This is a genomic window from Rhodoferax sp., assembly GCF_034519335.1.
Taxonomy (GTDB): domain Bacteria; phylum Pseudomonadota; class Gammaproteobacteria; order Burkholderiales; family Burkholderiaceae_C; genus Allorhodoferax.
Window position 1 is genome coordinate 1 of the sequence record NZ_JAXHOL010000034.1, and the last position, 199,078, is coordinate 199,078.

189 protein-coding genes, 1 tRNA gene, 13 pseudogenes and 1 riboswitch are annotated in these 199,078 nt (G+C 61.9%); of the genes and pseudogenes, 92 read left to right on the forward strand and 111 right to left on the reverse strand.

Annotated features, from left to right (window positions below; genetic code table 11):
• From U5O12_RS14360 to U5O12_RS14375, 4 genes are all read right to left on the reverse strand, one after another.
• Nucleotides 1–593: Nramp family divalent metal transporter (locus U5O12_RS14360; protein ID WP_322579301.1), on the reverse strand; the 593-nt coding region annotated here is incomplete at its 3' end.
• Nucleotides 594–690: 97 nt separating this feature from the next.
• Nucleotides 691–837 (reverse strand): hypothetical protein, encoded by a 147-nt coding sequence (locus tag U5O12_RS14365; RefSeq protein ID WP_322579302.1) that lies wholly within the window; start codon nucleotides 835–837, stop codon nucleotides 691–693.
• 523 nt (nucleotides 838–1,360) lie between these two features.
• Nucleotides 1,361–1,936, reverse strand: a complete 576-nt coding sequence (locus U5O12_RS14370) for a hypothetical protein (RefSeq protein WP_322579303.1) — start codon at nucleotides 1,934–1,936, stop codon at nucleotides 1,361–1,363.
• A 119-nt stretch (nucleotides 1,937–2,055) separates the two neighbouring features.
• A complete protein-coding gene (locus U5O12_RS14375) occupies nucleotides 2,056–2,262 on the reverse strand; it encodes a hypothetical protein (RefSeq protein WP_322579304.1) in 207 nt (68 codons plus the stop codon).
• Nucleotides 2,263–2,458: 196 nt separating this feature from the next.
• On the opposite strand from U5O12_RS14375, the gene U5O12_RS14380 reads away from it, so the two are divergent.
• Both U5O12_RS14380 and U5O12_RS14385 read left to right on the forward strand, forming a co-directional pair.
• A complete protein-coding gene (locus tag U5O12_RS14380; RefSeq protein WP_322579305.1) occupies nucleotides 2,459–2,896 on the forward strand; it encodes a hypothetical protein in 438 nt (145 codons plus the stop codon).
• A gap of 581 nt (nucleotides 2,897–3,477) precedes the next feature.
• On the forward strand, nucleotides 3,478–4,368 hold the full coding sequence (locus U5O12_RS14385; RefSeq protein ID WP_322579306.1) for a hypothetical protein: 891 nt from the start codon (nucleotides 3,478–3,480) through the stop codon (nucleotides 4,366–4,368).
• 62 nt (nucleotides 4,369–4,430) lie between these two features.
• Here U5O12_RS14385 and U5O12_RS14390 read toward each other — a convergent pair whose 3' ends face one another.
• Entirely contained in the window at nucleotides 4,431–5,516 is a 1,086-nt protein-coding gene (locus U5O12_RS14390; RefSeq protein WP_322579307.1) for a hypothetical protein, read from the reverse strand.
• Between the two features lie 207 nt (nucleotides 5,517–5,723).
• On the opposite strand from U5O12_RS14390, the gene U5O12_RS14395 reads away from it, so the two are divergent.
• The 8 genes from U5O12_RS14395 (at nucleotide 5,724) to U5O12_RS14425 (ending at nucleotide 10,833) form a co-directional block, all read left to right on the forward strand.
• Nucleotides 5,724–6,416, forward strand: coding sequence for a TonB-dependent receptor (locus U5O12_RS14395; RefSeq protein ID WP_322579308.1), 693 nt, complete (start codon nucleotides 5,724–5,726; stop codon nucleotides 6,414–6,416).
• Nucleotides 6,417–6,430: 14 nt separating this feature from the next.
• A complete protein-coding gene (locus U5O12_RS14400) occupies nucleotides 6,431–7,039 on the forward strand; it encodes a hypothetical protein (RefSeq protein ID WP_322579309.1) in 609 nt (202 codons plus the stop codon).
• Nucleotides 7,036–7,491 (forward strand): TonB-dependent receptor domain-containing protein, encoded by a 456-nt coding sequence (locus U5O12_RS14405; protein ID WP_322579471.1) that lies wholly within the window; start codon nucleotides 7,036–7,038, stop codon nucleotides 7,489–7,491. Before U5O12_RS14400 ends, U5O12_RS14405 begins: the two co-directional genes overlap by 4 nt.
• Before the next feature lie 342 nt (nucleotides 7,492–7,833).
• Nucleotides 7,834–8,028, forward strand: coding sequence for a hypothetical protein (locus U5O12_RS14410; protein WP_322579310.1), 195 nt, complete (start codon nucleotides 7,834–7,836; stop codon nucleotides 8,026–8,028).
• Between the two features lie 114 nt (nucleotides 8,029–8,142).
• Nucleotides 8,143–8,715: a TRAM domain-containing protein gene (locus U5O12_RS21190; protein WP_416221494.1), complete on the forward strand. Its 573-nt coding sequence runs from the start codon at nucleotides 8,143–8,145 to the stop codon at nucleotides 8,713–8,715.
• 12 nt (nucleotides 8,716–8,727) lie between these two features.
• Nucleotides 8,728–8,988: a hypothetical protein gene (locus U5O12_RS14415; RefSeq protein WP_322579311.1), complete on the forward strand. Its 261-nt coding sequence runs from the start codon at nucleotides 8,728–8,730 to the stop codon at nucleotides 8,986–8,988.
• Nucleotides 8,945–9,628: a hypothetical protein gene (locus tag U5O12_RS14420; protein ID WP_322579312.1), complete on the forward strand. Its 684-nt coding sequence runs from the start codon at nucleotides 8,945–8,947 to the stop codon at nucleotides 9,626–9,628. Before U5O12_RS14415 ends, U5O12_RS14420 begins: the two co-directional genes overlap by 44 nt.
• A gap of 179 nt (nucleotides 9,629–9,807) precedes the next feature.
• A complete protein-coding gene (locus U5O12_RS14425) occupies nucleotides 9,808–10,833 on the forward strand; it encodes an MBL fold metallo-hydrolase (protein WP_322579313.1) in 1,026 nt (341 codons plus the stop codon).
• A 54-nt stretch (nucleotides 10,834–10,887) separates the two neighbouring features.
• On the opposite strand, the gene U5O12_RS14430 is transcribed toward U5O12_RS14425, so the two are convergent.
• The gene (locus tag U5O12_RS14430; RefSeq protein ID WP_322579314.1) at nucleotides 10,888–11,034 is read right to left on the reverse strand and encodes a hypothetical protein; all 147 of its coding nucleotides are present in this window, start codon (nucleotides 11,032–11,034) and stop codon (nucleotides 10,888–10,890) included.
• Between the two features lie 55 nt (nucleotides 11,035–11,089).
• On the opposite strand from U5O12_RS14430, the gene U5O12_RS14435 reads away from it, so the two are divergent.
• The gene (locus U5O12_RS14435) at nucleotides 11,090–11,911 is read left to right on the forward strand and encodes a ThuA domain-containing protein (protein ID WP_322579315.1); all 822 of its coding nucleotides are present in this window, start codon (nucleotides 11,090–11,092) and stop codon (nucleotides 11,909–11,911) included.
• Nucleotides 11,912–11,963: 52 nt separating this feature from the next.
• On the opposite strand, the gene U5O12_RS14440 is transcribed toward U5O12_RS14435, so the two are convergent.
• The 11 genes from U5O12_RS14440 to U5O12_RS21210 all read right to left on the reverse strand — a co-directional run bounded on the left by U5O12_RS14440 (nucleotide 11,964) and on the right by U5O12_RS21210 (nucleotide 18,572).
• Nucleotides 11,964–12,539, reverse strand: a complete 576-nt coding sequence (locus U5O12_RS14440; RefSeq protein WP_322579316.1) for a sugar phosphate isomerase/epimerase family protein — start codon at nucleotides 12,537–12,539, stop codon at nucleotides 11,964–11,966.
• Between the two features lie 4 nt (nucleotides 12,540–12,543).
• Entirely contained in the window at nucleotides 12,544–12,768 is a 225-nt protein-coding gene (locus U5O12_RS14445) for a hypothetical protein (RefSeq protein ID WP_322579317.1), read from the reverse strand.
• Nucleotides 12,769–13,271: 503 nt separating this feature from the next.
• Nucleotides 13,272–13,583, reverse strand: a complete 312-nt coding sequence (locus U5O12_RS14450; protein ID WP_322579318.1) for a hypothetical protein — start codon at nucleotides 13,581–13,583, stop codon at nucleotides 13,272–13,274.
• Nucleotides 13,584–13,706: 123 nt separating this feature from the next.
• The gene (locus U5O12_RS21195) at nucleotides 13,707–13,985 is read right to left on the reverse strand and encodes a hypothetical protein (RefSeq protein ID WP_416221495.1); all 279 of its coding nucleotides are present in this window, start codon (nucleotides 13,983–13,985) and stop codon (nucleotides 13,707–13,709) included.
• Nucleotides 13,964–14,161, reverse strand: a complete 198-nt coding sequence (locus tag U5O12_RS21200) for an alpha/beta fold hydrolase (RefSeq protein ID WP_416221496.1) — start codon at nucleotides 14,159–14,161, stop codon at nucleotides 13,964–13,966. The genes U5O12_RS21195 and U5O12_RS21200 overlap by 22 nt, the downstream gene beginning before the upstream one ends.
• 208 nt (nucleotides 14,162–14,369) lie before the next feature.
• Nucleotides 14,370–14,792 carry a hypothetical protein gene (locus U5O12_RS14460; protein ID WP_322579320.1) on the reverse strand — a complete coding sequence of 141 codons (423 nt, stop codon included), beginning with the start codon at nucleotides 14,790–14,792 and terminating at the stop codon, nucleotides 14,370–14,372.
• Nucleotides 14,793–14,903: 111 nt separating this feature from the next.
• Nucleotides 14,904–15,203: a hypothetical protein gene (locus tag U5O12_RS14465; RefSeq protein WP_322579321.1), complete on the reverse strand. Its 300-nt coding sequence runs from the start codon at nucleotides 15,201–15,203 to the stop codon at nucleotides 14,904–14,906.
• 1,253 nt (nucleotides 15,204–16,456) lie between these two features.
• Nucleotides 16,457–17,179, reverse strand: coding sequence for a tetratricopeptide repeat protein (locus tag U5O12_RS21205; RefSeq protein WP_416221503.1), 723 nt, complete (start codon nucleotides 17,177–17,179; stop codon nucleotides 16,457–16,459).
• The gene (locus U5O12_RS14470; protein WP_322579322.1) at nucleotides 17,180–17,431 is read right to left on the reverse strand and encodes a hypothetical protein; all 252 of its coding nucleotides are present in this window, start codon (nucleotides 17,429–17,431) and stop codon (nucleotides 17,180–17,182) included.
• Nucleotides 17,428–18,240: a hypothetical protein gene (locus U5O12_RS14475; RefSeq protein ID WP_322579323.1), complete on the reverse strand. Its 813-nt coding sequence runs from the start codon at nucleotides 18,238–18,240 to the stop codon at nucleotides 17,428–17,430. The genes U5O12_RS14470 and U5O12_RS14475 overlap by 4 nt, the downstream gene beginning before the upstream one ends.
• Nucleotides 18,241–18,425: 185 nt before the next feature.
• Nucleotides 18,426–18,572, reverse strand: a complete 147-nt coding sequence (locus U5O12_RS21210; protein WP_416221497.1) for a TIR domain-containing protein — start codon at nucleotides 18,570–18,572, stop codon at nucleotides 18,426–18,428.
• Between the two features lie 535 nt (nucleotides 18,573–19,107).
• Between U5O12_RS21210 and U5O12_RS14485 the strand changes: the two genes are divergently transcribed.
• The 3 genes and pseudogenes from U5O12_RS14485 to U5O12_RS14495 form a co-directional block, all read left to right on the forward strand.
• A complete protein-coding gene (locus tag U5O12_RS14485; RefSeq protein ID WP_322579324.1) occupies nucleotides 19,108–19,938 on the forward strand; it encodes an NAD-binding protein in 831 nt (276 codons plus the stop codon).
• Nucleotides 19,939–20,100: 162 nt separating this feature from the next.
• The gene (locus tag U5O12_RS14490; protein WP_322579325.1) at nucleotides 20,101–20,229 is read left to right on the forward strand and encodes a hypothetical protein; all 129 of its coding nucleotides are present in this window, start codon (nucleotides 20,101–20,103) and stop codon (nucleotides 20,227–20,229) included.
• Between the two features lie 491 nt (nucleotides 20,230–20,720).
• A pseudogene (locus tag U5O12_RS14495) lies at nucleotides 20,721–20,891 on the forward strand (hypothetical protein); the annotation flags it as partial.
• Between the two features lie 14 nt (nucleotides 20,892–20,905).
• Here U5O12_RS14495 and U5O12_RS14500 read toward each other — a convergent pair.
• Together U5O12_RS14500 and U5O12_RS14505 are read right to left on the reverse strand one after the other, a co-directional pair.
• Nucleotides 20,906–21,049 carry a hypothetical protein gene (locus U5O12_RS14500; RefSeq protein ID WP_322579326.1) on the reverse strand — a complete coding sequence of 48 codons (144 nt, stop codon included), beginning with the start codon at nucleotides 21,047–21,049 and terminating at the stop codon, nucleotides 20,906–20,908.
• 541 nt (nucleotides 21,050–21,590) lie between these two features.
• Complete coding sequence (locus tag U5O12_RS14505) at nucleotides 21,591–21,950, reverse strand: hypothetical protein (protein ID WP_322579327.1); 360 nt, start codon at nucleotides 21,948–21,950, stop codon at nucleotides 21,591–21,593.
• A 157-nt stretch (nucleotides 21,951–22,107) separates the two neighbouring features.
• Here U5O12_RS14505 and U5O12_RS14510 point away from each other — a divergent pair.
• Nucleotides 22,108–22,287: pseudogene (locus tag U5O12_RS14510) on the forward strand (alcohol dehydrogenase); the annotation flags it as partial.
• Between the two features lie 6 nt (nucleotides 22,288–22,293).
• Here U5O12_RS14510 and U5O12_RS14515 read toward each other — a convergent pair.
• The 7 genes from U5O12_RS14515 to U5O12_RS14545 form a co-directional block, all read right to left on the reverse strand.
• On the reverse strand, nucleotides 22,294–23,676 hold the full coding sequence (locus U5O12_RS14515; protein ID WP_322579328.1) for a hypothetical protein: 1,383 nt from the start codon (nucleotides 23,674–23,676) through the stop codon (nucleotides 22,294–22,296).
• A gap of 151 nt (nucleotides 23,677–23,827) precedes the next feature.
• Nucleotides 23,828–24,274, reverse strand: a complete 447-nt coding sequence (locus U5O12_RS14520; RefSeq protein ID WP_322579329.1) for a nuclear transport factor 2 family protein — start codon at nucleotides 24,272–24,274, stop codon at nucleotides 23,828–23,830.
• Entirely contained in the window at nucleotides 24,271–24,996 is a 726-nt protein-coding gene (locus tag U5O12_RS14525) for an alpha/beta fold hydrolase (protein ID WP_322579330.1), read from the reverse strand. Before U5O12_RS14525 ends, U5O12_RS14520 begins: the two co-directional genes overlap by 4 nt.
• Nucleotides 24,997–24,998: 2 nt before the next feature.
• Nucleotides 24,999–26,171 carry an ABC transporter substrate-binding protein gene (locus U5O12_RS14530; protein WP_322579331.1) on the reverse strand — a complete coding sequence of 391 codons (1,173 nt, stop codon included), beginning with the start codon at nucleotides 26,169–26,171 and terminating at the stop codon, nucleotides 24,999–25,001.
• Between the two features lie 91 nt (nucleotides 26,172–26,262).
• Nucleotides 26,263–27,486 (reverse strand): LysR family transcriptional regulator, encoded by a 1,224-nt coding sequence (locus tag U5O12_RS14535; RefSeq protein WP_322579332.1) that lies wholly within the window; start codon nucleotides 27,484–27,486, stop codon nucleotides 26,263–26,265.
• A gap of 5 nt (nucleotides 27,487–27,491) precedes the next feature.
• On the reverse strand, nucleotides 27,492–28,304 hold the full coding sequence (locus tag U5O12_RS14540; RefSeq protein ID WP_322579333.1) for a phytanoyl-CoA dioxygenase family protein: 813 nt from the start codon (nucleotides 28,302–28,304) through the stop codon (nucleotides 27,492–27,494).
• Between the two features lie 17 nt (nucleotides 28,305–28,321).
• On the reverse strand, nucleotides 28,322–28,597 hold the full coding sequence (locus U5O12_RS14545; protein WP_322579334.1) for a hypothetical protein: 276 nt from the start codon (nucleotides 28,595–28,597) through the stop codon (nucleotides 28,322–28,324).
• A 99-nt stretch (nucleotides 28,598–28,696) separates the two neighbouring features.
• Here U5O12_RS14545 and U5O12_RS14550 point away from each other — a divergent pair, with 99 nt between their 5' ends.
• Both U5O12_RS14550 and U5O12_RS14555 read left to right on the forward strand, forming a co-directional pair.
• Nucleotides 28,697–29,188, forward strand: coding sequence for an Rrf2 family transcriptional regulator (locus U5O12_RS14550; RefSeq protein ID WP_322579335.1), 492 nt, complete (start codon nucleotides 28,697–28,699; stop codon nucleotides 29,186–29,188).
• A complete protein-coding gene (locus U5O12_RS14555; RefSeq protein WP_322579473.1) occupies nucleotides 29,175–30,071 on the forward strand; it encodes an NAD(P)/FAD-dependent oxidoreductase in 897 nt (298 codons plus the stop codon). The genes U5O12_RS14550 and U5O12_RS14555 overlap by 14 nt, the downstream gene beginning before the upstream one ends.
• A gap of 722 nt (nucleotides 30,072–30,793) precedes the next feature.
• Here U5O12_RS14555 and U5O12_RS14560 read toward each other — a convergent pair.
• The 5 genes from U5O12_RS14560 to U5O12_RS14575 all read right to left on the reverse strand — a co-directional run bounded on the left by U5O12_RS14560 (nucleotide 30,794) and on the right by U5O12_RS14575 (nucleotide 33,911).
• The gene (locus tag U5O12_RS14560) at nucleotides 30,794–31,300 is read right to left on the reverse strand and encodes an ADP-ribosylglycohydrolase family protein (RefSeq protein ID WP_322579336.1); all 507 of its coding nucleotides are present in this window, start codon (nucleotides 31,298–31,300) and stop codon (nucleotides 30,794–30,796) included.
• Nucleotides 31,301–31,571: 271 nt separating this feature from the next.
• Entirely contained in the window at nucleotides 31,572–31,970 is a 399-nt protein-coding gene (locus tag U5O12_RS21215; protein ID WP_416221504.1) for an ADP-ribosylglycohydrolase family protein, read from the reverse strand.
• Nucleotides 31,971–32,675: 705 nt separating this feature from the next.
• A complete protein-coding gene (locus tag U5O12_RS14570) occupies nucleotides 32,676–32,849 on the reverse strand; it encodes a hypothetical protein (protein WP_322579338.1) in 174 nt (57 codons plus the stop codon).
• 40 nt (nucleotides 32,850–32,889) lie between these two features.
• A complete protein-coding gene (locus tag U5O12_RS21220) occupies nucleotides 32,890–33,192 on the reverse strand; it encodes a 3'-5' exonuclease (protein ID WP_416221498.1) in 303 nt (100 codons plus the stop codon).
• On the reverse strand, nucleotides 33,090–33,911 hold the full coding sequence (locus U5O12_RS14575) for a hypothetical protein (RefSeq protein ID WP_322579339.1): 822 nt from the start codon (nucleotides 33,909–33,911) through the stop codon (nucleotides 33,090–33,092). The genes U5O12_RS21220 and U5O12_RS14575 overlap by 103 nt, the downstream gene beginning before the upstream one ends.
• Nucleotides 33,912–33,927: 16 nt before the next feature.
• Between U5O12_RS14575 and U5O12_RS14580 the strand changes: the two genes are divergently transcribed.
• From U5O12_RS14580 to U5O12_RS14605, 6 genes and pseudogenes are all read left to right on the forward strand, one after another.
• A complete protein-coding gene (locus U5O12_RS14580; RefSeq protein WP_322579340.1) occupies nucleotides 33,928–35,154 on the forward strand; it encodes an ISL3 family transposase in 1,227 nt (408 codons plus the stop codon).
• Between the two features lie 757 nt (nucleotides 35,155–35,911).
• A pseudogene (locus tag U5O12_RS14585) lies at nucleotides 35,912–36,260 on the forward strand (NIPSNAP family protein).
• Nucleotides 36,261–36,340: 80 nt separating this feature from the next.
• Nucleotides 36,341–36,463, forward strand: a pseudogene (locus U5O12_RS14590) (helix-turn-helix domain-containing protein); the annotation flags it as partial.
• The gene (locus U5O12_RS14595; RefSeq protein WP_322579483.1) at nucleotides 36,463–36,975 is read left to right on the forward strand and encodes a hypothetical protein; all 513 of its coding nucleotides are present in this window, start codon (nucleotides 36,463–36,465) and stop codon (nucleotides 36,973–36,975) included. The pseudogene U5O12_RS14590 and the gene U5O12_RS14595, both read left to right, overlap by 1 nt.
• Before the next feature lie 75 nt (nucleotides 36,976–37,050).
• Nucleotides 37,051–37,302, forward strand: coding sequence for a hypothetical protein (locus U5O12_RS14600; RefSeq protein ID WP_322579341.1), 252 nt, complete (start codon nucleotides 37,051–37,053; stop codon nucleotides 37,300–37,302).
• The gene (locus U5O12_RS14605) at nucleotides 37,292–38,107 is read left to right on the forward strand and encodes a zeta toxin family protein (RefSeq protein WP_322579342.1); all 816 of its coding nucleotides are present in this window, start codon (nucleotides 37,292–37,294) and stop codon (nucleotides 38,105–38,107) included. The genes U5O12_RS14600 and U5O12_RS14605 overlap by 11 nt, the downstream gene beginning before the upstream one ends.
• A gap of 93 nt (nucleotides 38,108–38,200) precedes the next feature.
• Here the strand turns inward: U5O12_RS14605 and U5O12_RS14610 are convergent, their stop codons facing one another.
• From U5O12_RS14610 to U5O12_RS14640, 7 genes are all read right to left on the reverse strand, one after another.
• Nucleotides 38,201–39,421, reverse strand: a complete 1,221-nt coding sequence (locus tag U5O12_RS14610; RefSeq protein ID WP_322579343.1) for an MFS transporter — start codon at nucleotides 39,419–39,421, stop codon at nucleotides 38,201–38,203.
• Nucleotides 39,418–39,891, reverse strand: a complete 474-nt coding sequence (locus U5O12_RS14615; protein ID WP_322579344.1) for a plastocyanin/azurin family copper-binding protein — start codon at nucleotides 39,889–39,891, stop codon at nucleotides 39,418–39,420. The genes U5O12_RS14610 and U5O12_RS14615 overlap by 4 nt, the downstream gene beginning before the upstream one ends.
• A 27-nt stretch (nucleotides 39,892–39,918) precedes the next feature.
• Nucleotides 39,919–40,707, reverse strand: a complete 789-nt coding sequence (locus U5O12_RS14620; protein ID WP_322579345.1) for an ABC transporter ATP-binding protein — start codon at nucleotides 40,705–40,707, stop codon at nucleotides 39,919–39,921.
• On the reverse strand, nucleotides 40,700–41,767 hold the full coding sequence (locus U5O12_RS14625; protein ID WP_322579346.1) for an iron ABC transporter permease: 1,068 nt from the start codon (nucleotides 41,765–41,767) through the stop codon (nucleotides 40,700–40,702). Before U5O12_RS14625 ends, U5O12_RS14620 begins: the two co-directional genes overlap by 8 nt.
• A complete protein-coding gene (locus U5O12_RS14630) occupies nucleotides 41,764–42,867 on the reverse strand; it encodes an ABC transporter substrate-binding protein (protein ID WP_322579347.1) in 1,104 nt (367 codons plus the stop codon). Before U5O12_RS14630 ends, U5O12_RS14625 begins: the two co-directional genes overlap by 4 nt.
• The gene (locus tag U5O12_RS14635; protein WP_322579348.1) at nucleotides 42,868–43,971 is read right to left on the reverse strand and encodes an ABC transporter substrate-binding protein; all 1,104 of its coding nucleotides are present in this window, start codon (nucleotides 43,969–43,971) and stop codon (nucleotides 42,868–42,870) included.
• 107 nt (nucleotides 43,972–44,078) lie between these two features.
• Complete coding sequence (locus tag U5O12_RS14640) at nucleotides 44,079–44,831, reverse strand: SDR family oxidoreductase (RefSeq protein WP_322579349.1); 753 nt, start codon at nucleotides 44,829–44,831, stop codon at nucleotides 44,079–44,081.
• 601 nt (nucleotides 44,832–45,432) lie between these two features.
• On the opposite strand from U5O12_RS14640, the pseudogene U5O12_RS21225 reads away from it, so the two are divergent.
• A pseudogene (locus U5O12_RS21225) lies at nucleotides 45,433–45,534 on the forward strand (PEP-CTERM sorting domain-containing protein); the annotation flags it as partial.
• Between the two features lie 71 nt (nucleotides 45,535–45,605).
• Here the strand turns inward: U5O12_RS21225 and U5O12_RS14650 are convergent.
• The 4 genes from U5O12_RS14650 to hutU are packed head-to-tail and all read right to left on the reverse strand — an operon-like array spanning nucleotide 45,606 to nucleotide 50,891.
• The gene (locus U5O12_RS14650) at nucleotides 45,606–46,109 is read right to left on the reverse strand and encodes a DinB family protein (RefSeq protein WP_322579351.1); all 504 of its coding nucleotides are present in this window, start codon (nucleotides 46,107–46,109) and stop codon (nucleotides 45,606–45,608) included.
• Between the two features lie 48 nt (nucleotides 46,110–46,157).
• A complete protein-coding gene (locus U5O12_RS14655; RefSeq protein ID WP_322579352.1) occupies nucleotides 46,158–47,573 on the reverse strand; it encodes a DHA2 family efflux MFS transporter permease subunit in 1,416 nt (471 codons plus the stop codon).
• 53 nt (nucleotides 47,574–47,626) lie between these two features.
• Nucleotides 47,627–49,174 (reverse strand): histidine ammonia-lyase, encoded by a 1,548-nt coding sequence (gene hutH, locus U5O12_RS14660; protein ID WP_322579353.1) that lies wholly within the window; start codon nucleotides 49,172–49,174, stop codon nucleotides 47,627–47,629.
• 22 nt (nucleotides 49,175–49,196) lie between these two features.
• Entirely contained in the window at nucleotides 49,197–50,891 is a 1,695-nt protein-coding gene (gene hutU / locus U5O12_RS14665; RefSeq protein WP_322579354.1) for a urocanate hydratase, read from the reverse strand.
• A 79-nt stretch (nucleotides 50,892–50,970) separates the two neighbouring features.
• Between hutU and hutC the strand changes: the two genes are divergently transcribed.
• Genes hutC through U5O12_RS14690 form a run of 5 tightly spaced genes read left to right on the forward strand, consistent with a single transcriptional unit; the run spans nucleotide 50,971 to nucleotide 55,661 of the window.
• On the forward strand, nucleotides 50,971–51,672 hold the full coding sequence (gene hutC / locus U5O12_RS14670; RefSeq protein ID WP_322579355.1) for a histidine utilization repressor: 702 nt from the start codon (nucleotides 50,971–50,973) through the stop codon (nucleotides 51,670–51,672).
• Nucleotides 51,669–52,268: a HutD family protein gene (locus tag U5O12_RS14675; RefSeq protein ID WP_322579356.1), complete on the forward strand. Its 600-nt coding sequence runs from the start codon at nucleotides 51,669–51,671 to the stop codon at nucleotides 52,266–52,268. Before hutC ends, U5O12_RS14675 begins: the two co-directional genes overlap by 4 nt.
• Nucleotides 52,265–53,482, forward strand: coding sequence for an imidazolonepropionase (gene hutI, locus U5O12_RS14680; protein ID WP_322579357.1), 1,218 nt, complete (start codon nucleotides 52,265–52,267; stop codon nucleotides 53,480–53,482). The genes U5O12_RS14675 and hutI overlap by 4 nt, the downstream gene beginning before the upstream one ends.
• Nucleotides 53,479–54,276 (forward strand): N-formylglutamate deformylase, encoded by a 798-nt coding sequence (hutG, locus tag U5O12_RS14685; protein WP_322579358.1) that lies wholly within the window; start codon nucleotides 53,479–53,481, stop codon nucleotides 54,274–54,276. The genes hutI and hutG overlap by 4 nt, the downstream gene beginning before the upstream one ends.
• Entirely contained in the window at nucleotides 54,273–55,661 is a 1,389-nt protein-coding gene (locus U5O12_RS14690; RefSeq protein ID WP_322579359.1) for a formimidoylglutamate deiminase, read from the forward strand. The genes hutG and U5O12_RS14690 overlap by 4 nt, the downstream gene beginning before the upstream one ends.
• Nucleotides 55,662–55,712: 51 nt before the next feature.
• Here the strand turns inward: U5O12_RS14690 and U5O12_RS14695 are convergent, their stop codons facing one another.
• A complete protein-coding gene (locus tag U5O12_RS14695; protein ID WP_322579360.1) occupies nucleotides 55,713–56,678 on the reverse strand; it encodes a LysR family transcriptional regulator in 966 nt (321 codons plus the stop codon).
• A 48-nt stretch (nucleotides 56,679–56,726) separates the two neighbouring features.
• Between U5O12_RS14695 and U5O12_RS14700 the strand changes: the two genes are divergently transcribed.
• On the forward strand, nucleotides 56,727–57,731 hold the full coding sequence (locus U5O12_RS14700) for a serine aminopeptidase domain-containing protein (RefSeq protein ID WP_322579361.1): 1,005 nt from the start codon (nucleotides 56,727–56,729) through the stop codon (nucleotides 57,729–57,731).
• A 231-nt stretch (nucleotides 57,732–57,962) separates the two neighbouring features.
• Nucleotides 57,963–58,895, forward strand: a complete 933-nt coding sequence (locus tag U5O12_RS14705) for a LysR family transcriptional regulator (RefSeq protein ID WP_322579362.1) — start codon at nucleotides 57,963–57,965, stop codon at nucleotides 58,893–58,895.
• Nucleotides 58,896–58,962: 67 nt separating this feature from the next.
• Here U5O12_RS14705 and U5O12_RS14710 read toward each other — a convergent pair whose 3' ends face one another.
• On the reverse strand, nucleotides 58,963–60,138 hold the full coding sequence (locus U5O12_RS14710) for an FAD-dependent monooxygenase (RefSeq protein WP_322579363.1): 1,176 nt from the start codon (nucleotides 60,136–60,138) through the stop codon (nucleotides 58,963–58,965).
• An 86-nt stretch (nucleotides 60,139–60,224) separates the two neighbouring features.
• On the opposite strand from U5O12_RS14710, the gene U5O12_RS14715 reads away from it, so the two are divergent.
• The 4 genes from U5O12_RS14715 (at nucleotide 60,225) to U5O12_RS21230 (ending at nucleotide 65,053) form a co-directional block, all read left to right on the forward strand.
• Nucleotides 60,225–61,694 (forward strand): sensor domain-containing diguanylate cyclase, encoded by a 1,470-nt coding sequence (locus tag U5O12_RS14715; RefSeq protein WP_322579364.1) that lies wholly within the window; start codon nucleotides 60,225–60,227, stop codon nucleotides 61,692–61,694.
• Nucleotides 61,695–61,759: 65 nt separating this feature from the next.
• Nucleotides 61,760–62,422, forward strand: coding sequence for a cation transporter (locus tag U5O12_RS14720; RefSeq protein ID WP_322579365.1), 663 nt, complete (start codon nucleotides 61,760–61,762; stop codon nucleotides 62,420–62,422).
• Between the two features lie 204 nt (nucleotides 62,423–62,626).
• Nucleotides 62,627–64,072, forward strand: a complete 1,446-nt coding sequence (locus U5O12_RS14725; RefSeq protein WP_322576666.1) for an IS1182 family transposase — start codon at nucleotides 62,627–62,629, stop codon at nucleotides 64,070–64,072.
• 693 nt (nucleotides 64,073–64,765) lie between these two features.
• The gene (locus U5O12_RS21230) at nucleotides 64,766–65,053 is read left to right on the forward strand and encodes a DUF2695 domain-containing protein (protein ID WP_416221499.1); all 288 of its coding nucleotides are present in this window, start codon (nucleotides 64,766–64,768) and stop codon (nucleotides 65,051–65,053) included.
• A 258-nt stretch (nucleotides 65,054–65,311) separates the two neighbouring features.
• Here U5O12_RS21230 and U5O12_RS14730 read toward each other — a convergent pair whose 3' ends face one another.
• Complete coding sequence (locus U5O12_RS14730) at nucleotides 65,312–66,757, reverse strand: IS1182 family transposase (RefSeq protein ID WP_322576666.1); 1,446 nt, start codon at nucleotides 66,755–66,757, stop codon at nucleotides 65,312–65,314.
• A 120-nt stretch (nucleotides 66,758–66,877) separates the two neighbouring features.
• Nucleotides 66,878–67,522, reverse strand: a complete 645-nt coding sequence (locus U5O12_RS14735; protein WP_322579366.1) for an NAD(P)-dependent oxidoreductase — start codon at nucleotides 67,520–67,522, stop codon at nucleotides 66,878–66,880.
• A 123-nt stretch (nucleotides 67,523–67,645) separates the two neighbouring features.
• On the opposite strand from U5O12_RS14735, the gene U5O12_RS14740 reads away from it, so the two are divergent.
• Nucleotides 67,646–68,539 (forward strand): LysR family transcriptional regulator, encoded by an 894-nt coding sequence (locus tag U5O12_RS14740; RefSeq protein WP_322579367.1) that lies wholly within the window; start codon nucleotides 67,646–67,648, stop codon nucleotides 68,537–68,539.
• 18 nt (nucleotides 68,540–68,557) lie between these two features.
• Here U5O12_RS14740 and acnA read toward each other — a convergent pair whose 3' ends face one another.
• The gene (acnA, locus tag U5O12_RS14745) at nucleotides 68,558–71,359 is read right to left on the reverse strand and encodes an aconitate hydratase AcnA (protein ID WP_322579368.1); all 2,802 of its coding nucleotides are present in this window, start codon (nucleotides 71,357–71,359) and stop codon (nucleotides 68,558–68,560) included.
• Nucleotides 71,360–71,914: 555 nt separating this feature from the next.
• Nucleotides 71,915–73,243 (reverse strand): NAD(P)/FAD-dependent oxidoreductase, encoded by a 1,329-nt coding sequence (locus U5O12_RS14750; RefSeq protein ID WP_322579369.1) that lies wholly within the window; start codon nucleotides 73,241–73,243, stop codon nucleotides 71,915–71,917.
• Nucleotides 73,244–73,347: 104 nt separating this feature from the next.
• On the opposite strand from U5O12_RS14750, the gene U5O12_RS14755 reads away from it, so the two are divergent.
• The 5 genes from U5O12_RS14755 (at nucleotide 73,348) to U5O12_RS14775 (ending at nucleotide 78,940) form a co-directional block, all read left to right on the forward strand.
• Entirely contained in the window at nucleotides 73,348–73,617 is a 270-nt protein-coding gene (locus U5O12_RS14755; protein WP_322579370.1) for a hypothetical protein, read from the forward strand.
• Nucleotides 73,617–75,560 (forward strand): molybdopterin-dependent oxidoreductase, encoded by a 1,944-nt coding sequence (locus U5O12_RS14760; protein ID WP_322579474.1) that lies wholly within the window; start codon nucleotides 73,617–73,619, stop codon nucleotides 75,558–75,560. Before U5O12_RS14755 ends, U5O12_RS14760 begins: the two co-directional genes overlap by 1 nt.
• A gap of 164 nt (nucleotides 75,561–75,724) precedes the next feature.
• Entirely contained in the window at nucleotides 75,725–76,894 is a 1,170-nt protein-coding gene (locus U5O12_RS14765) for an IS4 family transposase (RefSeq protein ID WP_322576703.1), read from the forward strand.
• 136 nt (nucleotides 76,895–77,030) lie between these two features.
• Nucleotides 77,031–78,227: a sensor domain-containing diguanylate cyclase gene (locus U5O12_RS14770; protein WP_322579371.1), complete on the forward strand. Its 1,197-nt coding sequence runs from the start codon at nucleotides 77,031–77,033 to the stop codon at nucleotides 78,225–78,227.
• Nucleotides 78,228–78,235: 8 nt separating this feature from the next.
• On the forward strand, nucleotides 78,236–78,940 hold the full coding sequence (locus tag U5O12_RS14775) for a hypothetical protein (protein ID WP_322579372.1): 705 nt from the start codon (nucleotides 78,236–78,238) through the stop codon (nucleotides 78,938–78,940).
• Nucleotides 78,941–79,150: 210 nt separating this feature from the next.
• Here the strand turns inward: U5O12_RS14775 and U5O12_RS14780 are convergent, their stop codons facing one another.
• Nucleotides 79,151–79,777, reverse strand: a complete 627-nt coding sequence (locus U5O12_RS14780) for a TetR family transcriptional regulator (protein WP_322579373.1) — start codon at nucleotides 79,775–79,777, stop codon at nucleotides 79,151–79,153.
• A 188-nt stretch (nucleotides 79,778–79,965) separates the two neighbouring features.
• Between U5O12_RS14780 and U5O12_RS14785 the strand changes: the two genes are divergently transcribed.
• Genes U5O12_RS14785 through U5O12_RS14795 form a run of 3 tightly spaced genes read left to right on the forward strand, consistent with a single transcriptional unit; the run spans nucleotide 79,966 to nucleotide 85,804 of the window.
• Complete coding sequence (locus tag U5O12_RS14785; RefSeq protein ID WP_322579374.1) at nucleotides 79,966–81,207, forward strand: efflux RND transporter periplasmic adaptor subunit; 1,242 nt, start codon at nucleotides 79,966–79,968, stop codon at nucleotides 81,205–81,207.
• Between the two features lie 21 nt (nucleotides 81,208–81,228).
• Entirely contained in the window at nucleotides 81,229–84,384 is a 3,156-nt protein-coding gene (locus U5O12_RS14790) for an efflux RND transporter permease subunit (protein WP_322579375.1), read from the forward strand.
• Nucleotides 84,377–85,804: an efflux transporter outer membrane subunit gene (locus U5O12_RS14795; RefSeq protein ID WP_322579376.1), complete on the forward strand. Its 1,428-nt coding sequence runs from the start codon at nucleotides 84,377–84,379 to the stop codon at nucleotides 85,802–85,804. Before U5O12_RS14790 ends, U5O12_RS14795 begins: the two co-directional genes overlap by 8 nt.
• 200 nt (nucleotides 85,805–86,004) lie before the next feature.
• Here U5O12_RS14795 and parC read toward each other — a convergent pair.
• The 3 genes and pseudogenes from parC to U5O12_RS14810 all read right to left on the reverse strand — a co-directional run bounded on the left by parC (nucleotide 86,005) and on the right by U5O12_RS14810 (nucleotide 91,245).
• Nucleotides 86,005–88,393, reverse strand: a pseudogene (parC, locus tag U5O12_RS14800) (DNA topoisomerase IV subunit A).
• A 6-nt stretch (nucleotides 88,394–88,399) separates the two neighbouring features.
• Entirely contained in the window at nucleotides 88,400–89,269 is an 870-nt protein-coding gene (locus tag U5O12_RS14805; protein WP_322579377.1) for a lytic transglycosylase domain-containing protein, read from the reverse strand.
• A 5-nt stretch (nucleotides 89,270–89,274) separates the two neighbouring features.
• Nucleotides 89,275–91,245: a DNA topoisomerase IV subunit B gene (locus tag U5O12_RS14810; RefSeq protein WP_322579378.1), complete on the reverse strand. Its 1,971-nt coding sequence runs from the start codon at nucleotides 91,243–91,245 to the stop codon at nucleotides 89,275–89,277.
• Between the two features lie 127 nt (nucleotides 91,246–91,372).
• Between U5O12_RS14810 and U5O12_RS14815 the strand changes: the two are divergent.
• From U5O12_RS14815 to U5O12_RS14845, 7 genes and pseudogenes are all read left to right on the forward strand, one after another.
• Nucleotides 91,373–92,588 (forward strand): annotated as a pseudogene (locus U5O12_RS14815) (MFS transporter).
• 1 nt (nucleotide 92,589) lies between these two features.
• Nucleotides 92,590–92,715 carry a hypothetical protein gene (locus U5O12_RS14820; RefSeq protein ID WP_322579379.1) on the forward strand — a complete coding sequence of 42 codons (126 nt, stop codon included), beginning with the start codon at nucleotides 92,590–92,592 and terminating at the stop codon, nucleotides 92,713–92,715.
• A 22-nt stretch (nucleotides 92,716–92,737) separates the two neighbouring features.
• Complete coding sequence (locus tag U5O12_RS14825) at nucleotides 92,738–93,550, forward strand: SDR family oxidoreductase (RefSeq protein WP_322579475.1); 813 nt, start codon at nucleotides 92,738–92,740, stop codon at nucleotides 93,548–93,550.
• Complete coding sequence (locus U5O12_RS14830; protein ID WP_322579380.1) at nucleotides 93,547–94,125, forward strand: class I SAM-dependent methyltransferase; 579 nt, start codon at nucleotides 93,547–93,549, stop codon at nucleotides 94,123–94,125. Before U5O12_RS14825 ends, U5O12_RS14830 begins: the two co-directional genes overlap by 4 nt.
• Before the next feature lie 34 nt (nucleotides 94,126–94,159).
• Complete coding sequence (gene dapA / locus U5O12_RS14835; protein ID WP_322579381.1) at nucleotides 94,160–95,056, forward strand: 4-hydroxy-tetrahydrodipicolinate synthase; 897 nt, start codon at nucleotides 94,160–94,162, stop codon at nucleotides 95,054–95,056.
• A gap of 24 nt (nucleotides 95,057–95,080) precedes the next feature.
• Nucleotides 95,081–96,181, forward strand: coding sequence for an outer membrane protein assembly factor BamC (bamC, locus tag U5O12_RS14840; RefSeq protein WP_322579382.1), 1,101 nt, complete (start codon nucleotides 95,081–95,083; stop codon nucleotides 96,179–96,181).
• 30 nt (nucleotides 96,182–96,211) lie between these two features.
• Nucleotides 96,212–96,514 carry a hypothetical protein gene (locus U5O12_RS14845; RefSeq protein WP_322579383.1) on the forward strand — a complete coding sequence of 101 codons (303 nt, stop codon included), beginning with the start codon at nucleotides 96,212–96,214 and terminating at the stop codon, nucleotides 96,512–96,514.
• 105 nt (nucleotides 96,515–96,619) lie between these two features.
• On the opposite strand, the gene U5O12_RS14850 is transcribed toward U5O12_RS14845, so the two are convergent.
• Together U5O12_RS14850 and U5O12_RS14855 are read right to left on the reverse strand one after the other, a co-directional pair.
• Nucleotides 96,620–97,123 carry a hypothetical protein gene (locus tag U5O12_RS14850; protein ID WP_322579384.1) on the reverse strand — a complete coding sequence of 168 codons (504 nt, stop codon included), beginning with the start codon at nucleotides 97,121–97,123 and terminating at the stop codon, nucleotides 96,620–96,622.
• Nucleotides 97,116–98,246, reverse strand: a complete 1,131-nt coding sequence (locus U5O12_RS14855; RefSeq protein ID WP_322579385.1) for a cupin domain-containing protein — start codon at nucleotides 98,244–98,246, stop codon at nucleotides 97,116–97,118. Before U5O12_RS14855 ends, U5O12_RS14850 begins: the two co-directional genes overlap by 8 nt.
• 14 nt (nucleotides 98,247–98,260) lie before the next feature.
• On the opposite strand from U5O12_RS14855, the gene U5O12_RS14860 reads away from it, so the two are divergent.
• Complete coding sequence (locus U5O12_RS14860; RefSeq protein ID WP_322579386.1) at nucleotides 98,261–98,794, forward strand: FKBP-type peptidyl-prolyl cis-trans isomerase; 534 nt, start codon at nucleotides 98,261–98,263, stop codon at nucleotides 98,792–98,794.
• A gap of 122 nt (nucleotides 98,795–98,916) precedes the next feature.
• Here U5O12_RS14860 and dut read toward each other — a convergent pair whose 3' ends face one another.
• Together dut and coaBC are read right to left on the reverse strand one after the other, a co-directional pair.
• On the reverse strand, nucleotides 98,917–99,363 hold the full coding sequence (gene dut, locus U5O12_RS14865) for a dUTP diphosphatase (RefSeq protein WP_322579387.1): 447 nt from the start codon (nucleotides 99,361–99,363) through the stop codon (nucleotides 98,917–98,919).
• A gap of 9 nt (nucleotides 99,364–99,372) precedes the next feature.
• Nucleotides 99,373–100,590, reverse strand: coding sequence for a bifunctional phosphopantothenoylcysteine decarboxylase/phosphopantothenate--cysteine ligase CoaBC (gene coaBC, locus U5O12_RS14870; RefSeq protein WP_322579388.1), 1,218 nt, complete (start codon nucleotides 100,588–100,590; stop codon nucleotides 99,373–99,375).
• A gap of 89 nt (nucleotides 100,591–100,679) precedes the next feature.
• On the opposite strand from coaBC, the gene U5O12_RS14875 reads away from it, so the two are divergent.
• From U5O12_RS14875 to U5O12_RS14895, 5 genes are read left to right on the forward strand one after another with little or no spacing between them, the layout of a single operon-like run.
• Nucleotides 100,680–102,347, forward strand: coding sequence for a CTP synthase (locus tag U5O12_RS14875; protein ID WP_322579389.1), 1,668 nt, complete (start codon nucleotides 100,680–100,682; stop codon nucleotides 102,345–102,347).
• The gene (gene kdsA / locus U5O12_RS14880) at nucleotides 102,347–103,201 is read left to right on the forward strand and encodes a 3-deoxy-8-phosphooctulonate synthase (protein ID WP_322579390.1); all 855 of its coding nucleotides are present in this window, start codon (nucleotides 102,347–102,349) and stop codon (nucleotides 103,199–103,201) included. Before U5O12_RS14875 ends, kdsA begins: the two co-directional genes overlap by 1 nt.
• A 60-nt stretch (nucleotides 103,202–103,261) precedes the next feature.
• Nucleotides 103,262–104,548, forward strand: a complete 1,287-nt coding sequence (gene eno, locus U5O12_RS14885) for a phosphopyruvate hydratase (protein WP_322579391.1) — start codon at nucleotides 103,262–103,264, stop codon at nucleotides 104,546–104,548.
• Between the two features lie 17 nt (nucleotides 104,549–104,565).
• Nucleotides 104,566–104,841: a septum formation initiator family protein gene (locus U5O12_RS14890; RefSeq protein ID WP_322579392.1), complete on the forward strand. Its 276-nt coding sequence runs from the start codon at nucleotides 104,566–104,568 to the stop codon at nucleotides 104,839–104,841.
• Between the two features lie 11 nt (nucleotides 104,842–104,852).
• A complete protein-coding gene (locus U5O12_RS14895; RefSeq protein WP_322579393.1) occupies nucleotides 104,853–105,497 on the forward strand; it encodes an ATP-binding protein in 645 nt (214 codons plus the stop codon).
• Here U5O12_RS14895 and U5O12_RS14900 read toward each other — a convergent pair.
• Complete coding sequence (locus tag U5O12_RS14900) at nucleotides 105,483–106,472, reverse strand: Hsp33 family molecular chaperone HslO (RefSeq protein WP_322579394.1); 990 nt, start codon at nucleotides 106,470–106,472, stop codon at nucleotides 105,483–105,485. The two genes, U5O12_RS14895 and U5O12_RS14900, sit on opposite strands and share 15 nt — an antisense overlap.
• A 39-nt stretch (nucleotides 106,473–106,511) precedes the next feature.
• Nucleotides 106,512–107,036, reverse strand: coding sequence for a gamma carbonic anhydrase family protein (locus U5O12_RS14905; RefSeq protein WP_322579395.1), 525 nt, complete (start codon nucleotides 107,034–107,036; stop codon nucleotides 106,512–106,514).
• Nucleotides 107,037–107,074: 38 nt separating this feature from the next.
• On the opposite strand from U5O12_RS14905, the gene U5O12_RS14910 reads away from it, so the two are divergent.
• Entirely contained in the window at nucleotides 107,075–107,884 is an 810-nt protein-coding gene (locus tag U5O12_RS14910; RefSeq protein ID WP_322579396.1) for a ferritin-like domain-containing protein, read from the forward strand.
• A gap of 24 nt (nucleotides 107,885–107,908) precedes the next feature.
• Entirely contained in the window at nucleotides 107,909–109,159 is a 1,251-nt protein-coding gene (locus tag U5O12_RS14915; protein ID WP_322579397.1) for an EAL and HDOD domain-containing protein, read from the forward strand.
• A 6-nt stretch (nucleotides 109,160–109,165) separates the two neighbouring features.
• Here the strand turns inward: U5O12_RS14915 and xerD are convergent, their stop codons facing one another.
• Together xerD and U5O12_RS14925 are read right to left on the reverse strand one after the other, a co-directional pair.
• Complete coding sequence (gene xerD / locus U5O12_RS14920) at nucleotides 109,166–110,071, reverse strand: site-specific tyrosine recombinase XerD (protein WP_322579398.1); 906 nt, start codon at nucleotides 110,069–110,071, stop codon at nucleotides 109,166–109,168.
• Entirely contained in the window at nucleotides 110,068–111,030 is a 963-nt protein-coding gene (locus U5O12_RS14925) for a tripartite tricarboxylate transporter substrate binding protein BugE (RefSeq protein ID WP_322579399.1), read from the reverse strand. The genes xerD and U5O12_RS14925 overlap by 4 nt, the downstream gene beginning before the upstream one ends.
• A gap of 111 nt (nucleotides 111,031–111,141) precedes the next feature.
• Here U5O12_RS14925 and U5O12_RS14930 point away from each other — a divergent pair, with 111 nt between their 5' ends.
• Nucleotides 111,142–112,053, forward strand: a complete 912-nt coding sequence (locus tag U5O12_RS14930) for an AEC family transporter (protein WP_322579400.1) — start codon at nucleotides 111,142–111,144, stop codon at nucleotides 112,051–112,053.
• 6 nt (nucleotides 112,054–112,059) lie between these two features.
• Here U5O12_RS14930 and U5O12_RS14935 read toward each other — a convergent pair whose 3' ends face one another.
• Complete coding sequence (locus U5O12_RS14935) at nucleotides 112,060–113,163, reverse strand: M14 family zinc carboxypeptidase (RefSeq protein WP_322579401.1); 1,104 nt, start codon at nucleotides 113,161–113,163, stop codon at nucleotides 112,060–112,062.
• A gap of 147 nt (nucleotides 113,164–113,310) precedes the next feature.
• On the opposite strand from U5O12_RS14935, the gene U5O12_RS14940 reads away from it, so the two are divergent.
• Nucleotides 113,311–113,439, forward strand: coding sequence for a hypothetical protein (locus tag U5O12_RS14940; protein ID WP_322579402.1), 129 nt, complete (start codon nucleotides 113,311–113,313; stop codon nucleotides 113,437–113,439).
• 15 nt (nucleotides 113,440–113,454) lie between these two features.
• Entirely contained in the window at nucleotides 113,455–114,468 is a 1,014-nt protein-coding gene (locus tag U5O12_RS14945) for an MBL fold metallo-hydrolase (protein ID WP_322579403.1), read from the forward strand.
• Here the strand turns inward: U5O12_RS14945 and U5O12_RS14950 are convergent.
• Together U5O12_RS14950 and queG are read right to left on the reverse strand one after the other, a co-directional pair.
• A complete protein-coding gene (locus U5O12_RS14950) occupies nucleotides 114,461–115,261 on the reverse strand; it encodes a cysteine hydrolase (protein ID WP_322579404.1) in 801 nt (266 codons plus the stop codon). The genes U5O12_RS14945 and U5O12_RS14950 overlap by 8 nt on opposite strands.
• Nucleotides 115,258–116,340 carry a tRNA epoxyqueuosine(34) reductase QueG gene (gene queG, locus U5O12_RS14955; protein WP_416221505.1) on the reverse strand — a complete coding sequence of 361 codons (1,083 nt, stop codon included), beginning with the start codon at nucleotides 116,338–116,340 and terminating at the stop codon, nucleotides 115,258–115,260. The genes U5O12_RS14950 and queG overlap by 4 nt, the downstream gene beginning before the upstream one ends.
• A 39-nt stretch (nucleotides 116,341–116,379) precedes the next feature.
• Here queG and tsaE point away from each other — a divergent pair, with 39 nt between their 5' ends.
• Nucleotides 116,380–116,886, forward strand: a complete 507-nt coding sequence (gene tsaE, locus U5O12_RS14960; protein ID WP_416221500.1) for a tRNA (adenosine(37)-N6)-threonylcarbamoyltransferase complex ATPase subunit type 1 TsaE — start codon at nucleotides 116,380–116,382, stop codon at nucleotides 116,884–116,886.
• Nucleotides 116,883–118,274, forward strand: coding sequence for an N-acetylmuramoyl-L-alanine amidase (locus U5O12_RS14965; protein ID WP_322579405.1), 1,392 nt, complete (start codon nucleotides 116,883–116,885; stop codon nucleotides 118,272–118,274). Before tsaE ends, U5O12_RS14965 begins: the two co-directional genes overlap by 4 nt.
• A 100-nt stretch (nucleotides 118,275–118,374) precedes the next feature.
• Here U5O12_RS14965 and U5O12_RS14970 read toward each other — a convergent pair whose 3' ends face one another.
• A complete protein-coding gene (locus U5O12_RS14970) occupies nucleotides 118,375–119,022 on the reverse strand; it encodes a VTT domain-containing protein (RefSeq protein ID WP_322579406.1) in 648 nt (215 codons plus the stop codon).
• A 386-nt stretch (nucleotides 119,023–119,408) separates the two neighbouring features.
• On the opposite strand from U5O12_RS14970, the gene U5O12_RS14975 reads away from it, so the two are divergent.
• From U5O12_RS14975 to U5O12_RS14990, 4 genes are all read left to right on the forward strand, one after another.
• Nucleotides 119,409–121,733 carry an EAL and GGDEF domain-containing protein gene (locus tag U5O12_RS14975; RefSeq protein ID WP_322579407.1) on the forward strand — a complete coding sequence of 775 codons (2,325 nt, stop codon included), beginning with the start codon at nucleotides 119,409–119,411 and terminating at the stop codon, nucleotides 121,731–121,733.
• 20 nt (nucleotides 121,734–121,753) lie between these two features.
• Nucleotides 121,754–123,751, forward strand: a complete 1,998-nt coding sequence (gene mutL, locus U5O12_RS14980; RefSeq protein ID WP_322579408.1) for a DNA mismatch repair endonuclease MutL — start codon at nucleotides 121,754–121,756, stop codon at nucleotides 123,749–123,751.
• Nucleotides 123,752–123,787: 36 nt separating this feature from the next.
• Entirely contained in the window at nucleotides 123,788–124,273 is a 486-nt protein-coding gene (locus U5O12_RS14985; RefSeq protein ID WP_322579409.1) for a hypothetical protein, read from the forward strand.
• A gap of 148 nt (nucleotides 124,274–124,421) precedes the next feature.
• Complete coding sequence (locus tag U5O12_RS14990) at nucleotides 124,422–127,706, forward strand: EAL domain-containing protein (RefSeq protein ID WP_322579410.1); 3,285 nt, start codon at nucleotides 124,422–124,424, stop codon at nucleotides 127,704–127,706.
• 75 nt (nucleotides 127,707–127,781) lie between these two features.
• Here the strand turns inward: U5O12_RS14990 and yegQ are convergent, their stop codons facing one another.
• The gene (gene yegQ, locus U5O12_RS14995; RefSeq protein ID WP_322579411.1) at nucleotides 127,782–129,203 is read right to left on the reverse strand and encodes a tRNA 5-hydroxyuridine modification protein YegQ; all 1,422 of its coding nucleotides are present in this window, start codon (nucleotides 129,201–129,203) and stop codon (nucleotides 127,782–127,784) included.
• Between the two features lie 81 nt (nucleotides 129,204–129,284).
• On the opposite strand from yegQ, the gene U5O12_RS15000 reads away from it, so the two are divergent.
• The 4 genes from U5O12_RS15000 to U5O12_RS15015 all read left to right on the forward strand — a co-directional run bounded on the left by U5O12_RS15000 (nucleotide 129,285) and on the right by U5O12_RS15015 (nucleotide 133,286).
• Entirely contained in the window at nucleotides 129,285–130,178 is an 894-nt protein-coding gene (locus U5O12_RS15000) for a DMT family transporter (RefSeq protein ID WP_322579412.1), read from the forward strand.
• 113 nt (nucleotides 130,179–130,291) lie between these two features.
• Nucleotides 130,292–131,671 carry an MATE family efflux transporter gene (locus tag U5O12_RS15005; RefSeq protein ID WP_322579413.1) on the forward strand — a complete coding sequence of 460 codons (1,380 nt, stop codon included), beginning with the start codon at nucleotides 130,292–130,294 and terminating at the stop codon, nucleotides 131,669–131,671.
• On the forward strand, nucleotides 131,668–132,639 hold the full coding sequence (miaA, locus tag U5O12_RS15010) for a tRNA (adenosine(37)-N6)-dimethylallyltransferase MiaA (RefSeq protein ID WP_322579414.1): 972 nt from the start codon (nucleotides 131,668–131,670) through the stop codon (nucleotides 132,637–132,639). The genes U5O12_RS15005 and miaA overlap by 4 nt, the downstream gene beginning before the upstream one ends.
• Entirely contained in the window at nucleotides 132,636–133,286 is a 651-nt protein-coding gene (locus U5O12_RS15015; RefSeq protein ID WP_322579415.1) for an ABC transporter ATP-binding protein, read from the forward strand. The genes miaA and U5O12_RS15015 overlap by 4 nt, the downstream gene beginning before the upstream one ends.
• Before the next feature lie 67 nt (nucleotides 133,287–133,353).
• Here U5O12_RS15015 and U5O12_RS15020 read toward each other — a convergent pair whose 3' ends face one another.
• A complete protein-coding gene (locus U5O12_RS15020) occupies nucleotides 133,354–134,091 on the reverse strand; it encodes a PEP-CTERM sorting domain-containing protein (protein ID WP_322579416.1) in 738 nt (245 codons plus the stop codon).
• A 195-nt stretch (nucleotides 134,092–134,286) separates the two neighbouring features.
• Between U5O12_RS15020 and U5O12_RS15025 the strand changes: the two genes are divergently transcribed.
• Nucleotides 134,287–135,111: a hypothetical protein gene (locus U5O12_RS15025; protein WP_322579417.1), complete on the forward strand. Its 825-nt coding sequence runs from the start codon at nucleotides 134,287–134,289 to the stop codon at nucleotides 135,109–135,111.
• 21 nt (nucleotides 135,112–135,132) lie between these two features.
• Here U5O12_RS15025 and U5O12_RS15030 read toward each other — a convergent pair whose 3' ends face one another.
• The 8 genes and pseudogenes from U5O12_RS15030 to U5O12_RS15065 form a co-directional block, all read right to left on the reverse strand.
• Complete coding sequence (locus U5O12_RS15030) at nucleotides 135,133–135,801, reverse strand: ABC transporter ATP-binding protein (protein ID WP_322579418.1); 669 nt, start codon at nucleotides 135,799–135,801, stop codon at nucleotides 135,133–135,135.
• Nucleotides 135,794–137,380, reverse strand: a complete 1,587-nt coding sequence (locus U5O12_RS15035; RefSeq protein WP_322579419.1) for an iron ABC transporter permease — start codon at nucleotides 137,378–137,380, stop codon at nucleotides 135,794–135,796. Before U5O12_RS15035 ends, U5O12_RS15030 begins: the two co-directional genes overlap by 8 nt.
• A gap of 24 nt (nucleotides 137,381–137,404) precedes the next feature.
• On the reverse strand, nucleotides 137,405–138,196 hold the full coding sequence (locus U5O12_RS15040) for a thiamine ABC transporter substrate-binding protein (protein WP_322579478.1): 792 nt from the start codon (nucleotides 138,194–138,196) through the stop codon (nucleotides 137,405–137,407).
• A 302-nt stretch (nucleotides 138,197–138,498) separates the two neighbouring features.
• Nucleotides 138,499–138,592: riboswitch (TPP riboswitch) on the reverse strand.
• Between the two features lie 41 nt (nucleotides 138,593–138,633).
• A complete protein-coding gene (locus U5O12_RS15045) occupies nucleotides 138,634–139,092 on the reverse strand; it encodes a DUF2269 domain-containing protein (RefSeq protein WP_322579479.1) in 459 nt (152 codons plus the stop codon).
• A gap of 52 nt (nucleotides 139,093–139,144) precedes the next feature.
• Nucleotides 139,145–139,498 (reverse strand): annotated as a pseudogene (locus tag U5O12_RS15050) (DoxX-like family protein); the annotation flags it as partial.
• Entirely contained in the window at nucleotides 139,479–140,603 is a 1,125-nt protein-coding gene (locus tag U5O12_RS15055; protein WP_322579420.1) for a saccharopine dehydrogenase family protein, read from the reverse strand. The pseudogene U5O12_RS15050 and the gene U5O12_RS15055, both read right to left, overlap by 20 nt.
• Nucleotides 140,604–140,609: 6 nt before the next feature.
• Entirely contained in the window at nucleotides 140,610–142,082 is a 1,473-nt protein-coding gene (locus U5O12_RS15060; protein ID WP_322579421.1) for a DUF1501 domain-containing protein, read from the reverse strand.
• 10 nt (nucleotides 142,083–142,092) lie between these two features.
• Entirely contained in the window at nucleotides 142,093–143,901 is a 1,809-nt protein-coding gene (locus U5O12_RS15065; protein WP_322579422.1) for a DUF1800 domain-containing protein, read from the reverse strand.
• A 90-nt stretch (nucleotides 143,902–143,991) separates the two neighbouring features.
• Here U5O12_RS15065 and U5O12_RS15070 point away from each other — a divergent pair, with 90 nt between their 5' ends.
• Nucleotides 143,992–146,577: an ABC transporter permease gene (locus U5O12_RS15070; RefSeq protein WP_322579423.1), complete on the forward strand. Its 2,586-nt coding sequence runs from the start codon at nucleotides 143,992–143,994 to the stop codon at nucleotides 146,575–146,577.
• 20 nt (nucleotides 146,578–146,597) lie between these two features.
• Here the strand turns inward: U5O12_RS15070 and U5O12_RS15075 are convergent, their stop codons facing one another.
• The gene (locus tag U5O12_RS15075) at nucleotides 146,598–147,164 is read right to left on the reverse strand and encodes a DUF2917 domain-containing protein (RefSeq protein ID WP_322579424.1); all 567 of its coding nucleotides are present in this window, start codon (nucleotides 147,162–147,164) and stop codon (nucleotides 146,598–146,600) included.
• A gap of 116 nt (nucleotides 147,165–147,280) precedes the next feature.
• On the opposite strand from U5O12_RS15075, the gene U5O12_RS15080 reads away from it, so the two are divergent.
• From U5O12_RS15080 to U5O12_RS15115, 8 genes are all read left to right on the forward strand, one after another.
• Nucleotides 147,281–148,282 carry a LysR substrate-binding domain-containing protein gene (locus tag U5O12_RS15080; RefSeq protein WP_322579425.1) on the forward strand — a complete coding sequence of 334 codons (1,002 nt, stop codon included), beginning with the start codon at nucleotides 147,281–147,283 and terminating at the stop codon, nucleotides 148,280–148,282.
• A gap of 40 nt (nucleotides 148,283–148,322) precedes the next feature.
• Complete coding sequence (locus tag U5O12_RS15085) at nucleotides 148,323–148,898, forward strand: SH3 domain-containing protein (protein WP_322579426.1); 576 nt, start codon at nucleotides 148,323–148,325, stop codon at nucleotides 148,896–148,898.
• The gene (locus tag U5O12_RS15090) at nucleotides 148,895–149,809 is read left to right on the forward strand and encodes a M48 family metalloprotease (protein WP_322579427.1); all 915 of its coding nucleotides are present in this window, start codon (nucleotides 148,895–148,897) and stop codon (nucleotides 149,807–149,809) included. Before U5O12_RS15085 ends, U5O12_RS15090 begins: the two co-directional genes overlap by 4 nt.
• Before the next feature lie 17 nt (nucleotides 149,810–149,826).
• Entirely contained in the window at nucleotides 149,827–150,915 is a 1,089-nt protein-coding gene (locus U5O12_RS15095) for a carotenoid 1,2-hydratase (RefSeq protein ID WP_322579428.1), read from the forward strand.
• A gap of 148 nt (nucleotides 150,916–151,063) precedes the next feature.
• Nucleotides 151,064–152,842, forward strand: a complete 1,779-nt coding sequence (locus tag U5O12_RS15100; protein WP_322579429.1) for an ABC transporter transmembrane domain-containing protein — start codon at nucleotides 151,064–151,066, stop codon at nucleotides 152,840–152,842.
• An 85-nt stretch (nucleotides 152,843–152,927) separates the two neighbouring features.
• Complete coding sequence (locus U5O12_RS15105; protein ID WP_322579430.1) at nucleotides 152,928–153,131, forward strand: hypothetical protein; 204 nt, start codon at nucleotides 152,928–152,930, stop codon at nucleotides 153,129–153,131.
• A gap of 21 nt (nucleotides 153,132–153,152) precedes the next feature.
• Nucleotides 153,153–153,560, forward strand: a complete 408-nt coding sequence (locus tag U5O12_RS15110; protein ID WP_322579431.1) for a hypothetical protein — start codon at nucleotides 153,153–153,155, stop codon at nucleotides 153,558–153,560.
• A gap of 102 nt (nucleotides 153,561–153,662) precedes the next feature.
• Nucleotides 153,663–154,988, forward strand: coding sequence for a Glu/Leu/Phe/Val dehydrogenase (locus U5O12_RS15115; RefSeq protein WP_322579432.1), 1,326 nt, complete (start codon nucleotides 153,663–153,665; stop codon nucleotides 154,986–154,988).
• 11 nt (nucleotides 154,989–154,999) lie between these two features.
• Here the strand turns inward: U5O12_RS15115 and U5O12_RS15120 are convergent, their stop codons facing one another.
• The 24 genes from U5O12_RS15120 to U5O12_RS15235 all read right to left on the reverse strand — a co-directional run bounded on the left by U5O12_RS15120 (nucleotide 155,000) and on the right by U5O12_RS15235 (nucleotide 177,276).
• Nucleotides 155,000–155,482, reverse strand: coding sequence for a DUF1178 family protein (locus U5O12_RS15120; protein WP_322579433.1), 483 nt, complete (start codon nucleotides 155,480–155,482; stop codon nucleotides 155,000–155,002).
• A 16-nt stretch (nucleotides 155,483–155,498) separates the two neighbouring features.
• Nucleotides 155,499–156,095: an NUDIX hydrolase gene (locus tag U5O12_RS15125; protein ID WP_322579480.1), complete on the reverse strand. Its 597-nt coding sequence runs from the start codon at nucleotides 156,093–156,095 to the stop codon at nucleotides 155,499–155,501.
• An 11-nt stretch (nucleotides 156,096–156,106) separates the two neighbouring features.
• Nucleotides 156,107–156,409, reverse strand: a complete 303-nt coding sequence (locus U5O12_RS15130; protein ID WP_322579434.1) for a DUF2818 family protein — start codon at nucleotides 156,407–156,409, stop codon at nucleotides 156,107–156,109.
• A 39-nt stretch (nucleotides 156,410–156,448) separates the two neighbouring features.
• Nucleotides 156,449–157,936, reverse strand: a complete 1,488-nt coding sequence (nuoN, locus tag U5O12_RS15135; protein WP_322579435.1) for an NADH-quinone oxidoreductase subunit NuoN — start codon at nucleotides 157,934–157,936, stop codon at nucleotides 156,449–156,451.
• Between the two features lie 24 nt (nucleotides 157,937–157,960).
• Complete coding sequence (locus tag U5O12_RS15140) at nucleotides 157,961–159,436, reverse strand: NADH-quinone oxidoreductase subunit M (RefSeq protein ID WP_322579436.1); 1,476 nt, start codon at nucleotides 159,434–159,436, stop codon at nucleotides 157,961–157,963.
• A 12-nt stretch (nucleotides 159,437–159,448) separates the two neighbouring features.
• Nucleotides 159,449–161,464 carry an NADH-quinone oxidoreductase subunit L gene (gene nuoL, locus U5O12_RS15145; protein ID WP_322579437.1) on the reverse strand — a complete coding sequence of 672 codons (2,016 nt, stop codon included), beginning with the start codon at nucleotides 161,462–161,464 and terminating at the stop codon, nucleotides 159,449–159,451.
• Nucleotides 161,465–161,469: 5 nt separating this feature from the next.
• Nucleotides 161,470–161,778 (reverse strand): NADH-quinone oxidoreductase subunit NuoK, encoded by a 309-nt coding sequence (nuoK, locus tag U5O12_RS15150; RefSeq protein ID WP_094478035.1) that lies wholly within the window; start codon nucleotides 161,776–161,778, stop codon nucleotides 161,470–161,472.
• Nucleotides 161,775–162,416 carry an NADH-quinone oxidoreductase subunit J gene (locus U5O12_RS15155; protein WP_322579438.1) on the reverse strand — a complete coding sequence of 214 codons (642 nt, stop codon included), beginning with the start codon at nucleotides 162,414–162,416 and terminating at the stop codon, nucleotides 161,775–161,777. The genes nuoK and U5O12_RS15155 overlap by 4 nt, the downstream gene beginning before the upstream one ends.
• A gap of 25 nt (nucleotides 162,417–162,441) precedes the next feature.
• The gene (gene nuoI, locus U5O12_RS15160) at nucleotides 162,442–162,939 is read right to left on the reverse strand and encodes an NADH-quinone oxidoreductase subunit NuoI (protein WP_322579481.1); all 498 of its coding nucleotides are present in this window, start codon (nucleotides 162,937–162,939) and stop codon (nucleotides 162,442–162,444) included.
• A 35-nt stretch (nucleotides 162,940–162,974) separates the two neighbouring features.
• On the reverse strand, nucleotides 162,975–164,051 hold the full coding sequence (gene nuoH / locus U5O12_RS15165) for an NADH-quinone oxidoreductase subunit NuoH (protein WP_322579439.1): 1,077 nt from the start codon (nucleotides 164,049–164,051) through the stop codon (nucleotides 162,975–162,977).
• The gene (gene nuoG / locus U5O12_RS15170) at nucleotides 164,048–166,186 is read right to left on the reverse strand and encodes an NADH-quinone oxidoreductase subunit NuoG (protein WP_322579440.1); all 2,139 of its coding nucleotides are present in this window, start codon (nucleotides 166,184–166,186) and stop codon (nucleotides 164,048–164,050) included. Before nuoG ends, nuoH begins: the two co-directional genes overlap by 4 nt.
• 12 nt (nucleotides 166,187–166,198) lie before the next feature.
• Nucleotides 166,199–167,551, reverse strand: coding sequence for an NADH-quinone oxidoreductase subunit NuoF (gene nuoF, locus U5O12_RS15175; protein ID WP_416221501.1), 1,353 nt, complete (start codon nucleotides 167,549–167,551; stop codon nucleotides 166,199–166,201).
• Nucleotides 167,551–168,045 (reverse strand): NAD(P)H-dependent oxidoreductase subunit E, encoded by a 495-nt coding sequence (nuoE, locus tag U5O12_RS15180; RefSeq protein WP_322579442.1) that lies wholly within the window; start codon nucleotides 168,043–168,045, stop codon nucleotides 167,551–167,553. The genes nuoF and nuoE overlap by 1 nt, the downstream gene beginning before the upstream one ends.
• Entirely contained in the window at nucleotides 168,042–169,295 is a 1,254-nt protein-coding gene (locus tag U5O12_RS15185) for an NADH-quinone oxidoreductase subunit D (RefSeq protein ID WP_322579443.1), read from the reverse strand. The genes nuoE and U5O12_RS15185 overlap by 4 nt, the downstream gene beginning before the upstream one ends.
• A gap of 12 nt (nucleotides 169,296–169,307) precedes the next feature.
• Complete coding sequence (locus U5O12_RS15190; RefSeq protein ID WP_322579444.1) at nucleotides 169,308–169,916, reverse strand: NADH-quinone oxidoreductase subunit C; 609 nt, start codon at nucleotides 169,914–169,916, stop codon at nucleotides 169,308–169,310.
• 8 nt (nucleotides 169,917–169,924) lie between these two features.
• Entirely contained in the window at nucleotides 169,925–170,404 is a 480-nt protein-coding gene (locus U5O12_RS15195) for an NADH-quinone oxidoreductase subunit B family protein (RefSeq protein WP_322579445.1), read from the reverse strand.
• A 4-nt stretch (nucleotides 170,405–170,408) separates the two neighbouring features.
• A complete protein-coding gene (locus tag U5O12_RS15200; RefSeq protein ID WP_094478016.1) occupies nucleotides 170,409–170,768 on the reverse strand; it encodes an NADH-quinone oxidoreductase subunit A in 360 nt (119 codons plus the stop codon).
• 63 nt (nucleotides 170,769–170,831) lie between these two features.
• Nucleotides 170,832–170,916: transfer RNA gene (locus U5O12_RS15205), tRNA-Leu, on the reverse strand.
• A 116-nt stretch (nucleotides 170,917–171,032) separates the two neighbouring features.
• Entirely contained in the window at nucleotides 171,033–171,395 is a 363-nt protein-coding gene (secG, locus tag U5O12_RS15210; RefSeq protein ID WP_322579446.1) for a preprotein translocase subunit SecG, read from the reverse strand.
• 33 nt (nucleotides 171,396–171,428) lie between these two features.
• Nucleotides 171,429–172,172 carry a triose-phosphate isomerase gene (gene tpiA / locus U5O12_RS15215; RefSeq protein ID WP_322579447.1) on the reverse strand — a complete coding sequence of 248 codons (744 nt, stop codon included), beginning with the start codon at nucleotides 172,170–172,172 and terminating at the stop codon, nucleotides 171,429–171,431.
• Nucleotides 172,169–173,164, reverse strand: coding sequence for an NAD(P)H-quinone oxidoreductase (locus tag U5O12_RS15220; RefSeq protein ID WP_322579448.1), 996 nt, complete (start codon nucleotides 173,162–173,164; stop codon nucleotides 172,169–172,171). The genes tpiA and U5O12_RS15220 overlap by 4 nt, the downstream gene beginning before the upstream one ends.
• A gap of 66 nt (nucleotides 173,165–173,230) precedes the next feature.
• Complete coding sequence (pnp, locus tag U5O12_RS15225; protein ID WP_322579449.1) at nucleotides 173,231–175,348, reverse strand: polyribonucleotide nucleotidyltransferase; 2,118 nt, start codon at nucleotides 175,346–175,348, stop codon at nucleotides 173,231–173,233.
• Nucleotides 175,349–175,565: 217 nt separating this feature from the next.
• Nucleotides 175,566–175,832, reverse strand: a complete 267-nt coding sequence (gene rpsO / locus U5O12_RS15230) for a 30S ribosomal protein S15 (protein ID WP_094478006.1) — start codon at nucleotides 175,830–175,832, stop codon at nucleotides 175,566–175,568.
• Between the two features lie 130 nt (nucleotides 175,833–175,962).
• Complete coding sequence (locus tag U5O12_RS15235) at nucleotides 175,963–177,276, reverse strand: branched-chain amino acid ABC transporter substrate-binding protein (protein WP_322579450.1); 1,314 nt, start codon at nucleotides 177,274–177,276, stop codon at nucleotides 175,963–175,965.
• 94 nt (nucleotides 177,277–177,370) lie between these two features.
• Between U5O12_RS15235 and U5O12_RS15240 the strand changes: the two genes are divergently transcribed.
• Nucleotides 177,371–177,760, forward strand: coding sequence for an Hsp20/alpha crystallin family protein (locus tag U5O12_RS15240; RefSeq protein WP_322579451.1), 390 nt, complete (start codon nucleotides 177,371–177,373; stop codon nucleotides 177,758–177,760).
• Between the two features lie 70 nt (nucleotides 177,761–177,830).
• On the opposite strand, the gene tsaD is transcribed toward U5O12_RS15240, so the two are convergent.
• The gene (tsaD, locus tag U5O12_RS15245; protein WP_322579452.1) at nucleotides 177,831–178,886 is read right to left on the reverse strand and encodes a tRNA (adenosine(37)-N6)-threonylcarbamoyltransferase complex transferase subunit TsaD; all 1,056 of its coding nucleotides are present in this window, start codon (nucleotides 178,884–178,886) and stop codon (nucleotides 177,831–177,833) included.
• Nucleotides 178,887–179,015: 129 nt separating this feature from the next.
• On the opposite strand from tsaD, the pseudogene U5O12_RS15250 reads away from it, so the two are divergent.
• A pseudogene (locus U5O12_RS15250) lies at nucleotides 179,016–179,668 on the forward strand (ANTAR domain-containing response regulator).
• A gap of 569 nt (nucleotides 179,669–180,237) precedes the next feature.
• Nucleotides 180,238–180,543: a MerR family DNA-binding protein gene (locus tag U5O12_RS15255; RefSeq protein WP_416221502.1), complete on the forward strand. Its 306-nt coding sequence runs from the start codon at nucleotides 180,238–180,240 to the stop codon at nucleotides 180,541–180,543.
• On the opposite strand, the gene U5O12_RS15260 is transcribed toward U5O12_RS15255, so the two are convergent.
• Together U5O12_RS15260 and U5O12_RS15265 are read right to left on the reverse strand one after the other, a co-directional pair.
• Nucleotides 180,540–181,457 (reverse strand): methyl-accepting chemotaxis protein, encoded by a 918-nt coding sequence (locus tag U5O12_RS15260; protein ID WP_322579453.1) that lies wholly within the window; start codon nucleotides 181,455–181,457, stop codon nucleotides 180,540–180,542. The two genes, U5O12_RS15255 and U5O12_RS15260, sit on opposite strands and share 4 nt — an antisense overlap.
• Entirely contained in the window at nucleotides 181,366–181,998 is a 633-nt protein-coding gene (locus tag U5O12_RS15265; RefSeq protein ID WP_322579454.1) for a PAS domain-containing protein, read from the reverse strand. The genes U5O12_RS15260 and U5O12_RS15265 overlap by 92 nt, the downstream gene beginning before the upstream one ends.
• Nucleotides 181,999–182,765: 767 nt before the next feature.
• On the opposite strand from U5O12_RS15265, the pseudogene U5O12_RS15270 reads away from it, so the two are divergent.
• The 4 genes and pseudogenes from U5O12_RS15270 to U5O12_RS15285 form a co-directional block, all read left to right on the forward strand.
• A pseudogene (locus tag U5O12_RS15270) lies at nucleotides 182,766–184,007 on the forward strand (CmpA/NrtA family ABC transporter substrate-binding protein); the annotation flags it as partial.
• A 186-nt stretch (nucleotides 184,008–184,193) separates the two neighbouring features.
• Nucleotides 184,194–184,490: a hypothetical protein gene (locus tag U5O12_RS15275; protein ID WP_322579455.1), complete on the forward strand. Its 297-nt coding sequence runs from the start codon at nucleotides 184,194–184,196 to the stop codon at nucleotides 184,488–184,490.
• Between the two features lie 5 nt (nucleotides 184,491–184,495).
• Nucleotides 184,496–185,032: an ABC transporter permease subunit gene (locus tag U5O12_RS15280; protein WP_322579456.1), complete on the forward strand. Its 537-nt coding sequence runs from the start codon at nucleotides 184,496–184,498 to the stop codon at nucleotides 185,030–185,032.
• Nucleotides 184,980–185,811: pseudogene (locus U5O12_RS15285) on the forward strand (ABC transporter ATP-binding protein); the annotation flags it as partial. The gene U5O12_RS15280 and the pseudogene U5O12_RS15285, both read left to right, overlap by 53 nt.
• Nucleotides 185,812–185,867: 56 nt before the next feature.
• Here the strand turns inward: U5O12_RS15285 and U5O12_RS21235 are convergent.
• The 3 genes and pseudogenes from U5O12_RS21235 to U5O12_RS15320 all read right to left on the reverse strand — a co-directional run bounded on the left by U5O12_RS21235 (nucleotide 185,868) and on the right by U5O12_RS15320 (nucleotide 190,050).
• Nucleotides 185,868–188,993 (reverse strand): annotated as a pseudogene (locus tag U5O12_RS21235) (efflux RND transporter permease subunit).
• Nucleotides 188,994–189,349: 356 nt separating this feature from the next.
• The gene (locus tag U5O12_RS15315) at nucleotides 189,350–189,490 is read right to left on the reverse strand and encodes a hypothetical protein (RefSeq protein ID WP_322579461.1); all 141 of its coding nucleotides are present in this window, start codon (nucleotides 189,488–189,490) and stop codon (nucleotides 189,350–189,352) included.
• Between the two features lie 281 nt (nucleotides 189,491–189,771).
• On the reverse strand, nucleotides 189,772–190,050 hold the full coding sequence (locus tag U5O12_RS15320; protein ID WP_322579462.1) for a biotin/lipoyl-binding protein: 279 nt from the start codon (nucleotides 190,048–190,050) through the stop codon (nucleotides 189,772–189,774).
• A 447-nt stretch (nucleotides 190,051–190,497) separates the two neighbouring features.
• Here U5O12_RS15320 and U5O12_RS15325 point away from each other — a divergent pair, with 447 nt between their 5' ends.
• The gene (locus tag U5O12_RS15325) at nucleotides 190,498–191,712 is read left to right on the forward strand and encodes an MFS transporter (protein ID WP_322579463.1); all 1,215 of its coding nucleotides are present in this window, start codon (nucleotides 190,498–190,500) and stop codon (nucleotides 191,710–191,712) included.
• Between the two features lie 21 nt (nucleotides 191,713–191,733).
• On the opposite strand, the gene U5O12_RS15330 is transcribed toward U5O12_RS15325, so the two are convergent.
• The 6 genes and pseudogenes from U5O12_RS15330 to U5O12_RS15355 form a co-directional block, all read right to left on the reverse strand.
• Nucleotides 191,734–192,243 carry a hypothetical protein gene (locus tag U5O12_RS15330; protein ID WP_322579464.1) on the reverse strand — a complete coding sequence of 170 codons (510 nt, stop codon included), beginning with the start codon at nucleotides 192,241–192,243 and terminating at the stop codon, nucleotides 191,734–191,736.
• A 79-nt stretch (nucleotides 192,244–192,322) separates the two neighbouring features.
• Nucleotides 192,323–192,496 (reverse strand): hypothetical protein, encoded by a 174-nt coding sequence (locus U5O12_RS15335; protein WP_322579465.1) that lies wholly within the window; start codon nucleotides 192,494–192,496, stop codon nucleotides 192,323–192,325.
• A gap of 183 nt (nucleotides 192,497–192,679) precedes the next feature.
• Nucleotides 192,680–194,460: pseudogene (locus tag U5O12_RS15340) on the reverse strand (protein kinase domain-containing protein).
• 90 nt (nucleotides 194,461–194,550) lie between these two features.
• Complete coding sequence (locus U5O12_RS15345; protein WP_322579466.1) at nucleotides 194,551–194,721, reverse strand: hypothetical protein; 171 nt, start codon at nucleotides 194,719–194,721, stop codon at nucleotides 194,551–194,553.
• A gap of 206 nt (nucleotides 194,722–194,927) precedes the next feature.
• The gene (locus U5O12_RS15350) at nucleotides 194,928–195,425 is read right to left on the reverse strand and encodes an ANTAR domain-containing protein (protein ID WP_322579467.1); all 498 of its coding nucleotides are present in this window, start codon (nucleotides 195,423–195,425) and stop codon (nucleotides 194,928–194,930) included.
• Complete coding sequence (locus U5O12_RS15355) at nucleotides 195,401–195,853, reverse strand: hypothetical protein (RefSeq protein WP_322579468.1); 453 nt, start codon at nucleotides 195,851–195,853, stop codon at nucleotides 195,401–195,403. Before U5O12_RS15355 ends, U5O12_RS15350 begins: the two co-directional genes overlap by 25 nt.
• Before the next feature lie 330 nt (nucleotides 195,854–196,183).
• Between U5O12_RS15355 and nirB the strand changes: the two genes are divergently transcribed.
• Nucleotides 196,184–198,643 (forward strand): nitrite reductase large subunit NirB, encoded by a 2,460-nt coding sequence (gene nirB, locus U5O12_RS15360; protein ID WP_322579469.1) that lies wholly within the window; start codon nucleotides 196,184–196,186, stop codon nucleotides 198,641–198,643.
• 10 nt (nucleotides 198,644–198,653) lie between these two features.
• A partial coding sequence (locus U5O12_RS15365) for a type IV pili methyl-accepting chemotaxis transducer N-terminal domain-containing protein (protein ID WP_322579470.1) occupies nucleotides 198,654–199,078 on the forward strand: 425 nt, incomplete at its 3' end.

Below are 199,078 nucleotides of genomic sequence, written 5' to 3' on the forward strand. Positions count from 1 at the left end.
GTACATGCATTGCTGCCGATCAGGGCCATGACCGTAAGCAGCGAGCCCTGAGGTAAAGATGGCACCAGCAAACCACCCAACATGGCACTGAACGAAGGCCGCACCATGATCAGTGTAAGCAGGAACACCAGGCCCATAAGCGCCACCAGGGCGATCAGCAGCTTTTCAATCAGGGCATAGACACCGGATGCCAGCAGCGCTCCCGCCAGCAGTCCCACCAGCAGTGCCCACCATTTCAGACCGATCTCGCTGATGCCCCGCAGGCCCAGCGCCGCCCCCGTTATATTTCCGGTCTGGTAGGCCGCGTTACCAAGCCCGACCGCTGCAACCACGAGCACAACGGCAGCGGTGCCCAACCAGCTCGAGCTGTAACTACTGCGCAGGGCTTCGGCCAGACCCTGCCGGCTTACCAGCGCGAGGCGCGCCGCCATCTCCTGCAGGACTATGGTGGCAAGCACCGAAAACGCCAGCGCCCAGATCAGGGCAAAGCCGAAGTGAGCACCGGCAATACTTGCCGTGGTAACCGTCCCCGGCCCGATAAATGCCGCGGTGACCAGGATTCCAGGGCCGAATTTGCGGCCGGGACCTTTCACCCCGTTCACTTGTTATCCCGCAACTGCGGGTTGGGCGCGGCGGGGACAGGCTGGCTGGTCGTGGCGCCAGATAGCACGATTCCTACGCTGGGCAACTTCATTGTTGCGCTGCATCACCCGCCTTGCGCACGAACCCGGCCAGCGCCGCCTCCCCCGCATCAGGGTCCGGTGGCAACAGGCCCTGCTCGATGATGAAGTCGTGAAACTCCCGCTGACTGAATCGATCGCCGAGCGCGATTCTCAATCTCCGCGCGCAGGCGCATCATGGCCATGAAGCCATAATAGTAGGACGTCGCCCGCCCGGGCATGCGAAACGCGTAGCGGTCGGCCTCGGCCGGCCCGCGGTGCTGGCGGTGCCCCGGACCCGTGCGTGGGCGCGCCGGGTGCCGGGGCGGACCGCCGCGCGCGGCGGGGAGAGAAAAAGCTGGGCGGGGAGGTAGATAAGGCTGCTGTGGCTGGCGTCGCGCCCGCTCGCGTCGCGTGTGTGCAAAGGGCGCGCGCAGGGAGTCGTTTTCACGGTGGCACTGCACTCTGCCGGGCGCGCCGGGGGTCGCGCAGGTCGCGGGCTGAGTCGTCCTACCGCGTCGCCTTCGAGGGCGGGGTTGGTCTGGACCAGCACGAACTCGCCGAACTGACCGGTATTGTTGATCAACTGCGGCGGACTCATAAAGGGGGCGGGAATCGCGGCGGACTCGGCCTCGGTGGCCAGGCGAATAGAGGCGTCACGCTGCGGCAGGGTGATAATGTCCTCGCGGCGAATGATGTCCTCAACCTCGGCAAGGCGCTGTTGGTATACGGTGAGCACCTGGTCCGGCGGTATCTGCGCCTCGTCGAAGCCGACGGATCATACCCAGCAGGCTCTTGTCATCCCAACGGCGCTGCTCGGCTATAGTGCGCGCCAGAGCATCCATCTGGCTGCCAATGAGCTGGTAGCTGTAGAGAGCGTCGGCGATAAGCTGCTCGGGCGTGGCCCGTACGCCATAGTTTCTCAGTTGCTCGCTGTACACCTCGCCCGGTAGCAGGTTATCCGGCCGGGCGCGAGGCAACATATCCGCGCGCAGCCACGCCCGGTACTCGTCCAGCTGGGTTTCCAGCAGGGCCAGGTCATCCTGCCAGCCTGCCAGTCCCGCCTGCTGGAACAGGTCTCGAATGCCGGCGATATAGCGCGGCGCGTCCGCAAGATCGGCATCCAGCTCAGGGCGATAAGGCCCCAGCAGGCCCTTGACACCAAAGCGCTCGGTGGATCGCGCCCTGGCGAGCTCAGTGATCGGGGTATAGCCCCTCAAAGCTGCCGTTGTACTTGCGCAGGCGCTCGAGGGCGCTGGCGTAGCGCGCCTTGTCATTCCTGGGATCCAGCAGCGCATTGAAGCTTTGAAACAGCAGACGGTCGAGTGGATAGTAGGGCAGCAGGTACGCACTGTTGATACGGGCCGGGTCTCGATCCCGTCTTGCAGGGACTGGATCAGGATCCTTGAGGTCCTCGCCTACCCTCGGATCTCGGTTTTGCCGCCAGGCGCTTGTTCAATTCGACCAACAGCAGCCGGTCACTGGCGCTCTGGCGCTCGTTATGATCCGGATTGAGGTCGATGACATCCGCGTCAAACTGGGTGAGGCCCGCCCGCGCGACCGACTCGGGCCGGAATTTTGCCTGGCTTTGCAGCACCATCATCGCATTGACGTTGGAACTGTTCTATCCAGTCGGCGGAAGCGGAGCCGGCAAAAAACGCAGCCAGCAGCAATAGTGCAGCCCTGCTGAAAAACCGCATTGTGACCTCCTTAACTGGCAGAACGATGAATATTACGCCAGAATTGCGGGGAAAACTCCCCGCCGCGTGCGAATTAATTCTAAGGATCAGGTCCGGCAGATGACCCAGGCAGCAACGAGTTCAGCGATCTCCCTCGCCAGGCAAGCGCTGGTGCACGGCGGTATTGCCCTGTTGCTGGCCGCGCTGTTGATCGGCGCCGACGTCAAGCGGGGGCGTGACGGCGTGACGGCTTACCTGGTTGCCGCCTGGGCGTTCCTGACCGGTCTCGCGCTCAGCCACATCGTGCACGAGTGGTGCCACTTCCTGGGCGCCAGGGCCGCGCGCTCCGCGCTCACCCTGAAGCCGCGCATCCACCCGCTGTTTTTCGATTACGACTTTGCACAGAACACGCCGGCACAATTCCTGTGCCTGAGCATCGGCGGGCTGCTGGGCAACCTTATGCTGCTGTGCGTCGCGCTGCTCTGCGCCGGGCCGCAGTCTCTCGGTGATGACAGCTTTCCTTGCGGCCGTAGCGGGCCAGTTCGTCTTTGTAGCTGATGCTGGAATTGCCCGTTTCAATCGCCAAGCCATGGCCGGCAGGATCCGCTGCCCTGCAGCAGCACTCGGCCAGGGCGGGCCCTTGCTTCGCGCGCCGGTGCCGGGGCCAAGGACCGCCGCCCTGGTACTGCTCCAGTGAGCGGCGACAGCCAGTTGAATGCACTCACGTGGTGCGCGCCAGCACCAATTTAGCCCGCCAACCCCGCCCTGTGGGGCAAATACCGCCATAATTCGCCTTTCAGGATCTGGCCCGGTAATTGCATTGCCCAGATCTGAAGCAACCTTCCTGATACATGGGAGCAACCGTAGCGGGCATCGAATCGGTCAATTTTTACTTGAGGCTGGATGTTATGACAGTTGAGGTGCAGTAGTTCGATTTCTTGAGGCACCCTCAAAGGACGACGTCCCCTGCGCGAAGGTCTCGCGGGCATCATGGGGGTCGGGGACGGGAATGTCAGCAACGCCCAGGAGCTGGACCAGGCGGAAACCCGTAGGCATTGCATTGGGTCACAGGAGCGTCCTGGTTGCCTACAGCCTTGCCGAGCAGAATGGCTATGCCTTCACCGTGAAGCTGAGCTGGAATGCAGTTATTGGTGTCTATCAGCGCTTACAAGGCCGGGGAGCTGTCGCAAACAGCGTTCTCCATGGCGCTGGGACTGGACAGCGGATCCGTAGCGGAAACGAGTCAGCTGGAGAATATTGGCCACTCGGTCGGGCTGGTTTATCGCGGTATCCAACATACTGTCGACAAGGATACGGGCAGCTCTCACCAAGTCCTGGATTTCATGAAAAAGACCGCTGAGGACCCCGCCTTTCGCGAGCAGCTCAAGGAGATCCTCAGCACCGGGGATGGCGATATCAGCGACTTCAGCCAACTCGACGCCGATGAGCTCGAGGCGCTGAGAGGCGGAAGAGGGGCGCTGGTGGCCGAGTTTGCCGCCAGGCACGGTTTCCTGTTCACCATGTCAGACCTGCTTGCCGTTACCGACGCCTTCCAGCGCGTGCAGTCGAAACAGATAAGTGGCGAGGATTTTGCCAGGTTCCTCGAGCTGGACGCCAAATCGAAGGAGTTCTTCCCGTTCATAGAGAAGGTTGTGTCCATGACCTACAAAGGGGTGAGTTATTCCGCCCCGGTGGCCGCCAAGTCGAAAGACAACACCCTCCCGGTTATCCGCTTCATGGAGCGCTCCGGCAGTGACCCCGCACTGCGCCAGAAACTGGTGGCGATCCTCGGGGGGGACGGGGATATCAGCAACCCCTCAAAGCTTGATGCGGAAGAGGCCCGGGGCTGGGCGGCGCCAGCAGCACTCAGGTGGTTAAACTGGGCGCCGAGTACGGGTATCGTTTTACCGCGTCTGACCTGGCTGTCGTCGTCAGCGCCTTCCAGATGGTTGGCACCGGCAAACTTCCCCTGGAGAGCTGCGCCCGAATCCTGGGCCTGGGCAAGTCTGACAGCGCCATTGCCAGTGTGAAAAAGACGGCCGGCCTGGTGTACCGGGGCGTAAGGACCTAGCGCAACGGTGAGCGCAGCGGGCTACGACAGCGTCAGGCCCGCATCTGCGCCGCCCCGGTAATGGGCGGGATATCCAGCGGCGACAGAATCTCGCGCTGCCGCGCACACGGCGGGGATGGCGTTGACGATGCGGTTGGCAGCGCTGCCATTGCCGCCGCCGGCCGGCCCCGGTTCAATTGCATCGTGGCCGTGCACGCTGATAACCAGGTCAGGGCTGCCCTTGATCAGCACCTGGTGACAGCCCTGCCCCTGGGGCGGGTACGGCCAGTCCGGCGCGCAGCGGTCATCGATGCGCGCGATGTGCTCCACCACCAGCCGGGTGACGCCGTTGCGGATACCGCGCACCTCAAACCGAAAAGCACCCTGGGTGCCCTGGTCAAAGACGCCCATCCCCGGCACATCGACAGCTTGCTCCAGCGCCCGGCGCTCGACGTAGGTCTCGACGCTGTCCAGGGGATACTCAAGGGCCGCGGCCATGATTCTCACCATGGGTTCCCACACCATTTTCAGGGAGAAATCCTCCAGCATGCGCGGTAGCTGTGCCATGCCCTGGCCGAAGCCGATAACCTCCCGTACCACCTGCGGCTGGTCATACAGGGCGTAATTGAACACTTCCTGGACACGAATCTCGTGGATGTCGGCCACGACTCCACTGGCGAGGATCGGCAGGATGTCCATGGCCCAACCCGGATCGATGCCGGACACAAACACCGAACTGTTGCCCTTGCGACAGGCCTCGCGCACCGGCGCAACCGCCGCTTCCAGACCACATTCCGGGTACAACAGCGGGTAAAACGCTGTAGACACGACATTCACGCCGGCTTCGAGGCAGCCCAGCAACTCCATGAAGGCCTCCGCCCCGCGGGTATCTGCAGTGGCTGCGTACACCACCGCATCGGGCTGCAGCCGCTGCAGCAAGCCGCGCCAATCTGCCGTAGCCTGGACGCCTGCACGTGCAACGCCTGCGATTTCGCCCGCGTCGCGTCCCAGCTTGGCGGGATCAGAAACAATAACCCCGACCAGCTCAAGGTCTCTGTGCGCCAGCACCGCGCGAATCGCGGGGCGGCCGACGTTGCCTGTGCCCCAGACTACTACCCGCTTTTTCATTGCCTGTTCCCCCGCAAAAAACTGTCCTGAAAATCCATCCGTATGCCGTAAGCGGTTCAGCAAATTCGACCAGTTGTGACAGCCTGCAACAGTGCATGCTCCGACAGGGGAAGCTTGTACTTGCCAGTCAGCCGTTCTTGTCGCACTCTGCTGTCAACGCCGGCCACCAGAGAGCCGCGCCGGTATAATAATGTATGAGGTGATGCAATGCCCGCAGTTAACCACAACCGTAAACTTCTCCTGTCCGCACTCCTTGCCGCCCTGGGGCTCACCGGTGAAGCACCCGTTGCGCTGGCCCAGCAGGGCGCACTGGAAGAGGTAGTAGTGACCGCGCGCAGACGCGAGGAAAGCCTGCAGGAAACACCTGTTGCAGTAACTGCGCTTAGCGCTGACACGCTGCGTGACGCGGGCGTGCGCAACCTGGCGCAGCTGAACCAGATCGTGCCCAATATCGAAGTGTCCTCCGCCAACGGCACCGCGCCACTGGCCAACATATACATTCGCGGTGTCGGGCAGCGCAACACTGGCCCGAACATCGATTCCGGCGTTGGCATTTATATCGACGAGGTCTACGTGGGCCGCCCGGATGGGGCGCTGCTCGATATCTACGACATCCAGTCAGTGCAGGTGCTGCGAGGCCCGCAGGGTACCCTGTTTGGCAAGAACACCACCGGCGGCGCACTGGTCTTTACCACCAATCGCCCCGGCGAAGAGTTTGAGGCAGCCCTCGGCGGTCGCGTCGGGAATTACGACCGCCACGATGGCAATGCCATGGTCAACCTGCCGCTGACCGACAACCTGTTTACTCGACTCGCAGGTTCGACCGTCAACAGCGACGGCTACATCAAGAACCTCTACGACGGCGATAAGGTACATGAACGAGGATCGCCAGAACGCTAACTGGCAGACCCGCTATGTGCCCACTGACAGCAGTCACCCTGGACCTCAACCTCAACTGGGCCAGGACCGAGCAGACAATGCGGCCGCAGAAGTGCGTACTGGTGCCCGGCTACAAAGGCTGGCAGGCGGAGCTGTTCAACACCCTTGCCGTCGTTCCCTCCACCGGCCGCACTGTGGATGACTTCTGCCAGGACGCTGCCGAGGCAGGCGACGCCAACACGGTGATCTCTGACCTGGGAGGAGATTACTCAGCCACGAACAAGGGCTCGGCCCTGATTGCCAACTGGGAGCTCAATGAAAACCTCAGCCTGAAGAGCATCTCCGCCTGGCGCTATACCAAGGCCGAGCAGGATGACGAGCTGGACCACACCGCGCTTCCCTTCCTGCACCGCACCCAGAGTGTCCACCCCCAGGGCGAGCCGCGCGAGACCGACCAGTACAGCCAGGAGTTCAAGGTCACCGGCACCGCGGTGAATGATCGCCTCAACTACGTCGCGGGTGTGTTCTGGTTCAGTGAAGAAACCAAGGGCGAGACCACGGTATCTTTCCTGGGCCCCTACGACCCGGCCCTGGCGGGCTGGCTGTACCTGAATGCTCCCTCGACCCAGTCTGGATTCCGATAACGACGCCCTGGCGAGCTTATGCGCAACTGGAATGGTTGTGGACCGAGCAGTGGCGCACCACACTGGGCCTGCGCGCCACCGACGAAACGCGCAAGCTCACCCGCAAGCGTTACCAGCTGATCCCGGACACCCTCGATGCCAACGGCGGCACTGTCGTGCCGCTGTTCGGCAATTCCGGGCTGTACAACCGCGACCCTGGTTTTGTCTATAACCCCCGGTTCGAATATGCCTTCGCGGACCAGTCAAATGGCAGTAATTCCGACAATGCGCTGACGCCCATGGCCAGCGTGCAGTACCTGATCAGCAACATCGAAGGAATCGACGCCGGCACCGTGTACCTGACCTACAGCGAAGGGTTCCTGTCGGGCGGCGTGTCCGAAGCACCCTCGGGCGAGCTGGAGAATTTCGAGCCCGAGGAAGTTAAAAACTGGGAGCTGGGCGTTCAAGCTTGACCTCCTGGACAGCAGCCTGCGTGTCAACGGCGCGCTGTACTACTCCGACTACAAGGACCGCCAGCTTACCTCCGGTGGTTATCAATCCCGAGACCAACGCGCCGGCCCCGGATACGATAAACGCCGCCAAGTCGACCATCCAGGGTTTTGAACTGGAGACCATCTGGTTCCCGGTGGAAAGACTGCAGCTGATGTTCAACCTGACGCTGAATGACGGCTCGATTGATGAATTTATGGACACCCAGGTTACCCGGCGGACCCCCTCAGTGCCGCCAGCTGCGGGCTGCAGCAGGGCTGACCTGACCTTCATCCAGGTCGACTCCTGCCCCAACGACCGCTCCGATGAAAACCTGCCCCGCCTGCCGGAACAGACCTTACTACGCGGCCGCCGAATACCGCTTCGATACCGACTTCGGCACGGTGCTGCCCCGCATCCAGTTCAGTTACAAGTCCGATGTGGATTTCTGCTTCGATTCCGCCAGCTGCCGCTCCGGCCTGTGGCTGGAGGAGAGCAAAAGGACCTCAGCGCACGCGTGACCGGATCTCCACCGACGAGAAGTGGGTGGGCGCGGTTTACGGTAACAATCTCACCGATGAGGATCTACATCATCGGCGCCAGCCCGCTGGTGGACTCCCAGGGCGTCGGCGGCTATGCCGCCGGCAGCGCCCACCACCTACGGGGTCGAGTTGAAGTACACGTTCTGGAAACCGCCCCCGCGCCAGCGCTTCCAGAAGCCCGCTCGCCGTCCGCCCCGGGCTCGCCTGTGGGGCAAGGATGAACTGCGGATAGAGCGTATGAGCCAGGAGGGGCGGGGCATCGCCAGCCGGCAGGGCAAGGTCGTGTTCGTGAGCGGCGCCCTGCAGGGCGAAACCGTGCTGGCGCAGTGCACGGCAGTAAAGCGCGATTATGACGAGGCATTGATGGTCGGCCTGGTCGCCGCTACCGATGCGGCCCGGGGCGCATCGAGCCGGATTGCCCGCTCTACCGGGATTGCGGCGGCTGCACCCTGCAGCACTGGTCGCTGCCGGCGCAGCAGGCGCACAAACAGGCGAGCCTGCTGGCGCTGCTCCAGCCGGTCGCGCCGGGTCTCGCGCTGGATCCGCCCATATGCAGTTCGCCCTGGGCTTACCGCCACCGGCTGCGCCTGTTGGTGCAACGTACTCCCGACCGCTCCTTCGTGCTGGGCATGCGCCGGCGCGGCTCGCACGAGGCGGTGGCGGTGAGCCGTTGGCCTGGTGGCGGCCACACCCGCGAACGCCCTGCTGCAGAACCTGCCGGCGCTGCTGGCGGCAGCCTCCGACTTGCAGGGCCTGCGCGAGGTCGAAATCGACAGCGACAGCACCGGGCAGCTCGGACTGTGCTGTTACTTTGCCGCCAACCCCGGTTCCAGGGGCATTGCCCTGCTGCGCGCGGCGCTGCTGACAGCCCCCGTGGTGGCGTTGCGGGTGCGGCTTGCCGCGCCCGGGCAAACCGCGGCGCGAGCAGGAGTGGGATGATGCGGGCGATGACAGGGCTGACTGGCAGGAACTGCATGCGGAGGGCGAGCTGTGCCTCAGCCTGAACTGCCCCGGGGAGAACAATGACAGGCCGGCGCGGGTGGAAGAGATGGCGTACCTGCCGGGAGACTTCACCCAGACCAACTGGGAGGTCAACAACGCGCTTGTGACCCGCGCGCTTGAATGGTTGCAGCCGCGCAGTGACGAGCGGGCACTCGACCTGTTCTCGGGCATCGGCAACTTTGCCCTGCCGCTGGCGCGACGCACCGCCGCGGTGGATGCGCTGGAAGGCGATGCCGGTATGACGCGCCGACTGGAAGCAAACGCCGCGCGCAACGGGATAGGGAATATCCAGGCGAAAACCGTCAACCTGATGGCGGATGGCCCTGCGCTGCCCCGGGCGGATATCGCCATCATTGACCCGCCCAGGGCCGGGGCGAAAGCGCTCTGTGAGGTGCTGCCCCACACCGGGGTGAGCCGCCTGGTCTACGTATCCTGTCATCCCGCTACCCTGGCGCGGGATGCGCGGCTGTTGCAGGCGGCGGGCTTCGCCCTGGTACGGGCGGCGGCGGTGGACATGTTTCCCCACACCGGCCACAGCGAGGCGATAGCCCTGTTCGAGCGGGTATCGAAACGCTGAGCCGGCGCCTCACTGCGGTCTGCGGGGCTGCCGGGATGCGCACCCCTCTTTGGGTGGGGACCCTGCCGACTCTTCGCGGCCAGACTTGCCCCGGATAGACTAAGCTGTCACCATCAGCGCCATCAACATCGACGCTATCGACCGACTCCGGGGGAAGACCCGCATGCTGTTTCACCAGATTGCCAACCGAGCGCGGCTGCCAGTCCTATTTCGTCGCCTGTGAACAGGCCTGCACCGCGGTCATTATCGACCCCGAGGAAACCCTGATAGACCGCTACCTGGGGCTGGCGGCTCAGGAGGGTGTGCGTATTCACTACGTGCTGGACACCCACACCCACGCCGACCATTTCTCCGGTGCCATAGAGATGGCGCGGGAGCTGGGCGTGCCGGTGATCATGCACCGCGACAGCCCCGCGCCCTACGTCGACCTGCGGGTGGACGACGGCGAGAAGATCAACCTCGGTAAACTGTCGCTGAATATCCTGCACACGCCCGGGCACACCGCGGACTCGATCTGCGTGCATGTCGAGGACCGGGTGTTCACCGGCGACACCCTGCTGATCGGCGGCTGCGGCCGCTCCGACCTGCCCAGCGGCGACCCGGAGCAACTTTACGACAGCCTGTTCAACAGGTTGCTGCTGCTCGACCCCGCCACCCGGGTCTACCCGGCGCACATTTACAGCAACCGCGAGTATTCCACCCTGGCCGAGGAGATCGCGAAAAACCCGCGCCTGCAGCTGCACGAGCGGGCGGACTTTGTCGCCCAGATGCGCACCCTGCGACTGAAGGAGCCCGATCATCTGACGGAGGCCCTGCGCACCAACCTCAGCGGCGGCAAGACCGTCGAGCAGCTGATCGCCGCCGCCGCGCGCAATGTCTCATTCATGTCACTGGAGGAAGTGCGGCGCCGTATCGAGACCGCCGACCCGGGGATACTGCTGCTGGATGTGCGCGAGCGCGATGCCTACGAGCGCGGCCACATACCCGGGGCGACCCATATTCCGCGGGGGCAGCTGGAGTTGCGGGTGAACCAGGCCCTGCCGGACCCAACCAAACGCATCGTGGTGTACTGCGAGCTCGGCCGGGTATCCACCCTTGCCACCGCCACCCTGCGGGAGATGGGATTCACCCGGGCGGTTGCCCTGGACAAGGGCATGCAACAGTGGATCGAGAACGGCTACCCGGTGGCGACGGGACCGGCTTGATACCATGCCGCACGGCGCGTCATACTCATCGCCCTGGAACCAGAATAAAAAAATCTACAATACGTCGACATCATCAATGCCTATCCCGGCCGCATCGTCACCACGCACTACAAGGCGGCCGTGCCGGGTGACGACGATGCGCAACAAGCCATCGTCGGCGGCAGGCATCATGGACTGGAAAGCGCTGCTGCAAGCGATCATGGCCACCGAGCGGAGCCAGCGCGGCCTTTGAAACCAATGTCTGTGAGTCCAGCTTGTGAGCATTATTAACTACAGCGCGCCAGGGCGACTGCTGGCCGTCGCCCGGGGCCACCCCTATGAGCGTGAGGTGTTCGCCGGGCTGTTTCAGGGCCTTGACGACTTCGATGTCTGCCACGTCGAGCAACCGGCCGCGCAGTTTTGTTTCACACCGCGGGCGGCGCGTGAATTTGACGCCATCGTCTGCTACGACATGCCCGGCGTGGATTTCACCGCGCCCGACGCGCCGCGCCCGGTCACGCCAGACCCTGCGTTTGTGCGTGATTTCCTCGCCATGCTGGAACAGGGCGTGGGTATTGTTTTCCTGCACCATGCACTGGCCGCGTGGCCGGCATGGCCTGAGTATGCCGAGATCATCGGTGGTCGCTTCCACTATCGCCCGGCGCTGCTGCGCGACCGGCAGTGGCCGGACTCCGGTTATCGCCACGGGGTGCACCACCGCGTAACAACACTGGCCGCGCACCCGGTAACGGAGGGCATTCCCGAGCATTTCGACATGACAGACGAACTGTACCTCTGTCCTGTGTTTGAGGGCGATGTCGTGCCGCTGCTGCGCAGCGATTACGACTTTCGCAAAAATAACTTTTACTCTGCGGCCAGGGCAGTTGCCGGCGAACTGCATTCGCGCACCGACTGGAACCATCCGCCGGGTTCCAGCCTCGTAGGTTGGGCGAAACACCGGGGCGCCAGCCCGATTGTCTATCTGCAGGGCGGTGATGATGCAACGGCCCTCGGGAATGCGCACTTTCGCCGGTTGGTGCACAACGCGGTGCGCTGGGTTGCCAGCGGCGAGGCGCGCGACTGGGCCGCCAGCAGATAACCACCACAACTGCGATGATCAATAAGTAGGCGACCAGCAACTGAGTCGCGTGCTACGCCCCACACTGCAGGAATCGCTGCGTCTTCTGCAATACCGCCCTGGCGCGACCGACGGCATCGCCAGCAAAGCGCTGCATCAGTTCCCGTGAACGGACTTCCACGCTGAGCGGCAAGTGCGGGTCGAGTTGCTCAAGGATGTCGCGCAGCGGCAGTTCGCCGTCACCCGGCAGCCGGCGCAGGTACAGCGCATCGTCCAGCAGTCCTTCCGGGCTGTCATCGGCCAACGCGGCGGTGGCATCGCACAATTGCAGGTAGGGGATCAGGTTATGCTCGATACCGCGCAAATCCTCTGCCGCACTGCCGGTGCGCATCAGGTGCAGTGTGTCCACCAGTATGCCACCCGCAGGGTGGCCCACGTCACGCACCACCGCCAGCGCCTGTTGCAGGCTCCGGATTTCAGTGATGGCAAGGAACTCCAGCACCACTCGCAGGGCGCCGTGTTCGGCGCGGCGGCAGAGGTGTTCGAAGCGTCGCTTGGTCTGGGCGCTGTCGGGCTCGGACGACACGCACAGGACGTTGCGAGCGCCCAGCTCCAGCGCGATCTCGATCATGCGATCGTGCGCACTCATTTTTTCATCGGGTTTGAACCACACTCACCTCGAGGTCGAGTGCGCAAAGGCCGGTCTCCGCCAACGCCTGCGCTACGCGTTCGCCGCGCCCGCGATCCCAGGACGGCAGGTCGCACCAGATGCCGGCCGCCGTGAAACCGGCCTGCGCCGCGGCGTAGACAGTTTCTTCTGGCGAAAACTCCGGCAATACGCCCGCGGCGAGAGAAATCAAACGGGTATCTGTGATCAATGGCTTACCTGCTGGCGCACGCGCTGATGTCTTCTCGATGATACGGCACGACAACCGGGGGCAGCCACGTCGCGGATCTTGTGTCCGTCGTGTACTCGTCCGTAAGTGGGGCAGTAGATCTCCTTCGGGGCATACCGCAGCAGAACCTTCATCCCCATGACTGTGAGATCTTCCCAGGCGCGAAACCCGTTTGCCTGGCGGACAATCCGGCCGCGCCGCCCCCATTCCGGGCAATGCTCCTCCATCTTGTCGACGCCAATCAAGTGAAGGAATGAAGCCCGTCTCTACATGTGACATCAAGTCACTGCTTCAACCTAACCCAAACAAGTAAGGGGCTGCTGGCGGGCCCGCAATTCCTCGGCGCCAGGGTCTGCCTGTTCCTCGGCGCCCTGATCGTGCTGGGCCACAACCTGTTCGACTACCCATTCTGTCGCTGGGTGGCGGATTTGAAGAGCCGCCGCACGGGACCGGTGGCTGAACTACCTGTAATTTCCCCGGGTGGGTCAGGCGGCGCTGATGCGCGCCAGGTAGTCCAGCAGGATGGCGTTGAGTTCATCCGCCGCCTCCAGCGGCAGCATGTGGCCCGACTTCGGGATCATCTGCACATCGACCAGGTTGGGGAAGATCGCCCGCATCAGGCCGATGGGGTCCTCGCCGTGAAAACCCTCCAGGTCCACATCCCGCTCGCTGCCGATAAACCAGGCCGGTACCTGGCTCTGCACTCCCTCGAAGGGTTTGCGCTGCGCCCACTTGATATCCATGGAGCGGTACCAGTTGAGCCCGCCGGTAAAGCCTGACTGGCTGTACTCCGACACGAAGAACTCCAGCTCCAGTTCAGCTCAGCCAGGGCCAGGGCAGCGGCGGCGGCTCGGCCATCGCATCGATGTAGGCGGTGCCGGGGGGATGCTTGAACACCTCGAAGTAATTCGCCGCCCCGCTCAGGATCCACATGACCTTGCGCAGGAACTCCGCGGGCGGCGGCCGGCGAGTTCGATGTCGGCCCGGGGCGGTTCACGAAAATACTCGATATGCAGGAAGTGCCGCTCGCCCATCTCCCGGTACCCGGTGAGGGGCGGCTTGTCCGGGTTGTGGGGCGCGGCCGGATTCTCCAGGCAGATAATGGCCTGCACCCGCTGCGGGCGGCGCAGGGCCAGGTCCTGGATGGCGAAGGCGCCGAAGTCGATGCCGACAAAAATCAGCCGTTGTCCACGCCGCAATAATCCAGCAGGCCGACCAGGTCGGCGGTGATTTCGTCGACGCCATACGCCTCGGGCTCTTCCGGCGCCTCGCTCTGGCCCATGCCCCGCATGGAGGGCGCGATAACGCGGTAACCCGCCGCGGCGATAACCGGTATCTGCCGGTGCCAGCTGAACCAGAGCATGCGGGAAGCCATGGCAGAACACCACCGTGCCCTTTGCTTCGGGCGCGGCCGCAGCCTGCTCCACCCAGTGCATCTGGATGTTGTTGATCATGGCGTAGTGGTGGCGCCAGCCGGGAGCAGGGTGGGTCATGGGATACCTGCCGGGACTTTTAAAGCAGGAACCCGCCACTGGGGCGGGTTCCTTGGATGTTCGTCCATTTTGAGCAGGACGGGGATCGCGCTATAAGCCCTTGAAGTCGTCACGAAGGCGCGGGGTCACAACGCCCAGCATACGGCCGAACATATAAAGTGCATGCCGGGCTTGCACGATCAGGTCGCCACGGAAGTTGCGCGGCACGACGTTTTCGGCGCGTGGCCGGGCGACTATCACTGTGTTGCTATTCAGGTCAAAGTAACAACGCTGCAACTCTGCATCCAGTAGACTGGATTCCATGTAGACCAACAGCGCCTGCAACTGCAACTTCGCGAGACTGTACCAGCGGCTATCATAGGAAAACAAAACTACGTTGATCCCGAACGCCATGCCGTTATACCGCCTCGGATCGACACACTGTGACGTCTGGGAGATTGTTGCCTTGAGCTGCTCCAGCGTACTGCGCAGGACGGGGCGATAATCGGTCGCCTGCACATGGTACAGCGTCACCGGTGGAATAGAATGTGGTTTGCGCTACTTCGCCGCGGGAACTACCGCACCCCGTAAGTGATATCTTGCATCTGCTTGACCACGAGGCCATTGCGGTCCTGCACCGGAATCTCATTCCCCGAATGCTTTTGGCAACCAGGCGATCACCGGCAATTGACTGCGGCGACGATCACGGTCGGCGGCAGGCAATTTCAGGATGTCCTGACCGTAGGCACACTGGTACTCACTTCCGGCATCCAGAGTCAACTCATGCTCCAGCACAGAGCGCACGGTAGTGAAATCGATGTTCTCTATGTCGACGAAAAAGAATTTCGACTTGCCACCAACCGGGTCCGTGTTGCCGCAAAAGGTAAAGCGGGTAATGAACGGGCCGGTTCCCAGCTCAAGACCAAGTTCGGGAAGCGTGCTCATGCCCAAGGTGCCAGTGGGGCCACCCTCCCACCGCACTGCGCCCGGGGATCAATAAACTGCAGCACTTTTGACTTCGATGCTGCCAATGGCATTCGGGGGTGATTTTGAGCCGGAATGTCCTGAGCACGGGGCGTCACTGCGACTCGGCAAACCGTCGACATTGTTCTCCTCTGTATTGTCGGCGCACTCCTCGCCACTGACCGAGAGCGCCGCATCGACAAGCGACCGCCCTCGAGGTAGCTAGTCCCCGCCGCGAAACCGCTGGGGGACAGTCCCGCATAGGCTGCGGCGTCAGGAACCACCGAATGACACCGCCTCATCCCCGGTACCCGCTGCAATACTGGTGATGGCAACTGAGCTGTCGTCCGGGATATAACGCAGGTGGCATACCGGGGTCGGGCAAGCCCAGGGTCGGCAGCGCCGGATCCAGCAAGCGGAAACGCTGCAACACCACGTAACGCATCCCGCTGGTTTCAACGACTGGACTCGGATTGGGCCGGCGAAGGTACCGGTGCCAACAGCACACCTGACCCGTCAAACGCTCGCCAGCGCCCCCATTTTCGCGATACCTCCGCCCTGCAGGGCCGCCGTCTCGAACGTGAGGACTGTGTACTCTTGCCCAAGGTCTAGTGCCAGTGCTTCGCTCAGGCCGCTTACCGGATTATGATTGATCTCAATATTACCCCGGCAAAGTGCCGCCATGATCCCCCCACGCCAACCCCCGGGGAGGCTGGGCTAATATGCAACTTTCAAGTGGGTCACCATTGCCGCCGTAGCTGAAGCCCGCCAACGCGAGGCCGCGTAAACCAGCGCGGCGGCTTCGCCTGCCTGATCAGACCAGCGACGCCAAACGTATCGCTGCTCGTCAATGTCGACCCCGTAATATCCCGCCTCAACATGTGTTGCTCCCTTCTCATCAGGGTAACTTCATTAATTTGGTGCACGCCAATCGCAGCACTTAGTCCAACGACCAGTTTAACCCGACTGGCCGGCCATTCCGTCAGGTACCCATAAACTTACAGCACGCTTTTCCCGGGCGCGTAACCCGCGCGCAAAGGCTTCTGATCACCTTTTCGAGCAGCAACGGGCGCCTGGACGAGGAATTCGGCCATTGTTCTGCCTGCAAAACATGCAAGATATGCGCCGGTTTATCAAACAACGCGAGCGAGTATAGCCAAAGCGAATAGTTCGCGAGTGAATAATATATGTCGCAGGTAGGATCTGGTTTGCCGGTGGTCATGGTGTGCCGTCGTTCACCTGCTGCACCTCCCCCAGTGCTGCCGCCTCTGCGCCTCGGTTTGTAGCCTGACAGCAGAGCCGCCAGCCGCGCCGGGCCGCCGCACATACCGGCGCACTCTTGTCCCTGGCCAATTGCCCATAGCTTGTTTGCAACAGAGTTTCCGCCTCGTCCAGCCTGCCCAGCCCGCATCAGGATCAGCTCCCGAACATCGCCTCCATTTGCGCCACCAGCCAGTGATCGGCACCGTAGGAGCCTGCAGCCAGCGAGGCGACCCGGTTCTGCAATGTCCGCAGCGCCTGCGGGGCCTCGCCGTCCAATGTAAGCAGGCCGGGTAAGCTCGATTCCGACCACGCGCCACTTCCGGATGGGAAAGCTCGGCGCAGGAGGTGCCGTGGGTTTGGAGGGCATTGCGCAACAAGTCCTTCGGCTTCCTCTCTGGCCCCTGATTCCGCCAGGGCCCCGGCCAAGCATCGGCCATCGTTGCCGCCACCTCGGGGTGAGAGGGGCCCAGCACTTTCACCTTGATCGCCAGCGCCTGGCGGCCCACGGCGATCGCGTCCAGATCGCCGGCATCGTATGACAGGAACGCCAGGTTGATCAGCGCCTGGGCGATGTCCGGATGTTCTTCGCCGAACAGGTCGCGCTGCGCATCGGGTTGTGGGACCTGGTACGTCTTTCCTGGCCTTACCGGGGCTGGCCTCGTGGCACCCGATAAAGCAGGCGGGGCCGAGATTATTCAGCCCGTTCGCGAGGCTGGGGTGCTTCTCGCCGTAGAGGTGGCCGGGTCCATGGCCGGGGATTCGAGGTAGCGGCGTACTTCGCTGCCGTCGAAGGGGCCCGACTCCATCAACAGCGAAGCCTTGTTGTTGATATTTTCCGCCAGATCGGGGTGGGGCGGTTCGCCGACACAGCTCTCGCCGCATTGCCAGGATTCGTAGATAACTCCCGGTCTTCCTGTCGAACCTCGTTCTCGGTCAAACTGGTTCAAACCCAGCTCCTCGATCGTTCCTTCGCCCATACAAGCCGGTGCTTCTCCTGTTCATGCTGGCGTTGATCGACAAGTACGAAAAGCGAACAGGGGCTCGGGTCCCTCGAAACGCCCCACGCGACATCAGGTGCGGCCTTGCCCCCAGCGCGCGCCCCGGCCATATCTCCGATGCTGGCCGGGGTAGCGCCCGATTCACGGCCAATCTGTTCGACCGCGTCACCACTGTAGAGCGACTCGGCCGCCTCCAGCTCAGCACTGACCGTGCCCACATGGGCCAGGTGCAGCGTGGTCTGCACGATCTCCTGTTGCGGAACGTGAAGGGGCAGGGAGCGAGTCGATTTCGCGAGCGCCTTCTCCAGCATGGTACGCGCATCTTTATACAGCCCCAGGCTGGAGAACACGCTGCCGATGGCATCCATCAGCCGCGCCTGTATTTCCGGCTGCGCCGCAAGTTCCGTGTCGATACGCTGGGCGCCCGCGGTCAGGATCTCCCGGGCGGTAATGGTTTCGCCGCGGGCCTGACCGGGGTCGGATACCTCGAACAGGCTGACCAGGAACGATGTCGTCTGGCGCGCCGTCTCGGCCTCGGCTTCGGCGCGGACACGCTGGCGTTCCGCCTCGTTGCGGGCAATCACCGCGGTGGTTGCGAGCGCGATGGCCACCACCATGCCGACCACCGCGGAACCGGAGATGATGGCCAGGCGCTGGTTGCGGCGCTGCAATTCGCGCTGCCGCAGATCGTCAAAGCCGAGCCCCAAAATCCCCGCCAGCAGCTTTACCCGGGCGGTTGGCCTGGGCGTCCGTGCCATGATGCCTGGCGTCCGCGGCAATAGGCTCGGCGGGCTCATCCGAAAGCTCGCCATCGGCGCCAAGCTTGAAGCGCAATGCCGGGGGAAAACACTCGAAATGCTCTATGCCTTGTTTTTCTGCCTGTGGAGTAGGGTTCGCCATCGACGATGAGGCTGAAAATCCTGATCGGATCGGCCCAGGCGCTTTAAGGCCTGATCTCCTCGTTGACCCAGTGGGACTTCGCCGAGGCCATCGAGCAGATGACGATCTGCACGGCGGAGGACTCCAGCGCCTGGGTCAGCTTGTTGCCGAGGTCGGTGGCGCTGGCAAGCTCCTCGCGGTCGCGAAACACCGGCGCCAGGCGACTCCGGCACCTTGCCCATTTCCGTCTGCCGCCCCACCAGGCGCTTGGGAAACGCGATAATTCTCCAGGAGCGGTGCAGCCAGCACGACCATTTATCGTGGGAGTGACTGTAGCTTAAGAAGGCCTTGTACTCGTAATCCTGCCAGTCGATCACTGATTTTTCCCAATCGGCGAGGCGGCGGTTTCGTCAGGTCTTCAGCCTGATTTCGCCAATACCAACGCGATGCCTCCGAACCCTGCGCTGCCATGCTAACCCTTTCGACCTTCTCGATGCTACCAATGATAGAACGCCCCGGCAAAGACGCGCTTTCTCTGGTGATGCATTCCCGCTAAAGTGACACCAATCCTGGCCGGGACAAGCCCACCGCAATGACCCCATCGCACAACGCCTCAGGCAACACGCGCCACGGCAACCAACCCGACACCAGCAGGTGAACTCGGCCGGCCGCCAATGAGCGGACCCTGGTGGGCCTGCCGGCGGTGCTGACCAGTTCTGCTCGGCTGTATCGGTTACAGCCAGATAATGGTCTTCGCCGATGCGGGCGGCCCCCATACCTGGTGGGATGTTGCCTACGCCAGCCTGCAGCTGTTTATTTTCGAGGCGCCGGATCAGACGGCCGGTTGGCCGGTATACCTGCAGGTCGCCCGGGCCATGGCGCCCATCATCGTTCTCTACACTGCCGCCAAGGCCGTCTGGGGTGTGGTCGAGGAGCAGGTCGCCCTGTACGGGCTGCTGTTTCGAAAGCGGCGCTTCGTGGTGGTTTGCGGTATCGGTGAAACGGGCTTTCGCATCGCCCGAGATTACTGCCTCAACTCCGACAAACGGGTGGTGGCGATCGATAATGACCCGCTCAACGCCCTGGCCGCCGAACTGAAGAACTACGGCGCCATCGGGTGGTGCGGCAACGCCATGGACCCACTGGTGCTGCTCAAGGCCCAGGTCATCTACGCCAAGGAACTGTTCCTGTGCACCAGCGACGACAAGGCGAATATCGCCATTGCCAAGAATGCCGAGCGCCTCACCCGCCGCCTCAAAGACACCGAGGTCAAAAGGCTGGAGGCAATCGCCCGGCAGCGGGAAACCCGCCATCGGCGGCGAACCTCCCGATGCGGCACTCGCGCTGTTTCCTGTGCGTGGACTCGCCGGATATCTGATGAGGTCTTCAGCGTTCACAGCTTACTTCGAGATCAACAGCTCCCGCTTTGCCATACGGCTGTTCAACCGGCGCGAGACCATCGCCCGCAATATATTCAGGCTGTGCGCACCCGACCTGTACTATCGCCCGGCCACACGCGGCAACGAGCCCATGCACATCCTGTTTATCGGCTTCGGAGGCGCTGGTGCGGGAAATGATCCCCGGCAGACCAGCGCTACCCGCCCACTACACCGACTTCCGCCTGCCCCATGTCACGGTGCTAGAGCGAGTCAAAAATGCAGGCGAAGGTGGAGCGGTTCCGCCACCGCCACCCCCACCCGGATAAAACCATCGATATCAATTTCGTTTACGCCGACCCGATGACGATTACTCCTGAGACCTGGTACGAGATGCAGACCGCCACCCACTTTGACGTGTGTTACGTGGCCCTGGTGCATGACGTCGAGGGCATCCTCTCGGCGCGCCGGCTGAATCGCTTGCCCGCCTAGCGGCCTGCCGCCGCTGAATTTCGTGGTCTGCCTGAACCAGCAGAACTTTCTCGCCGAAATCATCGACGATGATTTCCAGCCAATCGACATGAATAAGATCAACCTGCCCGAACATGAGCCCATCGAGTACTTCGAGTGCCTCGACCAAACCATTTCCATCGACGTCGTCGTCAACGAGGCCCTCGACGCCATGGCCCGCACCCCGCACAACGCCTACCTCAATACCCAGCTGGCCAATGGCGCGAACCCCCGGGGCAATGCCTCGCTCATCCCCTGGTCGGAACTGCCGGTGCACAAGAAGAAAGCGAACCAGCACGCCGCCGCCCATATGGATGTCAAGTTGCGTATCGCCAATTGCGTGGCGCTGCCGTTTGACGCCCGGGAACCGGAAGCGGTGTTCCCCCCGGACGACTTCATGATGGAACTGCTCGCCCAGCTGGAGCACCGCCGCTGGATGGCGGACAAGCACCTGGCGGGCTACAGCTACGGGGGAGACGCGGGACGAGGATCGCATGCTGCACCCCGACCTGATCCCCTGGGAGCAACTGACCGAGGCGGACAAGGAAAAGGACCGGGCCAATATCCGCCAGATTCCGCGCCTGCTGAAATTGCAGGAGCAGAAGGTCTGTCACATGTACCTCGGCCTGCACGATATCCGCTAGAGGTTCAGGTTCCGCTAGAGTATCGAGCCCTTTTTCGCCAGAAAAATGGTGTGATGGCTGCCCTTGCCCGGGCGCGCCCGCACCGCGCGCACCGTCACGTGGAAGCCGGTCTTTTTCAGGCGGATGACGAACTGCGGGTCGAAGCCCGCGGACCACACAGCCAGTGTGCCTTCGGGGCCGAGCGCACGGTGCAGGGCCCTGAGTCCCGCTGCAGAATAGAGCCTCTGGTTCGTCTACCTGGGTCAGGCCTTCAGGGCCGTTATCGACATCCAGCAGAATCGCGTCGAAGGCATTGTCACTGCCAGCTACCAAATCGGCGACATCCCCGATGTGAACCCGGGTGCGGCGATCATCCAGCGGCCTGCCCGCGCAATCCCCCAGCGGCCCCCGGTTCCAGTCGACCACCGCCGGTATCAACTCGGCCACAGTCACCGCAGCCGAGGCCGGCACAGCTTTCAGGCTTGCCGCGAGAGTGAAGCCCATGCCCAAACCGCCGACCAGGACCCGGGCGCCGGCAACGGACGCCAGCCGCGCACAGCCCAGTTCAGCCAGCGCTTCTTCCGAGCCGTGGACACGGCTGTTCATCAGCTCGCCGCGGATACCGGACAGGCGAATGGAGAATTCCTTGTCTGCGCTGCGCCAGGGTTAGCGTTCCCCCCGCCATTGGGAATGTCGACAGCGGCCGGGTCTGCCATTTATTCATCCAGCTGATTCCGCGGGCGCAACTGGATTCGCGCCCGACCGGGGCAGGGCGAGCGCCAGGGCGGCGGCCAGCAGCAGGGTGACGACCAGGCACTGCAGCACCAGTTCGTAATTGCCCAGGGTGTCATAGGCAAGGCCCGCCAGGGGCGCGCCCACCAGGCCGAAAGGCAGGAATAGCGGCGCCTGGGCGCCGGTCACCTGGCCGATATGCGCCGCGTCAAAATAGCGGCTGTTGAGGTAGGGGTGCATCGGCATGATGCCGCCCGCGGCGAATCCGAACATGAAGACCGCCGGCAACACTGCCGCGGTACTTGCGGCGAGCAGCAGCAGGCAGATGGCCCCGGCCCCGATCAGCATCAGGCCCGCCGCGATCCAGCGGCGTAAGCGCGGCCGGCATCCCCTACCCACGCGAGAATGGCCTTGCCGGTAAAGCCGCCGATCCCACCCGCGGAAACGAACAGTCCCGCCTCGGCGACCGAGTACCCCGATTGCAGGAAATGCGGCGGGTAACAGATTGGGCAGCCACGGGATGCAGGCCCACCGCTACGGCGCCATGCTGGACATGGTGCGCACCGGCAAGCTGGCGCCTGAAAAATTGGTGGGTAAAAAGATCAACCTGCAACAGTCCATAGACGCGCTGATGAACATGGACAAGTTCGAGGTTGCGGGCGTCACCGTCATCACCGAGTTCTGATGCGACTCAGAACGGCAAGTCTTTCTTACCCTCGCCTTTCGCGTTCACTTTCATGGGAATCACATAGATCAGGCTAGGGTCGCGAAACACCAGATCAAATGACTGCGGGGCCCAGTCCCCCTGGGCTTTGAACTGGGTGGTGTAGCGGATCATGAGGGGGTTGCTGTAATCCATCCAGAACTTCGCCGTCATGGCACCTTGGTTGGGATATTGGTACGCCACCTGAATGTTGCCCCGGATCGCCATTAAGCGGGCAATCTGCGCATTCCAATCCGTCGCTACCTCATCACTGATACCCCAAGGCCTGACCGTATCCAGAAACGTATCAGCCGCAAAAATCGGGTACTTCGTTACGCTTGACTGCAAGCACACCCCAACCGAATTCTTCAAAACAAAAGTACGCGAAGAATTGGCCGCTTTGTAGGTGGCAGACACCACATTGGCTGGAGGCAGCTCAAAGGAATCGACGTTCTTTCCGAGTTGGGGAAGACAGCTCAGCAGAACGCTGCGGAAATTGTCGGGTCGCACATCGACCAAGTCGAATTGCTTGGGAATGCGGATGGCATCCGCAGGGACAGCATCTGCGAATGTGGACAGCACACTGTTGTCAATCACAACCGGAGTGCCACTTTCCGCACCTGCGAACCGGCCAGGCACATTAACAGTGCCTTCTTTGTTTTCCACCACAGCCAACAAATTCTGGCCTGTGGTGTGCACCCAGGGTTTCAGATGTCGGGCGTATTCGGGGTCTGCCAGGTTGCCTTCTTGCTTCACAAAGTAAACCGTCTCCAAGGTTTGGGCCCGGTACCGTGATGCCCAGATGTTCACCATGACTACGTTGTCGGGCAAGGCGTTGGCGTCGGCAGCAACAGGCGCCAGTATCGACTTCACCCACGCGTTGCTGTGAGAGCCGGCTTCCGCAACCAGCTTCTTGAAGTTGGAAACACCCGAGCTGTTGGCACACACAAACGAACCCACCGACGAGTATTCAGACGCGGGTCGGTCCGAGAAATTGTCCACCCAATCGTTCTTGTTGGTACTGAGATTGCAAGGCTTGACACCCCCATCCAGAGTGGAACGTCGTTCTGTAAAGGACACCACTATCAAGGGCAACATACTCTCGGACTCGGTGTTTCTCAGCGTCAGCACATACTTGGAAACCGACCCGCTGGGCTCCCTGGTTTTGCTGTTGACTAGGGGAATGTTCTGCACATTGCGGCCCCTCAACATCCACTGCCCGGCAGGCAAAGGGTAGGGCTTGGAGAACATTCCCAGACCAATTGCCCCTTGTACTATTTTCCCTACTTCCAATTGCTCGTAATGGGTTTGCGCCTGTGCAGCTTGCGCCAACAACACAACGATGTACCCCAAACCCCGCGTGATTTTCATGTGTAGCCATCCCTGAATGTCGCCAAGACCGGCGCAGCAGGTTGACTGTACTGCACAGAATTACCGCCGGCTGGGTCACGCAGAAAAAGCAAACGAAAACCACCTAAAGCGCCCGTGGAATAAGCGCAAACAGCTACTAAATCAATAGCAATTACGATGCTCCATTGCGGTACAAAATGAACTGCGCACGGCGGCTTCGGATACGCCAGCCCTCGGGGGTGTGCTCCAGCTCGTCCACAAACTCGCCCACCTGGCTGGTCGCGTCGGCTGGGCGGCCCTGCGGGGTGGAGGGGCTGCTGTGGCGGCCGGTCCATAGCAGCACTTTGCTGCGGGCTTCTGCCGTTCCGGCCTGCAGGTCCACGCTCACCTGCTGGTTGCACACCAGGTGCTGGGTCAGGCGGTCCGGGTCGCGGCCGGCATACGCCTTGGCAATGGCTTCTCGCCCCTGCAGCAGGCTGCCATCCGGCCGCACCAGCGTGCCATCGGGCACAAACAGCGCGGCAAAACCTTGTGCATCCCCACGGTCCACCGCGTCGGCGCCCTGCAGCACCAGCGCGCGGCATGCGGCTTCGGCAGCCACAGTCTCCAGCGTGCTCATGCTGCCGTATTGGCCAACCAGCGCGCCAGGCTGGCGGCCACATCGGCAGGCCGCTCCATGGGTGCCATGTGGCCCGCTTGGGCTATCACGTCCAGCACCGCATGCGGCGCCAGCGTTTGCATGTCGGCATGCTGCGCGGGGGGCGACCAGCTGTCTTGCGCGCCACACTGCAGCAGCGTGGGCACCACCAGCGTGCGCAACACATCGCTGGCATCAGGCCGCGCCAGCAGCGCCTCGATTTGCGCGGCGAACACATCGGCGCTTTTGCGCGCAAACATGGCCACTACGGATTCAATCAGCGCCGCGTCCTGCAGCCGGTCCGGGTGCACCATGCCCTGCACCCAGGTCTGGGCCATGGCGCGCACACCCTGGGTGCGCGCCACCTCCAGCAGGGCGTGGCGTTTGGCGGCCTCTTGCGCGCCGGCCTCCCCCGCTGCGCGCGGCAGGTGGCCCGTGTCCATCAGCGCCACGCCGGTCACGCGCTCTGGCGCCTGGCGCAGCAGCTCCATCGCCACACGCCCGCCCATGGAATGGCCGGCCAATGCAAAGCGCTCCGCGGGTGCGCTCTGCAGCACCCCACGCGCCATGGCGCCCAGGCTATTGGCCATGCCGTAGTCCGCCACCCACGGCCTAGTGCCCGCGGGCAGGTGGGCCAGCAGCGGCTCCCACACCCCACCGTCGCACATCAGGCCAGGCAGCAAAACAAGTGTCTGCGCGCCCATGTTCACTTGCCTGCCTTGGCCGGGTCTTTCACGGCGGTGAAGGTCTGCACCTCGGTGTTCCACAGCTGGCCACCGACCTTCTCTACCTTGCGCACATAGATGTTGTGCACCACGTCGCGCGTAGCCGGGTCGATGGTGACCGGGCCGCGCGGGCTCTCAAAGCTCTGGCCTTTCATGGCAGCCAGCAGTGATTCGCCCGTACCACCCTGTGTGGCCTTGGCTGCCTCGTAGATCACGCGCATGCCGTCATACGCGCCCACCGCCATGAAGTTGGGGCGCAAGCCGTTGTTGGCCTTGCCAAAGGCTTCCACAAACTTCTTGTTGAGTGCGGAGTTGTGCGCGGCCGAGTAATGGTGCGCCGTCACCACGCCCAGCGCCACATCGCCCATGCCATCCAGAATGTCGTCGTCCGTCACGCTGCCTTCGGCAATCACGCGGATACCGGCCTTGTCCATGCCGCGTTCGGCAAACTGCTTCATCAGCGCCGTGCCTACGCCGGCGGGCACAAAGGTAAACAGCGCATCGGGCTTGGCATCACGCACCTTTTGCAAGAAGGGCGCAAAGTCCGGGCTGCGCAGCGGCACGCGCAACGACTCCACCACCACCCCACCCTGAGCCACAAAACGCTGGTTGAACCAGGTCTCGGAATCCACGCCCGGTGCGTAGTCCGTCACCAATGTCACCACCTTGCGGATGTTGTTCTTGACCGCCCAGTCCGCCAGGATGGTCACCACCTGCGGCACGGTGAAGCTGCTGCGCACGATGTAGGGCGAGGCCTCGGTGATGCTGGAAGTAGCCGCCGCCATCACCACCATGGGCGTTTTGGACTGGGTGGCAATGGTGGCGCTGGCCATGGCCAGCGGCGTGAGGCCAAAGCCGGCCAGCACGTTCACCTTGTCGTTCACCACCAGCTCCTGCGCCAGGCGTTTGTTCACATCGGCCACGCCGGTGTCGTCTTTCACAATCAGCTGCACTTTTTTGCCGCTCACGGTGTCGCCGTTTTGGGCGATGTAGAGGCGCGCGGCGCTTTCCAACTGCTTGCCGGTGCTGGCAAATGGCCCCGTCAGCGGCAGCAGCAGGCCGATCTTGAACGTGTTGTCTTGCGCCCAAGCCATGCTGAGGCTGGAGGCCAGTGCAGTGACTGCGGCAGTGCGGATGAAGGTACGTTTTTGCATGGTGTGTCTCCGGTTTTTTGTGTCCGGCGTCAGTGTGCAAGCGCAGCCGCAGCACGTCCAATGCAAAGGCCTGCTGACCTATGCAATTTGCTTATGGCGTCTGGCCCGACCCTAGCGCCCCACCCACCTGCCGCAAGATGCTCTGCCACTGCGCAGCAGCCGGTGTGGGCAGGTAGCTGCTGCGCCACAGGGCGCCAATCTGCCGCTGTGCGTGCTGCACCGGCAAGGGCAGCTCCACCAGCAAGCCTGCCGCTATTTCGCGCGCCACCTGGCGTGGTGACATCAGGGCCAGGCGGTCGCTGTCTTGCAGCATGGCCTGCATCATCAGTGCACTGTTGGCCCGCACCTGTGCAGTTGGCGCAGGCAGGCTAGCGGCCTGCAGCATCTGTGCAAATGCCTTTTCAGCCGGGGTGTTGGGCATGGGCATGACCCACTGCGCCGCGCGCAGCGCCGCCCAGCCCAAGCGGCGGCGCTGGGCCAGCGGGTGGCCCGCACGCGCCACAACCGCCAGGCGGTCTTCAAACAGCAGCTCCTGGCTCAGATCAGGCGCGGGCGGCGCGCTGCGCAGCGCCCCCACAATGCAATCCAGCTCCGCATGGCGCAGCTGTGCCACCAGCGCATCAAAGGTGCCGTCAATCAGCACCAGCTGCACATGCGGCTGCTGCGCCAGCAGCTGCTCCACCGCCGGGGCCAGCAGCATGGTAGTGGAAAACGGCAGCGTGCCCACCACCAGCCGCCCCTGCAAGGCCGCGCCCGGTTCGGGCCATTCGTCCACGGCCTGGCGCAGCTCGGCTTGGGCCAGCTTGCTGGCGAGCAGCAGGCCCTCCCCCGCCTCGTCCAGCCGCAAGCCGCTGCGCGCGCGAATGAATAGCGGCGCCGCCACCATGTGCTCCAGCTGCTGCAGGCTCTGGTGCACTGCGGGCTGGCTCACACCCAGTTGCTGCGCGGCACGCCCTTCGCTGCCCGTATCTACCAGCGCCTGCAGCACTTGCAGATGCCGCGCTGCCACACCCAGTGCCAGCGGGCTGTGGTGCCAAGCGGTAGCCGCACTGCGCGTGCGGTGCCGGTCGGCATCCGCCAGCAGCTGCAGGGCGCGCGCGGCCCGCAGCGCCAGCTGGCGCCCGCGCACCGTGGGCTGCATGCCGCGGCCCACGCGCTCAAACAAGGGGTTTGCCAACGTGGCTTCGAGCTGCTGCACCGCGCGGATGACGGAGGACTGCGCCACATGCAAGAGCGTGGCCGCACGCTGGCTGCTGCCCACCTGTGCCACGGCCGCCAAGGCGCGCAGCAAGCGCAAGTGCGGCAGCAGCTCCATGTGGCCTAGCGCCAGTTCAGCAGGGGGAACAGCGCGTCGTCCATCTCCGCGCCATCGGGCAGGCGGTCTGCCAGGCCGGGGAACGGCGGCGAGGTGCGCCAGCTGCGCACCGCGTGGCGCGCGTCATCGCCCAGGTAGCGGGCCGAGAACACGCGCCGCCGCGTGCCCGGCCCCACGCCGCTGCTGGCGTGCAGCGTGAGCATGTGGAAGGCCACCGCATCGCCCGGCTGCAGCGCCCAGCCCAGCTGTTCAAACTGCTCGGGGTGCGCGTCAATCTGCGGCAGCTCGGCCAGCGCGCCTTCGGGGAACCACTTGGCCTGCAGGTCGCGAAAGGTGCGCGGCATGTACCAGGTGCCCGCGTGCGACCCGGCCACAAACCGCAGCGTGCTCTCCAGTGGCACCGGGTCCACCGGAATCCAGAAGCTCACGTTCTGCCGGCCCGCCACGTTGTAGTAGGGCTGGTCTTGGTGCCAGGGCGTGGGCTGGCGTGTGCCGGGCTCTTTCACCAGCAGGTGGTCGTGGTAAATGCGCACCGTCTCGCTCTGCATCAGCTGCGCGGCCACGCGGGGCAAGGCACTGTGTTGCATCACATCCGCATAGTCCGCGTTGTGCTGCCAGGTGCAAAAGTCTTCGACAAACTTGCCCGGGTCATCGGCCTGGCTGGCCACCTGCGCCAGGGGGCTCAGGTGGGCCAGGTTGTGCTCAATGCCGCGCGCAAGTTGGGCCACCTCTGCGGGCTTAAGCAGACCGCGCACCACCACAGCGCCTTGGCGCGCGTAGTCTTGCACGGTGGCGGGGGGCAAGGTGTAGTCACGCATGGTGATCACTGCGCGCCCTACGCTGCCCCACCTTGCGCCAGCGCCTGCTGCATGCCCGGCGCGTAGTCGGTGTAAATCCACTGCGCAATCACCTCGGGCGTCATGGTGTCGGGGTGGCCGGCCTCTTCGCTCACGCGGGCCACTTCCTCGGCGCCGGTGAGCGTGCCCACAAACATCTGCAGCACCGCCTGCAGGCCGCCCTGCGCCAGTGCGGCATCGCCCAGGGTTTTGAGTGCGTCCCAGGCTTGGGCTTCGGACGCTGCGCTGTTAGAGAGATAAGGCGTGGTGGACATAGGTGGATTTGGAGACACAACAATGCAACAAGTCTAAACCGGAGCCAGGGCAAAACCCCTTGGTGCCACGGGTTTTCATCATGCAACTACATTAGTTACATGAAACAAAACAGCCAACTGTCTGACGTCTTGCATGTGCTGCTGCACATGGCCGAAGGCGAAGGCCCCGCCACCTCTGAGGCGCTGGCCGCCGCCATGCAAACCAACCCGGTGGTGCTGCGCCGCCTCATGGGCGGGCTGCGCGATGCCGGGTTTGTGGTGTCGGCCAAGGGCCACGGCGGCGGCTGGGTGCTGGCCTGCGACATGGACCGCATCACCCTGGGCGATGTGTACCAGGCGCTGGGCGCGCCGCCGCTGGTGTCGCTGGGGTTTAGAGAAGACCGCCCCACCTGCCTGGTGGCCCTGGCCGTGAACGAGGCCCTGGCCGGCGCCGCGCAAGAGGCCGAGGCGCTGCTGCTCAAGCGCTTTGGCGCCGTCACCTTGGCCACGTTGTCCGCCGACTTTCACCGCCGCATGGCCCAGCACCACGCTGCAGGCCACGCCCATCCACACACCCACCAACTGAATGACCACACCCATGATCCACATTGACTTTGCCGTCATCGGCGGCAGCTACGCCGGCATGGCCGCCGCCCTGCAACTCGCCCGCGCGCGGCGCAAGGTGCTGGTGGTAGACGCCGGCCAACGCCGCAACCGCTTTGTGGACGCAGCCGGCGGCACATCGCACGGCTACCTGAGCCAAGACGGCCGCGCCCCGGCCGAGATAGCCGCCGACGCCCGCGAGCAGCTCATGAACTACCCCAGCGTGGAATGGCTGCACGGCAGCGCAGACCGTGCGCGCGTGGCCGCAGATGGGCGGCTGGAATTTGAAGTGGGCAGCCAGACCATCAGCGCGCAGCGCCTCATCATTGCCACCGGCGTGCGCGACGAACTGCCACCCGTGCCCGGCCTGGCCGAGCGCTGGGGGCGCAGTGTCTTCCACTGCCCGTATTGCCATGGCTACGAGGCAGACGCCGGGGCCATCGGCATCATTGCCGCGTCCCCCTTGGCGCTGCACCACGCCATCATGCTGCCGGACTGGGGCCGCCCCACCCTCTTCCTGAATGGCAACTACACACCCAGCGCCGACGACCTGGCCACTATTGCCCGCCGTGGCACGCAGATTGAACCGATGCCCATTGCGCGCATTGTTGGCTTTGCCGACGTGGTGCTGCAAGACGGCCGCACGCTCCGCATGAACGGCCTGTTTACCCAGCCGCGCACGATGATGAGCAGCCCCGTGGCCGAGCAACTGGGCTGCGCGCTGGAAGATGGCCCCATGGGCCTATTCATCAAGGTGGACGAAGGCAAGGCCACCAGCGTGCCGAATGTGTTTGCGTGCGGGGATGCGGCGCGGGCGGCGGGGAATGTGACGCTAGCGGTGGCGGATGGGGCGATGGCGGGGTTTGGGGCGCATCGGGCTTCGATGTATTGACCCACCAAAGCATTTCGCTGGTGTTTCTAAGTCAAATAGGCCCGTAGCCATCGCAGGATATGCGTGAGCAGCTTCTATTTTTATAGCGTCTAGCACCAACCGCCACAACTCCCTGCTCAGGAACGGACACATTGCCGAGTCACTGGCCAAACATCAGACCATCATGGACGCACTGTTGACGCGGCATGCACAGCGCACCCAGGAACGCACGAGGGAGTATTTTGCGAATGGGTTGGAAGCGGCGGAGTAGGACCGCTCGTGCGACTTCACAGGGAGGGCATGAGCCTAGGCGAATTTGACTTTTGACCTGTCGATGTTTCTATTGGCCGGAAGCGGTCCTCAGCGAATAGAACACCGAGTTACTTCCGAACATACGTCGGCGCCGGAGTCCCGAGACGCGTCAGGCCTATTTGGAAGATCTGACGACCTTCGCTTTGGCAATAATTGCTGCAAATGCAATCGAACGTTCGATAGCATCAGGACCGTTCATCAGACTTAACAGCGCACTTCCAACCTCTGCGGGTTCGAAGCCGCCCTTAATGCACCTCTGAGTCAATGCATCCAAATTAGTTGGGTGCGACTTTACAGATGACGCAGAAGCTGCTGAACCTTCCTCAACAAGCGGCATTTGTGCCCCTTGGGGGATCAAGGACGCCTTATTGTCCGAAGCTGAGAGTGATGACTTTGAAGAAGGTCGATCCTCTGACTGCGAGGGTGAATCGCTACGCACATTCAGGAGTTCGGCTCTCTTCTGCGTGGCCCCAATCCGACGTTTGCCCCGCTCTCCGCTTAACCAATACAGTCTGTCCAAAGTCCAATTTGGCCCACTGCCATACGAGATCGAGCCCCTTCTTGGGCTTCTTGTAAATTGGGCCGAAGGGTTGAATTGAGCCGATACCAGCAAGTCTCTCGCCTTTGGATTCACTGATCCAGGCGTCGCTTTGGGCTTTCGGGGCAATCCAACTCAATAGATCGGGGTATTCAAAGCTCAAAACCGGCTCTCTGCGGCCCGCGCGGAACATGCGCGACGCCTCAGTTTGGATATATTCTTCGTCCTGCACCGGAGTCTCAGGCCTAGTTTGAGCAACGACTCCCATCAATGCCCCCGCCATCGTGGCAATCGTGTCTGTGTCACTGCCGAAAACATTGGCAGCCTCAGCCAATCCAATTTCTGGCAGCTCATTACGATATAGCCAAGCAAGAACAGACGCATAGAGGGGGGTTTTCAACCCCCGATCCCCGCTCGTGAGGATCGAACGCGCTTAACTCAGTGAGTATCGATACATAAGCCTTGGCAGGATCTGGCGATTCACTTTCACAAATACGAGCTGCTGCTGTTGAAGCTTGGCCTCCATTCTTCGACGGTCTTCAGCCAAACGTCTCTGAGACTCCGCTTGGATTGTCGCTCCCAAGTCGGGATCCAAACCAGGGACAGTTCGGGGGTCGGCTTCAAGGATCTCCATTCCGATCTGCCCCATTGCTTCGCCTAAGCCGGCCCAATCAGAAGGGTGAATGGCTTCTCCGCTTTGCATAGTCTCGTAGAGCAAGGCGGAGTGGACAATTGCACCAATCAGCGCGTGGGTGACCGTGTGTGCAAACGCTATTCCGTATTACGTCCGAAACAAAAGCGTGCCGAGGGGCGTCGTGGTTCTGCCATACGTGTGGCTGAATTCGCATTGCTGCTCCGTTGCCTCCACCATCCCAGTACTTTACGCTCGCCGAAGAAAAGAAGTTTAGAGACCATGATGAGTCGCGTAATGCGAGGTTTGCGGCAGCGGCTTTAGAGCCACGGCCCGCTCCGAGCGCATAGTTAAGCCAAACAGGGAGTTCAATCTTGGCAAACGACTCGACGTCAAAAAATCCAGCACCATTGATTGCGCGAGAAGTGCTAAGCCGCAGTTGAGGCTGTCATCTGAATAGGTGCCTTCATGGAAGGCAATGTCGGGGCCAAACATGCCGCCTACACGACGAGTAAAAGCGATGGGCTTGGAAACCAATGCGACTGAGTTCCTTTTTTTGAACTCTGAGGCGGAAACCAGTTCAGCTGGGAAACCAATGGCATCGCCGTACGCCGCCCAAAGCGAAGAGCGGATGATGTTTTCTTCTTTGATCTTGGCCATACGTTATGCGAACTTGCTCGAATCGATTTCGATTTGAATTTGGTGTAACAGCTGCTGGGCCAGCATCGAAACTTGAGCGAACACTTCATCATACACATCACCGCTCTCAACATAGATCCGGCGAAGGTGTGAAAGTGAAAGATGCCCTGGATACAAAAAGCTTCTGCCTGACGACAGGTCGTATGAGCGGTGTGCGCACCTGCTTCTCGGTTAGCGGTCCACGATTTTTTGCGCTTAATTGAGGCGGCAAACAGTGCATCCAAGCCTGCAGCGCCCATTGCCCGAATTGTCAACGGATATGCATTGTTAGTGGTACCAAAAAGTGCACACCAGGGTGCGCCAATATCTCAGGATCAAAACTCAAAATGCACCAGTACGCGTGCTCGTGCTTTAAGAGGCCCTTTGAATATCGAAAGAAATAGTCATTTATTCTGGATATTGAAAAAGATTTATATATTCAAGCCACTTCGCATCGCGACTACTATCAATCGAATTGATTTTGAGAATATGTGCCAATTGCTGTTCTGCTTGAAGAAAACGCATTTGCCGAAAGACGATCTGTATGGAGAACACCTACCAGACCGTTGTTGGTCGTAAAGTGAAGCACTTCAGGAATTGCCCGTTGCGTGACGATTTTGGCGACCTCCGAATCGTTCATACGGCAACCTCGTCATAAGCAGTTGGATCAAGACGGGCTACTACTGCAGACTTCCTGCTGGGGTCATCAACAAAGCACGACGCCCATTCTGGCGCGCGCGATTGCCATAGAAATAAGGCGACAAGCATGGTCGAAGCGGTCGTCGCCAAGTGCCCCTTCTCCTCCCGGAAGGAGCACTATTGTCTAAACCAATAATGATGACATGGTCGAAGTCCAACCCCTTAGCTGAGTGGATGGTGCTTAACGCAACATTCTCAGCCCCCGGCCAATCCCTGCTCTTTGTGATTTCGACATATTCCAGGACCCCAAGCGTGGAAGCGCGAGCCGCAAATCCCGAAACCATCCAAGGGGGTGAAGGAAGGTGACCGATTCTTTTGTGAGGTCAACCTGGGTTTTGACGTAGTTGATACACCAAGCCATCTGGTCAGGAGCATTTCCACAGAGAACAACGGGGCGGCGATTGTCCTCTAGACCGGCGAGCTGCGGCTGTGTGCCATCTTCATCTAGTGTTACTGGGCTGATCAAACTCGCCGCCAACTTGGCAATCTCAGGAGTATTGCGATAGTTGACGTGCAGGCGATGGCTCGCCTCTGGGCGAATGACCAATCCCACTTCGATCCAAGTGAAGCCGCCGGTATAGATTCGTTGAGCCGTGTCGATAATGAAGGTTGTCGAGCTTTCATCATCACGCTGTTTAAGCACTCCACGAATCATGTTCGCTGTGAAGTCTTGGGATTCATCAACAATGATGATGTCGTATTTTTCATATGTAGTTCGCGCCATCAACACAGCGAGATCATTCCAATCCAAAGCATTCCGACTGGCTTTATTGGCGAGGTAGGGGCGAACCACCAAATCCAATATGGCTTGCTTAGTTGGCCCGTCAACGCGCGGTGCATTTCCGCGTCCATCTCGTGTCTTCTTCAAGTACTCATCCAAGTCTTCGGGCATAAAGCGACAGATCACGTACCATGCCTCTCCTTCGGGTTCTTCATCGAATCCACTGTGAATTTTCATTGGCGAAACCCCAAGGCAGCACTCCAGCAGAATCCAGTTTTTCAAATTGATTGACCGAGCCATGAAAGACACCGCGCTGTACGAACACCTTCTTGGACTGAAGACGCCCTGGTCGGTGAAGAAGGTTGACCTGTCTTTGGCAGATCAGCGGGTGGTGGTCGAGGTGGTTCTGAAGAAGGGTCAGGTTTGGGCGGATCCCACAGACGCCACCAAGCGAGCCCATGTCAATGGGTGGACCGAGCGGGAATGGCGCCACCTGGACACCTGCCAATTTGAGACACTCATTCGAGCCCGCGTTCCCCAACTCAAATACGCCGATGGCTCGGTCGAAGAGCTGGTCGTTCCCTGGGCTGAACGGTATAGCCGAGTCACCACCTTGATGACGGGCTTTGTTATCAAGCTGCTTCAAGTCTGCCCGACCACCCAAGGGGTATGCAATCTCACACGCCTGTCTTGGAGCACCGTCAACGCCATCATGGTCAGTGCCGTGGAACGCGGCATGCTGCGTCGCACCGAAGAAGACATCAACTATCTGGGAATCGACGAGAAGAGTTCCCAGAAGGGACACAGCTACGTCACCATCCTGACCGACATCGACCGTTCGCGGGTTCTTGACCTGATTCCTGAGAGAAAGCTCGAAGCTGCAAAAACGCTGCTTGAAACGGCACTCACGCCAACGCAACGAGCCTCGGTCAAAGCGGTGGCCATGGATATGTGGCCTGCCTTCATGAGTGCAGCCAAGCAGTGCATGCCCCAGGCCGACATCGTTCATGACAAGTTTCACGTCTCCAAGTACCTCGGCGACGCTGTGGACACGGTGCGCAAACAAGAGCATCGTCGCCTCTCGCAAGCGGGAGACTCCCCGCTGACAGGCAGTAAGTGGGCGTGGCTCAAAAGCTATCCCGATGGACGCAGCGCTGAGGCCGTCTCGTTTCGCGCCTTGAACCAGCTCAACCTCAAGACCAGCAGGGCGTGGACCATCAAGGAGAACTTCACCCAGTTCTGGGGCTACAGCTACAAAGGCGCAGCCAAGCGTTTCTTTGCTGCCTGGTCTACCAATGCGATGCGCAGCCGATTGGAGCCCATCAAGAAGGTGGTCAAAATGCTGCGCCGTCATGAGACGGGTCTGCTCAACTTCAGCCAGCACAGAATCAGCAATGCCTGTGCTGAAGGATTCAACAGCGCTATCCAACTCATCAAGGCCAACGCTCGTGGGTTTCGTAACTTCACCAACTACCGTGCAAGGATTCTGTTTCATTGCGGCAAGTTGGATTTGGGTTGGGCGTGAGGAAAAATTCACAGTGAAATTGACGAAGAGCCCTCCTTCGAGGAACTCAGAGGAAAGGCCAATCTTCGGTGCGTTTAAACGCGCCAGTACTCCTAGCTCTGGCTTAGGTTCAGTGAGGTTTCCCGCCCCGGTCTTTATTAGAGCCCAGCGGCTGAACGTATCGACGGTGACTTGAATTGGGATTGCGACCGCAGGGGATGCCGTGCTGTTTTCGGCCACGATTTGATGAATATAGCCACGAAGCGTTGTGTTGTAAGTCAACAGTAGAGCACGCACCGGCTCCACACTTCCCACTCGTTGGCGACGCCCCTGAGCCCACAAAAGTAGCAGCTTGAGGCGGAGGATTGCTGTTGTGGTTTTTCCGCTCCCGGCAGCACCCCGAATGAGCTCAACGCCCGCACGAACGCGGGTAACAATCTTCAGCTGCTCCTGGGACGGCGTGACCGTCTTGAGATATTTCATCAATTCCCCCTGAAAAATTCTTGCTCTTGGCCTACCGTTGGCGCTCGCTCTTAGTACGGCGTGACGGTGACCTTTTTGTGCAGATTGTGACATTTTGTTTGCCGGCATAGAAACCGCTAACCCCAAAGGGAGCCAATCAGTATTTCTCCGTCAGCAACGGTGGAATCAACCGTGCATCGCGCAGCCTCTCCCGTGCAATTGCAGCATCAGCTTGTCCTTCATTTCGTCACCCACCAAAGCATTCCCAGCATTCATCCTTGAGACTTCTCTGCACCACCACCCCAGAGGAGTCCCCATGCCCATCACCTGCTTCATCCGCTACGAAATCTCCCCCTTCCAAAAAGACCAGTTCACCACCTACGCCAACAACTGGGCGCGCATCATCCCCCGGCCTGGGTGGGCATTTGCTGGGCTACTTTGTGCCGCACGAGGGCAGCAACTACGAGGCCTGGGGGCTCATCTCCTTCCCCAGCCTGGCGGCGTATGAGGCCTATCGCCAGCGCCTGCGGGCCGATGAAGAAGCCCAGGCCAACTTTGCCTTTGCGCAGCGCGAGCGCTTCATCCTGAAAGAGGAGCGCACCTTTCCCCAGGCGGTGCCCGCCAGCTACCTGCAGGCACCCACGGGCTATATTGCTGCGGCATGAACCCCGCCCCCACTCACCCCACGTACGAACCCAAGCTGGCCAGCGTGGCCGCCGTCATTGCCGACGCCACGCGCTCGCGCATGCTGAGCTACCTGCTGGCGGGCGACTACGCCAGCGCGGGGGAGCTGGCGCGGGCCGCGTCCGTATCGCCAGCCACGGCCAGCGGGCACCTGGGCAAGCTGATGGCGGCAGAGCTGCTGGTGTGCGAGCAGCGCGGCCGCCACCGCTACTACAGATTAGCCGACGACGAGGTGGCCCACGCGCTGGAGGCGCTGGCGCTGATGGCCGAGCGCCGCACCCACACCGCCGCCTGGGCCAACCCCACGCGCCAGCGGCTGCGCTTTGCGCGCTGCTGCTACGGGCACCTGGCGGGGCAGCTGGGCGTGGAGCTTTTTCGCAACTGCTGTCCAAGGAATGGCTGGCCCCGGCGGGCGATGGCTACCTGCTCACCGCGCAGGGCACGGCGGGCTTGGGCACACTGGGCTTTGCGGTGGATGGCATGGACAAGGCCCCGCCCTCCGCCCGCGTGGCCTACCGCTGCCTGGACTGGTCCGAACGCCGCGACCACATGGCGGGCAAGCTGCCCAAAGCACTGCTAGCCCACTGCCTGCACCACGGCTGGCTGCGCCGCCATGAAGGCGAGCGCGCGCTGGAGGTAACGCCGCTGGGGCGCAAGCACCTGGCGGGCCTGCTGCCGTCGGTCAACGCGCTGTAAAGCGGGCAACCCTACTGCCGCCGATGCCGGCTGCTGACTGATAAACTCGGCAAACACTGGCTCTTTGGACCTTTTATGTCTTCCCGCAACAGCCTGCCCCTGTCTGAACACGCAATGCAAATTGCCGAGCGCCGCTTCCCTGAGCTCGCGGCCAAATCGGGCCATGTGGCTTACAAGACCACGCTGCAACGCACTGGCGCCGTTGTCGTGAAAACAAGCCAAGGCCAGATGGTGGAGCGCCGTGCGGATGGCACATCCATCGTCATCAAAGATCTGCCCGTAGGCAAGCGCGTGAAGCCCGGCGTCGTTCTCAAGCGTGTCAAGTAAGCCCGCAGGCAGAAAAACGGCAGCCAAGCCGCCCGCAACACCCGCTTCCCAGGCGCAGCCCCGGCTGCGCGTTCTGGCCGGCCCCAACGGATCGGGCAAAAGTACCATTCAGAGTGAACTCAAACCCGAGTGGATCGGTGTCTTCATCAACGCGGATGAAATTGAGCGAGCCCTCAAGGATTCCGGTGGCGAGCTGAGCCTGGCCAAGCTGGGCATCACCGCCAAACCCGCTGCCGTATTGAAACGGCTGGAACAGCACATCAAGAACTCTGCATTTGCCAAGACACTGGGGCTGCACGCGCTGCTTGGGCACATGGCCGTGGCCCCATCTCTGACATTGAAGGTACCTGGCCCTTTCAACTCCTACCTCGCGTCAGTGCTGGCGGATGCCATCCGCCGCGAGTTGCTGGAGGAAGGCAAGACGTTCACCTTCGAGACGGTCATGTCGTCGCGGGACAAGGTCGATTTCATGAAAGAGGCACGAGCGCGCGGCTATCGCGTCTATCTCTACTTTGTGGCCACCGACGACCCTGAGATCAACCTGGACCGTGTACGGCGCCGTGTCATGCAGGGGGGCCATCCGGTTCCGGCAGACAAGGTCAGAAAGCGGTACCGCGAATCGATCGACCTGATGACCGAAGCCTGCGAGGTCGCCCACCGTGCCTACGTGTTTGACAACTCGGGCTCCAGGCACAAACTGTTGGTCGAGGTCAACGAACTGGCTGACGAAGGCACCATCAAACTCCACACGAGTCGCCTCAACCCCTGGTTTGTTCGCACGGCGCTTTGGCAATCATTCTCCTGATGGTGGGCCTGCGGCCCTCAGTCAACGCCTTGCGAATGAAATAGGCCTCTAGCCCAGTTGTAATATGCGCGAGCAGCTACTATTTTGATAGCATTATGGGGTGCGGGGCGTACCCGGGGTTCGTGTCACACGCCAGAGCCCAAGCCCGCCCACCACACCGCAGGCCGCTAGTGCCAACCAGACCCCGCTGGTCGGGGCCGCATGGTCCCCCAGGCCGGCCCCTACTGCGGCCTGCCCCACCAGCGCGGCGCATCCACCGACGCTGGACATGAAGCCATAACAGGTGCCCAGCGGACAGTCCCGCGCATAGCGTGGCAAAACGGTGGCGAACAAGGGAAAACACAGGATCGACCCCAGCGACAACAGGGTTGCGAGCACGAGCATGGCCGCCTGCGGCCAGGCCGCCAGCACCAGTGGCGACAGAAATGCAGAGCCCATCAGCGCCAAGCCGCCACCCATGGCCGCAGCATCGCCCAGGCGCGGCACAAGCCAGCGGCTCACGGGCCATTGCAAGGCAATGCCCACCACCGCGCTGAGCGTGAACACGGCGCTGAGCGCGCTGCTTCCCAAACCGTGCTGCTGGACGAAGGCGGGCACGGCCAGGTACAGCTGGTGAAACATCACCTGGTAGGTGGCACAAAAGCCCACAAAACGCAGCAGGCTCGGCTCCGCCAGCTGGGCGAGCCATGATCTGGGCGATGCGGGCGCGGTGCCGGATGCCAACTGGCTGGAGGGCTTGGGCGCACCTTGGTCCGGGGGCAGCAGCGTCCATTGCAGCGCGGCAAACGCCAAGAACAGCGCACCGGCCACACAGCCGGTCAGGCGGAAGTCCACATGCAGCAGCACCAGCCCTACCAGGGGGCCGAGCAGCATGCCAGCTTCGCTGGCCACGTTGTGCAGGGTGAAGGCATAGCGGCGCTGCGACTGGTCGGGGCACTGGGCGGCCAGGCTGGCTTGGGCACACGGGGTGAACAACGCGCCAGCAAAGCCGGTCAGAAAAGCAGCCAGCAACAGCAGCGGCAATGTCTGGGCCCAGCCCAACAAAACAAAGCCCACACCGCGCAAACAACAGCCCCAGACGATGGCCCTGCGGTAACCCAGACGATCGCCAAGCCAGCCGCCCAGCAAAAACAAGCCTTGCTGGCTGAAGACGCGCAGGCCCATGACCAGCCCGGTGATCCAACCCGCCAGCCCCAAGTCCGCCCCCAGGTGCTGCGCCAGGTAAGGCATGAGCATGTAAAAGCCCAGGTTGAACGCCAGCCCGTTGGCCACCAACACGCGGGCGGCAGGACTGAGCCCGCGCCAGCGGCTCAATTCACAAGTGCCAACAGGCTATCGATGCGCTCAGCATGGCTGTAGATCCGCCCCTTTGTGGACTTCATGACCTGGGTGGCCGAGCTGCGGTTGACCGCCTCACCGACCTGGATGAGTCCAACCATGGCCATCATCAGATGGGGTGGGCAGTTGTAAAAATACAGGCCTGGGCGCGCCAGCGTCACCACAAATGGTAGATCAAGCTCGCTAAGCCAAGGCGTAGCGCCTTCGGGCACAGCCAGGCTGCGCACAAAATGGCCGGTGCTTGTGGGCTCGAACCGCACGGTGTCGCCAACCTGGGCGTGCACAAAAGCTGGCTCGAACACCATAGATCCGCTTGCGCCAGCGTTGAGCATGCGCACCACGTGCTCTGCGCTCCAGGCGGGCGCGGCAAAAAGGCTGCAAAGTGCCAGCAAGCCTCCCAGAAGTGAGTGGTGTAGGCAGGTGAAGCGAAATTTGTGAGCCGTCATATCAATCAATCTTTGTCCCTGAGGCCATCAGGCGCTCACGGGGGTGGGAGATGATGCACGCAAGGTGCGTACGTAGGGTTGGCCGTTCTGATCGTGATGCACATCCACCGGGACGTGGTAGAGCTGATGGATGAGTTCGCGGCTTAGCACCTGGGCCGGTGGGCCAAAGGCCTGCAGGCGCCCGTCGCCCAACACAATCAGCTGGTCGGCAAACTGTGCCGCCAGGTTCAGGTCGTGCAGCACAGCCACGCTGACCCAGCCTTGGGCTGCGGTCTGCGATTGCAGGTGCTCCATGAGCTGCATTTGGTGTTTCAGATCCAGCGCGCTCACGGGTTCGTCCAGCAGCAATAGCTTGGGCTGGCGCAGCAACACCTGTGCAAACAACACCATCTGCCGCTGCCCACCGCTGAGGGTGTGGACCGGACGGTCGGCCAGGTGGGCTATGTCCAGGGCCTGCAAAGCTTTCAGGGCAGCGTCCAGATCCTCGTCCGACAGGCGCATGGACAAGCGCTGCAGGCGCCCCAGCACCACCACCTCCAGAGCACTCAGGTCCAGGTCGAGCTGGGTGTTTTGCGGCATGTAGCCAATACTTTGACGCCAGCTTGGCAGCGTGTGCGGCGTCATGGCGGTGCCATGCAGGCGCACAGCGCCAAGCGTCAAGTGCAGCTCGCCAAACAGCGCGCGCAGCAGGCTGGTCTTGCCGGTGCCATTGGGGCCAATGATCACGTGCAGCTGCCCCGCCTGCAGTTGCAGGCTCAGCCCTTCGACCAGAGTGAGTTGGCCAATGCGCAGGGTCAGGTCATGGAGTTCAAGCACGGTGTTGCTTTCGGTTGCCCAGAATGAGCCAGATCATGAAAGGAACGCCAATCAACGCGGTCACGATTCCGATGGGAAACAGAGCGCCGGGCACGATGGACTTGGAAAGCACCGAGGCCACCGAGAGCATGAGTGCGCCGCACAGCGCCGACTGCGGGATCAGGAAGCGCTGGTCTTCGCCAACCTGCATGCGTGCAACGTGCGGCGCCACCAGCCCAATGAAGCCAATGACCCCCACGAAGCTGATGGCGGTTGCCGTCATCAGCGCCACCAGCACCAGGGTTTTGAGGCGCAGGCGCGTGACGTTGACGCCCAGGCTGCGCGCACGCGCCTCGCCCAGGCGCAAGCAGGTGAGCTGCCAGGCGTCGCGGTGCAGCAGCAGCGCGCACACCAGCGTCACGCCTGCGGTGATCCACAGCATCGGCCAGGTGGTGCGCATGAGGCTGCCAAACAGCCAGAAGATGATCTGCTGATTCAGCTCAGGGGAAGAAACGAACTGCAGCAGCGACAAGAGCGACTGAAACAAAAACAGCAGTGCGATGCCTGCCAGGATGATGGTCTGGCTGTTGACATGGCGCATCAGCGCCAGCCCAAACAACAGGCTGGCCGCCAACATGCAAAAGACAAAGGCACCGATGGGGATCGCCACCAGAGGCGGCAACCCCAAGCCGCCCGTTACCAGCGCCAGCGCGGCACCAAATCCGGCGGCTGCCGCCAAGCCCAGGGTGAAAGGGCTGGCCAAGGGGTTGTCCAGCAAGGTTTGCATTTGCACCCCACCCAGTCCCAAAGCGGCCCCCACCACGAGTGCCATGAGCGCGATCGGCAGACGCATGTCCATCACGATGGCGCGCGTCATGGGGTCGGCGGCCGCAGGCGCCAGCAGCGTGCGGATCACGTCGCCCAAGGCTAGCAGGGACGGGCCGGTGGCGACGTCCAGCATCATGCTAAACAGGCTCAGCCCCACAAACAGGGCCAGCCAACGCCAACGCAGCGTTTCGCGCCGACGTTGGCGCTGCACGATCAAGGCGCCCGTGTCGGCCGTAGCGGTGATTTCCGTCATTTCCAGCTCAACACGAAGGTGCCCTGAGGCTGGATGGGCAAGTAGTGGCGGTAGAAATCGAGGTAGGTGGCGTCCGGATGGATGTCGACAAACAAGGTCGGGTACAGCGCCTTGGCGAGGTATTGCAGCTGCGCCGCATCTAACAAGCTGCGTGTGGCGCCGTGGTAGACCCCGTAGAGGCGACCATCCTGAACGGCAGGCAGAGCGCTCCAACCTTTGCGCTGGGCAAAGCCTTGCAAGCGTCGGCGCGCTTCAGCCGGCGTCACACCAAAACCCATTTGCATGGCTTCAGGGCTGCTGACGCTTTCATAGCCGGCAATGAGCACCACCTGCGGCCGGGTCACTAGCAATTGCTCAGGGTTGATGGGGCCCCAGTCCTTGACAAATGGCGCTGCGACGTTCTCGCCGCCCATCAGATCGGCCATGGCACCCCACATGTTTTTGCCATAGGTGTAGCTGTGTTCGGCCGGGCCTTTGTCGCCGAGCTCGATGTACACGCGCGGGCGGGGCAGCTTGGCCTTGGCGATGCGCTGCTGGATCGTCTCTACAACTTGGCGGTATTCATCGGCAATGCGCTGTGCACGTGCCGTTTCGCCGGTGAGCTGGCCCAGCACCTTGGTGCTGGCCAGGTGGCGCTCTAGCGTCTGGGCGTTGTAATCCACTACCACCACCGGAATGCCTGCGGCCTCCAGGCGGGGAACTTCCGACGCCAAGGCCTTGAACTGCCAGTCGGCCAGGATAACTACGTCGGGTTTGGTGGCCAGCACTTTTTCAATCGAAAAACTCTGGTCCTGCACATTGCCTACGTCAGGCACATCACGCAACGTGGGCCGGGCGGATGCGTACTGCGCCCACACGGCTGGCCGCGACTTGACGAACCAGCCGCGCGACAGCCCCACCAGTCGGTCAAAGGCCTTGTCGCCACCCACGGCGAAGTAGTCCTCGATGTAGAAGCCCAGTACCACCCGCTTGGCCGGCAATTCCAGCGTGATCTTGCGACCCAGCACGTCTTCCATGGTGCTGGGCGCCGCCCAGGCGCTAAGAGCGCCTAGCGCGATCGTGACGCCCAGCGCGAATTTTTTCAAAAAATGGCGTGTCATTTACATCCCCAGCGAAAAAGTGCCCTTGGCCTGCACTGGCAAGTAACGACGGTAGAAAGCCAGGTAGTTGGCCTGGGGGTCGATGTCTTTGAACAGCGTGGGGTACAGGGCTTTGGCCATGAATTGCACCATGGTGTAGTCCAGCACCGAGCGGGATGCGCCCTGGTAGACCGCATACAGACGTTTGTTCTTCACGGCTGGCAACTCGCTCCACCCGGCGCGCTGGGCAAAACCCTGCAGCCGCTGCTGTGCCTGCGCAGGCTCCACGCCCTGCCCCATCAGCATCGAACTGGGGTTCTTGGTCGACTCGGTTCCGGCGATGAACACCACCTCGGGCTGTGCGGCCAGCACTTTCTCCGGATTCATCGGGCCGTACCACTCCACAAAAGGTGCTGCAATGTTCTCGCCGCCAGCCAGCGCGCCCAACGGGCCCCACATGCCCTTGCCGTAGCTGAAGCTGTATTCGGCTGGCCCTTTGTTGCCAAACTCCACATAGAAGCGCGGTTTGGGCTGCTTGGCAGCTGCGATGCGCGACTGCACCTGATCGATGGCAGCCTGGTATTCACCCGCGATCTTCTGTGCACGCGCCTCATCGCCCGCGACTTTTCCCAGCAGCAGCGTGCTGGCGTAATGGTTGGCGGGTAGCTCCATGTTGTAGTCCACCACCAGCACCGGCACGCCAGCATCTTCGAGTCGCTTGATATCAGGGCCCAGGCCCTTGTACTGCCACTCGGCCAGCACCAGCACATCAGGTTTGAGGGCCAACACCTTCTCAACGGAGAAGGTCTGCGCCTCAACCTCTCCCACGTCCGGCAGCTCCTTGAGCGAGGGCCGGTGCGCCGCGAACAGCGACCAGTTGGCGGAACGCCAGCCTTCCCAAGCCTCTCGGGAAAAGCCGACCACCTTATCGAAGGCCTTTTCACCACCGATGGCCATGTAGTCCTCGAAATAGAAGCCCAGCAGCACACGCTTGGCCGGCAGGTCGACGTGCACGGATCGACCGAGCACGTCTTTGATCACTTGAGGGGCCGCCTGCGCGGTTTGAATCAGACCGGCCGTCAGGCCCAAGAGACACAGCAAACGTGCGGTGGTGGCAATTCGCATAAACAGTCCTTCAGAAAGCCAGGTATTCCGGCGAAGGCCTGCATTGTAAATGCGAATGATTCTCAAATATTTTTCAGCTTTCCCTTTGCTGAAATTTTTTCGCCGCCCTAGCCCCGCCCCACAAACGGCATGTTGGTAGCCATGATGGTCATGAACTGCACGTTGGTGGACAGCGGCACCTGGGCCATGTGCAGCACGGCGTCGGCCACCTGCTGCACATCCATCATGGGCTCCACCGCAATCTCGCCATGGGCTTGCAGCACGCCGGTGGACATGCGGGCGGACAGCTCGGTGAGCGCGTTGCCAATGTCGATCTGGCCGCAGGCAATGTTGTACTTGCGGCCGTCCAGCGAGATGGATTTGGTGAGGCCGGTGATGGCGTGTTTGGTGGAGGTGTAGGGCGCAGAGTTGGGGCGCGGGGCGTGCGCGGAGATGGAGCCGTTGTTGATGATGCGGCCACCCTGCGGTGTCTGGCTCTTCATCAAACGGAAAGCGCCCTGCGCACAAAGGAAGGAGCCGGTGAGGTTGGCGTCCACCACGGTTTGCCATTGCGCAAAGCTGATGTCTTCGAAGTTGACTTTGGTAGCCCCCACACCCGCGTTATTGAACAACACGTCCAGCCGGCCAAAGGTGTCTTGGATCATGGCGAAGAGCTGGTCTACCGATGCGGGCTGACTCACGTCCACGCTGAACGGGTGGGCAAGGTCCGTACCACTGGCCTGCGCCACCGCCTGCAGCGGCCCCAAGCGCCGACCGGCCAGAACGACCTGGCAGCCCGCATTGAGAAGCGTCAGGGCGACGGCACGGCCAATACCGGTGCCTGCGCCAGTGACCAAGGCGACGGGGGACGTGGTGTTCATGGGGGTCCTTCAAATCATCAAAGTATCGATTAAAAAAAGCTCGGTATGCCTCTCACATCGGGGGCATGCCGCGTGCGCTGCGTCAGCCCAGGGTAGCTCACAGACTGTCTGTGGCCTCATGGTGCGCCACTACAATTCTGCGCACTGGTCACATTCAAATAGGGAGTAAACAATGAAGAAGATTTTCGCGGCCACTATTTTTACGTGTGTAACAGTGGCTCAGGCGGCCACGTTCAACTACACATTCAACCCGGCACCGGACCTTAATGTTTTTGGATCGTTTGAAGGGACTGCATCTGGCGACTTGGTCACCAACCTTTCGAACATCACACTGAGTGCGAACTTCAGGGGTGATGCACTCAATACGGGAGCCCGTGTGCTCGCCTACAGCTACAACTCACCGTCAGCCAGCTGGGTCAGTGGTGGATCGGTTGCGTCATTCAGCGGATCACAAAACAACTTTGCCTTCCTTGCATCCACACATGACATACCGACCTCTCCCCCCTACGGGTTTGAGATTCTTTTCAGCACAGAGAGTCATAAGGTTTATTTCTTCTCAAGTTATAGCCAATATGCACATAGAGGCTGGCAATTGACGGAAGTGACAGCCGTACCAGAGCCAGAGTCTTATGCACTGATGTTGGCGGGTCTGGGCTTGATGGCGGGAGTTGCTCGCCGCCACAAATTGGCAAAGGCTGCATAAGCCCGCGCTGTGCAACACACACACAAACGGGAGCTTGGCTCCCGTTTTTTTATGCGTACGCCAAGTCTTGCTTACCCTTGGCGCCTGGCGGGCTCGCGCTGGTGCAAAAACTTGGTGAGCAGATCGCGCGGTGGCGTGATGCTGATGCCTTTGAGCATCTGACCCACATTGCCACGGTGGTAGGCACCGTGGGTGAGCACATGGAAGAGCATTTCTTCACGCGTCATGCGGCCGGCGTCGCCGTCGGTGAACTGAAAGCGCAGGCTTTCTGCAAGCGCTGATGCTTCCAGCCCAGCTACATACGACTCAAACCACAGGTCTGTCTCGGCAGCAGCAAAGTGCAGCTCGCCCAGACCGGGTGTCTCTACCGTGTTGCTCTGCGTGTAGCCGTGGGACTCGCCCAACAGGTGGGCCCGAAAGATGCGGTCCACCACATGGATGTGATTGAGCATGCGAATGGCGGTGTGCAGCGGCTCGGCGTGTTGGACCGGGTCCACCGTGGCCATGCAGTCATACAACTCGGCATGGGCCCAGGTCTTTTGGGCAAACAGGGTCTTCAACATGGCAAGGGACATGGGGGCTCCGGGTTGGGTGCGCTAGGGATGGTGCCATGGTAGCGTCCCTCACGAGGGCGCCGCGCTGCCCTTGCTGACGCTCTCGCCGTCCTCGGGTCGCAAGGTCCAAAACGCGACGGACGACACTGCAGTCAACACCCCCAGCGCGATGAAGGCGTGGTGCAGCGACGCGGTGACCGCCACCCGGTCGGACTGTGGCAGGCCTTCCAGGAAATACGCGGTGATGAGCGAGCCAAACGCCAAGCCAAAGCTCATGGACATTTGCTGCAGAGTACTGGCCAAGGTACTGGCCATGGCCGTGTCTGCGGCGTTGATGTCGGCGTAGGCCATGGAATTCATGCTGGAGAACTGCAGCGAGTTGCACAAACCCAGGGCCAGGCCAATGCCCACAATCACGACCATGGGCGTGCCTGCATCCACCCAGGCATAGCTGGCAATGGCGCAGGCCACCAGCAGCGTGTTGACGATGAGCACGCGCCGGTAGCCGAACCGCCGCAACATGGGCGCGGCCAGCGCCTTCATGGCCATGGCAGCAATGGCCGCTGGCATCATCAGCAGACCCGACTGCCACACTGGCAGGCCCAGGCCCAGCTGGTAGAGCAGCGGCAGCAAAAACGGCATGCCGCCCACCCCCAGCCGCGTGACAAAACCGCCCAGCACGCCGACCCGAAAGGTGCGGGTAGAAAACAAGGACAGGCGCAGCAGCGGGTGCGGCACCCGCTTGGCATGCCAGCCATAGGCCACCAGCAGTCCTACGGACACGGTGACGATCATGGCCACCGTGCTGTTGGACAGGCTGATCTCACCGAACACCTCCAGAATCCAGGACAGCAAGCCCGCGCCCGCTGCAAACAGCAGCAAGCCGCGCACATCCAGCGGGGGCGGCGTGTCGTTCTGGTAGTTGGGCATGTGTTTGCTGGCAAACCACATGGCGGCCAGGCCCACGGGCACATTCACAAAAAAGATCTCGCGCCACGAAGCCCAGTGGACGATGAGCCCGCCCACCGTGGGGCCCAACAGTGGGCCCAGCAGCGCAGGGATGATGACGAAATTCATGGCCTGCAGCAGCTCGCCCTTGGAGAACGTGCGCACGATCACCATGCGGCCCACCGGCATCATCATGGCCGCAGCAATGCCCTGCGGCACGCGCGCGGCAATGAGCATGGTGGCGTTAACGGCCAGCCCACACAACACCGACGACACCGTGAACAGGCCCACCGCAAACATGAAGACGCGCCGGCTGCCATACCGTTCGGCCAGCCAGCCACTGATGGGAATGCTGACCGCCAGCGCAAGGATGTAGCTGCTGACGACGGCCTTGAGGCTCAGCGGCGTAACACCCAGGCTTGCCGCCATGGACGGGATACCGGTGTTGACGATGGTGGAGTCCAGCTGCTCCATGAACAGCGCCGTGGCGACCACCCACGGCAGGTAACGTTTGGTCGTGGAATCACTCGTTGCCATGGCGCATGGTAGCGCCGTGGCAAGAACCTTGTGCCTCGTTGCGGTTTCGCTCTTTAGCCCGGGACCCAGAGCTTGGGCAGGCCACCCAGCGGCTTGAGCAGCTTGGCCACGGCGCCGCCTTGCACCAGCTGCGTGGCGTGCGCAATGTCGGGCGCCAGGTAGCGGTCCACGTGGTGGGCAGGCACGTCCTTGCGCAAGAGCGCATGCACCTCTTCCAGCACGGCCGAACTTGTGAGCGGGCGCAGGAATTCGATGCCTTGCGCAGCGGCCAGCAGCTCAATGCCGAGGATGTGCGCCGTGTTGTGGATCATGCTTTGCAGGCGGCGCGCGGCAAAGGTGGCCATGGAGACGTGGTCTTCCTGGTTGGCACTGGTGGGCAGGCTGTCCACGCTGGCGGGGTGGGCCAAAGACTTGTTTTCGGACGCCAGCGCGGCGGCGGTGACGTGCGCAATCATGAAGCCGCTGTTCAGGCCTGCATCCGCCGTGAGGAACGGCGGCAGGCGTGACACGCCGCTGTCAATCAGCATGGCGATACGGCGCTCGGCAATGGCGCCCACTTCGGCAATGGCCAGGGCCATGCCGTCAGCAGCCAGGGCCACGGGCTCTGCGTGGAAATTGCCGCCAGAGATCATGGCTCCGTCATCAGGAAAGACCAATGGGTTGTCAGTAACGGCGTTGGCCTCGATCAGCAACACGCGCGCCGCGTGGCGCAGTTGGTCCAGGCAGGCGCCCACCACCTGCGGCTGGCAGCGCAGGCAGTACGGGTCTTGCACGCGGTCGTCACCCTCTGCGTGCGACTGGCGGATGGCGCTGCCCTTGAGCACTTCGCGGTAGTACTGCGCCACGTCGATCTGGCCGGGCTGGCCGCGCACGGCGTGGATGCGCGGGTCAAACGGGCCGTCGCTGCCACGGGCGGCGTCCAGCGTCAGCGCACCAATCAGCAGCGCGGCTTCCAGCACGGGCTCAAAGGCCAGCAGGCCGTGCAGCGCCAGCGCGGTCGATGTCTGCGTGCCGTTGATGAGGGCTAGGCCTTCTTTGGCCTCAAGCTCCAGCGGGGTGATGCCCGCTTTTTGCAGCGCCTGCAGCGCAGGTACGCGTACGCCATCCACCAGCATGTCGCCCTCGCCCATCAGCGCCAGCGTCATGTGCGAGAGCGGCGCCAGGTCGCCCGACGCGCCCACAGAACCCTGCGAAGGCACGCAGGGCACCAGGCCCGCGTTGTGCACGGCCAAGAGTGTGTCCACCACCACTTCGCGGCAACCGGAATAGCCGCGCGCCAGGCTAGCGGCCTTGGTAGCCATCATCAGCCGCATGATGGGCGCGGCCAGCGGCTCGCCCACACCCACGCTGTGGCTGCGGATCAGGTTGCGCTGCAGGGTAGCCAGTTGGTCTTTGCTGATGCGCTTGTTGGCCAGCTTGCCAAAGCCGGTGTTCACGCCATACACCGGCGCGTCGCCATCGGCCGCAGCCTTGACCAGCGCGTGTGATGCGCGCATGGCCACGCGGGCCGATTCGGGTAGGCTGAGCTGGCACACACCAGCGTGAATGGCTTGCAGATCGTCCAGCGAAAGCTTGCCGGGGTTGAGGATGAGAGAAGTCATGCAGAGTTCCTTCTTGTTGTGATTATTTCGAGATCATGGGCAGATTCATGCCTTGTTCTTTGGCGCATTGCACGGCAATGTCGTAGCCCGCATCAGCATGGCGCATCACGCCGGTGCCGGGGTCGTTCCACAGCACGCGCTCCAGGCGCTGGGCCGCAGCGTCCGTGCCATCGGCCACGATGACCACGCCGCTGTGCTGGCTGTAGCCCATGCCCACGCCGCCGCCGTGGTGCAGGCTGACCCAGCTTGCGCCGCCCGCAGTGTTGAGCAGTGCGTTGAGCAACGGCCAGTCGCTCACGGCGTCGCTGCCGTCTTGCATGCTTTCGGTTTCGCGGTTGGGTGATGCCACGCTGCCGCTGTCCAGGTGGTCGCGGCCGATGACGATGGGGGCCTTGAGCTCGCCGTTCTTCACCATCTCGTTAAAGGCCAAGCCGGCGCGGTGGCGCTCGCCCAGGCCGATCCAGCAGATGCGTGCGGGCAGGCCCTGGAAGGCGATGCGCTCACCGGCCATGTCCAGCCAGCGGTGCAGGTGCTTGTCTTCGGGGAACAGCTCTTTCATCTTCGCGTCGGTCTTGCGGATGTCCTCGGGGTCGCCACTCAGCGCCACCCAGCGGAACGGGCCCTTGCCGCGGCAGAACAGCGGGCGCACATAGGCGGGCACAAAGCCGGGGAAGTCAAACGCGTTTTTCACGCCTTGGTCCAGCGCCACCTGGCGGATGTTGTTGCCATAGTCCACCGTGGGAATGCCCATGGCCTGAAAGTCCAGCATGGCCTGCACGTGCACGGCGCAGCCCTTGGCCGCGGCCAGGCGCAGCGCGGCGTGTTGCGTGTCGTCCGCCTGCGCGGCGCGCCACTGCTCCACCGTCCAGCCGCTGGGCAGATAGCCGTTCACCAGGTCGTGGGCAGAAGTTTGGTCCGTCACGATGTCGGGGCGCAGGCCGCCGGCCTTGGCACGTTTCACCAGCTCGGGCAGCACATCGGCAGCATTGCCCAACAAGGCGATGGACACCGCTTTCTTCTCGGCGGTGTACTTGGCCAGGCGGGCCAGAGCATCGTCCAGATCGGTCGCCTGCTCGTCCACATAGCGGGTCTTGAGGCGGAAGTCGATGCGGCTTTGCTGGCATTCGATGTTGAGGGACGAAGCACCCGCAAAGGTAGCGGCCAGCGGCTGCGCACCGCCCATGCCGCCCAGGCCGGCGGTCAGAATCCAGCGCCCGGCCAGGCTGCCGCCAAAGTGCTGCTTGCCGGCCTCCACAAAGGTCTCATAGGTGCCCTGCACGATGCCCTGGCTGCCGATGTAGATCCAGCTGCCGGCCGTCATCTGGCCGTACATCATCAGGCCCTTTTTATCGAGCTCATGAAAGTGCTCCCAGGTGGCCCACTTGGGTACGAGGTTGGAGTTGGCAATCAGCACGCGCGGGGCATCGGCGTGGGTGCGGAACACGCCCACGGGTTTGCCGCTTTGCACCAGCAGGGTTTCGTTTTCTTCCAGCGTGCGCAGGCTGGACAGGATGGCGTCAAAGCATTCCCAGTTGCGCGCGGCCTTGCCGATGCCGCCGTAGACCACCAGCGCATCCGGGTTCTCGGCCACCTCGGGGTCCAGGTTGTTTTGCAGCATGCGGTAGGCCGCCTCGGTGATCCAGTTCTTGCAATGCAGCTCGGTGCCACGGGGTGCGCGCACGGGGCGGGCTTGGGCGGGGGTGTGGGTAGGTGCCATGGGTTTGAATCTCACAAACAACAAAGAATGCGGCGGAGTCTACTTGTCTAGACATGTCTATGCAACTAGAATTTGCACCATGGCCCAAGCACCCTATACCCGCGTCAAGGATTTCCTCAAACAAGGTCTGGCCGATGGCCGCTGGACGCCCGGCACCCTGATGCCCTCCGAGTCCGAGCTGGTCAGCCAGTTCCAGGTCAGCCGCATGACGGTGGGCCGCGCCATCCGCGAGCTGCAGGCCGAGGGCTTTGTCACCCGCGTGCAAGGTGTGGGCACCTTTGCTGCCCACCTGCAGCGTGTGGCCTCCACGCTCACGATCCAGGATTTGCACGAAGAGATACGGGGCCGCGGCCACCAGCACCAGGCCCGCGTCATCCTCTCGCGCGAAGAGACGACGACCGAGGGCCTGGCCCAGCAGCTGGGCCTGCCGCCGGGTGCGCCGGTGTTCCACACCCTCATCGTTCACCATGAAAACGGTGTGCCCCTGCAGTGCGAAGACCGCTATGTGAACCCCGCCTGCGCGCCTGACTATTTGAGCGTGGACTTCACCCAGACCACGCCCACCCACTACCTGCTGGAAGTGGCGCCGCTGTGGGAGGCGCAGTACTCCATTGAAGCCGGCCGCCCCACGGAGCAGGAAGCGGCCTTGCTGGGCATTGCCGCGTCCGACCCCTGCCTCATCGTCGTGCGCCGCACCATGAACCGCGATGTGCCCATCACCCTGGCGCGCCTGGTGCACCCCGGCACGCGCTACCAGCTGCAAGGGCAGTTCAAGCCATGACACCGCAGATCATCCGCGCCCAAGACTGCGCACCCCAGCCCTGGCGCAACGGCGGCGGCCAAACCCGCGAGCTGTTCACCTGGCCGCCAGCAGATCCGGCCGACCCGTGGCAGCTGCGCATCAGCCGTGCCGACATTGACAGCGACGGCCCCTTCTCCGCCTTCCCCGGCGTGCAGCGCTGGTTTGCCGTGTTAGAGGGCGCGGGCGTGGCGCTGCAGCTCGGCAGCGAACAACGGCTGCAGGCTGGCGATGCCCCGCTCTGCTTTGACGGTGCCGCCGCCCCCGGCTGCCGACTGCTGGATGGCCCCACGCAAGACCTGAACCTGATGGCGCGCGGTGGCAAGGGCCTGATGCAGGCGGTACAACCAGGCCAGCCTTGGACCGCCAGCCTGGCGGCCTGCGGCCTGTACACCGTCCACGCAGGCGAGTGGACCGATGGCACACAGACCCTGCAGCTGGACGCCCACACCCTGCTGTGGCACCCCCAGCCACGCGGTGCACGCTGGCAGTTTGTAGCGGAGCCCGGTGTGCAAGCTCCATGCGCCTACTGGCTGGGTTTCTCGCCCCAAAGCGCCACCGTTGGAGGTTTTCTATGAGCGCCCTCACCCTCTGGCGCAACGCCAAGCTCGCTACGCTGACCGGCAACACCCCCTGGGGTTGGGTGGCCAATGGCGCCCTGCTCACCCAGGGCGCGCACATCGTCTGGGCGGGTGATGCGGCTGCCCTGCCCGCATCGCAGTCCCCACACATTCAGAACGAAGTCGACCTGGGCGGTTCCCTGGTTACCCCCGGCCTGGTGGACTGTCACACGCACCTGGTCTACGGCGGCCAGCGTGCTGCCGAGTTTGAATTGCGACTGCAAGGCGCGAGCTATGAAGAGATTGCGCGTGCGGGTGGCGGCATCCGCTCCACCGTCACTGCAACGCGTGCCGCGAGCGACGCCGAGTTGCTGGCCAGTGCCACACGCCGTGCACAAAGCCTGATGGCCGAGGGCGTGACCACCGTAGAAATCAAATCCGGCTACGGCCTGAGCGAAGCCGATGAGGCGCGCTGTCTGCGTGTGGCTCGCACGCTGGGCAAGACGCTGCCGCTCACTGTGCGCACCACCTACCTGGGCGCCCACGCCGTGCCGCCCGAGTTCGCGGGCCGTGCCGATGACTACACCGACGCCGTATGCGCATGGCTGCCTGCACTGCATGCGCAAGGTCTGGTGGATGCAGTGGATGCCTTCTGCGAAAACATTGGCTTCACACCCGCACAAACGCGCCGTGTGTTTGAGGCCGCGCGTGCGCTGGGTGTGCCCGTGAAGCTGCATGCCGAACAGCTCAGCGACCAAGGCGGTGCGGCGCTGGCAGCCGAGTTTGGCGCCCTGTCCTGCGACCACCTGGAGCATTTGAGCGAAGACGGCATCCGCGCGATGAAGGCCGCCGGTACGGTAGCCGTGCTGCTGCCCGGTGCCTATTACTTTTTGCGCGACACCAAGCTACCCCCCATCGACGCCCTGCGCGCCCACGGCGTGCCCATGGCGATTGCCACCGACCACAACCCCGGCACCTCGCCCGGCTTGTCCTTGTTGCTCATGCTCAACATGGCGTGCACGCTGTTTCGCCTGACGCCCGAAGAGGCGCTGCGCGGCGCCACCGTGCACGGTGCACGGGCCTTGGGTTTGCTCGACCGGGGCACGCTGGCCGCCGGGCAGCGCGCAGACTTCTGCGTGTGGGACCTGGAGCACCCGAACGAACTGGCCTACTGGTTTGGCCACAACCCTTGCCGCCGCACCATCGTGGGCGGGCTGGAGCGCACCGTATGACGAATGCCACCTTCACCCTCACCCCCGGCAGCACCCCGCTGTTGGTGAGCTTTCCGCATGTGGGCACCGAGATTCCGCCCGACCTGCAGAGCCGCCTGGTGCCGCGCGCGCTGGCCACGGAGGACACCGACTGGCACCTGGAGCCGCTCTATGCCTTTGTGCGCGCCATGGGTGCGGGCACCATCGTCCCGCGCCATGCACGTTATGTGGTGGACCTGAACCGCCCGCCCGAGAACGCGCCCATGTACCCCGGCGTCAACAACACCGCGCTGTGCCCCACGCACTTCTTCAGCGGTGAGCCGCTGTACCGCGAGGGCCAGGCGCCCACCGAGGCCGAGGTTGCCGAGCGCGTCAGCACCTACTGGCGCCCCTACCACGATGCCTTGCATGCGGAGCTGCAGCGCCTGCGCAGCGTGCACGGCCATGCAGTGCTGTTTGATGCGCACAGCATCTGCTCGGTGCTACCCTGGTTGTTTGACGGTCAGTTGCCCGACCTGAACCTTGGCACTGTGAACGGCAGCAGCGCCGCAGCCGCCTTGCGCGAGCAGCTATCAAAAGTATTGCAAAGTCAAAGAGACTTCACGCAGGTGGTGGACGGCCGCTTCAAGGGCGGCTACATCACGCGCCACTATGGCCGTCCGGCCGAACACATCCACGCCATCCAGCTGGAGATGTGCTGGCGTTGCTACATGGCCGAGCAACCGCCCTATGCGATAGACCCCGCCCGCGCGGCCACCGTGTTGCCGGTGCTGCGCGCGCTGGTGCAAACCATGTTGGACTGGAGGCCTGCATGAGCGAACCACTGCTGTGGGCACCGCAAGCGTGGATCGACGGACGCTGGCAGGCCAACGTCTGCCTGGCCGTGGATGCGCAAGGCCAATGGGCGGACATCACGCCCAACGTGAACACGCCACCTGCCCAGGCCACCGTGCTGCCCGGCCCGGTGCTGCCGGGCATGGTCAACGCACACAGCCACGCCTTCCAGCGCGCCTTTGCCGGTCTGGCCGAGCGGCGCGAATCGGCGGCGGATGACTTCTGGTCCTGGCGCGATCGCATGTATGGCGTGGCGCTGCGCATCACGCCCGCGCAATTGCGCGCGGTGGCAGCGCAGCTGTATGTGGAGCTGCTGCAAGGCGGCTACACGCAGGTGTGCGAGTTCCACTACCTGCACCACCAGCCCGACGGCCAACCCTATGCCGACGAAGCCGCCATGGCCTGGGCCGTGGCCGATGCGGCGGCCGACGCAGGCTTGGGCCTGACCGTGCTGCCCGTGCTCTACGAGCGCGCCGGCTTTGCCCAGCCCGCACTGCGCCCCGACCAGCGCCGCTTTGCCGGCACGCCAGACTTCATTGCCCGGCTGCAGCGCGGCGTGCAGGCGGCACGCCGCCCCCTGCTGAACGCGGGCGTGTCCATCCACTCGCTGCGCGCGGCAGCCCCCGAATCGATAGACGCGCTCTTGGCGCAGGTGGGTGATGCGGACATGACCATCCACATCCACATTGCCGAGCAAATGCAAGAGGTGCACGACTGCCTGGCCGCCACCGGCCAGCGGCCCATCGCGTGGCTGCACCAGCGTTGGACAATGGACGCGCGCTGGCAACTGGTACACGCCACCCACACCGAGCAGGCCGAGATCGACGCCGTGGCGCGTAGCGGTGCAGGCATGGTCATCTGCCCCAGCACCGAGGGCAACCTGGGCGACGGCTTTGCCGACCTGCCCGCGTGGCTGGCCGCCGGCCTGCCCATGGCCGTGGGCTCGGACAGCCATGTGGGCCGCCAGTGGCCCGAAGAACTGCGCTGGCTGGAATACGGCCAGCGCCTGCGCCTGCAGCAGCGCAATGTGGCCGCCGCGCCCACGCAACAACCCGCCACCGCCGCCCGACTGCTGGACGCAGCACTGCAAGCCGGTGGGCCCGCCGCAGGCATGAAGGCATGGGGGCTGCAGCGCGGCGCCCGCGCCGACCTGCTGGTGCTGGACGCGCACGCCAGCGGCCTGCGGGGCGTGCCCGCCAGCCACACGCTGGACGCGCTGGTGTTTGCCAGCCATGGCGCTGCGTTTCAGGAGGTGTGGGTAGCTGGCCGCCGCGTCATCGCCCAGGGCCGCCATGTGGACCAGACCCGCATCGCGAGTGACTTTGAGGCCACCATGCAAGCCCTCTGGGAATATCAAGCCAAATAGGTCCCTAGCGCCCGTGGATATTGCGCGAGCAGCTTCTGTTTTGATAGCAGTTTAGGCGTGAGTGGCTGGCGCCTGCTCTTGCACAAACTTGGCAAACGCCCGCGCCACGGCGCTGAGTTGGGGGCGCGGCAGGGTCAGCAGTTGCACGGTGTTGCCCTGGCGGATATCCAAGTCCCAGTCGGGCAGCAGCTCCACCAAGCGCCCCGCTGCCAGAGCGTCCTGCACACAGTAGCTGGGTGCCAGCACTACACCCATGCCACCCTCGGCCAGGCGCATCAGCACCGCGAGGTCATCGCTCTGGCCGGCTGCCGGTGCGCGCGCGCAGAGGACCGCATCAGTGCCATCGCGGCGCACCCAGCGCATTTCCGGGTTCATGGACACTGGTCCCAACAGCAACAGCGGGGCCGGCGCCAGTTCTTCAGGGTGCACCATGGGCGCCCACTGGCCGGGTGCGCAAAACGCGCCAACGTGGAATTGCAAATAGGGCCGCGCTACCCAATCGGGCGGTGGCTTGCGCGTGACACGAAAGGCAATGTCCACCCCTTCGCGCTGCAGGTCCACCCGCCGGTCTGACAGGATGAGGTCGTAGTTCACCCCCGGGTGCAAGGCGCGGAACTTCAGCAACAAGGGCGGCAGCACCGTGGTACCAAAGCTGGGCAGCGAGGTAATGCGCAAGCTGCCGGCCAGACCGGCATGCACCGAGGTGAGCGTGCCGCGCGCTTGCGCCACTGCGTCCAGCACGGCCATGGCATGGGGCAACAAGCGGCGGCCCGTCGCTGTCAACGTCAGCGAACGGGTGGTGCGCAGAAACAGCGTTTGCCCGGTGCGTTGCTCCATGTAGGCAATACGCCGGCTGACGGCGGCACGGGTCTGCCCCACCTGCTGCGCTGCCAATGAAAAACTGCCAGCGCGGGCCACACGAGCGAACAGCTCCAGGGCATCCGCATCCAGGGCGGTGGTGAGTGCGGCGCGGGGAATGGCGGGTTTCTTTGTTTCCATAACGTTGACAGAGTGCATGCAGCGTGCAGTCTAGTCAAGCACCGCCAAAGCACGGACGATGGCGCCATGACCTCGACCAACACCCAAGACATGGCGTCACGCTGGCTGCCCGGCACCAACATGACGCCCGCCATGCAGCACCTGACGCAAGCCTTTGAAAGCCCGCCAGGCGCCGACCAGAGCGAGCTGGACCTGTGCCTCACCACGCAAGATGGCAGCCAACTCTGGGCAACGGTGTTTGAACCCCGCACATCCGCCCGCGCCGTGGCGCTGGTGGCGCCGGCCACCGCGGTGCCGCGCCACTACTACCGGGCCTTCGCCCGCTGGCTCAGCACGCGCGGCTATGCCGTCCTCACGCTGGACTACCGCGGCATTGGCGAATCACGCTTGGCCGCGCAGCCAGCCCGCAGCATCAGCATGCGCGACTGGATGCAGCAGGACCTGCAGGCCGCGCTGGCCGCCGTGCAGCACCGCGCCCGTGCGAACTCCGGCGCACCGCTGGCCACGCTGTGGGTCGGCCATTCGCTGGGCGGGCATGCGCTGGCGCAGTGCCAGGGGTTGGAGGACATTGACGCCGCGATTGGTGTGGCCGCCCAGCTCCCCTTCTGGCGCCTGTGGCCGCGCTGGCACCAGCGCATGGGCGCCCTGCTGTTCTTCGGGCTCTGGCTGCCGCTGTGTGTGCGCCTGTTTGGCCGTTTGCCAGGCTGGGCTCTGGGCGGGGGCGAAGAGCTGCCCGCTGCAGCAGCGCTGGACTGGAGCCGCTGGGGCATGACGCCGGGTTACTTCACCAGTGACCCCACGGTTGAGATCACGGCCCACCGCTGGACGGGCACCGCCCACCTCTGGGCCATCAGCGACGACAAGGTGTTTGGCCCGCGCCGTGTGGTGGAGGCACTGCAGCAGGCCTTTGCCAATGCGCCCGGTGTGGCGGAGCTACGCCACGTGACACCGGCCGACCTGGGCGTGCCACGCATTGGCCACTTTGGCCCGTTTCGCCGCACGATCGGTGAACGCCTGTGGCCGCGGCTGCTGGACGACATTGAAACTGCCGTGCCCCAGCTCAAGGGCTGAGCCCCGCAGGCCTGCAACCCACCACCAACACCCCGGGTACGGAGTGTCCCTGCCGCCTGCAAGCGCCGGGTCTGGCTGGCTCTCTGGCGGGTAGCCCGAGAGTGCGAAACAGCAGAGTGGGTGGAGCGATTAAACGGTGCGGCCATCCATCTGTCCAATATGCATTGCATATAAAAGCATCTTGATTCCAGATGGATAGGCTAGGATGTTGGCCTACTCTGCCCGCCCGCCATGGAACTGCGCCAACTCCGTTACTTTCTTGCCATTGCCGACAGCGGCTCGTTTTCCAAGGCGGCGGAGCGCGTGTTCATTGCGCAGTCGGCCCTGAGCCACCAGATGGCGCAGCTGGAGGACGAGCTGGGTGCGCCGCTGTTCCACCGCTCACGCCGCGGTGTGGAGCTGACCGAGGCGGGCAGCCGCTTCCATCCGCATGCGGTGTCCATCCTGCGGCAGGCGGACGAGGCGGTGGCCAGCGCGCGCAGCGACAGTGCGGCGCCCAGCGGCAAGGTGGTGTTTGGCATTCCGCACAGCGTGTCGAACGCGCTGGCGCTGCCGCTGCTGCGCGCCGTGCGCCAGCAGCTGCCCCAGGTGCAGCTGGAGCTGACGGAGGAGCTGACCGGCAACCTCAGCAAGCAGCTGCGCACGGGCCAGATCCAGCTGGCGGTGCTGTTTGACGATGGGCAGCTGTCGGAGTTTGCGAGCACACCGCTGCTCATTGAGCAGCTGTATTTGATCGAGCCCGCGCAAGATGCCAAAAAGCGCAGGGTCAGCATCCCGCTCAAGCAAGCGCTGGCGCTGCCCTTGACCCTGCCGGCCCACCCGCATGGGGTGCGCCCCACCATCGACCACGCCGCCGCGCGCGCCGGGCTGGCGCCCCCGCAGGTGGAGGCAGACATCAGCTCCATCAGCATTCTGCGCACCACCCTGCTGGCCGGGCTGGGGCGCACGCTGCTGCCGCTGATGCCCTTCCAGCACGAAATCGGGAGCGGCCTGCTGCAAGCCACCAAGGTGAGCAGCCCGCCGCTCACGCGCACATTGGCCCTGTGTGCCTCGGGCCATATTCCGGGATCCGGCGCTTCCAAGGCCGTGGAGCGGCTCACCCACGCGCTGGTGCGTGAGCTGTGCAACACAGGCCAGTGGCAAGGCGCCAGCCTGCTGCGCTGAAATCCAAGCCTTTTAGTGCTCTAGCCCCCGTGGATACTGCGCGAGCAGCTATTCAATCAATAGCAAATCAGGCGCGGTAACCGTACAGCCACGGGACATCCAGCAGCCGCGCACCCAGCAGGCGCAGCGAGGTGTCGCGCCCCAGGCGTGCCGGCCCTTGCAGATGGAAGATCTGCCCGTTGCGAATGGCGCGTGCCTGCACACGGGCGTTGCGCTGCCAGCGGGTCTGGGCGTAGTGCGCCAGCGCTGCTGGCACATCGTCGGGCTGGGCCTGCAGCGAGGCCACCAGCTGCTGCGCGTCCTCAATCGCCATGCCCGCGCCCTGCGCCAGATACGGCCGCATGGGGTGGGCCGCGTCGCCCAGCAAGGCAATGCGGCCCTGGGCTTGCTCGGCCGCGCTGGCCATGGGCGGGCGGTCGTACAGGGGCCACAGGCGCCAGTCGTCTATTGCGTGGATCAGGTCCAGCAGCGGCGCCTGGGCGTTGGCCAAGCGGGCGCGCAGTTCGGCCGCGTTGGCACTGTGGTCCCAGGACTGCGGGTCGCCCGGGGTGTGGCCTTGCACGATGGCCACCACATTGAGCCATGCCCCGCCGCGCACCGGGTACTGCACGGCATGGAATTTGGGCCCCAGCCAGGCGGTCACCACCTGGCTGCGCAGCATGGCGGGCAAAGTGTCCTGGCGCACCAGAGCCCGAAACGCCAAGTGGCCGGTGGCACGCGGCTGCGCCTGCGGCAACAGGTGTTGGCGCACCCGACTCCAGAGGCCGTCGGCCCCTACCAGCAAGGGCGTCTGCAACGGCTCAGCCGCTGCCGTGTGCAGGTGCACCACATCCCCCTGTGGCTGCACCTGGGTCAGCGTGGTGGCAAGCTGCAAGTCCACCGGGTGGGTTTGCACCGCTTGCAGCAGCAGCGCATGCAGGTCGGCCCGCGCCACCGTGGCGTAGGGAGCGCCGTACTGGGCCACGGCGCGCTCGCCCAGCGGCAGCACGCCCAGCGTCTGGGCGCTCAAAGCGTTGCGCACCTCCAGTTGGGCCGGAAATGCGGCCACCCGGGCCAGCGCATCGCCCAAGCCCCAGCCCTGCAACACACGCACCACGTTAGGGCCCAGCTGGATGCCCGCCCCCACCTCGCCAAAGGCAGCTGCCTGCTCCAGCAGGCGCACCGGCAAGCCCGCACGGGCAGCCGCCAACGCACCGGCAAACCCGCCAATCCCGCCACCCACAATCACCATCGATTTGTCCATGGGGCCATTGTCCATGCCCTGCACGGGGCCTGGCATTGACCTTGCGCAGCTACACTGCTTGTGCACACTTCTTTTGCCCCCCCACCATGACTGCTGCCACCGACTTTGAACTGCTGTTTGAATCCGCCCCCATCTCTTTGTGGCTGGAGGACTACAGCGCACTGAAAGACCTGTTTGACACCTGGCGCGCCCAGGGGGTGAGCGACCTGGAAGCCCATTTGCGCGCAGACCCGGCCCGCGCGGCCCAGTGCTCGCAGTGCTACAAGGTGCTGCAGGTCAACCAGCAGACCCTGCGCCTGTTTGGCGCGCAGAGCCAGGACGAACTGATCGCCCGCCTGCCGGAGGTGTTTCGGGGTGACATGTTCGAGCCCATGGTGCACGAGTTGGTCCAGCTGTGGAATGGCCAGCTCGAGTTCAGCAACCAATCGGTCAATTACGGGCTGGACGGGCGGCGCATTGACGTGCAGATCCATATGCGCATCTTGCCCGGTCACGAGGAGCGCTGGGACCGCGTGATGGTCTCGCTGCAAGACACGACCACCCACACCCAGGCCCGCCAGCAGCTGGAGCGCAGCGAGCAGCACGCGCGCAACCTGTTTGACCTGTCCCCCGTGTCGCTGTGGGTGGAGGACTTCAGCGGTGTGAAGCAGCTGATGGACGAGGTGCGCCACTCGGGTGTGCAGGATTTTCGGGTGTTCCTGAGCGTGCACCCCGACTTTGTGGGCCGCTGCATGGAGCAGATCCGCGTGCGCGATGTGAACCAGCACACGCTGGACATGTTTGCCGCCACCGACCGTGCCGACCTGCTCAGCAAGCTGGACCTGGTGTTCAAGGGCGAGATGAACGCCTCGTTCGCCGACCAGCTGCTGGACCTGTGGAATGGCAAAACCATGCAAACCCGTGAGGTCATCAACTACTCGCTGAGCGGTGAGCTGATGAACATCCACATGCAGTTTGCAGTGATGCCCGGGCACGAGGCCCACTGGGACATGGTGCTGGTGTCGCTGGTGGACATAACCGCGCGCAAGAAGGCGGAGGCCTACCTGGAGTACCTGGGCAAACACGACGCACTGACGCGCCTGCGCAACCGCGCCTTCTATGTGGAAGAGCTCAACCGCATCTCGCGCAAAGGGCCCTGGCCGCTGGCCATTGTGGCCATGGACCTCAATGGCCTGAAGGTGGTGAACGACACCCAGGGCCACGCTGCGGGCGACGCCCTGCTGCGCCGTGCGGGCGAGGTGCTGGCCAAGGCCGCTGGCGACCAGCAGCCGCTGTGCATGGCGCGCATTGGGGGCGACGAGTTTGTGGCGCTGATGCCCGGCTGCGACGAACGCGCCGCGCAAGGCCTGCGCGAGCGCATCGAATCCATCCTGGACCTGAACAACCAGTTCTACCCCGGCCAAAAACTCAGCCTGGCCATCGGCACCGCCTCCTGCCATAGCGCGGCCGAGGTGGAGCCAGCCATCCACGCAGCCGACCAGGCCATGTTTGAGGCCAAGACGCGTTACTACGAAGAGGCCCAACTGGAACGCCGCCGCGGCAGAAACACCCTCTGAGCAAATAGGGTTTGACTCTGTAGCGGCTTCAGGGTTTCCAATGCAGGCACCAACCAGGAAACACCATGAGCCAACACTGCTGCGAACACGACACCCCGGCCGCCCACACCCTGCAAAACCCTGCGCGCTACCGCCGCATTTTGTGGATCGCGCTGCTCATCAACGCTGCCATGTTTGGCGTGGAGCTGCTGGCCGGCTGGCGCTCCGGCTCCTTGTCCCTGTTGGCCGATGCCATTGACTTTGCTGGCGACGCACTGAACTACGGCGTCTCGCTGGCGGTTCTGTCTGCCGCGCTGGCCTGGCGTGCACGCGCGGCGCTGCTCAAGTCGGTCAGCATGATGGGCTTTGGCCTGCTGGTGCTGGGCCGCGCGGCCTGGAGCTTGTGGCAAGGCAACGTGCCCGATGCCACCACCATGGGCGTGGTGGGCTTTCTGGCACTGGCTGCCAACGTGGCGGTGGCCTGGATGCTCTACGCCTTCCGCGAGGGCGATGCCAATATGCGCAGCGTCTGGCTATGCTCCCGCAACGACGCCATCGGCAACATCGCCGTGATGCTGGCCGCCCTGGGCGTGCTGGGCACCGGCAGCGGCTGGCCCGACCTCTTGGTAGCAGTCGGCATGGCCGCGCTGGCACTGCAGGGTGGCTGGCAGGTGTGGCGGCAAGCGCGGGGCGAGCTGGCGCAAACGGGCCAAGGTGGGGACAATGATCACCATGGGCATGCGCACTAGCCTCGCACTGGCTTTAGCAAGGGCATCACGCGCGAACCTGACCTCAATGCATTGCCATCTGGCAAGTGGTATCTAACAGGCAGCTGATTTTGGCTGCAGTCATTGATTGGAATGAACCTCAGCTTTGGGCCGAGGCTGTGTGAAAACCCTTTGAATCTGGCGCAGTGTTTGCTATGACCTATCAAGCTGTTTGGAGGTTTGAGTATGTCCAGATTCATTGTGGGAGAAGACAGGCATCAAGTGACTTTGTTGCCAGAGTGCCTGGACGACTTCATCACTGAAGACAACACGGTCCGGGTGGTCGATGCCTTCGTCAGTGAGCTGGACATGAACGCTCTGGGCTTTGAAGGTGCCAATCCAGCTGCAACGGGACGTCCGGCCTATCATCCTGCTGTCATGTTGAAGCTCTACCTCTATGGGTATCTCAACCGTATTCAATCCAGTCGGCGCTTGGAGCGTGAATGCCAGCGCAACGTGGAGCTCATGTGGCTCACAGGCAGGCTTGCCCCAGACTTCAAAACCATTGCAGACTTTCGCCGTGCCAACAGCACTGGCATCCGCAACGTATGCCGTCGCTTCGTCATGCTGTGCCGCGACCTCAAACTCTTCAGCCAGGCAGTAGTAGCCATCGATGGCAGCAAGTTCAAGGCAGTTAACTCGCGTGATTGCAACTTCACCACCGGAAAGATCGACAAGCGCCAGGAGCAGATTGAAGAAAGCATCCAACGCTATCTGAGTGCACTGGAGACCGCCGATCGCACACAGACTGTTGAGCTTGAAGCCAAGACTTTGCGTTTGACAGACAAAATTGCACGGTTGCGCCAGCAAATGCGTGAGCTCGACGCAATCAAAGAACAGCTCAAGACGCAGCCCGACGGTCAAATATCTAGGACCGATCCCGATGCACGGTCCATGGCCACCAGTGGCAAGGGATCGGGTATGGTGGCCTACAACGTACAGGTGGCTGTGGACGCCAAACACCATCTGATCGTCGCGCATGAAGTCACCAATGCGGGTAGTGATAGAGCCCAACTCAGTCCCATGGCGCAAGCTGCGCGTGAAGCTATGGGTAAGAAGAGGTTGCGCGCAATCGCAGACCGTGGCTACTTTAGTGGTCCGCAAATCAAGGCATGTGCCGATGCAGGTATTGATGCAGTCCTTCCCAAGCCCACGACATCGAACGCCAAGGCCGAAGGTCGCTTCGACAAGGCAGACTTCATCTACATCAAGAAAGATGACGAATACGAGTGTCCTGCCGGACAACGGGCGAAGTTCAGAATGGCCAGAGATGAGCGCGGAATGATGACTCGCCGCTACTGGAGCAGCGCCTGCCCCCAATGCCCATTGAAGTCGCAATGCACACCCAGCGGCAATCGGCGAATCTCCCGCTGGGAACATGAGGATGTGTTGGAGGCTGTGCAACGTCGCCTTGATCGTTCTCCTGACTCCATGACCGTCAGACGACGAACCGTTGAGCATGTGTTCGGCACGCTCAAGAGCTGGATGGGCTACACGCACTTCCTCACCAAGCGGCTGCCCAACGTCAGCGCAGAGATGGGCTTGAATGTACTGGCGTACAACTTCAAGCGTGTGTTGAGTATCTTGGGCTTTGAGGGAATGATGAAGGCGATGAAACTGGCAGGGGCATGAGTCCTTTGTTGGAGTTTGCTGCTTCATATGGGGCCCCAGGAGCGCCATAAGACCGCTCAAGCGGCATCGGTACGGTGTTCATCGCGCAAACCTGTTGGGTTAACGCAAAGCAGCTCCTTCCTGGACGCCAACATGAGTTTCCACACAGCCTCGGCCAGTTGCGGACACTCGACTTCTTTGCCGAAAGCGGACACTGAATCCCCCGTTTGGGGATATGCCCATGCCAGTTGACTGGGCAAAATGGCGCGTTTGGTTTGCTCTATTTCTCAGATTTTTTATAACTGCACAAAAAGACAGTACATTCCTTGCAAAGCTAGACGGCAAGCGGAATTCAGGAGGATTCAATGGTCAGAATATCGAGCACGCGCCAGTTTAGAGAGCAGGTTTTGCTCTATACATTACGTTCCGTTCACGGCTAAAACAGTGGCGCTAGCGCATGAACTGGGTATTTATACAGCGCTCGTTTTCTGGTAGCGTGCATAGCTGCGTCACAGCGCGCGGACAAAAGCAAGCTTTTCGTACGGACGCAGTGCCACAGCTATGTGAGCTGATGACCAAAAAGGTACGTTGTTGGATGGGCCAAGTGAAGCGCCAAAAGGTGTTGTTGGCCGAAACGGAACAGGTCAACCGTACGGACACTCGCTTCGCGAGTGCCGCACATTTCCAACGTTGGACTGCAAAGGGTGATGTTTGATGCACGCGAGTGACCAAGACAAGAAAAGGGAGTGGAAGCTGCAGCAACGCCAGCATGCACAAGCCGCATTTCCAATTTCCAGTTCGCTCCTTGAATCGCTATTTGAAGCAGTCGACGCCTGTGTCGAAGAATCTGGGTGCAATCACTCATTGCGTTTCACGATGCAGTGGATTGCAGAGCACAAGCAACCGGAGAAACCTATTCTTGGTTGGTTGGCGGAGCATGGGGGTGTTTGCGACTGTGAAGTTGTAGCCAATGCCGCCGACCACTGGGAGCAGAATCGATGATGCTCAATTGCCGTCCAACAGGTCGTTCCACACGGACGCCTGTCGGCGCCCGTGAACTTCGACGTTAAACGTCCGCTTTTTCATCCCTAAGTGACCGCTTTGGGTCGAGGCTGTGTGGAAACTCATGTTGGCGTCCAGGAAGGAGCTGCTTTGCGTTAACCCAACAGGTTTGCGCGATGAACACCGTACCGATGCCGCTTGAGCGGTCTTATGGCGCTCCTGGGGCCCCATATGAAGCAGCAAACTCCAACAAAGGACTCATGCCCCTGCCAGTTTCATCGCCTTCATCATTCCCTCAAAGCCCAAGATACTCAACACACGCTTGAAGTTGTACGCCAGTACATTCAAGCCCATCTCTGCGCTGACGTTGGGCAGCCGCTTGGTGAGGAAGTGCGTGTAGCCCATCCAGCTCTTGAGCGTGCCGAACACATGCTCAACGGTTCGTCGTCTGACGGTCATGGAGTCAGGAGAACGATCAAGGCGACGTTGCACAGCCTCCAACACATCCTCATGTTCCCAGCGGGAGATTCGCCGATTGCCGCTGGGTGTGCATTGCGACTTCAATGGGCATTGGGGGCAGGCGCTGCTCCAGTAGCGGCGAGTCATCATTCCGCGCTCATCTCTGGCCATTCTGAACTTCGCCCGTTGTCCGGCAGGACACTCGTATTCGTCATCTTTCTTGATGTAGATGAAGTCTGCCTTGTCGAAGCGACCTTCGGCCTTGGCGTTCGATGTCGTGGGCTTGGGAAGGACTGCATCAATACCTGCATCGGCACATGCCTTGATTTGCGGACCACTAAAGTAGCCACGGTCTGCGATTGCGCGCAACCTCTTCTTACCCATAGCTTCACGCGCAGCTTGCGCCATGGGACTGAGTTGGGCTCTATCACTACCCGCATTGGTGACTTCATGCGCGACGATCAGATGGTGTTTGGCGTCCACAGCCACCTGTACGTTGTAGGCCACCATACCCGATCCCTTGCCACTGGTGGCCATGGACCGTGCATCGGGATCGGTCCTAGATATTTGACCGTCGGGCTGCGTCTTGAGCTGTTCTTTGATTGCGTCGAGCTCACGCATTTGCTGGCGCAACCGTGCAATTTTGTCTGTCAAACGCAAAGTCTTGGCTTCAAGCTCAACAGTCTGTGTGCGATCGGCGGTCTCCAGTGCACTCAGATAGCGTTGGATGCTTTCTTCAATCTGCTCCTGGCGCTTGTCGATCTTTCCGGTGGTGAAGTTGCAATCACGCGAGTTAACTGCCTTGAACTTGCTGCCATCGATGGCTACTACTGCCTGGCTGAAGAGTTTGAGGTCGCGGCACAGCATGACGAAGCGACGGCATACGTTGCGGATGCCAGTGCTGTTGGCACGGCGAAAGTCTGCAATGGTTTTGAAGTCTGGGGCAAGCCTGCCTGTGAGCCACATGAGCTCCACGTTGCGCTGGCATTCACGCTCCAAGCGCCGACTGGATTGAATACGGTTGAGATACCCATAGAGGTAGAGCTTCAACATGACAGCAGGATGATAGGCCGGACGTCCCGTTGCAGCTGGATTGGCACCTTCAAAGCCCAGAGCGTTCATGTCCAGCTCACTGACGAAGGCATCGACCACCCGGACCGTGTTGTCTTCAGTGATGAAGTCGTCCAGGCACTCTGGCAACAAAGTCACTTGATGCCTGTCTTCTCCCACAATGAATCTGGACATACTCAAACCTCCAAACAGCTTGATAGGTCATAGCAAACACTGCGCCAGATTCAAAGGGTTTTCACACAGCCTCGGTCGATTGCTGGCTTGAAATGAAGAAGAGGGCCGAAGCCCCTCTTCTTAGTTCGCCACCGTAAAGCGCTTCTGAATGTGCTGGGGCTTCTCGATTTCATCGACGATGGCCACGGCCATGTCTTGCACCGAGATGCTGCCGGGCGCGCCGCCCTCGGCCCACAGGGGGGCGTCGGCGCCCACGCGGTACTGGCCGGTGCGCACACCGGGGTTCAGCAGGATGGCGGGGGACAGGAAGGTCCAGTCCAACGTGGTTTCCTTGTAGATCAGGTTCAGTGCGTCGCGCGCGGCGCCAGCGGCCACCTTGTATTCGGCGGGGAACTCGGGGGTATCTACCAGCTGCACGCCCGGCGCCACAAACAGGCTACCTGCGCCGCCCACCATCAAGAAACGCTTCACGCCTGATTGCTTCACGCCTTCAAAGATGGCGCGGGTGGCCTGCAAGAAGATTTCGGCAATTTTGGGTTCGGTCCAACCGGGGTTGTAGGCGCTGACGACGGCATCGTGGCCGGCGGCGGCTTGGGCCACTTGGGCGGCGTCCAGCGCATCGGCCTGCACCACGGTCAGGCCAGGCTGAGCCGCCAGCTTGCCAGGGTTGCGGGCCAGCACAGTGACCTGGTGGCCGCGGGTCAAGAACTCGGCCAACAGGGGGGTACCGACAAAACCGGTGGCGCCAATGAGAGCGATTTTCATAAAAAACTCCTGTGTCTGTGGTGCAAAAGAAGAAGCCACTAGTGTGATTACTTCACCAAAATCTGAATAGACGGTAAATTTCGCTTTGACTGTGAAGTAAAACTAACAAAGAAAAGGAACCCCATGGACCAGCTCAAGCGCATGGCGGTATTTGCCGAGGTGGTGGCTGCGGGCAGCCTGAGCGGCGCGGCGCGCCAGCTGGGCATGACGCCCTCGGCCGTGAGCCAGCACCTGCGCCAACTGGAAGACGCGCTGGGCCTGGCGCTGCTGCACCGCTCGACCCGCAAGCTCACGCTGACCGAGGCCGGGGCCCGCTATGTGGAGGGCTGCACCGCCATGGTGGCCGCCGCCCGCGCCGCCAACCAGGCGCTGGAGCACCACCGCGACGAGCCCGAGGGCGAGCTGCGCATTGCCGCACCGATTGGCTTTGGCAGCGTGTTGGCCACCGCACTGGCACCGCTACGCAACTTCCCCAAGCTGAGCCTGCACTTGCTGATGGACGATGCGCTGGTGGATGTGATTGGCGAGCGGGTGGACATTGCGGTGCGTGTGGCCACCCTGCAAGACTCCAGCCTGGTGGCGCGCAAGCTGGGCACGCTGCGGGCGCAGCTGTGTGCATCGCCCGCCTACCTGGCCGCACGCGGCTGGCCCCAGCTCCCGGCCGACCTGGCCCGGCACGACTGGCTGGGTGGCCGCCCACATTCGGCCGCGCACGAGGTGCTGCAGCTGCATAGCAACGACGGGCAGGTGGCGCGGGTGGAGGTCACCTCTCGCGCATCGGCCACGCAGGTCACCGCCTTGCATGCCTTGTGTGTGGCGGGCTGGGGCATCAGCATTGTGCTGAGCGACGATGACCGCCGAGCCCTGGCCGATGGCCGCCTGGTGCCGGTGCTGCCGGACTGGCGCCCACCCGACTACGACGCCTATGCCATCACCGTGCGCCGGGGCGAACAGCCCGCCAAGGTGCGCCATGCGCTGGACCTGCTGGTCCAGCACTTTGCAACCCTGACGGTGTAGCGGCGGCGCCTTGCCCTTTCAGGCCAGCAGCTGGCGCAGCACAAAGGGCAAGATGCCGCCGGCGCGGTAGTAGTCCACCTCGATCGGGGTGTCGATGCGCAGCAGCAGCGTGTACTTGGTTTGCGAGCCATCGGCACGCGTCACCACCAGCTGCGCATCACTTTGCGGGGTCAGGTTGGCATCGGGAATGATGTCAATCGTCTCGCTGCCCGTCAGGCCCAGGCTGCTCCAGCTGGTGCCGGGCTTGAACTGCAGCGGCAGCACGCCCATGCCCACCAGGTTGGAGCGGTGGATGCGCTCAAAGCTCTGCGCCACCACGGCCTTGATGCCCAACAGCTGCGTGCCCTTGGCCGCCCAGTCCCGGCTGGAGCCGGTGCCGTACTCCTCACCGGCAAACACCACGGTGGGCGTGCCTTCCGCCATGTAGCGGGTGGCGGCATCGAAGATGGCGAGTTTTTCGCCACGGCCTTGGGTGCCCTGGTACAGCGTGACGCCGCCTTCTTCGCGCGCGCCGTCGGCCTTGGCGGGAATCATCAGGTTCTTGATGCGCACGTTGGCAAAGGTGCCGCGCACCATGACCTCGTGGTTGCCACGGCGGGCGCCGTAGCTGTTGAAGTCGGCCTTCTGCACGCCGTTGGCAATGAGCCACTGGCCTGCGGGCGAGCTTTCCTTGATGCTTCCGGCGGGTGAGATGTGGTCGGTGGTGATGGAGTCGCCAAACAGGGCCATGATGCGGGCGCCCCGCACGGTCTCGGCAGACGCAGATTGAGAGCCTTTTTGGCCCTTAGCCCCCGTGGATTCTGCGCGAGAAGCTCCTGAATCCATAGCAAAGTTATCAAAGAACGGTGGCTGCGCGATGTAGGTGCTGGTAGGCCAGGTGTAGGCGGTGCCGCTCACGCCCTTGACCTTGTCCCACAGCTTGCCGGGCTCGGTCTTGACCTTGGCGTAGTTCGCACGGAAGGCCTTGCCCTTCATGGCGAATTTCATGAGCTTGTAGATCTCTTCGCTGCTGGGCCAGATGTCGCCCAGGTACACGTCCTTGCCACCCTTGCCCTGCCCCACCGGTTGGGTCATCAGGTCCTTGGTCACATTGCCGGCAATGGCGTAGGCCACGACCAGCGGCGGGCTGGCCAGGAAGTTGGCCTTGAGGTTGGGGTGGATACGTGCCTCAAAGTTGCGGTTGCCCGACAGCACGGCGGCGCAGACCAAATCGTTTTGGGTGATGACGTCATTGAGCTCGGGTGTCAGGTCGCCCGCATTGCCAATACAGGTAGTGCAGCCGTAGCCCGCCAGCGCAAAGCCCAGCTTCTCCAGGTAGGGCAACAGCCCCGCCTCGGTCAGGTACTCGGTCACGATGCGCGAGCCGGGCGCCAGGCTGGTCTTGATGTGGGGCTGCACCTTGAGCCCCGCCTCCACCGCCTTCTTGGCCAAGAGGCCCGCCGCCAGCAGCACACTGGGGTTGCTGGTGTTGGTGCAGCTGGTGATGGCGGCAATCAGCACGTCGCCGTTCTGCACCAGCAGAGGCAACGGCTCCTTTCCGGGGTAGGTGGCGTCAAGCACATCGGCGCCAGCCTGGAACAAGCGGTCCAGCTTCTCGGCAGGCTGGTTGAAGCCGTTGTCAGCCGCCGGCTTGCTGAACAAGCTGCTGAAAGTGGAAGCGACCTTGCCCAGCTCGATGCGGTCCTGCGGCCGCTTGGGGCCGGCCAGGCTGGGCGTCACGTCGCCCAGGTCCAGCGTCACCACACTGGTGTAGTCCAGCTCGCCTTTGGCTGGCACGCCAAACAGGCCTTGCGCCTTGAAGTAGGCCTCGAAGGCCTCGATCTCGGCCTTGGTGCGGCCGGTACCTTCAAAGTAATCGATGGTCTTCTCGTCCACCGGAAAGAAGCCCATGGTCGCACCGTACTCGGGCGCCATATTGGCAATGGTGGCGCGATCGGGCAGCGCCAGCGTGCGTGTGCCTTCGCCAAAAAACTCGACAAACTTGCCCACCACTTTGTGCTTGCGCAAGATCTCGGTCACGGTGAGCACCAGGTCGGTCGCCGTCACGCCCTCGCGCAGGCGGCCGGTCAGCTCAAAGCCAACCACGTCCGGTGTCAAAAAGTACACCGGCTGGCCCAGCATGGCCGCCTCAGCCTCGATGCCGCCGCAGCCCCAGGCCACCACGCCAATGCCGTTGATCATGGTGGTGTGGCTGTCGGTGCCCACCAGCGAGTCGGGGTAGTACAGGTCTTTGGCTGTCTTGTGTACGCCGCGCGCCAGGTACTCCAGGTTCACCTGGTGCACGATGCCAAAGCCCGGCGGCACCACGCCAAAGGTGTCAAAGGCCTGCATGCCCCACTTCATGAACTCGTAGCGCTCACGGTTGCGCTGGAATTCCAGGCGCATGTTCAGGTCCAGCGAATTCTTCTTGCCGTAGTGGTCCACCATCACCGAGTGGTCCACCACCAGGTCCACCGGGACCAGCGGCTCGATCTTCTTGGGGTTTTTGCCCAGACGCTGGGCCGTGCTGCGCATGGCAGCCAGGTCGGCCAGCAGCGGCACGCCGGTGAAGTCCTGCAGCACCACACGGCTCACCACAAAGGGGATTTCATCGGTGCGCTCGGCCTGGGGCTTCCAATTGGCGAGTTGGGCGACGTGCTCCGCGGTGACCTTCTTGCCATCGCAGTTGCGCAGCACGCTCTCGAGCACGATGCGCAAGGACACCGGGAGGCGGCTGACATTGGGGAACTGCTTGGCCAGGGCCGGCAGGGAATGGAGCTGGCCGCTTTTGCCGGAGGCGGTCTTGAATTTTTTGAGGGTCGAGGCGAAAGCGTGGGGCATGGGACTCTCCTGTTGGGGTTGGGGCACTGTTGCCATTGTGGCGCGGCGGCGTGACGGATGCACGAAGTGGGCCGGGTTAACCGGCTGGGGAGTGCGGGTTCGGGTTGGGCTCTTTTGTCGCGGGGTTGAAGGTTGGTGTGGGCGGAGCGTTTTTTTGAACACCCACTCCCCCAGCCCCTCGCCCCGTCGGCGAGGGGAGCTTTTAACAGCCATATTGTTTGGGGGTGCTCCGGCTACGGGGCCTCAGCAGTAGCGTTGCCACTGGATGGGTGCGCTACGGCCCCAGCCAACGGTTGTAGTTACTGCCAAGATGCTGGTTCCGAGCCACTGGCGGGCGCAGCCGCCAGCCGTGCCGAACAAATACCTCCGAAGTCCCACAACCGCATGCGTTGGCCGTGGCGCGAGCTCACGGTGGCAACCTCCCGACGGTAGCCCGCGTCCGGCAAGACAAAGCAAGATACGGCTGTTAAAAACTCCCCTCGCCGACGGGGCGAGGGGCTGGGGGAGTGGGTGTCAAAAAAAGCGGTCAGCCCAGCAGAAAACACAAAGAAAACCCTAGCTGTCATCCTTCCCCACAACAATCCGCGCATGCCGCTCGAAGGTCCAGTACGACCAGGCCCAGTCAATCATCACCACCAATCGGTTGCGAAAACCAATCAGGAAGAAGACGTGGATGAACAGCCAGAACAGCCAAGCCGGAAAGCCTGTGAAGCGCAGCTGACCCAGCAACGGCACGCCCACATCCGCCACCGCAGCCTTGCGCCCGATGGTGGCCAGATCCCCATAGTTGACGTAGCGGAATGGCAGGCCGACCTCACCCCGCAGGCGGCGCAAGATGTTGGCCGCCGCGGTGCGGCCCATCTGCTTGGCACCCGGTGACACACCGGGCACCGGCGTCGGCTCTTGCCCCGGCACATGGCTCTTGGCGGCGGCCAGGTCGCCCACCACGCTGATCTCCGGGTGGCCAGGCAGGCTCAGGTCGGGCAGCACCTGCACGCGGCCCGCGCGGTCCAGTTCGGCACCGGTGGCGGCAGCCACCACCTTGCCCAGCGGCGATGCGGCCACCCCAGCAGCCCAGACCACTGTGGCGGCGGCAATGCGCTGCGTCTGTCCGCCCTCTTGCAGCGTCACGCCTTGCTCGTCGATCTGTGTCACACGCGCACCGATGCGCACCTCGACACCAATTTTCTCCAGCTGCTGTTTGGCACTCTCGCTCAACGCCTGCGGGTAGTTGCCCAGCACGCGCTGGCCGCCTTCAATCAGCAGCACACGCGCCTTGTGCGACTGGAAGCGGCGGAACTCGCCCTTGAGGGTATGGCGTGCTATCTCCACCATGGTGCCTGCCATCTCCACCCCGGTGGGGCCGCCTCCAATCACCACTGAAGTCAGCAGCGCATCACGTTGTGGCGCGGGCGCATCTGGCGGAAGCCGCTCGGCGGCCTCGTAAGCCATGAGCAGGCGGCGGCGGATGACAAAGGCGTCTTCCAGCGTCTTGAGTCCGGGCGCATGGTCGGCCCAGTCGTCATGGCCAAAGTAGCTGTGGGTTGCGCCGGCTGCCACGATCAGATGGTCATAGGGCAGCACCTGTCCATCGTTGAGAAACACACTCCGGGCCCGGGCGTCCACCCCGGTCACCTCGGCCATCAGCACGGTCACATTGCGCTGCTTGCGGAAGATGCGGCGTATGGGCTCGGCGATGGCCGGTGCCGTGAGCCCGGCGGTGGCCACCTGGTAGAGCAAGGGTTGGAAGAGATGGTGGTTGTGCTTGTCCACCACGGTGATGTCGACATCGGCATGGCGCAAGGCCTTGGTGGCCTCCAGTCCGCCGAAACCACAACCGATGATGACTACGCGCGCCCGCGCGGCAGGGGTCTGGATCGTCATGGGCCCATCCTAGCAGCGCGCTGAAAACCCTGTCGCCTGTGTTATCGACAAGCCCTGCGCGCCATGCGTAAATGCGCCCCAAAACATGACCCGAGAGACACGCCATGACAGAGACCACCCACCACCGCATCTGCCCTTTGTGCGAAGCCTGCTGCGGGCTGGAAATCAAGGTGCAAGACCACAAAGTGATCAGCATCCGCGGGCACGAGGCCGACGTTCTGAGCCGTGGCTACATCTGCCCCAAGGCGGTGGCGCTCAAGGACCTGCATGAAGACCCGGACCGCCTGCGCACACCATTGATCAAGCGCAATGGCAAACACGAGCCACCTGGGAAGAAGCCTTTGCCGAAATCGAGAGGCGCCTGCCGCCTCTGATCGCAGCGCACGGGCGCGACGCCACCGCCATCGCCGTGGGCAACCCTTCTGCCCACAAGATCGGCCTGCTCACCTACTTCGGCAAGCTGGCGCGGGCGATAGGCAGCAAGAATGTGTTTTCCGCCTCCACACTGGACCAGATGCCCAAGCAGCTGGCCAGCGGCCTGATGTTCGGCCACTGGCTCTCCACTGCCCTGCCCGACATCAGCCGCACCGATTTGCTGCTGGTCATCGGCGCCAACCCGCTGGCCAGCAACGGCAGCATGTGGACCGTGCCCGACTTCAAGGGCAAAGCCAAGGCGCTGCAGGCGCGCGGCGGCCAGCTCATCGTGATTGACCCGCGCCGCACCGAGACCTCTGCCATTGCCGACGCCCACCACTTCATCCGCCCCGGGGCCGATGTGTTCCTGCTGGCGGCCATGGTGCACACCCTGTTTGAGGAAAACCTGGTCACGCTGGGCCGCGTGGCGGAATGGGTCCAAGGTGTGGATGCGGTGCGCACAGCCATCACCACCTTCACACCCGAAGCCGTCGCTGCGCGCTGCGGCATGGAGGTCGACACCATCCGCGCCCTGGCGCGCCAGCTGGCCCGCACACCACGCGCCGCCGTGTATGCCCGCATCGGCACCTGCACGCAGGAGTACGGCACGCTGGCGAGCTGGCTGGTAGACGTGCTCAACACGCTGACCGGCCACCTGGACATGGAAGGCGGCATGTTGTTTGCCAAGTCCGCCGCGTTTGCCAGCAACACGGTGGGCAAACCGGGCATCGGCAAGGGCGTGAGCACCGGTCGCCACCATGCCCGCGTGAGCGGCGCGCCCGAGGTGTACGGCGAGCTGCCCATCACCTGCCTGGCCGAAGAAATTGAAACCCCCGGCGAAGGCCAGGTGCGCGCGCTGATTACCGTGGCCACCAACCCCGTGCTCTCCAGCCCTGACGGCCCGCGCCTCTCCGCTGCGCTGGAGCAGCTGGACTTCATGGTCAGCCTGGACATTTACCTGAATGAAACTACGCGCCATGCGGATGTGATCCTGCCTGGCCTCTCGCCACTGGAGGACATGCACTACGACGTGGCCTTTCCGCAGCTGTCCTGGCGCAACCACGCGCGCTACAGCCCGCCCGTGCTGCCCCGGCCCGAAGGCCAGCCCGAGGAATGGCAGACCCTGCTCAAGCTCACCGCCATCGTGCAGGGCCAGGGCGCCCAGCAGGACGCGAACCTCCTGGACGACGAACACTTTGCCGACGATGCCAACCGCTTGTTTGGCCCGCATGCCGCCGCAGTGATTGCCGCCACATCCGGCCTGCGCGGCCCGCAACGGGGCTTGGATGTAGCACTGCGCAGCGGCCCCTATGGCGACCAATTCGGCTTGAAGCCCGAAGGTTTGAACCTGCGAAAGGTGATGGAAGCCAACCCCAGCGGCGGCATCGACCTGGGTGAACTGCAGCCCCGAATCCCCGAAATGCTGCGCACCCCCAGCGGCAAGGTGGAGCTGGCGCCGCCCCTGCTGCTACAAGATTTGCAGCGCGCCGCGCAGGATCTGCGCCGGCCGGCGCCCGATTTGGTCATCATCGGCCGGCGCGATGTGCGCACCAACAACAGCTGGATGCACAACCTGCCCACGCTGGCCAAAGGGCCCTTCCGCTGCACCGCCTTGGTCCACCCCGCTGACGCGGCCCGCCACGGCGTGCGCGACGGCGGCATGGCCACGCTGCGCAATGGGCACCGCAGCGTGCAGGCCCAGGTGCAGATTAGCGACCAGATGATGCCCGGCGTGGTGAGCCTGCCGCACGGCTGGGGCCACCACCTGCCCGGCGCCCAGCTGCGGGTGGCCGCTGAGCGGCCCGGCGCCAACCTCAACGCCCTGCTGGACGACCAGCTGCGCGACCCGCTGTCGGGCAATGCGGTGCTGGGGGGCGTGGCGATTTCGATGGAGGCGGCTTGAGCCGTACCATTTTTATATGAAATATCAGTAGTGTCCCAACGTTCTCACATCAGGACTTCGTAAGTTAATGATTTGCTTGCAGAATTCGACATTCCGGTCTGGTCTCGATTTGAACGTCGAGCGTCAGACTTGTGGCCTTTTGCGCGAGAGCGCGAAGGGCCGGTATGCACCAAGGCAAGCTCGTGTTTTCTCAGCTCATGGCCTATCTGCCCATGAGCACCTTTCGCAGGTGTGTGGCCAAGCATCGGGGCGACCACAAGGTCAAAGATTTCTCGTGCCTGGACCAGTTCTTCGCCATGGCCTTTGCGCAACTGACCTACCGGGAGTCCCTTCGCGATATCGAAGTCAACCTGCGGGCGCAAGCCAATCGGCTTTACCACATGGGCTTTCGCTGCTCTACGATTTCGCGCAACACACTGGCCAATGCGAATGCCACTCGTCCATGGCAGATTTACGCCGACTTTGCCCAACACCTGATTGGCATGGCCAGACCGCTGTATGCCAAGGAGCCACTGGGAATCGACCTGGATGCGGCCGTTTATGCGTTCGACGCCAGCACCATCGACTTGTGTCTGTCGTTGCATCCGTGGGCACCGTTTCGCTCCACCAAGGCCGCTATCAAGCTGCACACCTTGCTGGATCTGCATGGCTCCATCCCCAGCTTCATTCACATCACCGATGGCAAGACCCACGAGGTCAATGTGATGGACGACTTGGTGCTCGAAGCCGGGGCCTTCTACCTGCTGGATCGCGGGTATCTGGACTTCAAAAGGCTGTATGTCATTCATCAGGCCCAGGCCTTCTTCGTGACGCGTGCCAAGAGCAATACCCAGTTCAAGCGGCGCTACTCCAACCCCGTGGACCGCAACACCAGCAACGTCATCTGCGACCAGATCGGCGTGCTCACGGTTTTCTACTCCAGCAAGGATTACCCAGCCGCTTTGCGCAGGGTTGTCGTCAAAGACGAAACCGGCAAGCGCATCACGTTTCTGACCAACAACTTCGCCTTGAAACCCGAACTCATTGCCGACCTGTATCGCCAGCGTTGGAAGGTCGAGTTGTTCTTCAAATGGATCAAGCAGCACTTGCGCATCAAGGCTTTTTTGGGTACCAGCGAGAACGCCGTGAAGACGCAAATTTGGATCGCGGTGTGCACCTACGTGCTGATCGCCATAACAAAGAAACGTCTGCATCTTGAGCATCACAGCCTTTACGAAATCCTACAAATCCTGAGCCTGACCATGTTTGAACAAACCCCAATAAATCAACTACTTACACCACCCTCAGCGGATTCAGATCTGAGTTCCGAGCCTCAACAGCTCGTTCTCCTCTGAAAAACGTTGGGACACTACTGATGAAATATGCCTGCAGATCCCATGGATATTGCGCAAACAGCTCCTAATTAAGTAGCACTATCAGTACAAACACTGACTGCTCCAAGGCCTCCAAAGCGCGTGACATACTTGCACCATGCAGTGGAAATTGGGCTCTCTCTGGAAAGAGTATGGCGTGCTAGCCATGGCTCAGCTGGGAATATTCGCCGTTTGCGTGGTGTCCCTGGCCCGGTTTGGCCGGGCTTGGACTCCCTGGGCGGTGGTGGCATTGCTCAGCCTGTTGCTGCTGAATGTCGGCCTGGTGCTGGTGCACCGGCGCTACGTAGCCCTCAAAGAGTCTTCACGGCGCCTGAAGCTGCTGGCCGAGATGAATGTGCAGGTCAACCGAGAGATCCTTTTGAACGAGGACATCGAGCTGATCTACCGCACCATCCTCAACTACCTGTTCAGTGTCTTCAACCGGGCCAGCACGGGTTCGGTGCTGATTTTGGGAAACGACGGCTACCTGACCTTTGCAGCGTCCCGCGGCTTTACCGAAGAGTTTGTGAACAACTTCCACCTGAAGCTGGAAGACTGCTTTTTGTACCAAGCCACCGGTGGCCGTATTGAGGGCACGCGGCTGATTACCAAAGAGGATTTCCAACGGATTGAAACCGTGTTCAAGCCCGGGGAGTGGGAATACCGCTCTGTCATCAGCGCGCCCCTGTTCATTGGGGAGCGGCTCTTTGGCATTCTGAACCTGGACTCGCCGGTGTCTGGCACGTACAACGCGCAGGACGTGGCCATTGTTGAGCAGTTCCGCACCCAGATCGAGATTGGCCTGCTGGCCCGCGAGCGTTACACCACCAACATCCGGCGCTACCAGGTAGACGCACTCACCGGGCTGTTCACGCGGCGGTATTTTGAAGACCTGTTCAAGGTCGCGCTAGACCGGGCCAAGCGACAGCAGGAGTCGTTTGTGCTGGCGTTGTTTGATGTGGATAACCTCAAAGGCACCAACGACACGCTGGGCCATTTGGCCGGCGACCAGATGCTGCTGGCAATTGCCAATGCCTTGCGCGCTTCGTCCCGCTACTCGGACATCATGGGGCGCTTGGGGGGCGACGAATTTATTGCCTGCTACCACCAGAGCGAGGTGACGGTGATGGACAAACACCTGGCCGACATTCGCACCCGGCTGCGCACCAAGCCCACCTGGCTGGGGGACAAGGAGTGCACCTTGTCGTTCAGCTACGGGCTGGCCACCTTTCCGCAGGACGGTACCACCCAGGACGCCCTCATCGCTATTGCAGACCAGCGGCTCTACGCCATGAAATCCGCCAACACGAAGTGATTTGCACCATGAAGAAGTCTCTCCTTGCTTTCGCCATTCTCCTGCTGCTCCTGATCGTGGGCGGCGCCATCTGGTTGCACGGAAATCTGGATGGTTTGGTGCAGTCCGCCATCTCCAAGTACGGTACGGCCATGACCGGGGCCACGGTCAAAGTCTCTGCCGTCAAACTCAAGGCGGCCAATGGGCACGGCACCCTCAAGGGGCTGCTGGTAGGCAACCCTGCCGGCTTCAAAACGCCCTATGCCGTCAAGGCCGACACCATCGAGCTGGAGGTGGACGTGGCTTCACTGACCAAAGATGTGGTGCTGGTGAAAAAGATCGCCGTGATTGCTCCCGAGGTCATCTATGAAAAAGGCGATGCGATCACCAATGTGGATGCCATCCAGAAGAACATTGCCCAGTACCTGGGCCCCTCCACCAACACCGGGCCGGGCAAGAAGCTGATCGTGCAGGAATTTGTCATTCGCGGCGCCAAGGCCCAGGTCAGTGCCAGCTTTCTGAACGGGCAGACCGTCAGCGTGGCCCTGCCCGACATTGCCTTGCGCGACCTGGGCAAGGCCAAAGGTGGCCTCACGCCGGGTGAGCTAGGGCTGGAGGTTGCCAACGCGCTGGAGAAACGCCTGCTCAGCTCAGTGAACATGGGTGCGTTGGCGAAATCGGTGGGAAGCGCGCTGGACAAAGCGGGCAATGCCATCAAAGACATTTTCAAGTAAAAAATGCCTGTAGCGCCCATAGATATTGCGCAAACAGCTCCTGACTTAATAGCAAAACAAGCCCGCACTGGCCATGGACCGGTACGGGAACATGGTGAGCGCCAACTGGCCGGAACCGCTGCCGTACTGCAGCAGTTTTATAGCCAAATAGATCGCTAGACCCCGTAGATACTGCGCTAATAGCTACCAAATAAATAGCAAAATCTTGCGTCAAGCCGCGCTTGGCGCCCGCAGTCCGGCCAAGTAGGCATCCAGCGTGGCCATGCCTACCAGCTCCAGGTCAAAACCCTGCGGGTCCAACAGCCAGTTGAACTTGAGCCCGCCAATCAGCGCAAACAGGCCCAGCGTGGCGTGGCGAACGTCCATCTCCCGGCGCATATGGCCCTTGTCACGTGCCAGCTGCATCAGGCGGTGCATATCGTCAATACACTCGTTGCGCCCGGTAATGTGGCGCTCGCGCATGCTTTGCAGCTCGTCCACATATTCCACCTTCTGGGTGGCAATCTCGAACACCCGGCGCACCTGCGGGTCATGGGCGATTTGTTGCAAAGCTGAAGCCGTGTTGCGGCGAATCTTGTCCAGCGGGTTTGCTTCGTCCTCTGGCGTGATCTCAGTCATGCGCGCCATCATGGGCAGAGTGACGCGCTCCATCATGGCGTGGAAGAGCTCACCCTTGTTCTCAAAGTGCCAGTAAATGGCGCCGCGAGTCAACCCGGCGTCCTTGGCAATCTCCTGAAGAGACGTGCGCGACACCCCGCGCTGGTGGAACACACGTTCCGCAGCGTCAAGGATCAATTCGCGGGTGGCAAGGGCGTCTTCTTTGGTTTTGCGGGCCATGGTTTGACCTCATAGAAATGTGTGGGAATTGTAGTTTTTCTTAAACATACATTCGTGCATGTATGTATACTAACCCCCATTGCCGCGGTATGGTTGCGTTTTTATTGAGGGTTTGCCCTAGATCAAACCGCTGGCAAGCCCCTCCCCCGATTGCCTCCCCAACCACCTTTGTCACAAGGGAAATCTGTATGTCGCTGTTCCGTCAGACCCAGGGTAATGCGCCCTCTCCTTCCATCGGCCGCTTTGCCCTGATGGCTATTCCCGTGGCTGTGGCCTTGGCCGCATGCGGCGCCAAAGATGGCGCGCAGGGCGGCGGAGCCCCCGGTGGTGGCATGCCACCCGCCCAGGTTGGCGTTGTGACCGTGGCGCCGCAGTCGGTGGCTTTGCAGTCCGAGCTTCCTGGCCGGGTGAGCGCATTGCGGGTTGCACAGGTACGCGCCCGGGTCAGCGGCGTGGTGTTGCAGCGCATGTTCCGCGAAGGCAGCGAAGTGAAAGCGGGCCAGGTGCTGTACCAGCTCGACGCCGCCCCCTACCGCGCCGCGTTTGAAAGTGCACAGGCCAGCGTGGGCAAGGCCCAAGCCACCTTGGCCCAAGCGACAGCCCAAGTCGAGCGCAACAAACCGCTGGCCGAGGCCAACGCCATCAGCAAACAAGAATTCACCACCCTGCAAACGGCGCAGCGCCAAGCAGAAGCCGATGTAGGCGTGGCCAAGGCGGCCGCTGAAACCGCCCGCATCAACCTGGCCTACGCCACCATCACCGCACCGATATCAGGTCGTATCGGCCAGTCGTCGGTGACCGAAGGTGCGCTGGTGGGCGCAGCAGACGCGGCTGCGCTGGCCACCATCCAGCAAACCGCCTCGGTGTATGTCAACTTCACCCAGTCCAGCACCGACGTGCTGCGCCTGCGCAAAGCCATTGCGGCCAAGCAGCTGCGTGCCGCGGGCGATGGCTCGGTGCCAGTACGCATCGTGCTGGAAGACGGCAGCGAGCTGCCCAAAGCCGGCAAACTGTTGTTCAGCGACTTGAACGTAGACGCCACCAGCGGCCAGATCACCCTGCGCGCTGAAGTGCCCAATGCCGACGGCCTGCTGCTGCCCGGCCAGTATGTGCGGGTGCGCCTGTCGCAGGCAGAGCTGCCCTCGGGCATCTTGCTGCCCCAGCAAGCCGTGACGCGTACCAACCAAGGTGACACGGTGCTGGTGGTGGGTGAAGGCGGCAAGCCTGGCCCACGCCCGGTCAAGGTCGGCAACGCCCAAGATAGCCAGTGGGTGATTCTGGACGGCCTCAAAGAGGGCGACCAGGTCATCGTCGATGGCTTCCAGAAAATGATGGTGCCTGGCGCACCGGTCAAGCCGGTGCCATGGAACGGTGGTGCGCCCGCCGCCGCTGCAGCCCCCGCTCCCGCCGCCTCGGCCGCCGCCAAGTAAGCATTCAAAAGGCACACCCTTATGGCCCAGTTTTTTATCAACCGCCCCATCTTTGCATGGGTGCTCTCGCTGTTCATCATGGTGATGGGCGGCGTTGCGATCACGCAGCTGCCCATCTCGCAGTACCCGCCCGTGGCGCCTCCGGCCATTGTGGTCAACGTCGCCTATCCCGGCGCATCCGCCCAGACGCTGGAAGACAGCGTGCTGAGCGTAATCGAGCGTGAAATGAATGGCGCCTCCGGCCTCATTTACATGGAATCGGTGTCACAGGCCAACGGCTCCGGCACCCTGACCCTGACGTTTGAGACCGGCACCGACGCCGACATGGCGCAAGTGGATGTGCAAAACCGCCTTGCGCGGGCCACACCACGTTTGCCTGCGGCCGTGACGCAGCAAGGCGTGCGGGTGGACAAGTCGCGCTCGAACTTCTTGCTGTTCACCATGCTGGCAACCGACAACCCGGAGACCAGCACCATCGAGCTGGGTGACTACGCATCGCGCAACATCGTGCCCGAGCTGCAGCGCCTGCCCGGCATCGGCCAGGCCCAGCTGTTTGGTACAGAGCGCGCCATGCGCATCTGGCTGGACCCGGCCAAGCTGGCTTCGTTCAACCTGTCGACAGCAGAAGTCAATGCCGCCATCAGTGCGCAAAACGCGCAGGTCTCCGCAGGCGCCATCGGCGACTTGCCCAACATCACCGGCCAAGGCATTGCCGCCACAGTGGTGGTGAGCGGCCAGCTGGGTAGCGTGGCGGAATTCGGCAACATTGCCCTGCGCTCCAACGCCGACGGCTCTGCAGTTCGCCTCAAAGACGTAGCCCGCATCGAGTTGGGCGCACAGGCCTACAGCACGTCGGCCCGCCTGAACGGCAAGCCGGCTATCGGTATTGGCGTGCAGCTGTCCCCCAGCGGCAACGCCATGGCCGCCGCCAAGGCCGTGCGCGCCCGCATGACCGAGCTGCAAACCTATTTCCCGCAGGGCATGAAATGGAGCATTCCTTACGACAGCTCGCGCTTTGTGAATATCTCCATCAAGCAAGTGGCCGAGACGCTGGTGGAAGCCGTGGTGCTGGTGTTCCTGGTGATGTTCCTGTTCCTGCAAAACTGGCGCTACACCATCATCCCGACCATCGTGGTGCCGATTGCCCTGCTGGGCACCTTTGGCACGCTGCTGGCGCTGGGTATGTCCATCAACGTGCTGACCATGTTCGGCATGGTGCTGGTGATTGGTATCGTGGTGGACGACGCCATTGTGGTGGTGGAGAACGTCGAACGCATCATGAGCGAAGAGGGCTTGCCGCCCCTGCAGGCCACCCAAAAGGCAATGGGCCAGATTTCGGGCGCCATCATTGGTGTGACGGTGGTGCTGATTGCCGTGTTTGTGCCATTGGCGTTTTTCGGCGGCTCGGTGGGTAATATTTACCGCCAGTTTTCAACGGTGATGGTCGCCTCGATCGCCTTCTCCGCGTTCCTGGCCTTGTCGCTCACACCCGCGTTGTGCGCCACCTTGCTCAAGCCCGTGGTGGCTGGCCATGCGCACGCCAGCACCGGCTTTTTTGGCTGGTTCAACCGCCGCTTCACCAGCACCGCCAAGGGCTATGAAAGCGTCGTGCAACGCCTGCTGAAGAAAGCGGGCCGCTACCTGGTCATTTACGCGGCCATCATCGGCGCAGTGGCCGTGGTTTACATGCGGCTGCCCACCTCGTTTTTGCCAGCAGAAGACCAGGGCAACATCATCGTGAACGTGCAATTGCCGCCAGGTGCCACCCAGCAGCGCACCACCAGCGTGATGGAGCAAGTCGAAGGCTTCATGCTCAAGCAACCCGAGGTGGAGAGCATGGTGGGTGTGATCGGCTTCAGCTTCTCCGGCCAAGGCCAGAACGCTGCGCTGGGCTTTGTCACGCTCAAAGACTGGTCCGAGCGCCAAGGCCCCGGCCAATCGGCACAGGCACTGGCCGGCCGCGCGTTTGGCGCACTGATGGGCATCCGCGATGCCTTCATCTTCCCGCTCAGCCCGCCCCCCATTCCAGAATTGGGCAACGCATCGGGCTTCACGTTCCGCTTGCAAGACCGTGCTGGCAAAGGCCGTGATGCCCTGATTGCCGCGCGCAACCAAATGCTGGGCATGGCGTCGCAAAGCAAAGTGCTCACCCAGGTGCGCCCTGACGGACTGGAAGACGCGCCCCAACTGCAGATCGACATTGACCGCGACAAGGCCAGCGCCTTGGGTGTGAGCTTCAGTGCCATCAACAGCACGATTTCGACCGCACTGGGCTCCTCGTATGTGAATGACTTTCCGAACCAGGGCCGTCTGCAACGGGTAGTGGTCCAGGCCGATGCGACGGCCCGCATGCAGCCCGATGACATCCTGAAGTTCAACGTCATCAACAACAGCGGCAAGGCAGTGCCTCTGTCGGCATTCGCCACCACCCGCTGGGTCAACGGTGCCATGCAAACCGTGCGCTACAACGGCTACTCCGCCATCCGCATCAGCGGCAGCGCAGCACCCGGCTTCAGCACTGGCGAGGCCATGGCCGAGATGGAAAAACTCGCCAGCCAATTGCCCGCAGGCTTTGGCTTTGAGTGGACCGGCCAGTCTCGCGAAGAAAAGCTGGCGGGCTCGCAAGCGACCATCCTGTACGCGTTTGCCATCTTGGCCGTGTTCTTGTGCCTGGCCGCGCTGTACGAGAGCTGGTCGATTCCGCTGGCGGTGATCTTGGTGGTGCCACTGGGCGTGCTGGGTGTGGTCTTGGCCACGCTGTTCCGGGGTTATGCCAACGACGTGTACTTCCAGGTCGGCTTGATCACCATCATCGGTTTGTCGGCCAAGAATGCGATTTTGATTATCGAATTCGCCAAAGACCTGCAAGCCCAGGGCAAGACGGCCATCCAGGCCGCTTTGATGGCAGCGCATCTGCGCTTCCGCCCTATCGTCATGACCTCGCTGGCGTTCATCTTGGGCGTGCTGCCTTTGGCCATTTCCACCGGGGCGGGCTCTGCCAGCCAACGCGCCATCGGCACCGGTGTGATCGGCGGCATGGTGGCAGGCACCATCCTGGCGGTTTTCTTCGTGCCCATCTTCTTTGTGGTGGTGCGCAGCATCTTCAAGGGCAGCGAACGCCAACATCAATTCGATGCACAACACGGACACCAGATTGGAGCCGAATCCCATGAGTAAGCACACTTTTGCGCGCCCTGCCCTGCGCTTGGCCACCCTGTCGGCGGCCCTGTGGCTGGCTGGCTGCAGTTTTATCCCCACCTTCAGCCGCCCGGCGGCGCCGGTGGCACCCGCCTTCCCGCAAGTGGCCGCAACCAGCACACCCTCTGCGAGCTCCAAGGCCGCGGCAGACATTGAGTGGCAAAGCTTTTTCAAAGACGCGCGCCTCAAGCGCCTGATCGAGCTGTCTTTGGAGAACAACCGCGACCTGCGCGTAGCGGCCCTCAATATCGACGCCACCCGCGCCAAGCTGCAAGTGGCGCGCGCCGACCAGCTGCCCACGGTGAATGCCGGTATCAACGGCAGCCGCGGCCCGGCGGCCAGCGGCGCCATCACCAGCAGCTACACGGCTGGCCTGAGCGTGACGGCCTATGAGCTGGACTTTTTTGGCCGTGTGCGCGCCCTGAGCCAAGCGGCCCAGTCGCAACTGCTGGCCACTGAAGAGGCGCGCAAGACGGTGCAGATCAGCCTGATTGCGTCGGTTGCCAACACCTACCTCACCCTCTTGGCAGACGACGAGCTGCTGCGCGTGACCCGCGAAACACTCAAAACGCGGCAAGAGAGCCTGCGCCTGATGCAGCTGAAATACGACAACGAAGCCGCCTCCAAGCTGGACCTGAGCACCGCGCAGAGCCTGCTGGAAGCTGCCAAAGTGTCGCTGGCCCAGCAAACCCGCCAACGCGCCACCGACGAAAGCGCCCTGGTGCTGCTGGTGGGCCAACCTTTGCCCGCAGACATGCCTGCAGGCTTAGGGCTGGCAGAACAAGGCTTCTTGAGCGACCTGCCGGCCGGTGTGCCGTCAGAGTTGCTGGTGCGCCGCCCCGATGTGCGCCAGGCGGAGCAAAACTTGCTCGCGCTGAACGCCAACATCGGCGCCGCACGCGCAGCGTTCTTCCCGCGCATCACGCTCACTGCCAGCGCCGGCGTGGCCAGCAGCGACCTGGATACCTTGTTCAGCAACGGCACCACCGCCTGGACCTTTGTGCCCCAACTGCTGATGCCTATTTTTGATGCCGGCCGCAACAAAGCGAATCTGGAAACCGCCAAGGTCAACAAAGAGATAGCCATCGCCCAGTACGAAAAAGCCATTCAAACCGGCTTCAAGGAAGTGGCGGACGCGCTGGCCGGACGCGCTACTTTGGCCGACCAGTTGCAGGCCCAGGCCGCCCAACTGGCCGCCACCCAGACCACCATGCAATTGACCGATCTGCGCTTCAAAGCCGGTGCGGCCAATTCGTTTGATGTGCTGGAAGCCCAGCGCTCGCTGTTCACCGCCCAGCAAGCCTTGGTGCAAGTGCAAACCCTGCAGCTGCAGAACCTGGTGACCCTCTACAAGGTGATGGGTGGAGGCTGGACAGAGGCTGCTGCAGAGCAGAAATAATAGACAAACAGGGCTCTATAGCCCGTGGATATTGCGCGAACAGCTCCTAATTTAGGAGCTGTTTTTGTTTGTGGAGATAAGGGAAGTGCAAAAAGACGAAAGGCCGCATGTAGCGGCCTTTCCATTGGGTGCATCTTTCAGCTCGTTAGCGACAAGCGCAATACTCGGAGCGACTGTGCCCCAACCCGCGCAGTTTTCAATCACTCCACCCGCGTAATCCGGTTCGGCTTAAAGCCCAAGTCCGCCGCCTTGCCCTTGCGGCCGCGCGCGGCACGGGCGTTGTTGAGGCTGCGGATTTCCAGTGTTTCGTCGCGCTCCTTGCCACCGCGGCCAATGCCGTCGATGCGGATGCTGCGCGTGTAGGCCGCGGCGCCCGCCAGGGTGTCCTTGGCTTCCAGGTCGATGAGCATCAAGCCGCGGCCGCCCTTCTCCATGGTCTTGAGTTCGGTGATCTCAAAGGTGAGAATGCGCCCGCCCGTGGACGCGCAGGCTACATGGGTGGCTGGCGCCACCGCCGCTGCAGGGGTGCCTGCCACGGTGACCTTGCCCTGCGCACCGGCCACGACGGACGGCGCGCACAGCGTTTCGCCCTCGCCCACGCCCACAAAGGCCTTGCCGGCCTTCTGGCGGGAGGTCATGTTTTCCACGCTGGCGATAAAGCCATAGCCACCGCTGCTGGAGAGCAGCAACTGGCGCACTGGCCGGACCGGCAAAGTAGTAGAGGATTTGTGTGGTGCTTTCCAGCTCGATCAGCGTGGTGACGGGCTGGCCGTCGCCGCGCCCGCCGGGCAGAGCCGAAACCGCCACGGTGTAGATGCGCCCGTTGGAGCCGAACACCAGCAGTGTGTCCACCGTGCGGCACTCGAAGGTGCCGTACAGGCCGTCACCGGCCTTGAAGGCGAAGGTAGACGCCTCGTGGCCATGGCCGGTGCGTGCGCGCACCCAGCCTTTTTCAGACACCACCACGGTCACGGGTTCGTCCACCACCTTCACTTCGGCTACGGCCTTTTTCTCGGTCTGGATGAGGGTGCGGCGCGCGTCGGCAAAGGTTTTGGCGTCCGCCTCTATCTCTTTGACCATCAGGCGGCGCAGTGCGGCCGGGCTGTTGAGGATTTCTTCCAGCTTGCCCTGTTCGGTGCGCAGTTCGGACAGTTCCTGCTCGATCTTGATGGCTTCCAGGCGGGCCAGTTGGCGCAGGCGGATTTCCAGGATATCTTCGGCCTGGCGGTCGCTGAGCTTGAAGCGTTCAATCAGCGCAGCCTTGGGTTCATCGGACTGGCGGATGATGGCAATCACTTCGTCGATGTTGAGCAGGACGGTCTGGCGGCCTTCCAGAATATGGATGCGGTCCAGCACCTTGCCCAGGCGATGGCGGCTGCGCTTTTCGATGGTGGTCTGGCGGAAGCTGATCCACTCGGTCAGCATCTGGCGCAGCGATTTCTGCGTGGGACGCCCGTCCAGCCCCACCATGGTCAGGTTGATGGGCGACGAAGTTTCCAGGCTGGTGTGGGCCAACAGCGCGGTAATCAGCTCCTGCTGCTCTATGCGGCTGGTCTTGGGCTCAAACACCAGGCGCACCAGCGCGTCCTTGTTCGACTCATCCCGCACCACGTCCAGCACGCTGAGGATGCTGGCTTTGAGTTGCGTTTGCTCTTGGCTCAAGGCCTTCTTGCCGGCCTTGACCTTGGGGTTGGTGAGCTCTTCAATTTCTTCCAGCACACGCTGGCTGCTCACGCCGGGCGGCAACTCAGTCACCACCAGCTGCCACTGGCCGCGGGCCAGGTCTTCAATCTTCCAGCGGGCGCGCACCTTGAGGCTGCCGCGGCCGGTGCGGTAGGCATCGGCAATGTCTTGCGCCGGGCTGATGATCTGGCCGCCACCGGGGAAGTCGGGGCCAGGCACCAGGGCGTACAGCTCGGTATCTGCCAACGCAGGCGTCTTGATCAGCGCCACGCAGGCGTCGGCAATTTCGCGCAGGTTGTGGCTGGGGATTTCGGTGGCCAGGCCCACGGCAATGCCGCTGGCGCCGTTGAGCAGACTGAACGGCAGGCGCGCAGGCAACTGGCAGGGCTCTTCGGTGGAGCCATCGTAGTTGGGCTGAAAGTCCACCGTGCCCATGTCGATTTCATCGAGCAACAGGCTGGTGATCTTGGCCAGGCGGGCCTCGGTGTACCGCATGGCCGCGGCGCCGTCGCCATCACGCGAACCAAAGTTGCCCTGGCCGTCCACCAGCGGATAGCGCTGCGAAAAATCTTGCGCCATGCGCACCAGCGCGTCGTAGGCCGACTGGTCGCCGTGCGGGTGGAAGCGGCCCAGCACGTCGCCCACCACACGGGCGCTCTTCACGGGCTTGGCACCCACATTGCCATTGGTGCCACCAAAGCCCAGGCCCATGCGCGACATGCTGTACAGAATGCGGCGCTGCACCGGCTTGAGGCCATCACACACATCGGGCAAGGCGCGGCCCTTGACGACGGACAGGGCGTATTCGAGGTAGGCGCGCTGGGCGTAGGTGGCCAGGTTCAGTTCGCCCTCTTCACCAGGAGCGGCGGGTTCGGGGATCAAATCAAGCGTGGTTTGGTCTGTCATGTTTTTTCAGTCTGCGATTCGGGAATCCGGCTCTGGTGGACGCTGCAGGGGCGCCACCATATTGCCGCGGCCTGCAGCGCCACCCAAGGCCACAGCCTGGGCGCCGCCAGGCGCTTTGAGTAGATAGGGATCACGGGCTCCAGCCAGCACATAGCCTTCGCCATAAGTGGCTTTCACCCGGCCATTGGAGGCCCTTACCTGCGCCACAGGCACAGGCTTGAGGGCGGCATACAACTCGCCCACGGTGGCCACGTAGTTTTGGGTTTCTTTGTAGTTGGGAACCTTGTTGCCCGCACGTTGCACCGCGCCTTCACCCGCGTTGTACGACGCCAGGGCCAAGTCCAGCTTGCCCGGGAACATGTCAATCAGCAAGCGCAGATAACGCGTGCCCAAGTTGATATTGATTTTGGGATCGGCCAACTTGGTTTCTATCGACAGCCAGCGGTCACTGTCCACGCCAAAACGGCGTGCCGTGTCGGGCATCACCTGCATCAGGCCAATGGCACCTTTGGGTGACACCGCAGCCGCGTCAAAACCGGACTCGGTGGCTACCAGGGCTTGCAACAGCTCGTAGTCCACCCGGTAGCGGGCGGCGGCCTCTTTGAGCAGTGGCTGGATCTTGCGGTAGCGCGGCGACGACTCAAAAAACTCGGCCAGCTTGGGATGGACCTCGGGCGCAGCAGGTGCCACTGCCTCGGCAGACTCCGATGCCGCTGTTTGCATCGGCGCGCGGTAAAACAGGCTGTAGCGCGCATCGACTTGCTGCGACGCAAAATGGCTATGGCCTTGTTCATCCACCCATACCCAGACGTCTGCCTTGGCATGAAAAGTAGCAAAAAAGCCCGCCAATATTGCGCAAACAGCTATCTTTTTCATAGCAATCAGACGTCAATCTCCACCGAGTCCCCGTGCAGCTCCATCAGCTCACGGCGCGCCGCAGCCTCGCCCTTGCCCATGAGTTTGGTTATCAGGGCCTCGGTCGCACCAAAGTCGATGGCGCCCAACTCCACCGGCAGCAGGCGGCGGGTATCGGGGTTCAGGGTGGTGTCCCACAGTTGTTCGGCGTTCATCTCGCCCAGGCCTTTGAAGCGGCTGATGGACCAGGCGCCTTCGCGCACGCCTTCTTTGCGCAACTTGTCGAGGATGGCGGTGAGCTCACCTTCGTCCAGAGCATAGGCCTTGCTGGCGGGCTTTTTGCCGCGCGCTGGCGCATCCACCCGAAACAGCGGAGGGCGGGCCACAAACACGTGGCCGGTCTCGATGAGCTTGGGAAAATGGCGGAAGAACAGCGTGAGCAGCAGCACCTGGATGTGGGAGCCGTCCACGTCCGCATCGGACAAGATGCAAACCTTGCCATAGCGCAGGCCGCTCAGGTCAGGCGTGTCGTTGGGGCCGTGCGGGTCCACCCCAATCGCCACCGAAATGTCATGGATTTCGTTATTGGCAAACAGGCGGTCGCGGTCTACCTCCCAGGTGTTGAGCACTTTGCCGCGCAGGGGCAGAATGGCCTGGTTTTCTTTGTCGCGGCCCATCTTGGCGCTGCCGCCTGCGGAGTCGCCCTCGACCAGAAACACTTCGTTGTAGGCAATGTCACGGCTTTCGCAATCAGTCAGCTTGCCGGGCAACACGGCTACACCGCTGCTCTTGCGCTTTTCGACCTTTTGGCCGGCTTTCTGGCGGGTTTGCGCGGCCTTGATCGCCAGCTCGGCCAACTTCTTGCCGTAGTCCACGTGCTGGTTCAGCCACAACTCAAGCGCGGGACGCACAAAGCTGCTGACCAAGCGCACGGCGTCACGCGAATTGAGGCGTTCCTTGATCTGACCCTGGAACTGCGGGTCCAGCACCTTGGCGCTCAGCACATAGCTGGCGCGGGCGAACACGTCTTCAGGCATCAGCTTCACGCCCTTGGGCAAGAGGCTGTGCAGCTCGATAAAACTCTTGACCGCCGTGAACAGGCCATCGCGCAAGCCGCTCTCGTGAGTGCCGCCCGCGCTGGTGGGAATCAGGTTGACATAGCTCTCGCGCACCGGGGCGCCGTCTTCGGTAAACGCCACGCACCAAGTGGCGCCCTCGCCTTCGGCAAAGGTGTCGTTGTTGCCATCGGCAAACCCTTCGCCATCAAACATGGGGATGACCGGGTCCGCAGTCAGCGTCTGGCCCAGGTAGTCTTTCAGGCCCCCCTTGTAGAGCCAGTTCTGGCTGTCTTTGGTTTTTTCATTCACCAGCGTGACGCTCACACCAGGCATCAGCACGGCTTTGCTGCGCAGCAGGTGGGTGAGCTCGCCCATAGGCAGCACTGCGGATTCGAAATACTTGGGGTCGGGCCAGACGCGCACGGTGGTGCCCTGCTTGCGGTCACCGTCACCGGCCTTGCGCACTTGCAGGGCTTCGGTCACGTCACCGCCCTCAAACACCAGGTGGGCCACCGAGCCTTCGCGGTAGCTGGTGGCTTCCAGGCGCTTGCCCAGCGCATTGGTCACCGACACACCCACGCCGTGCAGTCCGCCAGAGAAGCTGTAGGCGCCGCCCTTGCCCTTGTCGAACTTGCCGCCGGCGTGCAGGCGGGTGAACACCAGCTCAATCACCGGCGCTTTTTCTTCCGGGTGCATGCCGAACGGAATGCCACGGCCATCGTCTTCCACGCTGACCGAGCCGTCGGCGTGCAGGGTGACCTTGATTTTTTTGCCGTGACCAGCCAAGGCCTCGTCCGCGGCGTTGTCCAGCACTTCCTGAATGATGTGCAGCGGGTTATCGGTGCGGGTGTACATGCCCGGGCGCTGTTTGACGGGCTCCAGGCCCTTGAGCACGCGGATCGATGATTCGGAATATTCGGGGGGTGGTTTCACTGCCATAGGGGCGGATTGTAGTGTGGCTGGATAAAAACAACTGTATGCATATACAGAAACCCATGAGCCGGGCATTGCGGAGTTTGTCACAGCCGCAGCAGCGGGTGACCGGCAAACGGGCTACATTTCAGCGATGACTTTGCCGCACAAACCGCTTTCCCTCGTCCAGATCCTGGCCTGCGGCGCCACCATCGTGACGCTGTCCATGGGCATCCGCCATGGTTTTGGCCTGTGGTTACAACCGATTACCCAGGCCCAAGGCTGGACGCGTGAGACCTTCGCCTTCGCGATTGCCATCCAAAACCTGGTGTGGGGTCTGTCGGGGATTTTTGCAGGCATGGTGGCTGACCGATTTGGGGCCTTTCGTGTGGTGGTGGGTGGCGCAGTGCTGTATGCATTGGGCCTGGTCGGCATGGCGTATGCCAACACGCCTCTCTTGTTTTCCCTGTCCAGCGGCGTGCTGATTGGGATGGCCCAGGCGGGCACCACCTATGCCGTGATTTATGGCGTGATCGGTCGCAATGTGCCGCTCGAGAAGCGCTCCTGGGCCATGGGAGTGGCCGCTGCGGCGGGTTCCTTTGGGCAGTTTTTGATGGTGCCGACCGAAGGGTTTTTGATTGGCAGCTTGGGCTGGCAGCAGGCGCTGGTGGTGCTGGGCGCAGCCGCGTTGCTGATGATCCCGCTGGCCTGGGGCCTGCGCGAGCCCGGTTTTGGGGGGGGCACGCCGCCCAAGAGGGAACAGTCGATTGGGCAGGCGCTGCGTGAAGCATTCAAATACCCGAGCTTTCAGCTGCTGATGGCGGGCTACTTTGTCTGTGGTTTCCAGGTGGTCTTCATTGGCGTGCACATGCCCAGCTATTTGAAAGACAAGGGACTCTCTCCCCAAGTGGCGAGCTACGCGCTCGCACTGATCGGGCTATTCAATGTGTTTGGCACCTACGCTGCGGGCGTGCTGGGCCAGAAAATGGCCAAGAAGAACATATTGGCGTTTATCTACTTCGCGCGCGCAGTCGCCATCAGCGTGTTCCTGGTGGTGCCGCTTGTCGCCCGCCAGCGTCTACGTGTTTGCCTCCGTCATGGGCCTGTTGTGGCTGTCCACCATCCCCCCCACCAATGCCACCGTGGCGCAGATTTTTGGTGTGGCGCATCTGTCGATGTTGGGAGGATTTGTATTCTTCAGCCACCAGATTGGCTCCTTCATGGGCGTCTGGCTTGGCGGCTACCTGTATGACAAGACCGGCAGCTACGACATCGTTTGGTACATAGCCATTGCACTGGGCGTACTGGCTGCGCTGGTGAACCTGCCAGTCCGTGAAGCACCCATCCAACGCACCGCGCTGGCGCACTGATATGACACTCCGCAGCCGCCTGCTCCTTTGGAGCGCCGCCACGGCAGTCCTGCTAGCCGTTTTTTATCTCTACACCCAACCCGACTTTCTGGTGCAATTGGCCAACCAGGTTTGGGCCTGTTTTTAATGACCCACGCATGACCGACTCTCTGTACACCACGATCATCACCGGCGCGTCGGACGGCATTGGCGCCGACATGGCGCGCCAACTGGCCCGCAAGCTTGGTGCCCAAGGTGCACTGGTGCTGGCAGCGCGCAATGTGGAGCTGCTCAATACGGTGGCCCAACAGTGCAGCAGTCTCGGCGCCCAGGTGCTGGTGGTCCCCACCGATGTCTCGGTAGAGGCCCAGTGCCGCGCCCTGGTAGCGCAAACGGTGCAGCGCTTTGGCCGCGTGGACGCGCTGATCAACAACGCCGGCATTTCAGCGCAAGCCTTGTTCAGCGACGTCAAGGCAGAAGACTTGGGCTGGTACGAGCAGCTCATGCGCATCAACCTGTGGGGCAGCGTGTGGTGCACCCACGCTGCCCTGCCTTACCTCAAGGCCAGCCGGGGCCATATCGTGGCTGTGTCGTCCTTGGCCGGGCTGGTGGGTGTGCCGGGGCGCACCGCCTACAGCGCCTCCAAATTCGCCATGGCAGGTTTCTTTGAAGCCTTGCGCACCGAGCTGCGCGGCGCGGGTGTGAGTGTGACCACGGCCTATCCCGGCGTGGTGCTGACCAATATCCGCAGCCGTGGACTGAATGCTGCAGGTAATGCAGCCGGTTCCAGTGGCTTGAAAGAAGACAAAGCAATGACCGTGGAGGAATGCGCGCGACTGATTCTGGACGGCATGGCCAGTCGCGAGCGTGAAATCGTGATGACGACCAAGGGCAAGCTGGGGCGCTTCCTCAAACTGCTGCTGCCCGGCGTGGTGGAAAAGATGGCCCTGGCAGCCCTCAAAGACCACGTCAAACCGCAATGAGCGCCAGCCCCAGCGCCCACGGCAGCGGCGCCGCCTCTGCTTGGGTTCAGCGTTGGAGCCATTTGCTAGCCCCCGGGGCCAGCGTGCTCGACGTGGCCTGTGGCGTGGGACGGCACCTGGCGTGGTTCGCCCAACGCGGCCACGCGGTAACCGGCATCGACCAGGACACGGCGCTGGCCACACAGCAGGTGCCGGAGGCCACATTGGTCACAGCCGACATCGAAAACGGGCCTTGGCCCCTGATGCACAACATGGCCCCGCAGCAGTTTGGGGCTGTTGTCGTCACCAATTACCTGTGGCGCCCCCTGTTCCCCACTTTGCTCAACAGTGTGGCTCCTGGTGGTTTGCTGCTGTACGAGACCTTTGCCGCTGGCAACGAAACCGTGGGGCGGCCCAGCCAGCCCGATTTTTTACTGCAACCCGGTGAACTGATCAGCGTGTGCGCCGGTTGGCATGTGGTGGCGTTTGAGCAGGGGTACCTGGAGAACCCGGCCCGCTTCGTCCAACGCATTGCTGCTTTGCGTAGCTTTACCCACCCCGAATCTGGGGCTGTGCCAAGCCGACACACACTCTAGTTAAAATGCCTGTTTACCGAACCAACCACACGACATGAACGCTTCCAAAGGTCCAATCAGGGGCAGCATCGTAGCCCTCATCACTCCGATGCTCGACGACGGTTCCGTGGACTACCCCGCGCTGCGCAAATTGATTGACTGGCATATTGCTGAAGGGACCGATTGCATTGGCGTGGTTGGCACCACCGGCGAGTCCCCCACCGTGAGTGTGGATGAGCACTGCGAAATCATCCGTGTGTCGGTGGAGCAAGCTGCAGGCCGCGTACCCATCATGGCCGGTTGCGGTGGCAACTCCACTCGCGAAGCCATTGCCCTGGCCAAGTTCGCCAAGGGTGTGGGTGCCGACTGCCAACTGCAGGTGGTCCCGTACTACAACAAGCCCACGCAAGAGGGCCAGTTCCAACACTTCAAGGCCATTGCAGAAGCTACAGGCGACTTGCCCATCGTGCTGTACAACGTGCCTGGCCGCTCAGTCGCCGATATGGCACACGACACCGTGTTGCGCCTGGCCGAAGTGCCCGGCATCGTCGGCATCAAGGAAGCCACTGGCAACATCGAACGCGCCCAGTGGCTGATCAAAGAAGCCCCCAAACATTTCTCCATCTACAGCGGTGACGACCCCACCGCCGTGGCACTGATGCTGTGTGGCGGCCATGGCAATGTGAGCGTGACTGCCAACGTGGCGCCGCGCCTGATGCACGAGCTGTGTGTGGCTGCCATGGCTGGCAACGTGGCACGTGCCATGGAAATCCAGCTGCAACTGCTGCCCATGCACAAAGCTTTGTTTGTCGAGTCCAACCCGATTCCCGTGAAATGGGCTGTGTCCCGCATGGGCCTGAGCAAGCAGGCCTTGCGCCTGCCCTTAACACCGTTGACTGCAGCCAACCAGCCCGTGCTCGAACGCGCGCTGAAGACCTGCGGCTTGATCTGAGCCTTTACGGCACTGGAACACTCTGTGAATCTCACCTCCAAAGCTGCCTTGATTGGCATCACCCTGGCCTTGGGCGCATGCGGCTCCCTGGAAACAGACAAGGTGGACTACCGGTCCACAGGCAAAGCACCGTCCCTGGACATTCCGCCGGACCTGACGCAACTCTCCAAAGACACCCGCTACACCGTGGTGGATGGTGCGATTTCTGCATCGGGCTACCAGGCCAACCAAGTCGCCAACAGCAAGGTCCCCGTGGCCACCTTGAGTGTGGGCGATGTGCGCATAGAACGTGCGGGCAACCAGCGCTGGCTGGTGGTCAACCGCCCCGCCGACAAGCTCTGGGAGCCGGTGAAAGACTTTTGGCAAGAAAATGGCTTTTTGTTGGCCATGGACCAAAGCAATCTGGGCATCATGGAAACGGACTGGGCTGAAAACCGCGCCAAGATTCCACAAGATGCCATCCGCGCCGCACTGGGCAAGCTACTGGATTCGCTCTACTCCACTGGCGAGCGTGACAAGTTCCGCACCCGTCTGGAGCGCGATGCCAATGGCAACACGGAGATCTTCATCAGCCATCGCGGAATGGTCGAGGTGTACACCAGTTCCGGTGCCGGCACTACCGCTGGCGACAAGCAGACCATGTGGCAGCCCCGTGCGGCCGACCCTGAGCTGGAAGCAGAATTTCTGCGCCGCCTGATGGTCAAGCTCGGCGTTTCGCAAGAGCAGTCCAAGGCTTTGGTCGCCAACAGTGCGCCCAAGCCCACGGCCGCCGTGACCACGGTCAATGGCCAGCCCGCTGTCAAGCTTGAAGAGGGTTTTGATCGCGCTTGGCGCCGCGTCGGTTTGGCACTGGACCGTACTGGCTTCACCGTGGAAGACCGCGACCGCAAACAAGGCATTTACTTTGTTCGCTATGTGAGCACCACATCCGAGAACTCCGAACCCGGCTTCTTCAGCAAGCTGTTCAGCGGCTCGGGCAAAGGCGCCGAGCCCACCAAATACCAGATTGCTGTGCGCAGCATCGGTGAACAGTCCAATGTGCTGGTGCTGGACACCAATGGCCAACCCGAAACTTCGCCGATTGCGCAACGCATCGTCAAGGTGCTAGCAGACGACATCAAGTAAAACCTTTGCGCTGAGGCGGTTACTCCGCCCATGTGCAGACGAAAAAAAACCACCTTGCGGTGGTTTTTTTTCGTCTGCAAGCAAATTATTGCTTGGCTGGCTCGGAAGCAGCAGCGGCAGGAGCAGCAGGAGCGGATGCGTCAGCAGCAGGAGCAGCAGCTGGTGCTGGAGCAGCAGCAGGAGCTTCAACAGCGGGAGCAGCAGCAGGAGCTTCTTCTTTTTTACCGCAAGCAGCCAGGGCAGCAGCAGCGATCACGGCTGCCAAAACGAGAGACTTGTTCATTTTTAAAAACTTTAAGTGAGTTAACGAAACAATTTCCGGAAATTGCCTAGGTAGCAAGCTACCCAGCCCTGGCAAAAGCGTTCGATCTCTTTCCCCAGAGCACAAAATTATACAAGACCCAAAACGGTGCGTAGGGGTAAACCCTTTTTAACCCCTTACAAACCCAAAATTGTGCTGGGGAACCCAGGGGAACTGTGACGTTTGCACTCGTCCAGCTCCTCTTTCAACATTACACGCCGCTGCGGCTCACAACCGGATATACCAGTACTGCGTTCGAGATCCAGACGTCGCATCACCCAGTGCGGGCTCCACAGCGCACTCGGAAATTCAGACGCATCAACTTGCCTGCACACACGGCACTCAACCAGATGGTCCCACGTATTGCGCCACTGTACGAAGCGCGCATGGTGGCGCTGCACTTCGTCAAAACGATGGGCCAGCATCACCAAACGACGGCCACTGCCTGACCACGCCTGCAAGGACTCCACCACCGCCTTTTCGCGCAACGGCCAATCCAAAAAGTCGGCATCGCTCCACACCATCTGTGGCCAGCCCTCCCGCGCGGCACAGGCCAATCCATCGCGCACCAATTGCGCAAACGCCGAAAGCCCCGCAAAGCTTCCTTCTGGCAGCGGTGACGGTACGTTCGACTCAATCATCCGGATGCAACCAACCTACCGCACACCAGTCTTCCATCAAGGCACGTGCCCCAGCGCTCAGCCGTTTGATTTCTGCTGCGCTCAAACTGCGGACGTTGGCCAAGGTCTGCATCAGCTGGGCATCTTTGCCGCCAGCGTTAAAGCTCTCGCCGTTGATAAACACATGGTCGGCGTCGTACAACATACGAGTTTTACGGTCGAGCCGCACAGCGCCATGCACTTCAGCTTCGCCACCATCAAACCATACATTGGCTTTGGGTTCGCTCAGATACTCTCCGACTGCACGCGCGACAGCTTTCGGGTCTTTCAAGGCATCTTCGAGTGCGGTTTGTGCAAAGTCCACCAAAGCCACAGGCATAGCGGCACTGTGCGCCACGGCGTCTTGCTTGGGGTCGCGGTAGACACCGGAGGCCAACTCCTCAATGGCTTGCTCGGCCAATCGCTGCAATATTTCTTGCGCCAGTTCAGCACGATCTGGCGAGCGGAATCCGATGGAATACGTCATGCACTCGCCCTCTGCAATGCCATCGTGCGCATACTTGGGTGGCAGGTACAGCATGTCCCCTGGTTCCAGAACAAACTCCTCTTCCGGCTCGAAGTTCGCCAGAATTTTGAGTGGCATGTCGGGCTGGAGGCTCAGGTCTTTTTGCCGCCCAATCCGCCAGCGCCGCCGACCATGGGCCTGCAGCAGAAAGACGTCGTAACTATCAAAGTGCGGCCCGACGCCGCCGCCATCGGTGGCATAACTGATCATCACATCATCCAAACGCGCATCGGGCACAAAACGAAACTGATTTATCAGCGCGTGGAGCCGCTCGTCGTGCAAGTCAACGCCTTGGACCAGCAGGGTCCAACCCGCCTGCTTGAAAGGGGGCAAGGCCTTGCGGGCAAACGGCCCGTGCTTGAAACGCCAGCCCGTCCCGCCTTTGGCAGACGCCTGCACCACCAGCCGCGACTCCACCTCCTCTTGCGCCGCAAGGTCCAGCAACTCGGCCCGGTCCAGCAAAGGGGCAAAGCCGGGAATCGCCTGCCGGATCACCAGCGGCTTTTTCTGCCAGTGGCGTTGCATAAAGGTTTTTGGCGAGAGTCCGCCCAGCAGCTGCAGTGGTTCTGGGATGTTCATGGGACAATTCTCCTATGGAAATCACACCACAATGCGTCGTTGCCCTCACCTGGACGCTGAAAGACACTTTGGGCGAAGAACTGGACGTTTTGGACGATCCCGTGGAGTTTTTGTTGGGTGGCAATGACCTGCTGCCCCCGATTGAAGCGGCCCTGCAAGGCCATGCCGCGGGCGCCAAACTGGAGCTGCAAATTGAGCCCGAACAAGCCTTTGGCGATTTCAACGACCAACTGCTATTTCTGGAGCCACGCGCCCTGTTCCCCGCAGAGCTGCAGGAAGGCCTGACCATGGAAGGCCACGCGCTACCCGAAGGCTGCAACCCCAACGCGCCTAAAGATGCGCTCTACACCATCACCGACATTTACCCCGAACACGTGGTGCTGGACGGCAACCACCCGCTGGCCGGCATTGCCATCCGCATCAGCCTGAAGGTGGAGTCGGTACGCGAAGCGACCGAAGAAGAAATTGGCCGCGGTACGGCGGGTACAGGCTTCTTCCGCATCCAGCCCGTGCATACCAGTGCGCCAGGCAACGATACCTTGCACTAGCAGCAATCTTGGCGCGCAGTACCTTGGCCGAGCCCCCTCCCCCCCCCCGCGGAACCGGCTTCGCCGGCCAGCTGGGGTTGCCCCCCTCCCGAGGGGAGAGGGGGCGAGCCCCAACAGGGGGATCAGTTCTTGCCGGTCGAGCCGTAGCCGCCCTCGCCGCGTTGGGACGCAGGAAATTCACTCACCACATTGAACTGCGCCTGCACCACGGGAACGATCATGAGCTGCGCAATGCGCTCCATGGGCTGGATGGTGAATTCCACAGCGCTGCGGTTCCAGGCGCTGACCATGAGCTGGCCTTGGTAATCGCTGTCAATCAAGCCCACCAGATTGCCCAGCACGATGCCGTGTTTGTGGCCCAGCCCCGAGCGCGGCAGGATCAGCGCGGCATAGGCCGGATTTTCTAGGTAAATGGCCATGCCCGTGGGCACCAGCTGCCAGGCGTTGGGCGCCAAGGTTAGTGGCGCGTCCAGGCAAGCGCGCAGGTCCAGCCCCGCGCTGCCGGGCGTGGCATAGGTGGGCAGGTTGTCGTACAGGCGGCTGTCGAGGATCTTGACGTCGATTTTCATGGTCGGGGTTCAGTGAGTGGCGCGCTGGCGCTTGGCAATTTCGGCAACCAGTTGCCGGGCCAGCGCCAGTTTGGAGTTGTGGGGAAGTTCTTTCGCACCGTGGGCATCGACCAGCAGCAGCGCGTTGTCGTCTTGCCCGAAGGTGGCAGGGCCGATATTACCCACCAGCAGCGGCACGCCCTTGCGCGCACGCTTGGCCGTGGCATGGGCCAGCAGGTCGTGGCTTTCGGCCGCAAAGCCCACGCAGAACAATTCACCACTGGTGGCACGCGGGGAATGGGCAATCTCGGACAGGATGTCCACGTTTTCAACAAAGCTCAGCACGGGCGTGTTGCCAGAGCCGTCCTTTTTGATCTTCTGGTCGGAAGTCTGGGCCGGGCGCCAATCGGCAACAGCCGCAGTTGCTACAAAAACAGTAGCTGTTCGCGCATATTCCACAAGGGCTGCGTGCATATTTTGTGCAGATTTCACATCCACACGCTGCACACCACGCGGTGTGGGCAGCGCCACCGGACCAGCCACCAGGGTCACGTCCGCACCCGCCTCGCGCGCGGCGCGGGCAATCGCAAATCCCATCTTGCCGCTGGAAAGATTGGTGATGCCGCGCACGGGGTCAATGGCTTCAAAGGTGGGGCCTGCAGAGACCACGACGTGTTGGCCTGCCATCACCTTGGGCTGGAAGAAAGCGATCACGTCCTCCAGCAATTCTTGCGGCTCCAGCATGCGACCGTCGCCCGTCTCGCCACAAGCCTGGAAGCCACTGCCGACACCCAAGAGCGTCGCCCCATCAGCCTGCAGCTGGGCGAGGTTGCGCTGTGTGGCGGGGTGCGCCCACATTTCGCGGTTCATGGCGGGAGCAATCAACAGGGGCACAGAATCCACGGGACGCGCCAGGCACATGAGGCTCAGCAAATCGTCAGCACGGCCATGCAACAGCTTGGCCATGAAGTCGGCACTGCAGGGGGCAATCAAAATCGCATCGGCTTCACGGCTCAGGTTGATGTGGGGCATGTTGTTGCGCTCCCGCGCATCCCACTGCGAATCAAAGACCGGGCGGTTGCTCAGCGCCTGCATGGTCACCGGTGTGATGAACTGCGCTGCCGCCTCGGTCATCACCACCTGCACCGTGGCGCCCTGCTTGATCAACGCGCGGCACAGCTCGGCCGCCTTGTAGCAGGCGATGCCGCCAGTGAGCCCCAGAACAATGTGTTTGCCCGATAAATCCATGGTGTGCCTCTAGAGCCGAGGACCGCAATGTAGCAGACGCCTATAATCTCGCTTTACCACCTCATCGAACCCATAGGTTCGCCCCTGACATGACCAAATTTGTCTTCGTCACCGGCGGTGTGGTGTCTTCCCTTGGCAAGGGAATCGCCTCAGCCTCCTTAGCTGCGATTCTGGAATCGCGGGGCCTGACAGTCACCCTCATCAAGCTGGATCCTTACCTCAACGTAGACCCCGGCACCATGTCCCCCCTGCAGCATGGCGAGGTGTTTGTCACCGACGACGGCGCTGAAACCGACCTGGACCTGGGCCACTACGAGCGTTTCATTGAAACGCGCATGCGCAAGACCAACAACTTCACCACGGGCCAGATCTACAAGAGCGTGCTCGACAAGGAACGCCGTGGCGACTACCTGGGCAAGACCGTGCAGGTCATTCCCCACGTCACCAACGAGATCCAAGAGTTTGTGAAACGCGGTGCGCGTTTTGGCGAGCCTGATGCGGTGGATGTGGCGATTGTGGAAATCGGTGGCACTGTGGGTGACATCGAATCCCTGCCCTTCCTCGAAGCCGTGCGCCAGATGAGCCTGAAGCTCGGCCCCAACAACAGCGCCTTTGTGCACTTGAGCTACCTGCCCTGGATTGCTGCGGCCGGCGAACTCAAGACCAAACCCACCCAACACACCGCCAAGCAGTTGCGTGAAATCGGCATACAGGCCGATGCCCTGCTGTGCCGCGCGGACCGTCCCATCCCCGACGAAGAGCGCGCAAAGATTTCGCTGTTCTCCAATGTGCCCGAGTGGGGTGTGATCTCCATGTGGGACGTGGATACCATCTACAAGGTGCCCCGCATGCTGCACGAGCAGGGCCTGGACGGACTGATCTGCGACAAGCTGCGCCTGAACACGCCACCGGCCAACCTCAAACGCTGGGACGAGCTGGTTTACGAGACGGAACACCCCAAGGGCGAAGTCACCATCGCCATGGTTGGCAAGTACGTGGACCTGACCGACAGCTACAAGTCGGTTAACGAAGCGCTGCGCCATGCAGGCATGAAGAACCATGTGCGTGTGAAGATCGAGCACGTAGATTCGGAAACCATCGATACCGCCAGCGTAAACCAGTTGGCCAAGTACGACGCCATTCTGGTACCTGGTGGATTCGGCAAGCGCGGCATCGAAGGCAAGATCAGCACGGCCCGCTTCGCCCGCGAGAACAAGGTGCCTTACTTGGGCATTTGCCTGGGCATGCAGGTCGCCACCATCGAATTCGCAAGGCACGTGGCAGGCCTCACGGAAGCCAACAGCACCGAGTTCGAGCCCGACAGCCCCAACCCCGTGATCGCTTTGATCACCGAGTGGAAAGATGCCGACGGCACTATCAAGACGCGCGACGCCAACTCCGACCTGGGTGGCACCATGCGCTTGGGTGCGCAGAGCTCGGACGTGACCAAGGGCACGCTAGCCCACAAAATCTACGGCAACGTGGTGACAGAGCGCCATCGCCATCGCTATGAAGCCAATGTCAACTACCTGGACCAATTGCGGGAAGCTGGGTTGGTGATCTCCGCACTGACCCAGCGCGAGCAGCTCACCGAAATTGTGGAACTTCCGCAAACCGTGCATCCCTGGTTTGTCGGTGTGCAGTTTCACCCTGAATTCAAGTCTACGCCCTGGAATGGCCACCCGCTGTTCAATGCCTTCATCAAAGCGGCAGTGGACCACCAGTCCGAAGGCAAGAATTTGAAAGCGGTCGCCTGATGAAACTTTGTGGATTTGACGTTGGCCTGGAACACCGTTTCTTCCTGATCGCAGGCACCTGCTCCATCGAAGGCCTGGAAATGTCCATCGAGGTGGCTGGCCAGCTCAAGGAAGCCTGTACCGCCTTGGGCATCCCTCTGATCTACAAGGGCTCTTTCGACAAGGCCAACCGCTCCTCGGGCACCAGCAAGCGTGGTGTCGGCTTGGACGCCGGTCTGAAAATCCTCGATGAGGTTCGCCGCCAACTGCAATTGCCCATCCTGACGGATGTGCATGACGAGTCCCATGTAGCCGAGGTCGCCAGCGTGGTAGATGTGTTGCAGACCCCCGCCTTTCTGTGCCGCCAGACCGACTTCATCCGGGCTGTCGCACAAAGCGGCAAGCCGGTGAACATCAAGAAGGGGCAGTTTCTTGCGCCCTGGGACATGAAGAACGTGATCGACAAAGCCCGCGCCGCCGCGGAAGAAGTGGGTCTATCGCCCGACCGCTTCCTGGCCTGCGAACGCGGCGTGAGCTTTGGTTACAACAACCTCGTGGCCGACATGACCAGTCTGGCGGAGATGCGCAATTCGGGTGCACCTGTCGTGTTCGATGTAACCCACTCAGTGCAGAAGCCTGGCGGCTTGGGTGGCACCAGCGGTGGTGCACGCGAGATGGTTCCCGTGCTGGCCCGTGCAGGCGTAGCCGCAGGCGTGGCCGGGCTTTTCATGGAAACCCACCCACGCCCCGCCGAAGCCTGGTCCGATGGCCCCAATGCCGTTCCCTTACGCCACATGAAGGCCTTGCTCGAAACCCTGGTGGCCCTGGATTCCGTAACCAAAAAAACTGCCTTGCTGGAGAACGATTTCCAGTGATGGCAGGCATGATCCCGTGTGCCGTTTTTGTTTGTGTGTTTTTGAACTTGAAAGAAACCAATGAGCGCAATTGTTGATATCGTCGGTCGCGAAATTTTGGACTCCCGTGGCAACCCCACCGTGGAATGCGACGTGTTGCTGGAATCAGGCACCATGGGCCGTGCAGCTGTGCCATCCGGCGCATCCACTGGCTCGCGCGAAGCCATTGAGCTGCGCGACGGCGACAAAAAGCGCTACCTTGGCAAGGGCGTACTCAAGGCCGTTGAACACATCAACACTGAAATTTCCGAAGCCGTGTTGGGCCTAGATGCCTCTGAGCAAGCCTTTCTCGACAAGACATTGATCGACTTGGACGGCACCGAGAACAAAAGCCGCTTGGGCGCGAACGCGATGTTGGCTGTCTCTATGGCAGTGGCCCGCGCCGCCGCCGAAGAAGCCGGCCTTCCGCTGTACCGCTACTTCGGTGGCATGGGCAGCGTGCAGATGCCTGTGCCCATGATGAACGTCATCAACGGCGGCGAGCACGCCAACAACAACCTCGACTTGCAAGAGTTGATGATCATCCCCGTGGGCGCGCCCAGCTTCCGCGAAGCCCTGCGCTGGGGTGCTGAAGTGTTCCACGCCCTGAAGAAAATTTTGCACGACCAGGGCATCAGCACGGCAGTGGGTGATGAGGGTGGTTTTGCGCCCAACGTGGCCAACCACGAAGCGGCTATTCAAATGATCTTGCAAGCGATCGACAAGGCAGGTTATGTGGCCGGTGAGCAAATCGCCCTGGGCTTGGATTGCGCCGCCTCCGAGTTCTACAAGGACGGCAAATACGTGCTCGAAGGCGAAGGCGGCATCCACCTGACATCGCAGGAATGGACAGACATGCTGGCCACCTGGGTCGACAAGTACCCCATCATCAGCATCGAAGACGGCATGGCCGAGGGTGACTGGGATGGCTGGAAGATTCTGACTGACCGCTTGGGCAAGAACGTGCAGATCGTCGGCGACGACCTCTTCGTCACCAACACCAAGATCCTGAAAGAAGGCATCGACAAAGGTATTGCCAACTCGATCCTGGTCAAGATCAACCAGATCGGCACCCTGTCCGAAACCTTCGCCGCGATTGAAATGGCCAAGCGCGCCGGCTACACCGCCGTCATCAGCCACCGTTCGGGCGAAACCGAAGACTCCACCATCTCCGACATCGCCGTGGGCACCAACGCCGGTCAAATCAAGACCGGCTCCTTGAGCCGTTCCGACCGCATGGCCAAGTACAACCAACTGCTGCGCATCGAAGAGGACTTGGGTGATGTGGCTGTGTACCCCGGCCGCGCTGCGTTCTACAACCTGAAGTAAGCGCATTCACCGCTGCTATGGCCAACCGCCTTGTTCCCGCTGCCTTGATTGCCTTGCTGGTGATCCTGCATGGGCAACTGTGGTTTGGCCGTGGCAGTGTGCCCAATGTGTCCAAGCTGGCGACCCAGCTGGACGCACAAAAGCAACACAATATTCAAGCGACGCAAGCCAACGAGCGCTTGGTGGCCGAAATTAGCGACTTGCGTGAAGGTCTGGAGATCGTCGAAGAAAAAGCCCGCACCGAACTGGGCATGGTCAAAGCGAACGAAATTTACGTGCAAATTGCCCGCTAAAGAACGCAATCATGAAGATCGGCATCGTGGGCGCTGAGTGCAGCGGCAAATCGACCCTGTCCACTTGGCTGTCCATCGAACTGAAAAGCCGCTACGCGTCGGTTGCACTCATTCCAGAATACCTGCGCGAGTGGAGCACCCACCACGGCAGACCTCCCCGAGCGCACGAACAAGCGCACGTAGCCAGTACCCAAGCGGCTCATATACGCCAAGCCCAAGCGATTTGCGTCGTGGCCGACACCACGCCCTTAGTGACAGCTGTGTACAGTGACGTCCTGTTCCAAGACAGTAGCCTGTACGGCTCCGCTGTGACGTTTCAGCGCTCACTGGATCTCACCTTATTGGCTTGTGTGGATTTACCTTGGGTGGCAGACGGCATCCAACGCGATGGCGTCGCCGTGCAGCGGCGCATTGACGCGAGGTTGCGTGAAGTGTTGCTCACGCACCAACTGCCCTTTGCCACGGTCTACGGATTGGGGGCGCACCGCCAACAAGCAGCATTGCAAGCGATCGACCATGCCGATGCAACACATCGCGCGGGGCTGCCAGCTAGCCAAGGCCCCACTTGGGCCTGGATATGTGACACCTGCTCCGATGCAGACTGCGAGCATCGGCTGTTCAGCCGGCTTACACGACCACCCTTAGTGGGCGTCTAAACCACCGTCGAGTCGCTGCAAAGGGTCAGTGAATAACTGGGCGGCATCCACAGGGTCGAAACGGTGCTGTGCGCCACAGAATTCGCAGGACACTTCAATGTCGTTGCGCTCCGCGAGAATGCTTTCCACTTCCTCGCGCCCCAAGCTGACAATCATCTTGGCCACTCGCTCCCGGCTGCAGCTGCAAACAAACTTTGGTGCGGTTTCACCTACGAGCGGCTCGAAGCGGGTGATCTGCTCCTCCCAGAACAAACGACGCAGAATCGTATCCACGTCCAGTGTCAGCAACTCCTCGCGCTTGAGACTACTGGCAAGCGTGGCAATGCGGTTGTAGTGCTCATTGAGACCAATCGCATCTTCATTGTCCTTGGACACCATGCTGCCCGACAGGTTGCCTTCTCCTTGCATGGGCAAACGTTGAATCAACAGGCCTGCTGCGACCTTGTCATCGGCAGCCAACACCAGGGTGGTGTCGAGCTGCTCACTCTGCAGCATGTAATGTTCCAGCACAGCACTGAGCTTTTCAATCGGGTGCCCGTGGTCATCAAAAAGCGGGACCACACCTTGGTAAGGCTGCTGCCCCGGAAACTTGGTCTTGGGGTCCAGGGTGATTGCGCAGCGCCCCTGATTGTTCACATTGACCATCTGGCTCAGCGACAGGTCTGCCGTCACCTCCCCAGCCACAGTGGCAGTCGCGCGCAACTTCAAATCTGACTGCACCTCCACCACCGCCACCTGCACAGGGCCATCGCCAAAAATCTGGAGCACCAAGGCCCCATCAAACTTGATGTTGGACTGCATCAATACCGCAGCAGCCGTCATTTCGCCCAGCATGTTTTGCACGGGCGCCGGGTAGGCACCAGTGTTGCTGTTGGATGCACGCCGGCGCAGAATTTCCACCCAGGAATCGGTTAAGCGCACCACGGCACCCCGCACGGGCAAGCCATCAAACAAAAACTTGTGCAACTCAGACATGCACCCCTCCCTTAAAGCCAGCCCACGTAAGGCCAGCGGTTAAACAATTTTTTTGAGGCCGTTTTTGAAGCGGCGCGCATTCTCTACATAGTGCCGCGCACTCATGCGCAACCCGGCCTGTTGATCCGCCGACAGCTCCCGCACCACTTTGGCCGGGCTACCCAGGATCATGGAACCATCGGGAAATTCCTTACCCTCTGTCACCAAGGCACCTGCCCCCACGATGCAGCCTTTACCAATCTTGGCACCGTTGAGCACGATGGCGCCAATGCCAATCAGCGATCCATCACCGATGCTGCACCCGTGCAACATGACCTGATGGCCGACCGTCACATGGTCGCCAATCGTCAGCGGCTTGCCGATGTCGGCATGCAGCACACTTGCATCCTGAATGTTGGAACCCTTGCCGATGCGGATGGTTTCGGTATCGCCCCGCACTACCGCACCAAACCAGATGCTGGCGTCTTCGGCCACCTCCACGCTGCCCATCACTTGGGCACTGTCTGCCACCCAGGCCGACGCAGCCACGCGCGGCGCAATCTGGTCGAGTTCATAAATTGCCATAGTCCATCTCCAGACTGCACAAAACTAGAATTGTAGGTATGGAACTCCGACACTGTGCGCTGCAAGCCTTTGAAATCTGTGATCCCGCTCGCAAGGTATTGGCCGTACAGCAGTGGGCATCGCAGCAGTTTGCGCTAGGCGTTGACCGGCAGCGAACATTTGAGGCGCCCAAAAACCCGGGACGACCGGCTTTGCCGCAGCTGATTGATCCCAAGGAGGTACCAAGGCGCTCCCCATTCACTGGCGATGGGCATGCCGCGCTCATGCACTCCATTGCCCACATCGAGTTCAATGCCATCAATCTGGCCTTGGATGCAGTTTGGCGCTTCGCCGACATGCCCGAGTCCTACTACCGCGACTGGATGCAGGTGGCACTGGAGGAGTCACAACATTTCCAAGCATTGCACACGCACTTGCAGCACTATGGATACTCTTACGGCAGCTTCCCCGCACACGATGGACTGTGGACCATGTGTGAGAACACCCGACACGATGTAGTCGCTCGCATGGCTTTGGTGCCACGCACCCTGGAAGCAAGAGGCCTCGATGCCACCCCCCTGATTCAGGCCAAACTCCACAAAGTGGGAACACCTCAGGCCTTGGAGGCCTGCAACATCCTGGACACCATCCTGCGCGAAGAAGTGGGTCATGTCGCAATCGGCAACCGCTGGTTCCACTGGCTTTGTCAGAAAAGCGGACTGGACGCCGCATCTTTCTACGCGCAGGCTGCCTTACGCCATGCGGCACCTCGCCCCAACCCCCCCTTCAATCTCGTGGCGCGCAAACTCGCAGGTTTTTCAGAGGATGAGCTGCTTGCACTCCAAACCAGCGGACGGATGCAAGTCTAGAATGGCCTGAACCCGCCCTAAACCATGTCCGACACCGCCGCCTCCGACGCCACCATCCCGACAACCCCGTCGATCGCCATCGCCCGCCAGGCCATCCTGGACAGCCAGCGCAGCGTATTCGGCTATGAACTGTTTGACCGCTCTGTGTCAGCGCAGCAGCACACGGCCTCTAGCGATGCGCAGTTACTCTTCAACCTTTTGTCTGTGGCTGACAACGAAGCCTTGATGGAGAAAAAGACTCTCTTCATCAACTGCACCCATGACAGCCTGGCAGGTGGACACCTGGAGCTCGTAGCACCAGACCGGATCGTGTTGGAAATACCCCCGCTCCCCATCTCGCAGGTGGACCAGATCCAGACCCGACTGCCCACACTGCAGGCCATGCACGAGCGTGGCTTCCGTCTTGCCTTTGACTATTCAGTACTCACACGCTCCTACGAAACCTGGCTACCGTTGGCATCTTTCATCAAGTTTGATGTGTCGGTACTCAAGCCCGCATCTGTCAGTTCGTTTGTCAAATTGGCGCAATCCAAATCTCCAGCCCAACTTGTAGCGGAAAAAGTGGAAACGGCGCAGCAGCACGACATGCTGCAAGCCCTGGGCGTTCAGCTTTTCCAAGGCTATTGGTTTGCCAAACCTGTGCTGGTAGAAGGGCAAACCATACGCCCTGCACAAGCCACCATCCTGCAACTCATCAATTTGGTACGCCAACAAGCCAGTACCCACGAAATTGAGGAAGTTCTCAAACGCGACCCGACCCTGTCGTTTAATCTGCTGCGCTTCATCAACTCGGCCAGTTTTGGCCTGCGCACCGAGGTCACGTCGTTCAAGCATGCAGTGATGCTGTTGGGCCTCAACAAGCTCTTCAAATGGGCGGCATTGCTGCTGACGACTTCACAAGCAGGAGGCGTTCCCCCCGCAGTGGGAAGCACAGCAGTAGTTCGTGGGCGGCTGATGGAGCTGCTTGCCGCGGACACCCTTCCTCCTGAGGAAAGCGACAACGCATTTGTGGTGGGAATTTTTTCCTTGCTGGACACCTTGCTGGGCTTGCCCATGCAGGCGGCACTGGCTTCCCTGAGCCTTCCGGAAACTGTCACCCATGCGCTGCTGTACGGAACCGGGCCGCTGGCACCTTACTTGGCACTGGCGCAAGCGTGCGAATCGGGCGATGACGAGGCGTTTGCGAGCACTTCTTTGGCCTTGGGCCTCAGCAGCAACCAGGTCAACTGGGCGCATTTGCAGGCTCTCGCCTGGGCAGAGACCCTGCTTGATTGAAGGACCTCAGCCCCTTGGGTGGTGCTGTGCATGCAGTGCCGCCAATCGCTCGCAGGCTACATGGGTGTAGATGGTGGTGGTGGAAATGTCGGCATGACCCAGCAGCATTTGCACCGAACGCAAATCTGCGCCGTGGTTCAGCAAGTGCGTGGCAAACGCATGGCGCAAGGTATGGGGTGAAATAGGTGCACGAATGCCTGCCTGCAAGGCGTACCGCTTCACCAGGCCCCAAAACATCACCCGGGTCATGGATGTGCCGGCTTTGCTGCCCCGCACAGTAACAAACAGGTCCTGGGTTTGTTTGGGTCCCAGTAGCTCGGGGCGGGCTTGGCCCAAATACCGCTGCAACCACTCACGCGCCACTTCACCAAATGGCACCAGACGCTCTTTGGAGCCCTTGCCCATGACACGCAAAACCCCTTCGTTCAGCCCTACATTGAGGACACGCAGGTCCACCAGTTCACTGACACGCAAGCCACTGGCATACATCACTTCCAGCATGGTACGGTCGCGCACACCCAGCGCCTCGCTGGTGTCGGGTGCGGCCAGCAAGGCTTCCACCTGCGCCTCCGTCAGGGTTTTGGGGATGCGTGGTGCCTGTTTGGCGGCATCCAGCCTCAGGGTCGGGTCCTGTTGGATCAGTCCCTCACGCATCGCCCACCGAAAGTAACGGCGAAACACAGTCAACCGCCGGTTGGCAGTGGTGGCCTTGGTCTGCGCATGCTGGGCCGCAAAGTAGCCCTGGATATGCAGTTCTTGTGCTTCGACCAGGGGGTGGTGGGACAACCATTGGGCGAAAAGCGTCAGATCACGCCGATAGGCCTGAAGGGTGTTGCTGGACAACCCCTCCTCCAGCCACAAGGCATCAATGAAGGTGTCGATGCTTGCCGTGTCTACGCCGCCCGCGGTCATTCCAAACGCAGTTTGGCGGACTCCACCACTTTTTTGTAAACCTCAAATTCGGCCTTGATCTGGGCCGTGAACTGTTCAGGGCTGTTACCTTCGATCAACGAACCGGTTTCTTCAATACGTTTGCGCACAGCCGGGTCTTCCAGCACCTTGCGCACTGCGGCATTAACCTTGTCCACCACCTCTTTGGGCAGTCCCTTGGGGCCATAAATGCCATAAAAGGCCATGCGATTCACAGGCTCCAGACCCACTTCCTTGAAGGTCGGCACATTGGGCAACTGCGCCAGACGCTGGGGCGCGGCCACCACAATGGGCACCAAGCGGTTGCTCCGGATGAAGGGCAAAGCGGATGGCAAGTTGTCAAAAATCAGGGGCACCTGGCCGCCAACGGTGTCGTTCAGTGCTGGGCCCGCTCCGCGGTAAGGAATGTGGGTGATGAACACCCCGGCCAGGTTCTTGAACAGCTCCGTTTGCATGTGACCAATGCCCCCAGTGCCAGATGAGGCGTAGGAGTACTTCCCGGGGCTCTTCTTCAACTCGGCCATGAAACTCTTGTAGTCTCTGGCCGGAAAGCTAGGGTGCACTGCAATCACATTCGGCGTGGCTGCAATGTTGACGATGGGCGTGAAGTCGGTGAGTGGGTTGTAGGGGTTCTTGGGGTTGATGGCCGGATTCGCCGCCACCGTAGACACTGTGGCCATGCCGAGTGAATAGCCGTCGGGTGCCGATTTGGCAGTTTCATTCGCACCTACGACCCCGCCGCCGCCGGCCTTGTTTTCCACCACCACGGTTTGGCCCAGCACCTTGCCCAGCGGGTCTGCAATCACGCGGGCAATGATGTCGGTGGTGCCACCAGGCGCAAACGGTACTTGCAGCTTGATGATTTTGTTGGGGTAGCCCTGGGCCAGTGCCGCACTGGATGCGGCCAACAACCCCATGGCGAACAGAACTCTACGGTGCATGGCAATCTCCTGTTGGTTTGCCGGGATAGTACCCTCACGGAGGCCGACACGGGCTTACACGCCCACCCGTGGAAACCCGAACCCGGCCTACCCGGCTGCTATCCTTCTGGGGTGAACTACGCCCAACTGCTCTTCCCCGACTTTTCCCTCATCCTGCTGGGTTACCTGGTCTGCCGCTACACCGCACTGAACCGGCCGGTCTGGGAGCAGGTGGAGGCGCTGGTCTACTATTTTTTGTTCCCCGTGTTGCTGTTCCACTCGATTGTGAAAAGCCCGCTGGACTTGGGCGCCGCCTCTAGCCTCATGGGGGCCGGTTGGGCCACCGGCCTGGCTGGTATTGCCATGGCCTACGCCCTGCCCCGCCTGCCCTGGCTGGGCCGCCATATGGACCCGCGGGACCACGCCTCCAGCGCACAAATTGCGTTCCGCTTCAATTCCTTCATCGGCCTGGCCATCGCCGACCGCCTGGCCGGCCCACAAGGGCTGCAGCTGATTGCGGTGCTGATTGGTGTGTGTGTGCCCCTGTTCAACGTGGCTGCCGTGTGGCCCATGGCCAAACATGCACAACGTGGTTTTGTCGGTGAACTGGTGCGCAACCCACTGATCATCGGCACCGCCTCCGGGCTGGTGGCCAACCTTATGGGTTTAAGCATCCCGGTATGGCTGGAACCCACCGTCACGCGCCTGGGCGCGGCATCGCTGGCCCTGGGCCTGATGGCGGCTGGCGCCGGCATGCAGTTGGGGGCGTTGGCGCGCGGCAAGGCACTGGCCGTGTCCGTACTGGTCATCCGCCACGCCCTCACTCCCATCGCAGCCCTGGGCGTGGCCCTGCTCTTCGGCCTCAACCCCACCCAAACCACCATCCTGCTCGCCTTCTCGGCCCTGCCAACGGCATCGAGTTGTTATGTGCTGGCAGCACGCATGGGCTACGACGGCGCTTATGTGGCAGGGCTGGTCACCCTGTCCACCCTGATGGGCATGGCCAGCCTGCCCTTCGCACTGGGCGTGCTGCGCCACCTCTAGGCGCACTCAGTACCAGTGCTGCAACGCCTCAGCGTGCAGGGCGTGGCGCTGGTTATCCTGCGGCACCCAGGACTCCGCGCTACAGGCCGCGCGGGTCAAAAAATCCAGCATCCACAGATGGCGGCGCAACACACGCTCCTGCCGGTGGCCAATCAGCGGATTGAAGATGCCATGGCGGCTGAAGAGCTGACGCGGGTTTTTCTTGATCCACAACCACGAACCCATCTCCAGCGTCAACGGCAAAAACACCCGCTCAGGTGTCGCGCGCGACTGCAGGTAGAGGTGGTCCCACAGGTCGCCATGGGCCAGGTACTGCAGGCTTTGCGGCTCAAACACATAGGGATGGGTGTTGTAAGTCTGGCGGAATATGGCCTGCAACGCATACATCTCGGCCAGGTGGTGCAACGCTTGGCGCGTGTGGGCAAACGGGAACCATAACCGGTCCTGCACGCCAAAGCCCGAGTGACAGTCCACCGACATGCTGAAAGGCCGCGGCAGCAGCTCCTGCGCCACCACATCACATACGGCCTGACTCTCGTCCTCCATGGGGGCACCGGCCAGCCCACGGTACCAAGGCAGGCGCGCACTCAGGCGCTGACCGCCTACCAGCGCGGGCACCGGCTCCAGCGCGTCCACCGGGGCGTTCCGCATCAGGTCCACACCGCGCGGGTTGGCGCGCGTGCCCAGCGCCATGCCACCAGGATTGACCAGCGGCATGAACACCATGCGCAAGGATTCGAGCTGGCGGTGCAGCGTGTGGTCCCAGGTCAGGCGTGTGACGATGCTTTGCAGGTAGGCTATCACCACCTCAGCACCAATGCGCTCCAGGCCGTGCACACCACCAAAGAAACCGATGGCGGGCACCTGCGGGTCCGGGTTGCCCAAGGCAATGGCGTAGACCGGCAGCGCCGTGCCACGGCAGTCCACCTCACGCACCACGCGTGTCTGCACGCGGCTGCCAGCCAGCTGCAGAATCCGCTCCAGTTCGGTCAGGGCATCAAGCGCGCGTGGTGACAAAGGCAAAGCTCCAGATAACGTGCCAGCATAGTGGGCCACAGCCGCCACCGGCATCTCTTTTCCGAGCCTGATGCCATGCCACCACAGTGCCATCAAAGCGTCATATTCGCCACCTAGAGTGACCCTATCTGCAACCTGCCGGGAGCCTTCCATGATCCTCAAACTGCTTGGACTGCAACGTTTGCTCGACGAACTGTTCGAAGACAACTGGCTGGAGCCAGTGGCGCTGATCGAAGTTTGATGCGCCATCGCCCTGCCCCCCGCCGCAGCCCCTTGCTGCCCTGGCTGGCCGTCACGCTGGCCCTGGTGCAAGGCATGGGAGAGCTGCTGGCCCTGCAACGCACGCGACGAAGCCGCCCACGCCGCTGACCCTACACTGCGCGCATGAAATTCTTCAAGCGCCTGGCTGCGGTCGTTCTCTTGCTGTTGGTAGCCGGTACCGCCGTGTTGGCGTGGTTGCTGAGCCATCCGCCCGGCCTGGAGGGCTTGACCGCCCTGCGCTGGCAAGCCCCCACACCCGCACAGACGCCACTGCGCGTGAGTTTTTTGGGTGTGGCCACCGTGCTGCTGGACGACGGTGAAACCGCGCTGCTGACCGACGGCTTCTTCTCCCGCCCCGACAAACTCACCACCTTTGTTCGCCAGGTCGCGCCTGATGTGCCCGGCATTGCTGCAGGCCTGCAGCGCGCGGGCATTCCGGCACGCACCGGCAGGCTGGCGGCGGTGATTCCCCTGCACTCCCACTATGACCACGCCATGGACGCGCCCGAAGTGGCCAAGCGCACCGGCGCGCTGCTGCTGGGCTCCAGCTCCACCGCCATGGTGGGCCGCGGCTGGGGCTTGCCCGAGGCGCAGATCCGCACCGCCGAGCTGCGCAAGCCCTACACCTTCGGCCGCTTCACGGTCACGCTGTACCCGGCCGTGCACACGCCCACGGGCTTTACTGGTGGCGAGATCACGGCGCCATTGAAGCCGCCCGTGCGTGCCACCGAATACAAAGAAGGCCAGAGCTATGTGGCCCACATCACGCACGACGGGCGCAGCCTGCTGATCACCGGCACCGCCGGCTTTGTGCCCGCTGCGCTACAGGGCGTGAAGGCGGAGGTGGTCTTGCTGGGCATTGGCGCCATGGGCCCGCGCAGCGCCGAACACAAAGCCGCCTACTGGCAGGAGACCGTGGCCACCGTGGGGGCGCGGCGCGTCATCCCGATCCACTGGGACGATTTCTGGATTCCGTCCACCCTGCCCATGCAGCCCATGCCTAAACCGCTGGACGACTTTGAGGCCTCCATGCAGTTCCTGCAGCAGCGGGCCGCGCAGGACGGCGTGGATATCCGGCTGCCACTGGAGTGGCAGCCTATGGATGTGTTTGCCGGGCTTCCGCCAGCCGTCAAATAAGCGAATCCAGCGTGGCGGTGCGCAAGCCTGCCGCACGCGCCTGCGCCAGAAAGTCCTGGCCCATGGCTTCAAAGCCCGTGACTGGACTCATGCAGTCGGTCAGCAGCACCGTCTCCTGCAAGCGAGCCCGTGGCAGCGCTGCCATCAGGTCGCCCACCGAGGCGGCCACACAGTGGCTCAGCGCCTCCCCCGCTACCAAAAGCGTAGCGCCTCGCGCAGACAGGGATTGCATCAGCGGCCTATTTAGCAAAGTTTTTTCGTCATCAGCGCGCGGCACCTCGGCTTTGAAGGCGCTGTACTGCTCGGTCATCGGGTTCTGGCCCTTGAGCACCTTGCAACAGGTCCGTCCCGTACTCTGCTCCCAGTGCGCAATCGCATCACTGAGCCCGCTGTGGATGTTGTGGCCCCAGGTGCCCAGCACACAGTGCACCGGCCAGACGATGAGCTGGCGCTGGCCCGTGGCTTCCAGCGCCTGCAGGTAGGCCAGCACCTCGGCCGTTTTGTCCGCATGGCGCGGGCGGAAGCTGCCAGCCTGCACATCGGCCGCGCGAATCAGCGTGAACGGAGCCACCGCACTGCCATCGGCCTGCAGCCAAAAGCTGGTGCGCTCCACACCCACGCTGGCGTGGGAATCCAGCGTGACGGTGAGGCTCTGCACCTGCGCCGCGTGCGTACTCAGCCAGGCGGCCAGCCGGTCCATATCGGCATTCGCACCGGGGACTGGCAAGGCAGCGCCGGGAATGTCCAGAAAGTCGTTTTGGGGGTCAATCACCAACAGGTCGTAAGGCGTCATGGAGTGGGTTCCATCAAGGAATGAGAAGAATCGGTTTGCAGGGCCCACTGCACATGCTCTTGCACCAGCGGGTCCGGGTGGTTGGTGCGGCGTTGCAAGGACTGGACCATGGTGGCGCGCTGCGCCGCGCTCAGGCCGGTGCCGTGCAAGGCATTGCCCAGGGCCACGGCCACATTGCGCAGCCAGCGCGCGTGGCCAATGCGGCGGATCGGGCTGCCCTCGGTGTGCTTCAAAAAGGTGTCTTCGGTCCAGTCCAGCAGCGTGGCCAGTTGCTCGCCGGCCAGGCCTTCGCGCGCGTCAAAGTCGGGCAGGCTGCTGCGCTGGGCGAACTTGTTCCAGGGGCAGACCAGCTGGCAGTCATCGCAGCCGTAGATGCGGTTGCCAATCAGCGGCCGCATCTCCAGCGGAATGGGACCCGCAAGTTCGATGGTGAGGTAGGAGATGCAACGCCGCGCGTCGAGCCGGTGCGGCGCGATGATGGCTTGGGTGGGGCAGGCGCTGATGCAGGCGCTGCAGCTGCCGCAGTGCGGCTCCACCGGTGCACTGGCGGGCAAGGCCACATCCACATAAATTTCACCCAGAAAAAACATGGAGCCCGCGTCGCGGTTGAGCAGCAGCGTGTGCTTGCCGCGCCAGCCCAGGCCGCTACGCGCGGCAAGTTCGGCCTCCAGCACCGGGGCCGAATCGGTGAACACGCGGTAGCCGAGCGGGCCCATGTGCTCGGACAGCCGGTCCGCCAGTTTTTGCAGCCGGTTGCGCAGCACCTTGTGGTAGTCCCGCCCCCGCGCATAGAGCGACACAATGCCCTCAGCCGGATTCTGCAGGCGCGCCAACTCCACGTCCTGCCAACCGGCTTCGGTGGCCTGTGGCAGGTAGTCCATGCGCGCAGTGATCACGCTCACCGTGCCCGGCACCAGCTCGGCCGGGCGGGCCCGTTTGAGGCCGTGCTGGGCCATATAGCCCATGTCACCGTGGAAACCGTGCGACAACCAGGCCAATAAACCGGCCTCGGCGGACGACAAATCCACACCGGCCACGCCAATTTGGGAGAATCCAAGTTCCCGGGCCCAGGCCCGCACCTGCGCTACCAGCTGGTCGCCACTGAATTGAGCCTTGTTTTGCACGCTGTTGATCGTCACCACCCCATTGTAGAAAGCGCCATCCTGGTGTGGCCGGACGAGGCCGCTACCCAAACCTTTGCACAGCACTGGGCCGCACAGCCCGCGCTGGCCAACGCCTTTGTGGCCCTGCATGGGGACCTGGGCGCCGGCAAGACCACGCTGGTGCGCCACCTGCTGCAGGCACTGGGCGTGACAGGCCGCATCAAAAGCCCCACCTACGCCGTGGTCGAACCCTACGAGCTGGACGCACTCAACATCTGGCACTTTGATTTCTACCGCTTCAATGACCCGCGCGAGTGGGAAGAAGCCGGCTTTCGCGACATCTTTGCCAGCCCCGGCCTGAAGCTGGCCGAGTGGCCCGAAAAGGCCGCCGGCGTGCTGCCCGTGGCCGACGTGGACCTGCACATCCGCACGCGGGATGACAGCAGCCGCAGTGTCACCTTGCAAGCACACACCGCAGCGGGCCAGGCTTTGTTGCAAGGACTGCAGGGGGCCACCGCATGAAACGCCGCACGCTGTTGCAAGCCGGCAGCGTGGTGCTCACCCTGGGTGCAGCGCACCTGGCGCGCGGCGCCACCATCATGACGGTGCGCGTGTGGCCCGCGCCCGAGTACTCGCGCGTCACCATTGAATCCGACGCGGCGCTAACGGCCAAACAAACCTTTGTGCCGAGCCCGCCGCGCCTGGCGGTAGACATCGAGGGCATCACGCTCAACCCTGCGTTGAAAGAACTGGTGGCCAAGGTCAAGGCGGACGACCCCAACATTGCCGGCATCCGCGTGGGACAGTTCACGCCCACGGTGGTGCGCCTGGTGGTGGACCTTAAACACGCGATACGGCCGCAGGTATTTTCGCTGGCGCCGGTGGCGGCCTACCAGCACCGGCTGGTGTTTGACCTCTACCCGGTGGACGAGGTAGACCCGCTGGACAGCCTGATTGCAGACCGCCTGAAAGACACGGCACCTAAGCCCGCAACCGCCGCCAGCAAGCCCGCCGCCGACCCGCTGGATGCGCTGATTGCCCAGCACACGCAGCGCCCGGCCTCCAGCTCGGCCGTTGTAACAAGCCAAAACGCTCCTAAAACAGGAGCTGCTCGCGCAGATTCCACGGGCTCTACAGGCCTAAATGGCACTAAATCCCCCCCTGCCGGGCCTGGTGCGACCACCGAACGGTTGATCATCATCGCACTAGACCCCGGCCATGGCGGCGAAGACCCCGGCGCCATTGGCCCCGGCGGCACCAAAGAAAAAGACGTGGTGCTCAAGCTGGCCCACCTGCTGCGCGAGCGCATCAACACCGCCACCGTGAATGGCAACGCCATGCGCGCCTACCTGACGCGTGATGCCGACTTCTTTGTGCCATTGAACACGCGGGTGCAGAAGGCCAGACGGGTGCAGGCCGACCTGTTTGTGAGCCTGCATGCCGATGCCTTCTTCACCCCCGACCCGCAGGGTGCCAGCGTGTTTGCGCTGAGCCAGGGCGGTGCTTCCAGCAGCGCGGCGCGCTGGATGGCGGCCAAGGAAAACAAGGCGGATTTGATTGGCGGCCTGAACGTGAAGGCCAAAGATGCGACCGTGCAGCGTGCGCTCTTGGACATGAGCACCACTGCCCAAATCAACGACAGCCTCAAACTCGGCAGCAACCTGCTGGGCGAGATCAAGCGCGTGGGCAAGCTGCACAAGCCCAAGGTTGAGCAGGCCTCATTTGCCGTGCTCAAGGCGCCCGACATCCCAAGCGTGCTGGTTGAGGCCGCCTTCATCAGCAACCCGCGTGAAGAGGTCAAGCTCAACAGCGAGGCTTACCAAAACCAGCTCGCCGATGCACTGATGCGCGGCATCTTGGCCTACTTCGCCAAGAACCCGCCGCTGGCGCGTAACAGGACGATTAGCTAGATGTAGGGCCCCCACGCTCAGCCGCTAAGCGGGTCGCTGCCCCCCAAGGGGGTGCGTTTCAGCTTGGGGCGGCCCGGCGCTGAAACCGAAGCCCCCACGCTCAGGCGGACGTGCTCGCGCTGCGGGCTCTCCAAGCACCAAAAAGCACGATCAGGCCCGGGATCAGGAAAATCGCCCAGATGATTTTGTCCAGGTTGGCTTTCACCCACGGGAAGCTACCCAGAAAGTAACCTGCGGTGCAGATGCCCAGCACCCACAGCACGGCGCCCACCACGTTAAACAGCGTGAACTTGGCCCGGTTCATCTGCGCCACACCTCCCACAAACGGCACAAAGGTGCGCAAAAAGGGCATGAAGCGCGCCGCAATGATGGTGAAACCACCATAGGTTTCGTAAAAGGTATGGGCCTTATCGAACGCCGCCTTGTTGAAAAAGCGCGACTGCTCCCACTGGAACACCTTGGGGCCGAAATAGCGACCGATGGAGTAATTGCACTGGTCGCCCAGGATGGCGGCTACCAGCAGCACCCCCACCGCGACGGGAAAACTCATGAGCCCCACGCCGCACATGGCGCCGACCACAAACAACAGGGAGTCCCCGGGCAAAAAGGGCATCACCACCACGCCTGTCTCCACAAACACGATGAGAAACAACAGGGCATAGACCCACGTGCCGTAGTTCTGCACAAAGACCTCCAGGTAGCGGTCCACATGCAAGATGAAATCGATAAGCTGGGTAATGAGTTCCATGGCGGCGATTATCCCTGCCGTTTTTTGCCCCCACGTTTCACTACACTCGGGACCATGAGTCCCCTCAAGATCGTTGCCCGTTTCCTGCTGTTTGGTGTGGCTTGGATATGGGCGTCCGACAGCCTGCTGGATTGGATGGTCCCAGACCTTGCGCTGAACCGACAGATCCAGTCCTACAAAGGCGTGGCGTTCGTCGCTATGAGTGCGTTGCTGATTTTTGTGCTGGTGGCGCGGGGCCAGCGCCAACTGGCACACATGAAATCCGTCGCGGTGCGCGAGAGAAACCGCTTGGCCCAAATCCTCGACGTGAATCCTGCCGTGGTGTACGCGCTGCGCCAGACAGAACCGGACAGCCCCGTTTTCCACACCGAGTTTGTCGGGAAAACGTGGAAAGCATCAGTGGCTACACCCCGCAGGAATGGATGGCCGCCAGTGACTTCTGGCACAGCCGGATTCATCCAGATGACCGGCCGATGGCCCAGGCGGCACAGGCAGAACTGCTGCAAGCCGGGCAGATCGCGTATGAATATCGCTTTCGCCACAAGGACGGCAGTTATCGCTGGATCCACGACCGGGTGGTCCTCCTGCGTGACAAGGCCAACAGCACCACCCAAGTGATGGGCACTTGGCTGGACGTTACCGACCGCAAGACCGCTGAAATGCGCATCGGGGAGTCGGAGCTGCGCTACCGCGAACTGTTTGAGCTGAACCCCTTGCCCATGTGGGTGGTGGACTCGGAATCCTTGGCGTTTTTGTCCGTGAATGACGCTGCCGTGAAAGCCTATGGCTACACCCGACAAGAGTTTGTGGGCATGACCCTGGCCGACATTCGGCCCGCAGAGGACATTCCCAAACTGCTGCACCACATGCGCAAGCGCGTACCGGATGCACCGGCAGTCTCGGTGCAGGGCGAATGGCGGCACAAGCGCAAAGACGGTACGGTGTTCTGGGTGGAAATCACCAGCCACACGCTCCTGCACATGGGACGACCGGCCCGGCTGATCCTTGCGCGTGACCTCAGCGAACGCCGCCATGCCGAGGAGCAGCTGCGTCTGATTGCCCATGTCTTCGAGGCCAGCCAGGAAGGTATTTTTATTACCGATGCCCAGCAGCGCTTCATCAATGTCAACCAGGCGTTCTCGCAAGTCACAGGCTACGCAGCGCAAGAGGTGCTGGGGCAAACACCCAAATTGCTGCACTCGGGGCGGCACGACAAAACGTTTTACGACAGCATGTGGCGACAGCTCGAAAGCGACGGCCGTTGGGAAGGAGAAATCTGGAACCGCCGCAAGAATGGTGAAATTTATCCGGAATGGCTCACCATCAGTGCCATCACCAGCGCCCAAGGCCGTGTGGAACAGTACCTGGGCATCTTCACCGAGACCTCCGGGCGCAAGGCCGCAGAAGAGCGCATTCAGCACCTGGCCAACTACGACTCGCTCACCAACCTGCCCAACCGCGCCCTGCTCAATGACCGGGCCAACATCGCCATCAGCGCCGCCATCGAAGGCGAGACCTCCCTGGCGGTGATGCACCTCAACGTAGACCGGTTCACACAAATCAATGAATCCTTTGGCCATGCGGCCGGCGACACCCTGTTAATCGAGCTGGCGCAGCGACTGCTGGGCCAGCTGCGGGCGGACGAGACCGTGTCCCGCGCCGGTGGCGACGATTTCATTTTCCTGATCCCCAACACCACCGCCCGCACGGTAGCGCAGGTGGCCTGGCATGTGCTCGACAGCCTGACACAGCCCTTTATGGTCAGTGGCCAGGAACTGCGCATCACTGCCAGCATGGGCATTGCCGAGTTTCCCGATAACGGCAGCAGCTTTTTGCAGCTCACACAAGCGGCCGAGTCCGCGGTGCACGAGGCCAAGCGCAGCGGGCGCAACACCGTACATTTTTTCTCGCGCAGCACACAAGACCAGGTCAAAGAAACGCTGGCGCTGGAGCAGGACCTGCGCTACGCGGTGGAGCGGCAAGAGCTGGTGCTGCACTACCAGCCCCAGATCGATGTGCAGAGCGGCCGACTGATTGGCATGGAGGCGCTGGTACGCTGGAACCACCCCCGGCGCGGACTGATCTCGCCTGCCCTTTTCATACCGGTGGCCGAAGAGTCAGGCTTGATTCAGGAGATTGGCCAATGGGTCATGCAAGAGGCCATCCATCAAAACGCCACTTGGCGGCAACAAGGACTGCCGGTGGTGCCAGTGGCGGTGAACCTCTCGGTGGTGCAGTTCCGCCATCCAGGCCTGCGCACTGCGGTGCAGGACGCCTTGCGCCGCAGCGGGCTGCCGCCCGAATTGCTGGAGCTGGAGCTGACCGAAAGCATCGCCATGGAGAACTCCAGCTTCACGCTGGACACGGTGGCCGGCCTCAAAAGCCTGGGCGTAGCGCTGTCCATCGACGACTTTGGCACCGGCTACTCCTGGCTCTCCTACCTCAAGCGTTTTGCCATCGACAAACTCAAAATTGACCAAAGCTTCATCCGAGGCCTGACACTGGACCACCAGGACGAAGCGATTGTCACCACCATCATCCAGCTGGCGCGAAGCCTGGGCTTTCGCACCATTGCTGAAGGGGTGGAGACACCGGCACAGCTCGACTTCCTGCGCGCCCATGGCTGTGCCGAGTACCAGGGTTACCTGTTCAGCCGCCCCGTACCGGCTGCCGAATTTGCCCATTGGCTGACCCGGCCCGGCGCGGGCTGAGGGCGGCCTAAAATGGCGCGGTGAACGCCCCCATCCCCCCCACCCTGCGCCGCCCCATCCGCGAACTCCCTGACGAACTCATCAGCCAGATTGCGGCCGGTGAGGTGGTGGAACGCCCCGCCAGCGTGGTGCGCGAGCTGGTGGATAACGCGCTGGACGCTGGTGCTACGCAAGTCACCCTGCGTCTCCTGGCGGGCGGTGTGCGCCTGATCAGCGTGGAAGACGACGGCCAGGGCATCCTGCGCGATGAGCTGCCGATTGCCTTCAAACGCCACGCCACCAGCAAGATTGGCAGCCTGCTCGATCTGGAGAGCGTAGCCACCATGGGCTTTCGCGGCGAGGCGCTGGCCGCTATTAATTCCATAGCTGATTGCGCAATCTTATCAAGGGCCAGCGGCCTGAATGATGCCTATTTGCTGGATGGCCGCACCGGCGAGCTGGGCCCGGTCGCGCGCAGCCAGGGCACCACCGTCGAGGTGAAGGAGCTGTTTTACAGCACGCCTGCCCGCCGCAAGTTCCTCAAAACCGACGCCACCGAACTCGCCCACTGCATCGAGTCTGTGCGCCGCCACGCCCTGGCCCGGCCCGATGTGGGCTTTGCCATCTGGCACGAGGGAAAGCTGGTGGAGCAATGGCGCCGCTGCCTCGATATGCCGCTGGCCGAGGCCCCGACGGAAAGTGCTCTGGCCGCCCTGGACCAACGCCTTTCCGACGTACTCGGCCCCGAGTTTCTGGCGCAAAGCGTGCGCGTGGACTGGCACAGCAGCCAAACCAACGAATACGACCAACCCGCACTGCGCGTGTGGGGCCGTGCCGGCGTGCCTGACGCCGCCCGCTCCCGCGCTGACCAGCAGTTCTGCTATGTAAACGGCCGATTTGTACGCGACAAGGTGCTGACCCACGCTGCCCGCAGCGCCTATGAAGACGTGCTGCACGGCCACCGCCAGCCGGTCTACGCGCTGTATGTGGCGATGGACCCGACGCGCGTGGACGTGAACGTGCACCCCACCAAGATCGAAGTGCGCTTTCGCGACAGCCGCGAGGTGCACCAGGCCGTGCGCCACGCGGTGGAAGACACCCTGGCCGCGCCACGCGCTGCGGCTGCGGCAGGTGCGGTGGACGGCCAACCCCAAGCGCCTTCGCTACTGGCCCAGCCCGGCGCTTATGTGCAAAGAATGCCTGTAGCGCCCATGTACAGTGCGCAACCAGCTATCAAATTTGAAGCAGATACAAGTTTGGTTGGCCACCGCGTCAGCGACGTGAGCGCCCTCTGGCAACGCATCCCCACCCCGCAAGAAGGCTGGGCGGCAGTGGGCTCTGCGCAGGTAAAGGAGGAGCCCGCACAGCGGGCGGGGGACACGGAGCAGAGCCCGCTGCCGCCGAGCCGCCCCGCCAACCACAACAATGAAGAAGCATGGCCCCTAGGCCGCGCCATAGCCCAACTCCAAGGCGTCTACATCCTCGCCGAGAACAGCCAGGGCCTGGTCATCGTGGACATGCACGCCGCCCACGAACGCATCGTCTACGAACGCCTGAAAACCCAAATCAGCCTCACCGCCCCCGACGGCAGCGTGCACCCACTGGCCAGCCAGCCCCTGCTCATCCCCGCCACCTTCGCCGCCACCCCCGACGAAGTGGCTACGGCCGAGGCCCATGTCGCCACCCTCAACACCCTGGGCCTGGAGATCAGCCCCTTCTCGCCCAAAACCCTGGCCGTGCGTGCCGTGCCCACCACACTGGCGCAAGGCGACGCCGTGGAACTGGCCCGCAGCGTGCTGGCCGAGCTCGCCCAGCATGACGCCAGCACCGTCATCCAGCGCGCGCAAAACGAAATTCTGGGCACCATGGCCTGCCACGGCGCCGTGCGCGCCAACCGCAAGCTCACGATTGAAGAGATGAACGCCCTGCTACGCGACATGGAAGCCACCGAGCGCAGCGACCAATGCAACCACGGCCGGCCCACCTGGCGCCAGCTCACGCTCAAGGAGCTGGACAGCCTGTTTCTGCGCGGGCGCTAGACAGGTTCACAATGGGCCCAACCCTTGGAGCCCACCATGACCTTGCGTTCTGCCGTTTTACTTGCCGTATTTGCGTTCCTCTTCGCTTTTATCGGATTGAACTGGGCTGAGTTTTCTGCGCCATCCACGCTCTCATTTGGTTTCACGGTGGTCCAAATGCCCGTGGGCTTTGTATTGTTCGCGGCCCTGTTGGCAGTGGTCGCCCTGTTCTCGGCTTACCTGATGTACCTGCAGGCCACCTGGGCCCTGCAGCAACGCCGCGTGTTCAGCGAACTGGAGTCGCAGCGCAAGCTCGCAGACCAGGCCGAAGCATCCCGCACCGCAGACCTGCTGGCCCGCGTCAACACTACATTTGATCTGCTGACCCGATCCATCACCACCAGCACGGGTACCCTGGAACTCCATCTCACACAGGCCAGCGCTGCGAACCAGCAGGCCCTGGCGGAAGCCACCCGGTCGCTCAGCGCCCATTTGGGCGAGGTCGAGGACAAACTGGACCGCGTGATCGCGGCGCGGGGCTAAGCATCTGGACAAGCGGTCAAGCGGCCGCGCACTAATCCGGATGACGTTGACTTGCATCAAGTCCAAAACCTGTACGAAATAGCCACCAACCCTTATCTTCAATGGACTGAATCGAGGCAAGTTTGCCTCCAGCTCCGGGAGATTGCCTTTGAACGCTGTTGCTACCCACCCAAGCCTCTGGGGGGATATGCGCAAAATGCGCAGCCAGTTGCTGGCGCTGCTAGCAGTCATGCTGTTCTTGTTGTGGGTGGAAGTGCCCGAGAGTCTGCGTGGCATCGCTGGCTACGAGCCCCTGCATTCGCTGCTCGAGGTCTTCTCCATTGTGGTCTCGGGACTGATCTTTGCAACCACATGGAATGCGCAGGCCCACAAAGCATCCGGTAGCCTCTTGCTGCTGGCGTACACCTTTTGGGGTGTTGCACTGCTGGACTTCTCGCACCTGATGTCTTTCAAGGGCATGCCTGTGTATGTCACGCCCAGCGACTCGGAAAAAGCCATCAATTTCTGGTTGGCGGCACGGCTGCTGGCCGCCGTCAGTCTGCTGATGGTCGCTGCCCTGCCCTGGAGACCGCTGCTGCAACCCCTGCATCGCTACATGCTCATGGCAGGTGTGATGTTATTCGTGGCATTGGCCCACGGGTTGTTCCTGTTCTATCCCACCGCAATACCGCGCACTTTTATCGCTGGCAGTGGGCTCACGGACCTCAAAGTGCAACTGGAATATGGCCTCATAGGACTGCACCTGATGGCAGCAGGGTTCTTGATATGGCGCCAACGGACTGAGCTTGGACCACACGCCACTGGGCTGCTGGGGGCGGTGCTGACGATGGCCATGAGCGAGCTGTTTTTCACGATGTATGCCAATGTGACCGACCTCTTCAATCTGGCCGGCCATATCTACAAAGTCATCGCCTACCTGTTTTTGTACCAAAGCATTTTTGTCGCCACCGTGCAGCGCCCCTACCAAGCGCTGGATGCGGTGCAAAACAGCCTCAAGGCGACGCTGGACGCAGTGCCCGACATGATCTTTGAGATGGAGCTCAACGGCACTTACTACAGCTACCACACGCCCCAAATTGACCTATTGGGCATACCCGCAAGCTTCCTGATTGGAAAGAACGTCCGGGACGTCATGCCCCAGGCGTCCACCAACACGGTGCTGGCCGCACTGAAAGAGGCCATGGACAAGGGGCGCTCCAGCGGCTACCTGGTCAAATTGCGCCTGCGCGATGGATGGCGGTGGTTTGAAATCTCCGCCGCCCGCAAAGCAATCGAGGGTGGCGCAGAGCCGCGGATCATTGTGCTGACACGGGATGTCACCGAACGCATGGAATCAGAACAGCAGCTCAAACTGCTGGGCACTGCCATGGCAGACCTCAACGACATTGTGCTCATTACAGAAGCAGAACCGCTGCAAGACGCGGGTCCGCGCATTGTGTTTGTGAACGATGCGTTTGAACGCCGGACCGGCTACACCCGTGAAGAAGTCTTGGGTCAGACTCCGCGCATTCTGCAAGGGCCGCATACCGACCGTGCAGTGCTGGACCAGATCCGCCAGAGCCTGCAGCAATGGAAGCCGATCCACGCTGAGCTCATCAACTACACCAAGAGCGGCGAGGAGTTTTGGGTAGAGCTCACGATTTCACCCATCGCCGACAGTACCGGCTGGTTCACCCATTGGGTGTCAGTGCAGCGTGACGTGACAGAGCGGGTCCGCGCGAAAAATGCCTTGCAGGCATCACTGCAGCACACGCAAGCCATTCTCGACAACATGGCAGATGGAGTGGTCACCATCGGTCCGGACGGTTTGGTCAGAACCTTCAACAAAGCTGCGAGTGCCATGTTTGGCTACAGCGCCGAAGAAGTGCTGGGGCACAACGTGTCCCTGTTGATGCCGGAGCCCCACCGAAGCCAGCATGACAGCTACCTGGAACACTACCGCAACACCGGTGAAGAAAGGGTTCTGGGCAAACCGCGAGAACTGGAGGGCAAACGCAAAGACGGCAGCACGTTTCCCATGAACCTGTCGGTATCGCAAACCGTGCACTTGGGTAAAGCCACGTTTATTGGCTTGGTGCGCGACATCACCCAGCGGCGCTCCGACGAAGAAGAAATCCGCAGGCTGGCGTTTTATGACGGATTGACCGGCCTGCCGAACCGTCGCCTCCTGGCAGACCATTTGCGCCATGCGCTGGCTGCATCCAGCCGCAGCGGGCTCTATGGCGCAGTGATGTTTTTGGACCTGGACCACTTCAAGCAAGTCAACGATACACAGGGCCATGCGGTGGGCGATGACCTGCTCCGACAGGTTGCCACCCGTCTGCAAATGGCCGTGCGCGAGGGCGATACCGTGGCACGCCTGGGCGGTGATGAGTTTGTGCTGGTGCTGGAAAATCTCAGTGCACACCACCAAGAGGCGGCAGCCCGTGCGGAAGTGGTGGCCAACAAGGTCTTGCAACTGTTGGCTGAGCCTTGCAAGCTACAGGACAAACCCCACGTAGCCACCACCAGCGTGGGCATTGCGCTGTTCGTGGAGAACAGCAAGAGTTATGACGACCTGCTCAAAGAGGCCGATGCCGCGCTCTACCAGGCCAAAGCTGCGGGACGCAATACCTTTTGCTTTTTTGACCCCGCCATGCAGGCCAAAGCGGTAGAGCGTGGCCAGATGGAGGAGGAGATTCGACGTGGACTCCTGGGTCAGGAGTTTTTGCTGTTCTACCAACTGCAGGTCGACCCACACGGCAAAAGTCTGGGGGTGGAGGCTCTCATTCGGTGGCAGCACCCGCAACGCGGTTTGGTGTCGCCTGCGCACTTCATACCATTGGCCGAAGAAACCGGCTTGATACTGCCCCTGGGGCAATGGGTGCTGGAGACCGCATGCCAACAGCTGGCCTACTGGGCAAACGTCCCCGAGGCAGCGCACCTCACGATCGCCGTGAATGTAAGCGCAGCCCAGTTTGCACAAACAGATTTTGTGGCTCAGGTAGAACACGCATTGACCACCTCCCAGGCACCACCGGAGCGGCTGAAGCTGGAATTGACCGAAAGCACTTTGGCGGCCAATGTGGAAGACTTGGTGCTGAAGATGACCGCTTTGCGCCAGCACGGCGTGAGCTTTTCGCTTGATGACTTCGGCACCGGCTATTCGTCCCTCTCCTACCTCAAACGTCTTCCGCTACAGCAACTCAAGATTGACCAAGGCTTTGTGCGCGACCTACTGACCGACCCCAACGATGCCACCATCGCCAGCACCATCGTCTCTTTGGGGCACAGTCTGGGATTGATGGTGATTGCCGAGGGGGTGGAGAACGAAGGCCAGCGCCAAGCCCTGGCGGGCATGGGCTGCGACGCCTACCAAGGCTACTTTTTCGGTAAACCGGTGCCCGCGAAAGACCTCCAAGCGGGGTTGCGGAACACGCGAGTGCCAGCATAGAACTATTTGGGCGCCAAATCGGCACTTCAGGCCGTAGATATTGCGGTAGCAGCTACTTTTTTGATAGCATTTTTGCTAACCGAGGTGCGTGGTCAGTTGTGCGCTCTGCTCCGTGTCCCCCGCTCGCTGCGCGGGCTCATCTGCCACATAACGCGCCACAAACGCCCCAACTGCTGCCTGCGGCAAATCCACCCACACGGCATGCCCGCTGCCAGGCGCCACGTCCATCGCGGCGCCCTCGGCGTTTTCCATGCGCGTCAGGGTCGCATCCACGTTGCCTGCGGGGTGGATGATTTCCAGCCGGTCGCCCACTGCAAACTTGTTGCGCACATTCACCTGCGCCAGGCCACGCTGTGCATCAAACGCCAGCACATCGCCCACATACAGGCTGCGCCCGCTCTCCGAATAGCCGCGCAAATAATTCTGCGTGGCTTCGGGTGTGTGGCGCTGGAAGAAACCGCTGGTGTAGCCCCGGTTGGCTAGCCCCTCCAACTGGCCCAGCAGTTCAGGGTTGAGCGTGCGGCCGGCCACGGCATCGTCAATGGCAGCGCGGTAGGCCTGCGCGGTGCGGGCCACGTAATAGGGGCTCTTGGTGCGGCCTTCGATCTTGAGCGAGTCCACCCCGATTTCCACCAAGCGCTGCACATGCTCGATGGCGCGCAGGTCTTTGGAGTTCATCACGTAGGTGCCGTGCTCGTCTTCCTCGATCGGCATGTACTGGCCAGGACGTTGACTTTCCTCCAGCAGGTAGGCAATGCTTTGGTGGGCCTCGGCAGGCACGCTGCTGCCCTGCTCGCAGGCATGACTGCTGCGCTCGGGGCTGAGCACATCACCACTCGCATCCACCTCCGCGGTATGGGTCTTGTAGTCCCAGCGGCAGGAGTTGGTGCAACTCCCCTGGTTGGCATCGCGGTGGTTGAAATAGCCCGACAGCAGGCAGCGGCCCGAGTAGGCAATACACAACGCGCCGTGCACAAACACTTCCAGCTCGGTGTCCGGGCATTCTTGCCGGATCTGGGCCACCTGATCCAGCGACAACTCGCGCGAAAGAATCACACGACGGATGCCCACCTTGCTCCAGAACTTGACCGCCGCCGCATTCACCGTATTGGCCTGCACCGAGAGGTGGATTTCCATGTCCGGCCAGGCTTCGCGCGCCAGCATGATGAGGCCGGGGTCCGACATGATCATCGCGTCGGGCTTGAGGTCAATCACCGGCTGCATGTTTTTCGCATAACTCTGCGTCTTGTTGCCGTGCGGAAAGATGTTGGACACCAGGTAGAACTTCTTGCCCTGCGCGTGGGTGTGTTCAATGCCGGCGCGCAGCACATCCAGGCTGCCAAAGTCGTTGTTGCGCACGCGCAAGCTGTAGCGCGGCTGGCCTGCGTACACTGCCGTTGCGCCAAAGGCTAGCGCAGTTTGCAGCATGGCCAAGGAGCCTGCGGGGGCCAGCAATTCGGGGGTGCGAAGGGAGGTGTTTACAGTGGCAGACGTCATGCCGAAATTATCCGGGCCGACGCACGAATGTCGCCTGCGGGAAGCTTGATGCATGTCAACCATCGCACAATAGCTGCACCCATGAAAACCAAATACTTTGCGCAACTGGTGGCGCTGTCTGCCCTGTGGGGCGCGTCCTTCCTCTTTATTCGCATCGCCAGCCCGGTGTTCGGCCCCAATGTGCTGGCACTGCTGCGCGTGGGTCTGGCAACCGCCACACTGGCGATCCTGATGCGGGCCATGCGCCAGCCCTGGGCCTGGCAGCACTGGCGCACGCTGGCCGTGATTGGTGCGCTGTCGGTAGCGGCGCCATTTTTGCTGTTTGCCTGGGCAGGGCTGCAACTGCCGGCCGGCTACAGCGCATTGCTCAACTCCACGGCGGTGATCTTCGGCATGTTTGCCTCGGCCCGCATGGGCGAAGACACCATCACCACCCGCAAGGTGCTGGGGTGCGTCTGTGGTTTTGCGGGCGTGGCTTTTATTGTGAGTCTGGGGCCGGTGCAGCCCTCCCCTATGGTGGTGCTGGCGGTGCTGGCCTGCATCACTGCGTCGGCTTGCTACGGTTTTTCGGCGCCCATTACCAAGCAGGCCGTGGGCTATATGCAGCCTCTGCAAATTGCCGCCAGCATCCACGCGTTGTCTTTGCTGATGCTGCTGCCCGGCGCGGCCTATAGCTTGCCGCAAGCGCACTTCTCTCTGCATGCGCTCCTGGCTGTCGCTGTCATGGGCATTGTCACGTCGGGCTTGGCCTATTGGGCGCACCTGCGCATCCTGCGCCATGTGACGCCAGTGGCCGCTATGAGCCCCATCTTCATGGTGCCGGTGTTTGGTGTGTTGTGGGGGCGGCTCTTTCTGGGCGAGGCACTGGGCAGCGGCCTGCTGATAGGCGGTGCCTTGGTGCTGGTGGCCAGCGCGCTCATCACGGGTTTCAATCCCTTGCAGCGCTGGCTCGACCTGATCGACGCCAAGCCCTGAACCTGCAGCGCAGGCGCGCCAAGGCCCATGGCCGTAGCACCACAGGGGCGCACGTGCGCCCCTAGAATGGCAGGCCCATGTCAGCCACTCCTCTATCGTCTTCCCCCTCTCGCATGCGACGCGCAAGCACCGAACTCGCGGCCCTGTGGCACCTGGCCTGGCCCATCCTGATCGGCCAGTTGGCCAACGTGGGCATGTCGGTGGTGGACGTGGCCATGGCCGGCCATGCCTCCGCGCACGATCTGGCTGGCATCTCGCTGGGGGTCTCCATCTGGAACATCACCATCATCACCCTGATGGGGCTGATGATGTCGGTGGCGCCGCTGGTGGCCCACCACGTGGGCGCGCAAGAATTTGACAAGGTGCCCCACTTGGTGCGCCAGGGCCTGTGGAAGGCGCTGGGCGTGGGCATGTGCGCCATGGTGCTGGTCAACTTAGCCGCGCGGGTGTTTGACCACATGGATATCGAACCCCATGTGCGTGAGGTGGCCAACGGTTTTGTCTTCATCATCAGCTTTGGCCTGCCGGCGTTCACCTGCTACCGCGTGCTCTACGGCTACAGCGCCAGCCTGAACCAGACCAAACCCATTATGGTGATGTCGCTGGCCGCGCTGGGCCTGAACGTGCTGGTGAACTGGCTGCTGGTGTTTGGTGTGGGACCCTTCCCGCGCCTGGGCGGTCTGGGCTGCGCCTGGGCCACGCTGCTGTGTGTGTGGCTCAACTTTCTGGGCCTGCTGGCGTGGATGCACTGGTCGCCGGCCTACCGCAGCACCTGGCCGTTTGGCCACTGGGAATGGCCGCACCCCGCCAAGCTGCGCGCGCTGTGGAAGCTGGGCTTTCCCATCGGCATCACCTACTTTGCCGAGACCAGTGCGTTTGGCCTTATTGCCCTGCTGATTGCCGAGTTCGGCAGCCGCGAAGTGGCCGCCCACCAAATTGCGCTGAACTTCACCTCGCTGGTATTCATGGTGCCGCTGAGTCTGGGCATTGCCCTGCTCACGCGCGTGGGTCAATCGTTGGGCGCAGGCGACCCGGTAGCAGCGCGCTTTCGGGCCTGGGTGGGCGTGAATGCCGGGCTGGGTTTTGGCCTGGTGTCGGCCATTGCCATGGCGCTGTGCGCACACCAAATTGCCTGGGCCTACACCAATGACGCCGCCGTGGCCGCACTGGCGGCCAACCTGCTCTTGCTGGCCGCAGCGTTCCAGCTGTCCGACTCAGCGCAGGTGGTAATCAGCTGCGCCATCCGGGGCTACAAGGTCACGCGCAGCCCCATGGTCATCCACCTCACCGCGTTCTGGGGCTTCTCCTTGCCACTGGGCTGCGTGCTGGGCCTGGCGCCGCAGTGGCTGCCCTGGCACCCGGCCGAGGCCATGGGCGCGCAGGGCTTCTGGATTGCGCTGGTAGTGGGCCTGACTGTGGCCGCCGTGGGCCTGGTGCTGCTCTTGCGCAGGGTGGCGCTGGACCATCTACCTCAACCTGGAACCGCCGCATGAACGCGCTGCCCTTTCACATCTGCCTGGCAGGCCCCACGGCCAGCGGGAAGACCGCGGCGGCGCTGGCCATTGCACAGCAGCACCCCTGCGAGATCATCAGCGTGGACTCCGCACTGGTGTTCCGCGGCATGGACATTGGCACGGCCAAGCCCAGCGCCGCCGAGCTGACCAGCGTGCCGCACCACCTCGTCGATATCCGCGACCCGCTCAACGCCTACAGCGCGGCCGAGTTTGTGAAGGACGCGCAGGCGCTGATCACCGACATTGCCGCGCGCGGCAAGTTGCCGCTGCTGGTGGGCGGCACCATGCTCTACTTCAAGGCCTTGTTTGACGGGCTGAACGACATGCCCGCAGCCAACCCCGAGGTGCGCGCCGCGATCGACACCGAGGCGGCCGAGAATGGCTGGCCTGCCATGCATGCCGAACTGGCGCTGGTGGACCCCATCACCGCCGCCCGCCTGGCCCCAGCCGATAGCCAACGCATCCAGCGCGCGCTGGAGGTGTTCCGCATCTCCGGCCTGCCCTTGTCGCACTTCCACGCGGCCAGCGCCGCTATCAAAACAGAAGCTTCTCGCGCAGACTCCACGGGGGCTAGAGCCTTAATTTCCTTGGAACCAGCCGATCGCGCCTGGCTGCACGACCGCATCGCCCAGCGCTTTGACGCCATGCTGGCCCAGGGCTTCCTGGACGAGGTGCAGACGCTGCGCGCACGGGGCGATCTGCATCTGGACCTGCCCAGTGTGCGCTGCGTGGGCTACCGCCAGGCCTGGGAAGCGCTGGATGCCCTGTGGCCCCTGGCCGAGCTGCGCGACAAGGGCATTGCCGCCACGCGCCAACTGGCCAAGCGGCAAATCACCTGGCTGCGCTCCATGCCACAGCGCCAGATCGTGGCCGCTGACGCGCCCGATGCGCTGGCGCAGGTGCTGGCCGCGGTGGACGCCGCATTGCAAAACAAGGCAAGCCCATGAGCCTGCGCGTACACAACCTCAGCAAGCACTACGGCGCCACGCCCGTGTTCGCCAACGTAACGCTGGACGTGGCGCCGGGCGAGTTTGTTGCCATCGTGGGCGAATCGGGCGTGGGCAAGTCCACGCTGCTGAACTGCATGGCCGGGCTGGACCACTGGGACAGCGGCAGCGTGCAGCTGGCCGGGCATGACCTGGGCACCTTGAACGATGACGCCCGCGCCCTGCTGCGCCGTGAGGCCGTGGGCTTTGTGTTCCAAGCCTTCCATGTGCTGCCGCATTTGGACGTGACGCAGAACGTGGCGCTGCCCCTGCTGCTGTTGAACCGACCCGACCCGGCGCGGGTCGAGGTGCTGCTGGACGCCGTGGGCCTGGGCGGCCTGGGTGCGCGCCTGCCGCAGCAGCTCAGCGGCGGGCAGTTGCAGCGTGTGGCCATTGCGCGGGCCTTGGTGCACCAACCGGCGCTGCTACTGGCCGATGAACCCACCGGCAACCTGGACCCAACTACAGCGGGCAAGGTGATGGACGCACTGGTGGCACAAACCCGCCAACACAATACCGCGCTGGTGCTGGTCACCCATTCGCTAGCCGCCACCGCGCAGGCCGATCGCGTGCTGCACCTGCGTGCCGATGGCATCGCGCCGGCCTGACGCGCAAAAACACTCCCCAACAAAAAACCGGCACTAGGCCGGCTTTTTGTTGGGGGATGCAGAGCGCTTAGCGCTGATGCTTGCGGCGGCGCGCCGCCAAGCCCACGGCACCCAAACCAGCCAACAGCAACGCATAAGTCTCAGGTTCGGGCACAGCACTTACGCTGATCAGGGTGTAGTCCGACTGGTTGGTGCAATTGCGGCAACCATGTGCGGGAGTACCGGTGGCGGCAGTAAAAACCAGCTTGCTAACCAGTTTGTTACCAAAGGGGTTGGCCACATTCCAGACACCGCCCAGCCCGCCGGTGGCTGCACTGAGGTTGGTGATGGTGGCACCCGCACCCGACCACAGTGCCAAGGTGGTCCCGGTGGCTTTGAGCGTGAAGGAATGCCAGCTACCTTCGTAGTAGGCCTTGATCTTGGCAACTTCGTTCACATCGTTGTATTCGCCGCCATCGAACAACAGACCCAAGGTAAAGCTGGTGATCTTGATGCCTGCCGAGAAACTGCCGGTGATGGACTCACCAATGTCAATTTCGCCAGGGGTGCGTTCGGACCCGCGCGTGGGTGATACGCCCACCCCTTGGTAGCCGCCCTGGCCAGGCTTGAAGCTGAACATACCAGCGCCGTCACCCACTTTGGCAGCAAAGTTGGCGGTTACCCCATTCAGAAACGTGGCGCTGTAATTGCTGCCAGTGCCAAAGTTATCGCCATAAATGGTGGTGTTGGTGTTCGGGGTGCCGGCCTGAGCGGCCAAGGCCATGGTGGCCGTCAGGGCGCCCACGGCCCAAGACTTGAAAGACATACGCATGGTGGCTCCTCACCTTGTATCAAACTGTTACAAGGTTAGCGATTTGCCCTCCGAGCCTCAATAGTCCGTTGGGCTCACACAGGAGCACCACAAGGCCCTGTGCTCACGCAAGGCTCTGTCTTTTCGGGCTGACAGCACAGCGCTCTTGCGCTAGACTGATTTGTAACAAACTCAAAGGTCTTTGTGCGCATGCCCACCTACCTCCCACGCTTGCTTGCTTGTTTGGCATTGGTCACCGCACGACTGGCACTGGCAGATTGCTCACGTCCCATGCAGGTGCCCGTGTCCTCCACGGGACAGAGTGTGATCATCAGCGAGGGCGCGATCAGCGGCATCTACCCCGAGTTGCTGCGCTCCCTGGGTGGCAAAGATGGTTGTGAGTTTGTGCTGGGCCCGGTGCCCCGTGCACGCCAAGAGCTCCTGTTTGAAACCGGCAAGCCCGACTTGCTGGTGCCTGCTGTCAGGACACCCCGACGGGATGAACACGGCATTTTTGTGCCACTCACCCGCAGCCGCGCCACCGTCATCGCAATCGCAATCGATGCGAAACGAGCGCCCTTCAAAAGTGCTTACGACCTGCTGGAACGCAAGGACGTGCGTGTCGTGCTGGTGCGTGGATTTGACTATGGCGCGGCGTATCTGGAGCTGGTAGAGGCCCTGCAACGCCAGAACCGTCTGGTGCTGGAGTCCGACCCGCTGGCTGTCGCCCGGGTGCTCAAAGCCAACCCCGGCGACATCACCATCATGGCACCGGTGATTTTTGTGGGCGCCATCCAAGACGATGCGCGGGTCAGCGATATGCTGGAGAAGCTGCGTTTTGACCCGATTCCGGAGCTGCCTTGGGGCGACAACGGTCTTTACATCTCCAAGTCCTCGGTCAGCAAGGAAGACAGCGCCACCTTGCTGACCCTGCTGAATCGCCCTGCAGTGGCCAGCACGCTGTGGAAGAGCTTCCAGAGCTACTACCCGGCCGCAGTGCTCAAAGAGAGCATCCGGCCGCGGGACAGCAAATAGACGCCCAGCGCGTCCATCCCCTTACCACTGGGGCGCAAGTGCTCCTTCCACCAAGCGGTAGCCCCGCGTTCCCATGGCACGTGCCTCGACTTCGTCGTGCGTCACCAAAATCGTGGCCATTTGGAACTCGGCAATGCGCCGCACAAACTCCTCACGCAACTGCAGCCGCAACTCGGCGTCCAGCGCAGAAAATGGCTCGTCCAACAGCAACACGCGGGGCCGGGTGATCAGGGCCCGCGCCAGCGCCACGCGCTGCTGCTCACCGCCGGACAGCTGCCACACCTTCGATTTGGCATAGGCCTGCAAGCCAAAGCGTTCCAGCATGGCCACGGCCTGCGCACGTGCATCTGCCTTGCGCATACCCTGCTCCACCAGGCCAAAGGCCACGTTGTCCTGCAAATTCAGGTGCGGGAACAGCGCAAAGTCCTGGAACATCAGCGCAAAGCCGCGGCGCTCGGGTGGCGTGTCGGTGATGTCCTGGCCCGCGAACAGCACGCGGCCGCTCTCGGGTGGCTCCAGCCCCGCAATGATTTTGAGCAACGTACTTTTGCCACTGCCCGAGGGACCCAGCAACGCTGCCGTCTCGCCGGGGCGTACCTGCAGCGCCAGGTCTTGCAGCAGCACGCGCGGTGCCGCATGCCGCGGGGCTTGGGGCTGCCAATGTTTGCAGATGGCTTGCAGCTCAAGCATGGTCCGGGTCCTCAGGGCGCTTCCATTCAATCAACACAAAAGCCAGCAGTGCCAGCCCCATGAGCACGCAGGCCAACACCAGCGCGGCGCCACGGTTGGCCGCACCGGGGCGGCCCAGGTGCTGGTAGATCAGGGTGGTGAGTGTGGCCCATTCCGGGCGCGACAAAAACAGCGTCACCGCAAATTCGCCCACGGCGGTTGCTGCCGCAAACGCCATGCCGCGACGCAGCGCGGGCGCCAGCAGCGGCAGCGTCACGCGCACAAACGCACGCCACGGGCTGGCACCCAGACTGAGCGCAGCGTCCAGGTAGTGCTCGGGCAGGCTGTCCAAGGCGGATGCAATGGACTTGGCAACAAATGGATATGCCAACAAGGCATAGGCGGCCACCAGCAGGCTGAAGCTGCCGGTCCACGCCGGGTACAGCAGCAAGAGGCCAAACGCCACCATCACCGGCGACACCATGAAGGGCAAAAACACCAGCGCCCGCAGCCACAACACGCGTCGCGCCGCCAGCGCATGCGCCAGGCCCAACCCGGTGGCCAGCAGCAGGGAGAGTGCGGTGAAGCGCGCCGTGTTCCACAGCGCGGCCAAGGTGTCTTCTTCCAGTAGTACAGCCCAAGCCTCCGCTCCTGAATTGATAGCGCCTTGCGCAATAGCCATAAGCGGTAGTGCACAAATGAGCATGTAAATGGCGACCACCGCCAGCACTGCGGCCCATTGCAATACGCCTTGCGGCGGCACGCGTGGCACGCGATCGGCGCGGCCGGGCGCGGCCAGGCGGCGTTCGATGGCGGCATAGGCCAGCGCCACCAGCGCGGTCAGCAACAGCATCCACACGGCCAGCACACCGGCCTGCTGCAACTGCAGCTCGTGCGCGACCAGGGTGTAGATCTCCACCTCGGCCGTGGCGTAGTCCTGCCCGCCTAACACCAGCGCCAGGCCAAAACCCGCAAAGCAGTACAGAAACACCAAGCACAGCGCCGACGCCAGCCAGGGCGCAATGGCCGGCCACTCCACGCGCCAAAAGGCGCGCCAAGGCGTAGCACCCAGCGTGCGCGCCGCCGCCACGCGCGAGGCACTTACCTGCCCCAGCGCATCGGTGCCCGCACGTACCACCACACAAAGGTTGAAAAACAGATTGCCGTACAGCAGCAGCCAGGGTGTGCCCTGCAGGTCCGGCCCGCCCAGGCGCACCAGAAGCCCCTGCGGCCCCAACAGTGCCAACACGCCCATGGCCGCCACCAGCGTGGGCACCACAAACGGCAACATGAGCCCGCGTAGCATCAGCGTGCGGCCGGCAAAGTCAAAGCGCGCCAGCACCCAAGCCATGGGCAGGCCGAGGATGAGGGAAGCGATACAGGTGATACTGGCCTGCCAAAACGACCAAGCCATGCGCCCGCGCAGGTAGGGGTCCAGCCAAGGCGCGAACAAAGTGGCAATGCCCGCCTCTCCGCGCCCGCCTTCCGCCAAGAGCCGCAGCGCAGGCGCAACCAGCACCACCAGCAAAAATGCCAGTGGCAGCAGAGGCAGCAGCCAGCCCGCCCAGGGCTGCGCAGGGTTGCGGTGGCGCACGCTCACGCCTGCAGACTCAGGTTGCAGCCTTTACTTCAGAACCACCTTGGTCCAACGCGCCACCCAATCGGCGCCCTTGGCAGCAATGTCGGCATCGCTGGGCGCGTGGAAGGCCGTGGGTTCAGGGGCGAACTTGAAGGCGTCGGACTTGGCCACACCAGCCTCGGCGGGGTACATCCACATTTCGGTCTGCATGCCCTGCTGCACGGCGGCGGAGCGCATGAACTCGACAAATTTCTCGGCCGCAGCACGTTCCTTGCCGCCCTTCACAAGCGCCACGCCCTCCACTTGGCGGAACACCGCGCCAGGCAAGCTCAGCGAACCTGTGGGTGGCTCGGCCAGTTTGGTCTTGGCGTAGAACACCTCGGCCGCCGGGCTGGTGGCGTAGCTCACCACGATGGGGTACTTGCCGCCGTTTTGGCTGAACTCGGTGTAGTAGGCCTCGCTCCAGCCCTTGGCCACCTTCAGGCCGTTGGCGCGCAGCTTGGCCCAGAAGTCGAAGGCCTTGTCTTCGCCCATGGCGCCAATGGTGGCCAGCAGGAAGGCGTAGCCAGGGCTGCTGGTGGCGGGGTTTTGCACGACGAGCAACTTGGCGTAGGCGGGCTGGGTCAGGTCCTCCAGCGCCTTGGGCACGGCCACGCCGTTCTTGGCGAACCAGGCCTTGTCGTAGTTCAAGGTCACGTAGCCGTAGTCCACCGGCACCAGTAGTGCCGGCAGCTCGGCAGCGGGCTTGCGGCTGGCGGCAGCGCCGGTATAGCTGTCCAGGACATCCAGCTGCCAGTGCCTTGGGCGCCAGCGCGTTGTCAATGCCGTAAACCACATCAGCAATCGGGTTCGCCTTGGTCAGGATGAGCTTGTTGAGCATCTCGCCCGCATCTCCCCCCTTGGTGATGCGCAGCTTCACGCCCGTGTCTTTTTCAAACTGGGCCAGCAGCGGCTTGGGCACGGTGAAAGAGCTGTGGGTCAGCACACGCAGATCGGCAGCCTGCGCGGCATTGAGGCCACCCGCCAGCAGCGCGGTGGCCAAGGTGGTCTTCAGAAACGAAAAAATCCCGTGTTGCATGGTGTGCTCGCTTTTAATGCGCCGGCAGAAGGTCGCATCAAAAACCGGCACCCGCAGCACGGGATCAGGCTTCTCACACTTCCTACGCTGGCATAACCCAGATCAGGTACATGGGGTATTTCTCAGTCCTGTGACGGACACCCCCGGTGGAAGCGTGGATTGTAGGCTCTAGCGTCTGCGGACCACCAGCCCAGGCCTATGCCCACAAGGCAGGCTTGGCCACCATCAGGTAGAACACCGCCAGCATGGCGATGAAAGCCGGGTAGCCGAGCAGCTCCCAGCGGCGCGCGTACCGCCAATACTGCTGCGGCAGCGGCTCGCCCTTGTCATGCGCCACCTTTGCCATGTCAGCCATGCGCAGCTGCAGGGCCACCACCGGCGCCCAGCACGCGCCGGTGAACAGGTACAGCGCCACCGTGAGCAGCAGCCACGGCGTGGTCCAGGGATAGCCGGCCAGGTAGGCCATCCACAACCCCGTGACGGGCTGGATCACCACCGCGGGTGAGGTGAGCCAGGTGTCCGCCCGTACCACCAGCCGTGCCACCACAGCCTGCGCAGCCACCACGCCGCTGCGGTTGGCATAGAAGAAGAAAAAGGCAGTGCCAAAGCCAGTGCCCACCAGCACCACGCTGGAAAGCACATGCACCCACTTCAGAAATCAGGTACCCACTCACTGCAGACCTCCGCATCAATATCCACAAGGCCACCGCAATCGGCACGTTCTTGGTCAATGGGCCCAGCGGATGTAACCACAGCATCGGCTGCAGCAAGGTGGCCACCACGGTCATGCCCAGCATGGCCAGCAAGGCCAGGCCATACACGCGCCGCACCGGCCACACCAGCAACAATAAGCCCAGCACCGCGTCCACGGCAGCCCCGGCCCATACCAGCGCATCGGCCACGCGCATATCGGTCACCCCGCTAGCGAGCAACAAGGTCCGGCTTTGTCCGTGCAACTCCTGCACACTGACCAGCGCAGTAGCCAGCCACACAAACACCAGGCTGTACCGCAGCCAACGCGCTTCTGCATGTGGCATCCGCTCAGCCCTCTTCCACCACATCCGTCACCATGCCCCACTTGGCGAACTCGGGTGCGAAGTCTTCCAAGGTGTGCAGGCCCACACAAGCACGGGCACCGGGCGCCATAGCTTCCCCCGCCGCCAAGCGACGCGCCAGCAAGACGGCGGCCATGCAGGGGATTTCGGGGCCGTGGTCGTTGTCGGCAGCAATGTGCCAGGCGCGTTGAACCGAACCGCCGTCCGCATTGACACCCGCCACGCGCACCACCATGCCACCCAGCGCAGAGCCTAGCGGGTCGAACACCTTGGCACCGGCGTTGAGCAGCCGGGCCAAAGACGCCGGGTGCCGGAGCACGCCCCGTTGCCGCAACCACGCCAGCACCGCAAACGCTCGCTGAGACAGGGCGACCTCCAGCGCGGCGCGGAACTCCACGCAGTCCTGCACCTGGTAATGCGCCGGGAACAGCTCCAGATCCGGGATGTCGCACACCGCGCCCAGGCGCGACCGCAGGCGTACAAACTGCACACGCTGCAGATCGGCCCAGCCGGCGAGGTCCTGCCAGCGCCCGCTGCGCCACACGGGTATGGACACACCGCAGTAGCTCAATACGGCCTCGAGCGTGGCGACACCGCGCGGTGCGGTTTGGGCGGGAGCAATGCAGATATCGATGCTGTGGATGTGCGACCAACCGAGTGTCAAAAAATCCACCACGGCAGACGACAGCGCCGGGACGGTACTGGCACCAGTGATGGCCACACGTCCGGCCGCAACAAACGGAGCCTGCAGGGCCGAGGCAAAGTCGCAGACAAAACGCCGACCATCGGCCAGGTCAATGTAGTGGATGCCAGCTTCAGCACACGCGCGCGCCACCATATAGTCCTGCCCCTGAAACGGCCCTGCGGTATGGATCAGCAGCTCAACGCGGTGCGCACGCAAGGTCTGCGCAAAATGGCTGCCTCGCGCATCCACCGCAACGCCTTCGGCGCCTGACTGATGCAGGAGATTGATCTCCGTCGCCAGTGCAGTCGCGGCAAGGGCGTCTCGACCGGCCACCAGCAGGGTGATCGCTCGGTCCGTCGCCAGGGCACGGACGATGCGTGCGCCAAAGTTTCCATACCCACCCAGCACCATCACCCGCATCGTCATACCCCTTCAAACCATAAATCCCAGATCCTGAGGGTAATCGGTACGCCCCGCCACCGCGCCAAACTGACGCAAATTCGGCAGAATGCCGCCCAGCTCCTGCGGCCCCACCCCAAACCAGCGCGCCAGCGTAGCGGCGTACTGGTCCACAGACGTACTGGGCAGCAAGCGGCCCTGGCCCACATGCCACTGGTCTTGCGGTGCATTCGTGTTACCCACGCTGACCGGCGGTGGCGTGCCATAGAAAGCACCGCCCTTGACAGCGCCGCCCACCACGAGGTGGTGCCCGCCCCAGCCGTGGTCGGAGCCGTCGCCGTTGGAGGTGAGCGTGCGGCCGAAATCAGAGGCGGTGAAAGCCGTCACGTTCTGTGCCACGCCCAGCTCGACCGTGGCGCGGTAGAAAGCCGCCATGGCCTCGCTCACGCGGCCCATCAACACGGGCTGCTGCGCGATCAGGTTGTCGTGCAGGTCAAAACCGCCCAATGACACCATGAACACTTGGCGTTTGGCGCCCAGCACATCACGTCCCTGGATCAGGCGGGCCACCATCTTCAATTGCTCGGCCAGCGGATTGTTCGTTGGGAACTCGGTCAGCAGCGGCCTGGCACCGCTCTGGCTTCCAGCCAGTGCGGCGGCCACATGCACCTCGGCCTCGCGCGAGCGCTGCATCACGCGCACGTATTCGTTTTCCAGCGGGTGGGCGCTGGGCTCGGAAATCATGTCGGAGAGCAAGCTTCTGACAGCCCTGGAGCCGTAGACCGCGTTATCGGTCGCCGCCCGCACGCGCACGGCACCGCCAGTGCTGACTTGGTACTGCAGCGCCGATTCACCCGACAAGAACACCGCATTCCCAGTGACCGACATGCAGGTGAACAAGGACTTGGCATTGCTGCGCAATGCCAAGTCGCCCAAATGTCCGCCCCAGCCCACGGTAGAGCCCTCAGGCGACGACGACTGCCAGATGGACTGCTGGTCGTTGTGCGAAAACAGCTTGGGTGGCAGCGGATAGGTCTTGCGGTCTGCACTGTTGAACTGCGCGCGGGTGAGCGGTACCACCAGCGGACCCACGTTCAGTTGCACCGCCGCCTGCCCGGCGTTGAACAGATCCGCGAGCCCGGTCATGGCGGGATGCAGTGCGTACTGCCGGCCTTCTGCCAGCGCCTGCTGCGGCTTGAGCAGCGTGCGCTCCAATTCAGCACGGGCCAGCGCAATGCCACCACCGGCCTCACCCGTGCCACCACGCACCGCCGCGTACCGTGCATAGCTGGCGGGGTCGAAGGTCACCACGGTATTGGCGTAGTCATTGCCGCCATAGAGGAAGACGCAAACCAGCGCCTTGTAGTCGGTGGCCGTGGCGGCCGCTGCTTCGCCCAGGGCTGCCAGGTTAAGTGCGGTGGGCAATGCAGTGCCGGCCAGCGTGAGTTGCCCGGCGCGTTGCAAGAAGGCGCGGCGGGTATGCAGATGGGGTTGGAGCAGGTGCATGGCGGAACTCCTATTTCTGCACCAGGTACTGGGGTGCAGCCATGGTCAGCAGCACGGCGGCGGCCACACGGTCCAGGCGTTTGTCGGGCGGGCTTGCAGCGGTGATTGGCGTGGCGTTCAGTGCAGTGACCATGCGCGCCTGCAAGGCCGCAGGCAACTGCCCCGCACACAACAAAAGGTTCAGCCGTGCCACCAGCGCTTTGGCATCCGGCGCCAGCGCGAGCTCGGCGTTGTAGCTGGCCTTGATGTCGAAACCGTTCTTCGGACTCTTGGAATTGTTGACGTTGTTGGGCAGGTCCGGGTCGTTCACGTGGATACCGTTGCGCACCACGCCCTGCAGGTAATTGATGTAGCCCGCCACGCTGCTTTCGGTGACGATCTGGAACTCCGGCGCGGAAACACCGGCGGCGGCCATCTGGGTGGCCGGAGGCACATAGCCTGGGCGGAAGAAGTTGAACACCGAGGGCGAGCGCAGCGGGCTCTGCCCCAACTGTGTGGCCGGGTTGCTGAGGTCACCGATCTTCCAGCTGCCCTGGGCCGACGTGATGCCAAATGTGCGCCCCCACTGCACCAGGCGCAGCATGGGCTCGCGCAGGCGGCCAAAGCGCGGATCGGTAAGCCCCGCCGGGCTGCGCGCCTCGTCGTCGAGCAGGATGGCCGCAAACACCGCGCGCAGATCGCCACGCACACCCGCGCCGTTGTCCGCAAAGGCGGCCGCCACGCGCGCCACGTAGGCCGGGCTGGGGTTGCTGGTGACCAGGCGCTGGATCATTTGTTTGCCGAAGAACGGGCCCACATTGGGGTGCTGAAACAGGGTGTCCAATGCCACCTTGAGGGCGTCACCGCCCGACGTTTTGGCCGGGATGGTGATGCCCAGAAAACGCACCGCTTGCTCCGAATGGCGATTGGGCGTGAACAGCATGCGCTGCCGGGCAAAGTTCGTATTGCCTACCTTGCGTTTGCCTTCGGGGTCGAAGGGCGTAACCACGTTGTTCCGCTGGTCAAAGTCGTAACCGGTGAACACCCGGGCCAGGTGGGTCACGTCGCTTTGCGTATAGGTTTCCAGTCGCTGGCCATTGGCACCGGTTTTTTCACTGCCGTCCGGGTTCAGTTGCACCAGCCCGATGGTGAAGAGCTGCATCACCTCACGCGCGTAGTTTTCGTCCGGCACACGACCGGTAGCGGCATTCTCTTTCTGGTTGCCTTTGGTGTTGAGGTAGTGGCCCATGGCCGGGTTCAGCGTCACCTCCTCCAGCAACTCGCGGAAATTGCCCAGCGCATAGCGCGCCAGCGTATCCCAGTAGTGCGCCATGGCGTGACTGCGCCAGGCGAAATCCAGCCCCGTGAGCGAAACCACAAAAAACTCGGACAGCGCCAACGCCAGTCGCTTGCGCACCGCGTCGGGTGCGGTCATGAGCTGGTTCCAGACCATGTAGTCGCCGGGGTAGAAGTGGTCGAAGTAGCGCGTGGTGTTGTCAATCGCGCCATAGCCCCGTTTATTGAGCCAGTCCCAGCCGGTCTGGCCCCGCGGCGCATCAAACTGCTGCGCCAGCCAGTCGGCGTAGCTGCCGTTTTGCACGGCGCTGATCTCGGCATCGGACGCGGAAAACTGCGCCTGCAACAAAAAGCGTGTTGCTTCTTCGGGTGTTTGGGCACGGCTGTACTGCTGGCCCGGGCGCTGCAACAGCCGCCCACCCGGCGTGGCACAGGCGGTCAGCAGGCCTGCCACGCCGGTCAGCGCGGCACGCTGGACCCAGCGTTCCGCTGCGCCATCCACCGCAACTTCGGTGGCAAGAATGTCGGTGTCTTCATCGCGCATCAACCGCCCCCTGGCAGCCGATGGCCACCGCTTTGTGCATGGTAACCACCGCCCGTGACGCACCGTTCGGCTTTACGCTAGGCTTGGCCCATGCTGATACCTTTGCTCACCACTTTCTCCTGGCAGGAGCTGCGCCAGCACCCCTGGCGCAATGCGGCAGCTGTGGTGTCGGTGATGCTGGGGGTGGCGCTGGCGTTTGCCGTGCACCTGATCAATGCCTCGGCGCTGGACGAGTTCTCGCAGGCCGTGCGTTCGGTCGGCGGCCAGCCCGACCTGGAGCTGCGCACCGCCACGGGCAGCGCCAGCAGCGTGGATCTGGCGCTCTGGGGCCGTTTATTGCACCACCCCGATGTGGCGGTGGCGGCACCGGTGCTGGAGCTCAGCACCTACGCCCTGCACGGGAACCAGAAAACCCTGCTGCGTGTGGTGGGTGTGGATGCCCTGCAGGTGGCTGCAGTGGCACCCGATCTGCTGCCGCTGCCCGCGGCAGGTGCTGACCGCCTGGCTTTCTTAGCGCCCGACGCCGTATTCCTGAACCCGCTGGCACGCCAGGCTCTGCCGGGCGCCACGCTGCAAGTGCAGCAGGGCCTGCAACTGCACACGCTGCAGGTAGCCGGCAGTGTGGCGGCCGGTGGCGCGCCACTGGCGGTGATGGACATTGCCGCGGTGCAAAGCCTGTTTGGCCGCAGCGACCTGAGCCGCGTGGATGTGCGGCTGCGTGCGGGCGTGGACCGTGCCACCTTTGTGCACGAACTCACCACGGCTGCAGACTGGCCCACTGGCGCCACGCTGCGCGCGCCCGGTGATGCGGTGGAGCGCATCAGCAATCTGTCGCGCGCCTACCGCGTGAACCTGACGGTGCTGGCGCTGGTGGCCTTGTTCACGGGCGGCTTTCTGGTGTTCTCGGTGCTGGCGCTCAGCGTGGCGCGGCGGGCGCAGCAGTTTGCGCTCTTGGGCGTGCTGGGCCTGACCGGCCAGCAGCGGCTGCAGCTGGTGCTGCTGGAGGCCGCCGTCCTGGGCAGCATCGGCAGCCTGCTGGGCCTGGCGCTGGGCACGGCCCTGGCCGCGCTGGCGCTGCGCCTGCTGGGCGGTGATCTGGGTGGTGGATTTTTTGCGGGCAGCGCACCCGCCTTGCAGTGGAGCGGCGCAGCGGCGCTGGTGTTCGGCCTGCTGGGCGTGGCCGCTGCCCTGGTCGGCGCTTGGGCACCAGCCCGGCTAGCCCAGCAGCTACCGCCCGCGCAAACCCTCAAGGGACTGGGCACGGCGGATGCACGCCACAGCCGCGCCTGGCTGGGCGCGGCGCTGCTGATGGCGGGTGGCCTGCTGGCACTGCTGCCCCCGGTGTGGGACATCCCGCTGGCGGCCTACCTGAGCGTGGCGTGTTTGCTGCTGGGCGGCATCACCGCCCTGCCCGCCGCCGTGGGCTGGGTGCTGGACGGGGTGGCCCCCTTCGTGGCGCGCCGTGCCCTGCCACTGCTGGCAGTGGAACGCGCGCGCCGCGTGCGCGAAAGTGCGGCGGTGGCGGTGAGCGGCGTGGTGGCCTCGCTCAGCCTGGCGGTGGCACTGACCGTGATGGTGGCGAGCTTTCGCACTTCAGTGACCGACTGGCTGGACGCGGTGCTACCAGCCGCCCTGTATGTGCGCACCGCCACCAGCGGCAGCGCGGCCGACACGGCGTACTTTGACCCCGCATTTGTAGAAAGCGTGGCACACGTGCCGGGTGTGGAGCGTCTGAGCACGCAGCGCACGCTGTCGCTCACGCTGGACCCGGCCCAACCCGCCGTGGCGCTGCTGGTGCGCCCGCTGCGCGATGCCCAGACCGGCGCCCTCAACCTGCCGCTGGTGGGCAACCCGGTGCCGGTGCCCGCCGGGCGCGTGGGTGTGTATGTGAGTGAGGCCATGCTGGACCTGTACGGGGCACGCGTGGGGCAGGACTTGCCCGCACTTTCAGCATCATTTAGGCCTCCAGACCCCATGGAATATGCGCAAGCAGCTACTTTTTTTGTAGCGGGTGTGTGGCGCGACTATGCCCGCCAGTTTGGCACGGTGGCCATGGACCCGGTCGACTTTGCCCGCTACAGCACCGACACCCGGGTCAACGACATCGCCTTCTGGTTGCTGCCGGAAGCGGATGTGGCACAGGTGCAAGACCAGCTGCGCGCCCTGGCCAACCAGTTGGCCCACACACCCGATGGTGCGGCGGGCAACTTGCTGGAGTTTGGCTCGGCCCGGGAAATCCGCGCCACCAGCCTGAAGATTTTTGACCGCAGCTTTGCCGTGACCTACTGGCTGCAGGCCGTGGCGATTGGCATAGGCCTGTTTGGCGTGGCGGCCAGCTTCAGCGCGCAGGTGCTGGCGCGGCGCAAGGAGTTTGGGCTGCTGGTGCACCTGGGCCTGACACGTCCGCAAATCCTGCGCGTGGTCGCTTTGGAGGGTGCAGCATGGACCACCTTGGGCGCACTGGCCGGCGTGGCGCTGGGCCTGGCGGTGGCCGTGGTGCTGGTGCATGTGGTGAACCCGCAAAGCTTTCACTGGACCATGGAGCTGGCCCTGCCCTGGGGCCGGCTGGCAGCGCTGGCCGCTGCGGTGGTGGTGGCAGGAACAACAACGGCCTGGCTGTCAGGCCAGGCCGCTGCGGGACGCGATGCCGTGATGGCGGTGAAAGAGGACTGGTAGGCCCCGCTTCAGGGCCACGCTCAAGGGGCGTTGGACTCCAGCCCACGCAACACGCGGCCGCGGCCTGCGGTCAGGAAGTCTGAATACCCCGCCAGGCCGCCCAGCAAGCGCCACAAGGCGCGTGCAACCAAGGCCAAGCCATGCCCGATATCGCGCACCGGCTCCACCACTTTGGTCTGAAATCGCGTCGCCAGGCAGGCCTGGGGCTGCGCCACCCACTGCAGCTGAATCCCGTCCTGCCCCTTGTACGGCCACGCCTCCACCACCACACGCTGCCCGGCGCGCAACTGCAAGTCATGGCCCAAGGCCACGAAATGGTCGCCACTTTCGGTCAATGGGGTGTGGCGTGACACGTCCAGCGTGGCCCACGCACGACCCGACACCACACGCAGCACACCGGCGGTGCGTGGCCGTACGGTCACAGCGCGGCCCTTGGGCAGCACCCAGGGTTCATCCATGGCGAGGGCCTCAGCGTCGAGCTTCAGCTCGGCGCTGTGCTCCTGCGGCGCGGCCAGGCTCGGGCCTGACAGGGCAGCAGAAGCAAACTCGGAAAGGGACGGTTGCGAGGACGGACTATGGACGGACATGGTGGGCTCCTTGAAAAGGTGGTTGGGCAATGAATGATCGCGCTGCACTGCAACACCGTCCAATGAAATCGGGCTATGCTATTCATTCCATTCACGCATGAATCGACGACCCTGCCATGTCCAATGTCGCCCCTTCCAGCACCGAGATCCGCCTGCGCACCCGGCCCATTGCAGTGGGCCATCTGCGTGCCCTGGAGGCGGTGGCACGCCACCTCAATTTTCGGGCGGCAGCCGAAGAACTGTCGTTGACCCAGAGTGCGGTGAGCCGGCAGGTGCAGTCGCTGGAAGACGAGGTGGGCGTGCCCCTGTTTTTGCGCCACACGCGCGCCGTGGAGCTGACCAGTGCCGGTGCCCAATTGTTGCGCGCCGTACTGCCTTCGCTGGAGCGGGTAGATAGCGCCGTGCGACTGATCCGCCGCACAGCAGGTCGCAAGAGTGTGGCCATTTCCACCTGGGCGTCCTTTGCCTCCATGTGGCTGATTCCGCGGCTGGAAGCCTTCCAGGCCGAGTACCCCGACATCGACATCCGCCTGGACGCCACCGACAACCCGGTGGACCTGGAGACCAGCGACGTAGACCTCGCCATCCGTTACACCCGCCCCAACAACGTGGCAGCCGATGCGGTGCGCCTGTTTGGTGAGCAGCTCACCCCGGTGGCCAGCCCCTGGCTGCTCAAAAGCGGGCCGCCACTGCGCAAGGCGGCGGACCTGAACCGCTTTGCACTCTTGGAAGCCAGCGACAGCCACCGCCACCATAACCTGGAGTGGCTGACCTGGCGGCGCTGGCTGGACGGCAACGACCTGCCCAAGCTGGAGCCCAAGCGCTGGATGTATTTCAACTATGCGCACCAGATCGTGCAGGCCGCACTCACCGGCCAGGGCATGGCGCTGGCGCGCATGCCGCTGGTGGCGGACAGCTTGGCCAGCGGCGACCTGGTGGAGGTACTGCCCAATGGTCGCATCGACACGCCGCTGGTGTACTTTCTGATGGTGGGACCGCGCAGCCGCGCACGGCCCGAAATCCAGGCGTTTTGCGCTTGGCTGATGGCGCAGGCTGCGGTCACGCGCAAGGCGATTGGCGAAGTGCCGGACCCGGAAACCAACGCCCACCCGGACTGAACCATTGCCGCACCGCAGCCCTTCCCCGACAATGGCACGCATGCGTACACCCATCACTTGTATCCTGCTGGCGCTGGCTTTGCTAGGCAGCCTGTCCGCCCAAGCGCAGGAGGCGCTGGTCACCAAACGCCAGACCACGCTGCGTGAGGGGCCGTCAGAGAGCGCCACGGCCATCGCCACCCTGCCTGCCCAAACCGCACTGACCCGACAACCAACGCGCCAGGGCGCCTGGGTGCAGGTCAAAACAGCGGCGGGAGCCAGTGGTTGGCTCCATCTGTTTGATGTGGGTACCAGCACCGAGCAAGGCAGCGTTGCAAATGCCGCCACAGGTGCCTTGCGGGGTCTGTCCAACCTGTTCAACCGGGGCAGCGCGCAAAACCAGAACACCAGCGGTACCACCGCCACCGTGGGCATTCGCGGCCTGGGCGCCGAGGACATTGCCAACGCGCAACCCAATCTCGCCGCCCTGGCGCAGGCGGAAGGTCTGCGCCAGGACACAGCGCAAGCCAAACGTTTTGCCACCGAGGCAGGCCTGAGCACCCATACGGTGGATGCGCTGCCCGTACCGACGCCCCCCGCCCCGGCCAACAACACCAACGCGGGGTTCTCACCATGAAACGCACTCTCGCCCACTTGGGACTGGCACTGTGCTTCGCCACACTGCCCCACTCTGCGCTGGCGCAAGACCCCGGCAAGATGCTGGGTGGCCTGCTGCAAAACATCCTCAAACCCAATGCAGCCAGCAACAACAGCGCCCCAGCCGCGGCCAACAGCTCGGACTTGGTGGGCTTGCTCTCGCAATCAATGGAGCAGATCGACGAACCCAAGGAAATCGAGATGGGCCGCCAACTTGCCGCGGTGCTGCTGGGCGCCAAACCCCTGCACCGAGATGTGGCCTTGCAGCGCTATGTAAATCGCTTGGGCCGCTGGATCAGCCTGCAGTCCGAGCGCCCCAACTTGCCATGGACGTTTGCAGTGCTGGACGACACGGGCTACAACGCCTTTGCAGCCCCCGGTGGTTATGTGTTTGTAACCAAGGGTCTCATCGACGCCGTAGCTGATGAGTCCGAGCTGGCCGGCATCCTGGCGCACGAAATCCACCACGTGGTGGCCAAACACCATTTGGCCGCCATGCGCAAATCGGCACAGAGCGGCCTGCTGACCCGGGCCATTGCTTCGCAACTGGGCAACACCGCGCAGGGCGCACTCTCGGCCCAACTGCTGGCACTGGGGCGCGAGGTGTATTCGAAGGGCCTGGACCAAGGCGACGAATTTGATGCCGACCGCAGCGGCGTGGCCTTGGCCGCGCGTGCAGGTTTTGACCCCTATGGCTTGGTGGCGGTGTTGCAGCAATTGCGCACAGCAAAACCGGACAACCCGGCGTTCACCCTGGCGCTGAGCACCCACCCCGCCACCCAAACCCGGCTGGACCAGTTAGAGGCCGCCATGGGCCAACGTCTGGATGCACTGTCAGGCAAGCCCTCGCCCAGCGTTGCCCAGCGCATGGCCCGCGCAGGCAACCGCTGAGTGGGGTGGTTGCAGCCATGATCACGCGGCGTGCCGCCTTGGCCGCGCCACTGCTGGGCAGCCTGCTGCCCAATGCATGGGCACTGCCCGCCAAGCGGCTCACTTTTCCACGCGATGCCGGGAGCCACAACAACTTCGCCACGGAGTGGTGGTACCTCACGGGTTATGCCAACGTGGCGGGCCAAGCAGCGGCACTGGGATTTCAGGTCACGTTTTTCCGCAGCCGGGTGGCGGCCACGCAAGACATGCCATCACGCATGGCCGCCAAACAGCTGCTGTTTGCGCACGCCGCTGTGACCGATGTGGCAGGCAAGAAGCTGTGGCACGACCAGCGCATCGCCCGCTGGTCCGGGGAGCCTGCGGGCAGCAACCCGGCAGATACGGCATTTGCCAGCCAAGAAGACACCGGTGTGCAGCTGCGCGATTGGTCCCTGCTGCGCCAGGGCGCGGACTTGCACGCCAAGATTCCTGCCGGAGACTTCGCGCTGAACCTGCAGTTCCAAGCCACGCAAGCCTTGCTGCTGCAGGGAAAAGACGGGCTCTCGCGCAAAGGCCCCGAAGAAAAACAGGCCAGCTACTACTACAGCGTGCCACAGCTGAAGGTGAGCGGCAGCATTGCATTGAAAGGCAAAAACCTCCCGCTGGAAGCGGGCAGCACCGCTTGGCTGGACCACGAATGGAGCCAGGAAGTGCTGCACCCGCAGGCGGTGGGCTGGGACTGGATCGGCATCAACTTATTCGATGGCAGCGCGCTCACCGCGTTTCAGCTGCGTGACCGGCAGGGTGGTGTCTTGTGGGACGGTGGTTCGTTCCGCAGCGCCACCGGGACACGTTATGCGTTCTCGCGTGGCGAGGTGTTGTTCCGCCCCGTGCGCAGCTGGCGCAGCCCTTTGAGTCAAGCCAGCTACCCCGTGGAGTGGGTGGTACGCACCCCAGCCGACTACTACACGGTGAAAGCCGTTGTCGATAACCAGGAGCTCGACAGCCGCAGCTCCACGGGCGCCATTTACTGGGAAGGCCTCAGCGAGGTGTGGGACAGCAATGGCACGCTGGTTGGGCGTGGCTACCTGGAGATGACCGGGTATGCCGCAGCCCTGAAGCTCTAGCGCCCCTGCAAAATACCGCAACAAACCGGAAAATAAACGCTACAAATTCAGGAGCTGCTCGCGCAATAATGGTGGGCGCCAAAGGCATATTTCACTATATTTCTCCGGGTACCTTGCCTCCCCTGTCCCCGCCCCCACCTAGGCTGCCATGACATCTTCCGACCGCCCCAAAGCTACCAACCCCAAATCTCTTTCCGGCCTACTGCCGTTTCTGCGGCCCTACCGGGGCCGCATTGGTTTGGCGCTGGTGTTTCTGGTGCTGGCGGCGGGCGCCACACTGGCGTTTCCGATTGCGCTGCGCAGCCTGATTGACGGCGGGCTGGTCCAGACCGACAAAGGCGCGCAGGTGATGGCGCTGCGCGAGCACTTTGCCGCGCTGTTTGCGGTGGCGGTGGCGCTGGGCCTGTTTTCGGCGGCGCGCTTTTACATGGTGAGCTGGCTGGGCGAACGCGTGACTGCCGACCTGCGCAATGCGGTCTACAGCCATGTGCTCAAACAAAGCCCCGAGTTTTTTGAGACCACCCAAACCGGGGAAGTGCTCTCGCGCCTGTCTGCCGACACCACGCTGGTGCAAACCGTGGTGGGCTCGTCGCTCTCCATGGGTTTGCGCAACGCCGTGATGGGCATGGGCGCCCTGGGTGTGTTGGTGTGGACCAACCCGGTGGTGATGCTGCAGGTGCTGGTGGTACTGGTCTTGGTGGTGGTTCCCAGCCTGTGGTTTGGCCGGCGCGTGCGCAAACTGTCACGTGCCAGCCAAGACCGCATTGCCGACTCCAGCGCGATTGCGGCCGAAGTGCTCAACGCCATTCCCGTGGTGCAAAGCTACACCGCTGAGGGGCGCGAAACCGCGCGTTTTGTCACCTCCACCGACAACGCCTTCGAGACCGCCACCAAGCGCAGCCTGATGCGCTCCATGCTGGTAGCTTTCATCATCATTGCCACCAGCGCCGCGCTACTGTGGGGCCTGTACCAAGGCACCCAAGCCGTGGCGGAGGGGCGCATCACGGCCGGCCATTTGGGCCAGACCGTGGTCTACGTGATCATCTTGGCCAGTGCGTTTGCGGTGCTGGGCGAGGTGTACGGCGACCTGCTGCGCGCCGCCGGCGCGACCGAGCGCCTGATGGAGCTGCTGGGCACCCAGTCGCCCATCACTTCTCCGTCAAAACCGACTCTAGCGTCCATGCCTTCTGCGGGAAGCGCTATTAAATTTGAATCTATCGATTTCCACTACCCGTCGCGCCCCTTGCAGCCTGCGCTGCAAAACTTCAGCCTCAACGTGTTGCCCGGCCAGACCGTGGCCATCGTCGGGCCCAGTGGCGCCGGCAAGAGTACGGTGTTCCAGCTGCTGCTGCGTTACTACGATCCGCAGAGCGGCGGCATTGAGCTGGACGGCGTAGGCACGCGCAACATGGCGCTGGACGCACTGCGCCAGCGCGTGGGCATCGTCCCGCAGGACGCTGTGATTTTCTCCAGCAGCGCGCTGGAGAACATCCGCTACGGCAAGCCCGATGCAACCGATGCCGAAGTGAAGGCCGCTGCGCAGGCCGCGTTTGCCGACGATTTCATCATCGCACTGCCCCAGGGCTACGAGACCTTCCTGGGCGAACGCGGCGTGCGCCTGTCGGGCGGCCAGCGCCAGCGCATTGCGATTGCACGCGCCATGCTGAAAAACCCGCCACTGCTGCTGCTGGACGAAGCCACCAGCGCGCTGGACGCCGAGAGCGAGCGCATGGTGCAGGCCGCGCTGGAAAGTGCCATGCGCGACCGCACCACGCTGGTGATTGCCCACCGCCTGGCTACGGTACAAAAGGCCGATCTGATCGTGGTGCTGGACCACGGCAAGCTGGTGGAACAGGGCACACACGCTGAGCTGGTGGCACGCGGTGGCGTGTACGCCGGGCTGGCGGCGCTGCAGTTCAACGCCTGAGCTAGCAGAAACGCAGCCGTGTAAAGCATTGAAATACGGGGGTGAAATGCCTAAAATCAAAGCCTTCAACCCTTCGGAGATTGCTATGGACGTCAGCAAAGCCAGACCCCAGCAGGTGCAGGAGATTCAGGCCGCCAAACGCACCCAGGAAGTGCGAGAGACGCAGCAGCGCGAAGTGCAGGCCAAGGCATCCGAAGCCCAAAAGACCGAAGAGCCCAAGCCCAAACCTCAACCGGTGGTCAACACCCAGGGCCAAACCACCGGGCGGTTGCTCAACGTTACCGCCTGAGCGGCCTCAGTAGCAGGGGCCATGGTCAGCATCACTGCCACCAACTCGGCATCGCCCTCTCTGCAGGCGACGCTGAGTAAAACGCGCATCGAACAGGCGCGACGAGAGGCTGACTCTGCCGAGGCGCGGGCCAATGACTTGCGTGCCCAGGCCGACCAAGCTGAACGTGAATCCCAAGAACGCAACCAGACCGCGCGCACGTTGAGCGCCGCCGGCCAGCAGAGCAAAGACAGCACCTACGCGTCTGCCCTGCGCCAGCAAAACAGCGAAACCCCGCCCGCCACACAAGACTTTTTGCAGCGCATGTACACGGCGGTCAGCCCCAAGTTCGCGGCTAGTGGCAATCCCCTGAAAGAAGACAGCAATGCCGCGCCGGTGGTGAACAGCCAAGGCCAATCCACCGGGCGCATCCTGGACGTCAGCGCCTAGGCAGTTATTAATTTTTTGCATAGTTTGCAAATGAAGTGGCCTTGGACAGGTCGCCGTAGCCCGCCTACATTGCGGCCATGACGACAACCACAAGGAGCTTTCATGTCGCAACACCGCGCTAACCCAGCGTCTCCCGCACACCCCGCAGCCACCACCCATGCGCTGCCCTCTTACCTGCAGGCTGACCACCTTGGTCCCTGGGGCATCTACCTGCAACAGGTGGATCGTGTCACGCCCTACCTGGGCGATCTGGCCCGCTGGGCCGAAACACTGAAGCGCCCCAAACGCGCACTCATTGTCGATGTGCCGATCCAGCTGGACAACGGCACTGTGGCCCACTTCGAGGGTTACCGCGTGCAGCACAACACCTCGCGCGGCCCCGGCAAGGGCGGCGTGCGTTTTCACCAGGACGTGACGCTCTCCGAAGTGATGGCACTGTCGGCCTGGATGTCGATCAAGAACGCGGCGGTGAACGTGCCCTACGGCGGCGCCAAGGGCGGCATCCGTGTCGACCCCAAGACGTTGTCGCGCGGCGAGCTGGAGCGCCTGACACGCCGCTACACCAGCGAAATCGGCATCATCATCGGGCCCACCAAGGACATCCCGGCGCCGGATGTGAACACCAACGAGCAAATCATGGCTTGGATGATGGACACCTACTCCATGAACGAAGGCGCCACCGCTACTGGCGTAGTGACCGGCAAGCCGATTGACCTGGGCGGCTCGCTCGGTCGCCGCGAAGCTACGGGCCGTGGCGTGTACACGGTGGGCGTGGAAGCGGCCCAGCACATCGGTCTGGATATCTCCAAGGCGCGCGTGGCCGTGCAGGGCTTTGGCAACGTGGGCGGCATCGCGGGCAAGCTGTTTGCCCAAGCCGGTTCCCGTGTAGTGGCTGTGCAGGACCATGGTGGCACCATCTTCAAGGAGTCCGGGCTGGACGTTCCCGCCCTGCTGGCCCACGTGGCTGCCCACGGCTCAGTGGCCGGATTCACGCCAGCAGAAACGATTGCCAATGACGCCTTCTGGGACGTGGACTGCGACATCCTGATCCCCGCTGCACTGGAGCAACAGATTACCAAGGCAAATGCCGGGCGCATCAAGGCCAAGCTGGTGATTGAAGGCGCCAACGGCCCGACCACGCCCGAGGCCGATGACATCCTGCAAGAGCGCAATGTGCTGGTGCTGCCCGACGTGATTGCCAACGCCGGTGGCGTAACGGTGAGCTACTTTGAGTGGGTGCAGGATTTCTCCAGCTTCTTCTGGAGCGAAGACGAAATCAACGCCCGCCTGGTGCGCATCATGAAAGAGGCCTTTGCCGGCGTCTGGAATGTGGCCCAAGACCACAAGGTCAGCCTGCGCACCGCCACCTTCATCGTAGCCTGCAAACGCATCCTGCATGCGCGCGAATTGCGTGGCCTGTACCCCTGAAAAGGCCCGCCCTATTGAAGCGGGCCCTTGAGAGCCTCCGGCAAGAGGAGCGGCATAACTTCTATGCCCTCCTCCACCAGCTCCAGGGCCTGCTCAGGGGTAGTCTGGCCCCGGATGCTACGTACTTCAGCCTCGCCGTAATGCATCTTGCGGGCTTCTTCAGCGAACTTGCTGCCCACATCTGTGGTGTTAGCCACCACATGGCGGGCCACGGCCATCCAAGCGGCAGCCAGCGCCGTTTCTACTTCGCCGATAGGTAAGGGAGTCGCAGAGGGAATTGCTGCTGATCCCGCCTGCTCCTGTTTGGGAGCTTGGGTTTCGCGCGCTCCAGACAGGTTCAGGCGCGGTGCACTGAGCTTCTTCTCCACGGTGGGGTCCGCACAAACAGGACACTGCACCAAGCCACGCAAACACTGTGACCTGAAGTCCTCTTCCGAGGCAAACCAGCACTCAAAGAGATGGAGCTTGCTGCATTGCAGGTCCAGTACTTTCATGGTGGCAAGGCGGCTATCAGGCAGACACGGGTTTGGACCACTCCAGAGGCCAATCACCCTGCAGCACGTTTTGAACCCACAGCGCGCCGGCCAGGGTTTTTGCATCCGTTACCAAGCCTTGTCGGCACCATTGCAGAAACTCGGCAGGGGTAGCGGTGAATACATCAAGGAACTCACCCTCATCGAGCTTACGCTCTCCAAGTTGCAAATCGCGCGCAAACCAGATGTCAATAAATTCGGTGGAATAGGAAATGACAGGATGCATGACGCCCGCGCGAGCCCACGCCTTTGCGGTGTAACCGGTCTCTTCCAAAAGTTCGCGCTGAGCGCAGCGTTGCACACTTTCACCGGGATCCAACTTGCCCGCCGGAAACTCAATCATCACGCGCTCTACCGGGTAACGATACTGGCGTTCCAGCACCAGTTTGAGCTCGCCACTGCCATCGTCCAGCAGGGGGATGACCATGACTGCACCGGGGTGGACCACATACTCACGTGTTGCTGCTTTTCCATTGGGCAACAGCACCTGGTCACGGAATGCGTGGAGAAAATTCCCCTTGAGGATTTCCTCGCCAGAAACTTTGCGTTCGATCAGATGAGTAACGTCGTCCATAACAATGCGACTCACCCCGTACGCTTAAGCAGGTACCTGTAGACGAAGCCCGGGAACGCCAAGGTGACGAACAAAGCAAAGGTAATGGCGTAGAACTCCCAACCCTGCGGACTGATCTGGCCAGCACGGTGCTCGAGGCCCATGCCAATGGCGCCAGTTACCGCATACAGAAACAAGAGTTCCAGCAGGCGCCAACCCAACGACTTCTCGGCTGTGAGCCGATACAGGCCCAGAAAACGCTCAGTGAAGAACGGGAGGTTGGCGAACACCAAAGCCAACAACACGACCAAGCCAGCCGCAAATGAGTCCATCATCGTTGCTCCGATACATACTGGAGCCAGGCGCCGAAGCGCCTAGCTACCCAGCATTTGGCGCACGGAATTGGCGCACAAGGCCATCAGGCCACTGGGAAATACACCCAGCAACAACACCAGGCCTCCATTGATGCACAGCACCACACGCACATCGGCGGGCGCTGTCACAGTAGTGGCGGTGATGGGTTCATCAAAGTACATGACCTTGATAAGACGCAAGTAGTAGAAGGCGCCGATAAGCGACATGAGCACGGCGAATACAGCCAACGCCAAATAGAAACTATCCCCAGAGGCAATCAGCGCTTGCAGCACAGAGAGCTTGGCATAGAAACCCACCATGGGCGGAATGCCGGCCAAGGAGAACAGGCAAATGGCCATGATCGCGGCGTACAGCGGGCTGCGTTGGTTCAGGCCGGCAAAGTCTGCAATTTCCTCACTCTCGAAACCCTCGCGCGACAGTAGCAGGATCACACCGAAACTTGCCAAAGTGGTCAGCACATAGCTCACCACATAAAACATCGCGGAGCTGTAAGCATTGGCACCTGAGGCAGTATTGCCATTGACCACGCCAGACATCAAACCAAGGAGGACAAACCCCATTTGTGCGATCGTGGAAAACGCCAGCATGCGCTTGAGATTGGTCTGCGCAATGGCTGCCAGGTTGCCAATCAGCAGCGAGCCAATCGACAAGACCATCAGCATTTGCTGCCAGTCACCCGCCAAGGGCAGCATGCCTTCAACAAGCAAGCGCATGACGATGGCAAATGCCGCCAACTTGGGCGCGCCACCGATCATCAATGTCACTGCCGTAGGTGCGCCTTGGTAGACATCGGGAATCCACATGTGAAACGGTACCACGCCCAGCTTAAACGCCAGGCCCGCCACCAAAAACACCAAGCCAAACACCAACACCATATGGCGAATCTGGCCGGAGGCAATCGCCTTGAACACTTCGTTCACATCCAGAGAACCGGTCGCACCATAGAGCATGGACATGCCATAGAGCAAGAAACCGGAGGCCATGGCGCCAAGCACGAAGTACTTCATGGCGGCTTCGGTAGCTGCCACGTGGTCGCGGCGCAGGGCCACCAACGCATAGCTGGACAAGGTCAACAACTCCAAGCCCATGTAGATGACCAGAAAGTTATTGCCGGAGATCATGACGAACATGCCGAGCAACGCAAAAATGCTCAAGGTGAACAGTTCGCCGCCGCGCAACATGTCGCGCTGGCTGGCGTAAGCACGGCCATACACCAGCGTCACCATCACCGCCAAGGTGGCAAAACACTTGAGCCAGTTGCCCAGGGAGTCGCTGACGACCATGTTGCTGAAAGCGTATTGCGTCTGGCCTGTGGAGGCATAAGAAGCTTGCAACAAAGCCACTGCGCCTAAAGTAAGCAGCGTCAAAACGTGGGTCACACCGCGCAAGGGCGATTTCACACGCAAATCAATCAGGGCAATGACACATGCCATGACCAACAAAATGATCTCTGGCAATACCGTGATCAAACTGAGTTTGTCTATCATCGTTCGTCTCGCAATTCAGTTGGATCAGTTCAATTTGGACACAGCCACGTGCTTGAGCAACTCGGCCACGGAAACGTCCATTACATCGGTGAAGGGCTTGGGGTACAGGCCCATGTACAACACCGCCACCGCCAACAGCGCCAGCATGAAAAATTCACGGGCGTTGATATCCGAAAGACCCCTGACATCATCATTGGTTACTGGGCCAAGGTATACGCGTTTGAACATCCACAGCGTGTAGGCTGCTCCAAAGATCAGCGCACTGGAGGCGGCAAAGCCAATCCAGAAGTTGAACTTCACAGCACCCAAAATCACCATCCATTCGCCCACAAAACCAGCAGTTCCCGGTAACCCGCAATTGGCCATCGCAAACAACAGGGCAAAAGCAGCGAACTTGGGCATGGTGTTGACCACACCGCCGTAACTGGCGATTTCCCGCGAATGCACGCGGTCGTACAACACACCAATCGACAAAAACATGGCACCCGACACAAAACCGTGCGCGATCATCTGCACCAGACCACCCGATACGCCCAAGTCATTGAATATGAAGAAGCCCAAGGTCACAAACCCCATGTGCGCAACCGACGAATACGCCACGAGTTTCTTCATGTCTTGCTGCACCATGGCCACCAAGCCCACGTAGACCACTGCAATCAGGGACAGCGCCACCATGAAACCACCCCATTCGTGCGCAGCATCGGGCGCAATGGGCATTGAGAAGCGCAAGAAGCCATAAGCACCGAGTTTGAGCATGATGGCAGCAAGCACAGCGGAACCACCGGTAGGCGCTTCCACGTGCACATCGGGCAACCAAGTGTGCACAGGCCACATGGGCACCTTCACGGCAAATGCAGCAAAGAAGGCAAAGAACAACAGCGTCTGCGCCGTGCTACCCAAAGGCAGAGCGTGCCAAGTGGCCAAGTCAAAACTGCCACCCGACTTGGTGTACAAGTAAATCAGGGCCACCAGCATCAGCAGAGAGCCGAGCAAGGTGTAGAGGAAGAACTTGAACGCCGCGTAAATTTTGTTAGGACCGCCCCAGATACCAATGATCAGGTACATGGGAATCAATGTGGCTTCGAAGAACACGTAGAACAGCAGGCCGTCCAGCGCGGTGAACACACCAATCATGAGTCCGCTCAGGATTAGGAACGCGCCCATGTATTGGTTGACGCGTTGGGTAATGGCTTCCCAGCCCGCGATAACCACCACCACGGTGATGAACGCCGTGAGCGGAACGAACCAGAACGAAATGCCGTCTACGCCCAGGTGGTAATTCACATTGAAGCGACTGATCCAGCCCGCTTTCTCCACAAACTGCATGGCCGCGGTGGTCGTGTCAAACTGGTCATACAGGGGCAAAGTCAGCAGGAAGCTGATCACGGCACCGACCAAAGCAATCCAGCGAACCACCTTGGCATGTTCGTCACGACCACAAGCCAGCAACACCGCACCGAAAGCGATGGGAACCCAAATAGCGAGGCTCAACAAACCCATATTATTTTTCTCCTACTTGAGCCAAACGAAGTACGTCATCAGCACAAAGATGCCAAGGATCATGACCAAGGCATAGTGGTACAGATACCCCGACTGGCCCTTGCGAACGATGGAGGAAACCCAGCCCACCAGCTTCCAGGACCCGTTGACCAAGGTACCGTCAATCACGGCTTGGTCTCCCACCCTCCAAAGCCCCATACCCAGAGTGCGTGCGCCACGGGCCAAGATGTTCTCGTTGATCCAGTCCAAGTAGTACTTGTTTTCCAACAGGTTGAACACGGGCATGACATTGCGTTTGATGGCTGCAGGCACGGCAGGAAAGACCATGTACATCAGATATGACGTCACCACACCTGCCAACGCCAACCAGAAAGGTGCTGTAGAGAACGCATGCAAAGCCATTTGCATGGGGCCGTGGAATATGCCAGCCAGCCCGGCCATCGCTCCGTGCTTCTCCACATCTACAAAGATCACATCTTTGAAAAAGCCGCCAAACAGCATGGGCTCAATGGTCAGATAACCGATCAAGACCGATGGAATGGCCAGCAAGACCAAAGGCACGGTGACGACCCAAGGCGACTCATGCGGGTGATGATCTTCTCCGTGGTGTCCGTGGTGGTCATCGTGGTGTGCGTCTGGGTTTTGGTCAAAGCGCTCTTTGCCATGGAACACCAGGAAGTACATGCGGAACGAGTAAAACGCGGTCACAAACACACCGGCCAACACGGCAAAGCTCGCAAAACCAGCCGCAGGCAATTGGCTGAAGTGCACCGCTTCGATGATGCTGTCTTTGGAATAGAAGCCGGCAAACAAAGGGGTACCGATCAGCGCCAGCGAGCCGAGCAGAGATGTAATCCAGGTAATGGGCATGTACTTGCGCAGGCCGCCCATCCAGCGAATATCCTGGTTGTGGTGCACGCCCATGATCACTGAGCCCGCGCCGAGAAACAACAAAGCTTTGAAGAACGCATGGGTCATCAGGTGGAACACTGCCACCGAGTAGGCAGAGGCCCCCAAAGCCACAGTCATGTATCCCAGCTGAGACAACGTGGAATAGGCCACGACACGTTTGATATCGTTCTGAATAATGCCCAGAAAACCCATGAACAAAGCAGTGATGGAGCCAATAACCAAGATGAAGTTCAAGGCTGTGTCACTCATCTCGAACAAGGGCGACATGCGGGCCACCATAAAGATGCCTGCAGTCACCATCGTTGCCGCATGTATCAGAGCGGAAATGGGGGTGGGGCCTTCCATCGAATCTGGCAACCAGACATGCAATGGGAATTGGGCAGACTTGCCCATGGCACCGACAAACAGGCAGATGCATATTACAGTGACCAGCATCCACTCAGTTCCAGGAAAACCCAGTTGGGCCAACTCACCAGATTTGGCAAACACTTCGCTGTAATTCAGTGTTCCGGTATAGGCCACGATGAGGCCAATACCCAAAATAAACCCGAAGTCGCCCACGCGGTTGACCAAGAAGGCCTTCATATTGGCGAAGATGGCCGTGGGCTTGTTGAACCAGAAGCCGATTAGCAGGTAGGACACCAAACCCACCGCTTCCCAGCCGAAGAACAACTGCAACAAGTTGTTGCTCATCACCAGCATGAGCATGGAGAAGGTAAACAGGGAGATATAGGCGAAGAAGCGGTTGTAGCCTTCGTCTTCTTCCATATAGCCCACGGTGTACAGATGGACCATCAGCGATACAAAGGTCACCACACACATCATCATGGCGGTGAGACCATCTACCAGAAACCCAACTTCCATCTTGAGTCCACCCACCACCATCCAGGTGTAGAGCGTCTCATTGAAACGGGCACCATCGAGGACTACGGATTTGAGCGTGTCGGCGGAGAGAATGAAGGCGATCAGCACGCCGAGAATCGTCAGCGTATGGCTCACCTTGCGGCCGATCCAATTACCACCGAAGCGGGTACCAAAGATACCGGCCAGCGCGGCTCCCACCAGGGGGGCCAGCGGCACGGCCAGCAGGGTCGATGCGGAAAGGGTTTGGCTCATTGTGTTTAACCTTTGAGCGAATTGAGTTCGTCCACGCTGATGCTGTTCTTATTGCGGAACAGGAGCACCAGAATGGCCAAGCCGATGGCAGCTTCTGCGGCAGCCACGGTCATGATGAAGAGCACGAAAATCTGGCCATGCAGATCATTGAGGTAGTGGGAGAAAGCCACAAAATTAGTGTTCACAGCCAGCAGCATGAGCTCGATAGCCATGAGCAGCACAATCAGGTTGCGGCGGTTCAAGAAGATACCGACCACCGACAGGGCGAACAACATGGCGCCCAGAGACAGAAAATGGCCCAAAGTCAAAGTCATTGTTTTTTCTCCGCGTCTGCTTCTGCAGTAACTACCGGGGATGCCTGCGTGGCGGCCATTTTCACCACGGTCATACGATCACGCGACTTCACGCGCACCTGGTCGCCAGGACTTACGTATTTGCTGTCCTTACGTGCTCGTAAAGTCAGCGCAATGGCTGCAATCATGGCAACCAACAAAATGGCCGCGGCAACCTCCAAGGGAACCAAGTATTGGGTGAAGAGCAACACACCAATCTCTTTGGTATTGGAAGAACCGGCGACTACAACAGTCGAGGAAGGATCTTCCGCAATACGAAAGCCCCCCATCAAGACAGCAGCCATTTCAAGCGCTATGACCACTCCGACCAATGCCGCCAATGGAAAGTGCTTCCAAAAACCCAAGCGCAAGTTCTCCACATTGACGTCCATCATCATCACGACGAACAAAAACAGCACCATGACCGCACCGACGTACACCAGCACAAGCGCGATGGACAAAAATTCGGCTTTTAACAGCATCCAAATCAGCGCTGCCTGAAAGAAGGTCAGCACCAAGTACAAGGCTGCATGCACCGGGTTGCGTGCCGTGATAACCCGGAATGCTGCAAACAACAGCACTGCGGAGAAGGCATAAAAAAGACCAGTCGTAACACTCATGATTCAAACACTTTCTTGCGACAGATCAGCGGTACTTGGCATCGGCCTGCTTGGCCGCAGCAATTTCCGGCTCGTAGCGATCGCCCACAGCCAGCAGCATCTCTTTGGTGAAATACAGGTCGCCCCGCTTCTCGCCGTGGTATTCCAGAATGTGGGTTTCCACGATTGAATCCACCGGGCAACTTTCCTCACAGAAGCCGCAAAAAATGCACTTGGTCAAATCGATGTCGTAACGGGTAGTACGACGCGAACCGTCGTCACGCACATCGGATTCGATGGTGATGGCCATGGCTGGACAAACTGCCTCACACAGTTTGCAGGCGATGCATCTTTCTTCACCGTTTTCGTAGCGCCGCAGGGCGTGCAGACCGCGGAACCGTGGCGACAGCGGCGTTTTTTCTTCAGGGAACTGCACGGTCACCTTACGGCGAAACAGGTAGCGACCCGTCAGGGCCATGCCCTTGAACAGCTCCACAAGCAGAAAGCTGTAGAGAAAATCCTTGAGGGAAAAAGCGGAAGGCATACGGACGACAGAATTGGAAGACATGGGCAGCTTTTTCACTTCCAGATGTTGAAGGGCGTTTGCATCCAGCCGCCAATGACCAAGAGCCATACCAGGGTAACTGGGATAAACACCTTCCAGCCCAAACGCATGATCTGGTCATAACGAAAACGTGGGAAAGTAGCGCGCACCCAAATAAACAGGCTCACGACAACACATGTTTTGATACCTAGCCAAATCCAGCCGGGAATGAAGTCAAGCGCCGCAACAGGTGACAACCATCCACCCAAAAACATGAGGGACGCCAAAATGGAGATGAGCCACATGTTGGCGTACTCGGCCAGATAGAACATGGCATAGGACATGCCGGAGTACTCCACCATGTGACCTGCGACGATCTCGGCCTCTCCTTCGACCACGTCAAATGGATGACGATTTGTCTCGGCCAAACCGGAGATGATGTAGACAACAAAAATGGGAAGTAGAGGCAGCCAGTTCCAGGAGAGAAAACCTAGACCCATGGCCGCAAAGTTGCCTTTGCCCTGCCCCATCACGATCTCCGTCAAGTTCATGCTGCCTGAAATCATGAGCACAATCACAAGGCAGAACCCCATGGCGATTTCATAACTGACCATTTGCGCTGAGGCACGCAGGGCGCCAAGGAAGGCGTATTTGGAGTTGGAGGCCCAACCAGCAATCACCACACCATAGACTTCCATGGAGGTGATAGCCATCACAAACAGCAGGCCGGCGTTGATGTTCGCCAATGCAACGTCAGGGCCAAAAGGGATGACGGCCCAAGCAGCCATGGCGGGCATGATGGTCAGGATGGGGCCGATGAAGAACAAGCCCTTGCTAGCTTGTGTTGGTACCAAAATTTCTTTGGTCAACAACTTCAAGGCATCGGCAATGGGCTGCAACAAACCCAGAGGTCCCACACGGTTGGGCCCCACCCGCACCTGCATCCAGCCCAGGAACTTACGTTCCCACAGTGTCAGGTAGGCGACGGCGCCCATCAGGGGCAAAACCACCACGACGATCTTCAGCAATGTCCAGACCACTGGCCAAAGAACACTAGCCCACCAAGTGGCCGGAAACAATCCCAAACCGGCGTTGTAAATGGCGTCAATCATGACAAAGCCTCTTCTTGCGCTGGCTGAGCCCGCCGCGCATCGGCGGTCAACTGCAGCGATGTGGCACGGCGCACCAGGCCATCCAGTTGGTAAATCGATGCGACCACCGGAGCGACCTCTGCGGCACGCGTGTCGATCGCAGCATCGCTGGCATTACTCAGGCGTAAGGCCGGCACAAATACGTTGTCGCCCTGCGCTTCCAGCGCGATGGCCTTGAGCACGTCTTGCGAGGCTTCGTAGTCAACTCCGGGCACACCCATTAAATTGGCCAGTACGCGCAGCACCTTCCAAGCCGGACGTGCTTCGCCCGCAGGCTTAACCACTGCGTGGAAGCTCTGCACACGCCCTTCAGCGTTCACAAAACTACCGGAGGTCTCGGTGAAGGGAGCAATCGGCAAAATCACATCGCTGATGTCGAGATTCGCCTTGAAGGGGCTCAGCGTGACGACCATTTCTGCCTTGCCCAGACCCAGCGCCGCGTCGCGGCCCAAGGCGCTGTCGAATTCCGGTTCGGTATTGAGCAGCAGCGCAGCCTTCAGACCGCCGGACAGCATTTGCGCTGCATTCAATCCCGCGCCCTGAGGTACGGCACCGACCAGTTGGGCGCCCACGGTGTTGGCGGCTTCGGTGAGGAAACCCACTGTGGCGCCGGTTTGTGCGCCAATCCAGTTGGCGAGTGCCAGCAGGCTGGACGCCTTCGCATGGTGTGCGGCGGCATTGCCCAGCAACACGGCCTTGCGTTCGCCCGACAAAAGAGAGCGCGCAATCGACTGGGCTACGGGAGTGACCGTGCCATTTGCAGGCGCGGACAGAGATTTTTCGGCTGCAATGGCTGCTGCAATATCAGCCAGAGCCTGTACCCACGATGTCGCTGGCGCCAACGCAGTGTGCGCAACGGGCATTGCCCAGTCGGGAGATTCAGACAGCACGGCACTGACCACACAGCCCAGTTTGGTAGCTTGGCGAATACGCTGGGCAAAAAGAGGGTGGTCCTTGCGCAGATTGGAGCCGATCACTAACACCCGTTGCAGTTGCGACAGGGATGCGATGGAGGTACCCAGATAACGCACACCGGCTGCGGGCACAAACTCGCTGTTACGCAGGCGGTAGTCGATGTTGTCGCTGCCCAGGCCGCGCACCAGCGCGCCAGCCAGTTGCAACTCCTCCAGCGTGCTGTGCGGGCTGACCAAGGCGCCAATGCTGGCGGCGCCGTGGTTGGCCTTGATCTGTTTCAGGCCATTGGCCACATATTCCAGTGCCGTTTGCCAGTCCACACTCTTCCATTCGCCGCCTTGCTTGAGCATGGGGGACGTGAGGCGATCATCGCTGTTCAAGGCTTCGTAGGAAAAACGGTCACGGTCGGCAATCCAGCATTCGTTGACGGCGTCGTTTTCCAATGGGACCACGCGCAAGACCTTGTGGTTCTTCACCTGAACAATCAAGTTAGCACCAGCAGAGTCATGCGGGCTGACCGACTTGCGACGCGACAGTTCCCACGTACGGGCGCTGTAGCGAAAGGGCTTGCTGGTCAAGGCACCAACAGGGCAGATGTCGATCATGTTGCCCGAGAGTTCCGAGTCCACCGAGTCGCCGATGAAGGTTTCGATCTCGGCATGTTCGCCACGGTGGGACATGCCCAACTCCATGACGCCGGCTACTTCTTGACCGAAACGCACACAGCGCGTGCAGTGGATGCAACGGCTCATTTCCTGCATGGAAATCAACGGGCCGACATCCTTGACCTGCACCACGCGCTTTTCTTCTTCGTAACGCGACGACGATCCACCGTAGCCGACCGCCAAATCCTGCAACTGGCACTCACCACCCTGATCGCAAATCGGGCAATCCAAGGGGTGGTTGATCAACAGAAACTCCATGACCGACTTCTGGGCTTTGATGGCCTTGTCGCTCTTGGTGCGCACAATCATGCCCTGCGTCACGGGTGTAGCGCAGGCCGGCATGGGCTTGGGCATCTTCTCCACATCCACCAAGCACATGCGGCAGTTGGCTGCAATACTAAGTTTTTTGTGGTAACAGAAGTGGGGAATATAGGTGCCAGCCTTGTCTGCGGCATGCATGATCATGCTGCCTTCAACAATGTCCACCTTCTTGCCGTCGAGTTCGATTTCAATCATGTTGTAGTCCACTCAGACCTGAGCCGCGACCATGCTGGTCTTGTGCTCTATGAGGTACTCAAATTCGTGCCGATAGTGCTTGATCATGGCGCGAACTGGCATCGCGGCCGCATCGCCCAAGGCGCAAATGGTACGGCCCATGATGTTCTCGGCCACGTTGTCCAAGAGCGCCATATCGCTGGGGCGACCCTGGCCATCCACAATGCGATCAACCATACGCGAAAGCCAGCCCGTACCTTCACGGCAAGGGGTGCACTGGCCACAGGACTCGTGCATGTAGAAATACGACAGTCGCTGCAGCGCTTTGACCATGCAACGCGTTTCATCCATAACGATGACCGCACCCGAACCCAGCATGGAACCGGCCTTGGCGATGGAGTCATAGTCCATGGTGCATTCCATCATGATGGAAGCAGGCAGCACGGGAGAAGATGATCCACCGGGGATCACGGCCTTGAGGGCCTTGCCACCGCGCACACCACCGGCCAATTCCAGCAACTTGGCGAACGGCGTTCCCATGGGAATTTCGTAATTGCCTGGGCGTTCTACATCACCGCTGATGGAGTAGATCTTGGTGCCGCCGTTGTTGGGCTTGCCACATTCGAGGTAGGCCTGACCACCATTGCGGATGATCCAGGGCACCGCCGCAAATGTTTCGGTGTTGTTGATGGTGGTGGGCTTGCCGTACAGGCCAAAGCTGGCCGGGAACGGCGGCTTGAAGCGGGGTTGGCCCTTTTTGCCTTCCAGCGATTCGAGCAGCGCGGTTTCCTCGCCGCAGATGTAGGCGCCAAAGCCGTGAGCTGCATGCAGCTGGAAGCTGAAGTTGCTGCCCATGATGTTGTTGCCCAGCAGGCCGGCGGCACGCGCCTCCTCCAAAGCCTCTTCAAAGCGCTCATAGGCAGAGAAGATTTCACCGTGGATGTAGTTGTAGCCCACGCTGATGCCCATGGCGTAGGCCGCGATAGCCATGCCTTCGATCACGATGTGCGGGTTGAACTGCAGGATGTCGCGGTCTTTGCAGGTACCGGGCTCGCCTTCGTCCGAGTTGCAGACCAGGTATTTCTGGCCTGGGAAGGAGCGGGGCATGAAGCTCCACTTCAAGCCCGTGGGGAAGCCGGCGCCGCCGCGTCCGCGCAAGGCAGACTCTTTGACAGTGGCAATCACCTGGTCTTGCGTCAGACCTTCACCGCCATCCTTGCCCAGGATTTTGCGCAGCGCTTGATAACCACCGCGCGCTTCGTAGTCCTTCAGGCTCCAGTTGGAACCATTCAGGCCGGCGTAGATTTGCGGATTGATGTGGCGGTCATGGAAACAGGTCTGAACGCCTGTGGCCTTGAATTGATCGAGGATCTTGTCGACACTCATCACTTGCCTCCTTCGGCGCGCAGCGCATCCACCAGCTGGTCCAGCTTGTCGTCGCTCATGAAGCTGCACATGTGGCGGTCATTGACCAGCATCACCGGCGAATCAGCACAGGCGCCGAGGCATTCGCTTTGTTGCAGGGTAAACATGCCGTCGGCAGTGGTCTCACCCATGTGAACACCCAACTTCTTTTCCAGATGGTGCAGTGCGTGCTGACCATTGCGCAGTTGGCACGGCAGGTTGGTGCAAACATTCAGCTTGAACTTGCCAACCGGCTTCTGGTTGTACATGTTGTAGAAGGTCGTGACTTCATGCACTGCCATGGGAGCCATATGCAGGTAGTCGGCGATCACCTTCTCGCTGTCAGTGCTGACATGGCCCAGCTCCTGCTGGACGATAGACAGGCAGGCCATCACCGCAGACTGGCGGCCCGTGTCGTTATCAGGGTACTTGGCGACTTCCTTGGCGAAGCGTGCCTTGGTGGCATCAGAGATCATCGGTCAATCTCTCCAAAAACAATATCCATGGTGCCAATAATGGACACCGCGTCGGCAATCATGTGCCCGGTGGCCATCTCATTCAGACCCGCCAAGTGGGCAAAGCCTGGTGGACGAATCTTGAGCCGGTAAGGTTTGTTGGCACCATCACTAACGATGTAGATACCAAACTCGCCTTTGGGGTGCTCCACAGCAGCATAGGCTTCCCCTTCGGGTACACGAAAACCTTCTGTGAACAGCTTGAAGTGGTGAATCAACTCTTCCATGCTGGTCTTCATGGATTCGCGCGAAGGAGGGGCCACCTTGTGGTTGTCCGTGATCACCGGACCGGGGTTGGCCTTGAGCCAGTCCACACACTGCTTGATGATGCGGTTGGACTGCTTCATCTCTTCCATGCGAACGAGATAGCGGTCGTAAACATCGCCGGTCTTGCCCACGGGGATATCGAAGTCCAACTTGTCGTAGGCGTCGTAAGGCTGCTTCTTGCGCAGATCCCAGGCAATGCCGGATCCACGCAACATGGGACCCGTAAAGCCCATATTCAGCGCGCGCTCAGGGCTGACAATACCGATGTTCACCGTACGCTGCTTCCAGATGCGGTTCTCAGTCAGCAGCGTGTGGTATTCCTCCAAGCACGCGGGGAAACGCTGCGTAAAGTCTTCAATGAAATCCAGCAAGGAGCCTTTGCGGTTTCTGTTGAGCTCTTCAATGCCCTTGGCATTGCGCACTTTGCTGGCCTTGAACTGGGGCATGGTGTCCGGCAGATCACGATAGACACCGCCAGGACGGAAGTAGGCCGCATGCATGCGCGCACCGCTGGCCGCTTCGTACATGTCGAACAGATCTTCGCGCTCACGGAAGGTGTAAATCAGGATCGTCGAGCTGCCGCAATCGTTGCCGTGTGACCCCAGCCACATCAGGTGATTTAGTAAACGCGTGATTTCCGAGAACATGACACGGATGTACTGCGCACGCACCGGCACTTCAATACCCAGCAATTTCTCGATAGCCAAGCAATAGGCGTGCTCGTTGCACATCATGGACACATAGTCCAATCGGTCCATATAGGGCAGCGACTGGATATACGTCTTGCTCTCCGCCAGCTTTTCGGTAGCACGGTGCAGCAACCCAATATGGGGATCAGCGCGCTGGATAACTTCGCCGTCGAGCTCCAGCACCAAGCGCAACACGCCGTGCGCTGCCGGGTGCTGGGGACCAAAGTTCAGGGTGTAATTTTTGATTTCAGCCATGCATTCAACTGCTTACTGCAGGCCTCCGTAATTCTCTTCGCGGATGATGCGTGGAGTGATCTCGCGGGTTTCGATGGTGACGGGCTGGTAGACCACCCGCCCCTGCTCCGCGTCAAAGCGCATCTCCACATGACCGGTGGTCGGAAAGTCTTTGCGGAAGGGATGGCCGATAAAGCCGTAATCGGTCAGGATGCGACGCAGATCATTGTGACCTTCAAACACGATTCCGAACAAGTCGAAGGCTTCGCGTTCGAACCAGTTGGCAGAATTCCATATCTCCGTGACCGACGCCAGGGATGGCATATCGTCATCCGAAGCAAACACCTTCAAACGCAAACGCTGATTCAGACTTACCGATAACAGCTGCATGACCACAGCAAAACGCGGGCCTTCGTAAGCGCCCGCTTTGTACTCGGAGTAATCCACACCACAGAGATCCAGCAACTGCTCAAACTGGCAACCAGGTGTATCGCGCAAGGCTTTGGCAACCACCAGCAGATCAGCAGGAGACACCAACAACTCGACTTCACCCAAAGCCACTGTCAAACGCTTGACCTTGTCGCCGAGCGCGCGCTGCACAGCCTCCAGCGTTGCTTCAGGCCGAATGGAATAAACAGTCATAAAAATCCTCAGGCCCGGGCAATGGTTTCAGTGCGGCGAATTTTTTGCTGCAACTGCAAAATGCCGTACACCAAAGCTTCGGCAGTAGGAGGACAGCCAGGCACATACACATCCACAGGCACGATACGGTCACAGCCGCGCACCACTGAATAGCTGTAGTGGTAGTAACCACCGCCGTTGGCACAAGACCCCATGCTGATCACCCAGCGCGGCTCGGACATCTGGTCGTAGACCTTGCGCAAGGCAGGCGCCATTTTGTTGCACAGCGTACCGGCCACGATCATCAAGTCTGACTGACGGGGGCTGGCGCGAAACACTTCGGAGCCGAAGCGCGAAATATCGTAACGCGCTGCCGCCGCATGCATCATTTCGACCGCGCAGCACGCCAGACCAAAGGTCATGGGCCAGATCGAACCTGTTTTGGCCCAGTTCATCACCGAGTCGTAACTCGTGGTGACAAAGCCTTCTTTGAGTACACCTTCAATCATTGGATCACTCCCAGTCCAGTGCGCCTTTTTTCCACATGTAGACAAAGCCAATGGTGAGAACCACCACAAACTCTGCACCGATGAGGAAACCCAGCATTCCGGTTTCTTTCAAGGACACGGCCCACGGAAACAGAAAGGCTGTTTCAAGGTCGAACAAAATGAAGAGGATGGCTACCAGGTAGTAGCGCACATCGAACTTCATGCGCGCGTCTTCGAAAGCTTCGAAGCCGCATTCGTACGGGGAGTTTTTGGCGGGATCGGGGCGATTGGGCCCCAAGATGTAGCCGAGCACCTGCGGGACGACGCCCACACCGATACCGACCAAGATGAACAAAAGTACGGGGAGATATTGATCGAGGTTCATCTTGAGATTCTGATCACCGTTACAGCCCAGCCAAGCAGGCTCTTGACTGAACGGATATTGTTCTGGTGCCGTCGGCGAGACTCGAACTCGCACAGCTTTCGCCACTACCCCCTCAAGATAGCGTGTCTACCAATTTCACCACGACGGCGGCTCTCAACTGGCGAATTTGCGTGAGGAGCCTTGCGGCATTTGCTTATTCACCAGCCCTAGAGTTTACCCTGAATTTACCCTGCCATTAACAGGGTGAAGGCATTTAAAAACCGCTTACTTAGCCGGAATTTGCGCGGCACCAGTCGCTGGCGCAGCAGGAGCCGACTCAGAGGCTGCAGGCGCAGCAGCGGGAGCCACGACAGCCGCACCTTCGAGCACCGAACCGGAGCTTGCAGGACGCAGATTGCCAAAGTACGCCAGGGCCAGTGTGCAAACAAAAAACACCGTAGCCAAAATGGCCGTGGTGCGCGACAGGAAGTTGGCACTGCCACTGGCGCCAAACAGACTGCCTGAACCACCGCTGCCAAAGGCGGCGCCCATGTCGGCACCCTTGCCGTGTTGTACCAGGATCAGGCCGATCATGGCCAGGGCCGACAACATTTGGACAGTCAGGATGATGGTGACGATAACGCTCATGTAGTACTCCTCAATTTGAAAAACTGCGCAGCCTCAGGCGGCTGCGGCGATGATGGACAGGAAATCAGTGGCCTTCAGCGAAGCACCGCCCACCAGACCACCATCAATATCTGCTTGGCCCAACAATTGGGCGGCATTGGCAGCATTCATGCTGCCACCATAAAGTATTTGCACTCGACCCGAATGCTCGGTGGCCGCGTGCAATTGGGCACGCAGAACCGCATGCACTTGCTGAGCCTGCTCGGGACTGGCGGTCTTGCCAGTACCAATCGCCCACACAGGCTCGTACGCCACCACAATCTCGCTGATGCAATGACCGTTGGTGTGGATGACGGCCGCCAACTGGCGCTTCACCACCTCTTCGGTCAAGCCGGCTTCGCGCTCTTGCAGGGTCTCACCCACGCACACGATGGGCGTGATTCCGGCTGCCAGCGCCTTCTGGGCCTTGCTCGCTACCACCGCGTCCGTTTCGCCGTGGTACTGGCGACGCTCGGAATGGCCAACGATGGCATAACGCACCGACAAGTCGCGCAGCATGCCCGCAGACACTTCACCGGTATACGCACCGGCTTCGTGTGCAGACACATCTTGCGCGCCTACGGCAATGGCAGAACCCTTTACCAAGGCACCCACCTCAGCCAAATACGGTGCAGGCACACACACGGCGATGTCGCAGGCAGCCGCACCTACGCCAGCCAGCAGTTGCTGCACCAGCGCGGCATTGGCTGCCGTGGAGCCGTTCATCTTCCAGTTGCCCGCAATCAATTTCTTTTTCATGCTGCATCCCACTTCAAAACAATTTTGCCAACGTGCTGGTTGGACTCCATCAGCGCATGGGCTTTCGCAGCATCTGCTGGTGCAAACACACTGTGAATCACCGCCTTGATGCGTCTGGCTTCCAGCAAGGGCCAGACCACGCGCCGACAAGCAGCAGCGATCGCCGCCTTGAAGGCCTCCGGCCGCGCGCGCAAGGTCGAACCCGTGATCGTCAGCCGCTTGCGCAGCACCAATCCAGCATTGATTTCACTTTGCACACCGCCCTGCACGGCAATGATGACCAAGCGGCCATCGTCTGCCAGGCACTGCACTTCCTTGGCCACATACGCGCCCGCCACCATGTCCAGAACCACATCCACGCCACGCCCCTGCGTCAGGCGCAAGGCCTCTGCCTGAAAGTCGTGTGTCTTGTAGTTGATGGCGTAGTCGGCGCCCAGCGCCAGGCAAGCCGCACATTTTTCATCGCTGCCCGCCGTGGCAATCACCGTGGCACCCAGGGCCTTCGCCAGCTGAATGGCCATGACACCAATGCCGCTGCTACCGCCTTGCACCAGCAAGGTTTCCCCGGCTTGCAGGCGCCCACGGTCGACCACATTGCTCCATACGGTAAACAGTGTCTCGGGCAGACTGGCAGCCTCGACATCACTCCAGCCTGCCGGCACCGGCAGACACTGGCCCACGGGTGCGACACAGAGCTCGGCATAACCACCACCAGCGACCAAGGCGCAGATACGGTCACCCAGCTGAAAGCCGGCCGCTTTCATTGCCTCGGCGTCGCCCGACACAATGGTGCCCGCCACTTCCAGCCCCGGAAGGTCAGAAGCGCCTGCAGGCGCCGGGTAATGTCCGGCACGCTGCAATACGTCAGGTCGGTTGATACCGCTGGCGGTCACGCGAATGCACACCTCTCCCACGCCTGCCACAGGCGCGGGACGGTCCACCAAACGCAACACGTCGGGCAGACCGAAGGACGAAATTTCGACAGCTTTCATAGCCAAATCAACCGATAGCCCTTGCGCCGACTGCGCGAGCAGCTACCGATTTAATAGCACGCTGAATTAACCTTGCTCGCCGTTGTGGGCGGGACGGTCCAGCAGCGCCTTCATGGACAGCTTGATGCGGCCCTTTTCGTCGGTTTCCATGACCTTGACCTTGACGATTTGGCCTTCAGACAGGTAGTCCGTGACCTTCTCGACGCGCTCATGGGCAATTTGGCTGATGTGCAGCAGACCGTCCTTGCCGGGCAGCAGGTTGACCAGGGCACCGAAGTCCAGAATCTTGGTGATCGGGCCTTCGTAGACCTTGCCAATTTCGACTTCAGCCGTGATCTGCTCAATGCGCTTCTTGGCTTCATCGGCCATGGCACCGTCGGTCGCGGCGATGGTGATGGTGCCGTCCTCCTCGATGTTGATCTGGCAACCGGTTTCCTCGGTCAGCGCACGGATCACGGCGCCGCCCTTGCCGATCACGTCACGGATCTTCTCGGGGTTGATCTTCATGGTGTAGAGCTTGGGTGCAAAGCTGGACACTTCGGTCTTAGCTTCACCCATGGCCTTTTGCATTTCACCCAGGATGTGCATGCGGGCTTCTTTGGCTTGGGCCAAGGCGACTTGCATGATTTCCTTGGTGATGCCCTGGATCTTGATGTCCATCTGCAGCGCGGTAATACCGTTGGTGGTACCAGCGACCTTGAAGTCCATGTCACCCAGGTGGTCTTCGTCACCCAAAATGTCGGTCAACACGGCAAAGCGGTTGTCTTCCTTGATCAGGCCCATGGCGATACCGGCCACATGCGCCTTCAAAGGCACGCCAGCGTCCATCAGCGACAGACAGCCGCCGCAGACAGAGGCCATTGAGGACGAACCGTTGGATTCGGTGATTTCCGACACCACGCGCATGGTGTAGGGGAACTCTTCCTTGGTCGGCAACACGGCAACGAGTGCGCGCTTGGCCAGACGGCCGTGGCCGATTTCGCGGCGCTTGGGCGTACCCACGCGACCGGTTTCGCCGGTGGCGAAGGGAGGCATGTTGTAGTGCAGCATGAAGCGGTCTTCGAAGTCGCCGCTCAAAGCGTCAATGCGCTGGGCATCGCGCTCCGTGCCCAGGGTGGCGATCACCAACGCCTGGGTTTCGCCACGCGTGAACAGGGCAGAACCGTGGGTGCGGGGCAACACGCCATTGCGGATTTCGATGGCGCGCACGGTGCGGGTGTCACGGCCGTCGATACGGGGTTCGCCAGCCAGGATTTGGCCACGCACGATCTTGGCTTCGATCTCAAACAGCAGGCCTTCCACGGCCACGCTGTCGAACGCAGCGCCATCGGCCTTCAGGCCGGCCATGACTTCAGCGTAGGCTGCGCGGCAGGCTTGGGTACGGGCCTGCTTATTACGGATTTGGTAGGCAGCGACCAGCTTATCCTTGGCCAATGCGCCCACCTTGGCGACCAAGCTTTCGTCCTTGGCTGCGGGCTTCCAGTCCCACACAGGCTTGCCGGCTTCGCGCACCAACTCGTGGATGGCGTTGATAGCAATAGCACCTTGTGTGTGGCCGTAAACGATACCACCCAGCATAATTTCTTCGGACAACTGCTGGGCTTCCGATTCCACCATCAGCACGGCAGATTCAGTACCAGCAACCACCAGATCCATGATGGAATCTTTGCGGGCAGTCTGGCCAGGGTTCAACACGTATTCGCCGTTGACGTAACCCACGCGGGCAGCGCCGATGGGGCCATTGAACGGCACACCGGAGACGGACAGTGCAGCCGACACAGCGATCATCGCGGCGATGTCGGCGTCGACTTCAGGGTTCAAAGACACGGTGTGGATGACCACGTGCACTTCGTTGAAGAAACCTTCGGGGAACAGCGGGCGGATCGGACGGTCGATCAGGCGGCTGGTCAGCGTTTCAAATTCGCTGGGGCGGCCTTCACGCTTGAAGAACGAGCCGGGGATCTTGCCGGCGGCGTAAGACTTTTCGAGGTAGTCCACGGTCAGGGGGAAGAAGTCCTGGCCGGGTTTGCCTTCAGTCTTGGCAACCACAGTGGCCAGCACCACGGTGCCGTCCATGTCCAGCAGCACAGCGCCGGTGGACTGGCGTGCGATTTCGCCGGTTTCCATGGTGACCGTGTGTTGGCCCCATTGGAAGGTCTTCGTAACTTTGTTGAAAATGCTCATGGTTATCTCCTGTGAGTTTCAGTTTTGTGCGGGGAATGCAGGCCACTCCACCCTAGCCCGGAGCCAACATCACAGTCCACGATGCCATTCCAGAAGAACTCCGAGAAGACCGGAATTGCTTTGGAATGACACAGCTTCGTTCTGTTTTTGCCGTCTCCGAAGTAAAAAACGCCTGAGCTAGTGACCTAACTCAGGCGCTTCTCATTCGTTGAATCGCTTACTTGCGCAGACCCAGCTTGGCAATCAGGGCGACGTAGCGGTCAGCGTCCTTGGACTTCAGGTAGTCCAACAGCTTGCGACGGCGGGACACCATGCGCAACAGACCCCGGCGACCGTGGTGGTCCTTGGCGTGGGTCTTGAAGTGGGGGGTCAGTTCGTTGATACGGGCTGTCAACAGAGCCACTTGGACTTCTGGGGAGCCGGTATCGCCAGCTTGACGGGCGTTGTCTTTGACAACAGCGGCTTTGATGCTAGATGCAATCATGGGTTTTCCTGGTGTTTTGGGACTGCACGCTGGGCGCCGTCCCGGTTTGTACAACTTGCGCCAAGTGCTGGAACTGCGCTTGGCGTGCGCCCTGCCGAATGCAAAGCCGCCCGATTATAGCCCGGAAGCGTCAGGGACGCACCATCTTGCAGCTGGTGGCCTGCTCGGCCGCAGCTGCGGGCACGGCTTTCACAACGCGGAATCCGTAACCCGAGCCCTCCACATCAAATTTGACGCCGGGCGTGCCCTGGCGCTCCATCATGCCCACCACCAGCGGCTGCTGGAACTGGTGGTCGGCCGCGCGCATGGCGCCAGTTTGGCCACTAAAAGTGACGCTAGCCCTCTCCAGCTGTGCGGCGACAGCTACTATATCCATAGCGCCATTGGCCCCCACCCCACCCTGCTTGGCGGCGGCCTCCACACTTTGAGCCAGCGCCTCAATGAGCAGCTGCATGCGCATGTGCACATAGTCATCCTCGGGCTTGGGGTAGCGCACACGGAAGGACTTGTAAAACGCCTCGCTGGCGGCGGTCTGCACGTTGGGCAGCCAGTCGGCCACCGCCACCACCTTGCCAATGCCCGCATCGCCTATCGCAGCCGGGGCGCCCAGGGCGTTGCCGTAGAAGGTGTAGAACTTGCCGTCAAAGCCTACATCCTTGGCGGCCTTGATCAGCAAGCTCAGGTCGTTGCCAAAGTTGCCCGTAATCACCGCCCCGGCACCGCTGGCCTTAATCTTGGTGGCGTAGGGCAAGAAGTCTTTCACGCGGCCCAAGGGGTGCAGCTCATCGCCCACCACCTGCACATCGGGGCGCAGTACGGCCAACTGGCGCTTGGCTTCGCGGCCTACGGCCTGGCCGAAGCTGTAGTCCTGGCCGATGATGTAGACGCTTTTGAGCGCCTTGTCGTCCTTGAGCACGTCCATGAGCGCGGCCATGCGCATGTCGGAATGGGCATCAAAGCGGAAATGCCAGAAGCTGCACTTCTCATTGGTCAGCTCGGGCAGCACGGCTGCGTAGTTGAGGAACAGCACGCGGCGTGCGGGGTCACGTTCGTTGTGTTTGTTGATGGCGTCGATCAGCGAGGCCGCGACACCGGAAGAATTGCCCTGCAAGATGATGCGGGCACCGCCGTCAATGGCCGAGCGCAGCGCCGAGAGCGCCTCTTCGGTCTGGCCCTTGCTGTCAAAACGCTCCAGCTGCAACAACTGGTTGCCCCCGGCGCTGGCAGGCAGCTTCACGCCGCCGCGTGCGTTCACACGCTCCACCGCCCAGACGAAGTTGCGGAACCCGGCTTCGCCTCCGCTGGCGTTGGCGCCACTGAAACCTTCGATGATGGCGATCTTGAGGGCCGAGGGGGTTTGTGCGAAGGCACTGGCCGCTGTCAGGGCACCAGCAAATAGCGCCTTGGCCAGCAATTTCAAGGGCTTGGAGGAAAGAATAAACATGGGGAATTTCTCTTGAAATGTGAGGGAAAGCGCACAGCTTGGGAACATGCGGCGCTCACGGTGAGAGCCGCGCAGTGTACTAGGAGTCCACACCATGTTTTTTGCCTCTGCACCTTCCGTGTTCCAGCCCTCTGTGCGCCGTTCGGTGTACGCACCCACAGGCCGCTCGGTCGACCGTTTCTTGCAAGACGCCCTGTTCTCGGCACGCCAAAACGGTAGCGCCTTCACTCAGGACGAGACCAGCTTCACCCTGACGCTGGACATGCCCGGCATTGCCAAAGAACAGCTCAGCATTTCCATTGATGGTGCGGTCGTCCGCATCCAGAGCAAGGACGATGCACCCCGCCGCTACCGCGCCGCCTACGAGCTGCCCCAGGACGTGGACAGCGCCCAGAGCGAAGCCAAGCTGGAAAACGGCGTGCTGACCCTGAAGCTGGTGAAAAAGGTACCCGTGGACACTGCCACGGAACTGACCATTCAGTAAATTGACGGCACTGGCACGCTATGCTTTCCATAGCTGCTGGCGCACAATCTACGAGGGCTAGGGGCAGTTTTTATAGTGAATGCAGAGGCCAGCGCGGCTTGACGTCGAAGGCGTAGGCCTTGCTGGCCTGCTGCAAGCCGCTTTGTAGCCGCATGGCCGCCGCCATGGCAATCATGGCGCCGTTGTCGGTGCACAGATGCAGCTCGGGGTAATGCACACGCACACCGCGCTTGCCGCACTCGGCATTCAGTAGCTCACGCAGCTTGCGGTTGGCCCCCACGCCACCGGCCACCACCAGGCGCTTCAGGCCCGTTTGCTTGATCGCCGCCATCGATTTCTTCAGCAACACTTCCACAATTGCTGCCTGCGTAGACGCCGCCAGATCGGCTTGCTGCTCACGCGGCAGGGCCTCAAACGTGGCCACGCCACCGGCCGTCACCATGCGCTGGCTTTGGACCAGCACCGCGGTCTTCAGGCCGGCAAACGAAAAGTCCAGGTTGCCGCTGTGCAGCAGCGGACGCGGCAGCGCGTAGGCCTTGGGGTCGCCCTCCTCCGCCAGCTTGGACAACAGTGGCCCGCCCGGATAGGCCAGGCCCATGAGCTTGGCGGATTTGTCAAAGGCCTCGCCTGCGGCATCGTCAATCGTTTCGCCCAGCAGTTCGTAGCGGCCCACGCCGTCCACGCGCATCAGCTGCGTGTGGCCACCAGACACCAGCAGCGCCACAAAGGGGAATTCCGGAGGATCGGCACTCAAAAACGGGGAGAGCAAATGGCCTTCGAGGTGGTGCACGCCCAGCACGGGCTTGTCCAGCGCCGCGCCCAGTGCACAGGCCACACCGGCGCCCACCAGCAGCGCGCCCGCCAAACCGGGACCGCGCGTGTAGGCCACCACATCCACGTCCTGCAGGCTACGGCCGCTGTCTGCCAGCACTTGCTGGGTCAGCGGCAGTACGCGGCGAATGTGGTCGCGGCTGGCCAACTCGGGCACCACGCCGCCATAGGCCTGGTGCATCTCGATCTGGCTGTGCAATGCGTGGGCCAGCAGCGTGGGCACCGCACTGCCGTGCGACTCCACCATGGCCACGCCTGTTTCGTCACACGAAGACTCGATTCCCAACACCAGCATGCTTGTTTCCTTCAGAGCCGCCGAGTTTAGAGGATGGGCTTGGAATGCCGTGCGCATCCCTACGCATAAACGCAGGCCCTCTGTCAACCTGACCCGCTTGGCGCGACTTTTGCGTGCCATGATTGGTGTATGACCGAGCCGCTTCGCATCGTCGTGATCAACTCAGACTTGCAGGTCGATGACCCGCAGGACACGCATGCGTTGGACCAAGCTGAACGCTCACGCAGCCTGCGCATTGGTCTGCTGGAAAACGGCTTCAACCTGATCGCCTCGCTGCCTGCCGATGTCTACTTGACGGAGCGGCTGGCCCAGTTACAGCCCGACATGATCATTGTGGACGCCGAGAGTGACGCACGCGACGCGCTGGAACATGTCGTGATGGCCACGCGCGACGAACGCCGCCCCATTGTCATGTTCACCAACGACAACGACAGTGGCAACGCCCGCGCAGCGGTGGCGGCCGGTGTATCCGCTTACATCGTGGCGGGGCTGCAAGCAGAACGCATCCGTCCGATTCTGGAGGTGGCCATGGCCCGCTTCCAGCATGAGCAGGCATTGCGCGCGGAACTGGCCAACACCCGCAGCGAACTGCACGAACTGTCCTCAGCGGCCCTGCAAGACCGCAAGGTTATTGACCGCGCCAAGGCGCTTGCTGATGCAACGCCAGCAACCTCAGCGAAGAAGCCGCCTACGCCAAGCTGCGCAAAACAGCCATGGACAAAAACCTCAAGATCGTGGAAGTTGCCCAGCGCATGCTGGACGTGGCGGACCTGCTGGGTTAAGACGTCCCCGGAGGGTTCGACCGGCACCGTTTTGTTCGGTACGGGAGCACTTTGCAGTACGCCAAACAGCAGCTCAAACGCCGTGAACCCCAGCACGATGGCGCTGGCGCCGTGCATAACGGCATAGACCTGCCACGCCGCGAACAGGAAACGCGCGCCGGCGTCCAACCGCCCGAGTTGCACGCTGGGCGCCCACAGCCGCGCCAAGGACCACACCACCACGACCGAACCCAATAGATTAGCGAATAGCAAATGGGTGGCATCCAGCGGATGCACCGCGCCGGGCAGCTGCAGCGCCTGGGCCACGTCCGCCAATTGGGCGTAGAGCCAGGTAAACGTCCAGGGCGTGGCAAAAGGCCAAGTGACCAACAAGTCGTAGGCGGCGCTAGTGCGTACCAACTTGAGATAGCGAGAAGACGCATGCGAGACGCTCCAAAGTTCAAGAAGCCCGCAGATGTCCTCAGGCCTGAAGTAAACTTCAGGGTCAGCAGTTTTCAAAAACTAAGGCCTCAGCACCATGGGGCTGATTGGAGAACCCGCCGCCGCCAGCGGACTGACACGGGAAACCCTTGCGTTTCTATGAACAACTGGGGGCTGGTAGCGCGCGCCGCTTGTCCAATGGCTACCGCGACTACGTGCCCGAAACCTTGATGCTGGTGAACTACATCCGCACCGCCCAGCAGTTGGGCTTCACGCTGGCCGAGATTGGCCACAAATTGCCCGCTATCTGGGACGCTACCGACCCCGGCCCGGCCATCGCCCAGGTGCTGGCCGAAAAGCTGGGCGAAGTGGACGCCCGGATCGTGGCGCTTCAGGCGCTGCGCGAAGGCTTGGCCACCCGCTTGGCATTGGCCTGCCCGCTGGCACCCGACTAGCCAGGCAAGGCCTTGTGTTCGCGGCGCAGGCCTACAGCGTCGATCTGGGACACGGTTAGCTCGCCCCGTTTGAGGCGGAACATACGCATGGAATTCCGCACCCCTTGCACCTGCTGCGAGAGCGAACCGGCCGTGGCAGCCAACTCTTCCACCATGGCGGCGTTTTGCTGGGTAATCGTATCCATCTGGGTGATGGCTTCATTGATTTGCGAGATTCCGGCGGTTTGTTCCACCGCTGCACTGGATATTTCATCCAAGACCGTGCTGACTTTGCCCACCGCCTCCAACGCATCCGGGGTCATGCGTTCTAGCGCCACATTGGTATTGCTATTGCCTGTGGCAATGCGTTCGGCAGATGCCCCGGTTATTAACTGCTTGATGTCCTTCGCTGCCGTAGTGGTGCGCTGCGCCAGTGCGCGCACTTCGGTGGCGACTACGGCAAATCCACGCCCCTGCTCGCCCGCGCGGGCCGCTTCCACGGCCGCATTCAGCGCCAGGATATTGGTCTGAAAGGCCACGCCTTCAATCAACTGAATAATCTCCGTGATCTGCTGGGACGACTGGGCAATTCCGCTCATGGAACTGGCCACTGACTGCACGGCGTCGTTGCTATGCTGGGTGACGGTTGTCGTTTCACGGGCCAGTTGGGAACCTCGCTTGGCGGATGTCGCACTTTGTTGCACCGTGCCGTTGATTTCCTCCATCGACGCCGCCGTCTCCTCCAGGCTACTCGCCTGTGACTCGGTGCGCGCAGACAGGTCATGGTTGCCATCGGCAATCTCCTGCACCGCCACACTGAATTGCTCGATTTCGCCTCGCACATCACTGACTACGGTGCGCAGGTTGACCGAGGCGTGGGCCAGTGCCTGTTGCAACTGCCCCACCAAGCCCCCGTCCGCCCGTCCCCACCACATGGGACAGATCCCCCGCCGCCAAGTGGTTGGCATCTTGCACCAAACTCACCAGAGGCCGTAGTCGCATCGCCCAGTTAGACCACACCGTAATGCCGCCCCCCACCAAAGCCACAGCGGCCACCACGGGCCAACGCAGTTCCAGCACGGCCGCGCCAATGACAGCAGCCGCCAACCAGAGTTGCAGCCACACCATCTGGGCCACCGCCCCGGGACGCAACAAGGCCATGCAACGCCCCCAAAGATCACGCCGAACGACCTCACCGTGCTGCAAACCCCAAGTCTTGCTGCCGTCTTTGGCCTGAGCCTGCAAGCGCTGGTACAGCGCATCGGCCGTTGCGACATCAGCCTGCGAAGGAGACGTGCGTACCGACAAGAATCCGGTGATCTGGTCACCGTCCACCATGGGCGTGGCATTGGCGCGGACCCAGTAGTAGTCTCCGTTCTTGCGCCGGTTCTTCACCAACCCGGTCCAGGGCAACCGGTCTTGGATGGTGGCCCACATATCTCTAAAAGCTTCTTCGGGCATGTCAGGGTGGCGCACTAGGTTGTGCGGTTGCCCCAGGAGTTCGGCATTGGTGTAGCCACTAACTTCGGTAAAAAGCCGGATTGCAATAGGTGATGCGACTTTTGAGATCCGTCACCGATACCAAGGTTTGGTCGACGGGGAAGTTATAGCCCTGTTGTTGGGTGGGTGGGTATTTAGGTTTTGGTGGTGTGGGGGGGAGGTTTGGGAGAGTGAAGTGTGGGTGGGGGGGTTGTTTGTGGGGGGGGTGTTGTTGGGAAGGAAAGGTGTAGGAAGTTGGGGGCATCGCTGGTTGACTGGATGTTCCATGCGCATGGTGTGACCTCCTGATTTTTGAATCGTCCCGAGCAATTCGCCCCAGTTTGACCTTGCGTCACGGCACGCGGGTTTGATCTTAAATCAAATGGGGATTGTTGTGCAGTTGAACGCGTACGCCCTGTTTTGGAGCTGCATTTTGGTGCACTGCACAAAACTGGAGAGTCACTTCCCCGCAGCGCCCGTCATTCTGGCCAGCCCCGTTTCAAGGCAAAAAAAACTGACCCTACAGAAGAGACATGGCCACTGGCCCATTCGTCTTTTCCGTGGCCAAACTACTTGGCACACACATTGCTTAATCCTTAACAAGATCGGCAACGATCGTGCACACCACAGCGCCCAACGGCGGACGCAGTGAAGTGCATCAGGACAAAGGCGTCCCCACGGCATGGCTAGCGCAACGCGCTGCCAGCCCCGTGAGGACGCCTTTTTTTTGTTTTCTACTTTCGTAACTTCTGGAGCTTTGTGCCATGACAGACCTTTTGAAAGCCAAACTCAGCCGCCGTGCTGTTCTGCAAACCGCCGCTATCGGCGCCGTGGGTATCAACCCCGCATTGCGCGCCGCAGTCTACGCTGGTGGCTCCGATGCCCCTGAGAAAACCGAAGTCAAGATCGGCTTCATCCCGCTGACCGACTGCGCCAGTGTGGTCATGGCCTCTGAACTGGGCCTAGACAAAAAGTACGGTGTGAAGATCATCCCCAGCAAGGAAGCCAGTTGGGCTGGCGTACGCGACAAACTGGTCAATGGCGAGCTGGACTTTGCCCACGTGTTGTACGGCCTGGTCTACGGCGTGCACCTCGGCATCGGCGGCCCCAAGAAAGACATGGCCGTGCTGGCCACCCTCAACAACAACGGCCAAGGCCTGACGCTGTCCAAAAAAATCGCAGACAAAGGCGCTGTCAATTTGGAGGGGCTGGTCGCTCTGATGAAGAAGGAGCCGCGCGAGTACACCTTTGCCCAAACTTTCCCCACCGGCACCCACGCCATGTGGTTGTACTACTGGCTGGCGTCTGCCGGTGTGAATCCGTTCAAGGACGTCAAGTCCATCGTCGTGCCACCGCCCCAGATGGTTGCCAACATGCGGGTAGGAAATATGGACGGCTTCAGTGTGGGCGAACCCTGGAACCACCGCGCCATCATTGACGGCATTGGCATCTCGGCGGCTACCTCACAAGACGTCTGGAAAGACCACCCCGAAAAGGTGCTGGGCACCACGGGCGACTTCGTCAAGAAGTACCCCAACACGGCGCGCGCCGTCACTGCTGCCGTGCTGGAAGCCAGCCGGTGGATCGACGCCAGCCTGTCCAACAAGCTCAAAATGGCCGAAACCGTGGCGCAAAAGTCCTACATCAACACCAGCGTGGACGCGATCAACGAGCGCATTTTGGGTCGCTACCAAAACGGTCTGGGCAAGACCTGGGATGACCCCAACCACATGAAGTTCTACAACGATGGTGCGGTGAACTTCCCTTACCTGTCGGACGGCATGTGGTTCCTCACGCAACACAAGCGTTGGGGCTTGCTCAAAGACCACCCAGACTACCTGGCAGTGGCCAAGCAGATCAACCAGATTGAGATCTACAAGCAGGCGGCCACCGCCTCCAACACACCGCTGCCCAAGAGCGATATGCGCACGAGCAAGCTCATCGACGGTGTGGTTTGGGATGGCAAGGACCCCAAGAAATACGCCGACGGGTTCAAGGTCAAAGCTTTCCAACGGAGTAAGCACCATGGTGAGCGCCGTTTTCCACTTCTCCGCTGGCTGCGGCAGCCGAGAGACCCGCTATGAAAAAAGAAGCTGCTCCGCGCAGAATCCACGAGGGCTAAAGCCCGAAATGATGCTCAATCGGCAACGCAGGCCGCTGTCGCACAAAGCGCGACGGCCGCCCGCCCCGGCGTGGACTGGCGCGGACTGGTGCTGACGGTGCTGCCCCCATTCTGGGGCTGGCACCTGTTGGTGGGCATTTGGGCACTGGTGAGCGTGGGCACCGCCGCCAGCATCCCCGGCCCCATGGAACCGTGGCCAAGCAGGCGGTATGTTCTGTTCAGTGATCCGTTTTACAGCAATGGGCCCAACGACCAGGGCGTAGGCTGGAACGTATTGTTCTCGCTGGAGCGCGTCGCTCTGGGCTTTGGTCTCGCGGCCGCGGTGGGCATTCCGATGGGTTTCATGATCGGCCGTTTCGAGTTTTGAGCCGCATGTTCAACCCGCTGATCAGCCTCCTGCGCCCCGTGTCGCCCTTGGCCTGGCTGCCGATTGGCCTGCTGGTGTTCAAGGGGGCCAACCCCGCCGCCATCTGGACCATCTTTATCTGCTCCATTTGGCCCATGTTGATTAACACGGCGGTAGGCGTGCAGCGTGTGCCGCAGGACTACAGAACGTGGCCCGCGTACTCAACTTCTCTGAATGGAAGATCATCACCAAGATTCTCCCATTCCCCTCGGTGCTTGCCCTACATGCTGACCGGCGTTCGTCTAGCGGTGGGCACCGCGTGGCTGGTGATTGTGGCGGCCGAGATGATAACGGGTGGCGTGGGCATTGGATTCTGGGTGTGGGACGAGTGGAACAACCTCAACGTCAAGAACATCATCATTGCAATCTTCGTGATCGGCATCGTAGGGCTGCTCTCGAATACGCCCTGGTCAAGCTGGCAACCGCGTTCACGTTCAAAGAGGAGAAATCGTGAGCAGCAACAGCAAATACATCGAAATCCAAAACGTGGCGCAAACCTTTAAGACCAAGAAGGGCCTGTTCCCTGCGCTGCGCGACATGACTCACCGTCGCCAAAGGCGAGTTTGTCGCGCTTGATCGGCCACAGGGGCTGCGGCAAGTCCACCCTGCTCAACCTGATTGCCAGGCCTGACGGCGCCCACTGCGGGTGACTTTCTGTGCGCCGGCCGCGAGATCGCGGGCCCTGGTCCCGAGCGGGCCGTGGTGTTCCAATAACCACTCGCTGTTACCGTGGCTCACCTGCTTTGAAAACGTGTACCTTGGCGTGGAGCGGGTGTTTGGCGCGGGCTCCGCAACAGGCGCGGGCAGCAGTTCGAAAGCAAAGCCCAACTCATAGAGCGCACCGATACTGGTTTTGGCTTTGGTCGGGCTCACCGCCGCATCTTTACAAAAGCGCCCCGGGAAATTTCGGTGGTATGAAGCAGCGCGTAAGCATTGCGCGCGCCCTGGCCATGGAGCCCAAAGTGCTGCTGATGGACAGGCCCGCTGGCGCACTAGGATGCCCTGACCCGCGCCAAGCTGCAAGACAGGCTACTCCGGGGATTGTGGGCCCGCACGCCAAGTTACCGTGGTCATGGTGACGCACGATGTGGACGAGGCGGTGCTCTTGTCCGACAAGATCGTGATGATGACCAACGGCCCGGCCGCCACCATTGGCGAAGTGCTCAGCGTGGACCTGCCCCGCCCGAGATCCCGCGTGGCGCTGGCCGACAGCCCGCAGTACCTGCAATACCGCAAGGCCGTGATCGACTTTTTGTACACCCGCCAGGCCCACGTCGAAAAGCGGCGTAGCAAGGCAAGGTCGGAACCGGAAGGCCGAAGCGAAATCGGCCTTCCGCGTCAGATTCCGACTGATCCGTCGTCCAACACCTCTTCGCGGGTAATCACCGGGCCTTTGCCACTAAAACGGTCCAGCGCGAGGTAAATCACCGGCGTGATGAACAAGGTCACGCGCCTGCGAAAACACCAAGCCCCCGACGACGGCCAAGCCCAATGGCTGGCGCAGCTCGGCTCCCGCGCCGATAGCCCAAGCGCAATGGGAGCGCGCCCATCAAAGCGCGGCCAACGTGGTCATCATGATGGGGCGAAAGCGCAAGCAGGCAGGCTTCGCGGATCGCATCCGCAGGGGTCATGCCGTGCGTGGCGCTGCGCGTCGAGCGCGAAGTCAATCATCATGATGGCGTTCTTCTTCACGATACCGATCAGTAGCAAGATGCCGATGGTGGCGATGATGGTCAGGTCTTGACCAAACAGCATCAGCGTGGCCAAGGCCCCGACCGCAGCCGACGGCAAGCCCGCCAGAATCGTGAGCGGATGGATGTAGCTTTCGTACAGCACCCCCAGCAACACGTAGATCACCAACAGGGCCGACACGATCAGGATGGCCTGGCTGCCCTGCGACTTCTTGAACACCGCCGCATCACCGCCATAGCTGGTAATCACCGACGAGGGCAAGCCGATGGCCGCACGCGCCTTGTCCACCTTGGCGGTCGCGTCGCCCAAGGCCGTGCCCGCCGCCAGGTTGAATGACACGGTCACCGCTTGCAATTGGCCCACGTGGTTGATCGACGTGGCGCCCACCTTACGCTCCACCGTGGTGAAAGCCGACATGGGAACCAGCGCACCCGTGTTGGAGCGTACATAGACACCGTTGATGGCCGACTCATCGGCTTTGGCGTCCGGAGCCACCTCCATGATGACCTGATAACTGTCGGCCGGCAGGTAAATGGTAGAGACTTGTCGCGCGCCAAACGCGGAATACAGCGCAGAGCGCGCCGATTCGATGGACACACCCAAGGTCATCGCGCGTTCGCGGTCTATGTTGAGCTGGGCCTGCAAGCCGCGCAGTTGGGCGTCGCTGGTCACATCCAAGAACACGGGGTCTTGGCGCAGTTGCTCTTGCAGCTTGCGGCCCAGGTGTTGAGCTCATCGGCCTTAACGCTTTGCAAGATGTACTGGAACTGGGCCTTGCTCGAACGCCCCCCCAACTGCAGGTTTTGCACCGGGCGCATGAAGACGTTGATGCCGGTCACCCCGCGCAGCTTTGTACGCAAGCCATCCACCACCTGCTTGATCGGCACGCGTTCTTGCCACTTACTTTCAGCGTGACAAACATGCGGTCGGTGTTTGGCAATCACTATTGCCACCGTTAAACGAACTCACCGCTGCGCAACGTTAGCGTCTGCGCGGTATCACGGCTGCGGCCTTTTCCTGTAGCCGCACCATTTCGGTAAACGAGGTGTCATTTCCAGCCGCGGTACTGACCGTAATCTCGCCTGACGTTCCTTGCGGGAAGAAGTCTGTGGGAATCGCATTGCCCAACCACACGGTGGCAACCACCGTCAACAGCGCCACCAGCAACACCGGTATTGCGGTGGCCCAGCGCCAGATCCAGCGTGCGGGCGTAGAGGCGCCCGGTCGCATCAAAGCCGCGCTCCAACGCGCGAATCAGCCAGTTGTGCTGGACATGCTCGGGCTCTGTCGTCAGAAAACGGCTGGCCAGCAGGGGCACCAGGGTCAGCGAGACAAAGGCCGAAACTTCAATCGCCAATCCCACCACCACCGCAAACTCGTGGAACAGCAGGCCAATCACGCCCGGCATGAAGAAGATGGGAATGAACACCGCGATCAACGAGGTGTGGAAATGGGATGATGGTGAAGCCCACTTTTCGCGAGCCCAGAAATGCAGCGCTGAAGGCACTTTCACCTCTTCTCCACATGGCGCATGATGTTTTCCAACATCACGATGGCGTCGTCCACCACCAAGCCAACGGCCAGCGTCAGCCCCAAGAGCGAAATGTTGTCCAGGCTGTAATTCAGTACTCACAACAAGGCCACCGCACCGACCAAGGACACCGGCAACGACAAGGTGGGGATCGCCGTGGCCCCAAAGCGACGCAGAAACAAGAAGATCATCACCGAATACCACCAGCGCAATGGTGCCCAAGAGCGTCGGAAGCGTTACATCGTGCAGCGCCTCACGCACCGAGATAGAGCGGTCATTGACCGGCGTCATGCGCACGGATTGGGGCAGTTGGAGTTCCAACTCCTTGAGTGCAGCCTGCACGGCGTCGACCACCTTCACCGGGCTGGTACCCCTCGGGCTGGTGCTGAATGGCCAGGGTGATGGACGGATCGCCGTTGAGGTTGGCATAGGACTCTGGTGTTCTCACCGCTGTCTTCGACTGCCGCCACATCTTTAAGGCGATCCGGTTCACCACCCCGTGCTCAAGATGATCAGGTCACCAAACTCCGCCGCGTTGCGCAACTGGCGGTTGGCCTGCAGCGTCAGCATCTGCCGCGGCCCTTCGAGAGTACCCACCGGCGTATTCACGTTGGCCGCGCGCAGCGCGGTTGCCACTTCATCAAGCCCGATATTGCGCACCGCCAAGGCATCAGGCCGTACCTGCACCCGCACCGCATAGCGCTTGGACCCAAAGATATTGACTTGGGCCACACCGTTGATGGTGGACAAGGTGGGCGAGATCAAATGCTCGGCAAAGTCTTGCAGGTCGGACGGGGCCATGGAAGGCGAGGTCAGCGCCACCAACAAGATGGGAGCGTCGGCCGGATTCACCTTGCGGTAGTTGGGCGGCTGCGTCATGTCTTGCGGCAGCGCGCGTTGCACACGCAGCAGCGCCGCTTGCACGTCCAGCGCGGCCCCGTCAATATTGCGGCCCTCATCAAACTCCAGCGTCAGCGAGGTCGAACCCAACGAACTCGAAGAACTGATCATGCGCCAAACCCGGAATGGTTTGAAACGTTTCTCCAGCGGGGCGGCCACCGAGCTGGCCATGGTCTCCCCCCCCCCCCCGCCGCCGGGGGGGGGGGGGGGGCTGGCACCGGGCAGGGACGCCGACACGTTGACCACCGGTGTGTCGGCAGCTCGGCAGTGCCGCCACTGGAATTTTACGGTAGCCAACCACCCCGGCCGCCACGATGGCCAGGGTTCAACAATACCGTCATCACCGGACGACGGATAAAGAGTTCGGAGATGGTTCCATGGCTTGCCCTTTTTCTCTCCATCGCCAGTTTGCTCGCCTCACGTTCGACTACTGCGCTGTCTGGCCGCAAGTTTTGCCGCCCCTCAACCACCACCCGGTCGCCGTCTTGAATGCCACTGACCGCCGCGATGTCGCCTTGCAAGGACAACACCTGCACCGGCTTGAGGGCGGCCTTGCCCTGCTCCTCATTATACACGATGGTGCCGCGCTGGGTTTGGATCACGGCGGTGGCGGGCACCACCAGCGCATCGCGCAGGCTGTCGGCTTGCAAGGACACGTTGACGAAGGCACCAGGCCACAGCTTGGCCCGCCTGGTTGTCAAAAACGGGCCCGCGCCTTCACCGTGCCGGTGGCGGCGTCAAGCGCGCTGTCCACGAACACCAGTCGGCCTTCTAGGCCGGTTTCGGCATCGGGCAGGCGAGCCCGCACGTAAACGCCCGCGTCCGGTAAACCGGCCACCAGGCTCTGCAACTGGCTTTGCGGGCAATTGAAACCCACATTGATCGGGTGAAACCGGGGCCGCGAGACCAGCGGAGTGACATTGGCCTGTACCGCGCTGCCCTGCGGACACGGCGACGGTGCCAGGCGCCCGCCGGATGGTGCGCGCACTTGGGCGGTACGACAGGCTGAGCAAGGCCGCGTCCAAAGCCGCTTTGCTGGGCCGCAACAGTGGCGGTCAGCTCCTCCACCGTGCTTTTGTTGGCGTCGGCTGCGCCTTGGGAGATAAAGTTTTTTGCCACCTAGGCCTGGGCCCTGCGACCAGTTGGCGCTTGCACGGGCCCGCCGCCTTGGTCCTTGGCCATTTGGGCCCGCACCTTGGCCACATTGGCCTCGTCGGCGCGCGCGTCCAGCGTCAGCAAGGTTTCGCCGGCCTTGACGGTTTGGCCGTCCTGCACCCATACCTTGGCCACCATCCCAGTCATCTGGGCACGAATGTCGACCGTGGCGACCGGCACCACCGTGCCCACCGCCTGTAGGTTGATATCCAGATTGCGCTTGATGGCCAACGCAAAGATCACCCGAACCGGCGCACCGCCTCCAGCGTCCTTCTTGGGCCCTGCAGCCGCGCCAGCGCCTGCTGCCCCCCACGCCAGACGCTGCCGGGCGTCGTCGGCGGTGCAGCAGCACCGGCGACAGGTGTTATGTCACTGCGCTCACCGCAGGCCGGGTGACAGGCAATCGCCCCCATCATCGATAGGGACAGGCGTCGCTCGCGCCCCACGGGAAAACAATCGGTTCATAGACACGCCTAGTGCAGCAAGATCAGACAGCGGAAACGGGGAGGGGAGAAAGCACCACGCTACCGGACCGGCGGCGCGCGCAAACGTTGCCGATTTTCAACCAATTTCTTGTCTGCGGTGTAAAGCACCAAACTGGCGCACTACGCCCCCATTTCCACCGCCCCAACTTGGCCCGTTTTTTGCACTGCCTTGGTGAAACCAACGCTTTTCACAAGGATGTGCACCATGGCGGGATTCCGCAGCTTTCTCAAATCGGGGCATTCGCCCAGCTTACTGGCGGCATTTGTCTATTTCACCTACTGCTGCGGCGTCTGGGTCACCAATGGCGCCATGGCGCCGTACATCAAGGAAGCCCTGCAGCTCAGCCCGTCCCAAGTCGGCCTGATGCTGTCCATTCCTATTTTTGCGGGCGCCATCATGCGGTTCCCGCTGGGCATATTGGCGCAGTACATCGGTCGCAAGAACGCCACCTTGGTCGAAATGGGCGGCATCGCGATTGCCCTGATGTACGGCTACTTTGTGGTGAAAACCTTCAACGACATGCTGGCCATGGGCGTGTTGCTGGGCATTGCCGGCGCCAGCTTCGGCGTAGCGCTATCACTGGGTTCAGGCTCATTCCCGGCGCGCTACAAAGGGCTGGCCATGGGCTTGGTCGGCGCGGGCAACGTGGGGACCTCGGTTTCAGCCTTGTTGGCGCCCATGCTGGCGCAGGCCTATGGTTGGAAGACGGTGTATGGCATCGCCGCCGTGGGTTTGCTGATCCCGGTCATCGTCATGCTGGTACTGGCGCGCGAACCTGACGACGTGGACAAACACGCCAACTTTCGCGAACACATTGCCTGCCTGTTTGAAAAAGATGGTTGGGCCTTCAGCGTCATCTACGCCATCACCTTTGGTGGCTTTATTGGCCTCACTACCTTTTTGCCCAGCTACTACTACGACCAGTTTGGTGTGAGCAAGGTGCAAGCCGGCCAGCTCACCATGTTGGCGGCCTTCATGGGTGCCGCATTGCGCATTTTTGGCGGTTGGATCTCCGACCACTGGGGCGGCATCAACACGCTGACCGCCGTGCTGGTAGTTATCTGCCTATCGCTGCTCGCCTGCGGACTGGCCGGTGGCTCGCTGGTGCTCACCACACTCCTGCTCATGCTCTGCTTTGCCGCGCTGGGCGCCGGCAATGGCGCGCTGTTTCAACTGGTGCCGCTGCGCTGGCCCGCAGCCACTGCGGTGGCGGGCTCCATGATCGGAGAAATTGGAGCGCTGGGTGGCGGTTTGGTACCCAACGCCATGGGCCTCTCCAAGCAGCACACCGGCACCTACTTTTGGGGCTTTGCCCTGTTTGCGGCCTTGGCTCTGATCGTGCTGCTCATGATGCGCAGCATGCAGCTACGCTGGACCCGCACGTGGGCCGAAAAAGGCGGACGCGCCCGCGCCGCCTAAAAACGTATCGTCGAAAAGCGCTTAACCGAACGACGCAACTGGCGTGGGCAAGGCGTCGTCGAGGTAGAGCTCGTATTCATCCCACTCGCCTTGGCCAAAGTGCGCATCGCACTGCTGGGCAACATCGTGAAACGAGATGAACTCAGTGCAAAACATCACGGTGCTGAAGTTCTGGCTGATGGAATGGCCGGTCGCGTTGACCAACTCGCCCAGCGGGTCCAATACCACTTGGCAGCAGTGCACCCACACGTACTGGCCTGCCAGCGCGACTTCCATCTCCAGCGCCCGCAGTGCTTCCAAAGCATCGTCGCCCGGCGCTTCGCGGTACAGGCGGTAGGCGTGGCCGTAGCGGGGGTGCCGCGGGTCTAGCTCTAGGTCAATGGTTTGCCAGTCGGGAGATATCTGGTCGGCCACGGCCATCAATTCCTGCTGGCTGATATCGCCCTCCCAATGCACATCGGTAATGTGGACGGAGGTGCCAACGTCGCCAAACCAGAGGCTGGCCTTGTGTTTCATCGAATCAGGGTGCATGCGGGGCTCCAAAGTGCTGGTCGCACTGTAGCGCAAGCGTCCCACACAGGGCGCCGGGCTCGGGGTCGGTATGGAGAGCTTAGTGGTCCAACTTGGACGGGCTATGCCGACTGATCAGCACGTCAAACCAGGCCGCGCTCTGCGCACTGCACTGCATGTGCCGCTGCAGCCCGCGCTGGAACGTGGTCAGGCGCGGCGGGCGCGCCGGCATCTGGGCGGATACCGATTTCACAGGTGCTCGAACTTTTCGCATGGCTCGTTCCTTCGCAGTGATGGAACCATCCTAACAAGCCCGGCCGCGCTAGAAACCCTGTGCGAGAAAAAAAAGTGGTTACACAGTGCAGGTGTGGGATTCTCTCCACACCGCGCCAACAGCGCGACAAATTTTACTATCAAAAACAGAGCTGCTTGCGCAATGCCTACAAGGGCTAGAGCCCTATTTTGGCAAAAACAGCAGCCAATAGACGAGCAGCAAATTGAACAGACCCGAGACCAGCAAGCCCACCTTCCAGCGCATGGTCGGGTCGCGCTGCAGCAGCGGTGTTCCCGGTGGCGCGTTCAAGGGGCGCGAGGCACCCCGCTCCAGCGCGAGCAGAAATTCTTCGGCGGTTTCAAAGCGCAGGCGCTGATCCCGCGCGACCGCCTTTTGCAGCACATGGTCCAGCCAGATGGGCACCTCGGGGTTGTGGCGGCTGGGGGGCGTGGGGTCGCGGTAGTAGCGGCCCACTTGGTAGGGCAACACCTCGCCGTAGGGCAGCTTGCCGGTCAGCAACTGGTACAGCACCACGCCCAGCGCAAACAGGTCGCTTTGCGCGTTGGGCAGTTGGGCTTCGCCTTCATCCGCCTCGGTCTTGCCTGCCCCCGCCTGGGTGCGAAAACCCCACTGCTCGGGGTTCACATAGCTGGGGGTTCCCGCGTGCAGCGCGCGCATGGCGGCGGGCTCGCGCCCGCTCAGCGCCACGCCCAAATCCAGCACCCGCAGCACCGCGTCGTCTCCCAGGTGCAGATTGGCGGGCTTGATGTCTCGGTGCACCACGCCTTGGCGGTGCAAGCGCCCCAGCGCCTGCAGGGCCTGCATGGCGTGGCCCAGCGCTGTGGCGGGGGTCAGGCGGTGCTGGCGGTCTAGCAGCTGCTGCAAGGTCTCCCCGCCGTGCCAGTCGTAGAGCAGATAAAACGCCGAGCGCGGCGCACCGTGGGGCAGCTTCTCGTGCACCGCCACCAGGTAGGGCGCGGCGCGGGACGACTGCATGCGCGTGGCCAGCCAAGCCTCGTGCGCCAGCATGGCGCGCTCCTCTTGGTCATGGGCGCGGGCGGTGTTCAGGGTCTTGAGGGCGTAGAGCTTGCCAGCGCGCAGCGCCCACTTGGCGATGCCGGGCTGCGCACCTGCACCAGCACGTTGATGCCGTTGTCGGCCACTGGCGCAGTGACCGTCAGGCCATCGAGGACATCGCCGACTTTGAGACGCGGCGGAATAGGCAGGCTTTGCGCCAAGCGGTTGGCATCTGCCAGCGTGGCCTCGTGCAGGCCGTGGATCCGCACTACGACCGCCGAGGCGTTGTCTTGGCTGCCCCGTTCCAGCGCCAGTGTGACCAGCGCCTCACTGGCCTGCTGGGCGCTGGGCATCGCCGCGTACTCAGGCAGACTGCGCGCCGCCACCGCGCCGTGTACGCCATCGGTCAGCAATATAAACACATCCCCCACTTCCAGCTCGCCCTGCTGGTAGTCCACCACCAGGTGGTCCTCGGCGCCCACCGAACGCAGCAGCTGATGCTGGAAGTCGGGGTGGTTCACCACATGGTCTTGGGTGAGCAAGGTAGCGCGGCCGCCGCGCACTAGGTAGCAGCGGCTGTCCCCCACATGGGCCAAGGTGTAGGAATGCCCGCGCAGCACCAGGGCGGTGAGCGTGGTCAGGCCCATGGCGGGCTGGCGGCGCCGGTTGACGCCACACAACCAATTGTTTTGCGCACCAATGATGCGGTCCAGCGCCACCGTGGTGTCCCAGGTCTCGGGCGTGCCAAAGTAGTCGCGCACCAGGCTGGTGGCGGTGGTTTGCGCGGCCTCGCGGCCCAAGCCCCCCGCACTGACGCCATCGGCGATCGCGACGATGGAGCCCCGGTCCTCCTGCCCCGGCGTGGGCAGCATGGCCGCGCAGAAGTCTTCGTTCAGGGGCTTGCGCCCGGCCTGCGAGCTAAAGCCGATGTCTATGTCAAATGCCATGCACCAATCCAAGCAATTTGAATGCCCAACAATGCTGCGACGCACCAAATATGTGCAGGGTTAACCCAACTCGGTGGCAGAACCGATCCGCTAGCCCACCAACAGCTGCATGCTGTTGGCGTAGTGGTTGGAGAGCTGCTCAAACAGCGCCAGCAAGGTGTCGCTGTGCTGGCCCACGGCTCTTGCAGCGCACACCCCGCTTGGCGGGCGCCGGGGCCCCGGTAGCGCCTGGGCCGCGGCCACCATGTGCAACCAGGCCACACCCGCCGCCGCCAACGCGCCGATGAATTTCCGGCGTGCTCAGGGGAATGCCATTGAGATAGGTCAGCGCTTCCTCAAACGTCGTGCTGCGCACCCGCTGCATGCTGCCAGGGCCTGCAGTCCGCCAGGCCCGCCTCAGCCACCAGCAGCCAGCAGCGCGTATTTGGTGAAGCGCTGCGACAACATGCGTTGGCGCCCGGCCATATTCAACAAATGCAAAGGCGCACCGCGCGCCAGACGCGCTCCAAGCTTGAGGTCAGTCGCTCGGCGCCCGACAACAGGGCCTCGGCCTGCTGCTCCATGCGCGGCCACATCAGCCCAGCGCCAAGGCCTGCTTTCAGTTGCTCCCAGGTGTGAGCCACCTGCTCCAACAAATCGCCATAGGTGGGCTGGGATACGCTTTTACGCAGGAAGGCCAAATTGGCCTCCACCCGCTGCCAGCGACTCGTCGAGCAAGCGCGGTGTGCTGCCCCGCTTGCACACCCGGCGGCCTGCAGCAGATGCAGCTTGACCACCCGTTGCGACAACATTCGCAATTGGCCGGACCGGTTGACCGCCTCGGCCAAGTTTGCCGACTGGATGATGTGCTGCGACAGCTGACCAAGTCGTTGTTTGGAGCGCATGGCGGCGGATCTCAGTGCACTGAACGCATCATCGTCGGACAAGCGCTGGGCACGCATCAGGATGCCTTTGGCCCGGTCCACCGATTTGCGCTCCTCCAGGCGGGTAGCAATGGCCTCGTAGGCATTCCCGCTGCTGCTCGCGAATGCCTGAAGCGGGCTTGGGCCAGGTGCACCAGCGGGCGCAGGCGATGGGCTCCATACCCATCCACCACATAGGCATGCACCCCGCCGCCCACGGCCTTCTGCATGCGGCTGGCGTCTGTGTCGTGGGTAAAAACAATGAGCGGACAGGGCAGGGCCAGCTCCAAACGCCTGAGCACCTGCAACCAAACCACGCTTACCCGGGGTACATCGCAGATCACCACATCTGGTGCATGAAGCACCACGGACTGCACCAACTTGTTGCAATCCTCCACGGTGGCCTCCAGCGCCAAACCCGCGGCCACCAGGTCCACGGCCAAGGTCGGCGCTGTTGCAGGACGGGTTTGGCATAACAAGGCAGTGGTCATGGCGTGCGAGGTTCAGAGTGACAAAGGGGCCTTTGGGGCGGGTTCATGGGCCCATCGGCAGCAATTCGCGCACCAAGGTGCACGGCCCAGACGGACGGGCGCCATCATATGGCACAGCTTTTGCGTAAGTCATCGCGGGCGCAACGACGCGTCCCAACGAGATGACAGCCGCCATGGTTCTGCGCACAACGACGTCGCGCAGTGCAGGCTGTCCAAGGCCAGTGCTTGCTGGTGCGCCTTTGCTTAAGGCGCAGATCTCCACTACCCCCTATTTTCGGCATGTGGCACCGCTACATCCCACAAAGTCTTCTCGTCCTTGGAGTGGCACCTATGAAAAAATCGAAACTGGTAATGATTGGCAACGGGATGGCCGGTGTGCGCACCATTGAGGAACTGCTCAAGGTGGCCCCGGATCTGTACGACATCACCGTTTTTGGCGCAGAACCCCACCCCAACTACAACCGCATTCTGCTGAGCCCCGTGCTGGCCGGTGAGCAGACGCTGGACGAGATCGTCCTGAACTCCTTTGAGTGGTACGCCGAGAACCACATCACGCTGCACGCCGGCAAAAAAGTGGTGGAAGTGGACCGCGTCAAGCGCATCGTCAAGGCGTCCGACGGCACCGAGGCCGAGTACGACCGCCTGCTGATCTGCACCGGCTCCAATCCTTTCATCCTGCCCATTCCGGGCAAAGACCTGGAAGGCGTGATCGCCTACCGCGACATTGCCGACACCAACGCCATGATCGAGGCGGCCACCAAGTACAAGCATGCAGTCGTCATTGGCGGCGGCCTGCTGGGCCTGGAAGCGGCCAACGGCCTGATGCTGCGCGGCATGCAAGTCACTGTGGTGCATGTGCAGCCCACGCTCATGGAGCGCCAGCTCGACACCGTGGCCGGTGGTCTGCTGCAAAAGTCTTTGCAAGAGCGTGGCCTGCAGTTCCTGATGGGCGCACAAACCCAGGAACTAGTGGGCAGCGACAACGACGGCAAAGGCGGCCGCGTGAAGAGCATCAAATTCAAGGATGGCACCGAAGTCCCCGCCGACCTCGTCGTCATGGCGGTGGGCATTCGCCCCAACACCGAGCTGGCCGCCAGCATGCGCCTGCATGTGGACCGCGGCATTGTGGTGACCGACACCATGCAAACCGTGACCGACGCGCGCATCTACAGCGTGGGCGAATGTGCGGCGCACCGCGGCATTGCCTACGGCTTGGTCGCTCCCCTGTTTGAACAAGCCAAGGTGGCGGCCAACCACCTGGCCATGTACGGCATTGGTCGCTACACCGGCTCGTTGACCTCCACCAAACTGAAAGTCACCGGCATCGACCTGTTCAGCGCCGGTGAATTCCAGGGCGGTGAAGGCACCGAAGAAATTGTGATGAGCGACCCTTACGGCGGCGTCTACAAAAAACTGGTCATCAAGGACGACAAGCTGGTGGGCGCCTGCATGTACGGCGACACCGTGGACGGCAGCTGGTACTTCAAGATGCTGCGCGACGGCCGCAGCATTGCCGACATCCGCGACAAGCTGATGTTTGGCGAAAGCGGCTCCAACATTGGCGACGTGGGCCACCAGGGCCAGAACAAGGCCGCCGCCATGGCCGACAGCGACGAGGTCTGCGGCTGCAACGGCGTCACCAAAGGCACCATCTGCAAGGCCATCAAGGAGAAAGGCCTGTTCACCCTGGACGAGGTGAAAAAACATACCAAGGCCAGCGCGTCCTGCGGCTCCTGCACCGGCTTGGTGGAGCAAATCATCATGTTCACCGCCGGTGGTGACTACTCCGCCACGCCCAAGAAAAAGGCCATGTGCAGTTGCACCGACCACAGCCACCAGGAAGTGCGCGACGCCATCTTCGCCAACAAATACCTCACCATTGCCCAGGTGCAACAAGGCATGGGCTGGAAGACGCCCAACGGCTGCTCCAGCTGCCGCCCCGCGCTGAACTACTACCTTATCAGCAGCTGGCCCAAGCTGGCCAAGGACGACCCACAAAGCCGCTTCATCAACGAACGCAGCCACGCCAACATCCAGAAGGACGGCACCTACTCCGTCATCCCGCGCATGTGGGGCGGCGAGACCACGGCCGACGAGCTGCGCCGCATCGCCAATGCGGTGGACAAGTACAACATCCCCACCGTCAAGGTCACGGGCGGCCAGCGTATCGACCTGTTGGGCGTGAAGAAGGAAGACCTGGTGGGCGTGTGGAAAGACATCGGCATGCCCAGCGGCCACGCCTACGCCAAAGCCTTGCGCACGGTGAAGACCTGTGTGGGCAGTGAATGGTGCCGGATGGGCACGCAGGACAGCACGCAGATGGGCAAGGACCTGGAGCGCGCCCACTGGCGCATGTATGCACCGCACAAGGTCAAGTACGCCGTGTCCGGCTGCCCGCGCAACTGCGCCGAAGCAGGCATCAAGGACGTGGGCATCATCGGTGTGGACAGTGGCTGGGAGATGTACATCGCCGGCAACGGCGGCATCAAGACCGAAGTGGCGCATTTCTTTGTGAAGCTCAAGACCGCCGAAGAAGTGCTGGAGTACACCGGCGCCTTTATGCAGCTCTACCGCAAGGAAGGCTGGTACCTGGAACGTACCGTGCATTACGTGAGCCGTGTGGGCCTTGACTACGTGAAAAAGAAAATTCTGGAAGACGCCGAAGGCCGCAAGGCCTTGAACGAAGAACTGCTTTTTGCATTGGACGGCGAGCCCGACCCGTGGTTCGACTTCCAGGACGCGCAGGTCGACACCCGCCAGTTCAATGCAGTGAACTCTGCAAGCGCCTGAGGCCTGCACCATGCAACGCCGCACCCTGATCACCGCCGCAGGCGCCAGCCTGCTGGCACTGGCCCTGCCCGCCCGCGCCCAGGTGGCAGATTTGAGCGACGCCATCAACAAGGCGGGCCGCCAACGCATGCTGAGCCAGCGCATGGGCAAGGCCTGGTTGGCCCTGCTGCAAAACGTGGAGAAGACCAGCGCCCAGCTGGTGCTGGACAAGTCCATGGCGCTGTTTGACCGCCAGCTGGTCGAGCTCAAAGGTTTTGCCCCCACGCCCGATGTGCAGGCCACCTACGCGAAGCTGGACACTGCCTGGGGCGACTACAAAACCGCATTGGTGGGCAAGGCGCCACTGCGCGACAACGCTGCCGCCCTGCTGCAGCTGGACGCCAAAGTGCTGGCACTGGCCCACCAAGGCACCGTGCAATACGAAGCGGCATTGGC

Coding starts and splice junctions, on each gene's coding strand:
- U5O12_RS14370 (WP_322579303.1), bottom strand. CDS start 1,936: ATGACAAGGCGCGCTACGCCAGCGCCCTCGAGCGCCTGCGCAAGTACA.
- U5O12_RS14375 (WP_322579304.1), bottom strand. CDS start 2,262: ATGATGGTGCTGCAAAGCCAGGCAAAATTCCGGCCCGAGTCGGTCGCG.
- U5O12_RS14380 (WP_322579305.1), top strand. CDS start 2,459: ATGACCCAGGCAGCAACGAGTTCAGCGATCTCCCTCGCCAGGCAAGCG.
- U5O12_RS14385 (WP_322579306.1), top strand. CDS start 3,478: ATGCAGTTATTGGTGTCTATCAGCGCTTACAAGGCCGGGGAGCTGTCG.
- U5O12_RS14390 (WP_322579307.1), bottom strand. CDS start 5,516: ATGAAAAAGCGGGTAGTAGTCTGGGGCACAGGCAACGTCGGCCGCCCC.
- U5O12_RS14395 (WP_322579308.1), top strand. CDS start 5,724: ATGCCCGCAGTTAACCACAACCGTAAACTTCTCCTGTCCGCACTCCTT.
- U5O12_RS14400 (WP_322579309.1), top strand. CDS start 6,431: ATGTGCCCACTGACAGCAGTCACCCTGGACCTCAACCTCAACTGGGCC.
- U5O12_RS14410 (WP_322579310.1), top strand. CDS start 7,834: ATGAAAACCTGCCCCGCCTGCCGGAACAGACCTTACTACGCGGCCGCC.
- U5O12_RS21190 (WP_416221494.1), top strand. CDS start 8,143: ATGCCGCCGGCAGCGCCCACCACCTACGGGGTCGAGTTGAAGTACACG.
- U5O12_RS14430 (WP_322579314.1), bottom strand. CDS start 11,034: ATGATCGCTTGCAGCAGCGCTTTCCAGTCCATGATGCCTGCCGCCGAC.
- U5O12_RS14440 (WP_322579316.1), bottom strand. CDS start 12,539: ATGAGTGCGCACGATCGCATGATCGAGATCGCGCTGGAGCTGGGCGCT.
- U5O12_RS21200 (WP_416221496.1), bottom strand. CDS start 14,161: ATGGCTTCCCGCATGCTCTGGTTCAGCTGGCACCGGCAGATACCGGTT.
- U5O12_RS14465 (WP_322579321.1), bottom strand. CDS start 15,203: ATGAGCACGCTTCCCGAACTTGGTCTTGAGCTGGGAACCGGCCCGTTC.
- U5O12_RS14475 (WP_322579323.1), bottom strand. CDS start 18,240: ATGGCACGGACGCCCAGGCCAACCGCCCGGGTAAAGCTGCTGGCGGGG.
- U5O12_RS14485 (WP_322579324.1), top strand. CDS start 19,108: ATGGTCTTCGCCGATGCGGGCGGCCCCCATACCTGGTGGGATGTTGCC.
- U5O12_RS14490 (WP_322579325.1), top strand. CDS start 20,101: ATGACGATTACTCCTGAGACCTGGTACGAGATGCAGACCGCCACCCAC.
- U5O12_RS14505 (WP_322579327.1), bottom strand. CDS start 21,950: ATGCTGATCGGGGCCGGGGCCATCTGCCTGCTGCTGCTCGCCGCAAGT.
- U5O12_RS14515 (WP_322579328.1), bottom strand. CDS start 23,676: ATGAAAATCACGCGGGGTTTGGGGTACATCGTTGTGTTGTTGGCGCAA.
- U5O12_RS14520 (WP_322579329.1), bottom strand. CDS start 24,274: ATGAGCACGCTGGAGACTGTGGCTGCCGAAGCCGCATGCCGCGCGCTG.
- U5O12_RS14525 (WP_322579330.1), bottom strand. CDS start 24,996: ATGGGCGCGCAGACACTTGTTTTGCTGCCTGGCCTGATGTGCGACGGT.
- U5O12_RS14530 (WP_322579331.1), bottom strand. CDS start 26,171: ATGCAAAAACGTACCTTCATCCGCACTGCCGCAGTCACTGCACTGGCC.
- U5O12_RS14535 (WP_322579332.1), bottom strand. CDS start 27,486: ATGGAGCTGCTGCCGCACTTGCGCTTGCTGCGCGCCTTGGCGGCCGTG.
- U5O12_RS14540 (WP_322579333.1), bottom strand. CDS start 28,304: ATGCGTGACTACACCTTGCCCCCCGCCACCGTGCAAGACTACGCGCGC.
- U5O12_RS14545 (WP_322579334.1), bottom strand. CDS start 28,597: ATGTCCACCACGCCTTATCTCTCTAACAGCGCAGCGTCCGAAGCCCAA.
- U5O12_RS14550 (WP_322579335.1), top strand. CDS start 28,697: ATGAAACAAAACAGCCAACTGTCTGACGTCTTGCATGTGCTGCTGCAC.
- U5O12_RS14555 (WP_322579473.1), top strand. CDS start 29,175: ATGATCCACATTGACTTTGCCGTCATCGGCGGCAGCTACGCCGGCATG.
- U5O12_RS14570 (WP_322579338.1), bottom strand. CDS start 32,849: ATGAACGATTCGGAGGTCGCCAAAATCGTCACGCAACGGGCAATTCCT.
- U5O12_RS21220 (WP_416221498.1), bottom strand. CDS start 33,192: ATGGTTTCGGGATTTGCGGCTCGCGCTTCCACGCTTGGGGTCCTGGAA.
- U5O12_RS14580 (WP_322579340.1), top strand. CDS start 33,928: ATGAAAGACACCGCGCTGTACGAACACCTTCTTGGACTGAAGACGCCC.
- U5O12_RS14600 (WP_322579341.1), top strand. CDS start 37,051: ATGTCTTCCCGCAACAGCCTGCCCCTGTCTGAACACGCAATGCAAATT.
- U5O12_RS14615 (WP_322579344.1), bottom strand. CDS start 39,891: ATGACGGCTCACAAATTTCGCTTCACCTGCCTACACCACTCACTTCTG.
- U5O12_RS14625 (WP_322579346.1), bottom strand. CDS start 41,767: ATGACGGAAATCACCGCTACGGCCGACACGGGCGCCTTGATCGTGCAG.
- U5O12_RS14630 (WP_322579347.1), bottom strand. CDS start 42,867: ATGACACGCCATTTTTTGAAAAAATTCGCGCTGGGCGTCACGATCGCG.
- U5O12_RS14635 (WP_322579348.1), bottom strand. CDS start 43,971: ATGCGAATTGCCACCACCGCACGTTTGCTGTGTCTCTTGGGCCTGACG.
- U5O12_RS14640 (WP_322579349.1), bottom strand. CDS start 44,831: ATGAACACCACGTCCCCCGTCGCCTTGGTCACTGGCGCAGGCACCGGT.
- U5O12_RS14650 (WP_322579351.1), bottom strand. CDS start 46,109: ATGTCCCTTGCCATGTTGAAGACCCTGTTTGCCCAAAAGACCTGGGCC.
- U5O12_RS14655 (WP_322579352.1), bottom strand. CDS start 47,573: ATGGCAACGAGTGATTCCACGACCAAACGTTACCTGCCGTGGGTGGTC.
- hutH (WP_322579353.1), bottom strand. CDS start 49,174: ATGACTTCTCTCATCCTCAACCCCGGCAAGCTTTCGCTGGACGATCTG.
- hutU (WP_322579354.1), bottom strand. CDS start 50,891: ATGGCACCTACCCACACCCCCGCCCAAGCCCGCCCCGTGCGCGCACCC.
- hutC (WP_322579355.1), top strand. CDS start 50,971: ATGGCCCAAGCACCCTATACCCGCGTCAAGGATTTCCTCAAACAAGGT.
- U5O12_RS14675 (WP_322579356.1), top strand. CDS start 51,669: ATGACACCGCAGATCATCCGCGCCCAAGACTGCGCACCCCAGCCCTGG.
- hutI (WP_322579357.1), top strand. CDS start 52,265: ATGAGCGCCCTCACCCTCTGGCGCAACGCCAAGCTCGCTACGCTGACC.
- hutG (WP_322579358.1), top strand. CDS start 53,479: ATGACGAATGCCACCTTCACCCTCACCCCCGGCAGCACCCCGCTGTTG.
- U5O12_RS14690 (WP_322579359.1), top strand. CDS start 54,273: ATGAGCGAACCACTGCTGTGGGCACCGCAAGCGTGGATCGACGGACGC.
- U5O12_RS14695 (WP_322579360.1), bottom strand. CDS start 56,678: ATGCACTCTGTCAACGTTATGGAAACAAAGAAACCCGCCATTCCCCGC.
- U5O12_RS14700 (WP_322579361.1), top strand. CDS start 56,727: ATGACCTCGACCAACACCCAAGACATGGCGTCACGCTGGCTGCCCGGC.
- U5O12_RS14705 (WP_322579362.1), top strand. CDS start 57,963: ATGGAACTGCGCCAACTCCGTTACTTTCTTGCCATTGCCGACAGCGGC.
- U5O12_RS14710 (WP_322579363.1), bottom strand. CDS start 60,138: ATGGACAAATCGATGGTGATTGTGGGTGGCGGGATTGGCGGGTTTGCC.
- U5O12_RS14715 (WP_322579364.1), top strand. CDS start 60,225: ATGACTGCTGCCACCGACTTTGAACTGCTGTTTGAATCCGCCCCCATC.
- U5O12_RS14720 (WP_322579365.1), top strand. CDS start 61,760: ATGAGCCAACACTGCTGCGAACACGACACCCCGGCCGCCCACACCCTG.
- U5O12_RS14725 (WP_322576666.1), top strand. CDS start 62,627: ATGTCCAGATTCATTGTGGGAGAAGACAGGCATCAAGTGACTTTGTTG.
- U5O12_RS21230 (WP_416221499.1), top strand. CDS start 64,766: ATGCACGCGAGTGACCAAGACAAGAAAAGGGAGTGGAAGCTGCAGCAA.
- U5O12_RS14730 (WP_322576666.1), bottom strand. CDS start 66,757: ATGTCCAGATTCATTGTGGGAGAAGACAGGCATCAAGTGACTTTGTTG.
- U5O12_RS14735 (WP_322579366.1), bottom strand. CDS start 67,522: ATGAAAATCGCTCTCATTGGCGCCACCGGTTTTGTCGGTACCCCCCTG.
- U5O12_RS14740 (WP_322579367.1), top strand. CDS start 67,646: ATGGACCAGCTCAAGCGCATGGCGGTATTTGCCGAGGTGGTGGCTGCG.
- acnA (WP_322579368.1), bottom strand. CDS start 71,359: ATGCCCCACGCTTTCGCCTCGACCCTCAAAAAATTCAAGACCGCCTCC.
- U5O12_RS14750 (WP_322579369.1), bottom strand. CDS start 73,243: ATGACGATCCAGACCCCTGCCGCGCGGGCGCGCGTAGTCATCATCGGT.
- U5O12_RS14755 (WP_322579370.1), top strand. CDS start 73,348: ATGACAGAGACCACCCACCACCGCATCTGCCCTTTGTGCGAAGCCTGC.
- U5O12_RS14765 (WP_322576703.1), top strand. CDS start 75,725: ATGCACCAAGGCAAGCTCGTGTTTTCTCAGCTCATGGCCTATCTGCCC.
- U5O12_RS14770 (WP_322579371.1), top strand. CDS start 77,031: ATGCAGTGGAAATTGGGCTCTCTCTGGAAAGAGTATGGCGTGCTAGCC.
- U5O12_RS14775 (WP_322579372.1), top strand. CDS start 78,236: ATGAAGAAGTCTCTCCTTGCTTTCGCCATTCTCCTGCTGCTCCTGATC.
- U5O12_RS14780 (WP_322579373.1), bottom strand. CDS start 79,777: ATGGCCCGCAAAACCAAAGAAGACGCCCTTGCCACCCGCGAATTGATC.
- U5O12_RS14785 (WP_322579374.1), top strand. CDS start 79,966: ATGTCGCTGTTCCGTCAGACCCAGGGTAATGCGCCCTCTCCTTCCATC.
- U5O12_RS14790 (WP_322579375.1), top strand. CDS start 81,229: ATGGCCCAGTTTTTTATCAACCGCCCCATCTTTGCATGGGTGCTCTCG.
- U5O12_RS14795 (WP_322579376.1), top strand. CDS start 84,377: ATGAGTAAGCACACTTTTGCGCGCCCTGCCCTGCGCTTGGCCACCCTG.
- U5O12_RS14805 (WP_322579377.1), bottom strand. CDS start 89,269: ATGAAAAAGATAGCTGTTTGCGCAATATTGGCGGGCTTTTTTGCTACT.
- U5O12_RS14810 (WP_322579378.1), bottom strand. CDS start 91,245: ATGGCAGTGAAACCACCCCCCGAATATTCCGAATCATCGATCCGCGTG.
- U5O12_RS14820 (WP_322579379.1), top strand. CDS start 92,590: ATGACACTCCGCAGCCGCCTGCTCCTTTGGAGCGCCGCCACGGCAGTC.
- U5O12_RS14830 (WP_322579380.1), top strand. CDS start 93,547: ATGAGCGCCAGCCCCAGCGCCCACGGCAGCGGCGCCGCCTCTGCTTGG.
- dapA (WP_322579381.1), top strand. CDS start 94,160: ATGAACGCTTCCAAAGGTCCAATCAGGGGCAGCATCGTAGCCCTCATC.
- U5O12_RS14845 (WP_322579383.1), top strand. CDS start 96,212: ATGTGCAGACGAAAAAAAACCACCTTGCGGTGGTTTTTTTTCGTCTGC.
- U5O12_RS14850 (WP_322579384.1), bottom strand. CDS start 97,123: ATGATTGAGTCGAACGTACCGTCACCGCTGCCAGAAGGAAGCTTTGCG.
- U5O12_RS14855 (WP_322579385.1), bottom strand. CDS start 98,246: ATGAACATCCCAGAACCACTGCAGCTGCTGGGCGGACTCTCGCCAAAA.
- U5O12_RS14860 (WP_322579386.1), top strand. CDS start 98,261: ATGGAAATCACACCACAATGCGTCGTTGCCCTCACCTGGACGCTGAAA.
- dut (WP_322579387.1), bottom strand. CDS start 99,363: ATGAAAATCGACGTCAAGATCCTCGACAGCCGCCTGTACGACAACCTG.
- coaBC (WP_322579388.1), bottom strand. CDS start 100,590: ATGGATTTATCGGGCAAACACATTGTTCTGGGGCTCACTGGCGGCATC.
- U5O12_RS14875 (WP_322579389.1), top strand. CDS start 100,680: ATGACCAAATTTGTCTTCGTCACCGGCGGTGTGGTGTCTTCCCTTGGC.
- kdsA (WP_322579390.1), top strand. CDS start 102,347: ATGAAACTTTGTGGATTTGACGTTGGCCTGGAACACCGTTTCTTCCTG.
- eno (WP_322579391.1), top strand. CDS start 103,262: ATGAGCGCAATTGTTGATATCGTCGGTCGCGAAATTTTGGACTCCCGT.
- U5O12_RS14890 (WP_322579392.1), top strand. CDS start 104,566: ATGGCCAACCGCCTTGTTCCCGCTGCCTTGATTGCCTTGCTGGTGATC.
- U5O12_RS14895 (WP_322579393.1), top strand. CDS start 104,853: ATGAAGATCGGCATCGTGGGCGCTGAGTGCAGCGGCAAATCGACCCTG.
- U5O12_RS14900 (WP_322579394.1), bottom strand. CDS start 106,472: ATGTCTGAGTTGCACAAGTTTTTGTTTGATGGCTTGCCCGTGCGGGGT.
- U5O12_RS14905 (WP_322579395.1), bottom strand. CDS start 107,036: ATGGCAATTTATGAACTCGACCAGATTGCGCCGCGCGTGGCTGCGTCG.
- U5O12_RS14910 (WP_322579396.1), top strand. CDS start 107,075: ATGGAACTCCGACACTGTGCGCTGCAAGCCTTTGAAATCTGTGATCCC.
- U5O12_RS14915 (WP_322579397.1), top strand. CDS start 107,909: ATGTCCGACACCGCCGCCTCCGACGCCACCATCCCGACAACCCCGTCG.
- xerD (WP_322579398.1), bottom strand. CDS start 110,071: ATGACCGCGGGCGGCGTAGACACGGCAAGCATCGACACCTTCATTGAT.
- U5O12_RS14925 (WP_322579399.1), bottom strand. CDS start 111,030: ATGCACCGTAGAGTTCTGTTCGCCATGGGGTTGTTGGCCGCATCCAGT.
- U5O12_RS14935 (WP_322579401.1), bottom strand. CDS start 113,163: ATGGCACTGTGGTGGCATGGCATCAGGCTCGGAAAAGAGATGCCGGTG.
- U5O12_RS14940 (WP_322579402.1), top strand. CDS start 113,311: ATGCGCCATCGCCCTGCCCCCCGCCGCAGCCCCTTGCTGCCCTGGCTG.
- U5O12_RS14945 (WP_322579403.1), top strand. CDS start 113,455: ATGAAATTCTTCAAGCGCCTGGCTGCGGTCGTTCTCTTGCTGTTGGTA.
- U5O12_RS14950 (WP_322579404.1), bottom strand. CDS start 115,261: ATGACGCCTTACGACCTGTTGGTGATTGACCCCCAAAACGACTTTCTG.
- U5O12_RS14965 (WP_322579405.1), top strand. CDS start 116,883: ATGAAACGCCGCACGCTGTTGCAAGCCGGCAGCGTGGTGCTCACCCTG.
- U5O12_RS14970 (WP_322579406.1), bottom strand. CDS start 119,022: ATGGAACTCATTACCCAGCTTATCGATTTCATCTTGCATGTGGACCGC.
- U5O12_RS14985 (WP_322579409.1), top strand. CDS start 123,788: ATGACCTTGCGTTCTGCCGTTTTACTTGCCGTATTTGCGTTCCTCTTC.
- yegQ (WP_322579411.1), bottom strand. CDS start 129,203: ATGACGTCTGCCACTGTAAACACCTCCCTTCGCACCCCCGAATTGCTG.
- U5O12_RS15000 (WP_322579412.1), top strand. CDS start 129,285: ATGAAAACCAAATACTTTGCGCAACTGGTGGCGCTGTCTGCCCTGTGG.
- U5O12_RS15005 (WP_322579413.1), top strand. CDS start 130,292: ATGCGACGCGCAAGCACCGAACTCGCGGCCCTGTGGCACCTGGCCTGG.
- miaA (WP_322579414.1), top strand. CDS start 131,668: ATGAACGCGCTGCCCTTTCACATCTGCCTGGCAGGCCCCACGGCCAGC.
- U5O12_RS15015 (WP_322579415.1), top strand. CDS start 132,636: ATGAGCCTGCGCGTACACAACCTCAGCAAGCACTACGGCGCCACGCCC.
- U5O12_RS15020 (WP_322579416.1), bottom strand. CDS start 134,091: ATGTCTTTCAAGTCTTGGGCCGTGGGCGCCCTGACGGCCACCATGGCC.
- U5O12_RS15025 (WP_322579417.1), top strand. CDS start 134,287: ATGCCCACCTACCTCCCACGCTTGCTTGCTTGTTTGGCATTGGTCACC.
- U5O12_RS15030 (WP_322579418.1), bottom strand. CDS start 135,801: ATGCTTGAGCTGCAAGCCATCTGCAAACATTGGCAGCCCCAAGCCCCG.
- U5O12_RS15040 (WP_322579478.1), bottom strand. CDS start 138,196: ATGTGGTTTACGGCATTGACAACGCGCTGGCGCCCAAGGCACTGGCAG.
- U5O12_RS15055 (WP_322579420.1), bottom strand. CDS start 140,603: ATGACGATGCGGGTGATGGTGCTGGGTGGGTATGGAAACTTTGGCGCA.
- U5O12_RS15060 (WP_322579421.1), bottom strand. CDS start 142,082: ATGCACCTGCTCCAACCCCATCTGCATACCCGCCGCGCCTTCTTGCAA.
- U5O12_RS15065 (WP_322579422.1), bottom strand. CDS start 143,901: ATGCGCGATGAAGACACCGACATTCTTGCCACCGAAGTTGCGGTGGAT.
- U5O12_RS15070 (WP_322579423.1), top strand. CDS start 143,992: ATGCTGATACCTTTGCTCACCACTTTCTCCTGGCAGGAGCTGCGCCAG.
- U5O12_RS15075 (WP_322579424.1), bottom strand. CDS start 147,164: ATGTCCGTCCATAGTCCGTCCTCGCAACCGTCCCTTTCCGAGTTTGCT.
- U5O12_RS15080 (WP_322579425.1), top strand. CDS start 147,281: ATGTCCAATGTCGCCCCTTCCAGCACCGAGATCCGCCTGCGCACCCGG.
- U5O12_RS15085 (WP_322579426.1), top strand. CDS start 148,323: ATGCGTACACCCATCACTTGTATCCTGCTGGCGCTGGCTTTGCTAGGC.
- U5O12_RS15090 (WP_322579427.1), top strand. CDS start 148,895: ATGAAACGCACTCTCGCCCACTTGGGACTGGCACTGTGCTTCGCCACA.
- U5O12_RS15095 (WP_322579428.1), top strand. CDS start 149,827: ATGATCACGCGGCGTGCCGCCTTGGCCGCGCCACTGCTGGGCAGCCTG.
- U5O12_RS15100 (WP_322579429.1), top strand. CDS start 151,064: ATGACATCTTCCGACCGCCCCAAAGCTACCAACCCCAAATCTCTTTCC.
- U5O12_RS15105 (WP_322579430.1), top strand. CDS start 152,928: ATGGACGTCAGCAAAGCCAGACCCCAGCAGGTGCAGGAGATTCAGGCC.
- U5O12_RS15110 (WP_322579431.1), top strand. CDS start 153,153: ATGGTCAGCATCACTGCCACCAACTCGGCATCGCCCTCTCTGCAGGCG.
- U5O12_RS15115 (WP_322579432.1), top strand. CDS start 153,663: ATGTCGCAACACCGCGCTAACCCAGCGTCTCCCGCACACCCCGCAGCC.
- U5O12_RS15120 (WP_322579433.1), bottom strand. CDS start 155,482: ATGAAAGTACTGGACCTGCAATGCAGCAAGCTCCATCTCTTTGAGTGC.
- U5O12_RS15125 (WP_322579480.1), bottom strand. CDS start 156,095: ATGGACGACGTTACTCATCTGATCGAACGCAAAGTTTCTGGCGAGGAA.
- U5O12_RS15130 (WP_322579434.1), bottom strand. CDS start 156,409: ATGATGGACTCATTTGCGGCTGGCTTGGTCGTGTTGTTGGCTTTGGTG.
- nuoN (WP_322579435.1), bottom strand. CDS start 157,936: ATGATAGACAAACTCAGTTTGATCACGGTATTGCCAGAGATCATTTTG.
- U5O12_RS15140 (WP_322579436.1), bottom strand. CDS start 159,436: ATGGGTTTGTTGAGCCTCGCTATTTGGGTTCCCATCGCTTTCGGTGCG.
- nuoL (WP_322579437.1), bottom strand. CDS start 161,464: ATGAGCCAAACCCTTTCCGCATCGACCCTGCTGGCCGTGCCGCTGGCC.
- nuoK (WP_094478035.1), bottom strand. CDS start 161,778: ATGACTTTGACTTTGGGCCATTTTCTGTCTCTGGGCGCCATGTTGTTC.
- U5O12_RS15155 (WP_322579438.1), bottom strand. CDS start 162,416: ATGAGTGTTACGACTGGTCTTTTTTATGCCTTCTCCGCAGTGCTGTTG.
- nuoI (WP_322579481.1), bottom strand. CDS start 162,939: ATGCCTTCCGCTTTTTCCCTCAAGGATTTTCTCTACAGCTTTCTGCTT.
- nuoH (WP_322579439.1), bottom strand. CDS start 164,051: ATGATTGACGCCATTTACAACGCCGGTTTGGGATTGTTTCCGGCCACT.
- nuoG (WP_322579440.1), bottom strand. CDS start 166,186: ATGATTGAAATCGAACTCGACGGCAAGAAGGTGGACATTGTTGAAGGC.
- nuoF (WP_416221501.1), bottom strand. CDS start 167,551: ATGAGTGTCGACAAGATCCTCGATCAATTCAAGGCCACAGGCGTTCAG.
- nuoE (WP_322579442.1), bottom strand. CDS start 168,045: ATGATCTCTGATGCCACCAAGGCACGCTTCGCCAAGGAAGTCGCCAAG.
- U5O12_RS15185 (WP_322579443.1), bottom strand. CDS start 169,295: ATGGCTGAAATCAAAAATTACACCCTGAACTTTGGTCCCCAGCACCCG.
- U5O12_RS15190 (WP_322579444.1), bottom strand. CDS start 169,916: ATGACTGTTTATTCCATTCGGCCTGAAGCAACGCTGGAGGCTGTGCAG.
- U5O12_RS15195 (WP_322579445.1), bottom strand. CDS start 170,404: ATGATTGAAGGTGTACTCAAAGAAGGCTTTGTCACCACGAGTTACGAC.
- U5O12_RS15200 (WP_094478016.1), bottom strand. CDS start 170,768: ATGAACCTCGATCAATATCTCCCCGTACTTTTGTTCATCTTGGTCGGT.
- secG (WP_322579446.1), bottom strand. CDS start 171,395: ATGAGCGTTATCGTCACCATCATCCTGACTGTCCAAATGTTGTCGGCC.
- tpiA (WP_322579447.1), bottom strand. CDS start 172,172: ATGAAAAAGAAATTGATTGCGGGCAACTGGAAGATGAACGGCTCCACG.
- U5O12_RS15220 (WP_322579448.1), bottom strand. CDS start 173,164: ATGAAAGCTGTCGAAATTTCGTCCTTCGGTCTGCCCGACGTGTTGCGT.
- pnp (WP_322579449.1), bottom strand. CDS start 175,348: ATGAGCATTTTCAACAAAGTTACGAAGACCTTCCAATGGGGCCAACAC.
- rpsO (WP_094478006.1), bottom strand. CDS start 175,832: ATGATTGCATCTAGCATCAAAGCCGCTGTTGTCAAAGACAACGCCCGT.
- U5O12_RS15235 (WP_322579450.1), bottom strand. CDS start 177,276: ATGTTTATTCTTTCCTCCAAGCCCTTGAAATTGCTGGCCAAGGCGCTA.
- U5O12_RS15240 (WP_322579451.1), top strand. CDS start 177,371: ATGTTTTTTGCCTCTGCACCTTCCGTGTTCCAGCCCTCTGTGCGCCGT.
- tsaD (WP_322579452.1), bottom strand. CDS start 178,886: ATGCTGGTGTTGGGAATCGAGTCTTCGTGTGACGAAACAGGCGTGGCC.
- U5O12_RS15260 (WP_322579453.1), bottom strand. CDS start 181,457: ATGTGGTGGGGACGGGCGGACGGGGGCTTGGTGGGGCAGTTGCAACAG.
- U5O12_RS15280 (WP_322579456.1), top strand. CDS start 184,496: ATGTTCAACCCGCTGATCAGCCTCCTGCGCCCCGTGTCGCCCTTGGCC.
- U5O12_RS15325 (WP_322579463.1), top strand. CDS start 190,498: ATGGCGGGATTCCGCAGCTTTCTCAAATCGGGGCATTCGCCCAGCTTA.
- U5O12_RS15330 (WP_322579464.1), bottom strand. CDS start 192,243: ATGCACCCTGATTCGATGAAACACAAGGCCAGCCTCTGGTTTGGCGAC.
- U5O12_RS15335 (WP_322579465.1), bottom strand. CDS start 192,496: ATGCGAAAAGTTCGAGCACCTGTGAAATCGGTATCCGCCCAGATGCCG.
- U5O12_RS15355 (WP_322579468.1), bottom strand. CDS start 195,853: ATGACCACTGCCTTGTTATGCCAAACCCGTCCTGCAACAGCGCCGACC.
- nirB (WP_322579469.1), top strand. CDS start 196,184: ATGAAAAAATCGAAACTGGTAATGATTGGCAACGGGATGGCCGGTGTG.